Here is a 220,077-nt window from a genome sequence, read left to right as displayed (position 1 = left end):
GGTTGAGGAAGAGGCAGTCCTCGGCCTGACGCTCGCTGTCGAGGCCGCGCTGGGGGCAGATCGGGGCGAAGGCCTGGGCCTTGACCGGCGGCCCGGCCCAGGGTTCGGCCACTGCCTGCGCGAACCGCGCGGCGCGGCCGTAGCGGATGCCCTTGAAGGCGAGCACGCCCTGTTCGGCAAGGCCGGTGTAGCGGCCGACGACCGGCGCGGCGGCCGAGCCCGGCGAGGGCCGTGCCAGAAGCGGCGCGGGGGCTGCGGCAAGGGCCGCTGCCGAGGCCACCAGGGTGCGGCGAGTGATGCGCGGTGCCGTCATATGCTCCCTCTCCCCCAGGTCGTGCCGGATCGGGTCCGGGGCGACGATCCGGCCGGCCTCAGCTTGCGCCCAGGCTCACCGCCTGACATCGCCTCCGGAAATCGAGAAGGCGTCCAGTTCGGCGCGGCCGATGAGGCTCATGTCGCCGTGCAGCGAGTGCTTGAGCACCGTATAGGCCAGCCCCGCATGGGCCATGGCGGACAAGTCGCCCGCCTCCAGCCACTGGTGCAGCACGCCGGCCGCGAAAGCGTCTCCGGTGCCGATGCGGTCGACGATGCCGGTCACGTCGGCTTCGGCGGTCTGGACGGCATCGTCCCGGCCGTCGACGCGGGCGGCTATGCGGTGGTGGCCGGCATTGACGACATGGCGCGCGGTCGAGGCGATCACCTGCAGGTTCGGGAAGGCCGCGAAGGCCGCCTCGGCCGCTTCGCGGCGGCGGTCGGCGCCGTCGCCGGAGAAGGTCTCACCCAGCAGCAGCGAGATGTCGCGGTAATTGCCGATCATCACCGTGGCGGCCGAAACCATCTCGGTAAGGATCTCGCGCGGGTTGCTGTCCCAGCTTTCCCAGAGGAGGGCGCGGTAGTTGCCGTCGAAGCAGATCGGCACGCCGGCTTCCTGCGCGGCGCGCACTGCGGCCTTGGCCAGCGAGACGCCGCCCGGCCCGAGCGCCGGGGTGATGCCGGACAAGTGCAGCAAACGCGCGCCGTCCAGCGCGGCGGCAAAGTCGAAATCGTCCACGGCGGACTGCGCGAAAGCGCTGCCGGCGCGGTCGTAAGTGATGGCCGAAGGGCGCAGGCCCGCGCCGGTCTCCAGGAAATAGAGTCCCATGCGGCCCGGCCCGGAAGTCACGCCGGAAAGGCCCACGCCTGCTGCGCCCAGCGCCGCGCGGCACTTGTCGCCCAGCGGGTTGGCGGGCAGGCGGGACACCATGCGCACTTCGTGGCCGAGCGAGGCAAGACCCGAGGCGACATTGGCTTCGGCCCCGCCCACGACCATGTCGAGCGCATCGGACTGGACCACCAGCCGCGCGTCATGGGTGGCGAAACGGATCAGCACTTCGCCGAAGCAGGTAACGTGGCCAGTCATAGTCTAGAAATTCCTCAGCGCGCGAGCCAACCGCCGTCTACGGCGAGGACGTGTCCTGTCACATAGTCCGAAGCCGGGGAAGCCAGGAACACGGCGGCGCCGGCAATATCCTTGGGATCTCCCCAGCGGCCGGTGGGAATGCGCTCCAGAATCTGGCGGTTGCGCGTCTCGTCGCCCTGCAGCGCGGCGGTGTTGTTGGTGGCAATGTAGCCCGGCGCGATGGCGTTGACCTGCACGCCCTTTGGCGCCAGTTCGTTGGCCATGGCCTTGGTCACGCCGCCCACGCCGGACTTCGCCGCCGCATAGCTGGGCACGCGGATGCCGCCCTGGAACGTCAGCAGCGAGGCGATGTTGACGATCTTTCCGGCGCTGTGGCCTTCCCGGGCGCGCGCCACCATGCCCCTGGCCGCCGCCTGGCTGAGAAAGAACAGCGTCTTGAGATTGGTGTCCATCACCGCGTCCCAGTCCTCCTCGGAGAACTGGAGCACGTCGTCGCGGCGGATGATGCCGGCATTGTTGACGAGAATGTCGACCTTGCCCAGCCCGGCCACCGCCTCGTCGATCACGCGGCCCACGGGCTCGATCGAGGAGAGGTCGGCCTTGATGTTCACGCACTTGCGCCCGGTCGCTTCGATCAGCGCGATGGTCTCGGCCGGTTCGCTGCGGCCGGCCAGGGCAACGTCCGCGCCCGCTTCCGCAAGCGCCACGGCTATGGCCTGCCCGATCCCGGTGTTGGCGCCGGTCACCAGCGCGGCCTTGCCTTCGAGGCTGAAGGAAATCGCCATAAGTTAAGTCCTGTCCCAATCTCGTTCGTGGCCCGGAAATCGCCCGAACCCATCTTCGGCCCCGCTCCTCTTCGGTCCCCACTTCGTCATGGCGAGCGTAGCGAAGCAATCCAGAGCGGTTGTCCACGACGCCCTGGATTGCTTCGTCGCTCCGCTCCTCGCAAAGACGAGGGCAGGGGAGCGACGAGGCAAGTTCCGAAAGGCTGCTGCCTTACTGAAGCTGGCAGATATCCAGCACGTTCATGTCGGTATAGTCGAGGTTTTCCCCGCCCATGGCCCAGATGAACGCGTACTTCTTGGTGCCCGAGCCCATGTGGATCGACCAGGGCGGGCTGATGACGGCCTCTTCATTGGCGATCACGATGTGGCGCATCTGGTCGGGTTCGCCCATGTAGTGGAAGATGCGGTCGTTCTCTTCCGGCAGCTCGAAGTAGAGGTAGATTTCCGAGCGGCGGTCATGAAGGTGCGGCGGCATCGTGTTCCAGACCGAGCCTTCTTCCAGCACGGTGAGGCCCAGCAGCAGCTGCGCGCTCTCGCAGACGCCGGGGATCACCAGCTGGTAGATCGTGCGCTGGTTCGAATTGGCAAGATCGCCGCGCGCCAGCGGGTTGGCCTGGTCAAGCGTGATGTGCTTGATCGGCAGCGTTTTGTGGGCGGGAACCGAGGCGATGTAGAAGCGGGCGGTCTCGCCCTCGAAAGTCACCTCGGTCGAGCCCATGGGCACGTAGAGGCATTCCTTGTTCTGCATTTCGAAGCGCTGGCCGTCGACCGTGATCGCGCCCGGGCCGCCGATGTTGACGATGCCGGCTTCGCGGCGCTCAAGGAAGGGGTGGCCTTCCGCGCTTTTCGGCACGGTCTGGGCGGGCAGCTTGAGCGGCCCCTGCGAGGGCACCGCGCCGCCGATCACGAAACGCTCGTTGTGCGAATAGTTGAGGCTGACCTTGCCGTCTTCGAACATGCCGGTGACGAGGTAGCGATCGCGCAGTTCCTCGTTGGAGACGCACTCCATCATGTCGGGATGGGTGGCGTGGTAGGTCTTGCAGAACACGGGGGCTCTCCCTTGTGGAATTCAGTTCCGTATGGTGGGACGTTATTACGCTTCAGGTCAAGTCTTATCCGGTCTTGGTAACCGGTGTCAATGTTCCGCCGGGCGTGTTTCTCCCCGGTTCCGGCGCGTCCGTTTTCGGCCCCGGCAACGGGCCGTGTGTCCGGTCGGCGCTCAGGCCGTGCGTTCGGGCGCGGCTACCGAGGCGCGGCGCACCAGGTCGGAGAGGAACAGCGAAGGCTGGTCGGCCGCACCGCCCGGGTCGATCAGCTTGTGCGCGGCGGCCGTGGCCATCGGCACGATCGGCCAGCGCACGGTGGTGAGCGGCGGCCAGATATGGGCGGCGATGGCGGTATCGTCGAAGCCGATGATGGAGAGCTGCTCGGGCACGGAAATGCCCTTGGCCCGCGCCGCATGGAGGACGCCGGCGGCCATCTCGTCATTGCTGCAGAAGATCGCGGTGGGACGCGGATCGGCGGAGAGCAGGCGTTCCCCCGCGGCCAGGCCCGATTCGAAGCGGTAGTCCCCGCGCGCGCCGATCTTCGGATCGAGCTTGAGCCCGGCCGAGGCCAGCCCGTCGATGAAGCCCAGTTCGCGCTCATGCGCCGAGCGGAAGCCCTCCGGTCCGGCGATGAAGCCGATGCGGCGATGGCCCAGGCTGGTCAGCCACGACACCGCTTCGCGCACGGCATGGCGGTCGTTCGAGGCGACGAGGTGGCTGTCGTCGTCCAGCCGGGCCGAACCCATGCGCACCAGCGTGCAGCCCAGTTCGCGGCAGACCGCCGCCAGCCCGTCGTTTTCGGAAATCGGCGGCAGCAGCAGCACGCCGTAGAGCCGCTGCTGTTCGATGAAGCGGCGGATGTCCTCCAGCATAGTCGGCGAGTGGCGGTCCACCGGGCGCACGACGAGGGCGAACTCGGTGTCGCGGATGGCTTCGAGAATGCCTTCCTGCACGCCCAGCACCATCTGCGCGTTCGGGTTGTCGTGGATCAGGCCGATGAGGAAATTGCGGCGCAGCGCCAGTGCGCGCGCCTGCGGATTGGGCACGTAGCCGATCTCCGCGATCACGGCTTCCACTTTCTCGCGCGTGGCCTGGCCCAGGAGCGGGGACTTGTTGATGACGCGGCTGACGGTTTTCTTGGAGACGCCGGAAAGGCGCGCGACGTCGTTGATGGTCGGCTTGGTGTCGCGTCTGAATTCGTCCGGCATCCTAGCCCCTTTGGCGGCACCGCTTGCGGCTTCGCCCGATATGTTGTGAGCCGCTTGCCTTCTTGCGCGCGGAAAGGCAAGATGACACCGGTTTCCATATCTTGGAAGCCCTCAATTTCGCGTTACCGCCACCTGCGGCGTACACGCCCTCCGCTCCACCCGCTGCCCCGGCAATGCAACCCTTTGACAAGGCCACGGGATCGAGAGGCATCGCGCTTTTGATTTGCCTATGACACCGGTTTCCTTTAACGACGGCAACCAGAACAACGAAGGGTTTGGGATGAGTTCCAACGAGCAGGCCAGAACGATTGCGGGGGCATTCGTATCGGCGCGGCGCGAGATGCGGGCGCTGGCCGAATACCCCGGAGAGGCACCTTCCGATCTTGCCGCCGCCTATGCGATCCAGGACCTTGCCATCGGGCTGGACGGCCGCACGGTCGCAGGCTGGAAAGTGGGCAGGATCAACGTCCCCGAAGACACGCGCCTGGGCGCCGACCGGCTGACCGGGCCGATCTTCACGGACAGCGTGGTCACCGCCGCTGCGGCCGAGGCGCCGGAAATGCCGGTTTTCGCCCGGGGCTTCGCAGCGGCGGAAGCGGAATTCCTGCTGCATGTCGCGCCGGGCTGGGACGGTGTCGTGCCCGCCGATGACGAGGCCACCCGCAAGGTGCTGGACGCCGTGCACATCGGCATCGAAGTGGCCAGCTCGCCTTACCCCGGCATCAACGCCGATGGGCCGCCGGTCACCGTTTCCGATTTCGGCAACAACGCCGGCATGGTGATCGGTCCGGTGCTGGAAGGCTGGGAGACCGCCACTTTCGAGGCGATCACCGTGCGCTTCGAGATCGACGGGCAGGAGATCGCCTCGGCAACCACCGCGACCATGCTGGACGGCCCGCTGGGCGCGGTGCGGTTCCTGCTTGCGAACCTTGCCTCGCGCGGTATCGACTGCAGCGGCGGGACCTGGGTTTCGACCGGCGCGGTCACGGGGGTCCATCCGGTGGTGCCGGGGCAAAGGGTTCTGGCGCATTTCGAGGGACATGGCAGCATAGGCTGCAAGATCGCGGCGGCGGTGCCCGCATAGGAAGAATGCATCGGCAGGCCCGAAAACGGTGCCGCCGAAGAGGGAGCAGGATCAGATGAACGCAGGCATTCCCGAAAGCCATCTCACGGATGGTTCCGGAGCCGCCAAATCCGCAACGGGGGTTCCCGGAGCAGACGGTTCCGGGGCCGACCGCCAGGGAATCCATCCCACCGCGGGGCGCTATCGCTGGGTGATCGTCGCGCTGCTCTTCGCGGCGACGGCGATCAACTATATCGACCGGCAGATGATCGGCGTGCTCAAGCCCACGCTCGAGGCCGAATTCCACTGGACCGAGTCCGACTTCGCGGGAATCGTCTTCTGGTTCCAGCTCGCCTACGCGATCGGTTACCTCTCCTTCGGCAAAGTGGTGGACGTCCTGGGCGCGCGGATAGGCTATGCCATCGCCCTGGTCATCTGGACCATCAGCCACATGGCGCACGGTTTCGCCAGCGGCGTGACCTCCTTCGCGATGGCGCGCTTCGGCCTCGGCATCGGCGAATCGGGCAATTTCCCCGCCGGCATCCGCGCCGTCACCGACTGGTTCCCGCAGAAGGAGCGCGCCTTCGCGATCGGCCTGTTCAATGCCGGCGCCAATGTCGGCGCGATCCTGACGCCGCTGATCGTGCCGCTGCTGGTGCTCTGGTTCGACTGGCGCGTGGCCTTCTTCGTCACCGGCATCTTCGGCATTCTCTGGCTGATCGCCTGGTGGGCGATGTACCGCCATCCCAACGAGCACGCCCGCGTCACGCGCGGCGAACTCGCGTGGATCCAGCAGGACCCGGCCGACCCGGTCGAGAAGATCGGCTGGTCGAAGCTGCTGACCGTCCGCGAGACCTGGGCCTTCGCCCTCGGCAAGTTCCTGATCGACCCGATCTGGTGGTTCTTCCTGTTCTGGCTGCCGGGCTACCTGTTCGAGCGCTACAACCTCGACCTCAAGACCTTCGGCCTGCCGCTTGCGGCGATCTACCTGATTTCCGACCTTGGCAGCGTGGGCGGCGGCTGGCTTTCCTCCCGGCTCATCAAGGCCGGGAAGACGCCGAACTTCGCGCGCAAGATCACGATGCTGATTTGCGCCTTCTGCGTGCTGCCGATCTGGTTCGCGCAGTCGCTGGACAGCGTCTGGGCCGCCGTGCTGGTGATCGGTATCGCCACGGCCGCACACCAGGCCTTCTCGGCCAATCTCTACACTTTCCCGTCCGACGTCTTCCCGCGCGGTGCGGTGGGATCGGTGGTGGGCATCGGCGGCACCGTCGGCGCTTTCGGCGGCATGGGCATGGCGCTCTTCGCGGGCTACATCCTCGACACGACGCACAGCTACGAGGTGCTCTTCGGGATCTGCGCGGGGGCCTATCTGCTGGCGCTGGCAGTGGTTCACCTGCTCAGCCCGAGGCTGGCACCGGCGAAAGTCTGAGAGCGCCGGACTTGACGGCCAGGTTCCGGGGGCGATGCCCCCGGAACCTGCGGCCACCTGCCGCTTCGGCTACGACGCTGGCGGTGACGTCACGTCCCAGACGATCGGCAGGTTGCGGATCGACAGCAGCCCCGGGAACACGGCGGTGTCCGCGCCCGGCTTCACCCGGAATTCGGGAATGCGCGCGAACCATTCCTCCAGCAGCAGCCGCAGCTCGCGCCGCGCCAGGTGCGCGCCGAGGCAGATGTGCACCCCGCCCACGAACGTGAAGTGCCGGTTGGCCTTGCGCTCGGGATCGAAGGTGCGCGGGTTCTCGAAATGGGCAGGGTCGAAATTGCCCGAGGGGTTGAGGCAGGAGAACGAATCGCCCTTGCGCACCTGGATCCCGTGCCACTCGAATTCCCGGGTGGCGGTGCGGGCGGACGAGAGGATCGGCTGCGTGCGCAGGAATTCCTCGACCGCCGAGTTGATCAGCGCCGGATTCTCGCGGAGGCGCCGCTGCAGGTCGGGCTGGAGCGCGAGACGGCGGAACATCTGGGCGATGGTGGCCGCCACGGTATCGAGGCCGCCCAGCCAGAGGAACCACACCATGCCGATCTTCTCGTCCTCGGTCGGCGGGCGGCCTTCGGCCTGGCCGCCGATCCTGCCGTGGACGATGGCGGAGACGAGGTGCTCGTCGGGTTCCGCTTCCTTCTCGGCAATGAAGCCGCGCAGGAATTCGAGCACGCCGCGCAGTGCGGCCTGCATCTTTTCGAGGCTGCCGGAATGGAGGATGTCCCATTCCCAGTCGAGGAACTGTTCGAACTTCTCGTCGGGAAAGCCCATCAGGCCCATGAATATCCGCACCGGATAGACCCGTGCGAAGTCCCAGGCCATGTCGACCTCGCCCTTGCCCGCCACGGCGTCGATCATCTCGGTCACCACGTCGCGGATGCGCGGTTCCAGCTCGCGCGTGATCCGGGCGGGCGAGAAATAGGGCATCAGGTAGAGCCGGTACTTCTGGTGGTCGGGCGGATCGATGGCGAGGGGGATCGACTTGAAGGTCTCGCCGATCAGCCGCTGGAATTCGGCCGTGCCCGCGTTCGAGAAATGCGCATTGTCGGTATAGACGCGCTCGATGTCCTCATAGTGGCTGACCACCCAGTTGCCCTGCTGCCGCCCGCTGATTGCGCCCAGGCCGTGCCGGGCCGGCGGCGCGTAGAGCAGGCGCGGGATCTCCGGGCCGGAAAGCCAGCCGCAGGGCTCGTAGGGGTCCAGGAGGTCGTTGGGCTCGGTGCCCATGGCAAAGCCCAGGTCGACGATGCGATCCTTCGGAACGTTGTCCGGGGCGGCATCGAAATCGACGCGGATGTCGTCGAGCGTTCGGATATGTGGCATGATGTTCTCTCCCGAGGCCATGGATGCCCGGGCATCCCCCGCGCGGCAAGGCGCAGCGCAGCGCGCGCGCCGTTCCCGGCAGGGCTTGCGGCCATTCATCGTCTCGGCGTTGGGCTCTCGATTGACCCGCAGCCCCCGAGGTTGCGACATGAGCCCCAATTGTTTTGGGAGACAGGCCATGGCTGATGGCGACACGAAGGAAATGCAGGAATCTGCGCGCAAGTACTGGTCGGCGGAAGGCTATACCAAGGGCGGAGTGATCCGCGAGGTTGACTACGCAACCCAGTCCGGCGGCCTCGATCCGACGCTGGAAGGCATCAAGATCGTCGATACGGACACGCACCTCAGCGAACCGCCAACGCTGTTCACGGACCGCGCGCCGGTGGGCCTGAAGGCCAAGATGCCGTTCGTGAAGCGCGATGCCGACGGGGTGGACCGCTGGTACATCGGTGACCGCAACTGCGGCTCGCTGGGCGGCAACGTGATCCGCAAGGACAACAACAAGCTGCTCGGCCGCCTGGCCTTCCCCACCCTGGAGGAAGCCCATCCGGGTGGTCACGAGATCGCCCCGCGCCTGAAGGCGATGGACGACATGGGCGTCTATGCGCAGATCTGCTTCCAGAACTCGGGCATCACCCAGGCGGGCATGCTGATGACGCTGGGCGACGACGATCTCGCCGTCACGATCATGAAAGTGTTCAACGATTTCAACGCCGAATATCAGCGCGACTCGGGCGAGCGCCTGTTCCCGATGGCGCACCTGCCGTTCTGGAACAAGGCGGAGATGGAGAAGGAAGCCCGCCGCTGCATCGACATGGGCCTGCGCGGCTTCGTGCTGCCCGATACGCCCGAGCGCGTCGGCGTGCCCAGCTTCAACCATGAATACTGGACGCCGTTCCTCGAAATGATCGACGCGGAAGGCATTTCGCTCAACTTCCACCTCAACGCCGCGATCGATCCGAACACCCTGACCTGGGAAGGCTTCGCTTTCGAACAGACCCTGTCGGTGGTCGCGACGATGTTCTCCATCGGCAATGCCGCGACGCTGGGCAACTGGATGGTCTCGGGCCGACTCGACCGTCACCCGAACCTCAAGATCGGCCTGATCGAGAGCGGCATGGGCTGGGTGCCTTTCGCCGTGGAAGCGCTGGAACACCAGTTCCAGGAAATGCTGCCCAGCAAGCGCAACGTGCTGAAGAAGCAGCCCTGGGACTACTTCCGCGACCACTTCAAGTGCACCTTCTGGTTCGAGAAGATCGCGCCCAAGCTGCTGCTGGAAACCATCGGCGTCGACAACGTGATGTTCGAAACCGACTTCCCGCACCCGACCTCGCTCTATCCGGGCGTGCAGGCGCATATCAAGGACGTGCTGGGCGGCTACGATTACGCGGTGAAGAAGAAGGTCCTCCAGGACAACGCGGTCAATTTCTACAAACTGCCGTTCTGAGTAGATCGAAAGCCTGAAGCCGTGCCGGGGCGAGCAGTCGCTCCGGCACTGTTCAATCCGGTTTGGTTGTTTTTCATGTGGCGATCGCGCACAGGCGCGTTACGAAGCCTTGATAATCTTTTATTTTACTACATGCTAATGAGTAATCGCTGGATCGTGCCCCGTTCCGGTCCTCGTTCCATCCTCGCCCCTGGAGGAGATCGTGATGCTCATTCTACCGCTTCTGCTGCTGCAAGCCGCCGACTCGGCGAATAAGGCGCCCCCCGTTCGGGTATCGCCGGCCCAGGACGAATTCGCGGATTCGATGGTAACGGTCACCGGGCGCAGCCTGCGCTCCACGGCGGCCTCGCTGGAACAGTGCCTCGCCCGGCATTGCACGCCCGCCGAAGATATCGCTGCCTCCATGGAGCATGCGGAGAACCAGCTCGTCGCCGGTGAGATCCAGGGCGCGCGTAAAACACTCATAAAGTCGCGCTCCCGCAACAAGCGCTATGCCGAAAGCCTGCCCCGGGAAGTAAGCGGATTGCTCCAGTTCGATGCGGACGTGGCTTTGCTGCTGGGCATGCCGGACTATGGGCGAATAGCGACTTTCGACTCGATCGATGCCTTGAAGGCAGGCTTGCCGGCTGACGATCCCTCCATTGCCGCCAAACGCCTGACGGTAGCCGACGTCTTCCTGCGGCAAGGCAAGTATTCCGCGGCCGTTCACATGTATGATGCCGTGGCACGGCGGGCAGAGGAATCGGGCTGGCCGGCGGTGCAGGGTGCCGCCATGTTCCGCTCGCTGCGGTTCTATGCCATGGCTGCCAGCGTCAATCCGGCTTATGCCTATGAAAGCCGAAAGCGCTACGCGGCTTTGCGCGAGACGACAGATCCCGCCATGAAGCCCATGCGCGATGCAGCACATGCCCTGACCGCCAGGCTCAAGCTCCTTTCCGACAAGGATGCAGACGTGGAGGAGGTCATGCGGGGGCTGGCCGGGGTCAAGGTTTCGACGCCGCTCCTGATCTATGCGCCTTCGGTCGAATTGGGGGCGGGCTCGTCCGCCGAACTCGGCTATGTCATGCCGACCGCGGGGTCGAACCAATGGGTCGATTTCAACTATCGGATCGGCCCGGACGGGGCGGTTCGGGATGTGGAGATCGTGTCTCAGGCCCCCAAAGTAAGCTCAGGGCTGATTGGCATCATGAAAAAGGCCCTGGTCGGGCGCCGCTATGCGCCGCTTGACCTTCCGGCCGATTCCACCGGTATGCTGCGCCGGGAGCGCTTCATGGTCGTAGCCGATACCGCACAAGTCACGAACACGCGGCTCAACCTGAAGGCCGGCCTGCCGAAACTGATGACGATGGACCTGACCTCCAAAATGAACGCGAAGCCTTAGCGGCAGAAGTTCGCGCCGTCCGCTTCGAGGTGGAAGTGGTTCTTGTGGGCTTCGTTGTAATCGGGGCCGAGCGTGGTGCCGAAGCGTTTGCAGGCGCTGTCGTGGACGACGCGCAGGAAGCGGCGTTCGGCGGGGGTGCCGTTGCTCCAGTCGCCCAGCACGGTGATGCGGCGGCCGTCGGCCAGGACGAAGCCGGACACATCGATGGCATTGGCGGTGGCATGGCCTGAGCGGCGCGCGGTGCCGGCGACATTGCGGCAGTTGTAGCTGCCATAAGTCTCGATGCTCAGGATGCGGCTGCCGAGGATCTGCTGCGCCGCCCGGTCGACGCCGTAGCGCGCCCAGGCCGCGAAAGGTGTGGCCGTGGTGCAGGTCACGGGGCCGAGGTTGGTCACCGATACGGTCGCCCGGTCGGTGTTCAGGGCCGAGAGTTTCACCGTGCCCAGGGTGGAGCAGCCGTTGCCATAGTACCGGTCCGTCACGGGCGTGAAGACGGCGTTCTGCGCGCCGAGCGTTGCCATGCACTGGCGCAATTCGCGGGAAGGCGGCGGCGCGGCGGGGCGCGACTGGGCCGAGGGGCGGGCGCCTCGTCCGCGCGGTTGTTCCGCGCGATCGATGCAGCCGCTCAGAACCGCCGCCAGCGGCAGCAGCAGCGAGAGGCCCAGCGAAGACCGTGAAGGCAGCAATCGGTGCGGCGGCGTCGTAATCCGGGGCGTCATCATCGCGTCCAAGCATCCGGGACTGGCGTGAACGGGAGCTTACCCGGCCAGCCATGAGGCGGGAAACGCGCGGCGCGCGGTTTTCCACCGAATAGCGAATGCGCGGAATTCCGCTGGTTTTGCGCATGGAAGCACTGCGAAAGATCGAAAACGGGAAACGATCTGGCGCAAGCGACCGGAGAATCGTTTGACAAATTTCCCGGCCTCTTTAGACGCAGCGCCGGGCCACGCGGTCCCAACGCCGCGCGTGCTCTCTGTAAGGAGAGTCAGAAATGACTGATATTATTAGCGTACCCGCGCGCAAACCTGCGCGTCCGCACTTCTCTTCCGGTCCCTGCGCCAAGCCGCCCGGATATGCCCCCGAAAAACTGAACACCGAAGCACTCGGTCGCTCGCACCGCGCCAAGATCGGCAAGACGCGTCTCGCGTATTGCATCGATCTGATGCGCGAAGTTCTGCAGCTGCCCGACACGCATCGCATCGGTATCGTCCCCGGCTCCGACACCGGCGCCTTCGAGATGGCCATGTGGACCATGCTCGGCGCCCGCGGCGTGACCGCGCTGGCCTGGGAAAGCTTCGGTGAGGGCTGGGTTACCGACGCCGTCAAGCAGCTCAAGCTGGAACCCACCGTGTTCCGCGCCGACTACGGCCAGCTGCCCGACCTCGACAAGATCGACTGGTCCGACGACGTGCTCTTCACCTGGAACGGCACCACTTCGGGCGTGCGCGTTCCGGACGCCGAGTGGATCCCGGCAGACCGCGAGGGCCTGTCCTTCGCAGACGCCACCTCGGCAGTCTTCGCCTACGACATCGACTGGTCCAAGATCGACGTTGCCACCTTCTCCTGGCAGAAGGTCCTGGGCGGCGAAGGCGGCCACGGCGTGCTGATCCTCGGCCCCCGTGCCGTTGAACGCCTTGAAAACTATACCCCGGCCTGGCCGCTTCCCAAGGTGTTCCGCCTTGTCTCGAAGGGCAAGCTGGCAGAGGGCGTGTTCAAGGGCGAAACCATCAACACCCCCTCAATGCTCGCCGTCGAGGACGCGATCTTCGCGCTGGAATGGGCCAAGGGCCTGGGCGGTCTCGAAGGGCTGAAGGCCCGTTCGAACGCCAATGCCCACGCGCTGGACAAGATCGTCGCCGAGCGTGACTGGCTGAGCCATCTGGCAGTCGACAGCGGCACCCGCTCCAAGACCTCGGTCTGCCTCTCCGTCGAAGGCGCCGATGCCGACTTCATCAAGAAGTTTGCGGCCCTCCTCGAAAAGGAAGGCGCGGCCTATGATGTCGCCGGATACCGCGATGCCCCTCCGGGCCTGCGCATCTGGTGCGGCGCGACCGTGGACACGGCCGACGTCGAGGCGCTGGGACCGTGGCTCGACTGGGCCTACGCGACCGTCAAGGCCGGCTAAACCATTCCACGTCGTCCCGGACTTGATCCGGGACCGCTGACGGAGCCGAAGCCAAACCACCGGCGAAGCTCCGTCAACACTTCCACCGATCCCGGATCAGGTCCGGGATGACGAGTGAAGGAATAATTCCATGACCAAGCCCCGCGTCCTCATTTCGGACAAGATGGATCCCAATGCCGCCCGTATCTTCGAGATCCGCGGCTGCGACGTAGACGTCATCACCGGCGAGACCCCCGAGCAGCTGATCGCCCGCATCGGCGATTATGACGGCCTTGCCATCCGCTCGTCGACCAAGGTCACCAAGGAAATCCTCGCCGCCGCGAAGAACCTGAAGGTGATCGGCCGCGCCGGTATCGGCGTCGACAACGTCGATATCCCGGCCGCTTCGGCCCAGGGCGTCGTGGTGATGAACACGCCGTTCGGCAACTCGATCACCACCGCCGAGCACGCCATCGCCATGATCTTCGCCCTCGCGCGCCAGATCCCCGAAGCCAACGCGCAGACCCAGCAGGGCCTGTGGCCGAAGAACGGCTTCATGGGCGTCGAAGTCACTGGCAAGACGCTGGGCCTGATCGGCGCGGGCAACATCGGCTCGATCGTCGCCAGCCGCGCGCTCGGCCTGAAGATGAAGGTCGCCGCCTTCGATCCGTTCCTCACCCCGGAACGCGCCGTGGAAATGGGCGTGGAGAAGGTCGATCTCGACACCCTGCTCGAACGGGCGGACTTCATCACGCTGCACACGCCGCTGACCGACCAGACCCGCAACATCCTCTCGGCCGAGAACCTGGCCAAGACCAAGAAGGGCGTGCGCATCGTCAACTGCGCCCGCGGCGGCCTGATCGACGAAGCCGCGCTGAAGACCATGCTCGACAACGGCCATGTCGCCGGTGCCGCGCTCGACGTGTTCCAGACCGAGCCCGCCAAGGACTCGCCGCTGTTCGGCACGCCGAACTTCATCTGCACCCCGCACCTCGGCGCCTCGACCACCGAAGCCCAGGTCAACGTGGCGCTTCAGGTTGCCGAGCAGCTGGCCGACTTCCTGGTCAATGGCGGCGTCACCAACGCGCTCAACATGCCGTCGCTCTCGGCCGAGGAAGCGCCGAAGCTGAAGCCTTACATGAAGCTGGCCGAAATGCTGGGTTCGATGGTCGGCCAGCTGACCCGCGACTCGGTTCCCCGCATCTCGATCCACGTCGAGGGCGCCGCTGCCGAACTGAACCAGAAGCCGATCACCGCCGCCGTGCTGGCCGGTTTCCTGCGCGTCCAGTCGGACACGGTGAACATGGTCAACGCCCCGTTCCTCGCCAAGGAGCGCGGCCTTGAAGTGCGCGAAGTGAAGACCGAGCGCGAGGGCGACTACCACACGCTGATCCGCGTTTCGGTGAAGACCGAAGCGGGCGAGCGTTCGGTGGCCGGCACGCTGTTCAACAACGTCGAGCCGCGCCTCGTCGAAATGTTCGGCATCAAGGTCGAGGCCGAGCTGGCCGGCGACATGATGTACATCGTCAACGAAGACGCCCCCGGCTTCATCGGCCGCATCGGCACCCTGCTGGGCGAGAACGCCATCAACATCGGCACGTTCAACCTGGGTCGCCGTGACACCGGCGGCGAAGCCGTGCTGCTGCTCTCGGTCGACAGCGCCGTGTCGGAGGACGTTCTCAAGGCGGCCACTGCACTCCCCGGCGTGAAGACGGTCAAGGCGCTCAAGTTCGCCTGATCGTTCACGTTCAAGGCTCTCAACGCAAAAAGGGGCCGGCATCTTCGGATGTCGGCCCCTTTTCTGTGTCCCGGGTGCTTTACTGGCCTGACGGGGGCGGGCCCATCGGCGGCATGCCGCCGCGCGGCCCCATGCCGCCCGGGCCATCGCGGCCGCTGCCCCTGGGGCGCAATTCCTGCATTGAGAGATAGCCGTCCTTGTCCGTATCGGCGGCCTCGAACTTCGCGCCTTCGTAAGCCAGGAGTTCCTCCAGCGAGACGCCCGCGTCGTAATTCGTGTTGGCCCTGGCGATCAGCGTGCCGGAGATCGGCTCGATCAGGTTGCCGAGCAGGGCGTCTTCATCGTCCCTGCCGGAGCCCAGGTCGGGCGCGATCACTTCCAGGACCTGGCCGGCGCGATCGCCCACCGCGCCGCGTTCGTCAGTGGCGAGCGAGCCCATCTGCTGCTGCCAGGCGGTGAACTCCGCCATCGAGATCGTGCCGTCGCCATTGGCGTCGACTTTGGCGAAGCGGCCCCTGATCGCGGCGTCGCGCCGGGCGTTCACCAGGGCGTGGAATTCCTCCAGCGTGGCCAGTCCATCATGGTTGGTATCGGCCTCGCGGAACATGGCGGTGACGATCTTGTCATAGCGCGCGCGGGAGATCGGCTTCGGAGCGCGGGGCTTTCCGCCGCCGCCGGATCCGCCGGGAGGGCCGCCCCCCGGACCACCGCCGCCGCCCATTCCGCCGCCGCCCATTCCGCCCATTCCCCCCATGTCGTCGCCGCCTCCCATCTGGGCATGGGCAGGCGTCTGGATGAGCAGCAGGAGCAGGAGAAGCAGGGAAATCTTGCGCATGGACCTCGACCGTTGTTCGCAGGGCAGGGCAGGACGCAGCGGGCAGGACAGCCGGGCTCGGTCGCGAGCTGGGCGCATGCCTGGCGGTCCGGCCCATGCAGGGATGGGCTGTGACTGGATGTGTCGTCCCGCCAGACGATGCCGGCGGGATAGCGTCATGGCCGGCGTTTGTTGACAGGAAATTTCACGCAAATTGTCGCAGGCTTTCGCTTTCTGACGACAGATGCATCGCAGGGGGCAGGTGTCATTCGACATTTCCCGCCCACCCCGCTAAGGGCGCCACCATCATGCAGGACAACGACCGCGATCTCTTGCCCGAAGGACTGGGCGACCGTCTTCCGCAGCAGGCCTGGGCCTCCCAGCAAGTGCGCCGCATGGCGCATGACGTGCTCCAGGGCCATGGCTACGAGCGTGTCGAAACGCCGCTGATCGAATTCGAAAAGGCGCTCGCCAGCCGCATGGCCGGCGTGCAGGTGCGGCGCATGTTCCGCTTCGTCGATTCGGTGTCGATGCGGATGCTGGCGCTGCGTTCGGACATGACCGCGCAGATCGCCCGCATTGCCGCCACGGGGCTGGCGGAAGCGCCGCGCCCGCTGCGCTTGTCCTATTCGGGACAAGTCTGCACCATCAAGGGCGACGGCCTCGATCCGCGCCGCGAGCATCTCCAGCTCGGCGCCGAGCTGATCGGCACCGATTCGGTCGCTGCCGCCGGGGAAGTGGTGGAACTGGCGATCGAAGCGCTGCGCGCGGCCGGGGCCACCGGGATCTCGGTGGACTTCACGCTGCCCGATATCGTCGACACCCTTTCCGCAGAAGCGCTGCCGCTGCCGGAAGCGCGGATCGGCGCGGTGCGCCAGATGCTCGACGCCAAGGATGCCGGCGGCCTCGTCGACGTGGGCGGCGAGGCTTATCTGCCGCTGCTCTACGCGGTCGGTCCTTTCGCCAGCGCGATCGAGCGTCTTGCCGCCTTCGACACGCCGGGTGAAGCCGGCGTCGTCGGCAGTGCCGGGGCGCTCGCCAGCCGCATCGCCGGCCTGCGCGAGATCGCCGCACGCGTGGGCGACAAGGCCCGCATCACGCTCGACCCTTCGGAGCGGCACGGCTTCGAATATCAGTCGTGGTTCGGCTTCACGATCTATGCCGAGGGCATCTCCGGCAGCCTCGGCCGGGGCGGCACTTACCGGATCCTCGGCCAGACCGGGCATCACCCGGAAGCGGCGACCGGCTTCTCGCTCTATCCCGATCCGCTGGTGGACCTGCTGGCTGCCGAGCCGCAGGCGCAGCGCAAGCTGTTCCTGCCGCTGGGCCACGACCCGCGCGTGGCCGGGCAGCAGCGTGCCATCGGCTGGACCACCGTGGCGGCGCTGGCCGAAAGCGACGATCCCGTCGCGCTCGGCTGCTCGCACCGGCTGGACGGCGCAGAGGCTGTCGCGCTCTGATATCGGCCGATCGGGTCCGGGATCACGGCCCTTGACTAGCCATGCGCCTTGCCACTAGGGCGCGGACGAAAAGCCGGGGCGCTTCCGCCCCAATGAAAATCCATATCGCCGAGACCTGTCGAAGGGCGTTATAGGATCCACCGTGGCAGGGTGGAGGAGTATATCCATGGCCAACGTAACCGTGATCGGCGCCCAGTGGGGCGATGAGGGCAAGGGCAAGATCGTCGACTGGCTGGCAAGCCGCGCCGACGCCGTCGTCCGTTTCCAGGGCGGCCACAATGCCGGCCATACGCTCGTCGTGGGCGAGCAGGTCTACAAGCTCAGCCTGCTGCCCTCGGGCATCGTCACCGGCACGCTGTCGATCATCGGCAATGGCGTGGTGCTCGATCCCTGGCACCTCAAGTCCGAAGTCGAGAAGCTTCGCGGCCAGGGCGTGGAGATCAATCCGGACAACTTCGCGATCGCGGACAATTGCCCGCTGATCCTGCCGCTTCACCGCGACCTCGATGGCCTGCGCGAAACCGCTGCCGGTTCGGGCAAGATCGGCACCACCGGCCGCGGCATCGGCCCGGCTTATGAGGACAAGGTCGGCCGCCGCGCCATCCGCGTCTGCGACCTTGCGCACCTCGATGCGCTGGAGCCGCAGCTCGACCGCCTTTGCGCGCACCACGACGCCCTTCGTGCCGGCTTCAACCAGCCGCCGGTCGATCGCGAGGCACTCATTAACGAACTGCGCGAGATCGCGCCGTTCGTGCTCCAGTTCGCGCAGCCGGTGTGGAAGCGCCTGAACAAGGTGCGCAAGGCCGGCGCCCGCATCCTGTTCGAAGGCGCGCAGGGCGTGCTGCTCGACGTCGACCACGGCACGTATCCCTTCGTCACCAGCTCGAACACGGTTTCGGGCACGGCGGCTTCGGGTTCGGGCCTCGGCCCGTCCGCCACCGGCTTCGTGCTGGGCATCGTCAAGGCTTATACCACCCGCGTCGGCTCGGGCCCGTTCCCGACCGAGCTGGAGGACGAGACCGGCCAGCGCCTTGGCGAACGCGGCCATGAATTCGGCACCGTCACCGGCCGCAAGCGCCGCTGCGGCTGGTTCGACGCCGTGCTCACCCGCCAGTCCTGCGCGATCTCCGGCGTCACCGGCATCGCGCTGACCAAGCTCGACGTGCTGGACGGCTTCGAGAAGGTGCGGATCTGCACCGGCTATCGCCTGAACGGCAAAGTGCTGGACTACTTCCCCAGCCACGCCGCCGACCAGGCCAATGTCGAGCCGATCTACGAGGAAATGGACGGCTGGCAGGGCACCACCGCTGGCGCCCGTTCCTGGGCCGATCTGCCCGCGCAGGCGATCAAGTACATCCAGCGCGTGCAGGAACTGATCGAGACCCCGGTGGCGCTGGTCTCCACCAGCCCCGAGCGCGAGGACACCATCCTCGTGCGCGATCCCTTCCTGGATTGATGCGGTGCGGCGCGGGTTCAGACTCGCGCCGCTCCTGCTTTTGCTGGGCGCTGCGGAAGCGGAGCCTGTTCTCCAGTTTCCCCAAATCGACCTGATCCGCGTGCGCAAGGCGGCGCGGACCATGGAGCTCTGGTCCGGCGACCGGCTCGTCCATGTGATCGAGCACATCCAGCTTGGCGACGCGCCCATCGGCCCCAAGCGCTTCGAAGGCGACGAGCGCACCCCCGAAGGTCGCTACGAGATCGACTGGGGCAATCCGCAAAGCGCCTATCACCTCTCGCTCCACATCTCCTACCCCAATGCCCGGGACCGGGCCTATGCCCAGGCTCGCGGCCGTTCGGCGGGGGGAATGATCATGATCCACGGCCAGCCCAACGACCTGGAGACCGGCCGCGTGCGCGGCGACTGGACGGACGGCTGCATTGCCGTCTCCAACCCGGAGATCGAGGCGCTCTACGAAACGGTGCCCGATGGCACGCCGATCGAGATAAACCCCTGATATTGCGATCACACCTGCCGCCCGCTCCCGAAAATTGATGTAGATTGCATTCCACGGACGACGACGGGCGTTTTTAGGAATTCAATCCTGCTCTAGGGATGTCTACGTGGATAGGGAGCCGCCGCCGGGAATCGGCACGAATGCCTTGCGCGTGGCTCAAGCGCCCTTTCGAGATCGGGTGCCGGCAGGTCGAACCGCCGGTTTTCGGTCAGTGGATCAACATCGCCAGGGCCCTTGCGGCCATGGCGCGGTCGGAACGCCTCTATGCTCCCCCAAACCATCCTCAACGACGAGCAGGGCCGCCTCGCGGCGCTGCGCAATCTCGACGTGCTGGACACCGAACCGGAAGAAGCGTTCGAACATGTCGTCTCGCTGGTGCGGGCCGTGCTGGGCGTGCCGATGGCGGCGGTCACCCTGGTCGATGCGGATCGGCAGTGGTTCAAGGCGCGCAGCGGGCTGGATGTGGCCGAGACGCCGCGCAATGTCTCGTTCTGCACCCATGCGATCCAGCAGACCGCGCCGTTCCTGATTTCCGACGCCAGGCTCGATGCGCGCTTCGCCAACAATCCCTTCGTCGCCACCGACCCCGGCGTGCGCAGCTACGCGGGCATCCCGCTGCTGACGCCGGAAGGCTACAATATCGGCGTGCTCTGCGCGATCGACGACAAAGTGCGCGATTTCAACGAGGCGGAAGTCGCCATCCTCGGCAACTTCGCGCGCATCGTCATGAACGAGCTGGAATTGCGCCGCATCGCCGAGCGCGACCAGCTGACCGGCGCGCTCACGCGCCGCGGCTTCGTGGACAAGGCGAAGCAGGAGATCGCGCGCTTCCGCCGCTATGGGCGGCCCTGCTGCCTGGTGCTGATCGATCTCGACCACTTCAAGCAGGTCAACGACACGCACGGCCATCCGGCGGGCGATGCGGTGCTGCGGGAAATGGCGGCCACGGTGGTCGGCTCCACGCGCCCCGTCGACTTTCTCGGCAGGCTGGGCGGCGAGGAGTTCGCCGTGCTCCTTCCGGAAACCGGCCCCGGCGAAGCGCTCGCGGCGGTAGAGCGATTCCGCGAGACTTTGGCGGAGCACGACATTCCGCTGCCCGGCGGCATGAGCATCCGCGTCACCGCCAGCTTCGGCATCGCGCCCCTGAGCGAGGCGATCGGCAGCGTCGAGGACTGGCTCGCCGCGGCGGACGGCCCGCTCTATGCCGCCAAGCGCGGCGGTCGAAACCGCTGCGAAATGCTGCATTGAGGAAAGAGCGAGGATCCGGGGCCCGGACGCTGGGAATGACCCCGGACCCCCGCGACCTCCCTTTTCTCAGTCGAAGCGGAACGCCGAGATCGCGGTCTTGAGCACGAGGTCCGAATAGACCTTCTCGCCCGCACCTTCGGCGGCGCCAGCGGCGACCATCAGCGGCAGGAGGTGTTCCTCGCGCGGGTGGGAGAAGCGCCCGCCGGGTGCTTCGGCCCAGTGCGACAGCGCCTCGGCGCGGCTTTCGGCGCCGGATCCGGCGGCCCGGGTCAGCCATTGGTCGAAGGCCTGGGAGGGCTCCGTGGAGGCTGGATTGCCGTAGCCGCGCATGTTGTGGAAGCTCATGCCCGATCCCAGGATCAGCACGCCTTCATCGCGCAGCGGGGCGAGCGCGCGTCCGGCGGCAAGATGCAGGGCCGGGTCGAGCGAGCGGTCGAGCGACATCTCGACGACGGGCACGTCGGCCTCGGGCCAGGCCACCTTGAGCGGAACGAACACCCCATGGTCATAGCCGCGCTGCGGGTCCGGGGCGGCCGCGAAGCCTGCCTCGCGCAGGAGCTGGCTGGCGCGGGCCGCCAGGGCAGGCGATCCGGGCGCGTCGAAGCGCAGTTCGTACGTGTGCTGCGGGAAGCCGTAGTAGTCGAACAGCAGCGGCGGCTGCTCGCCGCCGGTGAAGGCGAAGCCCTCGGTTTCCCAATGTCCCGAGACGACCAGAATCGCCTTGGGCGCCTCCGGCAGGCGCGCGGGAAGGCCTTGCAGGAACGCGGCCATGGAGGCCCAGTTGCCCTGCGGGTCGGGCATGAAGAAGCAGGGGCCGCCGCCGTGAGGGATGAAGAAGGTGGGTTGGCGGGTCATGGATCGCGTTCCTTTCAGAGCGGAAGCCTCAGCGCCGGGTCGGCACGAGCGCGTGGGCGCCGTCGCCGATCAGGGCCAGGACGAGGAGGGCAATGGACCAGAAGGCGGGATATTCCCAGCCGCCGCCCTTGCCATCGAAGAAGAAGCCGTTGGCTCCATGCACCATGACGATGGTGCCGAGCAGCAGCGGGATCAAGGCCAGCGCCACGGCGCGGGCGTAGATGCCCAGGATCAGCGCCAGGCCGCCGAGCAGTTCCGCCGCCATGGTCACATAGGCAAGCGCCGGCGGCAGGCCGAGGCTGCCGAAGAAGCCGGCCGCGCCGGCCGGGGTGAAGACGAACATCTTCAGCGAGAAGTGCGCCAGGAACAGCACGCCGAGCGCGAGGCGCAGGATGAACGCGCCGTAGGGGCTGGTGGAAGGGGTAGATATCATGGGGGCTTCCTTTCGAAGACTCCTCTAGACCTTCGCCCCGCTGGTGATAATCATGCCATACGTTGAATGACTTTCTACCAGGGGTGTTGAATGGACCGGCTGAAAGGCATCGAGGTCTTCGTGAAGGCGATCCGGCTCGGCGGCCTCTCGGCGGCGGCGCGGGACCTTTCGATGTCGCCGGCGATGGCGGCCAAGCACCTCAATGCGCTGGAGCAGCGCCTGGGTGCGACCTTGGTGAACCGCACCACGCGGCGGCTGGCGCTGACCGAAGTGGGCGCGGCCTATCTCGACAAGGCGGAGCGCGTCCTGGCCGAACTGGAGGATGCCGATGCCGAAGCGATGGCCCAGTCCGCCGCAGTGGAGGGCCTGCTGCGCGTCTCCGGCCCGGCGGCTTTCGGCAGCGCCTACCTGGCGCGCCTCGTCACGGAATTTCACGCGCTCTACCCGGCCGTCACGGTCGAGCTTGGCCTCAACGACCGGGTAGTGGACCTGCTCGAAGAGCGCTGGGACGTTGCCGTGCGCATCGGCCGACTGGCGGACAGCAACCTGGTGGCGCGCAAGCTGGCGCCGGTGCGCATGGCGATCTGCGCCGCGCCCGCCTACCTCGCACGGCACGGCAGGCCGCAGTCCGTCGAGGATCTCGCAGGGCATGAATGCCTCGGCTACACTCTGGGCAACGAGACCGGCGCCACGCGCTGGGGCTTCGGCCGCGACGGCAGCCGCGCGGTCGCGGTGCGCGGCAGTCTGCATGCCAACAACGGGCAGGTTCTGGCCCAGGCGGCGGAGGCGGGCATGGGGCTCGTCTACGGCCCGCGCTTCTTCGTGGACCGCGCCATCGCCGCAGGGAGGCTGGTGGAACTGGACCTGGGCGCCGAACTGCTCGACCTCGGCGCGGTCCACGCCGTCACGCACCGCACCCGGCGGCCTGCGGCGAAGACGAGGGCCTGGATCGACTTCCTGGTCGAACGCCTGCCGCCGATGGCGCGGGACTGGTAGGCCGTCGCCGGTAGCGGGGAATCAGAAGTCGATGGCGATGCCGTTGCGCACCCAGTCGCCGTAGCGGGTGGGCGAAATCCCGTCGGGGTCCTGCTCCTCCTGCGCGGCCCCTGCCGTTTCTGCGGCCGGCGGGGAGGGCTGGGGCGCGGGGTCGTTCGTCCAGTGGGTGGGCTTGGTGAAGCCTTCGGGACGTTGGGTGGCGCGCTGTGTCATTCAGCCCATGTGGTGGAGGTAGCGTCAAAACGCAATCCGCTATAGGGGCAGGCGATGGACATTCCCGGCCTTCCGGCGCGCCGTGCCGCGCTCAACCTTATCGACGCCGTACTGCGGCGGGGCGAAACGCTCGACCAGGCGGGCGGCTCCGCGCTGGCCCGTGTCGGCGGCGATGCCGACCGGGCGCTCGCCCGTGCCATTGCCGGCGAAGTGCTGCGCTGGCGCACCGACCTCGACGAACTGATCGACAGCGCCACGCGTCTGCCGCTCGCCCCCGATGCCAAGGCGCGCGCCGTGCTGCAGATCATGCTGGCGCAAGTCCTGCGGCTGGAAACGCCCGCTCACGCGGTGATCGCCACCGGCCTGCCGCTGCTGATGGGCGGCCCGCGCCGGCTGGCGCATGGCGTGTTCTCCACCCTGACCAAGAACGGCGTCACGCTTCCCGACGTGCCGACCCTGCCCGAGGACGTGGCCGGGCGCTGGGGCGTGCGTGCCGAGGCGATTGCTGCCGGTCTGGCCGAGCCGCCGCCGCTCGATCTGGCGCTGCGCTATCCCGAGCAGACCGCCGAATGGGCCGAGCGCCTTGGTGGCACTTCCCTGATGGCCGGCCATGTTCGCCTGGCACGCGGCACCGCGGTCGAGCATCTCGAAGGCTTCCGCGACGGCGCCTGGTGGGTGCAGGACCTTGCCGCCAGCCTGCCCGCACGGCTGCTGGGCAGCGGCACCGCTGGCGGCGCGAGCGAAGCCGGAAGCGCGCTCGATCTCTGCGCGGCGCCGGGCGGCAAGACGCTGCAACTGGCGGCGGCGGGCTGGCAGGTCACCGCGATCGACAATTCCAAGCGCCGCCTCGAACGCCTGCGCGACAACCTCAAGCGCATCGGCCTGGAGGCCGAAGTGGTGCAGGCCGATGTCCTGACCTGGGAGCCGGAGGAAAAATTCGACGCGATCCTGCTCGACGCCCCTTGCACCGCCACCGGCACGGCCCGGCGCCATCCCGACGTGCTCCACCGCATCGCCGGGCGCCAGATCGAGGACATGACCGCGATCCAGGAAAAGATGCTGGAACGCGCCGCGGGCTGGCTCAAGCCGGGCGGGCGGCTGGTCTATGCGGTCTGCTCGATGGAACCGGAAGAGGGCGAGGAACAGGCGGACAAGGTCTCGCTGACGCCGGTTCCGGTCACGGCATCGGAACTGCCGCAAGGGCTAGCGCCCACGGCCGAGGGCTGGGTGCGGACCGATCCGGGGATGCTGGCCGATGTCGGCGGGCTGGACGGGTTCTTCATCGGGCGTTGGCAGAAGTAAGGGGAAGTTCTGGGGGATGATCCCCCAGACCCTCGAAATGTCGGCGTGGCGCGCTGCCTGGCTATCGAGCGCTCCGGGCGGCGCAGCCATTGAGCCTACCGACGCGGCCATGGGCGCACGACGAATACGTGGCGCCTGACCTCGACATTATTGGGGTGCAGGGGCGATGGCCCCTGCTTCTCAGGCCGCGACGACGCGCCGACGACGCCAGAACACCAGCGCACCGAGGCCCAGCGCGAAGAGGCCGATCATGCCCGGCTCCGGCACATCGGTGCTGCCGCCCGAGCTGCTGCCGCCACCCGAGCTGGTCGAGCTGCCCGGATCGCCCGGCGTGTAGCCGCCGGTATAAGTGCCGACGTGCATCTCCCCGTTCTGGACGAGATTGCCGAACACGGCCGAACCCTGGATGTAGTTCGACGTGGTGGCATTGGCGCCCGGCGCCAGCACCGAGCCGCCCCAGGCGGTGGTGAGCGCGAGGTTTTCCGCCTCGTAGAAGTTCCAGACGACGTGCTCGCCCAGGTTGGCGGTACCGCCGAGGAAGTTGTCGTCCAGCTTGATCGAGGTGCCCGAGACGTTGACGATCGCGGTGTCCGCGCCGTTCAGGTTGAACTTGATCTCGCCGATCTTGTCGAGGTCGGCGGCGGAGATGTTGAACACGGCCACGCCGCCCGCACCCGGCTGGGCATTGAAAGTGCCGGTGTTGCCGCTGATCGAGAGCTGGCTGTTGGCCGTCTCGGTGCTCATCGAATGGCTCAGGCCCTCCATCGAGGTGCCGATGAGGCTCTTCTGCTGCGTGAGGTTCTGGGCGAACTGCGGATCGCTGGAAGCCAGGCCCGAAGTGACGGTGTTGTTGTTGACGTTGGTGTTGCTGATCGTGCCGCCCACCAGCACCGTCTGTGCCGCGCCGTTGAGGTTGAGGCCGCTGTTGACGTTGCCGCCGACGATCGCGCCCGAACCGTTGTTGAGGTTCTTGTAGCCGCCATTGACGTCGCCCACCACGGTCAGCCCCGGCGTTCCGGTGCTGGAGGCGGGGAGGGCGGTGATCTGGTAGTTCGAGGCATTGCCTTCGAGATTGCCGCCGACGAACGTGCGACCCTCGACTTCGGAGGACGAGGTGAGGTCGCCCAGCACTACCAGGTTCCAGGTTTTCAGCACGTCGATCCCGGCGATCATGCCCGAGGATGCGAGCACGGGGCTGGCCGCGAAGGCGACGGCGGCAACAGCGACGGAAAGCGACAGCTTGCGTAGACGGGACATGATGGGACTCGCCAATGGAACGGATCGATAGGCGAGCTAAGTACTTGTCCGGGAAGGTTTGGATATGGTTCGTTTCGCCGTGTCTCATGGTGAGACACGGCGAAAGCGAATGCCTTACGCGAAGTGGGTAGAGCCACCCAGTTCGTCATTGCGAGGAGGCGAAGCCGACAAAGCAATCCAGAGCGGCACGGAACTGCCCCTGGATTGCTTCGCTACGCTCGCAATGACGAAGGACGGGATGGCTTCCGCCACGTCCGTCGCCACACAGTCCGAAGCCCCGAAGAGCAGGCGCTTCAGCCCTTGACCTTGTTCTGGAAGCTCTTGCGCAGCTTCATCAGCTTGGGCGGGATGATCGCGAGGCAATAGGGATTCCGCTGGCCTTCGCCGTCCCAGTATTCCTGGTGATAGTCCTCTGCGGGATACCACGCCTCGTTCTGCCTGCCCTCGGCAAAGCCCTCGATCGTGGTGACGACCTTGCCGGCGTTGTCCTGGTTTGAACGGGCGAGCGCGGCCTCGGCCTCGGCGGCCTGGGCATCGTCGAGCGGGAAGATCGCCGAACGGTACTGCGTGCCCACGTCGTTGCCCTGGCGGTTGAGCTGCGTCGGGTCATGGGTGCCCATGAACACGTCGAGCAGGTCGCCATAGGACAGCACGGAGGGGTCGTAGTTCACCTTGATCGCCTCGGCATGGCCGGTGTCGCCGCCGCAGACCTGCTTGTAGGTCGGATTGGCCACGGTGCCGCCGATATAACCGCTTTCCACGGAGTCCACGCCGATGACGTCGCGGAACACCGCTTCGGTGCACCAGAAGCACCCGCCTGCAACGATTGCCGTTTCCATTGTCTTGAATGTCCTCATGAGGGGGAATTTGTCGCTAGATAGGTACACTGGGACGGCTTGTCATTGGGGCGTCGGAAACTAGGTTCAGCACTGACCAGCTTCCACGGGAGAATCGCATGCGCCGCGCCCTCATCGCCCTTTCGTCCCTTCTCGGCGTCATCGCCATGCCCGGCGCCGCCACCGCTGCCGACGAAACCACCGAGGCGGAATCCTGCAAGGGCTGCGAGGCGCTGCTCGAACTCGCCGCCTCCAATCCTTCGCGCAAGGAAGACCGCGCGCGCGACAAGTATCGCCACCCGGTGGAAACGCTCAGCTTCTTCCGCGTCGCGCCGACCATGAAAGTGGGCGAATATGCACCGGGCGGCGAATGGTACTCGCGCCTGCTCGGCCTCTACCTCGGCCAGCAGGGCCATCTGGTGGGCCTCTACTTCAACCCCGAGGCGCCGGCCTTCAAGCCCGAGACTCGGGAGGGCATCCGCAAGGGCGCCGCGAACTACCCGGCTGACGTGGCCAAGTTCACCGGCATGCCGGCCGACAAGTTCGCCGCCTATACCCTCGGCGCCATCCCCCAGGGCGAGAAGGGCACATTCGACGTCATCGTCGTCCCGCGCATGATGCACAACCTGCTGCGCTGGAACATCGCCGGCAGCGAATTCGCGGCCATGCGCGACCTGCTCAAGCCCGGCGGCCTGATCGGCATCGAGCAGCACCGCGCCCGCCCGGACGCCCCGGCCGACTATGCCGACGGTTCCAAGGGCTACTTGCGCGAGGCGGACGTGATCCGTTTCATGAAGGACAACGGCTTCGATCTCGTCGCCCAGTCCGAGATCAGCGCCAATCCCAAGGACACCGCGAACTGGCCGGACGGCGTCTGGACCCTGCCGCCCAGCCTGGCGTTGAAGGACAAGGACCGCGACAAGTACCTCGCCATCGGCGAGAGCGACCGGATGACCCTTCTGTTCCGCAAGCGGGACTGATAGAGGCCCCCTCCATGACCGAAATCACCGTTGCCGCGCTTCAGCTCGCGCTCAATTCCGCGGACGAGGGCGAGAATATCGCCGCCGTCTCCGCGCTCGTCGAGGAAGCCGCCGCCAGGCGCGCGCAGATCGTGCTGCCGCCCGAGCTGTTCTCCGGCCCCTACTTCTGCAAGGTCGAGGAAGAGGAACTCTTTGCGCTCGCCCGCCCGACCGCCGAGCATCCTTCGGTGATCGCGATGAAGGCACTGGCGGCGAAGCTGAAAGTGGTGATCCCCACCAGCTATTTCGAACGCGACGGCCACCACTACTACAACACGCTGGCGATGATCGGCGCCGATGGCGAGATCATCGGCACTTACCGGAAAAGCCACATTCCCGACGGCCCCGGCTACGAGGAAAAGTACTACTTCCGCCCCGGCAACGACGGCTTCAAGGTGTGGGACGTACTCGGCACCAAGGTCGGCGTCGGCGTCTGCTGGGACCAGTGGTATCCCGAATGCGCGCGGGTGATGGCGCTGATGGGCGCGGAACTGCTGTTCTATCCCACCGCCATCGGCTCGGAACCTTATGACGCGACGCTGGACACCAGCCGCATGTGGCGCCGGGCGATGGTGGGCCACTCGGTGTCCAACTGCATGCCGGTGATCGCCGCCAACCGCATCGGCGTCGAAACCGAATGCGGCACAGAGCAGACCTTCTACGGCCACTCGTTCATCACGGACGAATGGGGCGATTACGTCGCGGAATTCGGCAAGGAGGAAAGCGGCGTGCTGGTCTCCACGATCGACCTTGCCCGCGCCGCAAAGCACCGTGCCGGCATGGGCTTCTTCCGCGATCGCCGCCCGCAACTCTACACGCGCATTGCGCAGGATATCTGATAGACCCTCGACAGTTACGACATCATCGGGGGACATCGGCCTTGGCCAAGCACCAGTATCTCGTCGCGCTCGGCTCGAACATGCGCCATCCGCGCCACGGCGGCCCCCGTCAGGTGCTCGCCGCGGCGCTGGCCGCGCTCGATAGCGGCAAGTATGAGGTGCTGGCTGCCTCGCCCATCATCGAGAGCGCGCCGCTCGGCCCCTCGCGCCGCCGCTATGCCAATGGCGTGGCGCTGGTGCGCAGCAAGCGCGAACCCGACGAGATGCTGCACAAGCTGCACAAGCTGGAAAACAAGTTCGGCCGCCGCCGCATGGGCCAGGCCTGGGGCTCGCGGGTGCTGGACCTCGACCTCGTGCTCTGGAGCGGCGGTCCCTGGGCGGGCGGCGAGGGCGAGAAAAGCCTGATTCTGCCGCACCCTGCCTTCCGCAGCCGCGATTTCGTGCTCGGCCCGGCGCGGCGGATTGCGGGGCCCTGGCGTGATCCTTTGACGGGTCTCACCATTAATCAGCTTCATGCCCGCTTGACCAAGCCTCGCCCTGCCCTTAGGTGACCCCTTCCGCAGCCGCTTCGCCGGCCGCGCCCGGCAACGGGGGCCCTTAGCTCAGTCGGTAGAGCAACTGACTTTTAATCAGTAGGTCGCTGGTTCGAACCCAGCAGGGCTCACCACCTATGTAAAATCAACGACTTAGGTGGTTTTTGGGTGCGATTGTCTCACAGATTGTCTCGCAGCTAAGTGGTCGCGCGCACTAGCCACATCTTGACGATTTATCGCCCTGCGATAGGCAGGGGCGCCTGCTTCCCGCCCATTGATCATGACGACCCGCTTGCGCTGATCACGCATTGGAAAATTGGGGCCGAATAGAACCTAAAATCTGTGTGTGATAATGTTTGTAATGGCATTGTCGTCGCCCGACGCTTGACCAACTGCGCTTGTGCCGTCCACATCTGTGCGTAAATCTGGTGGAGTAACCACCCTATGAAGCGGTTGGACCTGAATGAGCGACATTGAGATTTTCGAAGCGTTACGAAGCCGCAGTTCAATTCAAGTCGCGCGACGCTTACTCGCGGGAAACGGGTTCCCAAAGGGCACTGGCTGGGAACAAGTTTTAGAAAAGCTCAATGATGAAGAGGCCGCCGCCAACGCGGATTATGATGGCTTACGTCAGGATTTGCGACGCCTTCTCGCTTCATACGATAAATCTTGCCAAGTTTACCGTTTAGCCCCTGCTGATGCGCATGAATTGCGTGATGCAGTAGCGAAACTTGTAATCGATCAAAGCAATCCTTTCGTTACAAGCTTCCCGTTGCCAATTCCTCCGGCAGTTTTAGCAACTATGCCGGAGCAAGAGCCAACGCCTGTCTCGAAGTTTCAAACGGCGGAATTGCACGGCATCCTGCTTTCTTCGATTAAAACGGTCGAAACTAGAGACCGCTTAAACTCGGCGCAGGTAAATCCTACATCTGTGGTAGATTATGATGAATATATTGGTATTAAAAAGACAAAAGTTCAGTCATTTGATGCCGTAATAGTATCAAAGAAACTGAATTTTGCATATGTTTTAGTAGATGCGTTCAAGCTTACCACAGATGCAGTCATTTCTACCGTCCATATTGAGCTTCGAAAGTTCGTAAACTCGAAGGTAGGGCGCAAGATTTTAGTGGATCCGGTAAACTTATGGCCTGTTATCAACCCCTTGTATAAAGGGCAGGAAGGTTCGGTCAGAACTCTCCTCTGGACGACAACAACGTCTTCGGCAAAACACGAGTGGATGAGAGGTGGCGGGGCGTGCCTTCGTCAAGAAATTGCTCATAAAGCAGCCATGGGCGCCCTAGGGACCGGATTTACGACTTATGGCATCGAAGTGCGCTGGGAGCTTGACGCTGTCCACGACTACACCCCTAGGCCGCAGCTTTCCATTTTAGGAACCTATCGCATGGCATACGAACTCAGTCCGAAGCTGACAGATGCCACTATCAGAGGATGTGCAAATCTGTCAGAGCTTAAAGGAATGTTGGAGCAAGTAATGCTCCACATCAATGGAGCTAAGGCCATTTAAGTGAGACGTCTAGACTACATCGAGAAGGTATTAACCGACCGGTGGGGTCGTAGCCCAGTCGTGGACGTGTGCAATATGGTCTTGGAGTACGCCGCGTCTAAGGCTCCTGAATGCGAAATAACATTAACGTTTGGGGACTTTAAATCCATATCTGGGTTAGAGTTTGATAATACTGATCTGCAAAACGCGATAGCACTATTGGTGTCTCGGTTCGACGTCTTGGAGCTAAAATTTGTTTTCTTTGACGATGATGATGCAGCAATCTATCTCGATCACGATGAGCAGCGCCATTTTCTCGAAACCGGGACTTTGGTACATCCGGTAAGCGGCGAAACCGTAGAGAATGGTGGGAGCCGAACTTACCCCTATTACATCGCCCGCCCTGCCGTGCTTCTGGAAGAGGTATCCTGATGCACGGAGCGTCATGGGCGCAGTTTAATTCCGCAGCCGACTCAACTAGGAAGAGAATACTACTTAAGTTGATGACTGGCCTGGAAAATTACGGCGAGTTTGCGGATTTAGTAGAGTTAGCGCTTACCTACTCTATATCGGAATTAGTTGCGGCGAAAAATATCGTAAATCCCGTCGGGGAGAATAAATCTCGACTAGACGAAGACCAGCTTACATTTTCTTTAATCCAAACTCTTAAGGGGATGATGTTCGACATCAGTCATGGCCAGAACCAAGGGGGTAGTACGGACATTTTGGTCACTGGTCCTCACGAGAGCATATGGATAGGTGAGGCGAAGATTTACACGGATTACGGAAAGCTTATGAAAGGCTTTCAGCAACTTTCGAACCGCTATGCTTCCGGCCTCGAAGGTCAAACGCGTGGGGGAATGCTGGTGTATTTCTTCGACGACAAAGTAAAAACTAAAATGGAGGCGTGGAAGGCATATCTTCTGGAAGCGCGGGACGGATTGAGCATTGAAATTGTCGAAGGGCAGCCTCTTCAATTTCGGTCTCATGAGGCACACGTAGCAACCGAAGCCATGTTAAATACGCTACACATGGCTGTGCCTTTGATGCATAATCCACTGGATGCGCTACCCCCGCCTAAGCGAACAATTGGGTAGCGTTAGCGCTTGTCGCACCGACCATAAGTCCCGAAAAATCCTAAGAAAATTGACGGACGAAATCTCGCCAATCTGCAAGCATTCGGGCATACCGTTCAACAAAAATAGCGCCTTCATTTCCGCGAAGAGGAAAGCGATCAATTGAGAATGGCGTCCCTCGAATGACATCTAGAATTCTCATGTCGCCAACCGAATATGTTGGCAAAGCTTGAGACATCAGCCAAAGTCCAAGGCGCGCATTGTCTTCGTCCAGAGCCGGCTTTTCACTGAAATAGGGGTAGACTAGTCGAGTGCTTTCGCGCCCTATTCTTAGGGCGAGCAAATTCTCGACTTTTATGGTGCCACCAAGTTCTATAAATGAATAGGGTGCCTTGACACCTTCCGAGATCACGGCAATCGGTTCATTAATCCATCGACGTTTTTCATTCCACCAGGACAGGTAGCCTGCTGCTAAAGCTGGATACAGGCGCTTGCGAGCGCCATGATCTTCAATCCTCGCAGCCGTCATCAAGCCTAAGTCTCCTCCATTTGCGGAAAAGCTCTTGGCGTCTGACCAAAAACAAGAGTGAAAATCGTTACCGCCGGTAGATGGCCTTGCCGCTTTGCGGATTTCTGATCGAGCATCCGCTTTAACCGCAGCAATCCTGCGTTCGCGGCTTAACCCAAAATACTCAAGAATTTTACGCAAGTGTAATCGCTCAATGGACATCGTATCTCACCTGAACGCCAAATACGTGGTGAGATTATATCTCAATTGAGTGATTGCAATTCGCAGCTATCGAATTGTCCTGCTTGTCTCGAAACGGGTCGGTTTCGATACAGTCTCGCAATGTGTATCGAAAATTAGACTCCACAATGTTTCGATACGGATGTATTTCCGATACAGAGAATCGATACAGGAGTCTTTCATATGCCCCGATCCTTCGCGTATTGCAGAGTAAGCACCGCCGACCAGACGACCGATAATCAGGTTCGGGAAATTCAGGCGGCGGGCTTCCTTGTGGACAGCAAACGCGTCGTTTCGGAAACCATCTCGGGCTCAGTAGCCGCGATGGAGCGCAAAGGCTTTGCGCGCCTTGTTGATCGCCTTGAGGATGGTGATGTTCTGATTGTGACCAAACTCGATCGTCTGGGAAGGAACGCGATTGACGTTCGTTCAACAGTTGATCGGCTGGCGGCAGATGGGATCAAGGTCCACTGCCTTGCTCTTGGGGGAGTTGATCTTACCAGTCCTGCTGGGCGCATGACGATGGGGGTCATTGCCGCTGTAGCGGAATTTGAGCGCGATCTGTTGATTGAGCGAACCCAAGCTGGGCTATGTAGAGCGAAGGCCTCTGGCAAGGCTCTGGGAAGGCCGCAGGCGCTTTCAGCGGCGCAGCAGCAGGACATTATCAGGAAAAGGCAAGATGGGGTTTCGCTCGGAGCGCTTGCCAAAGAATATAGCGTTTCGCGCGCTGCTATCCAACGTATCGAGAAGCGCGCAATGTCGGCGGCTTGATCCAGAAAAACTGCTTCGGAAAATTTACACCAATTCCGCCAGCATAGCGAGGGGGTCCTTGCCCAATGCCCTCGCTACATCGCAGAATTCTACGACATCTAGCCGCCGCTCGCCCGTCTCATAGCGAGATACGAATTGCTGATGCCGACCAAGGTGTTCGGCAAATGCCTGTTGACTGAATCCAGCTTCCTTCCGGGCTGTACGCAGAGCTTGCATCAAGTTGCGATAACGCTCGTCTCCGACGCCTTTGGTATGTGCTTGCGCTGCCATACCGCCGTCTGTTGCTGGCTTCCATTTTTACACCAAAACCGTGTAGAGAGGCTGATCAACAGAGAATCATCAGGGGGTTTATGAACCGGTGGAAGCTATTGGCAGGAAACGAAATCCTTGCTCGTGCGCACGTTATGCTGCCGCTTGGCAAAGCGAAGGCAATCAACATGCATGTCTGCAGTGAAAGCACGGCAGGAGATACGGCATGAAGTTGGGTTTCATCTTTGCACTGCCTTTGATGCTTCTTTCCACCTTAAGTTGTTCGGAAAAGCAGCCTAGTGAAGGCGAACTCTTTGCACGAAAGGCGCTGCAAAGTGCTCGTGACAGCATGAAAGACCCAACTTCCGTCAAGTTCAAAGACGTTCGAATAAACGTCCGGTCAAAGTGCATGTTTGGGGAGATACTGGGTAAAAATGGCTATGGAGCTTATTCAGGGTACAGCGATTTCGTCTGGCAAGACGGTGACCTGACCGTTCATCAGGCTGACTCGATGGACCAATTAGACTCATTTATTGCAGTGACGGAAAAGAAGATGGCGTGTTTAGAAACGATGAACGGCGCAAATCATAAAGATATAATAGACATTCCGGCAGCTTGAAGTGTCGCCGGAGGGCGAATTTCCTATAGAAGAGTGGAGCAAGGGGCGGCGCACCCTCTGCTTGGTTTCGTCTGAAAAATAGCGATGTCCTAGGGCAACGCTCCCCGCTCCATAGGATTGCCTTTTCAGTCGGATCGCTGCCTTACCTTATCATCACACTTAATAGAGAATCTATTGAATTGTTTATTTATATTTACAAAGTCATTTATTGATATTCGATAAATGGATTTAAAATCATTAAGGTTTGTTTATAGAAATTGCAATATTTCGAGATTTACGTAAATGTATTATAGCTTATAATACATATAGCCAGTTTATTTCCCACAATTACACCAGGGCGAGCTTTATTTCGTCAGGATCACATTAGTGGGGATTGCCTTTGAGCGCGCATTTGGGTATTATACCTGAACAGCGAACCTTTTCTTGGCTAGAACGCTCAAACAGCAAAGCCAAATGCCTCCGGTCCGGCTCTCAGGACCGAGTTCCTTATCAGTGATAGCACCCTAGCTAGCGAAGGCGAAAGCCGATGTGCAGCAGGCCTACTTGTGTTGGAACTCCCACCGTATCCCCTTGTGGCGGTGGCAAGTTGTATCTTTGGGGCACTTAGAAGCCGTAAGGCAGACCTCCGACCCCCCGGCTGAGTGGAAATAGCTCGATGGGACAACCTAGCGTATATGGGCTGATATTTTATGTCCTGCTGCATTCTCAGTAGGTATCACACGGTGTGACCCCCGTCTTTTGCCTTTCAAGGGCATAAGCAAAAGGTAGCTAGGCTAAAGAAGAATTATGTAAAAATTATTTTGGGTGTAAGACTCCGCGTGAACTAAAGTGAAGATAATATTCTTTACCTTATCACCCTAGCGGAGGCGGAGCTGTGTCTAATTAACTGAAGAAGGCCTGCCTTGTAGCAGGCCTTCTTAAGGTCAGTATCCTTCCTCTCTTATTACAATATTATTAATTATTCCCGGCGCCTCATTATCAACAAGCGCATCACGGACAGCCCGGCGGATAATTTCGACATCAGCGCCGTCAATGCCGTCCCATCCGTTCCCGCCATCTAGGGTCATCTTCCGCTTGGTCGTAATAACAAGCGTTGCATGAGATTTTTCGCCCTCTACCTCGATCTCTCTTTGAATGGTTGCGCCTGAGATCAGCTGTGTCAGATTTGGCCGATCTGGAATCCGGGCCACAATTTCCTTTAAAATATTCATTTGATGTCCTCTGTTTCGCCGCAAAGGCTTAATTGCCGCGACGTGAGAGGTGTATGGGGGCGATATGCGTCCATGCGCAACCCTTGTTAACGACGTTATTAAATACAGATTATTGTCGTTATCACTATATATCTTTTATTCTGACTTATGAGACTTTCTTTGTATTTTTTATTCTCATAATATGTCTATTTTATATGAGTTAATTGTATTTAGAGAGGTCGATATAAATGGATTTTTCATCATCTTTCCGACGATTAAGAGTCTTCAAAAGGGCACATCCGCAAGTCTAAGAGTGAAATCACTAACGGCGCGCTTGAGATAGGCTCTAATTTCCATTTTAAGCCGCGCTCAGAGGAAGTATGTCCGGGCGGCTCTGAGGGGCGGGGGATGAGAAAAAGCCTCTGAGAACGCCTTTAAAACTCAATAAGCGACTTTTTAAGTCTATTCGCATTTTGGGATGAAGAGGTCCTTGTATACGCAAGATCGAATAGCGGGGTATGTCTCTTCAATTGGAATTTCGCGCACATAGATCGCATCCATTCCATGCTTTTCGTGCCCAGCAACTTCATGGATAATGTTCGGATGTATTTTGTAGTCACTATGGCCAAGCATTCTTTTGAACGCTCCTCGGAACCCATGGAAGGTTACTTCAAGCCTCGCGGTTACAGGTAGAGTGTCTCTAAGCATCTGGCGTATCACGGTTCGATTGAATGACCGGATTACCCTTCCGTTCGACCATTGATTGTCGTCATTCCGATCCGTGTCTTTGCCGCTAGGCGGCTTCCAATCGGGAAAGACACGCTCTTCTCCGCTGGCTTTGATGCGATTTATATATTCAGCAAAGCCGAGTTCCATGAGCGCATCGAGGATCGGCACCTTGCGCGCTTCTCCCTTTTTAGTGCGGCGCCACTTGTTATCTCGAATAACAACATGCGGAGTGCTCGAGTCGAGAATAACCTCAGCAATCATAAGGCCTCCGAGCTCGCTTGCACGGCATCCGGTATAGGCGGCGGTTACCGGAGCCCAATATTCTGAACCGGTCAGCCGATGGTCACCCGGTTGATGTGATTGCGACGGCGTTGGAGATTTGCAGCCCGTAAACCAAGGATGTTTGAAAATCAGATTCATTTCTTGATTTGTGAAACCTCGTTTTTCCGGCATCGTCGCTTTATTCGGGGGCGACGCATAACGATCGACTTTTATAGCGCTGGCAGGGTTCTTTCCGGTAAATTTGTCAGTGTCGATGGCGTGATTGATTGCGGCACGAAGCAAGCTAATTCGTTTCCGCAATGTCTTAGGACTCGCTGGTCGGGGAATGCTGCCAGCGGTTTTGCCGCCGACAGTTTGCGAAGCGAGATGGCGGGCGTAAGACTGAAAGTCTCCACGGGTCAGCGCATCTAGCCGCTTATTTCCTATCAAATTCTCGAAAAGTCGGAGCGAGGATTTTACCTCTGTGGCGGTTCTTGCTGGTAAATCTCTTTGTTTGAGATAGGCCTCCACGGCTTCTCGAAGGGTTGGAACGGACTTTGCCTCTGCTGGCGAGGTCTGCAACAGGTGAGGTGCTCTCTCTCCGATTATGAGGGCTTGAGCCTCTCTACGACCTAGATGAATGCCTGTTCGTATGGCTCCTACTACGGCTCCAAACTCGGGAGAGCGGGGGGGCGCATCCCAGCCACGGTTTTTAATCACCCAAGCGGCAATCTCGGTTGGCGTCTCATGTCGACCATTGCCAGTGTGGCGGGTGTGGAGCGCTTGTTCCTCGTCCTCGGCGTGAAGCTCAAGTTCGTAAATCAGGCGCTCATACTCTTCGGTACAGGCAGGATCGGCGTCCGCACGAATGTACGCCCGTTCAAGCGGCTCAATGACAAGCCTTCGATACAAGTCTGTAAGTTCGTTGAGATCGGCTTGTGTAACTTTCCTTAGCGCTGGTTTAATAGCAGAGGGCGTTGAGGCCGGGAGGACCGAAAATTGCCCCGTCGCAGCGGCGACTTTTCGTTCAAACTCCAGATGAACAGAAATACAGGCCGCATGCATTTCGGCAACGTTCGCTGTTCGCAGGGAGCGACGAAACAGGTTCTGGGATTTGAAGTGCGTTTCAAACAGCGCTGGATCGCTCTTCACACGCACGGGAACGCGGCGTTCGTACTGATAAACTTCGCCGCGCTTTTTCACGTACCTGACCGCCGCCGCCAACTGATCGTCCTTACTCGATTGTCTCACACTTAGTCTCACACAATTCCTGGCAAAGCGGCTGGATTGCAAGGAGTATTGGATTTCTGTCACGATTTTTCAAGCGGTGAAGAACCCAGCAGGGCTCACCACCGTTTTTGCCGCTTTCCGGACATTCCGGCGGCTTTCCAGGTCGCTGCTCTTCGCCTCGGTGCTGCCTTGCGGCGCCCCTGCGATCGAGCGCGATATATCGTTCTTTTTCGGAACTCTCCGGCATTTGTGCGTTAGATTCATAACGGCCAGAAAAGGAGAGAGCGATGTCGATCGGCGTGGAACAGAAGAGGCTGCATCAGGACCTCAAGAACGTGGGGCTTCGTGCGCAGGCGACGGCGGCGGGGCTGGTGCAGCTTTGCAAGGAGCTGCAGGCCGTGGGCGTGCTGGGCGATGCCGCCGTCAGCCGCGTCAAGGAAGCGATCGCCAACGAGATCGCTCTCACCGCGCCGCGGCCGATCCTGCGAGAGGATTTTCGCCGCGATGTCTGCGCGCGTCTGGACGCGATTTTCTCCGGCGCGGAGAAGCTCGGTCCCGCCGAGGAAATGCCCTTCGCGCAGCAGCAGATGGAGTAACGGCCCGATCTGCGTGGCCCCAGACGGTCAGCGGTCTCCCGCGCATTCAGGGGGACTTTGCGGCAGTGCGATCTCGCAACTGCGAGATTTATTTTTGCGCGCAGGAACAAAGACATCGCCAATGACTTAAGTCACTGCCGGGCGCAGTTGCGAACCCTATCCCGCACCCACGGGATGCGCGCGCGGCAATTTAGGAACGCTTCCCGTCGGTCGCCACCGTGCACTTTCGGAATGCATTTCGGACTGGACCCAATCCTTCGGGCCCCGCGGATTATCCGTGGGGCCTTTCTTTTTGCCCAAGGGCAGCGAGATCGGAGCGCCCGAGGGCACTGGGATCAGAGCGCCCGGGAGCACCGGGATCAGAGCGCGGTGGGGCGCTTGCCTTCGGGATTGCCGAGGTGTTCGATCTGCGCTTCGGTCAGGTTTTCGCTGAAGGCGGGCGAGAGCTTGCGCTCCAGGCGGCGGCACATGTCCGAATGGGCGATCAATGCGCGCGCCGTCTCGCGCAGGGTGGCATAGTCCAGCGGCGCTTCGCCGGAGATCCATTCGCGCACGTCGCGTTCGGCGATGCCGAGGTGCCGGGCCAGCGCGCGCTGGCCGCCAAGGGCGTCGACGGCCTGTGAGAAGATGGCGAGTTGGATATCGGAGGCTTGCGGCATGTGGGGAGGCATGGGCGTAATCGGCGCCGCGCGCAAGCGGCGCCGGGCCGGTCAGGCCTCGCTACCGACAGGTTTCGTACCGGCCCCGGAATTCCCTGGCTCTCCGGAGGCTGCGCCGGTGCCCGCGGTGAGCGTGGTGCCGATCGTGGCGCCGACGATCGCGGCAATGCCCAGCCACTTGGCCAGGGGCAGCACTTCGCCCAGCAGCAGGGCGCCGGTCAGCGCGCCCACGGCCGGTTCGCCGCTGGTGAGGATGCCGAAGCTCTTGGTCGGCAGGCGGCGCAGCGCGAACATCTCCAGGGAATAGGGGATGGCGCTGGAGAAGATCGCCACGACCAGCGCAACGGCCAGGACATGCGGCTGGATCATGGCCATGCCGGCCTGGGCGATGCCGAAAGGCAGGGCGACGAGCGCGGCCACGGTCATGCCGTAAGCCGGCGCGGCGGCGCCCAGGACCTCGCCCGCGCGCTTGCCCATGAGGATGTAGGCGCCCCAGAACACCCCGGCGGCCAGAGCGAGCAGCACGCCTGCAGGGTCGAGGGCATGGTCGATGGCCCGGGGGGCGGCGGCGGCGGCCTCTGGCGAGCCGGAGATCGGCACCAGCAGCGCCAGGCCCGCGATGGCCAGCCCGATCCAGGCGAGGTCGATGCGGCGGCGCGAGGAGAACGTCGCCACGGCCAGCGGGCCGGTGAACTCGGTGGCGAGGGCGATGCCGAGCGGGATGCGCTGGATCGCGAAGTAGAACAGCATGTTCATGCAGCCCAGCGCCAATCCATAAGGCAGGGCGGCGCGGAGCATCTGCCGGTCCAGCGGCTTTCGCCAGACACGGAACACGCCGCAGAGGATGGCCGCCGCCAGCGCCAGGCGCAGCGCCGTCGTGCCGGCCGGGCCGGTCACCGGGAAGAGCGACTTGGCCACCGAGGCGCCCCAGCAGATCGAGACCATGGCCGTCGCCACCGCGGCAAGCGGCGCGAAGTCATTGGAGGAGGAACGCGTTGCTATGCGGCGAATGACCATGGAACCCTCGGCTGGAATCGGCGATGCTTTTATCCGGGGACGGCGATAAAAGCGGTCTATGATTGCCGCGCGGCGATAATATTTATCGGAGATCAGCCCCATGCCCGATGCGTTCGACTTGCGCATCCTTACCGAGCTTCAGCGCGACGCGCGGATTTCCATGCCGGATCTCTCCGAGGCGGTCGGGCTTTCCGCTCCCGCCTGCTATCGCCGCGTCAGGACGCTGCGCGAGCAAGGCGCGATCGAGCGGGAAATGGCGCTGGTCTCGCCCCGGACGATGGGCTGGCTGGTGACGATGATCGTGCTGGTCTCCCTGGAGACCGACAAGGGCCGCGTGGTGGACGACCTGGTCGCCCGGCTTCGGCAGACCCGCGAGGTGATCGATGTCTGGTACGTCACCGGCGACCACGACCTGGTGCTGCAGGTGGCGGCGCAGGACATGGCGCATTACGATGCCTTCTCGCGCCGGGTGCTTCACGGCGAGGAACACGTCCGCGCGTTCAAGACGCTGGTGGTGATGCAGCATGCGAAACGCGCGGCGGCATTGCCGGCGGCCTAGGGCGGAACCGGCCGGCGACGCATGAGGGTCGCTGTCCGCTTTCGCAGCAGGCTGCCGGCAGCGATTGACGCGCCGGGGATTTGTCCCAAGGGTTCGCGAATTGGTTGGAGAGACTCGAGAATGAAATCCGTAAAGCTGGCCTGCGTCTTCCTGATCGCTCCGCTTGGCCTGTTCCCCGTTGCCGCGAACGCCAGTTTCTACACCGGCGACGACCTCTATGCGGCCTGCATGACCGAGCGCGGCAGCAATACCTATGTCGAGAAGAGCTACGAATGCATCGCCTATATCACCGGCGCCGTCGATGCCTTCAACACCACGCGCAAGACCAACAAGCTCGACAGCTGCCTGCCGGCGGACGTGACGATCGGCCAGCTGAAGGAAGTCACCATGGACTACCTGGCGCGCAACCCGAACGACCGGAAGGGCTCGGCCTCGGAGCAGGTCTTCAAGGCCACCCGCAAGGCCTGGCCCTGCGCCTCGTCAACGAAAAGCGCGCCCCAGAAGAGCACTGGAAAGAAGAGCACGGGCAAGAAGACGACTACGAAGAAGAACCGCTAGGGGGCTTCTACGGCGACTCCAGCCGCTCGCGGTTGCGGCGGTGGAAGATGCGTTCGTGGAAGTACCACTGGTAGGGGTAGCGTTCGAGCAGGCGGTAGACGATCTCGGTGAAGACCAGCGTCACCGGGATCACCACGGAGAGGAACAGGGCCAGCGACAGTGCCCAGTGAGCGCTGAACAGGCCGAGGCGCACGAAAAGCAGGCGCGTCGTCAGGTACGTGTAGGGGTGAGCCAGGTAGAGGCTGTAGCTGACGGTGCCGAGGTAGAACGCCGAGGGCCGGTCGAGCAGGCGGCCGGTCACGCTGCCCGGCGCGATGGCCATGTAGAAATAGGCCGAAGTGAAGAACAGCATCGCGTAGTTACGCGGGTCGCCCATGTTCTTCAGCATGAAATCGTAGTGCTGGATCGAACCGAAATAGAGGCACCCGGCGAACGCCAGGGCCTCCAGCGCCGGGCGCCAGGCGGCGGGCGGGCGCAGGCCCCGCTCGTCGAGCAGTCTTGCGCCCATTCCGGTGAGGAAGAAGGCCATGGCCGGGAAACGGTAGACGAGGCCGGCCGCGGTCAGGGCCAGGAGCACGGTCAGCACACGGTCCCCGCGGCGCAGCGCGGTGTGCACCGTCAGGCAGGCCATCGCGTAGAACAGCACTTCGTAGCTGAGGCTCCAGGCATTGGGCGTGAGCTGCTCGGTATGGGTGAGCAGGTTGACCAGCAGCAGCGCCGGCACGATCGATTCCAGCGTGTTCAGTTCGGGCATGGTGCCCGTCGCCGCGTTCACCGCAATGAACAGCAGCGAGAAGGCCAGGAACAGCGGATAGAGGCGGAAGAATCGCCGCAGCGCGAATTCGCGCGCGGAATAGCGCATGACGCTGGGCAGGATCACGTAGCCGCTGATGACGAAGAACAGCCAGACGCCCCAGCGGCCGAAGTTCCACGGTGCCTCGGTGACGGCCAGGTAGGCGGCGTCGTGCGGGTAGATGTTCTCGCCCAGGCCGCCCAGGACATGGGCGAGGAAGACCATCATCGCCGCGACGCCGCGCAGGCCGTGGACGGTGGGGTTGAAGCCTGCGCCGGATCGGGACGCCCTGCCGCCACCCGTCCTTGCGGCATCGGCCGCAGGCGCGGGCGACCCGCCCGGCTCGCGCTCGAGCGGGAGGGCAGTGGCGCAGCTCTGGGTCACAAGGATGTCATGCCGTGCGCGACCCGCCTGTGTGATTGTGCGCCTGGCCGTGAGCGTGGAGGGCGGCGCGCGAGCGCTTGGTCTTGCGCGGGACGCCGGCGGCCGTCGCGCCCCTGATACCGGGTTCCAGCATCGGCGCGGCGGGACTGGGCAGGCTGTAGCCGAAGCGGCGCAAGTCGTAGCCGGTCATGCGCTGGAGCTGCTGGTTGCTTTCCGCATAGCGCTCTCCGACCGACTGCTCGATCTGGCGCATCAGGCGGCGGCGGAGCGGCTTGTCGAACATGGCGGTGAAGGCGAAGATCGGGCGGAGCTTGCGGTAGTAGCGGTCGAACGGGGGGAACACCACCGGCGCCTGGGGCGAAAGCTGGTTCCGGTTGAACAGGGCGTTGAGCGGGCGGCGCAGGGCCTGCATGAGGATCGGCATGCCCTCGTTGGCGGGGGCGCCGAAGATGTCGTGCGGGATCAGCGAGGCGTCGTGCTCGCAGAACTGCGAGATCTCGCGCGCGACGCGCGACGCGTCGTTGCGCAGGGCCTCGTAAGGCAGCACCAGCACGTTTTCGGGGCCGAAAAGCTGGCGATAATATTCGATGCACTGGACATAGGCGAAGGAGCGGAAGTCGAAGTCCGGCTTGCGCGAGAGGGTCCATTGCAGCGGGGTGGTCAGCCGGCGGAACGAGAGCGAGCCGCCGTCGCTGATATATTGCAGGTAGTACGAGAAGATCATCGAGCGCTGCTCGCGCACGAAGACCAGGATCCGGGCGTTCGGCAGGCAGTTCTTGATGCGGTCGGCGATCAGCTTGGCGTCGTATCCGCCCGAGGCGGGATAGCCGGACAGCCGCTCGTGCGAGACCACCAGAGTATTGCCACGCGCCTGCGCCTCGCGGCTGCGGCGGCGATAGCTTTCGATCCGGTGGGGAGAGAGGTCGTCGAAGGCGCCCTGTTTCACGAAGTCCAGCTGGATGTGATAGCGATCGTTCTCCAGCCGCTCGAAGCCGAGTTCGCGCCGCGAGAACAGGGCGTTCTGGAGCAGCGTTGAAGCAGTCTTGTGGAATCCGATATGGACAAGTGGTCTTGTACCCGGCTCCTTCACGTCGCGCTCCCTGGCTCCTCCGCGCGTGCATGCCGGGGAAGGTCAGGCCGCGAGGACATCGTTTGTCACGTTCAGGACAACACCTTGAACACAAACGAGAGACCATGCCGGGGCGGGTCGGGTCAATTGCCATGAATCGCCCGGATGGTCCTCCGAAAGTCTAGGGTGGATCGATATATACAGCCGGTTCCGGCGCGTTTCCGCGCCCGAGCCGCGCCCCTGCGATGCGGGATCGCCGGTTTCCTGCGAGGGGTTAATCCCTTGGGTCGCGGTGCGGCCCCAATGACCGGGCGCGCTATGCTTCCGGGTGATTGTCGGCCCGCCCGGCGATGCCCAACCTTGCGGCGGAACCCGTCGCAACAGGAAGCCGCTCTTGAACCCAACAGATCCCGCACTCGCTGCCGCCAACGTCACCGGACCTGTCCTGGTCACGGGCGTGGCCGGCTTCATCGGCCATGCCGTGGCGCACCGCCTGCTCGACCGGGGCGAGCAGGTGATCGGGCTCGACGTGGTCAACGACTACTACGACCCCGCGCTCAAGCATGCGCGCCTCGCCACGTTCGAGGGCCTGCCCGAGTTCGAGTTCCACCGCCTGGACGTGGCCGATGCCGCCGCCGTGGCCGCGCTGGTCCGCAGCCGGGGCGTGCGCCGGGTGGTCCATCTCGCCGCGCAGGCCGGGGTGCGCTACAGCATCGAGAACCCCTTCGCCTATGAGCGCTCCAACCTGGCCGGCCATCTCGCCGTGCTGGAGGCCTGCCGCCATGCGGAAGGCTTCGAGCATCTGGTCTATGCCTCCTCCAGCTCGGTCTACGGCGAGCGGCCGCTGGCCGGGCCGGACGGCGAGGCCTGCAAGGAAGGGGGTGCGGGCGGCTTCTCCGAGGACGATCCGGCCACGGAGCCGGTCTCGCTCTATGCCGCCACCAAGCGGTCTTGCGAGCTGATGAGCCAGTCCTACGCCAGCCTCTACGGGCTGCCGCAGACCGGGCTGCGTTTCTTCACGGTCTATGGACCCTGGGGCCGCCCCGACATGGCCTACTTCGGCTTCACGCGGAAGATCTTCGCCGGAGAGCCGATCGAGGTCTATGGCGAGGGCCGGATGGCGCGGGACTTCACGTATATCGACGACATCGTCGACGGTGTGCTGGGCGCGCTCGACAATGTGCCGGGCGCCGGCGGCGCGAAGGCGCGGGCGCACCGGGTGCTCAACATCGGCGACAGTCGCCCGGTGGGGCTGATGGACATGATCGAGGCGCTGGAAGCGGCGCTCGGCCGCAAGGCGCAGAAGATCATGCGGCCGATGCAGCCGGGGGACGTCACCGCCACATATGCCGACGTGAGCAAGCTGCAGGCGATCTGCGGCTACCACCCGCGCGTCATGCTGGAAGAAGGGCTGCAACGCTTCGCCGACTGGTATCGCCAGTTCTACGACGTGGAATCGCTGCAGTCTCAGGAGGCGGAGTGACCGATATCCCGCGCAAACGCCGGCCCGTGGACCGGCCCCCACTGGACAGGTCGGCGCTGGCGCGCGAGGCGGCGACGCTGGCGCGCTTCGTGCTGGTGGGGCTGGCCAATACGGCGATCGGCTACGGCCTGATCCTGGGCTGGCTGCGGGCGGGGCTGGGCGACTATGCGGCCAATCTGGCGGGCTTCGCCATGGGCCTGCCGATCTCCTACGCCCTTCACCGGCACCTCACCTTCCGCGCCCGCCACCGCGCCTCCACGGCCGAGGCCCTGCGCTACGGCGCGGCGTTTCTGGTGTCCTATGCCGCGAACCTGGGCGTGATCGCGCTGGGCCGCGCGGCGGGCTTCGAGCGCAGCGCCCTGGTGCAGGGCCTGGCGATCTGCACTTATGCGGGTGTGCTCTTCGTGCTCACCCGCATCACTGTCTTTCGCGCGCAACCAGCGAGATCACTTCGGGAAAGTTGATCTTCTGCTCGACGATCGGCCGGGTGCCCGGCTTGGCCTGGAGGAACAGGCGGCCGACATATTCGCCCAGGATGCCCATGAAGACCGCGTTGATCGAGATCGACATGAGCAGCAGGATCGTGGTCGTGGCGAAACCGGCGGGCCAGGCCTGGCCCAGGAACACCCGCCCGACGAGGTAGATGAAGGTCAGCACCATGCTGAGCACGCCGATCACGATCCCCGAGATCGAGGCGATCCGCAGCGGCATCAGCGAGTGGTTGAGCACCCCGTCCACCGCCAGCGAGATCATCGACTTGAGCGGGAACTTGCTCTCTCCGGCGATACGGTCGCCGCGGTCGTATTCGAGGCCCACCTGGGAGAAGCCCATCGCGCTGATCAGCCCGCGCAGATAGGGCGAGGCGTCCTCCACCTTGTTCAGTTCCACCAGGATGCGGCGGTCGACCAGGCGGAATTCCCCGGCGTTGACGGGAAGATCGTCGTCGCTGGTCCAGGAAATGAAGCGGTAGAAGGCGCGGCGCAGCGTCGCGATGACGAAGCCGTCCTTGAGCGAGCGGCGGATGCCGTAGACCACCTGGTGGCCCACCCGCCACAGCCCCAGCATCTCGGGGATCAGTTCGGGCGGATCCTGGAGGTCGCAGTCGAGCTGGATCGAACAGGCGCCGGTGGCGGCCTTGTAGGCGCAGAGCAGAGAGCGCTGGTAGCCGTAATTGCGCGAGAAACGGATGACCTTGAGCGCCGGGTCCTTGCGGGCAAGGTCTTCCAGCAGCTCGAAAGTGCGATCGGTGGAATGGTTGTCCGTGACGATGATCTCGTAGGCGTATTCGGGAAGCTTCTCGAAGACGCGCACGATCGCCTCGTAGCAGCGCACGACGTTGAGTTCCTCGTTGAAGGCGGGAACGAGGATGGAAACCAGGGTCTTCGGCTCGGCGTTCACGGATCTATCCTGCTTTCGTGCACATGAGTTGCTCGCCCGCGATGGTACGGGCGAGGCCTTCGTCGAGTTCGATGCGGCGGCGCCAGCCGAGCACGCCGGCGGCAAGGTCGGGACTGGAGCAAAGCTCCACGGGCGCGTCCTCGGGCTCGGCCCGCGGCAGGAAGTTCTCCGGGCAGCCGGTCATGGCCTCGATCCGGCAGGCGACCTCCTCCATCGTCGGCGCGTCGCCCGAGCAGATGTTCACGCAGTCCGGGACATCCTGCCGCGTCGCTTGCCGGGCGATCTGCAGCAGCGCGTCGACCGCATCGTCGACGTGGATCAGGTCGCGCCGGTCGGCGGGGCGGCGGATCGTCATCGGCTGGCGCGAGAGGCAGGCGTCGATCAGCGCGGGTATCAGGAAGCTGGGGGCCTGGCCCGGGCCGTAGCAGAGCGCCAGGCGCGCGGTGACGACCGGGAAGGGCAGGCGCGGGGCCAGCATGGCGATGGCCTCGGTGGTCGCCAGCATGCCCGCGCCATAAGGCGTGGAGGGCACCGCGCGGGCGTCTTCCCGGTAAGGCAGTGCGGCCCGGCCATATTCGGCGATGGTCCCCGCGCGCACCACCGCTTCCGGGGGCCGGGGCAGCTCGGCCAGCGGCTGGAGCAAGTTGAGCGCGGGCTGGAGGTAGATGGCGTGGGAGGCGCGGGCCGCCGCGAAATCGGGCTGGGGCGGCAGGCGGGTCTCGGCCGCCAGGTGGAACACGCGCCGGGGCGCGATGCCGCGGATGCAGCGCCGGATCTCCAGCCGGTCCGACAAGTCGATGCGGTGGATCGTCAGGCGTTCGGCAAAGGGCGAGAGCCGCCCCAGCTCGGTGGAGGGGCGCACGATGGCATGGACGTCCCCGCCCTCATCGAGAAGGCGGCGGACGAGATGCGCGCCGATGAAGCCGCCGGCACCTGTGAGCAGCGTTACGCCTTCGGCCACTTGGCGACCCTTCTACAAGAATTGCGGCCTTCCACGACAATCCGGCCTTCCGCAAAAGATCCGGGCCGGAAATTACGCTCCGGCCCGGCTTGATCGGTTCAGCAGACGATCCTCGGCACGGGCAGGGGCACGAGGAAGCGGCCGCCGCGTTCGCGGAAGGCGGCCTGCTGCTCGAAGATCTCGTCGAAGAAATTCCAGGCGAGCACGAAGAGCACGTCCGGTTTCTCTTCCTCGATCGCCTCGACCGGGCGGATCGGAATGCGCGTGTTCGGCGAATAGAGGCCGTGCTTCAGCGGATTCCGGTCGACCAGGAAGTCGAGGTAATCGGTGTCGATCCCGAAATGGGTGATGAGGGTGTTGCCCCGGGCCGAGGCGCCGTAGCCGGCGATCTTCAGGCCCTGGGCCTTCATCTCGTCGAGCATGGCGCGGATGTCCCGGCCCATGTCCTCCACTTCGAGGGCGAGCGCGTCATAAGTCTCCTGGACCAGCATGCCGCCGGCCAGTTCGTCGCGCAGCATCGTGCCGACCGACTGCGAGGGGCCGATCCCGGCCGCCTTGCGGTTAAGGAACACACGCATCGAGCCGCCGTGAATGTCGGGCAGCGAGAGCGCGTCGGTCACTTCGAGGTCGAAGAAGGCGGCGAGCTTGACGATCGAGAGCAGGCTGAACTCGGAGACGTGCTCGTGGTAGATATTGTCGAATTCGGTGTGGTCGATGTACTCCTTGGCGCGGGGCACTTCGATCACGAAGGTGCCGTCGTCCGCCAGCAGGATGCTGATGGCCGCCATGAAAGTGTGCAGGTCGCCGATGTGGTTGAAGGTGTTCGTGGTGACGATCACTTTCGCCGGGCCGCGCTGCGAGCGGACCAGTTCGGCGGAGGCGGGCGTGAAGTAGTCGATATATGTCTCGACCCCGCGCTCGGCGGCCATGGCGGCGATGTTCTCGGCCGGGTCGAAGCCCAGCGTCCGGCAGCCCAGCGCATTGCAGGCGGCCAGGAGCAGGCCGTCGTTGCTGCCGATGTCGACGATCAGCCCGTCACCCGCGCGCGCCGCCAGCACTTCGGCGAAGTCCGAGAAGTGCGTGTGCATGCGCGCGGCCCCCGAGGGGACATAGAGGTAGTGGCGGAAGAAATCGGCCGGGATCTGGTCGGCGATCTCCACCAGCCCGCATTCCAGGCAGACCTGGGTGTTGAGCGGGAAGGCCGGCTGCTCCGCGCCCAGGTCTTCCGGGCGGATCAGCATCTGGCCGGGGGCATGGTCGCCCAGCGGCAGGAAGAGGTAGGGCGAAGGCGCCTTGCACGCGCGGCATTCGCTGAGCTTCGAGGCGGAATCGGCGGCATCGGCCGGCTTGGGAATGGACATTTCAAGCATTCGCCGCCTCCCGCGAGGACGTTGTCGTCAGGGAGCGGACGAAGCCTTCGAACGTCTCGTGCATGAAGTCGATATGCGCTTCCGTCAGGCCGTGGTGGCACGCGAGCAGGATGCCGCCCTTCATCACTGCGTCGGCGACCGGGCAGCCTTCCGGCGGGGCCTTGAGCGTCACGTCCTTCATGGCCGGCTGGCGCAGGATGTTGCCGGTGAAGACCGGGCGGGTCTGGATGTCGCGCTCTTCCAGCCAGATCTGCATCTGGGTGCGGGTGAAGGGCGCGTCCTCGCGAATGGTCAGCGGGAAGGCGAGCCAGCCCGTGCGCGATTCCGGCAGCTGTTCGGGCAGGACGAACCAGTCCTCGTACTGCTTGAAGAACTGGTACTGCCGCTCGAAGTTGTGCTCACGCGCGGCGATGTTGTTGTCGAGCTTCTTGAGCTGGACGAGGCCGAAGGCGGCGCCCATTTCCGAAGGCTCGACATTGAAGCCCAGCTCGTCGAACAGGAACTTGGCGTCATAGTCGATACCGTCGAGCGCGACGTTGAAACGCTTCTCGATGCTTTCGGAATCGACGTAGAGCGAGCTGGTGCGGCCCCAGGAACGCAGCAGCAGCGCGCGGCGGGCGAGGTCCTCGTCCGAGACGCAGAGCATGCCGCCGTTACCCGCCGCATTGATGACGTGCGAGCCGTAGAAGCTGGTGGTGGAGATGTGCGAGCGGGTGCCGGTGCTGGTGCCGCGCAAGGTGGCGCCCAGGGTGTCGGCGCTGTCTTCCACGACCATCAGGCCATGTTTGTCGGCGATCTCGCGGATGCGGTCCCAGTCGGGCAGGTTGCCGATCAGCGAAGGGATCATCATCGCCCTGGTGTTCGGCCCGATCATCGCCTCGATCTTCTCGACGTCGATGTTGTAAGTGCCGACCGCCGAGTCGACGAAGGCCGGCACCAGGCGCGAGCGCACGATCGGCGCCACGGTGGTGGCGAACGTCAGCGCCGGGGTGATGACCTCGCTGCCTTCGGGCAGGTTCAGCAGCTCGATCGCGAGGTAGTTCGCCGAGGAGCCGGAATTGACCATGATGCCGTGGTCCTTGGCGAAGAGCGCCGAGACCTGCTCCTGCATGGCGCGCACTTTCGGACCCATCTGGGTGGAGGTGCGCAGCACTTCGAGGACGGCGGCGATTTCTTCCTCGCCGTGGACGGTCTGACCATAATTCACGCGCATATTGCTGTTTCCCCCTGGAGAGTTTCAGTGATCCCGGTCTCCGAGCCGGAGAGCTGATCGGAGTACCGGGCGATCTGCGCCTCGCTGAAGGCGCGCATGTCGGCGTTGCCGCGCGCGTAGGCGCGGTACCATTCGGCGCTCATCGTCACCGCTTCCTCGGTCGAGAGGCGCGGGCGCCAGCCGAGCCGGGCATGGGCCTTGCTGGAATCGAGCGTGAGCAGCCCCGCCTCGTGCGGGTCGTCGGGACGGCGCCCGAAGGCGATCTGCGCCACGCCCGGGCCCCAGGCCCGCTGGAAGTGGCGCGCGATTTCCTCGACGTCGATGAAGCCATCGGCGCTGGGGCCAAAGTTCCAGGCCTCGGCAAAGCGCGGCGCATCCTCTCCAAGAAGCCGCGCACCCAGCATCAGGTATCCCGCCAGCGGCTCCAGCACATGCTGCCAGGGGCGCACGCTGGCCGGGTTGCGGATGGTCACGGCGGTGCCGGCCATGGTGGCGCGCACGACGTCGGGCAGCAGGCGGTCGAGCGAGTTGTCGCCCCCGCCGATCACGTTGCCCGCACGCACGGTGGCCAGCTGGCAGCCGTCGGGACTGGAAAAATACGACCGCCGGAACGCCGCGGCGACCAGTTCGGTGCAGCCTTTCGAGGCGCTGTAGGGATCCGCCCCGCCCAGCGCGTCGGTCTCGCGGTAGGGCCATTCCCACTCGCGGTTCTCGTAGCACTTGTCGCTGGTGACCACGACCACGCCGCGCGCCGAAGGCATGCGCCGCACCGCGTCGAGGACGACGGCGGTGCCGGTGACGTTGGTGGCGAAAGTCTCGACCGGATCGTCGTAGGACGGGCGCACCAGCGCCTGCGCGGCGAGGTGGAACACCAGGTCCGGCCGCAGGTCCGCACAGGCCGCATCGAAGGCGGCGGCGTCGCGGATGTCGGCAATGCGGTGGTCGACCAGCCCCCCCAGGTCGACCGAATGAAACATGTCAGGGCCTTGCGGGGGGCGGTGCAAGGCGACCCCGGTGACCTCTGCGCCCAGTTGCCTGAGCCAGAGGCATAACCAGCCACCCTTGAAGCCGGTGTGGCCGGTCACCAGAATCCGCTTGCCCCGATATGCCGAAACAAGCGCCTGATTCAGTGTGCCTTGTTCAGGCATGTTGCAACTTCGCGGGCAGGTCGGTGCTGAGCACCGGCTGGCCGTTTTCGAAATCCATCCAGGGCGGCATCGCCGAGGTACCCAGCTTGTCCAGCGTGTCGCGGTCGCGCACGGTGTCCATCGGGTGCCAGAAGCCCTTGTGCTTGTAGGCCATGAGCTGCCCGTCATGGGCCAGGCGCGTCAGCGGCGCCTGCTCCAGGGGTTCCTCGTCGCCGCTGAGATAGTCCAGCACGCCCGGTTCGAAGACGAAGAAGCCGCCGTTGATCCAGGTCTCGTACTTGACGACCTTCTCGGTGAATTCGACCACCTGGCCGCCGTTGCCGTCGCACTCACCCAGCTCCAGGTTGCCGAAGCGGGCGGGCGGCTGGACCGCGGTGACGGTGGCGAGCTTGCCGTGCGAGCGGTGGAATGCCAGCAGCGCGTCCAGGTCGACATTGCCGACGCCGTCCGAATAGGTGACCATGAAGGTCTCGTCGTCGAGCCAGGAGCGCAGGCGCTTCAGGCGTCCGCCGGTCATCGTGGCCAGGCCGGTGTCCACCACCGAAACGCGCCAGTCGACCTTGGAAGTGGGGCGCAGGGCCATCTCGCCATTGCCGATGCCGACCGTGAAGTCGTTCGACATGAGGTGGAGGTCCTGGAAGAAGCTCTTGATCGCCATGGCCTTGTAACCGCAGGCGACGATGAAGTCGTTGTGGCCCCAGCGGTCGTAGATATCCATGACGTGAAGCATGATCGGGCGGCCCGCCACTTCCACCATGGGTTTGGGGACGCGGACCGTTTCTTCGGCAAGGCGGGACCCAAGGCCCCCGGCGAGCAGGACGACTTTCATAACCGCACCTCCGGTGTCGGAATTTTCTGGAGAATTTCTCCGGTCGATGGGGGAAGGTTAAGGGCAGAGCGGTCCGGCGGAGAAGTGTTCATCGGGGTTAGGCAGCTTTAGCCAGCAGGGGTGCCAAAGGGTTAACCCGTGCTCTGCAAATGGCCGAAGGAACCATTCGGGTAGGCTCCGCAGAGGGATCGGCCACGCCTTCTGCGCCGGGTTTCCGCGCGATCACTGCGAAGCCTCGTCCGGGTCCAGCGGGCGGCGGTAGAGCACCGGGCCGGTGCCGTTGCGGCGGCTGGCGAATTCCAGGTAGCCGTGGCTGCGCGCATAGTCCGCGAAAGCCTGCTCCAGCGGTTCTTCCCCGCCGATCAGGATGGCCGAGGGGTGATTGGCATCGAGCCAGGACACCAGCCGGGTGGGTGAGGTTGTCGTCCAGTAGGTGCGGTCCTGCGGCGGCATGTAGTCCGCCACGCGGTAGACGAACTGGCCGGCGGCGAACTCGCCCGGCAGCGAGAAGCCGCCCTCCAGCGCCAGCACCGGAGAGAGCGTGGCCACGCTGTCGCCCGAGGAGGCCCCGGCGCTGCGGGCCAGGGCGCGCATCTCGCGGTGGATCTTCACGCCTTCCCACGACGTCGGCCGGGCGAGGGAGATCAGGCCCGGCCCCAGCCTGGACCCCGCGCAGAGCAGCGCCACGAAAGCCAGCGAGAGCAGCACGGCGTCCGCCGCCAGCCGGTTTTCGCTGAGCGTGCGGGCGCGCAGCAGCACCACCAGCAGGATCAGGAAGGGGATCGGCGGCGCGAAATATTGCGGGAAGGACGGGCTGGGCACGAAGGCCACGACCACGCCCATCAGCGCCAGCACCGCGGCCAGCACCACCGGCCAGGACCAGACCGCCAGGACCCCGTCCCGCCAGCCGCGCCGCCGCAGGGGGAGGGCGACCAGGGCCACCGCGCCGACGAGGGCGAGGAGCGTGGCGTTGGAGGTCCAGATGTCTTCCGCCAGCAGGATCTTCTGGGCCACGCCGATCACTTTGGGCTCGGTGGAGTGCATCCAGTAGACCGGCTGGAGCTGGGTGAAGTAGCGGATCGTATGCGCGAAGAAGGCGTCGGGGTCGGAGGCGATGGCGATCAGCGCGGGGATGCCGCCGGTCAGCCCGCCCAGCGCCAGCGGCACGGTGCCGCAGGTCAGGCGCTGGCGCAGCGGATGGGCCAGCGGCGCCAGCAGCGTGGTCACGGCCAGGAACGGCGCGATGAAGATGTAGTTGGCCTTGAGCCCCACCGCCACCGAGACCAGCACGCCCGCCACGAAGCAGCACATCCAGGACGGCCGCTCGCGGTCCAGCCCGCAGAGCAGGAAGTGGATCGCCATGAGCGCGAAGGGAATGGGCAGGAAGTTGTTGCTCACCATCATGCCCGGGGGGCCGATCAGGAGGACATTGCCCATCAGCAGCATGGCGGCGGTGAAGAAGGCCGGAAAGCCGGTTCGCTGGCGGCGGGCGATCAGCCAGAGCGCCCCGATCGCCATGGCCCAGGCGGCCACGATCAGCATGCGGCCCAGCAGCAGGACGTGCCCGGTGCCGGTCAGCCAGTAGAACCCGCCCAGGATATAGGGCAGGTAAGGCAAGTGGTTATAGCCGAAATCGCGGTAGATATCGCCGGTGCCCCAGAGGCGGGAGACGGTGATGAACAGGTTCTCGTCCCGTCCGATCGGGAAGGCCAGGATCCGTCCGGCCAGCCCCAGGAACAGCACGGCCAGCAGGCCGAGCGCGGCGACGATGGCCGGGCTGGGGGCGGTTCGCGCGGTATTGCCCGGGCCGTCGCTCAGGCCTTGCGGCAAGGTTGCCGACAGTCCCGCGGGTTCGGCGCCGAGGTCCGGCGCGGATTGCGGCGCGGCGTAGTCCCGGCCCTGACCAGCGGTCTGGCCCACGTTCTGGCCTGCGTTCTGGCCCAAACCCTGCCCCGCGGCTTGCCCCGCGTTCTGCGGCCTGTCGCGTTCCATCATCGGGATCCCCTGTTGCCTGCGGCGCCAGCAGCCTGGCCTCACCCCTGACACGGGAGTGTGGCCGATGCCGCCAGCGACCGTGAGCGCGATTAGGGCGTACCCACTCAGGATGACGGCGGACCGCCGGGTGGGGGTGCCGGGGCCCGCCGGAGGCTCATCGTGATGTTTCGGCGGGCGCCCGGCCCATCACGGCCCCGATCCTGCCGGGTCGCCCTCCCGCATTGCTCCCAAATCGCCCGCTCCAATAAAGGGTTAGACCGCATGAACGCCTGCCTGCGCGGCAGGCTTTCGCTAGGTTCTGGCGCAATTGACGAAGCGGTTTTCACGCAGGCAGGTTTTCACGCAGGCGGAAGAGGGGGCCTTGGTACTTCCAACCAGCACGATGCGCATCGCGATCCTCGCCTCCGGCCTTGGCGCCGGCGGGGCGGAGCAGGTGATCGCCCAGCTCGCGCACCATTGGTGCGCGGCGGGACATACGGTGGACGTGATCGCCTTCGACAGGCCGGAGGATCCCGTGTTCCACCGCCTGCCGCAGCCGGTCACGCTGCACCGGCTCGGCGGGGGCAGCGGCTTTGCCGGCATGGCGGGGCGGGTCGCGGCGCTGCGGCGGGTGTTGCAGGCGCGGCACCCGCAAGTGATCGTCTCGTTTCTGACCAAGAACAACCTGATCGCCGCGCTGGCCACGCTCGGCACGCCCACGCGCCTCGTCTGTGCCGAGCGCAACAATCCCGAGCGGCAGGGCACGCATCCCTTGTGGAACCTGCTGCTGCGCCTGCTCTATCGCCGCGCCGACGCCATCGTCTGCCAGACGGCGGCGGTAAGGCGCTGTTTTCCCGCCGCCGTGCAGGCCAAGCTGGTGACCATCGCCAACCCGGTGCCCGCGCCTGACGTGATGCGGGCCGAGGGGGAGGTGAAGCGCCTCTGCGCGGTCGGCCGGCTGACGCACCAGAAGGGCTTCGACCTGCTGGTGCAGGCTTTCGCCGCCGTGGCGCCGCTCTGGCCGGACTGGCGGCTCGACATCTGGGGCGAAGGCCCGGAACGCGCCGCGCTGGAGGCGCAAGTGAGCGCTCTCGGCCTGGAAGGCCGCGTCCTGCTGCGGGGGCTCAGCCCCCGGCCGCGCGCCTGGGTGGAAGAGGCCGGGATCTTCGTCCTGTCCTCCCGCTATGAAGGCTTTCCCAATGTCCTGGGCGAAGCCATGGCCGCGGGACTGCCCGCGATCGCTGCCGACTGCGATTTCGGCCCGGCCGACATGGTGGAGCATGGCCGCAGCGGGCTGCTGGTCGCGAGCGAGGACACGGCCGCGCTGTCGCAGGCGATGGCGGGCCTGATCGCGGACCCCCTGGCGCGCAGCCGCATGGGCGCCGAGGCCGCAGAGGCCATGGCGCGGTTCCAGCCGGCGCGGATACTCCAGCAATGGGACCAGGTCCTGGCGCAAGTCGTCTCGCCGCGGCATCGTGGCGCGCGGTCGGTCACGGTGTCCGGTCCGGCCGGGCGCAGGGCCGGGGCGGAAGGTTGAGGGGCGCCGGAGCCATGGGGCCTAAGGCATGAACGGGGGAAACAGGGTGGTACGGATACTCTTCACGTCGGCCGGGCGCCGGGTGGAACTGACGCGGTGCTTCCGCCGCGCGGCCGAGAAACTGGGCCTGCGCGCGGAAGTCCATGCCTGCGACCTGCAGCCCGAACTGAGCGCCGCCTGCCTGGAGGCGGAAGTGGCCTTCGGGGTGCCGCGCTGCACGGCGCCCGACTATGTCGAACGCCTGCTGGAGCACTGCGCGCGCGAGAAGATCGCCTTGCTGGTGCCGACCATCGATACCGAGCTGGACCTGCTCTCGCGGGCGCGGGACCGCTTCGCGCAAGTGGGCACCCTGGTCCACGTCAGCGCGCCTGAAGTGATCGACGTCGTGCGCGACAAGGAACGCACGATCGCCGTGCTGGCAGAGGCGGGCGTGCCCGTGCCGCGCACCGCGCGGATCGAGGATGTGCGCGCCGATCCCTCGGGCTGGGCCTTCCCGCTTTTCGCCAAGCCGGTGGGCGGCAGTGCCAGCCGCGGCATCGGCGTGCTGCACGCGGCGGCCGACATCCGCGAGGACTATCCCGAGCCGATGCTGGTGCAGGAACTGCTGCGCGGCCCGGAATACACGATCAACATGTACCTCGATGCGCGCGGGCGGATGCGATCGGCGATCCCGCACTTGCGCATCTCGACCCGGGCCGGCGAAGTGGAGAAGGGGCGCACCGTGCGCGACCCGCGCATGATCGCCATCGCCGCAGACATCGCCGCTGCCCTCAATGCGCGTGGCCTGAATGCGCGTGACCCGAACGCAGGAGATCTTGCCGCCCCCGCTCCGAGCGGGCCGGGCGCCGAGGGCGTGCTCTGCTTCCAGCTCATCGACGATCCCGATCGCGGCCCCCGCGTCTTCGAGATCAATGCCCGCTTCGGCGGCGGCTATCCCCTGGCCGACCAGGCCGGGGGCCGCTTTGCCGAAAGCCTGCTCGCCCGCGTCTCCGGGCTGCCCGAATGCGCCAGCGAGCACTGGCGCGAGGGCGTGACCATGGTGCGCTACGACAGCGCCGTGTTCCGTGGTTGATATCCCGCATCCGGTCGTGGTGCTGGATCTCGACGACACGCTCTATCTCGAACGGGACTTCGCGCGCAGCGGCTTTGCGGCCGTGGGGCGCCACCTGGAGGAGAGCCACGGCCTGACCGGCTATGCCGAGCACTGCGCGCGGCTGCTGGACGAAGGGCACCGCGGCACCGTGTTCGACGCGGCGCTGGCGGCCATGGGGCTTGCCGCGATCGAGGTCGCGCCGCTGGTGGCGCTCTACCGTGGCCACGCGCCCGAGATCGCGCTGGCCGAAGACGCCGGACGCCTGCTCGACCGGCTTGGCGCGCGGGCCAGCGCGATCATCACGGACGGCCCGGCGCAGACCCAGGGCAACAAAGTGGCGGCGCTGGGCCTCCACGACCGGATCGGCAAAGTGATCCTCACCGGCCTGCTGCCCGAAGGCTGCGGCAAGCCCCATGCCATGGCGTACGAGATGGTCGAGCAATGGTCCGGCCGTCCTGCGGCGGACCACGTCTATATTGCCGACAATGCCGCCAAGGACTTCGTGACCCCCCGCGCCCGAGGGTGGACGACCGTGCAGATCCTGCGCGAGCGGCGCATCCACGCCTGCACCGCGCCGACGCCCGACCATGCGGCGCACCATGTGGTGGTTTCGCTGGACGAACTGAGGCTGGCCTGATCTGGTTCCGGGTTTTCAGAAGAGTCACGCGCAGAAAGAGCAGGCGCCCGCGGCGCCGCGCGCTCCCTCAATCCGCGAGAACCACCGCCTGCGAGCGGCGTTCGCCGCCGACCATGACCCAGAGGGTCAGCGCCACGATCCGCAAGTCCAGCAGCGGCGAGGCATTGTCCACGTACCACAAGTCCAGCGCGATCTTCTCGTCGAGCGAGAGCAGGGTATTGCCGTTGACTTGCGACCAGCCGGTCAGCCCCGGCCGGACCCGACCCCGCGCCGCGCCGCGTGGTCCGAGACCGGCGATGGTCTCGGGTAGCAGCGGCCGCGGGCCGACGAAAGTCATGTCCCCGGCCGCGACGTTCCACAGGCCCGGCAGTTCGTCCAGCCGGCTGCGGCGCAGGAAGCGGCCGAAGGCGGTCACGCGGGCTTCATCCGGCAGCGGCTGCCCATCCGGCCCCGTCGCCTCGCGCATGGAGCGCAGCTTGAGCAGGGTGAAATCCCGCCCGTCGCGGCCCGCCCGGCGCTGTCGGAACAGCACCGGGCGACCCATCGAGAGCAGGACGCCGAGCCCCAGCAGCAGGAGCAGCGGCAGAAGGGTGAGCAGGAGCAGCGAGGCGAGCAATCGAAGGGAAGCGAAGGCCACTCGCGCGCTCCTGCTCACGCTTCCACGGGGCGCCAGGAGTGGCCCCGGAACAAGCGACGGATCTTGGCGGCCCATTCGTCGCGGGCCGGGACCGGCGACGAGTAGTAGCTGGCCGAGTCTGCGTAGTACTGGACCGAGTCGCCATAGCGGCGACGGGCGTGCTCGACGTAGTCGACCTGGTCGAAGATCACGCCGCTGACGCTGTCGTCCAGCATTTCCAGGGCGGCGCGCATCTGGTCCCCGGTGGTGTGGCCCCAGCGGGCGACCAGCACGGTCTGGTCCGCGAAGTGGCACATGGCCCGGGCATCGCGCACGGCAAGGGCTGCCGGGGCGTTGATGATGACCAGTTCGAAGCGCTCCCGCAGCTGTTCGAGCAGGGTCTTCAGGCGATTGGACGAGAGCAGCAGCGCGGGTTCGGCCACCGGATCCTTGGCGCTGAGCAGCACGATCTGGTTCGCGCCTTCCGGCTCGATGATCTGGCTGCCGTCGGGCCCGGTGACGATCGTGCCGGCATTGGGCGAACCGTCATAGGGATGGGCCGAGCGCGGGCCCACCAGGCTGTCGAGATCGGCCCGGCCGCAGACGATGTCCACGAGGTCGGGCATGTGCATCTCGTTCTGGAGGCGCTGGAGCGCGCCGCGCTTGCGCAAGTCGAGGTCAAGGATCACCGTGCGGTCGCCCATGGCGATGCCGGCGGCGGCGAGCGTCAGCGAGACGGTGGACTTGCCGTCGCCGGGCAGCGGGGAGGTGACCAGCACCACTTGCGAATTCCCGCGGGCGGCGGCGGGCCGCCGGTCCAGTGCCCGCACTTCGGTATAAGTCGAGCGGGCGACTTCGGCGAAGAGCGATTGCGGCTCCTTGATGACCGGGCTGTCCTTGGGGTCTTCCGACAGGCTGTTGTTCAGCAGCGGCAGCATGCCCAGGGTCGGCAGCCCGAAGAGGCGGCGGATCTGCGCGGTGGTGCGCAGGCGGTCGTCCAGGAAGTCGCGGGCGAAGGCGATCAGGAAGGCCAGGACGCTCGATCCCAGCAGGGCGGTGATGGCCATCTTGACCGGCGCCGGGGCAACCGGGTCGTAGTCCGGCACGGCGGGCGAGACGACCGAGGAGGACACGCCCTCCATCTGCATCTGCGCGCGAACCTGCTCCACGCGGCCGGCGATCGCCTTGTAGGCATCGTCGGCCAAGGTCGATTCGCGCACCAGCTTGTCGAGCTGCACGGCATTGGCGGTGTTGCGATAGGCGGTCGAGCTGAGCCCGGCGACGATGCCTTCCAGGCGGTTGGCCTGGGCGCTGTCGCCGGCGGCTTCGCTGCGGGCGATCTCGGTCATCTGCGAGGCCTTGGCCGAAGCGTCGGCCTGGGCGGCGCCCTGGACGCGGGCCTGTTCCTTGGTGATGCCCTCGTTGACGGTGGCAAGCTGGGAATTCAGGCGCTTCACGTCGGGGTGGTTCGGCCCGAGGCTGGTGGAGAGCTTCGAGGTTTCGGCGATGAGTTCGCCGCGGGTGCGCTCAAGCTGGTCGAGCACGCCGGAACTGGCGAGCGCGGTGCTCTGCATCCGGCTGGCGCGGGCGATGCCGGCGCTGCGGGCGGCGGCAGCGTCACGCGCGGCCATGGCCGAGGCGCTCTGCACGGCGATGCGGTTGATCTGGGCCAGGTCCTCTTCGCCGCCGGCGCCGGTCAGCATCTGGTGCTGGCCGCGGAAGTCGGCGACGCGCTGGGCGGTCTCCTCGGCTTCGGTGGCGCGCGACTGCTGTTCCTGCTCCAGCGAGGCCAGCAGCTCGGAGCGGCGCTCGTTGGTCTTCATCGTGCGCAGCGAGCGGACCGAGATCGGGATCTGGTTGGCGATTTCGGCGGCGACGACCGGCGAACGGGCGGTGACGGCGATCTCGACAAGGTCGGAACCGGCCTCGGAATTGATCGTCACCATCGACAGGACCTTGTTGGTCGCCGCCTGCTGCAGCGCCCGGCGGTCGGCCGGAACCTTGCCGAGTTCCTTGAGGAAGTCGTTGTCACGGGTCAGGTGAAGGTCGTTGACGACCTGCTCGGCCGCGGAGCGCGAGCGATGCAGGCGCACGGCATTGGCCACGCGCTCGGCATTGCGGGAGTTCACGTCCGCCTGGTTGGTGCCGACCTCGTCGATCAGCTCGACCTGCACGGTCGAGGATGCCCGGTACTGGGTGGGGGAGAGCAACTGCTGCACCAGCACGCCCAGGGTGATGACCCCCACGACCAGCGCCATCATCGTTCGGTGACGGTAGATGACGCGAAGAAGGTCGCGTGGCCCGACTTGTTGTTCGGATGGTGATGAAGCATCCCGCGACAGCGCCGGTCCGCGATAATGCGCCGGCGCGCCGCCGATCGGGCTTGGCGCGATTGCAGTTGACATGTGTGCCCCTCCAGCGAGGTGAAGTTCGCCGCCACAGGGCGGCCCTGTAATACCTGCCGCCCCCCCTCGGGACGGGCCTGGTGCGGGACCGCCCACGCGGGGCGATCTTCAGTCTGGACTATGCGATCAAAGCCGGGACGCGCAAAAAGGGCATCCGGGACGGGCGCGTCCTAATAGAGACTAGTCCTTTTGGGGAGCGCGCAGCCGCAGCAGCGACGCGTAGAGTTCGAGGTGCCGGGCGGCGGCATTCTCGATGGTATATTCGCGGCTCGTGGCCAGCGCGCCCGCGGAAAACTGCCGGTAAAGCGAATTGTCCTGCATCAGCCGCATGATAGCCGCCGCCAAAGCCTGGGGTTTGTCCGGCGCGCAGAGCAGTCCGTTCTGCGCGGGACGCACGAGCCCGCGGTTGCCGGCGACGTCGGTGGCGACGACGGGCATCGCCATGGCCATGGCCTCCAGGATGGCGACCGAGAAACCCTCGTAGTGCGAGGTATTGAGGAACAAGTCGCTGCGGGCGATGAGGTCCGGCACGTCGCGCCGCTCCCCGAGGAATTCGACCACCCCTTCCAGGCCCAGCGTCCGCACTTGCGCGCGCAAGTCCTCCAGCCCCTCGCCGCCGCCCGCCACGCGCAGGACCGGCGGCGGCATCGCCTCGGTGGCGCGGTCGCGCAGGATGCGGGCGGTCTCGATGAGCAGGGGATAGTTCTTCTGGTCGGACACGGCGCCCACGCTCAGCACGTTGCCGGGCCGCCGCGCGGCCACGCGCGGGGCCTTGGCCTTGTAGCGGGCCGAGGGCGCGTTCTGGATCAGGGTATAGGGCCGCCGGGACAGCCGGCGGTACATGGCCGCGGTGTCGTTGCTGATCGCGACATAGTGATGCACCACCCGGTCGACCGCGGCGAACAGGCCGGGCGGGAAGCTCAGGCGGCTGTTGTGGTAAGTGAAGACCACCGGGCCGGCGAACCCGGTGAAGGCCATCATGGCCACCGCGCGCACGGTATGGACGTGGACGACGTCCGGCCGGGCGGCGGCCAGGTGGCGGCGCAGCGCGAGCGCGCCGCGCAGCAGGCCCCTTCTGCGGGTGAGCTGCATCGATTCGAAACGGCAGCCGCTCTCGGCGATCTGTCCGGCGAGTTCGGCCTCCATCTCGGGCGAATTGCCGAGCGTGGGGGCGTCGCAGAAGGCGACGACGGTGCCGGCCGCGCCCCGTGCGGCGAAAGCGCCGTTGAGGTTGGTGACGAGGATCTCGGCCCCGCCGGAGGTCAGGCTGGTGATGACCGAACTGACCCGCAGCGGCCTCGGCGCCCCGTCGCCGCCCGGGAATTCGCCGTCGCGGGCGAAGTCTCCGGCGGGGGCGTGGGCCGTCACGCCTCGGACTCCAGGGCGAAGGCGGCCTTGGGCGATGCCGCAGGGCCCTTGGGCGCTGCTTCCGGCCCCGTTTCTCGCGGGTTGTGGTCGGCGCTGCGGAGGCCGCGCCAGAACGCGATGTCGAGCAGGATCACCGTGACCAGGCCGAAGGCGATATGCGCGTAGTTGGCGCCCAGCGCGCCGTAGCGGGGGATCAGCACGAAGGCGACGGCGAAGAACGAGGCGGTGGAGGTGAAGCTGGCGGCCAGCACGTAGGTCGGCCGGTTCATCGCCAGCAGCGCCGCGCGGGCCGGAGTCGCATGGAGCGTCAGCAGCACCGCGAAGAGCTGCACCAGCAGGAGCTGGTAGCTGTCCGCGAAGCCCGGCCCGAACACGATCTCGATCGCCTGGCGCCCCATCAGCCAGCAGGCGCCCACCGCCGTCAGCGCGATGGCCGCCAGCGAGGCCTGGAGCACCGAGACCAGCTGCCCCATCGCCGCCGGGCCGACCTTGCGCCACAGCCGGGCGAGGTCGGGGTAGATCACCGTCTGGATCATGTCCCCGGCGGTCTGCGCCACTTTGGCGATGCGGCGGGAGAGGTAATAGAGCCCCGCCGCGCTGGCGCCCGCGAAAGTGCTGACCAGCAGCGTGTCCATCTCATGCGTCATGGTGCGCAGGGTGGAGGAAAGGTTGGTCGATATGGCGAAGCGCATGAAGCCGGGGAAGCGGCCGGGCAGGTCGCGCCAGTCGGCCTTGAGCGGGCTGGGGATGCCGGTCTCCGCCAGGGCGCGGAAGCCGAGGTAGTTGAACAGGGCCGAGTCGAAGATCTGGCTCACCGTCCAGACCAGCACGAACCAGATCAGTCCGCCGCCCAGTCCGTAAAGCAGCGCCGAGAGGGCGAAGCGGGCCACGAAGGAAGCGAGCTGCACATAGGCCAGCACCCGGAACCTGCCCGCCAGGCGCAGCGCCGCGCTGGCCATGCCGCGCGGGTTGCAGGCGATGGCGCAGGCGTAGATCGCCACGAGGTGCACGTTGTCATGGCCGATGCCGATCAGCCCGCCGGCCGTCCATGCCACGATCACGCTCAGGACCGCGGCCACCAGAGCGCTGCCGACATCGAGGAACAGCCCGTAGGCATAGAGCGAGGACATCCGCGAGACGTCTCCGTTCTCCTCCTCCACGGCCACGAAGCGCACCAGCGGTTGCCAGGATTCGAAGCGGATCAGGCGTTCGCAGACGCGCCCGATCGACAGGACCACGGCGAGAATGCCGAACTGCTCCTGTCCAAGCGCGCGGGTGGCGATGGCGAGGCTCGCCATCATGATCATCACGCCGCCGAAATTGCCCGAGAGCAAATGGCCGATGCTGACCAGATGGGGCTTCAGCATCTCGCTGCCGCGCCAACGGGAAAGCAGGCGCGGAAGGAACGAGGCCTTGCTGGCGCTGTCGATGGGAGTCATCCTGCTTTCGAAGTCCGTTCTGTGTCAGCCGCCGGTTCTGCATCCCGGTGGCCGGCCTGATTGTACCACTGCGGGCGCCGCGTGGCGGTGAGGGCGGCGACTCCGGCTCCGGCCGTGGACAGCGCGAACATCAGCATCACCGGCCCGTTCCACATCCGCGCGAACATGTGCGGCAGCGACATCGCGTACATGAAGAAGACCCCCAGGATCGCGAGCGCGCAGACCCCGTCGGTGCGACTTCGCCCGGCGATGAAGAGGCCCTGCACGAACATGGCGGCGAACATCACGCTGAGCCCGATGAAGGAGACCAGCCCGCCTTCGTTGAGCACCAGGAGATAGAGCTGGTGCACCGGCATGCCGTAGACGCTGGCCTTGCGGTATCCGTCGCTGCCCAGGCCGATCAGCAGGTTGTCGCCCGACATCTGCCAGGCCTCCTGGATCAGCACCGAGCGGCCGACGAACGTGCCGGCCTTGGTCGGATCGCCAGAGACGACCGCGTCGCCCACCCGCTGTTCGAACACGGCCGGAACCGGTCCGCCCAGGCCGACGTAGGCGCCCACCGCCAGGGCCACCGGCAGCGCGATGGTGACGACCGTGCGCATGCGCGAGAGCGCCAGGATGAAGCCGATCGCCAGGATGGTGGCGGTGAAGGCGGTGAAGCTGGCGGAATAGACCAGGCCCGCGACGATCACGAGCGCCAGCGGCACGGCGATCACCGGCCGCAGGCGCTTCTCGATCACCGCATGGAGCAGGAAGATCAGGGCGAAGACGCAGACCGCGCCGTTCGAATTGGGCTCGCCGGTGAAGGCGCCCAGCCGGCCATTGCCGGTGACCACGTACTTGTTCACGTACTGGTTGATCATGTCGCGGCTGAACAGGTTCACCAGGGCGACGCCCACCGCCTGCGATACCGCCACGCCCCAGACATAGGCCAGGCCGCTGCGGCGCAGCGCCGTCAGCGAGCAATTGGCCAGGACCATCGGGATCAGCACCAGGGCGAAGGCATATTGCCCGGCCACCACCGGCCAGCGCGTGAAATCGCCGTGCACGGTCGAGCCCACCAGCATGCCGCCCAGCAGCATGACGATCCCGCCCACCCACAGCACCGACATGCGCCCCATCATCCGCGCGTTCAGCCCGCGCGAGACGAGCATCAGCAATGTGCAGACGATCAGGATCATGTCCGACATGGTCAGGTTGAAGGCGGGAATGCGCCCTACCTGCCACCAGCTGAGGAAGAAGGCGGCCGCCGGAAGCAGGAAGCCGATGGCGCGGTCGTAAGGGGATTCCGGTGCGCGGGCAGGCCGATAGCCCCCCGCCATCCGGAACGGGCCCCGCAGGATCGCCGGTTGCTGCACCCCGTCGTCGGGAAGCTGGGTTAGGATAGCGGCCATGGACCGGGATCATGGGCAGGGGATCGGCCCAAGGCAAAGGCCAGTCCGGGCAATAGGCAAGCGCATAGATGTTAGCGCAAAAGGGGGAGGGAGCGGGCCGCGCTAAGTCCAATTGGTAACTTGTGCGCGTTCGGCCGAAGGATCACGTTTCGCCGCGCGCATGTTTCCCGGGCCCATTTCCGATGCTTGGCCCGGTCCTCGGCTGGAGAATCGGCATGGTTGCGGCAAAGCTTTCCAAGACAGCGCGTTCCCGAACGACCCGTTTGCGCGCGCTGATAGTGCTGGCGGCGATGGGTCTGGCGGTGCTGGCCCTGGTGCTGGGGCTGGCCGGCACGGTCAGCGAGCGCGTCATGGCCGCGGCGCCGGTGGTTCGCATTCCCACGGGCAAGAAGTCCTTCCCCGCCGCGATCGGCTACGGCGCCACCAGCGTCGGCGGACGGGGCGGGCGGATCATCTATGTCACCACCCTGGCCGATTCCGGCACCGGATCCTACCGCGCCTGCGTTACCGCCAGCGGCCCGCGCGTCTGCGTGTTCCGGGTCAGCGGCGTGATCCGCTTCACCCAGCGCCCGCCGTGGATCATGACGCCTTACCTGACCATCGCCGGGCAGACCGCGCCGGGCGGCGGCATCACCCTGGCCCATTCGGGCGGCAAGAACGGGCTGACTCCGCTGGTCATCAAGAACACCCATGACGTCGTGGTGCGCGGCATCCGCGTGCGCAACGACCGCGTGGGCGGCAACCGCGAGGCCGAGGACAGCATCACCATAGAAAAGAGCAGCCGCGTGGTGATCGACCATGTCAGCGCCTCCTGGGCGCGCGACGAGCTGATCAACGGCTATGACGACAACGACGAGATCACCATCAGCAATTCGATCTTCGCCTGGGGCGTGCCCAAGCACGACAAGTGCGCGCTGCTCGCCAGCGATCCGGTGGACAAGCAGAAGCTGAGCTTCATCGGCAACCTTTGCGCCCATAACGGAGACCGCAACCCGGACATCAACTTCCCCAAGGGATCCTGCGTGGAAGTGATCAACAACGTGCTCTACAACGCCATGTCGGAATTCGCGGAAGTCTGGGAAAGCTACGGTGGCAGCCCGGTTTCGATCGTGGGCAACAGCTTCATCGCCGGCACCAATACCAATGCCCAGAGCCGCGGCGTCGCCCGTGAGACCCAGGGATCGACCGGCACGGCCTCGATCTACCTCTGGGACAACGCCTTCGACGGCAATTTCAAGCATGTCAGCCCCGAAGTGGTGCCGGCCCAGATCCAGCAGGCGCCGTGCCCGCTGACCGTCCAGCCGATGGCCGCCGCGGCCGCCTATACCTCTGTCCTCGCCCGCGCCGGGGCCTTCCCGCGCGATGCCCTCGACAAGGAAGTGGTGGCCGACGTCAAGAACCGCACCGGCCGCATCGGCGAACCGGTTCCGGCACTGCCGGCCCAGGCATCGGGCACGCCTTATGTCGATGACGACAAGGACGGCATGGACGATGCCTGGGAACGCGCCAATGGCCTGGACCCCACGCGCAACGACGCCTGGGGCGACAAGAACGGCAACGGCATCGAGAATATCGAGGAATTCCTGAGCTACCGAGAGAAAGGGTTCGGTCTTTGAACAGTCTGGCAGGGCCGCTTGGGGCCAAGTTCGAGAGGGCCGAATTCGAAAGCGCCGAATTCGAGAGGGCCGAGCTGGACAGGATCGAAGGAGGGACCGCCCGCGTGGCCGCCGGGTCCGCGCCGCTGCGGATCTGCTATCCCTTCGCCGGTGACGAGCTGGGCGGCAGCCACGTTTCCGCACGCGGGCTGATGGAGCAGCTCGATCCCGCCGACTATCGCCTTCTGGTGGTTCCCGAAGTGCCGGGCGGCACGATCGCGCAGTTCTTCTCCGCTTTTGCCCAGGTGCCCGACCCGGCCCGGCCGCGCCGCTCCTTCGTGCCCGGCGCGCGCTTCGGCTTCGGCAAGGTTCTGCGCGCGATGGCCGGCGTGCCGCGCCGGGTGCGGTTCCTGCGCGAGAATGCCATCGATGTCGTGCACAGCAACGACGGGCGCAGCCATGCGAGCTGGGCACTGGCGGCACGGCTGGCCGGCGTCCGGCTGATCTGGCACCACCGCGGCGATCCCGACGCGCGCGGCCTGCGCTATGTGGCGCCGTTTCTGGCGCACCGCATCTTCACGGTGTCGCGCTTTTCGCTCCCGCAGGGCAGCCGCGGGGCGGCGCGGGCCGCGCAAGTGGTCTACAGCCCCTTCGACACCAGCGTCACGGCCGACTGGGCCGCCATGCGCCGTACCCTCGTGGAGGAACTCGGCTGCGCCCCGGACGCCGTGCTCTGCGGCTGGTTCGGCAACTTCGTACAGCGCAAGCGGCCGCTCGAATTCGTCGATGCGGTGGAGCGGCTCGGGGCCTTGCTGGACAAGCCGGTGGTCGGCCTGATGTTCGGCGATCCCCGCAATACCGAAGTGGGCGACGCCCTGCCGGAGCGGATTGCGCGGGTCTCGGGCAATGCCACCGTCCACATGATGGGCTTCCGCACGCCCGGCCACGAATGGCTGGCCGGCTGCGACCTCCTGCTGGTTCCCGCCGCGCGCGAGCCCCTGGGGCGGACCCTGGTGGAGGCCATGCTGGTCGGCACGCCGGTGGTGGCCACCGATTCGGGCGGCAATCCGGAAGCGCTGGAGGGCGGCTGCGGTGTGCTCTGCCCGCTCGACGATGCCGAGGCCATGGCCCGCGCCGCCGCGGGCCTGCTCGCCGACCCCGAACGCCTCGACGCCATCCGCACCCGCGCCCGAGGCGAAGCCCGCCGCCGCTTCTCGCGCGAAAACCACGTCCGCCAGGTCACCGCCGCTTATGAGGAACTGGCGCGAGGGTAGGGCGCCCGCGCCGGACCGGGGCTGGTCCGGCGGTGCGCTCGTCGTTTTTCGCGACGTGGTCGCGGTGCCGGGATGAGTTTTTGTTTGGTGCGCTCGTCACGTCCGTGACGAGCTTGCGGCACCAGCCCGCGCCCCCACCCGACCTCCCATTCAGTGTATCCTTGCTGGGAGGTCGGGTGGGGGCGCGGGCTGGTGCCGCAAGCCTTCGACATCCGTCGAAGGCGCTCCAACCAAATCCTCCCCCCGTTTTTGCCTGGCGATATCGGACAGGAAACCCATCCTCCCCCCACGAGGATTAGCTCTCATCGCCCGAGTATTCCCCCGGATAACCCTTAATAACCAAGGCATTCCGCCGATCTTTGCGTCAACGTGTCGGACGACGGTTTCGCTGGGGCCGCGCTGCTTCGAGGGGCCGCGCGGGGGGCGAGCCGGGCTCGATTTCGCAAGGGCCTCAATTTTCGCAAGGGCCTTAATTTCCGCAAGGGAGGGCAACCCAATGTCACATGGTCTCGCAAGCCTGTTCCGGTTCCGGCCGCTTCTGGCGGTCCCACTGGCCGTTTCGCTCATTTCGACTTCGATGCTTGGCGGATGTTCGTCGCCCACCGCATCGTTGCCCACGCTCGCATCCACCCCGGCGGGAGCCTACAAGGTGGGTGCGGGCGACAAGCTCCACATCGTGGTGCAGGACCTGCAAAGCGCCAACGGCGACTACATCGTCGAGGACAGCGGCGCGATCTCGCTGCCCTACATCAAGCAGGTGGACGTCGCCGGCCTGACCTATCGCGAGATCGAGCAGGGCATCGCCGCGTCGCTGCTGCGCCAGGGCATCATGACCGGCGATCCGGTGGTCAACGTCGGCCCGGTCGAACTCCGCCCGTTCTACGTGGTGGGAGAGGTGAACAAGCCCGGCCAGTTCGAATATCGCCAGGGGATGACGGTGCTCGCGGCGATCTCGGCCGCGGGGGGCTATACCTACCGCGCGCAGACCGGCAAGGTCGCCGTGACCCGCGTGGTCAGCGGCAAGGACGTCACCGCCAGCGCCGACGAGATGGCGACCATCCAGCCCGGCGACCGGATCCGCGTCTACGAGCGGTGGTTCTGAGGCCATGCGGGGGGCAATCGTACTGGCCGCGCCGGTCCCGTTCCTGCTCGCGATGCCGCAGCAGGCACTGGCCCAGGCCCGCGACATCGGCTCGACCGCCTCGGCGGTCTATCCCAACGACAAGGACTATCGCGAGCTGCCGATGCACCTCGGCTCGCTCAACGTCAGCCTCGGCGGCGAGGCGCGGGTGGAATACGACACCAACGTCTACGCCCAGGAGAACAACGCGCGCGACGACGTCCACCTGGAACTGACGCCGGAACTGCAGATCAACACCGGCCCCGGCACGCTCAGCGGCCAGGCGCATGCTTCGGCCACGGTCCGCCGTTTCGCCAATCTCAAGACCGAGAACACCGAGGCCTGGTCGCTGGACGGCACCCTGCGCTGGTCCCCGGAGGCGACGACCTCGCTGGTCGGGCGCGCCTTCTGGCAGCGCACGGTGGAAGAGCGCGGCAGCCCGGAATCGCGGCAGGACCCCAATGCCGGACCGCGCGAGATCGACAGCCTCGGCACCGACTTGCGCTTCCGGCACATGACCCGCCGCCTGCTGTTCGATCTCCAGGGCAACTTCACCAAGTACGATGCCGTCTCCACCGTGGACGACAACCGCGACTTCAACAGCATGAACGGCGTGGCCACCGTGGGCTGGCGCGTGACCGGCATCACTTTCGTGACCGCCAGCGCCTTCGTCGCGCGGCGCGACTTCCGCATCGAATATACCCCCGCGGGAGACAAGCGTAACACCACCACCTGGGGCGGCCGCCTGGGCGTGGAGTTCGAACCCGGCGGTGTGCTGCAAGGCAACCTTTCCGCCGGCTTCTTCCGCTTCACGCCGGACGACAAGGCCGTGCCCGATCGCACCGGCCTCTCGGTCTCGGGCAGCCTGACCTACCGGCCTCGCGAGCGCACGGCGATCATGCTGGACGCCTTCAACGGCGATGTCGCCACTTTCCGCAGCGGCGCCCAGTCGCGAACCGACACCACGGTCAAGCTCTCGCTCCAGCAGGAGATCCGCCACAATCTCTTCGCTTCGGTGGGCGCGGGCTATCGAAGCACGCGCTACATCGGCTCGGGGGTGAAGGAACAGACGCCCACGGTCTCGGGCGAAGTGGAATACCTGTTCTCGCGGAACATGTCGGTCGCGGGCTACGCCAACTTCGGCAAGCGCAACAGCGACGACGCGACTCAGGAATTCGACCGCCTCAAGGTCGGCGTCTCCTTCCGCCTGCGGTTCTGATCGGAACCGGGAAGCGGGCGGCAAGGGAAGGCGAAGGGCGCTACTCCTCGAGGGCGCCATTCCCCGTCGCCGCGCGCGCTTCGACTTGCGCACGAAGTCCGGCGACTTTGGCCCGGATCGAGGAGCGGACTTCCTCCAGAGAGGGATATTCCGCCTCGATCTCGGCCCGGATACGTTCGTAGAGCGGATCGCCCGGCCGGGGATCGCGGCGGCTGTCGCCATAGCGATGAGGCAGGCGCTGGCGCAGCAGGAACAGCATGAGCTGCGTGTCGTGGCGCGTCCAGGAGGCCACCACTTCGCCGCGGCTCACCACCGGACGCTCCTCGCCCCGGATCGCGCGTTCGAGCGCGCAGTCCTCCAGCCGCATCATTCCCCGGCCGATCGCCATGTCCCATGCCGCCGAGAACCCCTCCGCGCCGGGCAGGTGGCGCAGCTTGTAGAGCGCTTCCATCGAGGCGCCGATGCTGCGCGCGGCCTGCGTGACGATGCCGCTGGCCGCGAGCGCAGCGATGAAGGCCCGCTGCCGCTCCGGCGTGATCGAGTTGGCGCGCGGCGCCCTGTGCCGATAAGGCGCGAAGCCCAGCAGGGGATCTTCGGGATCGATGGCATCCTCGAAGAAGGCGGTCCGCGAAGTCCGCCGTCCCGGCCGCACGGAAGCGCAGCGCACCGCCGTTTCCGCGGCAACCCGCGCAGAGGAACTGGCACAAGCCGTTTCGCAGCGAGCCTCCGGAGCCGAGGAATTCACGCCGGCCGCCGGAGACGCGAAGGATCCTCGCGCCCGCTCATCCCGCGCCTGTCGAGGAAGCCGCTCGCCGCGACGCCGTTTCGAAGAACCTGGATTTGAAGATTTTCTGCCGGAAGACATAAGGCAACCTCGCTCGCGCTGATGGACCTGTGTTCCCAATGGCAGGCCGGTCTAACGCGAGCGGGGACGTGTAGGAAAATGGTTTGTCCGGGAGGCCCGCTTCCCGTGAGTTACTGAACGCTGCACTCACGGACGAATTCTAATATTTGTATCTTTGCCAACGTGCCGTTCTTGTATCCCTTTCGCGCAATTACTTCGACCATCGCTCTCCTCTGTGCGGCAGTTGTGTAAGGATTAGAATCTTCCTCGAACGAAGGATCTACGACCTCGGCCATCATAAAGCCGTCTCGCTCCGGGTTTTCGATGCTCAGTGCACTCGAATGGTATTTGAAACCATCTGTTTTGAAAACCGCGTTGCCAATCGGCCTCCACTCCATCTTCTGTGAATCGCGAATGGCATCAGCTATCTTTCCATTAATTATGAAAGGATCTCCCGAGCCAGATTTAAAACATGCTGTATCAACCGATCTCTCGCACCCTACGGGAGCTACATAGTCTACGGCCGCGGGACCACTAGCCAAGATTGATCTTCTTAAGAGATCCTGCATGCCCAATGATTCTTGATGTCGCCTCTCATCCATCGAATCAATTGTAGATAAAGCGTCGCGATGCGTCGAGGATATTGCCTCTAAGGCTCGCTGATGCATATCGGCCATCGCCTTTATCGCTACTTCTGTCGTTTCTTCTTTCCCCTGAAAGTAATCAAGAACGGCCTTGACGTAATGAGAAATAATCTCAGGGCCAATCGCTTGCATAATGGGCACGCCAATAGCGAGGAGTTGAGATACCTCTTGCGCAAGCCCTGGCACCGCGAAAGAGCTTGCCTTTGGTTCTTTAACCTTCAGTATAAGTGGGGGGCGGTCTCCCCGCCTGGGTAGACGTTGCAAAGACAATACAACGGTGCAATCTGATATTATTTTGGATATACCTTGAAGCGATTGTCCCAACAATCGCGCGTCTATCGAGTGTCTTATTGCATCGCCACCGTCATAGGTGATTAAAATCGGTGCTGCATTCATTCTCGCCCCCGTAACTTACTGATGTTCCGAGCTAACTGGCAAAGGGGCTAAGTCAAGTCGCATGTCTTCTTGTTTAACCACTGGGGGTATTGAGCGCCGCTTCGGATTGGGGCTTGAATGTTGAGGGCGGAGTATACGGATGTCAGGCCATTCGGTGCTTAGCTTGACCCACCGCCCCAAATCTCCTAAGGGCGCCCATCTCCTGTGAGTGTTCTCGCGGGAAACGACATAGAGCTGAACATTGTCATGTCAGCATTTCCGGGACTTTCCCGCAGCCTGGCTGCCGGAAAAGCCGCTTTGGGAACGCCTTGCGCGAGTCGCGGGGTGGTTCTTGCCGGAAAGGCGCATGGCAAAGTAATCCGGTGCATTTGCCCGGGTGGAGTGTTTTTCGGCTCACGTTCGACGGTTGCCATGGGCGAACCGCCAGTAACTCCGGATCGGGGTGACAGGGCTGGTTCCGATATCCGGCTCGTCTCGCGTGAACTCTCGAAAATATTCCGTCCCTTTCAGATGCCCCGGGCTCCGATGTCGATCGGTCCCTTGGGGTGCGAAGGGTTCGCGCCGGTGCGCCTGCTGCTGCAGGCATCGCTCCGGCCCGGATCCATCGCACTCCCATTTGAAAGAAGAGTATAGATGCCCACTATCAACCAGCTGATCCGCAAGGGTCGCGAGCCGCAGAAGGCCAAGTCGAAGGTTCCTGCGATGGAGCAGAACCCGCAGAAGCGCGGCGTTTGCACCCGCGTTTACACCACGACCCCGAAGAAGCCGAACTCGGCTCTCCGCAAGGTCGCCAAGGTGCGCCTGACCAACAGCCGCGAAGTCATTTCGTACATCCCGGGTGAAGGCCACAACCTGCAGGAGCACTCGGTCGTGCTCATCCGCGGCGGCCGCGTCCGCGATCTTCCCGGCGTTCGCTACCACATCCTGCGCGGCGTGCTCGACACCCAGGGCGTCAAGGATCGCAAGCAGAGCCGCTCGAAGTACGGCGCCAAGCGTCCGAAGTAAGCCGGCCCGCGGGGCTTCGCGCCTCGCACGGTACAAGATTTACCGGCCGGTGATGCTCACGCTCCCGCCCGAAAGAACAAGGAATATCAACGATGTCACGTCGTCGTCGTCCCGAGAAGCGGATTATCCTGCCCGATCCCAAGTTCGGGGATCTCATCCTGTCGAAGTTCATGAACAACCTCATGTACGACGGCAAGAAGTCGGTCGCTGAAGCGATCGTCTACGGTGCCATGGAAACCATGGAGACCCGCGCCAAGGCCAACCCGGTCCAGCTGTTCCACGACGCCCTGAACAACGTCGCGCCGCAGATCGAAGTCCGCAGCCGCCGCGTCGGTGGTGCGACCTACCAGGTCCCGGTCGAAGTCCGTCCGGAGCGCGCCCAGGCTCTCGCCATCCGCTGGCTGATCACCGCAGCCCGCAACCGTCCCGAGACCACCATGTCGGCGCGTCTCTCGGGCGAGCTGCTGGATGCTGCCAACAACCGCGGCAATGCCGTGAAGAAGCGCGAAGACACGCACCGCATGGCGGACGCGAACCGCGCCTTCTCGCACTACCGCTGGTAATGTGCGTGGTGTCGCCCGGATCGATTGCCTCTCGGCGGTCATCCGGGCGTCACACTTTTATTTCAGGGGGCGAGGTCTTATCTGAAGGCCGCTCCGCTCCCAAACACTCCTGCTAAGGATTTTCACCATGGCACGCAGCCATCCGCTCAATATGTACCGTAACATCGGTATTATGGCGCACATCGACGCCGGTAAGACCACCACGACCGAGCGAATCCTCTACTACACCGGCAAGTCCTACAAGATCGGCGAAGTCCACGACGGCGCTGCGACCATGGACTGGATGGAGCAGGAGCAGGAACGCGGCATCACCATCACCTCGGCTGCGACCACCTGCTTCTGGACGTCCGAGGGCCAGGAATACCGCATCAACATCATCGACACCCCCGGGCACGTCGACTTCACCATCGAAGTCGAACGCTCGCTGCGCGTGCTCGACGGTGCGGTCGCGTGCTTCGACGGCGTTGCCGGCGTTGAGCCGCAGTCGGAAACCGTGTGGCGCCAAGCCGACAAGTACGGCGTTCCGCGCATGTGCTTCATCAACAAGCTCGACCGTACCGGCGCGAACTTCAAGTACTGCGTGCAGTCGATCATCGACCGCCTCGGTGCGACGCCTGCCGTGCTCTACATTCCGATCGGCCTCGAAGCCGACCTGAAGGGCCTGGTCGATCTGGTTCACAACCGCGCAATCGTCTGGAAGGACGAATCGCTCGGCGCCGAATTCTTCTACGAAGAAATCCCGGCTGAACTGGCTGACGAAGCTGCCGAATACCGTGAAAAGCTGCTCGAACTCGCTGTCGAGCAGGACGATGCGGTGATGGAAGCCTACCTCGAAGGCACCGAGCCCGACGTCGCCACGCTGAAGGCGCTGATCCGCAAGGGCACGCTGAACCACAAGTTCGTTCCGGTCGTCTGCGGTTCGGCGTTCAAGAACAAGGGCGTGCAGCCCCTGCTCGACGCCGTCGTCGACTACCTGCCTTCGCCGCTCGACATCGAAGACGTCCAGGGCGTCAAGGTCGACAGCGACGAAGCCGACAGCCGTCCGCCGGAAGACAGCGCTCCGTTCTCGGCGCTGGCCTTCAAGGTCATGAACGATCCCTTCGTGGGCTCGCTCACCTTCATCCGCATCTATTCGGGTACGCTCGCCAAGGGCACTTACCTGAACTCGGTGAAGGGCAAGAAGGAAAAGGTTGGCCGTATCCTCGAGATGCACGCCAACGACCGTAAGGACATCGACGAGGCCTTCGCGGGCGACATCGTCGCGCTGGCCGGCATGAAGGAAACCACCACGGGCGACACGCTCTGCGCGGAAAAGGCGCCGATCGTTCTCGAACGCATGGAATTCCCCGAGCCGGTTATCGAACTTTCGGTCGAACCGAAGACCAAGGCCGACCAGGAGAAGATGGGCGTTGCGCTCAACCGTCTCTCGGCTGAGGATCCCTCGTTCCGCGTCACCACCGACCACGAGTCGGGCCAGACGATCATCAAGGGCATGGGCGAACTTCACCTGGACATCATCGTCGACCGTATGCGTCGCGAGTTCAAGGTCGAAGCCAACGTCGGCGCTCCGCAGGTCGCCTATCGCGAATACCTCGCCAAGCCTGTCGATGTGGACTACACCCACAAGAAGCAGTCGGGCGGTACCGGTCAGTTCGGTCGCGTGAAGATCAAGGTCACGCCGGGCGAGCGCGGTGCGGGCATCACCTTCAAGGACGAGATCAAGGGCGGTAACATTCCGAAGGAATATATCCCCGCGATCGAAAAGGGCATGCGCGAAACCGCTGCCTCGGGCTCGCTGGTCGGCTTCCCGATCATCGACTTCGACATCGTCCTCTACGACGGTGCCTACCACGACGTCGACTCGTCGGCCCTGGCCTTCGAAATCGCCGGTCGCGGTGCCATGCGTGAAGTCGCGCAGAAGTCCGGCATCAAGCTGCTCGAGCCGATCATGAAGGTTGAAGTCGTCACCCCCGAGGAATATCTCGGCGACGTCATCGGCGACATGAACAGCCGTCGTGGTCAGATCCAGGGAACCGACAGCCGCGGCAATGCCCAGGTCGTCGAATCCATGGTCCCGCTGGCCAACATGTTCGGCTACGTGAACCAGCTCCGCTCGTTCACCCAGGGCCGTGCAAACTACTCGATGTTCTTCTCCCACTATGACGAGGTCCCGGCGAACGTCGCGGCCGAGGTCAAGGAGAAGCTTGCTTAAAAGGCAAGATCAGACTACGGGCGGCGCCTGTTTCAGCGGGCGCCGTCCATTCCCGCAGATTCGATTTCAAGCGAAAAGAAGGTTTGAACAATGGCGAAGGCAAAATTCGAGCGGAACAAGCCGCACTGCAACATTGGCACCATCGGTCACGTCGACCACGGCAAGACGACCCTGACGGCCGCCATCACCAAGGTCATGTCGGAAGCTTTCGGCGGTGAAGCCGTTGACTTCGCCAACATCGACAAGGCTCCGGAAGAGCGCGAGCGCGGCATCACCATCTCGACCGCTCACGTTGAGTACGAGACGGAAGCCCGTCACTACGCACACGTCGACTGCCCGGGTCACGCTGACTACGTGAAGAACATGATCACCGGTGCCGCCCAGATGGACGGCGCGATCCTGGTTGTGAACGCTGCTGACGGCCCGATGCCGCAGACCCGCGAGCACATCCTGCTTGCCCGCCAGGTCGGCGTGCCGCAGCTTGTCGTGTTCATGAACAAGGTCGACCAGGTCGACGATCCGGAACTCCTCGAGCTCGTCGAGCTGGAAGTTCGTGAACTGCTCTCGTCGTACGACTTCGACGGCGACAACATTCCGATCGTCATGGGTTCGGCTCTGGCCGCCCTTGAAGGGCGCGACGACAACATCGGCAAGGAAAAGATCCTTGAACTGATGAAGGCAGTCGACGACTTCATCCCGCAGCCCCCGCGTCCCACCGACAAGGCATTCCTGATGCCCGTCGAAGACGTGTTCTCGATCTCGGGTCGTGGTACGGTTGTTACCGGCCGCGTCGAAACCGGCATCGTCAAGGTTGGTGAAGAAGTCGAAGTCGTTGGTATCCGCGACACGCAGAAGACCACCGTCACCGGCGTCGAAATGTTCCGCAAGCTGCTCGATCAGGGTGAAGCCGGCGACAACATCGGCGCACTGGTTCGTGGCCTGAAGCGCGACGACGTTGAGCGTGGCCAGGTTCTCGCCAAGCCGGGCACCGTGACCCCGCACACCGAGTTCTCGGCTGAAGTCTACGTTCTGTCGAAGGACGAAGGCGGCCGTCACACGCCGTTCTTCGCCAACTACCGTCCGCAGTTCTACTTCCGCACCACCGACGTGACCGGCGAAGTGATCCTTCCCGAGGGCACCGAGATGGTCATGCCGGGCGACAACGTTTCGCTGACCGTGAAGCTGATCGCTCCGATCGCCATGGACGAAGGTCTCCGCTTCGCAATCCGCGAAGGCGGCCGCACCGTCGGTTCGGGCGTCGTTGCCACGATCACGAAGTAATTCGCTGATCGGCTTCGGCTAACGTGATTGGCCCGGCGTCTCGAGAGAGACGCCGGGCTTTTCGCGTTTATGGAGCTGAATGGATTTAAAGGGCGCAAAGCCCCGGCATGCAATTTTATCGGGCCCGCAAATCGCCCTGTGCGATCTTCCATGCATCCGAACCCTTGGGTGCTTCGGGAATGGACGCGAGGTCGATGTAGTAGACGGGTGCCGGCACACGGCCGAACGGTATGGTGATGCAGGGGCCTAGGCAGCCGGGCAGGTCCCAGAGGTCCGGCGGGTACGCTGCGCCCGTGCGCGTGCTTTCGTCGACGGATTTTGACGCTGGGACGCGCTGGTTCGTGCCGTCGCCGTTATGGGAGCAGACAACGATGGTGCCGTCATTGCCGCCATTGCTGGCGCGGGCAGCCTCACGGCATGCGTCGTCCACGGGGCCACTCCCGGCATCGGGCATGGCGGCGTGAGCGGTGAGCACGTCGGTATCGTCGAGGTCGATCGGAACTCCCGTCTGGCTGCGGCCGTAGGGGGAATTGCCGGCTACGGCAGGCTCGAGTGCCAGACATGCAAGTGTGAGCGCGGCAAGTGCGCGGGAAATTATCTTGGTAGTGGAGGGCATTGAAAGCGCCTTCTGTTAGGCGTCGCCATGCCAAGGTAGGATGCTGATCGGGGGCAGGGAAGAGGGGATGCGATGAACTGCATCGGCGGCCCCCCGGGAACCTGCCGGACTTGATGAAATCAGGGCTTGCCCGACTCGGCATCAGCGTGTAGTGGCGCGGTTCGAATTTGACGGGGCTTCGGCCCTTTGGCTCTTTCTCATCGGTAGTAGGTAATGGAAGCTCAGAACATCCGTATCCGCCTCAAGGCGTTTGACCATCGCGTGCTCGACCAGGCCACTGGCGAAATCGCTGACACGGCTCGCCGCACCGGCGCTCTGATTCGTGGGCCCATTCCTCTGCCGACGAAGATCGAGAAGTTCACGGTCAACCGTGGTCCGCACATCGACAAGAAGTCGCGTGAGCAGTTCGAAGTCCGCACCTACAAGCGCCTGCTTGATATCGTGCAGCCGAACGCAGCTACCGTCGACGCTCTGATGAAGCTGGACCTTGCTGCCGGCGTGAACGTCGAGATCAAGCTGGCCTAAGCCGGTTTGCGGGGTAACCGAAAGGTTGCCCCGAAAGTCCTTTCCGATCGGACTTTAAACGATCGAGGCGAAATTCGGATCTTCGGATCCAAATTGTCCTTGTCGGCCAGCAGGCCGGCTTTGCGGGGAGAAACCCGCAGAGACAGCGCCCCGAAAGGGGACACAAGGGATACCTCCGCCGCCGCCTTCGGGTAGTGTCGGGAATGCGTCCCCCGTCTCGTTTCCGCTGTCCTTGATGGGCATGCAGGGAACACCTGACCCGGACGGGGTTCGTATCACAAATAGGGTTGGACACGCGCACGAGGGATGGTCCTGCGTGCGCCTCTGTAAGGAGAAAGGTCATGCGTACAGGCGTGATCGCCAAGAAAGTCGGGATGACCCGCCTGTTCCAGGAGGACGGTCGCCACGTGCCCGTCACTGTCCTGGCACTTGAAGACTGTCAGGTGGTTTCGGTCCGTACTGCTGATCGTGACGGCTACGTCGCGGTTCAGCTCGGTGCGGGCGAAGCAAAGCAGAAGAACGTTGCCAAGCCGCAGCGCGAACATTTCGCCAAGGCTCAGGTTCCCCTCAAGATGCGCGTCGCGGAATTCCGCGTCGCCGACGACGCCCTTCTGGAAGTCGGCGCCACGATCGCAGCCTCGCACTTCGTGCCCGGCCAGCTGGTCGACGTAGGCGGCCACACCCAGGGCAAGGGCTTCCAGGGTGCCATGAAGCGCTGGGGCTTCGGCGGTATGCGCGCCACCCACGGTGTGTCGATCTCGCACCGTGCCCACGGTTCGACGGGTAACCGTCAGGATCCGGGCAAGGTGTTCAAGAACAAGAAGATGGCCGGCCACATGGGCGACCGTCAGCGCACCCAGCAGAACCTCGAAGTCGTCCGCGTGGACGACGAGCGTGGCCTGATCTTCGTCAAGGGCTCGGTCCCGGGTTCGAAGAACGCCTGGCTCACCGTTTCGGACGCCGTCAAGGTCGACCGTCACGCCGAGGCTCCGTACCCCGCTGGCATCAAGTCGGCCAGCAACACCAATGATACGGCCGCTGCCGTGACCCCGGCTGAAGCCGCGGCTCCCGAAGCGACCGAAGGCCAGGAGGGCTAATCATGAAGGTTCAGGTCCTCAATATCGACGGTTCGGCCGCTAACGCCGACATCGAGCTTTCGGACGACGTGTTCGGCCTCGAGCCGCGCGCTGACATCCTGCACCGCGTCGTCACCTGGCAGCTCGAAAATCGCCGCGGCATCGCCCGTGCGACCCGCGAGCGCTCGGAAGTCGCGCGCACCGGCAAGAAGTTCGGTCGCCAGAAGGGCGGCGGTACTGCCCGTCACGGCGATCGTGCGGCTCCGGTGTTCATCGGTGGTGGTAAGGCTCACGGTGCTCGTCGCCGCGAGTTCAACATCTCGCTGAACAAGAAGATCCGTGCACTCGGTCTGAAGATGGCCCTTTCGGCCAAGGCTCAGAACGGCCTCGTGATCGTCGACTCGCTCGACGTGGCTGATGCCAAGACCAAGGTGCTTGCCGGTCAGCTCGCTAAGGCGAACTTCGGCAAGAAGGTTCTCGTCATGGACGGTGAGCAGGTCAACGAGGGCTTCGCCCTGGCTGCCCGCAACATCATCGGCGTCAATGTGCTTCCGGCTGTCGGCGCCAATGTCTACGACATCCTGAAGCATGATACGCTGGTGTTGACGCGCGCCGCGGTCGAGAAGCTGGAGGCGCGTTTCAATGGCTAAGAGCAACGTGGACATCCGTCATTACGACGTGATCCTCTCGCCGCACATCACCGAGAAGTCGACCCTGCTTTCCGAGCAGAACGCGGTCGTTTTCAAGGTGGCTGACAAGGCGACCAAGCCCGAGATCAAGGCTGCCGTCGAAGCTCTGTTCGACGTCAAAGTCACCGGCGTGAACACGCTGGTCGTCAAGGGCAAGACCAAGCGCTGGCGCGGTAAGGCTTACCGTCGCAGCGACGTGAAGAAGGCGATCGTCACGCTGGCCGAAGGCCAGTCGATTGACATCACCGAAGGCGTGCGGGGCTGATCCGATGGCACTTAAGAAGTACAACCCGACCAGCCCCGCCCGCCGCGGCCTGGTCCTCGTCGACAAGTCGTCGCTCTGGAAGGGCAAGCCCCTCAAGGCGCTGACCGAAGGCAAGAGCAAGACCGGCGGCCGCAACAACAAGGGTCATGTCACTTCGCGTGGCATCGCCGGTGGTCACAAGCAGAAGTACCGCTTCATCGACTTCAAGCGTCGTAAGTGGGACATGGAAGCGACCGTGGAGCGGATCGAATACGATCCCAACCGCACCGCCTTCATCGCGCTCGTGAAGTACACCGACGGTGAACTGACCTACATCATCGCGCCGCAGCGCCTCGCCGTTGGCGATGTCGTTGTTGCCGGCGAAAAGACCGACGTGAAGCCTGGCAACGCCATGCTCCTGTCGCAGATGCCGGTCGGCACGATCTGCCACAACGTCGAGATGAAGCCCGGCAAGGGCGGCCAGATCGCCCGTTCGGCAGGCACGTACGTTCAGGTCGTCGGTCGTGACCGCGGCATGGTCATCGTTCGTCTGAACTCGGGCGAGCAGCGCTACCTGCGTGGCGATTGCATGGGCACCGTTGGCGCCGTGTCGAACCCCGACAACGCCAACCAGACCCTCGCCAAGGCCGGTCGCGGTCGTTGGCTGGGCCGTCGTCCGCTGACCCGCGGTGTTGCCAAGAACCCGGTCGACCACCCGCACGGCGGTGGTGAAGGCCGTACCTCGGGCGGCCGTCACCCGGTCACTCCGTGGGGCAAGCCGACCAAGGGTGCTCGCACTCGCAACAACAAGCAGACGGACAAGATGATCATCCGTTCGCGCCACGCCAAGAAGAAGAGGTAAGACACGATGGCACGTTCCGTCTGGAAAGGCCCCTTCGTCGACCTGTACCTTCTCAAGAAGGCCGAGGTCGCGCAGGATGCCGGCAACCGCGCTGGTCCGATCAAGACCTGGTCGCGTCGCTCCACCATTCTCCCGCAGTTCGTTGGTCTGACCTTCTCGGTCTACAACGGTCACAAGTTCATCCCGGTTTCGGTGAACGAGGACATGGTCGGTCACAAGCTCGGTGAATTCGCGCCTACGCGCACGTTCCCCGGCCACGCCGCCGACAAGAAGGGCAAGCGCTAATGAGCAAGCAGGCAGCACCCCGCCGCGTTGGCGAGAAGGAAGCTCTTGCGGTCGGCACCACCATCCGTGGTTCCGCCCAGAAGCTCAATCTCGTCGCCGCCCTGATCCGTGGCCGCAAGGCTGAGGACGCAATGAACATCCTGACCTTCTCCAAGAAGGCGATGGCTCAGGACGCTCGCAAAATCCTTGCTTCGGCAATCGCGAACGCGGAGAACAACCACAACCTCGACGTCGACGCTCTGGTCGTCGCCGAGGCGTCGGTCGGCAAGTCGATCACCATGAAGCGCTTCCACGCTCGTGGTCGCGGCAAGTCCACCCGCATCCTCAAGCCGTTTTCGCGCCTGCGGATCGTCGTTCGCGAAGTCGAGGAGGCCTGATCCATGGGTCATAAGAGCAATCCGATCGGTCTGCGTCTGCAGATCAACCGTACCTGGGACAGCCGCTGGTTTGCGGAAGGCCGGGACTACGGCAAGCTGCTTGAGGAAGACCTCAAGATCCGCAAGTTCATCATCGACACCGTGCCCCAGGCTGCGGTTTCGAAGGTGGTCATCGAACGTCCGGCCAAGCTGTGCCGCATCTCGATCTACGCAGCCCGTCCCGGTGTGATCATCGGCAAGAAGGGTGCGGACATCGAGAAGCTGCGCAAGCAGCTTGCGAAGATGACCTCGAGCGAAGTGAAGCTGAACATCGTCGAAATCCGCAAGCCGGAAATCGATTCGAAGCTCGTCGCTCAGGGCATTGCCGATCAGCTGATCCGCCGTGTTGCCTTCCGCCGTGCGATGAAGCGCGCCGTTCAGTCGGCCCTTCGTCTTGGCGCCGAAGGCATCAAGATCACCTGTGGTGGTCGTCTTGGCGGTGCGGAAATCGCGCGTACCGAATGGTACCGTGAAGGCCGCGTGCCGCTTCACACCCTGCGTGCCAACATCGACTATGCCGAAGCCGAGGCGCTGACCGCCTATGGCATCATCGGCATCAAGGTCTGGATCTTCAAGGGCGAAATCCTTGGCCACGACCCGATGGCGCAGGACCGCCTGATGATGGAGGCGCAGACCTCCGGCGTGCGTCCGGCACGCGATGACCGCAGGAACTAAGAGTCATGCTGCAACCGAAGAAGACCAAGTTCCGCAAGGCCTTCAAGGGCCGGATCAAGGGTGATGCCAAGGGTGGCACCGACCTGAACTTCGGCTCGTACGGCCTCAAGGCCCTCGAGCCGGAGCGGATCACCGCCCGCCAGATCGAAGCGGCCCGCCGCGCGATCACGCGTCACATCAAGCGCCAGGGTCGTCTCTGGATCCGCGTCTTCCCCGACGTGCCGGTTTCGAAGAAGCCTGCTGAAGTCCGTCAGGGTAAGGGCAAGGGTTCGGTCGAATACTGGGCGGCCCGCGTCAAGCCCGGCCGTATCCTGTTCGAACTGGACGGCGTCGCTGGCCCGCTCGCAGCCGAGGCTTTCAGCCGCGCTGCGATGAAGCTGCCGATCAAGACCAAGGTCGTGGCTCGCCTCGGCGACACCTCGCACCTTGGCGGCGAGTAAGGAAGTCGAATCATGGCAAACAAGATCGAAGACTTTCGTGCCAAGACCGACGATCAGCTGACTGCTGACCTCGCCGACTTGAAGCGCGAACAGTTCAACCTGCGGTTCCAGGCCGCGACCAGCCAGCTTGAGGCGCCCGCGCGCATCAAGCAGGTGCGTCGTGACATCGCCCGCATCAAGACGCTCCAGGCCGAGCGTTCGGCGCAGGCCTAAGGAGGAAACACGATGCCCAAGCGTATTCTGATCGGGACCGTCGTTTCCGACAAGACCGACAAGACCGTGACCGTACTGGTCGAGCGCAAGGTGAAGCACCCCCTCTACGGGAAGATCATCCGTCGCTCGAAGAAGTACCACGCTCACGACGAAGACAACGCCTTCAAGACCGGCGAACGCGTCCGGATCGAGGAGACGAAGCCCTTCTCGAAGACCAAGACCTGGAAGGTTCTTGACCGTCTTCAGGCGAGCAAGGGTACGGCACTCGAAGCCGAGGTCTAAGGACCTCGGCCTCAAGGCCGGACAAGAGTGTTGACCTTCGCGGGTGAATGCGGCAAATGGCCGCACTTCGCCCGTCGGGGCGACTCGGGCCCCTCGTGGGCCTGTCTTTTTAGGAACTGCCGGACTTGTTCCGGCAAGCCAGTTGAGAAGGACTCGGATCGATGATCCAGATGCAATCCAATCTCGACGTCGCGGACAACAGCGGCGCAAAGCGCGTCCAGTGCATCAAGGTACTGGGTGGCTCCAAGCGTCGTTTCGCAGGCGTCGGCGACATCATCGTGGTGTCGGTGAAGGAGGCGCAGCCCCGCGCTCGCGTCAAGAAGGGCGACGTTCACCGTGCGGTGATCGTGCGTACCCGTAAGGACGTCCGTCGTGCAGACGGTAGCGTTATCCGCTTCGACAGCAACGCGGCGGTGCTCATCAACAAGAACGAGGAGCCGATCGGCACTCGTATCTTTGGCCCCGTCGTTCGCGAGCTGCGCGGCAAGGGCTTCATGAAGATCATCTCGCTCGCTCCGGAGGTGCTGTAATGGCTGCTTCGAAGATCAAGAAGGGTGACGCCGTCGTCGTCCTGTCCGGCAAGGACAAGGGCCGCACCGGCACCGTGCTTCAGGTTCTCCCGAAGGACGGCAAGGTCGTGGTTGAAGGCGTGAACGTCGCAACCCGTCACCGCAAGCCGACCCAGCAGAACCCGCAGGGCGGCATCGAGCGCATTCCGGCCCCGATGGCTATCAGCAAGATCGCTGTTGCCGACAAGGACGGCAAGCCGACGCGCGTTCGCTTCGAAACCAAGGACGGCAAGAAGGTCCGCGTGGCCGTGAAGTCCGGGGAGACCATCGATGGCTGAGAAGTATACTCCGCGTCTGCGCTCGAAGTACGACGCTGAAATCGCGAAGGCGATGACCGAGAAGTTCGGTTACAAGAACGTGATGGAAGTGCCGAAGATCGAGAAGATCACGCTCAACATGGGCGTCGGCGAGGCCAGCCAGGACAAGAAGAAGGTCCAGACTGCCGCTGCCGAGATGGAAGCCATCGCCGGTCAGAAGCCCGTCGTTACCAAGGCCCGCAAGTCGATCGCGCAGTTCAAGCTGCGTGAAGGCATGCCGATCGGCTGCAAGGTGACGCTGCGTCGTGAGCGCATGTACGAGTTTCTCGATCGTCTCGTCACCATCGCAATGCCCCGCATTCGCGACTTTCGTGGTCTGAACCCGAAGTCGTTCGACGGCCGTGGCAACTACGCGATGGGTCTCAAGGAGCAGATCATCTTCCCGGAGATCAGCTACGACAAGATCGAGAAGGTGCGTGGCATGGACATCATCGTCACCACCACCGCGAAGACCGACGAGGAAGCGCGCGAGCTGCTTCGTCTGTTCGGTTTCCCGTTCCCGGCTGAAGAGTCGGAACAGAAGGAAGCGGCGTGAGCCGCCGCTGAGGAAGAGAGCTTAAGTCCATGGCGAAACTGAGTTCCGTGAACAAGAACGAGCGCCGCAAGCAGCTCGTTAAGAAGTATGCAGGCAAGTACGCGCGCCTGAAGGCAGTGGCCGATGACGAATCGCTCGACGAAACCGAGCGCCTCATCGCCCGCCTGAAGCTGGCCGAGATCCCGCGCAACGGTAACCCCACCCGGGTTCGTAACCGTTGTGCGACCACCGGTCGTCCGCGCGGTTACTACCGCAAGTTCGGTCTGTGCCGCGTCGAGCTGCGCGATCTTGCCAACAAGGGCATGATCCCCGGCGTGACCAAGTCGAGCTGGTAAGGGTACGAAGCAATGGCTATGACCGATCCCCTGGGTGATATGCTCACCCGCATCCGCAACGGACAGCAGGCAAAGAAGGACACCGTCCTCTCGCCGGCTTCCAAGCTTCGTGCCCGTGTGCTCGAGGTGCTTCAGCGCGAAGGCTACATCCGTGGCTTCAGCGACGACGCAACCGGCGCACACCCGCAGCTTCGCATCGAGCTGAAGTACTTCGAAGGCGAGCCCGCCATCAAGCACATCGCTCGCGTCTCCAAGCCTGGCCGCCGCGTCTACTCGGGTTCGAAGGAACTCCCGGTGGTGCGCAACGGTCTCGGCATCACCATCGTCTCGACGCCCAAGGGCGTGCTCTCGGATGCCGAAGCACGTTCGCAGAACGTCGGCGGCGAAGTGCTGGCGGAGGTGTTCTAATGAGCCGCATCGGCAAGAAGCCGGTTGTGATCCCTGGCGGGGTCACTGCCGCCATCGATAACGGTGTCCTCACGGTGAAGGGGCCCAAGGGCGTTCTCACCATGGGTCTGTCCGACCTCGTGACCTACGCGGTCGAGGACGGTTCGATTGCCGTTCAGCCCGCCAACCAGACCAAGGCTGCCCGCAGCCACTGGGGCATGCAGCGCACCCTCGTCTCGAACCTGGTGGAAGGCGTTACCAACGGCTTCTCCAAGGTCCTCGAGATCAAGGGCGTCGGCTACCGTGCAGCAGCTCAGGGCAAGAACCTGAAGCTGCAGCTCGGCTACTCGCACGACGTTGACATCGCTGTGCCGGAAGGCATCGAGGTCAAGACCCCGGACAACACCACGGTCGAGATCTCTGGCGTCGACAAGCAGAAGGTCGGCCAACTCGCGGCCGAAATCCGTCGCTGGCGCAAGCCCGAGCCTTACAAGGGCAAGGGCATCAAGTACCGCGGCGAATTCATCTTCCGCAAGGAAGGGAAGAAGAAGTAATGGCCAAGCTTTCCCTTTTCGAGCGCCGTCGCCGGCGCGTCCGCACCGCTCTCAAGGCCCGTGCGGGTGGTCGTCCCCGTCTGTCGGTGCACCGCACCGGCCGTCACATCTATGCGCAGATCATCGACGATGCGCAGGGTCACACCGTGGCTGCAGCCAACACGCTTGGCGCCAAGGGCACCGATACGGATGCCGCAGTCCGCGTGGGCAAGGAACTCGCCGAGGCCGCCAAGAAGGCGGGCATCACCTCGGTCGTGTTCGATCGTGGCGGTTTCCTCTTCCATGGCCGCGTCAAGGCGCTGGCCGAAGCCGCCCGTGAAGGCGGGCTGGAGTTCTGATCATGGCTGACGAAAACATCAACGAAGCACCGATCGCGGCCGAGCACCCCCAGGGTGGCGACGCGCAGGAGACTCGTGAAGGTCGTGGCCGTGGCCGTGGCCGTGGCGAACGCGGTGAGCGTGGCGGCCGTGGCCGTCGCGACGACCGCCGTGGTGGCCGGAACGAGGAAGAACAGGGCGAAGAGCTGATTGAAAAGCTCGTCCACATCAACCGCGTTTCGAAGACGGTCAAGGGCGGCAAGCGCTTCGGCTTCGCAGCGCTGGTCGTCGTGGGTGACGGCAAGGGCCGCGTAGGCTTTGGCCATGCCAAGGCTCGCGAAGTTCCCGAGGCGATCACGAAGGCCACTGCTTCTGCAAAGAAGAAAATGGTCCGCGTGGCACTGAAGGAAGGCCGCACGCTTCACCATGACGGTCGGGGCCACTTCGGCGCCGGCAAGGTGAACGTGCGTTCGGCTCCGGCAGGTACCGGCATCATCGCCGGTGGCCCGATGCGCGCCGTGTTCGAGAGCCTCGGCGTCCACGACGTCGTGACCAAGTCGGTCGGTACCTCGAACCCGTACAATATGATCCGCGCTACCTTCGACGCGCTCGTCAACCAGACTTCGCCGAAGTCGGTTGCACAGCGTCGTGGCAAGAAGGTCGCTGACCTGCTTGGTCGCGGTGGTGCCACCGAGGCAGAGGCTGAAGCCGCTGCCGAAGCCATCGTGGAGTAAGTCTCATGGCGAAGATCAAGATCAAGCAGATCGGTTCGCCGATCCGTCGCCCCGAGAGCCAGAAGAAGATCCTCATCGGTCTTGGCCTCGGCAAGATGCACAAGGTCGTCGAACGCGAAGACACCCCGGAAGTCCGTGGTGCGATCGCAAAGCTGCCGCACATGGTTGCGGTGGTCGACTGATCGACTTGCCTCAGGCACGATATTCGGAAAGGCCTCGGTGGAAACACCGGGGCCTTTCTGGTTTTGGCGAAGGGCAGGGCGCTGGGGGCCATGCACAGGGCGAGGCTCGACGCGCTAGCGCGAAATCTGTGTGTGGCTGCGTGTCCGGCTCCCCAATCGGCCATGACTTGTGCTAAGCGCGGCGGGATTTCGATTTCCCCGGGGGATACATTGCTTCGCAGGACCATCGCGGCCTCATCCTTGTGCCTGGCCGCTCTCGCCGTTTCCGGATGCGAGGGCAGCGAACCGAGCGACAACGGCGAAACCTATGTGCAGGAAAGCCCGGCTGCCGAACCGGCCTGTAACGATCCGCTCGCGGATCCGGCGACGCTCGAGCGTGACCGGCTTGCGGATAAGGCGTTGAAGGCGTTGCTCGCCACTGGACAGGCCGATCCCGTTGCAGAGGCGCACAAGGCGGCCGCTTCCGGGGATTTTCGTCTTGTTGCTGCGGTCACGCTGGACGGCATCGACACGACTGAGTTTGGGGCCCAATGCGTGCTTCGGGGCGGTCTTTCGCCCCGCATGGCGCGCGTCGTGACTTATTTCGGCGACGATGCGCTGCCCACGCCGGCTCCCATCCCGATCGCCACGGGCACCGAGGGTGCCGGCGAAGAGGGCGAGGATCCCCTTGGAGATTTCGCACGTAGCTTCAACGAGACGCTAATCGCCGATGATGCCTATCCTTATCGTGACGTCTGCCGCGTGGTTCCGGCAGTTGAGGGCGAAGGCAAGTCGGAACAGGCCGTCAAAGACGCCAAGCCGGTAAAGGCCGACAAGAAGGGCGCAAGTGCAAAGCCCGCGGATGCCGCAGCTTCGGGCAAGACAGCGGAGAGGAAGGCCGTGAAGCGTAACGGGCGCGACTATGGCTATGCGAACCTCGGGCCCTTGTCGGAAAGCCCGACACTGGCCGACGCTGCTCGCCGGGGGAATGTCGCTGTGCTTCGCAAACTGCTGGAGGCGCCCACTGTCGATGCAACCGGCGACGCGCTGGACGGACTGACGACGATCGATTCGCCCGATCTCTTCGGTATGACTCCGCTCGCCTGGGCCATCGCCTATCGCCGCGAGGCGGCCGCGCGATTCCTGCTGTCGCAGCATGCCAGTCCGTCGGGTGCCCAGTGCCAGGCCCTGGTCGACCGCGATTCGCCGATGCAGATCGCGCGGGCGCTGTCCTGGACTGCCTTGGTTCTTCGGATGAAGTCGCTGGTAACGGAGCAGGAATATAACGCGCTTGCGGAAGAGCCGGCGCTTCCGGACGGCAACAAGGCGGCCTTCAACGCCGAACTGGCCAAGCTGGGCGACACTTACGGTACCGTGTTCAACAAGGACACGATGACGCGGCACGAGTTGAAGTTCGCCATCGATTCCAAGGGCAAGATCAAATCTTGCAGTTTTGAGCCAAAAACCGTTTCGACGGCGTTCGACGCCGACATTTGCCGGCTCGGCCGGGAGCAACTGCATTGGAAGCCCGCACGCAACGCCGAAGGGCGAACGATGCCGGGCGATGCGAAGCTGGTGATTCGCATGCGGGGCAGCTGAAGCCGCGACATCGCGGATTCAGGGGTGACAAGGCCGGCCGGTTCGCCTATGGGGCCGCCTTCCCATTAGCGCGACCAAAAGCGAAAGCGAGTGCAGATTATGAAGTTGAACGAAATCCGCGACAACGATGGCGCCCGTCATCGTCGTATCCGCGTCGGCCGTGGCATCGGTTCGGGCAAGGGCAAGACTGCTGGCCGCGGCCAGAAGGGTGCCAAGGCGCGTTCGGGCGTCTCGATCAACGGCTTTGAAGGCGGCCAGATGCCGCTTCACATGCGTCTTCCGAAGCGCGGCTTCAGCAACAAGAAGTTCGCCAAGGACTACGCTGAAGTTAACCTCGGCATGATCCAGAAGGCGATCGAAGCCGGCAAGCTCGACATCTCGGGCGTCGTCGACCAGGCTGTTCTCCAGGCCGCCGGCCTGGCCCGTGGCGGCAAGGACGGCGTGCGCCTCCTCGCCAAGGGTGAACTGACCGAGAAGGTCGAGTTCAACGTTGCCGGTGCTTCGAAGAGCGCTGTTGCCGCAGTCGAGAAGGCTGGTGGTTCGGTGATCCTTCCTGCCAAGGAAGCCGCTGAGGCCTGAGGCATCGCAACCGCGATATGCTCATAAAGGGAGGGCGGGCGCCATGCGCTTCGCCCTCTCTTCATTCCAACGGGTGCCTTGACTTGGATCGGCCTTGAACATGGCGGATTCGATGGGGCGCGGGGCGACAGGGCTTCCAGACCCGGTACGAATGTCTATATGAGCGGACCAGAACCGGTGTTCGACAAGCCTTCTTGCAGTCGCTAAGGCTGGACCCGAACCGACTATCGAGGCTTTACAAAACGTCATGGCTTCACGCGCCGACAATATCGCCAGCACTCTGAGCCTGGCCAATTTCTCGAAGGCGACCGAGCTCAAGAACCGCATCTGGTTCACGATCGGCGCCCTGATCGTTTTCCGCTTCCTGAGCTTCGTTCCGCTGCCCGGCGTCAATCCGCTGATTCTCTCGCAGCTTTACAGCAAGACCCAGGGCGGCATTCTCGACCTCTTCAACACTTTCTCGGGCGGTTCGCTTTCGCGAATGAGCCTGATCGCGCTCGGCGTGATGCCCTACATCACCAGCTCGATCGTGGTGCAGTTGGCTGCCTCGCTTCACCCGGCGCTGGTGGCGCTGAAGAAGGAAGGCGAAGCCGGACGCAAGAAACTGAACCAGTACACCCGCTATGGCGCCGTGCTGCTCTGCGCCATCCAGGGCTGGTTCCTGGCCGTCAGCCTCGAGGCTTACGGCGCGTCGAGCGGCCTGCAGGCCGTCGTCGATCCGGGCCTTCTGTTCCGCGTCGGCGCCGTCATCTCGCTGGTCGGCGGCACCATGTTCCTGCTGTGGCTGGGTGAACAGATCACGTCGCGCGGTATCGGTAACGGCGTTTCGCTGATCATCATGGCCGGTATCGTCGCACAGATGCCGACTTTCGCGAGCAACGTGGGGCAGGCCTACAGCGCCGGTGACACGGGCTCGTTCCTGATCATCGCGCTGATCGTGCTGATCGTGGCGATGATCCTGATGATCTGCTTCGCAGAACGCGCACAGCGCCGCCTGCTGATCCAGTATCCCAAGCGCGCCACGCAGCGCGGCATGATGCAGGCGGATCGCAGCCATCTGCCGCTGAAGATCAATACCGCGGGCGTCATCCCGCCGATCTTCGCAAGTTCGCTGCTGCTGCTGCCGCTCACGATCACCCAGTTCGCGGGCAAGTCGCTGAACCCCGAATCGACCTGGGGCAAGATCGTCGTCGCGCTCAACCAGTATCTGGGCCACGGCAAGCCGCTCTACATGCTGCTTTACGCATCGGGCATCATCTTCTTCTCGTTCTTCTACACCGCCGTCGTCTTCAATCCCGAGGAAACGGCCGAGAACCTGAAGAAGAACGGTGGCTTCATTCCCGGCATCCGTCCGGGCAAGAACACCGCGAACTATCTCGATTATGTGCTGACGCGCGTGACCGTGATCGGCGCGATCTACCTGACCATCGTCTGCACCGTTCCCGAGTATTTCCTCTCGATGACCGGTCTGCCGTTGCTGTTCATGGGTGGGACCAGCCTGCTGATCGTCGTCAACGTCACCGTCGACACGATTACTCAGATTCAGTCGCACCTGCTGGCGCACCAGTACGGCGATCTGATCAAGAAGGCGAAACTGAAGGGCCGTATGCGCTGATAGCGCATTCAGGGACAGATGAGGGGTAAGGCGTGAATATCATCCTGTTGGGCCCGCCGGGGGCGGGCAAGGGCACCCAGGCGCAGCGTCTGGTCGAACGGCATGGCATGCGCCAGCTCTCGACTGGCGACATGCTGCGCGCCGCCGTAAAGGCGGGCACGCCCACGGGACTTGAAGCCAAGGCCGTAATGGAGCGCGGTGAGCTGGTTTCGGACGCCATCGTTTCGGCGCTGATCGGCGACGAACTGGATGCGATGGGCGCCGATACCGGCGCGATCTTCGACGGCTATCCGCGTACCGCGGCGCAGGCGGAATCACTCGACGCGATTCTTTCCGCTCGTGGCCGCAAGCTCGATCATGTGGTCGAGCTTGAGGTCGACGAAGAGGCACTTGTCGAGCGGATCACCGGGCGCTTTACTTGCGCGACTTGCGGCAAGGGCTATCACGACACGTTCGAGCGGCCCAAGGTCGACGGCGTCTGCGACAAGTGCGGAGGGACGGAATTCAAGCGTCGTCCGGACGACAATGCAGAAACCGTGCGCACCCGCCTGGCCGAGTACCGCGCCAAGACAGCGCCGATCCTGCCTATCTACGAGGCGCGCGGCATCGTGGCCAAGGTGGATGGCATGGCGGACATGGATCATGTTACCGCTGTCATCGAGGGCGCGCTGAGGACCTGAACCAGGGGGGCATCGCCCCCTCGACCGACAGAGCCTATCCGACAGCCCCGATCCTTTGCCGGTGCGAGCCGCAGAGGGTCGGGGCTTCGTCTTTCCGGCCGAGGGACAGTATGGAAAAGGCGGCCGGTCGGCGACCGGCCCCTCTATGCCAGCGCATCCGCCTGGAACCCGGTCGTTTCTTTGACTAACGCCCTTGGATGCGATACACAGATCGCGAAGTCACTCTCCCCGCTCCGACATGCGACAGGGATCGAGCGGCAGCGGGTTCGCGGGCGTTGACAGCCCTTGCGAATCGTTCTATGCGCGCCCTTCACTCAAAAGGTTTCGGCAAGTCCGGGTGGCGATGGCACCAAGTGTGCCGCCGACCGGGCGCTGTTGTCATTTCACCTTTCGGGTGAGTAAGCGTTGAGATAGGGGTCGTCCCTAGGGCGCTCCCTGTGGAGCATGGAGATTTAAGTGGCTCGTATTGCCGGGGTAAACATCCCCACCAACAAGCGCGTTATCATCGCGCTCACCTACATCCATGGTATCGGTCGTACCAAGGCTCTCGAGATCGCCGACAAGCTCGGCATCGATCACAGCCGTCGCGTACAGGACCTGTCGGACGCCGAAGTCCTGCAGATCCGCGAAACGATCGACGCCGACCTCACGGTCGAGGGTGATCTTCGTCGCGAAACCGCGATGAACATCAAGCGCCTGATGGACCTCGCCTGCTACCGTGGCCTGCGTCACCGCAAGGGTCTGCCGGTTCGTGGCCAGCGCACGCATACCAATGCGCGCACCCGCAAGGGCAAGGCCAAGCCGATCGCCGGCAAGAAGAAGTAAGCTGATTGGGTCGAGCAATCGACCCAACCGGTTTCCCCCAGCGATTTTTCGACAGGATACACGAACATGGCACGCGAACCTCAGCGCGTTAAGCGCCGCGAGCGCAAGAACATCACCAGCGGCATTGCGCATGTGAATGCCAGCTTCAACAACACCATGGTGACCATCACCGACGCCCAGGGCAACGCGATTTCGTGGTCCTCGGCCGGCATGATGGGCTTCAAGGGCAGCCGCAAGTCGACCCCGTACGCTGCACAGGTTGCAGCTGACGATGCCGGCAAGAAGGCCGCCGAGCACGGCGTCCGCACCCTCGAAGTCGAAGTCAAGGGCCCGGGTTCGGGCCGTGAGAGCGCCCTGCGCGCCCTCCAGGCGGTCGGCTTCACCATTACCTCGATCCGCGATGTGACGCCGATCCCGCACAACGGTGTGCGTCCTTCCAAGCGTCGCCGCGTCTGATCGAGCTAATCCGGACGGCGAACCGGTCGCTGTCCGGCTTCGGAACGTCCCGAGCCTTTCCACCAGGCTTCGGGGCGTAACCGCCATCACTCCCAGGGGAAGTCCATGACTGTCAACATCAAGAACTGGCAGGAACTCAAGAAGCCGAACAGCCTTGAGATCAAGCCGGGACCCGACCCCAAGCTGAAGGCGACTTTCGTCGCCGAACCTCTCGAGCGCGGTTTTGGCCTGACGCTCGGCAACGCGCTGCGTCGCGTGCTGCTCTCCTCGCTGCAGGGCGCCGCGATCACCTCGATCAAGATCGAGAACGTGCTGCACGAATTCTCGTCGCTTGCCGGTGTGCGCGAGGACGTCACGGACATCGTCCTGAACGTCAAGCAGATCGCTCTCAAGATGCAGGGCGAAGGCCCGAAGCGCCTTCAGCTCTCGGCCACTGGCCCGGGTGAAGTGAAGGCGGGCGACATCGCCGTTTCGGGTGATATCGAGGTCATGAACAAGGACCTCGTGATCTGCCACCTCGACGAAGGTGCGGTCCTGAACATGGAACTCACCGCCGACACCGGCAAGGGCTACGTCCCCGCCGTGTCGAACCGTCCTGTCGACGCGCCGATCGGTCTTATCCCGGTCGACTCGCTCTACTCGCCGGTCCGTCAGGTCAGCTACAAGGTCGACAATGCCCGTATCGGTCAGGAACTCGACTACGACAAGCTGAGCCTCGCGGTCGAAACGGACGGCACCGTCACCCCTGAAGACGCCGTGGCTTATGCCGCGCGCATTCTCCAGGACCAGCTGGCGCTGTTCGTCCACTTCGAGGACATCGCTCCGGTTGGCCAGTCGCCGATGATCGGCATGGCTGCCGGCGGCGCTGCTGCTTCGGAAGAGAGCGACACCAACCAGCTCAACCGTTACCTTCTCAAGAAGGTCGACGAACTGGAACTGTCGGTGCGTTCGGCCAACTGCCTCAAGAACGACAACATCATCTACATCGGCGATCTGGTCCAGAAGACCGAAGCCGAGATGCTGCGCACGCCGAACTTCGGCCGCAAGTCGCTCAACGAGATCAAGGAAGTTCTTTCCTCGATGGGTCTGCGCCTCGGCATGGACATCCCAGGCTGGCCGCCCGAGAACATCGAAGAAATGGCCAAGAAGCTCGAGCAGGAACTGCTCGGCTGATCGGTCTTTCCGATATGCAAAGAAGAAGGGCTTCGCAGCGATGCGGAGCCCTTCTTCTTTTAATGAGGGCGGAATTCCGCCCTTCGCGCTTGACTCTTTAAGTCAGATCGTCTTGAGGGCAGCGCTTCACGATACGTGAGCCGGTTTTGGGCGGTGGCCGCACCACATCGCCCGGCAGGCAGTACCTGAGACGGCTGCCTGACGAACGGAGAAGAAATCATGCGTCACAAAATGGGCGGCCGCAAGCTGCAGCGCAAGTCCGGCCACCGTACTGCGCTGCTGCGCAACATGGCCGCCGCGCTCATCAAGCACGAGCAGATCAAGACCACCACGCCCAAGGCGAAGGAACTGCGTCCCTACATCGAGAAGCTGATCACGCTGGCGAAGCATGGCGGCCTTTCGAACCGTCGTCTCGCGCACGCGCGCCTTCTCGACGAAACGCAGGAAGCCAAGCTCTTCGAAGTGCTCGCAGAGCGCTACAAGAACCGTGAAGGCGGTTACACCCGCATCATCAAGGCCGGCATCCGCGCATCGGACGCTGCTCCGATCGCGATCATCGAACTGGTTGACCGTGACGTGGAAGCCAAGGGCCAGGATTCGGGTCCGGTTGCTGCCGAAACCGAAGAATACGCAGAAGCCTGATAGCTTCTGAAGGCCCGCTTTCCACAAGGAGGCGGACCAGACATTGCAAGAGCGGTCGCGAGTGCTAGGCTCGCGGCCGCTTTTTGTTTTTTGAAATCAGGGGAATGGAATGCCTTGGAAGGGCGGGCTCGGCGGGGCTCATATTGCGACGGCTTGTGCCATGACTTTCAGCCTGCTGCTTGCAGCCATGCCCGTTTCGGCGCAGACGGTGGCCACGATGAACTATCCAGAAACGCGCCGAGACGATGTGGTCGAAACCCTGTTCGGGGAAAAGATCGCGGATCCCTATCGATGGCTGGAGGCGGACGTCCGCCACGACGCCAAAGTGGCCGACTGGGTGGATCGCGAATCGCACTACACCGAGAATTACCTGGAGACTCTTCCGCAGCGAGCGTGGTTCAAGCAGCGCATCAGTGCGCTCATGAACTTCGAGCGCTTCGGGCTGCCGACGAAGGCTGGCACCCGGTATTTCTATACGCGCAACACCGGCTTGCAGAACCAGTCGCAGCTTTTCGTGCGCGACGGCCTGCACGGCAAGGCGCGGCTTCTGCTCGATCCCAATGCCTGGGCCAAGGATGGCGCGACCGCGCTGGACGCCTGGGAGCCGTCGCAGCAGGGCCGCTATCTGCTGTACAGCGTACAGGACGGTGGCAGCGACTGGCGCATTCTCCATGTGATGGACACCGCCAGCGGCAAAGTCCTTGAAGATGAGCTGCGCTGGGTGAAATTCAGCGCGCTGGCTTGGATCGGGGAGGAAGGCTTCCTTTATTCCCGTTTCCCCGCACCGGAGGATGGCGCGGCATTCCAGAGCCGAAACTACAACCAGGGCGTCTACTACCACCGTCTGGGCACGCCCCAGGCCGCGGACGAGCTTGTCTACTCCACACCCGAGCATCCTGACTACGGCCATACCGCCGAGGTTACGCAGGACGGCCGCCTGGCGGTCATCACGTCGCACATCGGCACGGATTCCCGCTACGACGTGCGGGTGGTCGATCTTTCTAAGCGCGGCAAGACCGGATGGCACGCGCGCTCGATCGTCACCGGCTTCAAGGATGACTGGCGGCTTGTGGAAGGGGCCGGGCAGAAGCTCTGGTTCGTGACCAACGAGAGTGCTCCGCGCTACCGCCTTGTCAGCATCGATCTGGCCGCGAGCGATCCTGTGTTCACGCAAGTCGTGGCCGAACGCGAGGATATCCTCGAAAAGGCAGGCATCGTCGGCCGCCAGTTGGTTCTCAACTATATGCGCGATGCCGCCAGCCATGCGGAGATCGTCGGGTTGGACGGCAAGCCGGGCAGGGCGCTTGCTCTCAACGGCATCGGCACCGCTTCCGGCTTCCGGGGTAAACCGGGCGATCCAGAGACGTTCTACTCGTTCACCAGCTTCAACCGTCCCGCGTCGATCTTCCGCATGAATCTCGATACCGGCGCTTCGGAGCCCTTCGCGGAACCGGCGATGGATTTCGATCCCGCGCAAATCGCAGTCGAGCAGCGGTTCTACGTCTCGAAGGATGGCACGCGTGTGCCGATGTTCCTGGTACGCCGCAAGGACGTGGCGCAGGCAGGCAAGCCGGTACCGACGCTGCTCTACGGCTACGGCGGGTTTGATATTTCGCTGACGCCGGGCTTCTCGGCGAGCCGTATGGCCTGGGTGCAGGCCGGCGGCGCCTTCGCGATGGCGAACTTGCGCGGTGGCGGCGAGTACGGACGCGCCTGGCATGATGCCGGGCGCCGGGCCAACAAGCAGAACGTCTTCGACGATTTCATTGCTGCGGGAGAATACCTCAAGGCAGAGGGCATCGCCGCCAAGGATGGATTGGCGATTCAGGGCGGATCGAACGGCGGCCTATTGGTCGGTGCGGTACTGAACCAGCGGCCCGACCTGTTCGCTGCCGGCGTGCCCCAAGTCGGGGTGATGGATATGCTCCGCTTCGACCGATTCACGGCCGGGCGCTATTGGGTCGACGATTACGGCTATCCTGACCGTGAGGCGGACTTCCGCGTGCTGCGCGCGTATTCGCCTTACCACAATATCAAGGCGGGCACGGATTATCCTGCCATTCTGGTCACCACGGCCGATACGGATGATCGCGTGGTGCCGGGGCATTCCTTCAAGTATGCGGCGGCCCTCCAAGCGGCGCCTCTGGGTGACAAGCCGCACCTCATCCGTATCGAGACGCGCGCCGGGCACGGTTCGGGCAAGCCTACGGACAAGGTGATCGAGGAGAGTGCAGATGTGCTGTCTTTCGTGGCGCAGTGGACCGGGCTGTCGGTTCCGAAGTGAGGTCCCGCGCCAAGCGGGCATGAGAGTGGGTTGCGTTCGGCGCTGAAAGCCGGACTATGGCATGGTTCGCGGGCCGCTTGGGCGGCCGACCGCAAGGGAGCGACGAACCATGCCGAACCTTTTCAGGACACTGTTTCGCTGCGCACTTCTTGCAGGAGCCGTGATGGCGGCTCCGGTACTGGCTCAGACCGATCGCTTCGCGGCGGATCCCAGGCTGGACAACAAGCCCGATGCTTACGGCGTCAGTTCGCGGCAGGCGGCCCACAAGTGCGTGGCCGCCGCCGAGGACGCGGCGAAGACAGCGAAATTCACCGGTGTCGACGTCATCGGGCTCAAGAGCGTCGAGCGAAAGCCGGAAGGTTATGAGATCGAAGGGTGGGTCCGTGTAGTCGGGGGCGGACCGGCCTGGCGCGACAATGCTCCTGCGCGCGGCTCATTCGAATGCGAGATCGTTCGCGGAAGGATCGTGGATCTCGGCTTCGACGACGTTCCCGGGCTTTAGCGGTCCGGACGCGGCCTTGCCTGCTGCTCAGTCCGCCCCCTCGTGCGCAGGGAGGCCGAGCGACCAATGTATTGCGGCGCCGCGCAAGGCAAAGCCGGCGCTTGCGGCGATAGCCCAGGTGAGCACGGGCGCAAAGCCCAGGGCCAGTCCGGTCGCCGCGACGGCTGCTGCAAGTGCACCTGCCGTCACATAAAGCTCCGGCCGCATCAGGATCGAAGGCTGTCCCGCCACGACGTCGCGCACGATCCCGCCGACGCAGCCGGTGACGACGCCCATCACCATGGCCGGCACCGGCGGTACGCCCCAGGCCATGGCCTTGATCGTGCCGAATCCGGAATAGACCGCCAAGCCCATCGCGTCTGCCCACTCCAGCAAGCGACCCTGCCACCACCGCACTGGTGTGAACCAGGCAAGGATCGCCACGGCGAGGCACACCGGGACCACGAAAGGATCGCGCACCCAGAAGACCGGCGCGCCGATCAGAAGGTCGCGCAAGGTGCCGCCGCCGACGCCGGTCATCAGCGCGAAAAATGCGACCGTGACGAAAGTCTGCCGCATCTGCGCCGCGGAAAGCGCTCCGGTTAGCGCGAAAACCGCGATGCCCAGAATGTCGAAAGCAGCAGGCAAGGCAGGGGCATCGGGCGGAATGATCGTCGGCATCGCCGGTTCATAGCCGTGCCTCTGGAAAAACGGGAGCAAAAGCTGTCGCCGGTCGGGTCTCGCCTTCGATTGACCGCTTTCGAATTTGTGATACACAAAGGATCATAAGAATCGGGAGATCAAGTCCGTGTCTAGTCCAGCACTTCATCCGGCGCCCTCGGCCTATGAGACGGCCGACTGGTACACCGATGTCTCGCTGGTCGACGATCCGCACGCCTATTTCGATTTTCTCCGCGCGAAGGGGGCAGTCGTGCGTCTGCCCTATCGCAATGCCGTCGCCGTGACGGGCTACGAGGAGACCATTCAGGTCATGCTCGATATCGAGCACTTTTCCTCGATCAACGCGGTGACGGGCCCGGTGGCCTCGCTCCCGTTCGAGCCGACTGGAGACGACATCTCCGCCGAGCTGGAGTCCCATCGCGGGCAGATCGCTTTCGGCGACCAGATCGTCACCGAGGGCGGGGCGCGCCATGCCGACTTGCGTTCGATCATCGCCCGGCTCTTCACGCCTAGCCGCCTGAAGGAACTTCAGCCCAAGCTGCTGGCGACGGCGGAAGGGCTGATCGGCGAGTTCGCCGCGGACGGCCATGTGGACCTCGTTCGCCAATATGGCGGTCCTTACGGCGCTCTGGTGATTTCCGACTTGCTGGGGCTGTCGGAGCGGACGCGGAACAAGTTCCGCGTCCTGCTGGAGGGCGCGATTCCAGTGCCCATGGACGCCAGCGAAGAGGAGATGTTGAAGAACCCGCTCGTGGGCGTGGGGAAGGACCTGTTCAAGCTGATCGCGCAGCGGCGCATGTCGGCCCACCCGCTGATGCGCCCCTTGCGCGGTTTGCTAGCCCACGAGGACATTCTCAATGAACTGGCCCAGGCGAGTTATCCCGATGGCAGGAAGCCTTCGCTGGTCGATCTTACCAGTCTGGCCGCGTTTCTGTTCGGGGCCGGGCAGGATACGACGAATCGCCTGCTGGCCAATGCCTTCCGCATCATCGCCACCAGGCCGGACATCCAGCAACTGCTGCGGGACGATCCCGGCCGCATCCCCGCTTTTGTCGAGGAAGTGCTGCGCTTCGATGGCTCGGTGAAGAGCGGCGGACGGATATGCCAGAAGACGACCACGCTCGGCGGTGTCGAGATCAAGGCCGGGACGGCGATCCTCCTCTCGCACATGGCCGCCAACCGAGATCCCACGCGGTTCGCCCAGCCCGATCGGTTCGACATGGACCGTCCCAGGATCAAGGAGCACCTGGCTTTTGGGCGCGGCGCCCATACTTGTATCGGCGCCCCGCTCGCCCGCCGAGAGGTCGTGACCAGTATCGAGCGGTTGCTGGCCCGCATGGGCAACATTCGCCTGGCTCCCGCCCATCAGCGGCCCGACGGCGGTTTGAGCTTCAGCTACGAGCCGACCTATATCCTGCGTGCGCTCGCCAGCCTCCATCTGGAGTTCGATCCGATCGAGGGGGATTAAGCGGGGAGGGGGAATTCCAACCCGCGCCGGTCTGTCCTATCACACGGGCATGACCCAGTCCGAGACCAGTGAAGCCGAAGCCGCCAACGAATTGATGCGCCTGGCGCGCCAGATCAGCCGTGCCAACCGGCTCTATCATGCCGAGGACGCGCCCGAGATCTCGGACGCGGAGTACGACGCGCTGGTTCGCCGCAATGCCGAACTCGAAGCGGCGTTCCCGCATCTCGCGCGTCCGGACAGTCCGAGCAACAAGGTCGGTCACGAAGTGGCTGCCTCGCCGCTCTCGAAAGTAACGCACGAGGTTCGCATGATGAGCCTCGACAATGCCTTTACCGACGAGGAAGTGGCCGATTTCGTCGGCCGCGTGCGGCGGTTCCTGTCGCTGCCCGCCGAGGAGCCGGTGCTGCTGACGGCGGAAGACAAGATCGATGGCCTGTCCTGCTCGCTGCGCTACGAGCATGGTAAGCTCGTGCGCGCAGCGACGCGCGGCGATGGACAAGTGGGCGAGGATGTGACCCCCAATGTCGCGCATATCGCGGATATCGTGCAGGAACTGCGGGGCGACGACGTGCCGGAGGTCTTTGAAGTTCGCGGCGAAGTCTACATGGAGAAGGCGGCTTTCCGGACGCTCAACGAGACGCTGATGTCCGAGGCCCGCGCTTTGGCGGAAACCAAGGGCGAAGCCTTTGACGAGACCAAGGTCCGCCAGTTCGCCAATCCGCGCAATGCCGCTGCCGGTTCGCTCCGACAGAAGGATGCCGGTGTCACCGCCAAGCGGCCCTTGCGGTTCTGGGCCCATGGCTGGGGGGCGGCGAGTGACGTTCCCGGCGCCAGCCAGCACGAGGTTATCCGCAAGATCGAATCCTGGGGCCTGCCGGTCTCGCCGCAATTCCGCCTCTGCCATTCGGTGGAGGAGATGTTGACGGCCTATCGCGCGATTCGTGACGGCCGCGCGTCCTTGCCGTTCGAGATCGACGGCGTGGTCTACAAGGTCGACCGGCTCGACTGGCAGCAGCGCCTCGGCTTCGTGGCCAAGGCGCCGCGCTGGGGACTGGCGCACAAGTTCCCGGCCGAGCGAGCCGAGACACTGCTGGAATCGATCGATATCCAGGTCGGCCGTACCGGCAAGCTCACCCCGGTCGGCCGCCTAAAGCCGGTGTTGGTCGGCGGGGTCACCGTAACCAACGTGACCTTGCACAACCGCGACGAGATTGCCCGGCTCGGCGTTCGCCCCGGCGACCGTATCGTGCTGCAGCGTGCCGGCGACGTCATTCCCCAGGTGGTCGACAACGCGACTCGCGATGAGGAACGCCCGGCGTTCCGGTTCCCCGATCACTGCCCGCAGTGCGGCAGCGAAGCGGTGGCCGAAGAAGGCGAAGTCGACGTGCGCTGCACGGGCGGGCTCATCTGCCCGGCCCAGCGGACGGAGCGGCTCAAGCATTTCGTCAGCCGCGGGGCGCTCGACATCGAGGGTCTGGGCGAAAAGACGATCGATGAGTTCTTCGCCAAAGGCTGGCTGGAAAGCCCGGCCGATATCTTCCGCCTGCGCAAGCGCCGCGAGGATATTCTCGCGCTCGACGGGTGGAAGGACAAGTCTGTGGACAACCTGTTGGCGGCCGTGGAAAGCAAACGTCGCCCCGATGCGGCGCGGCTCCTTTTCGGCCTGGGCATACGCCATATCGGCGCCGTGACGGCGCGCGACCTGATGAAGCGGTTCGAGACCCTGCCGGACCTTCGGATCGTTGCCGAGGCGATCCAGGTGCGGGACGGGGAGGAGGCGGCGGCCGCCGGGAGCGATGCCTATTCGGAACTGGTCTCGATCGACGGTATCGGCCCTGCCGTGGTCGAAGCGCTGGGAGACTTCTTCCATGAGGAGCATAACCGCGCAGTCTGGGAGGACTTGCTCTCGGAAGTTTCTCCGCCGCCTTATGTGGTCGAGACGGTGAACAGCGAAGTGGCCGGCAAGACGGTGGTGTTTACCGGCAAGCTGGAAACCATGAGCCGTGATGAGGCCAAGTCCCAGGCCGAAAGGCTCGGGGCCAAGGCCGCTGGTTCGATTTCCGCCAAGACCGACCTGCTGGTGGCAGGGCCGGGGGCCGGTTCGAAGCTGAAAAAGGCCGCGGACCTGGGGATCCAAGTGATCGACGAAGCCGAATGGGCGCGGATTGTACAGGCGGCCGGCTAGCTAATGAATCGCCGCGGACCGCGGCGCAAACCGGGCAGAATCGAAAAGGGGAACCGGTGGACAGATGCCGCCGGTTCCCCTTTCTGATCAGATGCGGCGAGCCTGCTGTTCGTGCAGGTGCCGATAGTGTTGTACCCGGGTGGCGCGCAGCCCCGCCATGCCCTCGCGTTCGACCGCTCGCTGCCAGGATGCCAGTTCCTCAAGCGTGAGGTCATAGCGGTCGCAGGCTTCCGCGATCGTGAGCAGTCCGCCGTTCACCGCCGCAACGACTTCCGCCTTGCGGCGAACGACCCATCGTGACGTACTGCGCGGCGGCAAGCTGCCCCTGTCGAGAGCTTCCCCCAGGGGTCCCACGACGGCCTTGGGCCGATCGAGTTCAGATTGAAGCATGTTGGCCTCTTGAGCTGTTGTTACCAGCCCCCCTTGGCCTTAATTCTTGGTGTAAACCCTTAATTCGACGTAACCAGGCATGGTTAACGCGAAATTACGCGCATGTACGTAATTTTATGAAATTACACAATAAACCGAAAAACCAATTCTTACTGCACTATCCATAGCCGGTTTACCCATATTAACTTTCAGGGGTAGCTTTTGGCTCTTTCGGATGAGTGGGGTTCGCGCGGCGGATCCAGGAATGCTCTGAAGGGGACGCAGTTCCCTGCGCGGCAGAGGGCATTTTGCCGCGCATTCGGGTCAGCTGCGCGTCACCTGCGGCGCGCGCGCATCCAGAGAATCGACCAGTCACCATTCACCAGGCGCCCGGCCAGCCGAAGTCCCGCGCGGCGGCAGGCACGGCGCACCGCGTCTTCCTGGGTCTCGAGCAGCCCTGCCAGGACCAGGCTGCCGCCTGGCGCCAGCGACTGCGCAAAGTCCGGGGCCAGTGAAACCAGGGGGCCCGCCAGGATGTTGGCCATGATCAGGTCGTAAGGGCCGCGCGCGGCGATCAGTGGATGATTCATGCCGTCAGCGATGGTCATGACCAGTTCGCCTCCGCGGGGGCCCATCTTCACGCCATTGGCCGCAGCATTGTCTTCCACCACGCCCACGCAGACCTGGTCGATATCGCTGGCCGTGGCGCGGGCGCGGGGCCAGAGCGCCATGGCCGCGAAGGCCAGCAGACCGGTGCCGGTGCCGATGTCGGCGTGATTCCGGAAGATGAGGCCCTGCGCCTTCATGTGCGTGAGCATGGCCAGGCATCCGGCCGTGGTCGCATGCTGGCCCGTGCCGAAAGCTTGGCTGGCGGGGATCGTGAAATCGACTACGCCGGGCTCGTCGAGGGCAGGGTGATCGGGCGTATGGACATGAAAACGGCCGGCGCGGATCGGCTCCAGCCCTTGCTGGCTGGTTACCAGCCAGTCGGTGTCCGGCAGTTCCTCGACGATGAATTCCGGCACTTCGCCCTGGAACAACGCCGCGATCGCCGCGCGGTCCGCCTCGCCGGGCTCATGGCCGAGCCAGGCTTCGAGTTGCCAGTCGTCCGGCTTGTCTTCCGCGATTTCGCTTCCCGAAAGCACGATGTCCGGATCCCAGTCGAATGCGTCCTCATGCGCGACAAGAGCGCCTTCGACGACGGTGCGCGGGGCGTAGGCAGTGATTTTCCAACTCACGAACGGGTCTCCTTCGCTTCGTCCGCGGCCTCTTGCGAGAGGCGCTGATCGAAGCGGGCAGTGGCGCCGGCCGCATAGCGCTGGCAGGCGGTGGGATCGACAAGCGGGGATGTGCCGGCAAACCGCGCAAGCAGGTCGCTCGCGCCGGGATGCGGGGTGACCAGCAAGTCGCAGGGAAGGTCGGCTACCCGCGCGAGGCCCTGACGGACCCCGGCGATGCGCTCGGGATGGTCGCTGAAGCGATAGCCCTTGAAGGAAATCGCACTGACGCTGTCGGCATAGGCGATCGTCAGGCACTGGCGGTTGTCATCGCAGGTGCGCCAGGTCCAGCTGGTCGAGCCAGCGGAATGGGCCGGCGTAGCGTGGGCGACCAGAGTGATGTCGCCGAGCGTCACGCGTTCCCCGTCGGCCAGGCGGCGGTCGACGTGGAGGCGAGGAAATGCATCGAGCTGACCGAATTGCGGATCGGCGGCAGGGGGCTTGCCAGTTTCCAGAACCTCGGCGGCCGCGGGCAGGGCCGCGACGCGTGCGCCGGTGGCGCGCTGGAGAGCCGCCAGAGCGCCGGCATGATCGAAGTGCTCGTGGCTGGAGAGGATCCAGCGCACGTCCTTCGCCTTGAAGCCGGCCGCGGCGATATTGGCGAGCACCAGGGGGGCGGCTTCCGGAATTCCCCCGTCGATCAGCACATGGCCTTCACGGCCCGTGACGAGAATGGCCGAAATTCCGCATGTACCCACATACCAGCTGTTGCCGAACAGATGTGCAGGCGGCGCGGGATCGCCCCAGCCTTCCTTCCCCTTGCAGGCCGCGGCGAGCCGGGCGCCGTCGGCGGTTTGCGGCGCGCCTGACGCTTCCCGGCGATCCGAGGTCGCCGGGGCGTCCGCGCTGCCAGGGGAGGAGGTGCATGCCATGAGCGAAAGCGCGGCGGCGAGGATGATTGGCAGGCGGGTCATGGTCTTGCGCTTTAATCCCGAGATGCGCGCAAGGCCAGTGGCAGGCGCGGCCCGCGGTTCGACCACACGACGAGCTGAGCGCGCCGCGAGCGAGAGGGGGGTAGCAGGCTGTTGTGTGCGATGCATCCGCGATGTGCTTCGCAGAACTTGCGCCAAGCGGTGATTTGTCTAAGGGGACTTTCGACAGGGGCAGCCTCGGGCTGCTGCACAAGGCAAAAGGGATTCGAAAGAGCCATGGCCAAAGACGGCACCAGGAACCGTCCGCTTTCGCCCCATCTCCAGATCTGGCGTTGGGGCCCTCACATGTTCGTCTCGATTCTGCACCGCGTGACTGGTGACGGAATGGCGTTCGCCGGACTCGGCGTTCTGCTGTGGTGGCTCGGCGCTCTCGCGGGCGGCCCGGCCTCCTATGAGACTTTCAGCAAGGTCATGACGACGCCGATCGGCTATATCGTCCTCGTCGGCATCTCCTGGGCGTTCTTCACCCACATGATGAGCGGCCTGCGCCACTTCGTGCTCGACGTGGGCGGCGGCTTCGAACTCAAGACGAACAAGACCTGGTCGATCGTCTGCCCGATCCTGGGCGTGCTCGCCACCGTCGCCTTCTGGGCGATCCTGCTGCTTCGCTGAGGAACGGGAAACATGGGTAACGGAACTTCCATCGGCCGCGTTCGCGGCCTCGGCTCGGCGAAGACCGGCGTTCATCACTGGCTGATGCAACGCTTCACCGCCATCGGCAACCTGCTTTCGGTGCTGTTTCTGGCCGTCTCGATCCTTCTCCTTCCTGACCTGACCTATGCGTCGGTCGCGGAATGGATGGCGCGTCCGGTCCCGGCCGTGATGATGATCCTGCTCGTCGTCACGACGTTCTGGCACGCGCGCATCGGTCTCCAGGTTCTTGTCGAGGACTATGTCCACGATCACGCCAACAAGTTCGCCTGCATTGCCGCGCTGAACCTTGCTGCCTGCGGCGGCATCGCCTTCGGCGCGTTCTGCGTCATCCGCCTCGCGCTGGGAGCCCATTGATGTCCGCCCCTGCCTACAAGATCATCGACCACATCTATGACACCGTCGTCGTCGGCGCCGGTGGATCGGGTCTGCGCGCCACGATGGGCTCGGCCGAAGCTGGCCTGAAGACCGCGTGCATCACCAAGGTGTTCCCCACCCGCTCGCACACCGTTGCGGCGCAGGGCGGCATCGCCGCCTCGCTGCAGAACAACACGCCGGACCACTGGACCTGGCACATGTACGATACCGTCAAGGGATCGGACTGGCTGGGCGACCAGGACGCCATCGAATACATGGTGCGCGAAGCTCCGGCTGCGGTCTACGAACTCGAGCACGCCGGCGTGCCCTTCAGCCGCAATGCCGACGGCACGATCTACCAGCGCCCGTTCGGCGGCCACATGCAGAACATGGGCGAAGGCCCGCCGGTGCAGCGCACTTGCGCCGCCGCGGACCGTACCGGCCACGCCATGCTGCATGCGCTCTACCAGCAGTCGCTGAAGTACGATGCGGACTTCTTCATCGAATACTTCGCGATCGACCTGATCATGGACGGCGGCAAGTGCGTCGGCGTGATCGCGCTCTGCATGGATGACGGCTCGATCCACCGCTTCCGCTCGCAGGCCGTCGTGCTTGCCACCGGCGGCTACGGGCGCAGCTACTTCACCGCCACGTCGGCCCATACCTGCACCGGAGACGGCGGCGGCATGGTGCTGCGCGCCGGCCTGCCGCTGCAGGACATGGAATTCGTGCAGTTCCACCCCACCGGCATCTACGGCGCGGGCGTGCTGATCACCGAAGGCGCGCGCGGCGAGGGCGGCTACCTCACAAACTCCGAGGGCGAGCGCTTCATGGAGCGTTACGCGCCTTCCGCGAAGGACCTCGCCTCGCGCGACGTCGTCTCGCGATCGATGGCGCTGGAAATCCGCGAAGGCCGCGGCGTCGGCCCGCACAAGGACCATATCTACCTGCACCTCGATCACATCGATCCCAAGGTGCTGGCGGAGCGTCTGCCGGGCATCACCGAAAGCGGCAAGATCTTCGCAGGCGTGGACCTTACCCGCCAGCCGCTGCCGGTCGTGCCGACCGTGCACTACAACATGGGCGGCATTCCCTGTAACTATCACGGCGAAGTCGTCACCATCGGTCCGGACGGCAATCCGGACACCGTGGTGCCGGGTCTCTTCGCGGTGGGCGAGGCGGCCTGCGTCTCCGTCCACGGCGCCAACCGCCTGGGCTCGAACTCGCTGATCGACCTCGTGGTCTTCGGCCGCGCCACCGGCCACCGCCTCAAGGAAATCGTCAAGGCGGGCGCTGCCCAGCAGGAACTGCCCAAGGATTCGGCGGATCTGGCGCTCACCCGTCTCGACCACTTCCGCAATGCCAACGGCGGTTCGTCGACGGCGGAAGTACGCACCGAGATGCAGCGTACCATGTCCGGCCACGCCGCGGTGTTCCGCACTGACGAACTCATGGTCGAAGGCAAGAACCAGCTCGCCAAGACTTATGACCGCATGCAGGACATCAAGGTCTCCGATCGCGGCCTGATCTGGAACTCGGACCTGGTGGAAACGCTGGAGCTGGACAACCTGATCTCGCAGGCTTCGGTCACGCTGCATGGCGCGCAGGCACGCAAGGAAAGCCGCGGCGCTCACGCGCACGAGGACTTCCCGAACCGCGACGACGCGAACTGGATGAAGCACACCGTGGGCTGGTTCAACGGTTGGGGCGGCAAGGGCGGTGAAGTCCGTCTCGATTACCGTCCCGTCCATGAATATACGCTCACTGACGACATCGAGTACATCAAGCCCAAGGCTCGCGTGTACTGATCCGCTTCGTCGGAATGACTTGCAAAGGGCGGCGTACCGGAAGGTGCGCCGCCCTTTTTGCGTTCACAATTGCACCTTGGTGCCGAAACCGAACCGGGTTTCGTGCATTGTCCAGCGGGAATACCTGACAACGCTGGAGGCAGGGGCATGACTCGCACCGAAATGGATCCGCTACTCGAACCGCACGTCGAGAACGATCCCCTGGTCAATACTCTGGCCCAAGCCAGCGGGAAGGCATGGGGCTGGGTGCTAGCCTACGGCCTGCTTCTGCTGCTGATCGCGCTGATCGTCATTGCCAATCCGCTTGTCGCCGGCGTGGCGACCGGACTGCTCATCGGCGTAGTCCTGGTGATCTACGGGATTGCGGCGATCGCCTCCGGTTGGACCTCCCTGTCGCAGCGCGCCCGCTGGGTGGAAGTCCTGCTTGGCCTTCTGGCGCTGATCGCGGGCATCTTCGCCATTCTCAACCCCGTGGCTGGCGCCCTTTCGCTGGTCTGGGCGATCGGCGCCTGGTTGGTGATTTCAGGCGGATTCCAGATCGCCTTCGCGCTGAAGGCGCGGATGGATCGGGGTTGGCGGCTGTTCCTTGGCGTGCTTGACTTGGTGCTCGGCCTGATCCTGCTGTTCTCCAACCCGGCGACCGGGCTGGCGTTTCTGGCGGTAATCATCATGATCAGCCTCGTGGTTCGCGGCGTCTTCCTGATCATGCTGGCGATGTCGCTCCGCAAGCTGTCGCGCTGACACGTTCATCTGGCGTTCATGTTTACAGACGTAGTCGATTACGTATGTAAACGATGGAGGCCGCGGTGTCCGAGTCCCCTGAACAGCCCGAGCGTATCTCGGATGCCGAACATGCGGTAATGGAGGTGCTGTGGCAGCGCAGCCCCCTTACCGCCGCCGAAGTATGCGAACAGGTCTGCACCCCGCGAGGCTGGAGCCTGGCCACCGTCAAGACGCTGCTGTCCCGCCTCGTGGCGAAGCAGGCTCTAGCCACCGAGCCTGACGGCAAGCGCTTTCTTTACTCCCCCCGCGTCGCCCGCGAATCCTACGTCGGCAGCGAAAGCCGCCGCCTTGTCGACCGCCTGTTCGGCGGCCGCGCCGCACCGCTTTTCGCGCATCTTGCCGAATCCGACGCTCTGACCGAAGATGACATTGCCGAGATCGAAGCCCTGTTGAAGGAGCTGAAGTCATGATCGAATGGCTTACCGATACGCTTGTGATGACCGGTGCGCTGATGGCACTGGTCCTGCTGGTCCGCCGCCCGGTTTCGCGTTGGTTCGGCCCCGCGGCCGCTTATGCACTCTGGGCATTGCCGGTGCTGCGGCTGGTCTTGCCGCCGCTCGCCCTCCCGCGCAGCATATTCGCGCGGCCGGAGGTCTCCATCGAGACCGTGACGGCGGCAGCCCAACCGATGATGCCGGCACCGGTCATCGATCCGGCTGCCACGATGCTGGACATACCCGTTTCCGATGCGACAACCGGCGCTGTCGATCCCGGCGTGCTCACGCAAATCCCTTGGGTTTCGCTGTTGCTGGCGATCTGGCTGACAGGCGCAGCGATCTTCCTGGTGCAGCGGTTTCGCAACTATCGGCTGATGCGCGCGGAACTGCTGATCGATGCGCGCCAGGTGGCCCACGCCGGGGATATTCGCATCGTCGAGACCCCGGCCGCCGCCGCGCCGCTGGCGTTCGGAGTGCGGGACCGGATCGTGGCCCTCCCGGAAGGTTTCCTGGCGACGGTCGATTCGGAAAGCTCCGATTTCGCCATTGCCCATGAACTCGAGCATCACGCCGGCAACGACCTTCTGGCGCTCATGGTGCTGCAACCGCTCTTCGCGCTGCACTGGTTCAATCCGCTGGGTTGGGCCGCCTGGCGCGCGCTGCGCGCCGACCAGGAAGCCGCCTGCGATGCGCGTGTCATGGCCGGTTGCGACCGCGAAGTTCGCGCGCGCTATGGCCGCGTGATCGCATCGTTCACCGCAGGTACGCGCCTGACACTGGCCGCGCCGATCGCCGGGGCCTTGGCAGGTGAGAAGCCGATCATCCAGCGTCTCAAGGCGCTGGGCACCATGGACGTCTCGCCGACCCGGCGCGTGATGGCGCGAAGCCTGTTCGCTTTTGCGGTGGTCGCGGTGCCTTGCACGGCAACCGTCACTTATGCGGCCATGGATGACCAGGACGTGCCGGTAGTACCGGAAGCGGCCACGGAAGCGCTCTACGTTCCGGGAGACGCGCCTGTGCCCGCGGTCCCCGCCGCGCCGGCTGTGCCGTCATCCCACGAGGCCGAGGCTTGGCCGGTCCCCCCCGAGCCGCCGCAGCCGCCCGCTCCGCAGGCCATGAGCGTTCCGGAAGCCCCTCCGGTCCCCTGGTCCGCTGCAACGGCGCCCCAGCAGTTCGGCCGCCTGGACGTGCCGCCTACGCCGCCTGCAACGCCCGTTCCTCCAGCCCCGCCCGCCCCGCCTTCGCACGAGAGCATGGACGCGGTTCGCCGGGCCGCGACGCGCGACTACCGGGCGGCGATGGCCGAACGCATGCGCAACGTCCCGGTGGTGGAGCAGACCACCAGCGCCGACGGCAGGATCCAGACTATTCGCATCCTGCACAAGACCGAGGGCGGTCGCCGCCAGGTGCAGAAGACGATCACGATCGACAGCACCTGCCCGGCCGATCGTAAGCCGGCATCGGGGGGAAATCCGGAAGGGACGAGCAAGCACGTCTGCACCGGCGCGCCGCGCCAGGCGATGAATGCCGCGATCCAGGCCATGTCTTCGGCGCGTGCCTCGGTGGCGTCGAACCGCGCGCTCGACGCCATGGTGCGCGATCAGATCGTTGCGGAACTCGACAAGGAGATGGCCGCGACCCGGGCCGGGATGATCGGCGAGGCGGATTGAACACGCCCGGCGGCAGAGGCTTTACGGGCCATCCGCCGCCGCCGCGCCGTTTCCGGGTTCACGGAACCTTCTGGACCACAGGCTGCGCCGTGTAGGCGACACCATCCTTTGCGGCCGTCTTGTCGTCAGCCGCGGCATCCTTCTTGTCGCCGTTCCTGGCGTCTTCCTGATGCTGCTTGAGTTCCTTGGCCTGGATGACCGCGGCCGTGGCAGGTGAGGCTGGATATTTGCAGCCGCGCTCGGCGCCTACGCCCTTGAGGAAACCGCGACGGGCGACGCCGGCCTGGACGGCCGCGAGCACAGCACGCTCCTGCGCGTTGGCGCCGGAGATTTCGCGGATCAGACCGCGGAAGGGGATGAAGGAGCTGACGACCCATTTCGCCATGCGGCCGGTGCTGACACGGTCGCGTGCGTCCTGCGGCAGGTCGATGTCGTCGCCAAGGATGCCGTCCAGCTCGGTCACCGCCGCGCCGATCTGCTTGCAGCTGCGCATGGCGCTGAGATCGTAGGGCTTCTTGATGGCGGTGATGAGGACTGGGGGAATGTCGGTCTTTTCCAGATTCAGGTCGGTCACCGGCGTCTTGGCGATATCCACCGCGCTGGGTTCGTTGCTGGTGATCGGCTTGTCCTGACGCGCCTCGGCGGCGCCGGCCGCCAGCGTTCCGGCCATGGCGGCCATGATCAGAATGGGGCGCATAGTTTCCTCCTGTTACCCGGGGCGGCGCGGTCGCACCCACGGGGAAGGAGGGAAACGCCAGCCTCGGTTCGTCTTACTTCTGGTTGAACGTGTCGCAGGCGTCCTCGTTCCCTGTCTCCAGACCGCGGCGTAGCCACTGCATTCGCTGGGCGCTGGAGCCGTGAGTGAAGCTCTCGGGGCTTACGCGCTGCCCGGCGTTCTTCATCAGCGTATCGTCGCCAATGGCGCTGGCAGCGGTGAGGCCTTCCTCCATGTCGCCGGGCTCAATGCGGTCCTTGTTTCGGCCTGCCCAGACGCCCGCATAGCAATCGGCCTGAAGCTCCATGCCCACCTGCAAGGCGTTGGCCTGCTGCGGGTTCTGGCGCTGGGCGCGGCGGACCTGGGCATCGAGGCCGAGGAGATGCTGGATATGGTGGCCGTACTCATGGGCGACCACGTAGTACCGAGCGAAATCGCCCTTGGCGCCCAGCTTGCGGTCGAGTTCGTCATAGAAGCTGGTGTCTATGTAGATGCCCTGGTCTGCGGGGCAGTAGAACGGGCCCATCGCGCTTTGCGCGGCGCCGCAGCCCGATTGGTCGGAGCCGTTGTAGAAGTGCAGGTTTGGCTGGTCGAAGGCGATGTTGGCCTTCTGGAATAAGGGCTGCCAGGTGCTGTTCAGCGAGGACAGGGCGTTGCAGGATTCCAGGGAATAGGCGTTTTCACGGCAGATGGAGGACGTATCCTTCGGCTGGCCGGGCTCGATCTGGCTGGGCGCCTGCTGCTGCTGGACGCTGTCCAGAGTGCCGAGCATCTGTCCGGGATCGACCCCGAAGACCAGTGCGCCGATCAGCACGATGACCAGCGAGCCGCAGCCCATCTTGCCGCCGCGTCCTCCTGGAAAGCTGCGACCACCCTGGCTGACCCGGATATTGTCAGGGTCGAACTCGTCGAGCCGCATCGTATGTGATCCTTTCCGAACAGGCCTGCCGCCTTGCACGCAGATCCGGAGCAGGGCGCTCCAGACTAGCCATAGGCCTAAGGCCTGTTCAATCGAATTTCGGGCAAGTTGTTCCGGCGTTGCCTTGCGGCCACAAAAGTGTCTTCCTGTTCGGACACTTGCGAGAAAATGTAACAGCCGGCCGAATTCCATCGTATAGGCAGCGACGCGATGAACAGGGGATACGACAGGGGATATCGGGCGGCACTGGCCCGTGCGGCCGGCGCGGTGGCGCTCGGCGCACTGCTGTTGAGCAGCAATCCTCTGCTTTCCGCGATCTCCCGCGCCGACCAGGAACTGGCCTCGCGCCTACGCGCCCATATCGAGGTTCTGGCCAGCGACGATTTCGACGGCCGCGAGCCCGGCACGGACGGCGAGGCCAAAACCTTGCGCTATCTCGGCAAGCAGTGGTTCGACATTGGCCTGGTTTCGGGCACCAACGACCCGGGTCACGAATGGTTCGCCCCGGTCACCCTTGTCGCGCGGGAGCCTTCCTCTTCGATGGCGCGCTTCCTGCGCAAGGGCGCGCGCAGCACCGTTTCGCCCGAGGGCGTGCTGGTGCTGACTTCGGGCAAGCGGAGCCTCGTGCGCAATGTGCCTATGCTGTTCCTGGGCAAGGGGCGGGGCCGGGACTATACGCGCAACGAACTGGCGGGCCGCGTCGCCGTCGTGCTCGATGGCGACACGCCCGACGGAGAGCGGCAGAACGACCTGCTGGCGCTCGGCGCTTCGGCGGTGCTGACCGTGCTCGACGGGGACCGCAGCCTCGAGCAGGTCGCGGCGCGGCGCAAGCGGACGGGTTATGCCCTGTCCGACGATGCGCTGGGCGGTGATCTGGAAGCCTTCATCACGCGCGAGGCCATGGCGGCGTTGCTCAAGGGTACCTCCCGTTCGCTCGCCAGTCTCGAAGCGGCTGCCGCGAAGGAGGACTTCGTGCCGCTGACGCTGGACCTTACCGCCTCGCTGGAGGCGACAACCCGCGAAACCACGATCCACACCCACAACCTGATCGGCAAGCTGCCCGGCAGAAGACCGGATTCGGGCGCCGTGCTGTTCCTGGCGCATTGGGATCACTTCGGCGAATGCGGCGAGGCACCGGCCGAGGACGTGATCTGCAACGGCGCGATCGACAATGCCAGCGGCGTGGCCGCGCTTACCGAAGTGGCACGCCGCCTGTCGCGCGGGCCGCAGCTCGATCGCGACGTCTATTTCCTGGCCACCACGGCCGAGGAACTCGGTCTGCTTGGCGCCCATGCCTTTGCGGAAAATCCGCCGCTGCCGCCCGAGCGCATCGTTGCCGCCTTCAATATAGACTCGATCGCCATTGCCCCGCGCGGCACGCCCTTCGCCATCGTCGGGCGGGGCATGACGGCACTGGACGGGGAGATCGCGAAGGTCGCCAAGGCAGAGCGCTTCAAGCTGCGCGCGGGTGACGACGCCAATGAATACCTCAAGCGGCAAGACGGCTGGGCCCTGATCCAGCACGACATTCCAGCGGTCATGGTGACGACGGCCTATGGCGACATCGCCCGCATGCGCGCCTTTTTCGATGGCGACTACCATCGGCCCAGCGACGACCTGGCGCATATGGATCATCCACTCGAACTGGGCGGGGCGGTGGATGACGTGAAGATGCTGACGGCGCTCGGCCGGTGGTTCGGCGATTTGCGCCGCGTGCCGGTCAATCCGGTCGGGCCTCCCGTCGCGGGCGGGGAGAAGAAGCGCAAGTGAGCCGTTTCGTCCCGGCCCGAAGCCCCGCTTGAAAAGGCTCTAGCCCTGACGCCCCCCTTTGATTACATGGGCCGCCACGATTCTCCCCGGTAAAGGTTATGGTGGCGCTCATGGATATCCAGCTCGGACTTACTTTCGACGACGTACTGCTTCGTCCCGCGAAGTCCGACATCGTCCCGACGCAGGCCGATACCCGCAGCCGCCTCACGCGCGACATCGCGCTCAACATCCCCGTCATCTCGTCGGCGATGGACACCGTGACCGAGGCCGACATGGCCATCGTCATGGCGCAGCTGGGCGGCATCGGGGTGCTGCACCGCAATCTCACGATCGAAGAACAGTGCGCGGCGGTCCGTGCCGTGAAGCGCTTCGAGAGCGGCATGGTCGTCAACCCGATCACGATTTCGCCCGATGCCACGCTTGGGGAAGCGCAGGCCATCATGCTCGCAAACCGGATCAGCGGCATCCCGGTGGTGGAGAATTCGGGCAAGCTGGTCGGTATCCTGACCAACCGCGACGTGCGCTTCGCCGCCAACCCGGCGCAGCCGGTGCGTGAGCTGATGACGCATGAGAATCTCGCCACGGTGAAGCTGGGCGTCGATCAGGACGAGGCGCGCCGCCTGCTGCACGCCCGCCGGATCGAGAAGCTGTTGGTGGTCGATAACGACTTCCGCTGCGTCGGCCTCATCACCGTGAAGGACATCGAAAAGGCCGTCACCTACCCGGACGCCACCAAGGACGCCGCCGGCCGCCTGCGCGTCGCCGCCGCCACCACGGTGGGCGACAAGGGCTTCGCCCGCACCGAGGCGCTGCTGGCCGCCGAGTGCGACGTCGTGGTGATCGACACCGCCCACGGCCATAACAAGGACGTGGCGCTCGCGGTCGAGCGCGTGAAGAAGCTGTCGAACTCGGCCCAGGTCATCGCCGGCAACATCGCCACCGCCGAAGCGGCGCGCGCGTTGATCGACGCGGGTGCGGACTGCGTGAAGGTCGGCATCGGACCGGGCTCGATCTGCACCACGCGCATCGTCGCCGGTGTCGGCGTGCCGCAGCTTACCGCGATCATGGATGCCGCCGAAGAGGCCGACAAGTCGGGCGTCCCCGTGATTGCAGACGGCGGCCTGCGCACTTCGGGCGACGCTGCCAAGGCGCTGGCCGCCGGTGCATCGACCATCATGGTCGGCTCGATGCTGGCCGGCACCGAGGAAGCGCCGGGCGAGACCTTCCTCTACCAGGGCCGTGCCTACAAGTCGTACCGCGGCATGGGTTCGGTGGGCGCGATGGGCCGTGGTTCGGCCGACCGCTATTTCCAGGGCGACATCAAGGACCAGATGAAGCTGGTTCCCGAAGGTATCGAAGGCCAGGTTGCCTACAAGGGTCCCGCCAAGGACGTCATTCACCAGCTCGTCGGCGGCGTGAAGGCGGCCATGGGCTACACCGGCTCGGCCACGATCGAGGATCTGCGCAAGGGCGCGCAGTTCGTGCGCATCACCAATGCCGGCCTGCGCGAGAGCCACGTCCACGACGTGACGATCACGCGTGAGGCGCCGAACTACCCGTCGCGCTGATCGCGCAGGGCGGCACAAGGGCATGACACCGGGCGCGCGCGTTCAGGCGGCGATCGAGATCCTCGATCTCGTGATCGACGCCGCGCGTGCCGGCGGAGCGCCGGCCGACCGACTGATCGCAGACTGGTTTCGCGCGCGCCGCTTTGCCGGCAGCAAGGATCGCCGTGCCGTGCGCGAACTGGCCTACCGGGCGATACGCGTATGCGGTGAGATTCCGGAGTCCGGGCGCGCGGCCATGCTTCGCGTCGCGGCCGAAGATCCGGGACTGGCCGCGCTGTTCGATGGCGAGGGACATGCGCCCGCCGCTATCGCTGCAGACGAGCCGGTGGCCGAAGCCGGGCTCGCCCCGCGCTGGCTGGTCGAGCGCTTTGCCGGCAGCGGCGTCTCCGAACACGACGCGGCAGCCTTGCTGGGTCGCGCGTCGCTGGACATCCGCGTGAATACGCTCCGCCAGGGTGACCTGGATCTTCCCGAGGGCGGGGAGCGCTCCGAAGCGGCCCACGGCTGGCGCTATCCTCCCGAAACCCGCATCGAGCAGACCGAAGCCTATCTCCAGGGCGCCATCGAAGTTCAGGACACCGGCTCTCAGCTGACCTGCGAAGTCGTGGCCGCAAGGCCCGGCGAAACGGTGATCGATCTTTGCGCCGGGGCAGGGGGCAAGACCCTGGCTCTGGCAGCGGCCATGGAAAATCGCGGTGTTCTGATCGCCTGCGATGCCGACCGGACCCGCCTCTCGCGCCTGCCCCCGCGAGCCGAGCGCGCGGGGGCGACCGGGATCGAAACCGTTCTCCTCGATCCCAACAAGGAAATGCAGGCTCTCCAGCGCTTCGCGGAATCGGCGGATGCGGTCATGGTCGACGCGCCCTGCTCGGGCACCGGCACCTGGCGCCGCAATCCCGAGGCGCGCTGGCGACTCACCGAAGCGCAATTGGCCCGCTACACGGCCGTGCAGGCCCGTCTGCTCGACGTGGCCGCGCAGCTGGTGCGGCCGGGAGGAAGGCTGGTCTTCGTCACTTGTTCGCTGCTGGACGAGGAAGGCGCAAACCAGGCCGATGGCTTCCTGAAGCGCAATCCCGGATGGCAGGCGGCAGCGCCCGTCCTGCCAGTTGGCACCCGGCGCGGCGCCGGGCTGAGGCTGTCGCCGTGGCACGACGGGACCGATGGCTTTTTCGTCGCGCGCTTCGAACGGCTGTGATAGCGTCGGCGTCATGATGAGGACGAAGCCCTCGGCCAAGGACATTTTGATGCGTTACACGCCTGCCGCGATTGCTCTATCCCTTGTTGTTGCCATCTCTTCCAGCGCCATCCTGTCCGAGCCCGCCGCGGCGCTCGATCCCCGCGCTGCGACCCTGATGGCCGAAGGGCGCGCTGCTGTCGACGCGGGCAACGTCAATGGCGCCATCGATGCCTATGAAGCCGCTCTCACCGTGGAACCCGGCAGCGTTCCCGTCCTGCTGGCCCTGGCCGATGCCACGCGCAAGCAGGGGCTTCAGGGCAAGGCGCTGCATTACTACCGCGTCGCGCTGACCAGCGATCCGCGCAATGTCGCGGCTCTGGCGGGCGAAGGCATGGCGTTGGCGGAAAAGGGCGCGACCGACAAAGCGAGCCGCAACCTGGCGCGGCTCCAGACGCTTTGCGGCAAGGATTGCGCGGAGACCGAAAAGCTCGCCGCTGCCATCGCCAAAGTTCCCGCGACTCGGGTCATGACTGCCGAAGCGACAGCGCCCAAGCCGGTCGTTTCCGAAAACTGATTTCTCGGCAGGAGCAGGTTCGATCGGGCCGGTCAGCCCGATCGATCGACGCGCGAATCAGATCAGCGCGCGGAATTCTTCCAGAACGGCGCGATAGACGCGCTTCTTGAACGGCACGATCAGGTCGGGCAGCAGTTCCGGCTCGATCCATTTCCAGTCGGCGAATTCTGCCGGCGTATGGGCTTCAAGATCGATGTCGGCGTCCCTGCCGTCGAATCGGGCGAGGAACCAGGTCTGGCGCTGGCCGCGGTATTTGCCCTTCCACAGCTTGCCGATGAGTTCGTCCGGCAAGTCGTAGAACAGCTCTTCGCGGGTCTGGGACAGCATGGTGACGTGCTGTTCGGTCGCGCCGGTTTCCTCCCAAAGCTCGCGCAGGGCGGCGGCCTTGAGGTCTTCGCCATCGTCGACGCCGCCTTGGGGCATCTGCCACCAGTCGCCTTCCTTGGTGTCGATCCGCTTGCCGACGAAGACCTTGCCGTCGGAATTGACGAGCATGACGCCGACGCAGGGGCGGTAGGGCAGGGACGCGAAGTCTTTCATCGGTGAACGGTATTCCATGATCGTTGGGAGAAGCGAGGTTCGGAAATCGGCGGCGGGATTACCGGAGCGCATGGCCGTAGAATGGCCCAAGCGCTCGCGCAATGCCAGCGCGATCTATGGTTCCCAGTCCGCTAACCGATGATCGGCTCCCGATCCGGGATCTGATCCGCCGCCGCGCGCGGTCTGCCGCGCCGGGCATTTTTCCGGTTTGCACCGATAGTAAGCCAGCATAGTCTGGTGAACGGGAAACAAATGCTGCCGGCGTCAGACCGGCCTTCCCGGGAGAGACGATGATGGCGACGATCTCATCGGTTGGCGATTCGGCGCGGCAACGCGCGCCGCTGGAAGGGGGCGATCCTGAGGCCGAGGCTTCGCCGGTGGAAGCCGTGGTCGTGCGGTTCGCCGGCGACTCGGGCGATGGCATGCAGTTGACGGGAGGCCAGTTTACCCTCTCCACCGCCCTGGCCGGAAACGACCTGGCGACTTTCCCGGACTTCCCGGCCGAAATCCGCGCCCCGCAAGGCACGTTGTTCGGAGTTTCTGCCTTTCAGATCAATTTCGGCTCCAGTGAGATCACCACGGCGGGCGATGCGCCGGATGTGCTCGTCGCCATGAACCCCGCCGCGCTCAACACCAATATCCATGCGCTCAAGCCCGGCGGCATGGTCGTCGTAGACACTGGGGAATTCGGCAAGCGCAACCTGGAGAAGGCGAAATACGCGGCCAATCCACTGGAGGACGGCAGCCTCGCGCGATGGGACGTGCTGGCCTTTGACATTTCCGCGCTGACGCTGGAGGCGGTGAAGCCCTTCGGCCTGGGCAACAAGGAAGCGCTGCGCTGCAAGAACATGTGGACGCTCGGCCTGGCGCTCTGGATGTTCGACCGCGACCGGCAGCCGCTGATCGACTGGCTGAACGCCAAGTTCGCGAAGAACCCGGTCCTGGCGCAGGCCAACGTAGCCGCGCTCAATGCCGGGCATGCTTACGGAGAGACGGCTGAACTGGCCGGTCCGCTGAAGCGCCAGCACATCGACCCGGTGCCGAGCGCGCCGGGACTCTACCGCACGATCACCGGCGCGGAGGCGATCTCCCTCGGCCTTGTCGCGGGATGCCAGCTTGCCGGGTTGCCGATGTTCTTCGGCGGCTATCCGATCACACCGGCCTCCGCGATCCTGCACCATCTGGTCAAGATGAAGGAATTCGGGGTCACCACCTTCCAGGCCGAAGACGAGATCGCTGCGATCTGCTCCGCCATCGGCGCGAGTTACGCAGGGCAATTGGGGGTTACGTCCTCGTCCGGGCCCGGAATCGCATTGAAAGGAGAGGCCATGGGGCTGGCGGTGATGACCGAACTGCCGCTGGTCATCGTCAACTCGCAGCGCGGCGGGCCCTCGACGGGCTTGCCGACCAAGACCGAGCAGTCCGATCTCTACCAGGCGGTCTACGGGCGCAACGGCGATGCGCCGCTGCCGGTGATCGCGGCCTGCTCCCCGGCCGACGCCTTCGAATGTGCGATCGAGGCCTGCCGCATTGCCACCAGCTACATGACGCCGGTCATCCTGCTGACGGACGGCTATATCGGCAATGCCTCCGAGCCCTGGAAAGTCCCCGATCCGGCCGGCTTTGCCTCTTTCCCCGTGGCGTTTCTGGAAGAGCCCAACGGCGAGTCGCGGGCGCTGCCCTACAAGCGCGACGAGCGCGGCGTGCGGCCGTGGATCAGGCCGGGCACGCCCGGTCTCATGCACCGCATCGGCGGCATCGAGAAGGCCGTCGATACCGGTAATATCGATTACGCTCCCGATGTCCATCAGGCCCAGACCGATGCGCGAAAGGCCCGGATCGACGGCATTGCGGCCGACATTCCCCCTCAGGAAATCTGCCTGGGCGAAGCGCAGGGCACGCTGCTCGTCATCGGCTGGGGCTCCACATTCGGCCCGATCCATCAGGCCGTGCGCCGCGCGCGGAAGAAAGGGTACGCCGTCAGCCATGCCCAGGTTCGCCATATCTGGCCGCTGCCCGGCAATCTCGGCGAACTGCTGGCGTGCTTCGACCATGTGCTCGTGCCGGAAATGAACACGGGTCAGTTCAAGACCTTGCTGCGGGACCGCTTTCTGGTCGACGCCGTGCCGCTGAACAAGACCAGCGGCCAGCCTTTTGCCATCGCCGAACTGGAGTCGGCCATTGCCCGGTTCTTCGACGGCATCGCCGGCAACGAGGGCGGCGAAGTGGAGGTCAACGAGACCCAGCTTCCCGCTCCCGAGATCGAGCAGCCCTGAGACTTTCGAACGGAGATGCCCTCATGAACGACATGACCCCGATCGAGACCACGCTTAAGGACTGGGAGACTGACCAGGAAGTGCGCTGGTGCCCCGGCTGCGGCGACTATGCCATCCTGAAGGCCGTGCAACGGACCTTGCCGATGCTGGGAGCAGACCCGAAGAACACGGTCTTCGTCTCGGGCATCGGCTGTTCCAGTCGCTTTCCCTACTACGTCGAGAGCTATGGCTTCCATTCGATCCACGGCCGCGCACCCGCCGTGGCAACCGGCATCAAGCTGGCCAATCCGCAGCTCGACGTCTGGCTGGTCACCGGCGACGGCGACGGCATGTCGATAGGGGGCAACCACACCATGCATGTGCTGCGGCGTAATCTCGATTGCCAGATCATGCTGTTCAACAACGAGATCTACGGCCTGACGAAAGGGCAATATTCTCCGACCAGTCGTCCCGGCACACCTTCGCCGACCTCGCCAGCGGGATCGGTGGATCGGCCCGCCAGCCCCTGCGCCTTCGCGCTGGGTTCGGGTGCGCGTTTCGTGGCGCGCAGCTACGATGTCTCCAAGGATCTCTCCGAGGTGCTCATGGCCGCCTATCGCCACAAGGGTGCGGCCTTCATGGAGATTTTCCAGAACTGCATCGTCTACAACAAGGACCGTTTCGACGACTTCACCGACAAGGCGGTCGCTGCGGATATGCAGGTCCAGTGCCGGGATGGAGAGCCCTTGCTCTATGCAAAGGAGACCCGCGGCCTGGCGCTCGATCCCGAGACGCTGTCGCTGCAAGCTGTCGACGTGGTTGACGGCGATTGGCAGGGAGCCGGGGTCTTGCGGCATAATGTGCGCAACCGCACTCTGGCCCACATGCTGGTGGAAATGCCCTTCGGTCCGTTCCCGATGGCGCTGGGCGTGATTCTCGACGATCCCGCGCCCACGTTCGAAAGCGCGGTCGTGGCCGAAAGGCAGGGGCTGATCGCGGGCAAGACGGCGGATCTCGGCAAATTGCTGGCCCGCGGGCAGACCTGGACCGTGCCTTGAAACCAGGGACTCAGCTCTTGGCGTCAGCGAGGTCGTCGGCGGCATGGATCACGGTGACGGCCGGTCTATAGAGCAGCGCGCTGGCCAGGAAGGCCCAGCCTGCGCCGCCCAGCCATCCGGCCATGACGTCGCTTGGCCAGTGGACGCCCAGCCATACCCGGCTCCAGGCGATCGCAAGGCTCAGGATCATGGCGCAGGCGATGAGCGTGTGGCGCAGCGAGGCTCGCGGACTCAGTGCGGCAAAAGCCAGGGCAAACGCGATATACGAAGAAGCGGCATTGAAGCTGTGCCCACTGGGAAAGCTAGCCCCGCCGGCCGAGGTCAGGTGCGGCACGATCTCGGGCCGAGGCCGGCCGAACAGCGCCTTGAACCCCAGATTGACCAGGCTGGCGCTGATGACGGTCAATGCCAATAGAACGCCTTCGCGCCGGCAGCGGAGCCAGAACAGCGCCACGACCGCCATGATCGTGTAGAGCTTCAGTTGCAGGAATCCGCCCATTGCGGTGAGATCTCGCACCCATTCCAGCAGCCAGGTCGGGCCGAGCGGCCGTAAATCCTGCGCGCGCCAGAACATCACGCCGATCCTGTCGAAATGCGTCGTACGTCCGGCCGGCACCGCCCATGCGAAGAAGGCGAAAGCCGTCCAGCAGGTCGCGGCGGCGATGAGGGATTTGCGCGGATCGATGCGATGCCGCAGCAGGTTCGGTCTTTCGGAGGAGGCTGCCATTGGCTTAGGGAACGCCCATGGCAGACAAGCGTTCCGGCAGCATGAATTCCCCCATCATCGTGTGGCTGCGGCGCGACTTGCGCCTGTCCGACCAGCCTGCCATCGCCGAAGCGGCCAGCCAAGGCCCCGTCGTCCCGGTCTATGTCCTGGATGACGAGACGCCCAGGCATCGCAGCATGGGCGGTGCATCGCGTTGGTGGCTGCATCATTCGCTGAAAAGCCTGGACGCTGCGCTGCGGGAAAAGGGCTCGCGTCTGATCCTGCGCAAGGGGCGCTGCGAGAACGTGCTGAAGGAAGTGGCCGAGGAAGTGGGGGCCGTGTCGGTCCACGCACTGCACCACTACGAACCCTGGTGGCGCAATGCCGAAAAGGCCGTGGGGCAAGTGCTCGATCTGCACCTTCATCATGGCAACTACCTGGCGCCGGCCGGGTCGGTGATCAACGGTTCGGGACGGCCCTACAAGATCTACACACCGTTCTGGCGGGCGCTGCACGAACGCCTGCCGCCGGTCGAACCGCATCCCCGGCCCGCCAGGATCGAGGCACCGGCGCACTGGCCGAAGTCCGATCGGCTCGCGGACTGGAAGCTGCTTCCGGCAAAGCCCGATTGGGCGGGCGGCATGCGCGAGATGTGGGAACCGGGCGAGGATGGGGCGAAGAAGCGGCTCCATGCTTTCGTAGAGGAAGCCTCCGCCTATGAAGCGCAGCGGAACCTGCCATCGGTCGACGGCACTTCCTTCCTTTCGCCGCATCTTCACTTCGGCGAAATCTCCCCGGCGCAAGTCTGGCATGCCGTGGCCGATGCCGGGGGTTCGGTGGAGACCTTCCTCGGCGAACTGGGCTGGCGCGATTATGCGCAGAACGTGATCCTGCAGTTCCCCGAATATGGCAGCCGTTCCGCGAAGGAGGATTTTTCGCACTTGCACTGGCGGACCGGGAAGCAGGCCGAATCGGATCTTGCTGCCTGGCAGCGGGGCAGGACCGGCTATCCGATCGTCGATGCCGGCATGCGCCAGCTCTGGCACACCGGCTGGATGCACAATCGGGTGCGGATGATCGTCGCCAGTTTCCTGATCAAGCATCTCCTGCTCGATTGGCGGGAAGGCGAGAAATGGTTCTGGGATACCCTGGTCGATGCGGACTACGGTTCCAACGCGGTGAACTGGCAGTGGGCCGCCGGTTCGGGCGTGGATGCGCAGATGTTCGTGCGGATCATGGCCCCGCTCAGCCAATCGGAGAAGTTCGACGCGGGCGCCTATATTCGCGAGTGGGTGCCCGAGCTTGCGGACCTGGACGACGCGGATATCCATGATCCCGCGTCGGACAAACGCCCTCGCGGCTATCCTGCCAAACTCGTCGAGCACCGGGCGGGACGCGAGCGGGCCCTGGCCGCCTGGACGAAGGCGAAAGACCGATGAGAGCGGGTTTCTAAGCAATTGCCCGCGGCCAATTTCCGGATAATATCCCGGATATGAACGCACAGGCGCCAGGCAGGGGTGAGGAACTGGTCGACGGCGGCCGCTCCATTGGCGTCGGCCCGCAGTGGCTGGCAAAACTCTGGTCTGGCGGTGTGTCGAGGGTTCTCGACAAGATCGATCAGGGTCTCCAGCGCGGATCGATAGAGGCGACCCTTCCCGGCGGCGAGACTCGCCTTCTCGGCGGAAGGGCGCCGGGATTCGAAGCCGTGGTTCAGATCAATAGCTGGCGCGCGCTGCTGCGCCTCGCCACGGCAGGCTCGGTCGGCTGGTATCAGGCCTGGGACGAAGGGGAATGGGAAAGCCCCGATCCGGTGCCGATCTTCGCGCTGTTCATGGACAATGCCGCGGGCCTGGGAAATGTCGGCCGCGCGCGCGGACCCTGGCGGATCGCGGCCAAGGCCTTGCATTGGCTGAACCGCAATACGCGTTCCGGCTCGTTGCGGAACATCCACGTCCACTACGACCTCGGCAACGACTTCTACGAACAATGGCTGGGCGAGACGATGCTCTATTCCAGCGGGATCTATCCGCGCGCCGGGGGCGGCCCCAATGCGCTCAGCCAGTTCGTCACCGAGCTTGACCTCGCGCAGTCGAACAAGATCGGCGCCATCGCCCACCGGCTTGCCATTCCCGAGGACGGCCGCGTGCTGGAAATCGGCTGCGGCTGGGGCACGCTCTCCGCCTTCCTCGCTGAAACCGAGGGTGCGCATGTCGATGCCATCAGCCTTTCGGACGCGCAGCTCGCCTATGCGCGGGATCGCTGGACCGGACGAGTGGAAGGCGCGGGCGGGCGCGTGGATTTCCTGAAGCAGGACTACCGCGATGTCGCAGGCGCCTATGACGCCATTGCCTCGGTCGAGATGGTGGAGGCGGTGGGGCGGCAGTTCTGGCCCGATTTCCTCGACTGCGTGGCGCGGAACCTCAAGCCCGGCGGCCGCGCTGCGATCCAGTACATCGCGATTCGCGACGACATCTTCGAATCCTATGCCCGCAGCGCGGACTTCATCCAGACTTTCATCTTCCCCGGCGGCATGTTGATTCACGAACCGGAATTCCGCCGCCTGGCCGAGGAGCGCGGACTATCGTGGGAGGACCGGCAGGGATTCGGGCTGGATTATGCCCGGACGCTCCACGAATGGCGCCGGAACTTCGAGGCCGCCGTTGCGGAAGGGCGGCTCCCCACCGGCTTCGACGAGCGGTTCGTACGCCTATGGCGCTTCTACCTGATGTATTGCGAGGGCGGCTTCATGGGCGGCGGCATCGACGTCGCCCAAGTTACCCTGGTCAAGCCGGGCTGAAGAAGCGCTCAGCTTCCCTGGCCGCGCCACCGCGCAAGCACGTTTTCCAGAATAATCGGGTTCAGCAGCTGCTCGAACGCGCAGCCGACCAGCCCGTCTTCCCACCAGATGACTCGCGCGGGCAGGGCTTCCATTCCGGGCAGCGTCAGCCAGCAGTACGTGCCGGGGTGAATGCGGCTGATCGCCGTGGCCGAGAAGCCGGAAAGCGAGAGATCGCGCACGGCCGTCTGGAAACCCTTGGTGCCCGATGCCCGGAAACCGGCCGGAATCGAGATTCGCAGGCGAATCGCGCTGCGGTCTTCCTGGGCAGCGAGTTCGTAGATGTCTTGCGGGGATTTTGTTGTCATTGTCCCGAGACCCGTACATTGGAGCGGCGTGCATGATACGCCGTCAATGGGAAGAAATCAGGAAAGAGTTACCACCGCATTAAATCATGTGGTTAAAAATCGGCGGGAATGGTCTCGCGGTGGCCGCTTTCGAAGGGTTCCGCCAGCAGCGAGACAAGCCTTTCAGCCACGGCTTCGGGCGGTTTCACCGATGCCGGCGCTTCGCCCGGATAGGCACGGGCACGCATCGCCGTGCGGGTGGCACCGGGGTTGACGATGGCCACCCGCAGCTTCGCGATATTGCGGCTTTCCTGCGCATAGCAATCCAGCAGAACCTCGAACGCGGCCTTGGTAGCGGCATAGGCGCCCCAGAACGCGCGGGGCGCGGTGGCAACGGTGGAGGTCATGCCGATCAGGCGCGCATCATCGCTCTTGCGCAGCAGCGGATCGAAATTGGCGATCAGTGCCTGCGTGGCGAGGACATTCGTGGTGAGTGCCTTGTTGAAAGCGCGCTGGTCGATATCGGCCACGCTCGTCAGTTCCGGCAGGACCGCGGCATTGGCGACGAGAATGTCGAGCTTACCCCAGCGCTGCGACACGGCGGTCGCCAGGCGGGCGATGCCGTCCGATTCAACGAGGTCGACCGGCGCGATCGTCGCCGCGCCGCCGGCCTGGTAGATCCGGTCCTCGATCGCTTCCAGTGCCTTGGTGTCGCGCCCCGTCAACAGGACGTGTGCGCCCGCCGAAGCGAGTGCGAGCGCGGTGGCCGCACCGATCCCCCGGCTGGAGCCGGTGACGAGCGCGACCTGACCTTCGAACGGCTTGCCGCCAATACTTTCGCTCACGCTGCGTTGAGCTCCCCGGAGAAACGCTCGGCGAAGTCCGTCAGCTTGGTGGGATATTCGCCCGAGAAGCAGGCATCGCAGAACTGCGGGCGCTTCTTGTTGCGCTTTTCCTCGCCGACCGCACGGTAGAGACCGTCGATCGAGACGAAGGCGAGGCTGTCGGCCTTGATGAAGTCCGCCATGGCCTGGATGTCCATGTTGGCGGCCAGCAGCTTCGAACGTTCCGGCGTGTCGACGCCGTAGAAGCACGAATGCTCGGTCGGCGGGCTGGCGATGCGCATGTGCACTTCGGCAGCGCCCGCGTCGCGCATCATCTCGACGATCTTCATCGAGGTGGTGCCGCGCACGATCGAATCGTCGATCAGGATGATGCGCTTGCCTTCGACGATGGCGCGGTTGGCATTGTGCTTGCGCTTCACGTCCGCGTGGCGGGCCGCGTCACCCGGCTGGATGAAGGTGCGGCCGACATAGTGCGAGCGGATGATGCCGAGCTCGAAGGGAATGCCCGATTGCTGGGCATAACCGATGGCGGCAGGCACGCCGCTGTCGGGAACCGGGATCACCACATCGGCGGCGGCCGGCGCTTCCTTGGCCAGTTCCATGCCGATCTGCTTGCGCACCTGGTAGACCGAGCGGCCGTCCATCACCGAATCGGGTCGGCTGAAGTAGACGTGCTCGAAAATGCAGGGGCGCGGGGCCGGATTGCCGAAGGGGCGGTGGCTGGAGATCGTGCCCTTGTGATCGACCTGGACCAGTTCGCCCGGCTCGATCGAGCGGATGAATTCGGCGCCGATCACGTCGAAGGCCACGGTTTCCGAGGCGAACACGGTGGCGTCACCGATGCGGCCCATGACCAGCGGGCGGATGCCCAACGGATCGCGGCAGGCGATCATGCCCTCTGCCGTCATGCAGATGAGCGAATAGGCGCCTTCCACCATGCGCAGCGCGTCTACGAACCGGTCGAGCAGCGTGGGATAGCGGCTGGTGGCGACGAGGTGGATGATCACCTCGGTGTCGGAGGTCGACTGGAAGATCGAGCCTTTCGACACGAGATCGCGCTTCAGCGTCATCGCGTTGGAAATGTTGCCGTTATGGGCGATCGCGAAACCGCCCGCGGCGAGATCGGCGAAGAGCGGCTGCACGTTGCGCAGCCCGGATCCGCCGGTCGTGGCATAGCGGACATGGCCGGAAGCCATGGTGCCGGGCAGGGTATCCAGCTCGCGCTGGGAGAACACCTGCGCCACGTGGCCGAGGCCGCGGTGGGAGTGGAACTCCTCGCCGCTGAAGCTGGTAATGCCCACGGCCTCCTGGCCGCGGTGCTGCAAGGAGTGAAGCCCGGCCGCGGCGATGTTCGCCGCGTCCTTGGAGCCGATTACGCCGAAAACGCCGCACTCTTCGCGCAGCTTGTCCCCGTCGGCGTCTCGAAAGGGATGTGTCATGTTCATGGATGTCGTCCGGGCTGCTGGCGCGCCAAAATCGCCCGCGCATTTGGAGCGTGTTGCCCGTAAATGCAAGGGGGTCGAACGCCTCCGGTTCGGCAAGGGCGTCTGCGCCAGCTTCGTGACGGCATAATGACAGCCCCGATCCGCGGGAACCGGGGCCTCTCAGAAGCATTGTGATCGACCGTTGGGGCTCTCTGGACTTTTGCCTGTGCGTTCAGCACCGCGTCACCTCGGGCAGGCGATCAGCTTGCCAGTCTTCCTACTTCTGCTTAATGCCGGGCCATCTGCCCGATCACAGACGGACCCGTCGCTTGATCCTATCCCCTTTCGAATGGACCATCGCCAAGCGCTACATGCTGCCCGGAAAGGGCGAGCGCTTCATTGCCCTGGTTGCCGGCATCAGCCTGGTGGCCGTGATGCTGGGCGTCGCCGCGCTGGTCATCGTCATGAGCGTCATGAACGGCTTCCGCGCGGAACTGTTCGACAAGATCGTGGGGCTGAACGGCCATGCGATCATCCAGGCCTATGGCGGCCGGCTGGACGACTGGCACAGCGTGCTGAAGGATGTCCGCGCGACTCCGGGCGTGGTCAAGGCCTCGCCGCTGATCGAACAGCCGCTGGTGACCACCTTCAACGGCCGCGTCGAAGGCGTACTGGTGCGGGGTAACACCAATGAGGATATCGCGCGCCTGCGCGAGAAGGTGCAGGCGGGCAATCTCGGAGAACTGGTTCCCGGCAGCGACAACGTAGCTATCGGGTCGCAGCTCGCGCAGAATCTCGGCGCGCAAGTCGGCGATACGATCACCGTGATGAACCCGCTCGGTCGCTCGACGCCGTTCGGCACCGTCCCGCGCCAGATCGCCTATCGTGTCGCTGCCATCTTCGAGATCGGCATCTACGATTACGACAAGGCCTATGTCGTGATGCCGATGAAGGACGCACAGACGCTGATGCTCACGGGCGACACCATCGGCATGATCGAGGTGACGACTACCCACCCGGACCGCGTGGGCGAGATCATCGCGCCGCTGGAACGGCAGTTGAAGGGCCGCGCCATCGTAACCGACTGGAAGACCATCAACGCCTCGCTGTTCGAGGCGCTGGCGGTGGAGCGCGTGGCGATGTTCGTCGTGCTCTCGATCATCGTGCTGGTGGCCGTGTTCAACATCCTGTCCTCGCTGATCATGCTGGTACGTGCCAAGACGCGCGACATCGCGATCCTGCGGACGATGGGAGCGACCCGGCGTTCGCTGCTCAAGGTTTTCGTGACGACCGGCTTCTGCATCGGCGTGCTGGGAACACTGGCGGGCGTGCTGCTGGGCATCGTGTTCCTCTACTTCCGCCAACCCATCGTTCATTTCGTGGAGATCGTGACCGGCCAGAACCTCTGGGATCCCTCGATCCGGTTCCTGACCGAGTTGCCCTCGCGCCCGGACCCCGTGGAAATCGCGGTGATCTGCGTGATGGCCCTGATCTTCAGTTTTCTCGCCACGCTCTATCCCGCCTTCAAGGCGGCGAGCACCGATCCCGTGCAGGTGCTGCGCTATGAATGACACTGCCCATGCCTCCGCCAATGGAGCGGTCGTCCGCCTCGACAAGCTGACGCGCAGCTTCGAGCAGGGCGGCGTGACCATCGATGTCCTGCGCGGCGTGGACCTCGACGTTCGCCCCGGAGAGATCGTTGCCCTGCTCGGGCCTTCGGGTTCGGGCAAGTCGACCATGCTCCAGGCCATCGGCCTTCTCGAAGGCGGTTTCGGCGGGCGAATCGAGATTGCCGGCATCGATGCGTCGAAGCTCGGCAAGGACCGCCGCGCGGCGGTTCGGCGCGACCATATCGGCTTTGTCTACCAGTTCCACCACCTCCTGCCGGACTTCAACGCGATCGAGAATGTGGTCCTGCCGCAGCTCATCACCGGCAAGCCGCGCGAGGAGTGCGAGGAGCGCGCGCGCGAATTGCTGAGCGCGCTGGGGTTGGGGCAGCGCCTCGAACACCGGCCGAGCAAGCTCTCGGGCGGCGAGCAGCAGCGCGTCGCCGTGGCCCGTGCCCTGGCCAACAAGCCGCGCCTGGTGCTGGCCGACGAACCGACCGGCAATCTCGACGAGACCACCGCCGACACTGTGTTCGCGCAGTTCCTCGAACTGGTGCGCGGACAGGGCAGCGCGGCGCTTGTGGCTACCCACAACGAGCGGCTGGCTGCAGCTATGGACCGGGTGGTAAGACTCCACGAAGGGGTGCTGGCCTGACCCGGCCGGGATAAAGCTCAGGGAACATTGCGCGATTCCTGCGCGTTTCATGGGCCGAGGCAAGACGCGCGAAAGGAGCAACATATGAGCGACTTTCCCACCACCATCCAAGGCATTCCGGCTGGCGACAGCCCCGGATGGAACGACGGTGCGGAACTGCACAAGGCCACTGATGGCAGTGGTCTGTTCAACGTATTCAAGGCGATACGCCGAGATACGGTGGCCAATCTGATTCGCTATGTGATGCACCTCCCAGAGGCGGATCAGGTGAATTATTCCGTTCAGAAGGACGGTGACAGGCTGCTGGAAATCGGGGACATACGCCGTCTTTATCGAAGGACGGACTTCCCCCATGGCGTCACCAGCTGATCTCCGAACGATTGCGGATTTCGAAGTGGCCTTGCCCGGCGGTGAGACGGTAAGTCTCGCCGACAGGCTCGGCCAAGTGCTGCTTGTGGTCAACACGGCCAGCAAGTGCGGTTTCACGCCGCAATATGCCGGACTGGAAGCGCTCTGGCAGAAATATCGGGACCGCGGCTTCGAGGTCATCGCCTTCCCGTGCAATCAGTTCGGCGGGCAGGAACCAGGCTCGGCCGAGGACATCGCCTCGTTCTGCGAAGTGAACTTCGGCCTCTCGTTCCCGCTCATGGGCAAAGTGGACGTCAATGGAGACGATGCCGCGCCCATCTGGACATGGTTGAAGCGCGAAGCGCCGGGTCTGCTCGGCAGCAAGTCCGTGAAATGGAACTTCACCAAGTTCCTGATCGGCCGCGATGGCAAGGTCGTGCGTCGCTACGCTCCCACCGATAAGCCGGAAAGCCTGGAAAAGGACATCGAGGCGCTGCTCTGAGCGAGCAGCGCCTTCTTTCGTCCTGCCATCCGGCTCAATAGTAGAAGGCGTTGTAGATCACATCGACCACGCGGCGCGTGGTGCGGTTCACCAGCAGCAGGTCGGGGCCGTAGCGCACCCAGTAATAGCCCGGCGGCGGCGGGCCGACGCCGACCATCGAATAGTCCTGGAACAGATAGGCCGAGGACAGGAAGATGGCCGGCAGGACCATCCGCACCGTCCATCGCCGGTAGCTGTAGCCCCGCGGATAGCGGTACGGCGGCGCGCGCATCGGGCGGAACGTGCTCGGCCTTCCTGCGCCCGGACGATGGGGCTGAGAGACGACGGGCGGACGCGGATAGCCCGGTTGGCCGGGGCGGTTGCCGCTGCCCGGCTGGCCCGGGCGATAGTTGCCACCCGGCTGCCCTGGGCGATTGCCATTGCCGGGCTGGCCGGGGCGATGGTCTCCACCGGGTTGCCCCGGTCGATTGCCGCCGCCCGGTTGTCCCGGCCGATTGTCGTTGCCGCCACCGGGCCGACTCGGCTGCGTCTGGTTGCCGCCGGGGCGGGTGGGCTGCGGTTGCGGTTGCGGGCGGCTTCCCCCCGCGCCGGGCTGGCCGGGGCCGGAGGGGCGATTCGAACCACCCGACGGTGGCCGCGCGCCCTGGCCCTGCGATCCGCCGGGACGATTCTGCTGTGCCATGGCTGCGAACTCCAGAGGCAGCAGGCCTTCCGGTGCGAGCAGCAGGGGAACGAAAGCGAGATAGGCGAACTTCATTCACACGTCTCCAGAACAGCCGATCCGGCATAAGACGAAAACGCCGAAAACGGCGTGGGTTGTGCATGAATCAATGGTTCTTGAAGACACCGGGTCGGGACTTCCGGCAAGGACAGGAACGGGCCGAACATGACGCGATTCCGCCCGACTTTCAAGGCGCTCCGACAGCAGCAGGGCCTGTACCCGCTCGTCGGAATCCAGCCATCCGGCGCGAGACCGGACCGTTTCGGAGCCATCGCGATCCCTTTCCCCCGGCTTATCCCCAGACGCGCCTTGATCGGGGCATAGGGCAATGCCTAAATTCCCCGGATGGCCCATGCATCCTTCGTACCTCTGCGCATCTTCTCAAGTTTCACGATGCTGGACGGCGCGATCGATCCCAAGGCCGCGGCGAAGCTGGCCAAGGAACGCAAGTTTCCGGCCGCCGCCATCTGCGACCGTAACGGTCTCTACGGTGCCCCCACTTACGCGCAGGCCTGCAAGGGAGCCGGCGTCCAGCCCATCGTCGGCACCTTCCTCGCCGTCGCGCGGCCGGGGGTGGTGGCACAGGGACAAGACCTGTCGATCGACTGGCTCGCGCTTTTCGCCCAGAGCGAGGCCGGCTGGCTGAACTTGTGCGATCTCGTCAGCCGCGCGCACCTGGAGCGTCCGCTGGAGCTCGACCCGCATGTCACGCTGGAATCACTGCGCGGCCACACCGATGGCCTGATCTGCCTGACCGGAGGCAGCGAGGGCGCGCTGACCCGGCTCTATGCGGCGGGCAAGTTCGAAGCCGCGGAAAGCTATTGCGACAGCCTGCAAGCCCTGTTCGGCGACCGGCTCTATATCGAGATCACCCGCACCGGCGAGCAAGTCGAGGACGAGAGCGAGGAAGACCTGATCGCGCTGGCCTATGCGCGCGATATTCCCCTCGTCGGCACTAACCCCGCGCAATATGCCGAAGCGCAGTTCCACGCCGCGCACGATGCCATGCTCTGCATCGCCAATTCCACCCAAGTCGACGCGCCGGAGCGTCCCAGGTCCTCGTCCGAACGCTGGGTCAAGCCCGCGGAGACGATGCGGGAGCTGTTCGCGGACCTGCCCGAGGCGCTGGCCAATACGCTCGTCGTCGCGCAGCGCTGCGCCTACATGCCGCCGCGCCGCAAGCCGCTGCTGCCCAGCCTTGCCGGCGACCTTGAGGGCGAGGCGCGGATGCTGGCGGACAATTCCCGCGCCGGCCTTGCCAGCCGTCTCGCGCCCTATTGGCCGGACGTTACCGAGGAAGAACTCGATGCCGCCATGGCCCTTCAGGGCGAAGAGCGCGAAGCCGCCTATCGCGAACTGGCCGAGCGCGGCGTCACCGAGGATTTCCTAGACTATGCCAAGCGCCTCGATTTCGAGGTGCAGATCATCGTCGGCATGGGCTTCCCCGGCTACTTCCTGATCGTTGCCGACTTCATCAAGTGGGCCAAGGACAACGACATTCCGGTGGGGCCGGGCCGTGGTTCGGGCGCGGGTTCGCTGGTCGCCTGGGCGCTGACCGTCACTGACCTCGATCCCCTGAAGCTGGGCCTGCTGTTCGAACGCTTCCTGAACCCGGAACGCGTCTCGATGCCGGACTTCGACATCGACTTCTGCGAAACCCGCCGCGGCGAGGTGATCCGCTACGTCCAGCGCAAGTACGGGCACGATCACGTCGCCCAGATCATCACTTTCGGTAAGATGAAGGCCCGCGCCGTGCTGCGCGACTGCGGCCGCATCCTGCAGATGGGCTACGGCCGCGTCGACAGTCTCTGCAAGATGGTGCCGAACCATCCGACCGACCCGTGGACGCTCACCGATGCGCTGCATGGCCGCAAGCAGCATGGCGTCACCAAGGATCCGCCCGTCGCGGAATTCCGCCGCGAATACGATGTCGACCGCGAGGTGAAGCGCCTGGTCGACCTGGCGGTCCAGCTGGAGGGTCTGCCGCGCAACTCGTCGACCCACGCGGCGGGCGTCGTCATCGGCGACCGTCCGCTGGCGCAACTGGTGCCGCTCTACCGCGACCCGCGCTCGGACATGCCGGTGACGCAGTTCGACATGAAGTCGGTGGAGGATACCGGCCTCGTCAAGTTCGACTTCCTCGGCCTGAAGACGCTTTCAGTGCTGAAGAAGGCCTGCGACCTGCTGGAACGGCGCGGCATCACGATCAACCTCTCGACGCTCGCCTGGGACGATGCGGCCGTTTACGAACTGCTGAAGCGCGGCGACACCGTGGGCGTGTTCCAGCTGGAATCGGAAGGTATGCGCCGCACGCTGGCGGCCGTGAAGCCCACCAATTTCGGTGACATCATCGCGCTCGTCTCGCTCTACCGTCCCGGCCCGATGGACAACATCCCGCTGTTCGGCAGGCGCAAGAACGGGCTCGAATCGATCGAGTATCCGCACGACAAGCTGGCCGGTATCCTAGGCGAGACCTACGGGATCTTCGTCTATCAGGAACAGGTCATGCAGGCCGCGCAGATCCTGGCAGGTTATTCGCTCGGCGATGCCGACCTTCTGCGCCGCGCCATGGGCAAGAAGGTCCAGGCGGAGATGGACAAGCAGCGCCAGCGCTTCGTCGATGGCTGCAAGGAGGTTTCCGGGATCGAGGCGGGCAAGGCCAACGAACTGTTCGACTTGATCGACAAGTTTGCCGGCTACGGCTTCAACAAGTCGCACGCCGCCGCCTACGCGCTGCTCGCCTATCACACCGCCTGGTTCAAGGCGCATTACCCGCACGAATTCTACGCCGCCTCGATGTGCTTCGACATGCACCAGTCGGAAAAGCTCGCGATCTTCGTCGATGACGCCCGGCGCAACGGCATTCAGCTCGCAGCGCCCGACATCAACATGTCGGAAGCCGAATTCTGCGTGGAGGAAACGCCGGACAGCCACGCGGTGCGCTATGCCCTCGCGGGTATTCGCAATGTCGGCGAGAAGGCGATGGACGCCATCGTCGCCGAGCGCGAGGCGAACGGCAAGTTCGTCAGCCTCGACGACGTGTTCAGACGGGCACCGGCCGGCTCGATGAATCGCCGCCAGCTCGAAAGCCTGGCCGCTGCCGGCGCTTTCGACGCCCTGGAGCCGAATCGCGCCAAAGTCCTGGCCAATGCCGATACCCTGCTGGCGGAAGCGGATCGCTCCTCGCGAGAGCGGAACAGCGCCCAGCATGGCCTGTTCGGCGGGGACGATCATGTCGAGCAGGGCTTGCGCTTCGTGGATGCGGACCCTTGGAACCGCATGGACCAGATGGCCAAGGAGCGGGAGACTTTCGGCTTCTACTTCGCCGCTCATCCGGTGGAGCAGTTCCGCGCCGTGGCCTCGGCCAACGGGGCGCGGACCTATTCCAGCCTCATGAACGGCGGCGGGGCAGGGCGCACGGATGCGGTCATGGCGGCCATGGTCGAGAACGTGCAGAAGCGGAAGACGCGCCGCGGCAAGGACTTCGTCATGGCCGACTTCTCGGACCAGTCGGGCAATTTCTCTGCCTCCTGCTTCGAGGAAAGCCTGGTCGAGAACTTCGTCAGATGGTCGAAAGAGGGCGCATGCGTGCTGCTCAACGTCGAACTCGACAGCCCCAGCCCGGACGAACCGCCGCGTGTGACGGTGCGGGGCGCGCGGCCGCTCAACGAAGTGAAGGCGGGGGCCCGCATGCTGCTCACGCTCGACATAGACCGGGTGGAAGCCGTGCAGGAACTGGCGATGCTCATGCGGCCGGGAGCGCCGGGCTGCGGTGAAGTGGTGGCAGTGCTGGATCTGGGCGAGGGGCGCCGGCAGAAAGTCCGGCTGGGACGGGATTTCGCGCTCGACGGCGAATTCGCCGAGCATCTTGCCAGTGTGGCAGGGATTTCCAACGTGTCGCTGATCGCACGAAGGGGGCCGGAAGGCCTTCGCCGCGCGGCCTGACGGCATACCCCCCCGATCCGTCCGTCCGCCGCGCGGCCGGTCGCGGCGGCTTGCTATCAGGGGCAAACTGCACCTACCTTTTGCCTTGGCGGGCCCTCCTCCACGGGGGCAGCTGCAGGAAGAGGGGAGGCACCCGATGCTTGGCGCGATGCAGGAATGGGACCTTCGCGTGACGGGGTTGCTCGATCACGCCGCGCGCGAGCACGGCACGCGCGAGATCGTCACGCACTGGGTCGACGGCAGCGAAACCCGAACGGACTGGGCCGGCATCAGGCACGATGCCCTGAAGATGGTGCAGGCGCTGCGGCGGCTGGACATCTATCCCGGAGACCGCGTGGCGACGCTGGCAATGAACCACGGGCGGCACCTTGCGGCCTGGTTCGGGGTGACCGGCGCGGGCTGTGTGCTCCACACCCTCAACCCTCGGCTTTTCGAGGAACAGCTCGCCTGGATCGTCAACGACGCATCCGACCGCGTCTTGATCTACGACGCGGCGTTCCAGTCCATCGTCGAACGCCTGCTGCCGCGCTGCCCCTCCATCGCCCATGCCATCTGCTTCGATTCGGCGGCATTCGGGCCCTGTTTCGATGACTGGATCGGGCTGGAGGACGGCCGGGCGCTCTGGACGCCGGGAGCCGAGCGCGATGCCTGCATGCTGTGCTATACCAGCGGCACGACCGGGCATCCCAAGGGCGTGCTCTATTCCCACCGCTCCAACGTGCTTCACACCCTGGCGATCATCGCGCCGTCCTGCCTGGCCCTGGAGCCGCGATCCTGCGTCCTGCCGGTGGTGCCGATGTTTCATGCGAACGATTGGGGGCTGCCCTGGGCCTGCGCCGCGGTCGGCGCGAAGATGGTCTGGTGCCAGACCAGCGAGGCTGAGACGCTCTGCGATCTCCTGCGAAACGAAGCGGTCACCCATGTGGCCGGGGTACCGACCGTCTGGTTCTCGATGTTCGCGCACCTCGACAGCACGGGCAGGGACATGCCGCCTATCCGCCAGGCTCTTTCGGGCGGCGCCGCCGTACCGCCGAGCGTGGTCGAGCGGCTGATGCGTGCCGGCGTGCGCGTGGTCCAGGCTTGGGGCATGACGGAAACCTCGCCGATCGCAACGGTCACTTACGAACCGGCCGGATGGGACGATATGACCTTCGAGGAGCAGGTCCTGGTCAAGAGCTTCCAGGGCCGCCCGCTCTACGGCAGCGAAGTCCGCATCGTCCCTCTCGCCGGAGAGGAGAAGGCAGGCGGCGAGGCAGACGGCATCGAGGTAGGGGGCATCGGAGCGGAGGGCAGGGCATCGTCCGGCGCCCTGCAAGTGCGCGGTGCCTGGACCGTACGCCGCTATTTCGGTGCCGAGGAGGACTGCGTAGACAGCGATCAGTGGTTCGATACCGGCGACGTGGCCGCGATCCAGCCCGACGGCGCCTTGCGGATCACGGATCGCACCAAAGATCTCATAAAATCCGGCGGCGAGTGGATCAGTTCGGTCGAACTGGAAAATGCCGCCGTGGCGCATCCCGATGTCATGGAAGCGGCGGCCATCGGCATTGCGCATCCAAAATGGGACGAGCGGCCGCTGCTGGTCGTCATCCGCAGACCGGAAAGCGCGATCGACGAGCGTCAGCTATTGGCATTCCTGGCGGGCCGGGTGGCCAGGTGGTGGTTGCCGGACGCGATCGAATTCGTGTCCGACATACCCCACACCGGCAGCGGGAAGATCAGCAAGAAAGACCTGCGCGAACGTTTCCGGGGTTATCGCCTGCCGGATTGACCGTTCAGCAGGGGCCCTCAGTTACCGTCGTTCTTCTGGACGTTGTCGGCAGCGTTCTCTGCCGCGTTGCCGACCTTGTTCGCGGCCGAGCCGACATTGTTGGCCGCTTCGGTGATGGCATCGTCCTTGGCGGTTTCGCTCTGCGTGCCCTTGCTGAAGAGGTAGATGCCGCCGACAACCGCGATCAGCAGGATCAGCGCCATCACGATGCCCGTCGCTCCTCCCGATGATCCGCGTTCGCGGATGATCGTCGTGGTGGTGGTCGGAGCTTCGGGCGCGCGTTCGGTCGTTACGGTTTCATCGGCCATGACAGCCTCCTGTCCATTTTTATCGTTGGGCAGGGAACGCGCGAGGATGGTTTTCGGTTGCGGAGCGCCTCAGACGGTCACGCGCACCTGGCTCGCTTCACCGACGCGGACATGGACCTGGTAATAGTACTTGCCGGAGGGCGTGCCGTCGGAGGAAAAGTTGATCCGCACCTGCTGGGCAACCCCGCGCACCACGATCCGGCGCTTCTGAAGCCGCTTGCGGACTTGGTCGAGATCGACCGTGCCGATGAAGGCCTGCATAGCCGCAGGCGTCATGGCCACGGTCAGGCAATTGCGGTCGCGGTAGTCGTCTTCGGAGTTGAGGTAGAACAGTCCGTTCTGCTGCCCGACTTCGACGACGGGCATTTCGAACATGCCGGCCACCCCGGCTTTTTCGCCGAGGTAGGAGGCATACGTTACCGCCTCGATGGCGGAAAGGCATCCCCGGGCGCAGGAAAGCGCGCGGAAGGCCGGCGGTGCGGCTGCGATGCGAGTTGTCTCGACAGGGTCGGCGGGGGCAGAGGCAGAGGTAGGCGGAGCGGCTGGGATGGAAGCCGCCGGCGCGACGGTGGCGGCCAAAAGAGCGAGAGTTGCCAGCAACATGGAATCAGCCTCCACCTGTATTTCGAAACGAAGGCTATAGCAGCGAAAGTTGACCGTCCAGCGACGGCCGGCGGAAGGCCGTGCTGTCCAGCAGGATCGCCGGTTTCGAGAATCCCATGCGGGTCATTGCCACCTTGAATCGCCTGCGGAACAGATCGGCCCAGACGCCGGTGGGGCGCATGCGGGTGAAGAAATCCGGATCGTTGTCGCGGCCGCCGCGCAGAGATTGGATCGTGGCCATGACTTTGCCTGCCCGATCCGGAAAATGCACATCCAGCCATTCGCGGAACAGGGGTGCCACTTCGTGGGGCAAGCGGACCATGATCCATGTCGCGCGGTCGATACCCTTATCCTTCGCGGCATGAAGTATGTCTTCGAGGAACTGATCGGTGATCGAGGGAATGACCGGCGCAATCGAAACGTGGGCGGGCACGCCCGCGTCCGCCAGACGCCCCAGCGCGGCGATTCGCTTGGCAGGCGCAGCCGCTCGCGGCTCCAGCAGGCGCGAAAGCTTGGGATCCATGCTCGTCACCGATATGCCCACTTCCACCAGCTTCAGCCTGGCCAGTTCCGCGATCAGGTCGAGATCTTGCAGAACCCGGTCCGATTTGGTGGTGATCGTTACCGGATGCCGCGTTTCCAGGCAGACTTCGAGCACACTGCGAGTGATCCGATAGCGGCTTTCGATCGGCTGGTAGGGGTCGGTATTGGTGCCCATGGCAATGGGAGCGGGGCGATAGCCAGGCTTCGCCAGGGTCTGGCGCAGCAACCGTGCCGCATCCGGCTTGGCGAAGAGCTTCGTTTCGAAATCGAGGCCGGGGGAAAGGTCGTGATAGGCGTGGGTCGGCCGCGCGAAGCAGTAGATGCAGCCATGCTCGCATCCCCGGTAAGCGTTGATCGAGCGGTCGAAAGGGATGTCCGGAGACTTGTTGAACGACAGGATCGAGCGAGGATGCTCCTCGGTAACCGTCGTGGCCGGGTTCCGCGCCGGACCGTCGATCTCTTCCGCGGCATCCATCCAGTCCCCGTCGCTCTCCCGCTGCGGCAGGTTGAAACGCCGGCTGGCCTGGCCGCTGACGGCACCTCTTCCCTTTTGGATTGGCCCAGGAACTCGCATGAGATCCATATGAACAAAAAGAGAACAAAATGCAAGCCGAAGCCGTTCGGTTGATATTGCTCCGGCCAGCCCCTAGGCAGGCCCGACAAGCAAAGGAAATCCGATGGCAGGCGCAGCGCGCAGGATAGGGGCCGAGACATCCGCGACGCGAGCGCGCATCGTCACGGCGACCGTGGAATTGATCCGGGACGAAGGCTATGCCGCCGCCAGCACGCGCCGCGTGGCTGCACGCGCAGGGCTCAAGCCGTCGCTGGTGCACTATTATTTCCCCACCACGGACGACCTGCTTCTGGAAGTGTGCCGCCAGGGCGCGGCGGACAGCGACCAGATGATCGAGGAGGCTCTGGCCTCCGCCGATCCCGTTCGGGCGCTCTGGGGGTTCTTCGTGGATACCAGCCGCACGGCCATGTCCGTCGAATTCATGGCCCTGGCCAACCATCGCCCGGCCGTGCGCGAAAAGATGGCCGAGCACAGCATCGCCATGCGCCGCCGCCAGGTCGAGATCCTGGAGCGCCTGCTGGGCGATCGGCTGAAGGCCGTTGAGGGCTTCGACCCGGCCGGGCTCACCGTGATCCTTGCCGGAATCGGCCGTTGCATCGTGATGGAGGAAGGGCTGGGCGCCGAGATGGGCCACGAACAGGCGCGCCGCATCGTCGAATCCTGGCTCGACCGCCTGCAGGGCGCGGGCTGACTTTCGCAAGGGCGATCCATCGCCGCTACGCGCTCGCGCTGATTTGAACAGGCGTTCAGGCCGTGATATTGGAACTCTCGTGAGCCGCTGATTCAGCGGGCCCAATATGACGGGAGAATTCCAGGATGTCGGTCGAGACCCAGACCAGGCTGAAGGCCGAAGAGATCAAGCCGAAGATCGGCAGCCGCGTGCTCAACAGCAGGGAAGACCTGCTCGCCGGAACCGTCGCCACCGAAATCCGTGAGCTGCTGGAAGCGCGCGGCGTGCTCGTGTTCCCGCAAGTGAATTTCACGGACGAGGAACAGGTCGCCTTCACCAAGACGCTCGGCACGTTCGCGCCCGAGCGGAAGGGCGGCGAGGAGGTGATTTCCAAGATCACGCTCGACGCCAAGGAAAACCCGATGAGCGCCGAGTACCTCAAGGGCTCGCTCTATTGGCACATCGACGGCACCCGCAACGATGTGCCCATCCTGGCCTCGCTGCTGTCCTGCCGCGTGCCCAGCCCCCGCGGCACGGGCAACACCGGCTTCGCGAACACTTACGCCGCTTTCGAGGAACTGCCGGCGGACAAGCAGGCCGAATACGAGCAGTATCGTATGATCCACGGCCCCTGGGCCAGCCTCTTCTATTACGAGCCCGAGCCCAGCCTCGCCAAGTTGCAGGGCTATGCGCAGATCGGTGAGCAGGAACTGCCGCTCGTCTGGAAGCACAAGTCCGGCCGCAAGAGCCTGGTGATCGGCTGCACTTCGGCGCAAGTGGTAGGCAAGTCCGCGCTGGAGAGCGCGATGATCATCCATGGCCTGCGCGAATGGGCGACGGGGCCGGAGTTCACTTATAGCCACGAGTGGGAAGTGGGCGATCTCGTCATGTGGGACAACACCGGCACCATGCACCGGGCCGAGGCCTATGACCCCACTTGCGGCCGCATGATGCATCGCACCAAGCTCGAAGGCGAAGAACCCTTCGAATAAGGCGCGCTCCAGAGGCAGGGTGCCGCCTGCCCGGGACAAGAAAAAACCCTCCACCTGCGAAGGCGGAGGGTTTTTTGTACCCCAGGTCCTAAGACCCGGGGCTTGGATGCGAAAGGCTCAGGCCCAGGCAGCCATCTTGGTTTCGAGGTTCTGCACGATGGCCTCGAAGAACTGCTCGGTGGTCATCCAGTTCTGGTCCGGACCGATCAGCAGCGCGAGGTCCTTGGTCATCTTGCCGCTTTCGACGGTTTCGATGCAGACCTGCTCCAGCGTCTCGGCGAACTTCACGACTTCCGGGGTCTCGTCGAACTTGCCGCGATAGGCGATGCCGCGCGTCCAGGCGAAGATCGAGGCGATCGGGTTGGTCGAGGTGGCCTTGCCCTGCTGGTGCTGGCGGTAGTGACGGGTCACGGTGCCGTGAGCGGCTTCCGCTTCCACGGTCTTGCCGTCGGGCGAGAGGAGGACCGACGTCATCAGGCCGAGCGAGCCGAAGCCCTGTGCAACGGTGTCCGACTGGACGTCGCCGTCGTAGTTCTTGCAGGCCCAGACGAACTTGCCCGACCACTTGAGCGCCGAGGCGACCATGTCGTCGATCAGGCGGTGCTCGTAGGTGATGCCGGCGTCCTTGAACTTGGCGGCAAAGCCTTCGTTGTCGAAGACTTCCTGGAACAGGTCCTTGAAGCGGCCGTCATAGGCCTTGAGGATCGTGTTCTTGGTCGAGAGGTAGACCGGCCAGCCCAGGTTGAGGCCGTAGTTGAACGAGGCGCGTGCGAAGTCGCGGATCGATTCGTCGAGGTTGTACATCGCCATGGCGACGCCCGGAGCCGGGAAATCGAACACGTCGAGGTCGATCTTCTCGCCGTTTTCGCCGTCCCACACGAGGCGCAGCTTGCCGGCGCCCGGGATCAGGGTGTCGGTGGCCTTGTACTGGTCGCCGAAAGCGTGACGGCCGACGACGATCGGGTCGGTCCAGCCCGGAACCAGGCGGGGCACGTTCGAGATCACGATCGGTTCGCGGAAGACGACGCCGCCCAGGATGTTGCGGATCGTGCCGTTGGGCGACTTCCACATCTTCTTGAGGCTGAATTCGGTGACGCGGGCTTCATCGGGGGTGATGGTCGCGCACTTCACGGCAACGCCATGTTCCTTGGTGGCGTTCGCGGCGTCGACGGTGATCTGGTCGTCGGTCTCGTCGCGCTTTTCGACCGAGAGGTCGTAGTACTTGAGGTCGACGTCGAGGTAGGGGAGGATCAGTCGTTCACGGATCCATTCCCAAATGATCCGCGTCATTTCATCGCCGTCCATCTCGACGATGGGATTCTTGACCTTGATTTTTGCCATTCCGGAAAACTCCCCTGGAGGTGAGAAATTGGGGGTCTCTTAGGCAGGCGGGGCACGGCTGGCAAGGCGCTGTCGGGCAGGGCACCCGCTTTGCGCGGGGGCGGAGTTGCGCGCCGCGCATTACGCGCTGGCGATCGTCCGGGGGCGAAGCGGAATGGCCGCTGCCGCGGCGATCCGCGTTCCGTCAAATTGTAGAGATTTGGGGAAGGTCGGCCCTAGTTCTGGCCGACTGTCCGAATGGTGGGCGTAGCAAGGATTGAACTTGCGACCCCTACGATGTCAACATAGTGCTCTACCACTGAGCTATACGCCCACACCATTCGGTCGGTCCGTTGCGGCATTGTGTGCCGCTCGGTGGAGTGGCCCTCTAACGGTGGTCCCGAGGGTTGGCAACCGGTTTTTTCAAAAAACTTCTTTGGGCCTGTCGATAGCCCTGTGGATAGTTTCGATCAGAGCCGCGCGTGCTCCGATAGGCCGAATACGCGCTGAACTTCCATAACGATATCACGCAGATGGAAAGGCTTGGACAGGACCTTGGCGTGCGGCGCCTCACGGCTGGCGCGCAAGGACACGGCGGCGAAGCCGGTGATGAACATCACCTTGGTCATTGGAGAAACTTCGGCGCAGCGCTGCGCCAGTTCGATTCCGTCCATTTCGGGCATGACGATGTCCGAAAGCAGAAGGTCGAAGTGTTCTCTTTCCAAATAAGGCAGGGCCTCGGTGCCGCGATCGACGGCCAGCACATCATAGCCGGCGTTTTCCAGCGCGCGGGCAAGATAAGTGCGCATGGCCTGGTCGTCTTCGGCAAGCAGGATGCGGATCATCGCGTTTTCATATCCAGATTCGGGGCCAAACCACGGCCAGATTCGTCGGGTGGCGCGTCGCACGCTCTTATGCTCCAAGCCATAACCCCTGTCTGGTTAAAATTCTCGCTAGGATTACGAAGTGATCGGGATCGGGACGCTTTGACAGCGGGACTGGAAAGGGCCAGCGTAGTGGGCATGATCGATCCATTGGGCGCGAATGATTCGCAACAAGGTGCCGGAGGCCGCATTCCCGGCGCTCCCGGCATTCCCGCTTTCGTCCTCTCGGCGCCCGAACCTTCGGCCATTCCCGTCCTGATCGCGGCGCCTCATGCGGGGCGGGCCTATCCTTCGTCGCTTCTCAAGGACATGCGGCAGCCGGAAACCGTCTCGATCAGGCTAGAGGATCGCCTTGTCGATCGCATCGCCAAGGGCGTGGCGCGGGCGACGGGAGCTTCGCTGCTGTTCGCCCAGGCGCCGCGCGCGATGATCGATCTCAACCGCGCGCCCGACGATGTCGACTGGGACATGTTTTCGCGCGCGTCGCGCCCTGCCGGGCATCGCGGATTGCCGAGTCGGCGGGTGCGAAGCGGACTGGGGCTGATACCCCGCCGCCTTCCCGGTGTCGGAGAAATCTGGCGCGGCCGGCTCGAGGAGAGCGATCTCAGGGCTCGGATCGACGGGGTGCATGAACCTTACCATGCGGCCCTGGCGAGCGCCCTGAGCGGTCTGCGTGAGCGCTGGGGGGCGGCGTTGCTGCTCGACCTCCATTCCATGCCCCCGCTGGCGGCGCGGCTTGGCTCCGAGCCGGTGCGTTTCGTGGTGGGGGACAAGTTTGGTGCCAGTTGCCACGGTAGCCTCGTGGGAGCCTGTTTCTCGCACTTTGCGCATCATGGGTGGGAGGCGTCGCACAATCGTCCCTACGCGGGCGGATATGTGCTGGAGCGACATGGGCGGCCTGCCGAGGCGATCCATGCCATGCAGCTGGAGATCGACCGTAGCTGCTACCTCGATTCGCGTCTGCTAGAGCCGGGTCCGGGCATGGAGGCGATGATAGAACTGCTGTCAGGGCTGGTACGCCAACTGGCTGCGACCGTCTGCGAGCTGGCGCAGGATTCGGGCAGGGGTATGGCGCAGGCGGCCGAATAGCCCGGTCGCCGCTCGAAACCGCGTAAGATCTGGGATCTGGAAAATGCCCGCAGGCGATGCGGTCGTCAGAACCGCTTGAGCCCATAAAAAACCACCTCGCGCAATGCGCGAGGTGGCCAAGGTTCAGGGAGGAGGTGCACGATGTGCACCAGCCTGACCGGGCCATGAGGGTAGCGCCGATCAGGTAAGCCTAACATAGCAAGCCTGATCGCACATTCAACCCCTAGAATGGGGTACGCAACATATGTTTTGCAAGAGCGCGTTTGGATAGCGTCGCATAATGGAGCGGAGGTGTGACAAATTTGTCATAAACCTCCGCTCCGAGCGGGTTTAGCCGCCGGTTCTCAGGCGCTCGGCAGGATCTGCGGGCCCTTGCCCTGCGAAACCTGGCGGCCGAAGATCTCGCGTACGAGGTCGAGCGAGAAGAGGTGGGCGTAGATCAGCGGCAGCATGCCGTTCTGGTTCCACTGGCGCAGAACGTCACCGCGCATTTCGCGCAGCTTGTTCTCGTCGACCATCTGGAAGCCGCGATACGTGAAGGGCTGGCCGGTGCCGATGTCGATGTTCAGCTCGCCGTCCATCAGCAGGTTGTGCTTGGCCAATTCCGCCATGAAGTTGGCGGTCTTGGTGCCGGCGATCTCGAAGTTCTCGCAGAACTTGAGCATGTTGGTGGTGGCTTCGGTCGGCTCGGTGCCGTTGAACAGGGCTTCGCCCTCGTCGCCTTCACCCACCAGGTCGCTGGTCGGATCGATGCAGAGCGACAGTTCCTCGGCGTCGGGACGCAGGCGTGCCAGCATGAAGGGATAGCGGCGCGCGTAGGCCGGGATGTAGACCGGGGTGTTCACGGTGCCGTCTTCGTCGACGTAGACGTTCACGCCTTCGTTCATGCCCATCAGCACCAGCGGGACCGGATTTTCGCCTGCCGTGAAGATGATCGGGAAGTTGCGCTGCGCCTGCGGGAATTCCTCGACGGTCAGCGGGATCGAATTCACGCCGACGAGCCAGGTCGCCTTGTCGGTCGAGCGGGTCTTCCAGGTGGTGTGCTGCTGCGAATTGAGCGGCACGAGGTCCTTGTAGAACAGGGGCAGGGCAGGATTCTGCGGCGCGGTGGCCATTGCGATACTCTCCGCAAGACAGGGAAATTTTGAAGGCGTCGCTTTAGGGGCTGCGCGGGGCGGGCGCAAGCGCCGGCCCCGCCGGAACGGGGATATTGCGCGAGTCGGCCTTCGGCGGCGTGTTCGGCGATATTATCCTGTCAGATCAGCTTGCCGGGATTGAGCAGCCCTTGCGGGTCGAGTGCTTGCTTCACCGCGCGCAGGATGGACAGGGCCACCGGATCGCCGAGGCGCGCCAGTTCGTCGCGCTTGAGCTGGCCGATCCCGTGCTCGGCCGAGATCGAGCCGCCCCATTCGGTGACGAGGTCGTGGACATACCGGCTGATCGCCTTGCCCTCGCCGGCCTGCCAGGCCGGGCCGTCGGTCACGCTGGGGGCGATGACGTGGTAATGCACATTGCCGTCTCCGAGATGTCCAAAAGCGATGGCTTCGGTGCCGGGCCATTTTGCCTCGATCATCGGGATGGTCGTTTCCACGAAGTCGGGCATCTTCTCGACCGGCACCGAAATGTCATGCTGGACCGCCGGACCGCGGGCCCGCTCGGCGGGCGAGATCGATTCGCGCAGGAGCCACATGGCCTCGGCCTGGGCTTCGCTGGCGGACATGGCGGCGTCCTCCACCAGTTCGGCCTCGAAGGCATCGGCCATCATCGCCTCGCAGCGGTCCCGCAGGGTCGCGGCTGCCGAGCGGTCCGTCACCACTTCGATCAGGACGTGCCAGGCATGCGCGTCTGCAAGCGGCGCGCGCGCATCGGGCAAGTGGTCGAGGACGGCTTCGAGGCAGGCCTGCGGGAGCACTTCGAAGCCTTCGAGCGCCTCTCCGGCCGCCGCCTCGCAGTGGAGCAGCAGCTTGCGCGCTGCGCCCAGCGAGGGAACACCTGCCCAGATGACCACGCGTTCGGCGACGGCCGGGAGCAGGGCGAGCGTCGCGGCGGTGACCACGCCCATCGTGCCTTCGGACCCGATCAGCAATTGCTTGAGATCGAAACCGCGGTTGTCCTTCTTGAGCGGCGTCAGCATCGAGAAGATCCGGCCATCGGCCATGACGGCTTCCAACCCCAGCACCAAGGCCCGCATCGAACCATGGCGCAGCACCTGGGTGCCGCCGGCATTGGTCGAGATCAGGCCGCCGACCGTGGCGGAGCCCTTGCCGCCGAGCGAGAGGGGGAAGCGCAAGTCCTGCGCTTCGGCGGCTTCGTGAAGCGTCTGGAGAACGACCCCCGCCTCGCAGGTCACTTGCCGGGCCTCGGCATCGAGTGCGCGAATCGCGTTCATCCGGCGCAGCGACAGGAGCAGCGCCGAACCGCTGGCGTCCGGGGTCGCGCCACCGGACATGCCGCTGTTGCCGCCCTGCGGTACGATCGGCACGCCGTGCTTCGAGCAGAGCCGTAGAAGCGCGGAGACTTCCTCGGCATCGGCCGGCGAGGCGAGCGCCACGGCCGCGCCGGTGTAACGGCCGCGCCAGTCGGTCAGCCAGGGCGTGACGAGTTCCGCATCGGTGGTGAATCCACGCGGACCGAGCAGGTCGGCGGCTTCGGCGAGAAAGCTGTCGGTATGGGTCATGGGGGCGATATGGCACAGGCGCGAACAGGTTTCACCAGCACTCTTCGCAAGATAGGCAGCACTCTTCGCGGGATAGGAAGGCGGTTGGCGTTGCGCCAAGTTAAGCGCTGGTTCAAGCTCCTGCGCTATGGCGACGGTTAAAGCGCGCCCGGGGACCGTTCCTTTTCATGAATCTCGCTTCCGTCCTGCTCTATCCGTTTGCGCTGCTGCTTCCCGCAGTCGGCCTGGGCGGAGGTGGGCGCGCGAAGCACGAAGATCGTCCGGAAACGCCCGCTGCCACGGCCGCGCCGGCTGAGCAGGGCTACGTCTGGCCGGAAGAACTGCCCGATTCGCCCAGCGCCTGGCGCTTCGCCGCCGAGGCTTTCGAGCATGTCGAGCCGGACAATGCCTGGCAGGTGCGAATCGAGCAGCGCATGACCATCCGAATCAGCCCGCGCGCGCAGATGCCCGCTCCGCCGGAGATGCTCATGGGCATGCCGGGGCGCGAGGACGATCGGCCGCGTTATTCGGAACGCAAGATCGGCAAGTGCCTGCCGATGTCCGGGATTGCCGGGGTCCAGCCCGATGGTCAGAGCCGCCTGCTGCTGTTCATGCGCGATCGCCGCGTGGTCGGCGCGGACCTGGAGCGCGGGTGCCGGGCAGGCGCATTTTACTCCGGTTTCCTGCTTTCCCGCACGTCCGACGGCCAGCTTTGCATCGATCGCGACGAGTTGCTTTCGCGCAGCGGCACGACCTGCAAGCTGTCGCGCATCCGTCAGCTTGTGGTGGCGCGATAGGCTGTCACGGTACACGCGCGGGGCGGCAGATGCGTTTCGCGCGGCTTTTGCGAAGGCGAATCTTGCAGCCTGAAGCGGGCAGGGCGTGGATTTCCTTGACTTCTGCGGTATTTCCCGCCTAGGCGGCGCGCAGGTGTACGATTGGCATGCGCGTGAATCATATGATTCGGGTCTCGCTGCCGCGCCGCGACATAATCGAAGTACCCTGCATTCTCGCAAGACTCCTGCCTATGAGACCTGTCTGTCTATGAACTTTGCCGATCTCGGCCTGTCTGACGAACTGCTGCAAGCGGTTGAAACCGCTGGCTATAGCGAGCCGACTCCCATTCAGGCGCAAGCCATCCCGCCGGTCCTGATGATGAAGGACCTCATCGGCATCGCCCAGACCGGGACCGGCAAGACGGCCAGCTTCGTGCTGCCGATGATCGACATTCTCGCGCATGGCCGACGCCGCGCGCTGATGCCGCGTTCGCTGATTCTCGAGCCGACGCGCGAACTCGCTGCGCAGGTCGCCGAAAACTTCGAGAAGTACGGCAAGAACCACGATCTGAAGATGGCGCTGCTGATCGGCGGCGTACAGATGGGCGACCAGATCAAGGCGCTTCAGGACGGTGTCGACGTGCTGATCGCCACGCCGGGCCGCCTGATGGACCTGTTCGAGCGGGGCAAGATCCTGCTTACGGGCTGCGAACTGCTGGTCATCGACGAAGCCGACCGCATGCTCGACATGGGCTTCATCCCCGACATCGAGACGATCTGCTCCAAGCTGCCGACCAACCGGCAGACGCTGCTGTTCTCGGCGACCATGCCGCCCGTGATCAAGAAGCTTGCGGATCGCTTCCTGTCGAGCCCGAAATATATCGAAGTCGCCCGCCCGGCGACGGCGAACACCAATATCGTCCAGCACAAGGTGGCGGTGCAGTCGCGCAAGAAGCGCGAAGTGCTGCGCGACCTGCTTCGCACTGACAACGTCTCCACCGCGATCGTCTTCGCCAACCGCAAGACTACCGTTCGCGAACTGGCCAAGAGCCTGAAACAGCACGGTTTCGCGGCCGGCGAGATCCATGGCGACATGGACCAGCCCGCCCGTCTGGCAGAGCTGCAGCGGTTCAAGGATGGTGCGGTCAATATCCTCGTCGCGTCCGACGTTGCTGCCCGCGGCCTGGACGTGAAGGGCGTAAGCCACGTCTTCAACTTCGATACGCCCTGGCACCCGGACGACTATGTGCACCGCATCGGCCGCACGGGCCGTGGCGGCGCATCGGGCCGTGCTTTCACGTTCGTGACCCCGGAAGATGCCGAGGCGATCGACAATGTCGAAAAGCTCACTGGCGGGAAGATCCCGGTCTATCAGATGGCGGCCGAGGAGGCCCCTGAGGCTCCGGCCCGTGAAGAGAAGCCCCGCCGTGAAAAGCGTGAGCGGTCTTCGGCCCGCGAAGAGCGCCCGGTCCGTGAGGAGCGCCCGGTGCGCGAAGAGCGAGTCGCTAGTGAAGAGCGCGCGCCGGTTCGCGTAGAGCGCCCGGCCCGCGAAGAGCGTGCGCCGCGCCGCGAAAGCCGCGGGGAAGAGCAGCGCCGCGAGCGCCGTTCGGATGGTAACCGGTCGCGCCGCCGCGATCAGGAGCCGGCTGACGACGGCTGGAACGGCCCGATCCCGGAATTCCTCCACGTTTCGGCGCTCGCCTGAGCGCACGGTCGGAAAAATGCCCTAAGGGGTGTTTTTCCAGATAATTCCAAGACGCCCCGCTTTTTCTTCGGAGGAAGCGGGGCGTTTTTGCGTTGCGCCTGAGCGCGGGCGATCTCGCTTGCGTGGCTGCACGGCCGCATGCCAGACTGCTTTCGAAGAGGCTGTCTGCTGCGGGGATCCGATGAAATACAGGTACATGCTGGCGTTCGTAGGCGTGTTTGCGGCTTCCTGCGGTGCGCAGGTCGGTCCCCGGCCGGAAGCGTTCGTCGAGGGCGGCAAGCTGGCTGGCCGCGTTGAGAACGGCGTGGCCAGCTGGAAGGGCATTCCTTTCGCCGCGCCGCCGGTCGGTCCCTTGCGCTGGCGCGCGCCGCAACCCACCGCCGCCTGGCAGGGAACCCGCGAGGCCACGACTTATGGCCATGACTGCATGCAGAAGCCCTTCGACGGAGATGCGGCGCCGCTCGGCACGCCGCCTGCCGAGGATTGCCTTTACGCCAATGTCTGGCGTCCTGCCGCAGCCAAGGGCAAGCTGCCGGTGGTCGTGTGGATCTACGGCGGCGGCTTCGTGAACGGGGGCGCTTCGCCGCCGACCTATTCCGGCGCGGCACTGGCGCGGCAGGGCGTCCTGTTCTTCAGCTTCAACTACCGCATCGGTCGCTTCGGGACTTTCGCGCATCCGGCGCTTACTCGGGCGGCGGAGGACGGCGGCATGGTGGGCAACTACGGCTACATGGACCAACTGGCCGCGCTGCGCTGGGTTCAGCGCAACATCGCGGCTTTCGGGGGCGATCCGGCCAATGTCACCATCATCGGCGAGAGCGCCGGCGGCATGTCGGTGAACAATCTCGTGACCTCGCCCGAGGCCGATGGCCTGTTTCACAAAGCGGTCGTGATGTCGGGCGGGAACGGCACGAGCCTGGCCAATCCGGATCTTGCCGCGACCGAAGAGATCGGTGGCCGCTTCGGGCAGTCCAAGGGCATCGCTCCGGGCGACCCGGAGGCTCTGGCGAAATTGCGCGGATTGACGGCCGAGCAAGTGATCGACGGCCTCAATCTCGCGGCGCTGTTCACGCCGGCCGGGGGCTTGCGTACCTTCGCCAGTCCCTTCTCCGATGGCCGCATAGCGGTGGACCAGCGCAAGGCTTATGAAACCAACCGCTTCCACCGCGTTCCGATGATGATCGGCGCGACCAGCGACGACATCGGCGGCGTCAGTGGCGGCATGATAGCCGGCGCGCGGCAGATCTCCGGCCTTGTCGCCAAGGCGGGCGTTCCGGTCTACGAGTACCGCTTCTCCTACGTTGCGTCCTCGCTGGAGGGCGGCGGCAAGGGTGCCGGCCACGCTACCGACATCCCGTTCTTCCTCGATACCCAGGCGGTGAAATATGGAGACCGGACCAGTGCGCGCGACAAGGCGATGGGCCGGATCGTCAGCGCCTATCTCGTGAATTTCGCGCGGACCGGCGATCCCAACGGCGCCTCCTTGCCGAAGTGGTCGCCGCGCGCCGGGGAGGGCGGGGATCTTCTCGACTTTGCAGCCGACGGCACGGCGCGCTTCGAGCGCGATCCGTGGATCGAGCAGATCCGCGCGGCGCCGGTAAAGACCGGCCTCTGAAATTGCATCAAGCTGGCAGGCTGGCCCGCGTCAGCCTGCCGGTTTGACGAAACTGTCGAGCACGCGCTTGAGCCCGGCCTGTTCGAATTCGATCTCCAGCTTGTTGCCTTCCTGGGAGATCACCGCGCCGTAGCCGAACTTCTCATGGAACACGCGGCTGCCGATTTCTATGTCGGTGCGCGGTTTGGCGGCGAAGCTGGCCGCACTGCGCGTTGATTCGGCGATCTTGCGCGGCGTGGTATCGAATTCCCGGGCTGCGGCGCGCTGCCACCCCGGGCCGCGCGTCACCGTGCGGGCGGGCTGGGCGCGGGCCACTTCGGCAAAGGGATCCGCCATTTCGGACCATTGCGCCCGCCAGAGCGAAGCGCCGCCGGTCAGCGTGGTTTCGCTCTCGACGTGATCGTCCGGAAGTTCGGCAATGAAGCGCGAGGGGATCGAACTGGTCCACTGGCCGTAGATCCGCCGATTGGCCGCGTGCAGGATCGTGCACTTGCGCCGCGCGCGGGTGATCGCGACGTAGGCGAGCCGGCGCTCTTCCTCCAGGCTGGCCAATCCGCCTTCGTCCATCGCCCGCTGCGAGGGGAACACGCCTTCCTCCCAACCGGGCAGGAACACATGCTCGAACTCGAGTCCCTTGGCCGCATGCATGGTCATGATCGTGACCTTTTCCTCGTCGGAGGCAGCGTCGTTGTCCATCACGAGGCTGACGTGCTCGAGGAAATCGCCGAGCGTCTCGTATTCCTCCATGGCCCGCGCCAGTTCGACGAGGTTTTCGAGGCGCCCGCTGGCTTCGGGCGTCTTCTCGGCCTGAAGCGCGTCCGTATAGCCGCTCTCATCCAAGACGGTGCGCATGAGATCGGCTGGGTTCTCGGTGCCGGAAAGGTCCCGCCACCGCGCGAAGTCGCGCATCAGCGACAGGAACGTGTTGCGCGGGCGGGCCGGCAATTCGTCGCTGTCGGCGATCTCGATCGCGGCCATGGCAAGCGGGATGTTCCGGCGGCGAGCGAGTGTGTGCAGCGCCTCCAGCGCCTTGGCGCCCAGGCCGCGCTTGGGGGCATTGTAGATGCGCTCGAAGGCAAGGTCGTCCGCCGGCTGCGCGATCACGCGCAGATAGGCGAGGGCATCGCGGATCTCGGCGCGTTCGTAGAAGCGGAAGCCGCCGACGATGCGATACTTCATGCCGATCGAGATGAACCGGTCTTCGAATTCGCGGGTCTGGTACTGTGCGCGCACGAGGATGGCCACCTGGTCGAGCGGGGCGCCTTCGCGCTCCAGCCGCTCGATCTCGTCGCCCACGCGGCGCGCTTCCTCGGGGGCATCCCAGACGCCGATCACGCGGACATTGTCGCCGGGATGGCGCTCGGTCCACAGCGTCTTGCCGAGGCGCTGGGTATTCTCGCCGATCAGGCCCGAAGCGGCGGCGAGGATCTGCGGGGTGGAGCGATAGTTCTGCTCCAGCCGGATCACCTTGGCGCCCGGAAAATCCTTTTCGAACTTGAGGATATTCGCCACTTCGGCGCCGCGCCAGGAATAGATCGACTGGTCGTCGTCTCCCACCACGCAGATGTTCTTGCGCTCCTGCGCGATGAGCCGGAGCCACAGGTACTGGACCTGGTTGGTGTCTTGATACTCATCCACCATCACGTATTTGAACCGCTGCTGGTACTGTTCCAGCACCTCGCGGTGAGTGCGCAGAATGTTGAGCATGTGCAGCAGGAGGTCGCCGAAATCGCAGGCGTTCACGGCCTTCAGGCGGTCCTGATAGAGCTGGTAGAACTTCTGCCCGCGGCCATTGGCATAGGCCTCGTTCTCGCCTGCATCGAGGTCGGCCGGGTTGAGGCCGCGATTCTTCCAGCGATCGATGCAACCTGCAAGCTGGCGGGCGGGCCAGCGCTTTTCGTCCAGCCCTTCGGCCTGGATGAGCTGCTTGAGCAGGCGCAACTGATCGTCGGTATCGATGATCGTGTAGTTGGGTTGCAGCCCTACCAGTTCGGCATGGCGGCGCAGCATCTTGGCGGCGATGGCGTGGAACGTGCCCAGCCAGGGCATGCCTTCCACGGCCGGGCCGATCAGGTGCCCCACGCGCTCGCGCATTTCGCGGGCGGCCTTGTTGGTGAACGTGACGCAGAGAATCTCGCTCGGCCAGGCGAGGCGGCTGCGCACCAGATGCGCCAGGCGGCGGGTGAGCGCCGCCGTCTTGCCCGTGCCGGCTCCGGCCAGCATCAGCACCGCGCCTTCGGTGGTCAGCACGGCCTCTCGCTGCGGCGGGTTGAGCCCTTCCAGCAGGGGGTCCGAGGAGGCTTCGGGCAGGGAGGATTGCAGATCGTTCACCCGTGAACATCTAGGGAACGGGATGTCGTGGCGCAAGGCCGGTTCGTCGCAGCCCCGGAACAATCCCCCGGCGCCGGGAGTCGCCTAGTCACGGAAAGAATAACCAGAAACACGAGCAGATGGAGAGTGAGTCATGCACAAATATCTCCTTTCGGGCGCGGCAGCCCTGGCCATCCTGAGCATGTCCGGCGCCGTCCAGGCCCAAGACACCGCTGGGAATACCACGACGGACACTGCCGGCGAGATGCCCCCTGTGCCGGAAGCCCCGCCGCCGCCCGCAACCCCTTCCGATTCGAGCATGCCCTCGGGCATGGCCGGGGCCAAGCCCATCACCTCCTCGACCATGACACCGGACCAAAAGTCCATGTACGACGCCTGGCCGGCCGCCCAGCGCGCGGATTACGACTCGTGGACGCCGGAGTATCAAGCCTATTACTGGAGCCTCACGGCGCCGCAGCAGAAGGGCTACTGGGCGCTCACCCCGGACCAGCGCGGGCAAATCTACAAGATGACCCCGGAGCAGCAGGCGATCGCTTGGAACTCGATATCGCAGCAGATGGCCGGCAAGACACCGACAACGCCCCCGGCACAGGCGAACCCTCCGGGTGATGGCATGCCGACGACCGGCGTTCCCGATCCGCAATATGCCGACCAGACGGTGCGCCCGGCCATGCCGGCCGACCAGACCTATCAGGGCGGCCCCTACAAGGGTGCGATGACGCCGCCGCCTGCGACCGCGATGAACAAGGATTATCCGGTCTGCAGCAAGACCGTGAAGGATGGCTGTCGCAATCGCGGCGGCAAGTAAGCCGGGCGAGACCGTCCCGAACCTTGTCCGGGACGGTACTGCCTTCTAGCCGACGGGCCGCAGCAGATGCAGGCGGGCCTTGCCGACATCGCGCGAGCTTTCGAGTTCGAAGCCCTTGATGGAAACGGCTTCCGTCTTGGCGGTCTCCAGGCTGACCCAGGTCTGTTCGCCGATCCAGCCGAGCCGCGCGAGCTTGTCGATCGCGACTGCGCCGGCGCCCGTCTCGTAAGGCGGGTCGAGCAGCACGAGGTCGAGTGTTCCCTTGGCGGGGCCGAGCGCCATGACCGACCCGGCGCGCACGTCGCTCCGGCCCTGGGCCTGAAGATTGGCGATATTGGCGCGAATCGCGCGAACCGCTGCCGGGTCCTGGTCGACGAAGAGGCAATGGGCCGCGCCGCGCGACAGGGCCTCAAGGCCCAGCGCACCCGATCCCGCAAAGAGATCCGCGACCTTCAGGCCCTCGAAAGTACCGAGCCGGCTGGCCAGCATCGAGAACAGCGTCTCTCGCGTGCGGTCGGCCGTCGGCCGGGTGGTATCGCCTTCGGGCGCTGCCAGCTTGCGGCCGCGCCATTCGCCCGCGACGATGCGCAGGCCCGTCTTCACGGCTGTGCCCCTGGCCGCGGGCCCCTTCACGACTTGATGCTCGGCAGGGTCTTGCGGAAGTTTTCGAGATCGCGCTGGCTAACCTCGAACGCCATGCCCTTGGGCAGGTCTAGCAGGCGGAAAGGTCCGTAAGACGTGCGAATCAGGCGGCTGACCTGCAGGCCGAGGTGTTCGAGAACACGGCGGACTTCGCGGTTCTTACCTTCCGTCAAAGTCATCTCGATCCACTGGTTGCGCCCGGTGCGGCGCTCCATGTTGGCGTCGATCTTTCCGTAGACCACGCCTTCGATCTCGATGCCTTCGATCAGGTCTTCGAGCTGGCCCTGGCTGATGTCGCCGAAAGTACGGGCGCGATAAGTGCGCGGCACGCCGGTGGCGGGCAGTTCCAGCTCGCGCTTGAACTCGCCGTCATTGGTCAGCAGCAGCAGCCCCTCGGTACTGAGATCGAGACGGCCTATCGGCATCACCCTGCCGCTGCCTTCGGGCAGGGCATTGCGCAAGGCGGTGTAGATCGTCGGCCGGCCGGCGGGATCACGCTCGGCGGTGAGCAGGCCGGCCGGCTTGTGGAAGGCGAAGAGGCGGGTTTCCTGGGCCTCGCGGACCGGGTTGCCGTCCACGGTGACGCCCTTGAGGTTGGCGAGCACGGTCGAGGGGGTCTCGATCACGTCTTCACCCAGCTTCACGCGGCCTTCGATGATAAGGCGTTCGGCTTCGCGGCGGCTGGCGATGCCGGCACGGGCCAGCAGCTTGGCGATGCGCTCGCCCTCGCGCACGGGCAACCCGGCGGACTTGGGCGTGGGCGCTGCTGCCTGGGGCGCCGAGCGGGGGGGCTTCCGACGCGGGCGTTCACTGTCGAAGCGGCCGGAATCCGACGGACGGGGACCGCGCGGCGCATAAGCGCTGCCGCGCGAATCCTGCTCGCCGAAACGAGCGCCGGGGCCGCGGCGCGGCGCAGCGTCACGCGCCGGAGCGGTGGTGCGGGCAGAGCGCTCGCCGCGTGCCGGGGCGCCATCGCGCGACGGCCGATCCTCGCGGAAAGGCCGATCCTCGCGGAAGGGACGGTCTCCGCGTACGGGACGGTCGGTGCGAGCAGGGCGTTCGGCGCGGGCCGGACGATCATCGCGCGAACGACGTTCATCGCGCACGGGGCGTTCGTTACGGCCGAAGAGCTTTTCGTCACGACCGGAGCGGCCTGAGCGGCCGCCGCGGGCCGGGCGTTCGTCGCGCGTCGATCGCGATTCCCGGGCGCTGCGCGTATCACGCGCATCCCGTGCGGGGCCATCGCGAAATGCGCGTCCCCGGCCGCCTTCTTCCCGTCCCGCATCGCTCCGGGTCGCGCCGTCGCGTGCCGTCCGGTCGGCGCCGCGCCGGCCCGAGGTGCCTGAAGTGGTGCGCGAGGGGCCACGCGAGGAGCCGCCATCGCGGGAAGAGCCGCCACGCTTCGGGCCGCCGGATTTGAAAGGAGGTTTGGACATTCGCCCGCCCATACCTGTTGATCGCCGCTTCATCCAGCCTTCCCTTCGGGAAACCACGCGTTACGGTCGCGCAGGGCCCGTCCCCGGAGTTTGCCAACGGAGAATACTGGATGTCTGAAGCCTCTGCTGCCCCGAAGCCCGGCTTGGGGACGGTGATTCGCGCTTTGGGCAATCGGAAGACCGGGTTCATGGCGGTCTTCGGGTTTGCGGCCGGTCTGCCGTACTCGCTCCTGCTCGGCACGCTTTATGCCTGGCTGTCCGATGCCCATGTCGATCTGGAGACGATGGGCGTATTTTCGCTGATCGGGCTGGCTTACGCGTTCAAGTTCCTCTGGTCGCCCGCGCTCGACCGCATCGACCTGCCCGGCCTTCGCCGCCTTGGCCGCCGCAAGCAGTGGATCGTGACGGCGCAGGTCCTTCTCGGCATCATTCTGGTGACGCTGTCACAGCTCGATCCGGTCGCGGCGCTGGGCCTGTTTTCGCTGTTGGCGGGCATCGGCGCCTTCGCCTCGGCCACGCAGGACATCGCCATCGACGCCTGGCGCGTCGACGTGGCGGACGACGTGGCGACCATCGACATGCTCTCCACGGTATTCCAGATGGGCTATCGCATCGCCGCGCTCGTCGGCGGGGCATTGGCCCTGATCCTGGCCGAGCGGATCGGCTGGACTTCGGTGTTCCTGGTCATGGGGCTGATTCTCGTGGCTGCGGGTGTGGTCTGCCTCTTCGCGCCCGATGCGGATGCTGTCGCGCCGAGCGCCGAAGACCGGGACGAACTGCTGGAACTGCGCGAGGCGGGGCAGCTGAGTCCGCGCGTGCGCACGATTGCGCTGGCGCTGGTGGGCCTGCTGTGGGGCTGGGCGCTGGTTACCGTGGGAATCTTCATGGTCCGCTCGCTGGGCAGCGATCCGGGTGCGCGGCCCGATGCCGTCGATTTCGTGTCGACCACCGGCCCGCTCATCGTCATCGCCACCATCATCCTGCCTGCCTCCATCGCGGCGGTGCTGGTCTATCTGCAGCGCAGCGGACGTCATCTCCTGACGCAGGCCGTGCCGCACGACGGGACCGGTTCGCGCGTGGCGGACCACCTCTACCGCGCCCTGATCCTGCCGCTGACCGAACTGGTGGGGCGCATGGGCTGGGGCCTGGTGCTCGCCCTGGCGCTGGTGCTGACGTATCGCATCTGCGATTCGATCTGGGGCACTTTCGCTTATCCCTTCTACCTGGGCGAACTGAAGTACACGAAGGACGAAGTGGCCATCGCCTCCAAGTTCTTCGGCGTGGGCGCCATCGTTCTCGGCCTCGCGCTCGGGGGTACGCTGCTGACGGTGATCGGCCGCATGGCCACGCTGACGCTCGGCGCGATCCTCGCTGCGGTCACCAACCTGCTCTATGCGGACCTCGCCCTCGGCGGCGCGCGCATGGCCATGGTGAGCGACATGCTGGGCGTGACCTGGCTGGTCGAGCAGCTTGGCGGAGAGCCGCGCCTGGGCACGCTGATGGTCACGATCGGCACGGAGAACCTGGCGACGGGCATTGCCGGCGCGGCCTATATCGCCTGGCTCTCGTCCATCGTCTCCAAGGGCTACAGCGCGGTGCAATATGCGCTGCTCTCGTCGCTGACCTTGCTGGTGGGAACGCTGGGGCGCGGCGCGCTGGGACAGCTCATCCAGCAGCAGGGCTATTACCGGATGTTCGTGCTCGTCACCTGGATCGGCACGATCGCCATCGTCCTGTGCCTGCTGGAATGGTGGCGCGTGGCCCGGCAGGCGCGGCGCGCGCGCCTGGCCTGATGCCTAGTCCGGCACTTCGTCGTTGGCCTTGAGCACCACGCCGGACAGATAGAGCGATCCGGCGATCAATACCGGCAGGCCATCGTCCGGCAGCGCGGCAAGCGCATCGGCCACGCTTTCGGCGCCGAGCGCGCCCGGGCCGAAGCTCGCGGCACCGTGGCAGTCGTGGCCGGGCACCGGCACCGCGCGAATGCTGGCGATGCTTTCGGCCAGCGGCTGGGTGAGCGCGCGCGGGTCCTTGTTGGCCAGCATGCCGATCACGAGATGCAGCCGCTGCCCAGCGAAATGACGGGCGATGGCGCGCCCGGCGTCGGGGTTGTGGCCACCGTCCAGCCAGACGGCGCGCCCTCCGGCATGACGGGTCAGCGGACCTTGGGAGAGCCGTTGCAGGCGCGCGGGCCAGTGTGCGGCGCGAATCCCCTCCGCCATGGCCTCTGGCGCGACGGTCACGCGGTCCTGATGGCGCAGCATGGCGACGGCCAGCGCGGCGTTCTCCGCCTGGTGCAGGCCGGGCAGGCTCGGCAGCGGCAGGGTGAGTTCGCCGTGCCGGTCCGAATATTCGATCACGTCGCCCACGCCCGCGTCCCAGTCGCGCCCGCGCATGTGCAGCGGGGCGCCGGCGGTCATGGCGGCGCGCTCGATCTCCAGGGCTGCGCTTTCGGGATAGGCCAGGGTGGCGACGGGGGCAGGGCTGCGGACGATGCCGGCCTTTTCGAAGGCGATGCGGGCGAGCGGGTCCTCGGGCGCGCCGGGCTCCGGGCGGAGCAGGAACGCCTCGTGGTCGATGCCCAGCGTCACGATACCGCAGGCGGCCGGGTGTTCCAGCACATTGGTGGCATCGAGCCGCCCGCCGAGGCCGACCTCGACCACGCAGGCATCCGCAGGTTCCCGCGCGAAAGCGAGGAAGATCGCGGCCGTCGTCACTTCGAAGAAGCTGGGCTGGAGATCCTCGCCCGCATCGAGAACTTCGGCGAGCAGGTCGGCCAGCATCCCGTCGGAAATCAGCTTGCCGCCAAGGCGGATACGCTCATTGTAGCGCACGAGGTGCGGTTTGGTGGCCGAGTGGACCTTCAGGCCCTGCGCTTCCAGCATGAAGCGAAGGTAAGTGCAGGTCGAACCTTTGCCGTTCGTGCCGGCCACATGAAAGGTCGGCGGCAGGCGCTTTTGCGGGTTACCGACCCGGTCGAGCAGGGTCAGGATGGTCTCCAGCCCGAAGCGCCCCTGCGGCAGCGACAGCGCCTCCAGCCGGTTGAGCTGGGCCTGGACGCGGGGGTCTTCGGAAACGGCGAAGTCTTTCATGGCACCCGTCCGGAAAAGCACATCGCGGCGACCTGCAAGAGGCCGCCGCGATGCTGGAATTGCGTTGTCGTCATGCAATTGGCAATGACGAAAAACAGAAGGGTCAGCGCGCGGTGTGGACCGCTTCGGCCAGCGAGGCCGTCAGGGCGCGCAGATGGGCAGGAGCGTCGGTGCCGTGCTGCTTGACCAGGTCGACCAGTGCAGAGCCGACGACGACGCCGTCCGCCACTCTGGCAATGGCGCTCGCCTGTTCGGGGGTGCGCACGCCGAAACCGACGGCCACGGGGATGGTGCTGGCGGCCTTGAGCTTGGCCACGGCATCCTCGATCGAGCCTTGTGCCGCCTGCTGCATGCCGGTGACGCCTGCGACCGAGACGTAGTAGAGGAAGCCCGAGGAGCCTTCGAGCACGGCAGGAAGCCGTGCCGCATCGGTGGTGGGCGTGGCGAGGCGGATGAGCGAGACGCTCTTGTCGCGCAGGGCAGGGCCGAGTTCGGCGTCTTCCTCAGGCGGGATGTCCACGCAGATCACGCCGTCCACACCGGCTTTCGCGCATTCGTCGGCGAACCAGTCCGCGCCGCGCGCGATCATCGGGTTGGCGTAGCCCATCAGCACCAGCGGCACCTGGCTGTGGCGCGCACGGAATTCGCTGGCGATGCGGAACACGTCGGCGGTCCTGGTGCCGGCATCGAGGCTGCGGATGTTCGCTTCCTGGATCGCCGGGCCGTCGGCCATGGGATCGGTGAAGGGCATGCCGAGTTCGATCACGTCGGCGCCGCCTTCGACAAGCGCGTCGAGATTGGCGGCGGTGTCGCCGTCACCCCCGGTGATGAAGCAGACGAGCGCCGGGCCCTTGGCGAATGCGGTTTCGAAGCGAGTCATTAGCTTAAAGCTCCACGCCCAGCGCTTCGGCGACGGTGAAGATGTCCTTGTCACCGCGGCCGGAGACGTTGACGACGAGCAGCTTGTCCGCGTCCATCTCGGCGGTCAGCTGCGGCAGCGCGGCAAGGGCGTGCGCGCTTTCGAGCGCCGGGATGATGCCTTCCAGTTCGCAGCAGAGCTGGAATGCTTCCAGCGCCTGCGTATCCGTGATCGGCACGTAGTTCACGCGGCCGCTCTCATGCAGCCAGGAATGCTCCGGCCCGAGGCCCGGATAGTCGAGACCGGCCGAGATCGAGTGGGCCTCGGTGATCTGGCCGTCCTCGTCCTGGAGCAGGTAGGTCTTGTTGCCGTGCAGGATGCCGGGCTTGCCGCCGGTAAGCGAGGCGGCGTGCTTGTCGGTCTCGATGCCGTGGCCCGCGGCTTCGATGCCGGTCATCGCGACTTCGGGATCGTCAAGGAAGGGGTGGAACAGGCCGATCGCGTTCGATCCGCCGCCCACGGCCGCCACCAGCATGTCGGGCAGGCGGCCTTCCTTTTCCAGCATCTGCTCGCGCGCTTCCTTGCCGATGATCGACTGGAAATCGCGCACCAGCTCAGGATAGGGGTGCGGGCCGGCGGCGGTGCCGATGATGTAGAAGGTGTCGTGGACGTTCGCGACCCAGTAGCGCAGCGCGTCGTTCATCGAGTCCTTGAGGGACTGCGATCCGCTTTCGCAGGAGACGACTTCGGCGCCCAGCAGCTTCATGCGGAACACGTTGGGCTTCTGGCGCTCGATATCCTTGGCGCCCATGAAGATCTTGCAGGGCAGACCGAAGCGCGCGGCGACGGTGGCCGTGGCGACTCCGTGCTGGCCGGCGCCGGTCTCGGCGATGATCTTCTTCTTGCCCATGCGGATGGCCAGCAGGATCTGGCCGATGCAATTGTTGATCTTGTGCGCGCCGGTGTGGTTCAGCTCTTCGCGCTTGAAGTAGATCTTCGGGCCCTTTCCGGCCGGCGCGAGGCCGCGGAAATGCTCGGTCATGCGCGGGGCATAGTAGAGCGGGCTGGGGCGGCCGACGAAGTCCTTCATCAGCGCATCGAATTCGGCCCAGAACGCCGGATCCTGCTGTGCCTTGCGGTATTCCTTCTCGAGATCGAGGATCAGCGGCATCAGCGTTTCGGCAACGTAGCGACCGCCGAACTGGCCGAAGTGGCCGGTTTCGTCGGGCAGGGAGCGGAAACTGTTCACGGGCGTCGGTGCGGTCATGAAACGGGCGATTGGCAGAGCGCGACCTGCAAGTCCAGCGCCTTGCTTCCTTGGGGTGCGCCAACCCGTTTTCAATTGCAAATCATGCAACAGACGCACCTGCAATGGCAAGATAATGTCTGTAAGTGGCAGTTTCGTGACGTTTCGGGGTAATTATGAATTATTTCGTTCATCTGGGTGAAAGGTTGGGGGGAGCAGCGGGGCGGCTCCCGGTGAGGGCCGGGACATTCTGGAGTTTAAAAATATGCGTATTGCACTCGTTTCGCTCGCTGCGGTTGCTTCCGTGGCCGCCGCCACCCCCGCTCTCGCCAACGAAGCGCGCGTCGAAGCCCGCACCGGCATCATCTGGGACGGCAGCGACAGCGAAGCAGTTGCAGGCGTCGCAGTCGGCTACGACTACGACCTGGGCAACAAGTTCTTCGTGGGCGTCGAAGGTTCGGCTGACAAGATCCTGACCGACGACACCCGCGTTTCGTGGGGCGTTGGCGGCCGCGCCGGCTTCAAGGTCACCCCGACCACCAAGCTCTACGCCAACTCGACCTGGCAGTCGAAGTTCGCCAAGTACGGCAACAGCGCCGTTGCCGTCGGCGGTGGTCTTGAGCAGTCGCTCAACGACCGCTTCTACGGCAAGGTCGAATACAAGCACCTGCTGGTTGGCGACAACACCCCCGACGCAGACGTCGGCCTGGTTGGCGTTGGCGTAAAGTTCTGATCGGATTTCCGGCCTGACGCAGCTACCGAGTTCGTCAGGCCGGAGCCGGCACAGGGAATTCGCTCTGCAAGGAGCGTAAGCCAGGGAAGGGCGGTCTATGAGGGGCCGCCCTTTCTCTTTGCATCCCCTCCGCGCGTGATCGCGCCGCGCCAGGCCGCGCCGCGATCCGGCAGGTTGCGGTCAGGACGCCTGCAAGGCGCGCGCGAAAGCCGCGATCCGGTCGAGGTCCTTGACGCCCGGTGCGCTCTCGACGCCCGAAGAGGTGTCCACCAGCGGAGCGCCGGTCAGCCGCACGGCCTCTGCGACGTTTTCCGGGTTCAGGCCGCCCGCCAGGCCCCAGGGGATGGGGCCTTTCCAGTTCGCCACGAGATTCCAGTCGAAGCTCAGGCCCATGCCGCCGGGCAGGCTGCCCTTGGGTGTCTTGGCATCGAACAGCACGAGATCCACGGCTCCGGCATAAGTGGCGGCCCCGGCCGCATCTTCCGCCGTGGCGACCGAAAGCGCTTTCCACACCGCAATCCCGAACTGCGCGCGAAGCTGCGCTGCGCGGGCGGGACTCTCGCTGCCGTGAAGCTGAAGGGCATCGAGCCTTGCGCTGGCGACGGCTTCGCCGATCGTTGCATCGTCGGCATCGACGAACAGGCCCACCCGCCCGATCCGCCCTTTTGCCCGCTCCGACAGGAGCGCTGCCTGCGCCGGCGTGACGTTGCGCGGACTCCTGGGAAAGAACACGAAGCCGGCATGGGCGGCGCGCGCGCGGATCGCCGCGTCGAGTGCGTCGGGCGTGCTTATCCCGCAGATCTTGATCGCGGCAGTTGGCATGTCGTTTTTCCGGCCTAGATTGCGTCCCGGAACCAAGGGGGACAGGATGAACCGCCAAATGTCGAGACGGGTCGGCCGCTATCTAGTGCCATTTGTCGCCGCCGCAATGCTGGCGGGCTGCGGCGTGAAGGAGTCGTTCAAGGACGCCGAAGCCGAAGTGGCGAAATTCCACCAGGCGATGGACGCCGGAAACCTGCAGCCGATCTGGCGTCAGACCGATCCGGCGCTGCGCAAGGGTCCGGAGCACGACCAGCTCGCCAAGGCGCTGGAAGCCGTGCAGCGCAAGCTCGGCAAAGTGAAGGGGACCAAGCAGGTGGGCTGGAACGCCAATGCCACCACTGGCGGCACCTTCGTCACCCTGACGTACGAGACGCAGTTCGAACGCGGGTCGGGCGTCGAACAGTTCGTCTACCGCAAGAGTGACGAAGGCCAGGTGGCGCTGACCGGCTACAACATCCAGTCGCAGGACATGATGCTCAACTGAGCCGGGCAGGCGCCTCTGCGAATCAGGGCGCCAGCTCGAACTGTACGGTGACGTTGACGTTGGTTTCCAGCTCTCCGGCCGCGACGGGGGGCGCGGAGGCCAGCGAGTCCATCGCCGCCTTTGCGCGGTACATCACCGGGGCGGGCGAATAGCCGCCGCTCTCGCTGATCGAGACGATGCGGGTGACATGCATGCCCGCAGCACCGGCATAGAGTTCGGCGCGGGCACGGGCTTCCTTGATGGCCGCGACGCGCGCCTCGTTCTGCGCGGCATCGGGCTGCGACAGCGAGAAATTGGGGCCGTTGACCTGGTTGGCGCCGGCCTTGACAAGCGCGTCGATCACTTTGCCCATGTCGTCGAGCTTGCGCTGGCGCACGCCCACGGTGTTGCTGGCCTCATAGCCGACGATCTCGCGCGGGCCGTCGACATAGCTGCCGTCGGGTTGGCGCTTGGGCTGGGCGTAGACCGGATTGACGCTGAGATTGCTGGTCTGGATGTCCTTGTCCGCCACGCCCGCGCGCTTCAGCGAGGCGATGACCTGGTTCATCCGCGTGGAATTGCCATTGAGCGCCTCGCTGGCCGTGGCGCCTTGCGTGGTCACCCCGGCCGAGAAGCCGGCCATGTCGGGCGAGCGGGTGGAGGAACCCTGCGCGTTGACGGTCAGCAGGGTATGCCCCGCGGCGATGGTAGGCACCAGGCCCGTGTCCTGGGCCATGGCGGGCACAGCCACGGCCGAGGCCAGCGCGGCAGTCGTTACGGCAAGCAGGTTCAGGGATTTCATGAGGTCGCACTCTCCGTCCAATTGATCGGTTCAACGATCTGGAGGGAGGGAGGTTGCCCGGCGCTGAACCGTGCATTTTGCGCCGTGAAAGGTTTTGAGCAGGAGGTGTGCCGCTGCGCCGGTGGCTTGCGATCCCGGTGTGCAACGGACACGGCCTTGTCTTTCCGTCCTCCCGCAGAAGCGGGCTGAAGGGCCAAGTCAGTTCTTGTCGGTGGCCGGCTGGGTCAGGTGCGGTGCGGCATTAGACGGGCCGCACCGCTCCTGCATCACAGCGTCGCTTCGATCGCGATCGCGGCGGCGAGGGGATCTTCGGCACGGCTGATCGGGCGGCCGATGACGAGCACGCTGGCGCCCGCATCGCGCGCCGCGCGCGGGGTCATGATGCGCTTCTGGTCGCCGTTGCGGCCATCGTCGGGGCGAAGGCCGGGGACGACGAAGAAGCCGTCCTTCCACTGCTGGTGGACCGCGCTCACTTCATGGCCCGAGCAAACGATGCCGTCGAGCCCTGCCGAATGGGCCAGGTCCGCCAGGCGAAGCGCCTGCTCGTGCGGTTCCGCGTTCACGCCGATGGCGTTGAGGTCGCCGCCGTCCAGGCTGGTCAGTACGGTGACGGCCACGACCTTGCAGTTCTCGCCCGCGGCGGCCTTGGCGTCTTCCATCATGGCACGGCCGCCGGCGGCGTGGATGGTGACGATGGAAGGCTCCAGGACGTGGATCGCCTGCATGGCGCCGGCCACGGTGTTGGGGATGTCATGCAGCTTGAGGTCGAGGAAGATCGGCAGGCCGAGCTTGTGCAGCTCGTGAACGCCATGATGACCGTGCGCGCAGAAGAATTCGAGACCCAGCTTGATCCCGCCGATATGCCCGGCGACCTTTCGCGCCAGCGCCTCGGCGGCGTCGAGGCGGGGCAGGTCGAGGGCGAGGTAGACGGGATTGCTGTTCATGATCTCAGAGTTCCGGAGAGGATTTGGAAGGTGAGGTGGGCTCGGGCGTGAAAAGATGCGCGCCCTGCGCCGATTCCGGGACGGCCGGGACCGTGGAAGGCACGCTGTTGGCCCGAAGGGAGTTTTCGAGGCTGGCGATGCGGCGCTGGAGGCGCCAGCGCACGGCGCGCAGGTACAGCCAGACGGGGGCCATCCCCAGCACGAAGAAGACGAGTGCGACAACGCCGACCGGCCATTCGAAATGGAAGTAGTTGGCATCGTCAAGCGGCCAGAAGTTCACCGGCACCCTGGTCCAGTTCATGGCGATGAAAGCGACCAGGATCGCGGTGATCGCGATCCACAGCACCGTGCGGACTATGTTCATGTTCCCTCCGGCAATTCGTGCACCAAGACCTTTCGCAATCGCGCTGGATGCTAAGCGCGATTGCGAGGCATGGGAAGTGTCGGCTGGAAGCTTAGTTCCCGAAAACGCGCGCGAAGATCGTGTCTACGTGCTTGAAGTGATAGTCGAGGTTGAACTTGTCCTCGATCACTTCGACCGGAAGCGCGGCGGTGACTTCGTCATCGGCCTTGAGCAGTTCGAGCAGCGAGAGCTGGCCGTCCGATTCCCACACCTTCATCGCGTTGCGCTGCACCAGGCGGTACGACTGGTCGCGGCTGAGGCCGGCCTGGGTGAGGGCGAGAAGCACGCGCTGCGAGTGGACGAGGCCGCCCATGCGGTCGAGGTTCTTCTGCATGCGCTCGGGATAGACGAGCAGCTTGTCGATCACGCCGGTGAGGCGCGCCAGTGCGAAGTCGAGGGTGATCGTCGCGTCGGGGCCGATGAAGCGCTCGACCGACGAGTGCGAGATGTCGCGCTCGTGCCAGAGCGCCACGTTTTCCATGGCCGGAACCACGGCCGAACGCACGACGCGGGACAGGCCGGTGAGGTTCTCGGTCAGCACCGGGTTGCGCTTGTGCGGCATGGCCGAGGAGCCCTTCTGGCCGGGCGAGAAGTATTCCTCGGCTTCCAGAACTTCGGTGCGCTGAAGGTGGCGCACTTCGATGGAAAGGCGTTCGATCGAGCTGGCGATCACGCCGAGCACCGCGAAGAACATGGCGTGGCGGTCGCGCGGGATGACCTGGGTGGAAACCGGCTCGACAGCGAGGCCCAGCTTGTCGGCAACATAGTCCTCGACGGCGGGATCGACATTGGCGAACGTACCGACGGCGCCCGAGATCGCGCAAGTGGCGACTTCCTCGCGGGCGGCGATCAGGCGCGTCTTGCAGCGCGCGAATTCGGCATAGGCTTCGGCCATCTTGAGGCCGAACGTCACTGGCTCGGCATGGATGCCGTGGCTGCGGCCGATGGTGGGGGTATACTTGTGCTCTTCGGCGCGGCGCTTGATCGCGGCGAGCAGGGCGTCGAGGTCCGCCAGCAGGATGTCGGCAGCCTTGACCAGCTGCACGTTCAGCGTGGTGTCGAGCACGTCGGAGCTGGTCATGCCCTGGTGCATGAAGCGGGCTTCAGGGCCAACCTGCTGGGCAACCCAGTCGAGGAAGGCGATGACGTCATGCTTGGTCACGGCCTCGATGGCGTCGATGGCGGCAACGTCGATCACGGGATTGGTGGCCCACCAGTCCCACAGCGCCTTGCCGGCGCTTTCCGGCACGGTGCCCATCTCGCCCATTTTCACGGCGGCGTGGGCCTCGATCTCGAACCAGATGCGATAGCGGGCTTCGGGTTCCCAGATCGCGGTCATTGCGGGGCGGGCGTAACGGGGGACCATGTTCGACTCCTTGAGTGACCTGACTCGACCCGGCGCTGACCCGGCCTCATGGCGGTGCCGCTACGGCGGGCTTGCGACAAAGGCAAGGGTGCGCGGCCGGGAAAGGCCGAAAGAATCCGCCGGGCCGGACGGCGAAGCTGGCGGAATTCGGGGCGTTGCGGGAACCAGGGAGGCAATACTGCGCCCGGTACCGCCGCTTGCACGAATCGAAAGCCGGCAAGGCGAAGCGGCATCCCGCAGACGATAAGTTTGGCGGCGGAGCGATTGTAGAACCACGGTTTTCCGATTTCTCAGGAGCCATCCGATCCGTCAGGCGCTATGGTCGCATCGGTTTCATGCGGCACCCTGTCGATCACGAAAGGACCAGCGATGCCTCGCGCGCTCTCGACGATTCTTGCCGCGGCCTGTTTCTTCGGCGCAGGCATCGGCGCGAGCCATGCCCAGGACGCCGCCGACCCGAAAGCTGTCCCCTCGGCGCTGGCCGCGCCGGTCCTGAGCACTCAGGACATCAAGCTGGAGGAATTCGGCGCCAATCTCGAACGCTTTCCCTATCCCTGGAAAGTCGAGACCATGGAGCTGAATCTGGGCGCCGAAGAAGCCGCGATGGCCTATATGGACGTGCAGCCCGACAAGGCCAATGGCCACGCCGTGGTCCTCCTGCACGGCAAGAATTTCTGCGGCGCGACCTGGGAAGACACCGCGCGAACGCTGCTGGCGGCGGGATACCGGGTGCTGATCCCCGACCAGCTCGGTTTCTGCAAGTCCTCCAAGCCGGCCTCCGCGCAATACAGTTTCGCGATGATGGCGAACACCACGCACCGGCTCATGGAGAAAGTGGGCCTTGAAAAGGCCATCGTGCTGGGGCACTCGACCGGCGGCATGCTGGGGATGCGCTTTGCCCTGATGTACCCGCAAGCGGTGGAGCGACTGGTGCTGGTCAATCCGCTGGGGCTGGTCGACCGCATGGCGGAAGGCGTGCCTTACGCGCCGCTGGACAAGCTCTTGGCCAGCGAGCGCGCCAAGGGCTATGCCGAAATGCGCCAGTATCAGCTCGACACTTATTACCATGGCGACTGGAACCCGCGCTACGATCGCTGGGTGAAGATGCTGGCGGGGCAATATGCCACGCCGGACCAGGATGCGGCGGAACTGGCGCAGGCCAAGACTTCCGAGATGATCCTGACCCAGCCGGTGAGCCACGAGTTCGGCCGTCTCGGCGTTCCCGTGACGCTGATGATCGGCATGCGCGACACGACGGTCTTCGGCAAGGGTCAGGCCCCGGCCGAGATCAAGGCCAAGCTGAAACCCATCCCGCAGATCGCGGCACAAGCGGCGGCGGCCATGCCTTCGGCGCGGATCGTCGAATTCCCCGACTACGGGCATTCTCCGCAAGTGGAAGCGCCGGACGTGTTCGGGGCCAGGCTGCTGGAGATCCTGTCTTCGCCGGCACCCTGAAGAAGAGCTGGCGCGAAGGTCCTATCGGGGATTTGGAGCCAGCGCGCCGGGGATCGTCCGGCAGCCCGGCGCGCGGGTCTCGGAAGCCTTCCAGCGCAGTTCGTAAGTGACCAGGAAGCCGTCATGGTCGGACAGCTGCGGGCTGTCCGGACGCCCGTCGAACAGGGCCTGCACCCGGATGGGGCGGATCTCCACGCCTTGTCCGTTCCAGTAGAACTGCAGGTCCTGCGTATCCATCCAGGGTTCGTCCCCGTCCCACGACATCTGCACGTCGCAGCCCGAGCCAGGGTGCGAGCAGGTGCGGTGCACGAGGTTCAGCGACTGATAGCGCGAGAAATTCTCCCAGCGCGGCTCGGAGTGGCGCATGTTGAAGTCGCCGCCGAAGATCACCGGCGTCGCATCGTCATGGGTGCGGTCGATGAATTCCGAGGCTTCCAGGGCCTGCCTGTCGTGCGCGGCCAGGTTGCGGGCAGCGGGCGCGCCGGAAGCGCCGCGCGAGTTCATGTGCGTGTCGTAGACGTCGATCAGGGTGGGCACGCCCGGCACGTCGATCCTTGCGAGCGCGATGCCCTTGTTCGACAGGCAGTCGAACCCGGCGCAGGACTTGCGGCCATAGGCCCGGCGCTCGGTATCGACGATCGCGTAGCGCGAGGCGATGGCAAGGCCGCTGCCGAAGACGTGGATGCCGATCTCGCCGCGCTTGAGGCTGGAATTGCCGGGCAGTCGTTCCTTGGTGGAACCGCGTGCGCGGGTGGTCCGGCGCGGGCCGGAATCGAGCGCGGGATAGCCGGCAGAGGCCACTGCGCGCTTGGCGGCGTCGCTGAACATCTCCTGGAACAGCACCACGTCGGGCGCGGTGCCGGCGGCGCGCATCCTGGCCAGATGCCTGCCGATCTCCTCAAGCGAGGGCTTGCGCCCGCTGCGCGCGGGCCAGGACAGCCCTTCGATATTGAAAGTGAGCACCGAGAGCGTGGTGGTGGCGCTCCGTCCATCGGCGGACAGGGCGACGCGGGGCTGCTGCGTGGCCGTGCAAGCCACTTGCGCCACGGGGGGTGCCATCGTGTTGCAGCCGCTCGCCAGCAGCGCCGCGCAGAAGGGCAGGGCGCGCAGCAGAACCGAACCTTGAAGCGTCATGCGGTTGGATAATCCCTGTCGCAATCGATCGCCGAACCGCCGGAGACCGGCCCAACTTATGCAAAAGGCGCCGGTAAGTCCATGATGCGGCGAAGATCGGCAGGCCCGGCGCGCGCGAAGAGCGGGCGCGGGATTGCCCGGGGCCCTTGCCTAGTTCGGGCCTTGCGAGAGCACCGGCGACCAGTCGAAATCGATACGGACTTCGCCCGAGGCCGAACCGTCCGGGTGGAAGCTGCGCTCCACGATCATGCCGGCGCCGGTGCGGCTCACGGCGATGACCGTGGAGCAGCGGGTGCCGTAGAGCGGATCGCGGATGAAGACCGGGGCGAAGCGCGGCTCGGGGCCGTTTTCGGCATGGCTGGGGACCATGCCCGGGGTCTCCGCCTGCAAGGCGCCGAGCAGGGGGGACGGATCGGCGTGCCCTTCTGCCAGCCATGCGGAAACCGCCTGCGCCACTTGCAGCGTCTTGGGCCAGGGCCGGTCGAAGCCGCCATTGGACAGACCATGGATGCCGGGGGCGAGAGGCCGCGATTCGCGATGCGGATAGTTGGTCAGGAACCGGGCATTGGTGCCGTTCACTTCGACGAGATTGAACGGGTTCATCGTCTCGACGGGTTCCGGCTCGCGGCCTTCCAGCAGGTCGGTGACGAGCTTGCCGCGCGAAGGACGGCCCGGAACCGAGCCTTCCGGCACTCGGTAATTGGTGACGAGCACCATGCGCGCCGATGGCGTCACGCCCAGCCATGTCCCGCCGCCCAGCAAGTCGGCACCGGCCAGGATTCCGCTGCCGTCCTGCCAGGGCGAAAGCGGCGCCGAGGGGCGTGCATGGAATTCGTCGCGATTGCCGGCGACCACGAGCGGCCAGTCCGGGTGGGCCTGCCAGGCGACGGCGGCAACGCACATTTCAGATTAGGCCCTTGGCGCGCAGGCTGACATGGCCTTCGCGGCCGATGATGACATGATCGTGCACCGAGACCCCCAGCAGCCTTCCGGCTTCGGCGATGCGGTTGGTGACTTCGATGTCCGCGCGACTGGGCTGGGGGGAACCCGAGGGATGATTATGGACGAGGATGAGGGCGGTGGCGCCGATGTCCAGCGCGCGGCGAATCACTTCGCGCGGGTGAATCGCCGCTTCGTCGATCGAGCCGTCGCCCACCAGGTCGTCGAGGATCAGCATGTTCTTGGCATTGAGATAAAGCACGCGAACGCGTTCCAGCGTCAGGTGCGCCATGTCGATCGTCAGATAGTCGATCAGCGCCTGCCACGAGCCGATAACCGGCTTCTCGCGCACTGTCTGCCGCGCGAGGCGGGTGGCCGCCACGGTCACCACGCGCAGCGCGGCTACGCTGGCCTCGCCCATGCCCGGATGGCCGCCCAACGTGCGCGGATCGGCCTGAAGCACGGCCGCGAGCGAGCCGAAGCGATGGATCAGGCTGCGGGCCAGAGGCTTCATGTCGCGGCGGGGAACGGCCTGCATCAGCAGGAGTTCTATCACCTCGTGATCGCCCAAAGCTTCCGCCCCGCCTTCGACCAACCGCTTCCTCAGCCTTGCGCGGTGACCGCTGGGGTCGTTCCCGGCATCGGGGCCGACCGCCGCGACGACGGACGCGGAATCGCGGCCCGCCGGGGCTACAGGTTCATCGAAGAGACGGTCTTGCTCGGGCATAACGCGTACAGACAATTGCCTTTCCCGGAAGGCAAGCGCAAGTGATGGACCGGATGTCGCAGCAGCAGGACCAACCTACCGTACCGGCGGATTTGCCGCAGCCGGCCCGTCGCCTCGGGCGGCGCGTGGCGGCGCTGGGCATGCTGGCCGTGGTGGGGGCAGGACTTGCGGGCGCCTGGGCCTGGCGCAAGGACATCGCGGACGACATCATTGCCGACCATCTGCACAAGCTCGGCCTGCCGGCCACTTACCGGATTGTTCGCATCGGCCCTTCGGAGCAGGTGATTCGCAATCTCGTGATCGGCGATCCGAAGCATCCGGACCTCACGATCGAGGAACTGCGCGTCGCCACCCGGCTGACCTGGGGCTGGCCGGGCATCGGCCGGATCACCGTCGTTCGCCCGCGTCTGTTCGGGGCACTCCATCAGGGCAAGCTGAGCCTGGGCGCGCTCGACAAGGCGCTGGCAAGCGGCGGCGGTGACAAGGACCACCCTTTGCCCGACCTCGACGTGGCCGTGGTGGACGGGCGCGCGCTGATCGAAAGCGATTATGGCCGCCTGGCCGCGAAATTGACCGGCGCGGGCGGACTGCGCGGCGGTTTCGGCGGCGAATTGGCGGTGGTGTCCCCCCGCCTCGCGGTCGAGGGCTGCGAGACCGGGCGCGCGACGCTTTACGGCAAGCTGTCCATCTCCGGCGAGCGTCCGCGCTTCAAGGGGCCGCTGCGAACCGGCGGCGTGACCTGCCGCGCGCGCGACTTGCAACTCGCCGCCAGCGGGATGCAGCTCGACGTCGTGCTCGACCGGCGGCTGGACGGTGGGGAGGGCCGCCTCGGCCTTGAAGGGGGCGCCCTGCGGATGGCGGGAAATCGCCTCGCCGCGCTCACCGGATCGGGCCGCTTCACGTATCGGGGCGAGGCGCTCAACGCGAATTTCAAGGCCGCCGCGCGCGATGTCGCCACTGCGCAGGCCCGGATCGGGGAGCTGGGCTTCGATGGCCGGATGCGTTCCAGCCACGGCCTCGCCCGCTTCGATCTGGAGGGCGACATTGGCGGCAAGCGGCTGGCGATCGGCGAATCGGTCGATTCGCTGCTCGCCAAGGCAGTCCAGTCCGGGGAGGGCACGCTGGCCGCGCCGCTGGCCCGGCAATTCCGCACCGCCCTGGCACGCGAAACCCGCGCCAGCACGCTCTCCGCCAATCTGGTGCTGCGCCGCGGGCAGGACGGCCTGACCCTGGTGGTGCCGCGCGGCAACCTGCACGGCACCAGCGGCGCCTCGCTGCTGACGCTCTCGCGCGTGCAGGCGCAGTTCGGCGCCGAGACCGACAGCGGCCGCCGCCCGGTCGTGACCGGCAATTTCGCGAGCGGCGGGCAGGGCCTGCCGCAGATCTCCGGGCGCATGGAAAGCGATGCGCGCGGACGCCTCGCGCTGCAGGTGGCCATGCCCGAATATGCCGCCGGCGATTCGCGCCTGGCCGTGCCGCACCTCGCGCTCACCCAATCGCCCGACGGCGCCATGCGCTTTGCCGGCGAGGCGCGGCTCTCCGGTGCTTTGCCGGGCGGCGCCGCGAAAGGTCTCGTCCTGCCGATCGACGGGCGCTGGGGCGCCGACGGCGCGCTGGCGGTCTGGAACGCCTGCACGAAAATCGGTTTCGACAGCCTCGCCTTTGCGAACCTGACGCTGGAGCGGCGCAGCCTGCAAGTCTGCCCCGCGCCCGGCGGCGCGATCCTGCGCAGCCGGGGCAGCGGACTCGACATTGCGCTGGGCGTCCCGAATCTCGACGTGTCGGGCCGGCTCGGCCAGACGCCGATCCGGATCGCCAGCGGGCCGCTGGGCTATGCGCAGCTGGCGGGTCGGCCCGGCGCGCTGACCGCGAAGGCCATCGATGTCGCTCTCGGTCCTGCAGATGCGCCGTCGCGTTTCAAGCTCGCCCGCCTCGATGCGCAAGTGGGCAAGGATATCGGCGGCACTTTCGACGAAGCGGACATCGGGCTAGCGGCCGTCCCGCTCGATCTGCGGCAGACCGCGGGCAACTGGCGCTATGCCGGGGGTATCCTCACGATCGACCAGGCACGCTTCACTCTGGTGGACCGCCAGGCGGTGCCGCGCTTCCAGCCGCTGATCGCCCGTGACGGCAGCCTGAGGCTGGAAAACAATGTCATCACCGCGCAGGCCGTCATGCGTGAGCCCAGCAGCGACCACGAGGTGGTTCGCACCGACATTGTCCACGACCTCGGCAAGACCAGCGGCCATGCCGATCTGAGCGTGGCTGGCATCACTTTCGACAAGGACCTTCAGACCGAAGCGCTCTCTCCGCTGCTGCTCGGCATCGTTTCGGACTTGCGCGGTTCGCTCCATGGCAAGGGTCGGATCGACTGGAATGAGCGCGGCGTCACCAGCACCGGCCGGTTCTCCTCGGACGGCCTGGACTTCGCCGCCGCCTTCGGCCCGGTGAAGGGCCTCAGCGGCGACGTGGTTTTCACCGACCTGCTCGGTTTCGTCACTGCGCCGGACCAGCAGCTCAGGATCGCCTCGGTCAACCCGGGCATCGAAGTCAATGACGGCGTCGTCGGCTTCCAGATGGAGCCGGGCTATCTGCTGCGGATCAACGGCGCGAAGTGGCCTTTCATGTCGGGCACGCTCACGCTCGATCCGGCGACGATGCGAATCGGTGCCTCCGAGACGCGGCACTACAAGCTCAACGTCCGCGGCCTCGACGCCGCGACGTTCGTGCAGCATCTCGAACTGACGAATATCAACGCCAGCGGCGTCTTCGACGGCGAAGTGCCGATCGTCTTCGACGAGCAGGGCGGCCGCATCGTCGACGGCTACCTGGCCTCGCGGGATCCGGGCGGCAATGTCAGCTATCTCGGCGCGCTGACCTACAAGGACCTGTCGGCCATGGGCAACTTCGCCTTCGGCGCGCTCAAGTCGGTCGACTACAAGCACATGGAGATCGGTCTGAACGGCTCGATCTCGGGTGACATCCTGACGCGCATCGCTTTCGACGGGCTCAGCCAGGGCTCGTCCGCAGACAAGAATTTCCTCACGCGGCAGGTGGCGAAGCTGCCGATCCGGTTCATCGTCAAGATCAAGGCGCCGTTCTTCAGCCTCTTCGGCTCGATGCGCTCGCTCTACGATCCGACTTACCTGACCGATCCACGCACCCTGGGGATCCCCAACCAGCTTCCGGCGCAGGGCCGGCTTTCGAACGACCCGAACTCGATTCGTCCCGCGCCAGCCACCATTCAGCCTCCAGTCAGCGAGAATAATCCATGAAGGCCCTGGAATTGACCGGAAGCACTCCGGCTGCGACAAGCCCGGCGATGATGAGTCCGGTACGATATTTCGCGCAGCAGCTTGCTTCCCGGTCCGGCCGGCGCGCCGCATGCGCCGTGATGATGATGACGGGCCTGGGATCGGCCCTTGCCGGCTGCGTCAACGTGACGGCGCCCGACAAGCCGATCGTGATAGAGCTTAACATCAACATCAGGCAGGAAGTGATCTATCGTCTCTCCCAGGATGCGGAGAACACGATCAAGGAAAACGAAGGCGTATTCTGATGAGCAAGACCGTTTTCAGCAGACCCGTCGGCCTGATCGGCGCAATGGCCCTGGCTCTTGGCGGCGGCAGCATGGCGCTGGCACAGGAAGGTCGCGATCCCGCATATGCGGCGGCGCGCTCTGCGGGCCAGGTCGGTGAGCAGAAGGACGGCTATCTGGGCGTCATTGGCGGCCAGTCCGCCGCGGTCCAGGCGATGGTACGCGACCTGAACAACAAGCGCCGCGCCATCTACACGGAAAAGGCGGCGGGCAAGAGCACCATCGAGGAATATGCCTTCGCCACCGCGTGCCGTCTGATCTCGCAGACCCAGCCTGGCGAGAAGTACCAGGCGCCCGACGGATCGTGGAAAACCCGCGGCGCCGGAGCGCCCGAGCGCGACGCCCGCTGCCCGTGATCGGCGGCGCCTGCGCGGCCTCCGAATGGCGCCAGGCGAAAGCGAGCATGGCCGAAGGCCCAAAGGCAGAACCCGACGGGGCGGTTGGACATCCAGCCGCCCTTTTTCGTGTGTCTCTTTCACGACGGCGCTGCGACGCTGAACCGACAAACCGCCGCGCCGCTTGACCGGAGCGGGACGCGGCTGTGGTTTTTGCGAGGAATTTCTTCGGTATCGTCCTTGCGGTATTGCCGGCCCAGCCCCATTTTCCAGCCCTGTTCGGCACTTGGGCATACGGGTATCCGTGTGAACAACTGTTGCCGTGCGCGTCCTGCCATGGTTGACTCGGGAATAGCCCCACCCTAAGGGGTCGGCGCCCTCGGCGGGCAGCCGTTGAACGCGTCATCCTTTCCTGGAGGAGGAACCTGACATGAACGACGAGCCGTCCGCACGGGAACCTGTTGGCGAAGATGCGCGCCTCGATACGCTGGACGATCGGCTGAAAGCCCTTCGTGAGCGCGAGGTGAAGCGTCAAAAGCCGGTCGCGGGTGCGGAAACGGACGATGCCTATCGTGCCGGAAACCGCGTCCTGGCCGACTTGCTCGGCGGGGTTGCCGGTGGTCTGTTCCTTGGTTGGGTGATCGATCACTTCGCCGGAACATCGCCCTGGGGTCTGATGGTGATGATGTTCGCAGGAATATTCGTCGCCTTCAGGAATATTATCAGGAATTCGAACCGGCGCCCGGATTGACCCAAGGGGGGTGAGTAAGGGCGCTGTCGTTCATTGGCGACAGGGATATTCGCGTGGCAGCCGAAGCGAAGGTCGATCCGATGCACCAGTTCAGCATCCAGCCGTTGTTCGGCTCGGAAGGCTGGAGCATCGCCGGTTACAACATCGCCTTCACCAACAGCACGCTGTGGATGGCGATCGCCGCCGTGACGCTGGCGTTCTTCGTCGCTGGCGGCATGAAGCGCCAGCTCGTCCCCGGCCGCTGGCAGATGGCAGTCGAAAGCTTCACCGGCTTCATCGACGGCATGCTGGCTGCCAACGTCGGCCCCGGCGGCAAGAAGTACGTTCCGTACATCTTCTCGCTCTTCATGTTCATTCTTTTCGCGAACTTCCTCGGCCTGCTGCCGCTGGGCGTGATCGGCCTCCATGCCTTCACGTTCACCAGCCACTTCTCGGCCACGGGCGTTCTCGCGGTGCTTTCCTTCGCAATCGTCCTGATCGTCGGTTTCGCGAAGCACAAGCTGCACTTCTTCTCGCTGTTCGTGCCGCACGGCACCCCGGTCATCATGATCCCGCTGATCTTCTGCGTGGAATTGATCTCCTTCCTGGTGCGTCCGTTCAGCCTCGGCCTGCGTCTCTTCGTTGCGATGATGGCCGGCCACGTCCTTCTTGAGGTTCTTTCGAGCTTCGTCATCAGCTCGGGCAATGCCGGCATCGGCCTCTTCGCCATCGCCGGGCTGCCCAGCTTCATCCTGATGGTCGGCATCTGCGCTCTCGAGCTGCTCGTCGCCGGCATCCAGGCCTACGTTTTCGCTCTTCTCACTTGCGTCTATCTGAACGACGCAGAGAACCTTCACTGATTTTCAGTCTCACTCGAGTTTTCCAAAGGGAGTTTTTGAAATGGACGCAGAAGCTGCAAAGCTGCTTGGTGCCGGTCTCGCTGCTATCGGTTGCGGCCTCGCCTCGATCGGCGTGGGTAGCGTTTTCGCCAAGTTCCTCGAAGGCGCACTGCGCAATCCGGGTGCCGCGGACGCCCAGCAGGGCCGCCTCTTCATCGGCTTCGCCGGCGCCGAACTTCTCGGCCTGCTGTCGTTCGTCGTTGCCGCGCTGCTGATCTTCGCCTGATCGCGCGCACTGATCCCCTCCGGCTGCCCGAACCCTTTGGTACGGCGGCCGGAGAGGACGCAAGAATTCTACCGGCCACTTCGAGACAGGGCTGACCCATGCCTCAGATCGCACAGCTAGCCGCGACCTATTCCAGCCAGATCTTCTGGATGCTGATCTTCTTCGGCTTCACGTTCTTCGTCGTCGGACGGGGAATGGTTCCCAAGGTCATGGATACGGTTGCGCAGCGCGACAAGCAGATTGCCGACGACCTCGCCGCCGCCGAACGCGCTCGCGCTCAGGCCGATGCGGAGGAGGAAGCCTGGCGCACGCGTGAGAACGCCAACCGCGCCGAGGCGCAGACCCTTATCGCGGAAGCCCGCGCCAAGGCCGCTGCCGTCACGACGGAGCGTCTCGCGACCGCACAGGTTGCAATCGACGCCACGCTCGCCGAAGCCGAAACCCGCATTTCCCAGGCGCGCCGTTCGGCCGCCGCGGAGATCGAGGACGTCGCCGCCGACGCCACGCGCGAGATCGTCAGCCGCATCGCCGGCCTGACTCTCGACGACGGTGCGGTCCGTTCCGCCGTGAAGGAGAACCTGGTCCATGGCTGACAACACGCAGCTGTCCACCACGGACACCGTGGTCGCTGAAGGCACCTCGCACGAGGGCGCCGAGATGGCCGGCACCCAACAGGCAGGCGTCGAGCATCATGCCGAACCGCTGCTGCTGGGCGTCGCCCCGCCGGTCGCGGTCGTCAGCGCCTCGATGCTGGTGCTCCTGGCGATCATGGTCTGGAAGGGCCTGCCCAAGATGATTTCGGGCGGTCTCGACGGCAAGATCGCCGAGATCAAGGCGCAGCTCGAAGAGGCCAAGACCCTTCGCGCCGAGGCGGAAGCCCTGCGCAAGGAATATGCCGACAAGATCGCCGGTGCCGAAAAGGACGCCGCGGCTCTGCTCGAGCATGCCCGTCATGAGGCGGAAACGATCGTCGCCAAGGCCCAGGCCGACACGACGGACGTGATCGCCCGCCGCGAAAAGATGGCGCAGGACAAGATCGGCGCCGTCGAACGGGCGGCCGTTACCGAACTGCGCCAGCAGGCTGCTGCTGCTGCGGCGGCTGCCGCCAGCGGGCTGATCCGCGCCAACCACTCGGTCGATGCCGACAAGGCCCTGGTCGACCAGGCGATCGCCGGTATCTGATACCGCCGGTTCGCTATCGAACAAAAAAAGCCTCCGCGCGCTGCGCGGGGGCTTTTTTGTGTCCCGATTGCGGTCACGCTGGGGGCGGCATAGCGCCGATCGGCAGTTGACGCCCTGCGCATTTGGGATCAGAGCGACGACCGCGCAGCCAGTGTTGCTGCGGTGTTTCAGGAAGCGAGGACATGTCAAGCGACAGTTCCAGTAGGACCGCACGCCCGGAGGTCGTCCGCTAGTTCTCGCTGGCCGTCGTCCGCCCGGGTCGTGCGGACGAAAGGTGTGATGATGGTGAACGACCTCCTCGCCGGCGTGACTGCCGGTGCCCGTCCCGCCAAGCGCGGGCTCTATATTGCCGATATCGTCGAGATGCTTCAGGCGCTGCCGCCCGAGGCGGCCGCCGCCAAGCTTGGCCGCATGGCCGACGTGCGCGCCGTGGCGACGCTCGACCGCCCCGAATTCACCGGCGCTGCCGAAGCTCTGGCCTTGCTGCCGCTGCCGCGTGCGGTTCATCTGGTGGCGCAAATGGCCGAGGACCGCGCGGCGGACGTCCTGGCCGAGATGGATGAGGGCGTGGCCGCGCAGATCCTGGCGGCACTGGCCCCGGAAGTGCGCTCGTCGCTGCGCAGCCTCCTGGCATGGCCCGAGGACAGCGCAGGCGGCATGATGACGACGGAGTTCGTCGCGGCGCGGGCTTCGGCCAGCGTGGCCGATGTGCTCGATCTCATCCGCACGGTCGAACGCAGCCGAGAGACCGTCTACTCGGTGTTCCTCATGGACGAGGCCGGCCGCCTCGAAGCCACGATCTCGCTGCGCCGCCTGATCGCCGCGGCGCCCGATTCGCCCGCGATCGACCTTGCCCGGGACCGTAAACCGGTCACCGTCACGCCCGACACCGACCGCGAGGTCGTGGCCGATCTGATCCGCCGCCATGACCTGCTGGCGCTGCCGGTGGTCGACGATGCCGAACGACCTCTGGGCATCGTCACCGTGGACGACGTGCTTGACGCACTCGTCGCCGAACATACCGAGGATGTGCAGAAGTTCGGCGGGGTCGAGGCGCTGGACCGCGCCTATCTGGAGACCGGGTTCTTCGAGATGATCCGCAAGCGGGCAGGGTGGCTCAGTGTGCTGTTCCTTTCGGAAATGCTCACGGCCAGCGCGATGCAGCATTTCGAGGACGAGCTGGCGCGCGCAGTCGTGCTCACGCTGTTCATTCCGCTCATCATGAGCTCGGGCGGTAACAGCGGCAGCCAGGCGACGTCGCTCATCATCCGGGCGCTCGCCATGGGGCAGGTCCGCCTGCGCGACTGGTGGCGGGTCGCCTTGCGCGAACTCCCTGCAGGGTTGGTGCTGGGTGCGATCCTCGGCGCGGTCGGCTTCGCCCGGATCGCGGCCTGGCAGGCGCTCGGTTTCTACGATTACGGCAGCCACTGGATGCTGATCGCCACGACCGTTTCGGCGGGGCTCGTGGGGATCGTCACGTTCGGCTCCCTGGCCGGGTCGATGCTGCCGTTCCTGTTGCAAAGGCTCGGTTTCGATCCGGCCAGCGCCTCCGCACCGTTCGTCGCGACCCTGGTCGATGTCACGGGGCTGGTGATCTATTTCACCATCGCTCTTGCGATTCTCTCCGGGACGCTGCTCTAGGGCGCAAAGCCAAACGAAAGGACCGGCCGCCATGCCATTCACCGCGAAGATCCTGCTGCTCGGTTCGGGCGAATTGGGGCGCGAATTCGTGATCTCCGCCAAGCGGCTCGGCTGCGAGGTCGTGGCCTGCGACGCTTACGAGGGCGCGCCGGCGATGCAGGTGGCCGATGCTTTCGAAGTCTTCTCGATGCTTGACGGGGGGCGGCTGCGCGCCGCCATCGAGAAGCACCGGCCGGACTTCATCGTGCCCGAAGTCGAGGCCATCCGCACCGAAGTGCTGGCCGAAGTCGAGGCGGAAGGCTTCTGCGTGGTGCCATCGGCGCGGGCGACGCAGATGACCATGAACCGCGACCGAATCCGCGAAGTGGCCGCCACCGAGCTCGGATTGCGCACCTCGCGCTATCGCTATGCCGAGAACCTGGGCGAAGTCTTGTCCGGCGCCGAGCACACTGGGCTGCCTTGCGTGATCAAGCCGGTCATGTCCTCTTCGGGCAAGGGCCAGAGCACCGTGCGCGATGCGGCCGATCTGGAGAAGGCCTGGGACTATGCCGTCGCCAATATGCGCGGCGACCGGGCCCGGGTGATCGTCGAGGAGTTCGTCGATTTCGATTATGAAATCACGCTGCTGACCGTGCGCAGCCGCGAGGGCGTGTCGTTCTGCCCGCCGATCGGCCACCGGCAGGAACGCGGCGACTATCAGGAATCCTGGCAGCCGACGCCCATGGCGCCCGCGGCGATCGCCGCGGCACAGGACATGGCGCGCAAGGTCGTGGACGATCTTGGCGGCTACGGCATCTTCGGGGTGGAGTTCTTCGTGAAAGGCGAAGACGTGATCTTCTCCGAACTCTCGCCGCGCCCGCACGACACGGGCATGGTCACGCTGATCTCGCAGAACCTTTCGGAGTTCGATCTGCACGCACGGGCCATCCTGGGTCTTCCGGTCCCCGAAGTCACCCTTCGCGGCCCGAGTGCCTCGGCCGTGATCCTGGCCGACCGCGAGGCCGAGGTTTTCGCCTACGAGGGGCTGGCGGATGTCCTGGCGGCGCCTGGCGGCGAAGTGGACCTGCGGGTCTTCGCCAAGCCCACGACGCGGCCCTATCGCCGCATGGGTGTTGCCCTGGCGCTGGCAGGCGACACCGATGAAGCGCGGCGGATCGCTGCGGAAGCCGCCGCGAAACTGCGGATCGTCTACGAATAGCACTATGCGGGGCAGGGGAAATCCCTGCCTCCGCGAAACAGCCGCTAGAAGGTGTTCTTGGCCTCGCGCAGAGCGGCAAAGGTCGCCACGGCATCTCCGGCCTCGCCCTCCGGCGCCCAGCGCGCCTGGATAGCGGGGTCGTCCGCGCGCAGGAACGGGTTCGTCAGCAGCTCGCGGCCGAGCTTGGTGGGGACCGTCGGCAGGCCCGCTGCGCGCGCGCGCGCGATGTCTTCGGCATAAGCGGCCAACTCGGCATTGTCCGGATCGGCATGGAGCGCGAAGCGGGCATTCGCCGCGGTATATTCGTGGGCACAGTAGAGCATCGTGTCCACCGGCAGCGCCTTGATGCGCTGGAGGCTCGCCCAGAACTGCGCGGGCTGACCTTCGAACATGCGCCCGCAGCCCAGCGCAAAGACGGAATCGCCGACGAAAGCGATCTGCGCCTCGGGTAGGTAGTAGGCGCAATGGCCCATGGTATGGCCGCCTACGTCGATGACATGGGCCTTCCAGTTGCCCAGCATGACGACCTCTCCCTGAGACACGGTCCGGTCGACGCCTTCGATCTTCCCGGCATCGTCCAGCGGAGCGGTGATGGTGCAATTGGTGCAGGCCTTCATCGCCGCATTGCCGCCGGCGTGGTCGGGATGCCAGTGCGTGTTCCAGATCTGCGTGATCTGCCAGCCCTTGTGCCCGGCCTGGCGGAGGTACTCATCGGCATCGGGCGTATCGATGCAGGCGGTTTCCCCGCTGACGGGATCGTGCAGCAGATAGCCGTAATTGTCGCTGAGGCAGGGGAACTGGTGAACTTCGAGCATCGGGCGTCTCCTTGCCGGGCGATGTAAGCCTTCGAAGCGGTGCGCGAAAGAGCCTGGAAGCAAAGGGCGCGCGCGATGGCGACCGCCGGAAAAGCAAAAGCCCGCCCGGATTGCTCCGGACGGGCCTTTGATGGTTCACCTTGCGGTGAAGCCCGGAAGCGTTCTTACGAACGGTTCTTGAGGGCTTCGCCGAGGATGTCGCCGAGCGAAGCGCCCGAGTCCGACGAACCGTACTGTTCCACGGCTTCCTTCTCTTCGGCCAGCTGGCGGGCCTTGACCGAGAAGTTCGGCTTCTTCGAACGATCGAAACCGGTGACCATGGCGTCGAGCTTCTGGCCGACCTGGAAGCGGTCGGGGCGCTGCTCGTCGCGGTCGCGGCCGAGGTCCGAACGCTTGATGAAGCCGGTGGCGCCATCGTCGCCAGCCTGGACTTCCAGGCCGCCGTCGCGAACTTCGAGAACGGTGACGGTGACGACTTCGCTACGACGCAGCGAGCTGCCGCCGGTTGCGGCAACGCCGCCAGCGGCCGGAGCGCCACGCTCAAGCTGCTTCATGCCGAGGCTGATGCGTTCCTTCTCGACGTCGACGTCGAGAACAACGGCCGAAACCTGCTCGCCCTTGCGGTGCAGAGCCAGCGCGTCTTCGCCCGAGATGCCCCAGGCGATGTCCGACATGTGGACCATGCCGTCGACGTCGCCGTCGAGACCGATGAACAGGCCGAATTCAGTGGCGTTCTTGACTTCGCCTTCAACCTGCGAACCGACAGGGTGCTTCTCAGCGAAGGCTTCCCAGGGGTTCTGCTGAGCCTGCTTGAGGCCGAGCGAGATGCGGCGCTTGTCCGAATCGACTTCGAGAACGACCACTTCGACTTCCTGCGAGGTCGAGACGATCTTGCCGGGGTGGACGTTCTTCTTGGTCCAGGACATTTCCGAAACGTGGACAAGGCCCTCGATGCCGGCTTCCAGTTCCACGAAGGCACCGTATTCGGTGATGTTCGTGACGGTGCCGGTGAGCTTCGCGCCCACGGGGTACTTGACGGCTGCGCCTTCCCACGGATCGCTTTCCAGCTGCTTCATGCCGAGGCTGATGCGCTGGGTGTCCTGGTTGATGCGGATGATCTGCACCTTCACGGTGTCGCCGATGGCGATCACTTCGCTCGGGTGGTTGACGCGCTTGTAGCTCATGTCGGTGACATGGAGCAGGCCGTCGATGCCGCCGAGGTCAACGAACGCACCGTAGTCGGTGATGTTCTTGACGACGCCTTCGATGACCTGGCCTTCGCTCAGCTTGTCGATCAGCTCGCTGCGCTGTTCGGCGCGCGTTTCTTCGAGGACGGCACGGCGCGACACGACGATATTGCCGCGGCGACGGTCCATCTTCAGGATCTGGAAGGGCTGCGGCACGTCCATCAGCGGGGTGACGTCGCGCACGGGGCGGATGTCGACCTGCGAGCCGGGGAGGAAGGCAACGGCGCCGTCGAGGTCGACGGTGAAGCCGCCCTTGACGCGGCCGAAGATCACGCCTTCGACGCGCTTGCCTTCACCGAATTCGTTTTCGAGCTTGTCCCACGCGGCTTCGCGGCGGGCGCGGTCGCGCGACAGCATCGCTTCGCCGTCGGCGTTCTCGACGCGGTCGACGTAGACTTCGACTTCGTCGCCGACCTTCAGGCCATGCTCGCCTTCACCGCGCGCGAATTCGCGCAGCGGCACGCGGCCTTCGCTCTTGAGGCCCACGTCGATGACGGCCTTGTCGTTTTCGATGGCGGTGATGGTGCCCTTGACCACGCGGCCTTCAAAGCCGTCGTCGGCGACGCCGCCGAGCTGGTCGTCGAGCATTTTCGCGAAATCGTCGCGAGTCGGATTGGCAGAACTAGCCATTAAAGGTCTTTCCTGTTCACGTATTTCCGGCCAGGCGGTTGAATCCGCCGGTCTTTCCTCCGCGCGTCCGCACCATGCGGGCGGCGGGCCAAAAGGGCCGTACTGCCACGGGGGCCGGATGCCTTCCGCAGCGTCCTTTCAGCGCAAGGGCTTTCCAGACCGGCGGCCCCTACGCGCCGGGGCGCCAAAATGCAAGGAAAATGCCGGCCTGCCCGGTTCGCCGACGGATCGCGGCGGTCCGTCGGAACCGGGCAGGGCGGCCGTCTTGTGGCCGCCTCGGAAAAGCGCCATTGTCCCGCCCTGTCCTGATCTTCGGCCTGAGATATGGGAGGAGCGCGGGACACTTCGTTCGAGGAGCCTTCATGGCCGAGCACGCTACGTCACCGATCCCAGACAGACTCGATGCAACGATGGCCCCCAGCAAGGCGCTGGTCCCGAAGCCGAACTGGATCCTGCGTTTCGGGAAATGGATGCAGCCCAGGACGAACCGCTGGATTGCCCGCAGTTCGCGCGTACCGGACGTGCCGGTTCACGATCCGGCGAATTTCCGCTGGACCCGCCTGCTGGAAGACAACTGGGAGGCCATCCGCGAGGAAGCCGCGGCCGTGCTCCAGGACCTGGAGGAAGTTCCGCCACTGGCGACGATTTCACCCGACCATCGGCGCATCGCTCCGGCCGGGCGCTGGCGGTCTTACTTCCTGGTCGGCTATCGCTACCGGGACGAGCCCAATTGCCGGGCCTGTCCGCGCACGGCCGAGTTGATTTCGCGCATACCCGGCCTGAACTCGGCATTCTTTTCCGTGCTCGTTCCAGGCACGCACCTGCCGGCCCACACCGGCGTCTCCAAGGCGTTCCTGACCTGCCACCTCGGCATCCAGGTGCCGCGCGAATCCGGGGAGTGCCGGATGCGCGTGGTCGACGATTGGCTGGAGTGGAAGGAAGGCAAGTGTCTGGTTTTCGACGATGTCTTCAACCACGAAGTGAGGAACGACAGCGAAGAGACGCGCATCGTCCTGCTCGTGCAGTTCAAGCGCCCGGTCGGTCCCGTGGGGTGGGTCGTGGGCAACCTGTTCCTGGAAGGCGTGCGGCGTTCGCGCTTCGTGCAGGACGCCCGGGCCGGGGTCGAGCGCTGGCGCAACCGCGCGCGGGACTAAAAGGCCGCCTTCCAGAGGGCCGCGATGTCAAAGAGCCGGCGATCGGCGCGCGCGCGCTTCGACCGCGGCGATGGCCGCGGCGATTGCTGCGTCGCGGCCGAGATCGGACGTATCGAGCAGCACGGCGTCGTCTGCCGCCACCAGCGGGGCGTCCTTGCGGCCGCGGTCGCGGGCGTCGCGGGCGGACAAGTCGGCGGCGATCTCATCCAATGAGACGTCGCGGCCCTGCGCCTCCATTTCGAGATGGCGGCGCTGGGCGCGGGCTTCCACCGAAGCGGTCACGAAGAGCTTGGCCTCCGCCTCGGGCGCGATCACCGTGCCGATGTCTCGCCCGTCGAGCACGGCACCGCCGGCCTGCGTGGCGAAGCTGCGCTGGCGTTCGAACAGGGCCTGCCGCACCGCGGGGTGGGTCGAGACGCGGCTTGCAAGGCCGCCGCTCGCTTCCGAACGGAGTTCCGGGTCGCTCAGGAATGCGTCCGGAAAGGCACATGCGGCAAGGGCGGCCACCGGATCGTCGGGATTGCCGCCGTCGAGGAAGCACTGGCGGCCGACGGCGCGGTAAAGCAGTCCGGTATCGAGGTGGGGCAGGCCGTAATGCTCTGCGAGGGCCTTGGCGATAGTGCCTTTGCCCGATGCGGTGGGTCCGTCGACGGCGATGATCATCGCGGGCTCTTGGAGGCTTGGCGCGGCCAAGGCAAGGGGCTGGTCGAGCCGGCGCCGTAGGTTTGAGCGAAGGTCAAGGCAGGCGGGCTTCGTCGGATGGCCGGTCCGCGCTGCGCCTTGACCGCAGGGCTTTCAGCAGGCCCCAGCCGGCGATGATCGCCCAGAGCCCCTCCATCGCGATGGAGGGGAGGTTGACGTTCACCATCAGTGAAATGAGCAGGAGCACGGCCCCGACGAAGTTCAGTCCGTGCTGAAGGTAGCGGTTCGGATTGTTCTCGTACGTCACATAGGCATAGGCGATCACGCAGCACACGGTGCCCACGAAGCCGAGGATGTTGCTGAGCCACTGCGGCAGGTCGAGGATCATGCACACTCCTGTCAGGCGGGGCGCCCGCGTGGAAGGACGCGGCGCCGCCAGCCTGCAAGAATGCCCTTATCCGGCCAGCGTGGCCAGCAGGTCCTCGAAATTGGGGAAGCTGGTGGCGATCGGGCGCGTGTCGTCCACTTCCACGCCGCCGCTGCTGACGAGGCCGGCAATCGCCATCGACATGGCAATGCGGTGGTCGAGGTGAGTGACGACTTGCGCGTCGCCGGCCGTGCCGGGCAGGGGCTTGCCGCCGGTGCCGGTGATGACGAGGCCGTCCTCGCGTTCCTCGATCCGGGCGCCCGCCAGCGTCAGGGCGACGGCCATGGCGGTGAGGCGATCCGATTCCTTCACGCGCAGTTCGTCGAGACCGCTGGTGACGGTGACGCCCTCGGCAAGCGAGGCCGCCACGAAGAGAACGGGGAATTCATCGATCATGGCAGGCGCGATGGCGGGATCGACTTCGATGCCCTTGAGCTGCGAATGCTTGACCAGAAGGTCCGCCACCGGCTCTCCGCCGACTTCGCGCGCGTTCAGGAATTCGATCTGGCCGCCCATCTGGCGCAGCACTTCGACAAGGCCCGCGCGCGTCGGGTTGAGGCCGACGTTCTCGATCACGACTTCGCTGCCCGGCGTGACGAGGGCGGCGACGATGAAGAAAGCGGCGGAGGAGGGGTCACCCGGTACGTCGATCACTTGCGGCTTCAGTTCCGCCTCGCCCTTGATGGTGATGACGCGGGTGCCGTCCGCCTCCACCGTGACCTCAAGGTCGGCGCCGAAGCCCTTGAGCATGCGCTCGGAGTGATCGCGCGTCGGCACCGGCTCGATCACGGTGGTGGTGCCGGGTGTGTTGAGGCCGGCGAGCAGGATCGCGCTCTTCACTTGTGCAGAGGCGACGGGCAGGCGGTAAGTGATCGGCACGGCCGGCGAGGCGCCGCGCACGATCAGCGGGAGGCGGCCTCCTTCGCTGGCTTCGAAACTCGCGCCCATTTCGGAGAGCGGATCGATCACGCGGCCCATCGGGCGCTTGGAGAGCGAGCCGTCGCCCGTGAAGCTGACAGTGATGGGGTGGCTGGCGACCAGGCCCATGAGCAGGCGGGTCGAGGTGCCGGAGTTGCCCATGTCGAGCGGGCCTTCGGGCTGGAGCAGGGCGCCCACGCCCACGCCGCTCACCCGCCATTCGCCGTCTCCCACGCGTTCCACCGTGGCGCCCATGGCGCGCATGGCGGCGGCGGTGGCCAGCACATCCTCGCCTTCCAGCAGGCACGTCACGCGCGTTTCGCCCACCGCCAGCGCCCCCAGCATGATCGAGCGGTGGCTGATCGACTTGTCACCCGGCACGCGGATATTGCCCTTGAGCGGTCCTGCGGGCAGGAAACGGCGGGGGCGCATGGGGGTGGTGTCGTCGTGGCTCACGGGCGTGCTTCTCTCGATACTGGAGGGGCGCAAAATCGCCGGGCTTTTGACAGCGGGTGCGGCCTATGGCAAGGCGCGCGCCCTGATGGTGCCGGGACGCTTGATTTTGCGCGCCGGCCCTCCCATCAAGATACGAAATTCACGCCCGTTCCTTTCGAGCGGGCAATATGAGGACATTTCATGGCAAAGCCTGAGTGGGGCGCCAAGCACGGCTGCCCGAAATGCGGCACCCGCTTCTACGACCTGGGCAAGGACGACCCGGTCACCTGCATCGAGTGCGGCCATTCGTGGCACCCGGAGCCGGTGCTGAAGTCCAAGCAGCCGATTCCCTATGAGGAAATCCAGAAGAAGGAAGTGGTCGAGACCGAAGATTCGGATCTGGCCGAAGAAGATCTGGATATCGACGACGACGGCGATTCGCCGGACAACGACGTCGACCTCGGCGGTGACGACGATCTCGGCATCGGTGCCGGCGACGACGACGGCGACCGCGACGAGTAAGTCTCGGATCGAGTTCAAGGAAAAGGGCGCGGCGCTTCGGCGGCCGCGCCCTTTCTCGTTTTGGTCCGCCAGATTCGATTCCATCCTTCGTCATTGCGAGCATAGCGAAGCAATCCACGGGCACCTTACACCGCTCTGGGTTGCTGCGCCGGCTTCACCTTCTCGCAATGACGAAGGGCAAAGGCCGCGAAACGAAGGACACTGCAGAGGGGCGGGGTGCTCTTTCGCGCCGCTTTCCGGAAAATGACAGGCCTGTGAAAATTTCCTCTTGCCAGTCCGGTGAACCCAATCTAGAGGGCGGCCTCCCAAGCGGAGGCGCAAGTCGCCGTGACGGAAATGGATCGGACCTCCCAGGATCGATCCGATGAAATGATTGGGGCCTTAGCTCAGCTGGGAGAGCGCCTGCATGGCATGCAGGAGGTCAGCGGTTCGATCCCGCTAGGCTCCACCATTTCAACATTGCAGTTTCGCGGGAACGCGACACGCTGGCTGACGAGGTTTCGTCCGCCGGCGTTTTTCGCATAACGTCCCGTCACGCCGGTCAGCGAGGTTTCGCCCACCGGCGTTTTTGGCGTTCTGGCGGTTCGACCCGTCGATGAGGAATTTTGGCATGTTCGCCGCGAGTGACGTTAGGAGCGAGAATGTTTGACTCCCTTTCGGATCGTCTTGGTGGCGTTTTCGACAAGCTGCGCGGTCGCGGCGCGCTCAAGGAGCAGGACGTTCGCGATGCCATGCGCGAAGTGCGCATCGCGCTGCTCGAAGCCGATGTCGCGCTTCCCGTCGTGCGCCGCTTCATCGACCAGGTTACCGAGAAGGCCGTGGGCCACTCGGTGCTGCGCTCGGTCACGCCCGGCCAGCAGGTCGTCAAGATCGTCAACGATGCCCTGATCGAGATGCTTGGCGGCGAAGAGACCGCTGAACTCGACCTCAATGCCGCGCCCCCGGTCGTCATCATGATGGTCGGCCTCCAGGGCTCGGGCAAGACCACCAGCACGGCCAAGATCGCCCGCCTCCTTCGTGAGAAGCAGGGCAAGAAGGTCCTGATGGCCTCGCTGGACGTCAACCGTCCGGCCGCGCAGGAACAGCTTCGCGTCCTGGGCGAGCAGGTCGGCGTCGCCACCCTGCCGATCATCCCGGGCCAGCAGCCGACCGAGATCGCCACCCGCGCGATGCAGTCGGCCAGGCTCCAGGCCGTCGACGTGCTGATGCTCGACACGGCCGGTCGCCTCCACGTCGACCAGCAGCTCATGGACGAGATGAAGGCGGTTGCCGCCATCGCGACTCCGCGTGAAACGCTGCTCGTGGTCGACTCGCTGACGGGTCAGGACGCGGTCAACGTTGCGCAGTCGTTCTCCGGCGAAGTCGATCTCACCGGCGTCGTGCTCACCCGTATGGACGGTGATGCGCGCGGCGGTGCGGCGCTGTCGATGCGCGCCGTCACCGGCAAGCCGATCAAGTTCGCAGGCACCGGCGAGAAGATGGAGGCCCTCGAGGTCTTCCACCCCAGCCGCGTCGCCAACCGCATCCTCGGCATGGGCGACATCGTCTCCATCGTCGAGAAGGCCGCCGAAGCGGTCAAGGTCGAGGACGCCGAAGCGCTGGCCAAGCGCATGGAGCAGGGCAAGTTCGACATGAACGACCTGCGCATGCAGCTGGGCCAGATGCAGAAGATGGGCGGCCTTGGCGCGCTGGCCGGCATGATGCCCGGCATGAAGAAAGCCAAGGCGGCGATGCAGGCTTCGGGCATGGATGACCGCGTGCTGCTGCGCATGGATGCGATCATCGGCTCGATGACGCAGAAGGAGCGCGTCAATCCCGCGCTGCTCAACGCCAAGCGCAAGATTCGCGTCGCCAACGGCTCGGGCACCCAGGTGCAGGACGTCAACAAGCTCCTGAAAATGCACCAGGAGATGTCCAAGGCCATGAAGCAGATCAAGAAGATGGGCGGCCTCAAGGGCCTTGCCGCGATGTTCGGAAAGGGCGGCCTCGATGCCGCCATGCCCGGGCTTGGCGGCGGCATGGGTGGGGGCGCCGGCGGCATGCCGGGCCTCGGTGGTCCCGATCTCAGCAAGTTTCTGAAAAAGTAATTCTCGAAGATTTGAAGGAAAGGTAGAGCAATGTCCGTTTCGATCCGTCTGTCGCGCGGTGGCGCGAAGAAGCGTCCTTATTACAAGATCGTCGTCTCCAACTCGCGCGCTCCGCGCGATGGCAAGTATCTTGAGCAGGTCGGCACCTACAACCCGGTCCTCCCCAAGGAAGACGAGAACCGCGTGCGCCTGGTCGAAGACCGCGTGCGTTACTGGCTCGGCGTTGGCGCCCAGCCGACCGACCGCGTTGCCCGTCTGCTCGACAAGGCCGGCATCAAGGAACGCGCCGCAACCGTGAACGCCCAGAAGGGCGAGCCCGGCCAGAAGGCCAAGGACCGCGCCGAGGAAAAGGCCGAGAAGCTGCGTGAAGCTGAAGAAGCTGCCGCTGCTGCTGCAGCCGCTCCGGCCGCTGAAGAAGCGCCTGCCGAAGCAGCTGCCGAGGAATCGACCGAAGCCTAAGCTTCAGGTTGAATCCAGATGGCTGGTCAAGACCGCCCCGTCACGCTTGCTGCCGTAACCGGCGCGCACGGCGTGACGGGCGAGGTTCGCCTCAAGCTGTTCGGTGAAGGCGTGGCGGCGCTCAAGCGCTACCGCGCCTTCACCGATTCCACGCTCACGCTCACCAAAGTGCGCGATGACGGCAAGGGCGGCGCGATCGCCCGCTTCGAAGAAGTGCTCGATCGTAACGCGGCGGAAAAGCTGCGCGGTACCGCGCTCACCGTTCCGCGCTCGCAGATGCCGGAACTGGCGGAAGGCGAGTATTACCACGCCGACCTGCTGGGCCTGCGCGCCGTTTCCGATGCGGGTGACGAACTGGGCACTTGCATAGCGGTCGAAAACTTCGGTGCCGGCGACGTGATCGAGATCGAGCGTCCGGCAGGCGAGGACGGCAAGCGGCGCCGCTTCATGGTGCCAATGAGCCCGGCCGCCGTGCCCGAATGGGATCACGAACGGGTGGTGGTCAACGCTGCCTTTGCGGAAGAATAAGGAAAGGCCGCCTCCGGGCGGCCTTTCTGCGTCAGGGGCCTTGGTTTCTCAGGCGAGGGTTCCTCAGGCGAGTGCGGGGTCGGTGCAGGGCTGTGCGGCTTGCCGCGGGGCCTGGCTACCATCGGTCGGGGCGATCAACGGCGTTACGGCCGCCAGACTGGAGCCAGCCAGCACACCGGCGAGAATGGCGATGGTCGTCAGCCGCGCCTTTCGTGCCAGCGCCGTTTCCAGCCGCGCCTTGCGCCCGATCCAGCCGGGCAGGCGCTTGGCCTTGGCGGCGAGCGTTACGAGGCCGCGATCCGCATCTTCGGAAAACCGGGCATGGCCGGCGTTCCATTGGCGCATGAAATGTTCGTCCTGCATTGTCCGGTTCCTCCTTCGGATATCCGGAATCTGCGCGTCGCAGCGCCTCTTTGCCAACAAACCCTCTGGTAGCAGCCATAAGGCTGCCTTATCGTCGGGCCATGGACCGCCTGCCGCCCCTGACCGCCGTTCGCGCATTCGAAGCCGCGGGCCGGCACGAGAATTTCTCCCGTGCCGCCGAGGAACTGGGCATGAGTCAGGCGGCCATTTCCTATCAGATCAAGCAGTTGGAAGACCGGGTCGGCAAGCCGCTGTTCGTGCGGGAGAAGGGCCGGGCGCGGCTATCGGATGTCGGGCGCAGGCTGTTGCCCGCGCTGTCCGGTGCGTTTGCCGCGATGACGGATGCTTTCGCCGCCGTTCGCAGCGAAGAAGAGGACGTGCTGGCGATCAATGCCTCGGTATCGCTTGGCGCAAGCTGGCTCAGCACGCGCATCGGCCGCTTTCAGCTCCGCCATCCCGACATTGCCGTCCGCATGTCGCTTTCGAACGAAGTGATCGATTTCGCGACTTCGAACTACGATGCCGCGATCCGGGGCGGCGCGGGACGTTGGGAGGGGCTGCGCAGCGAATTCCTGTTCCGGCAGCACTATTCGCCGATCTGTGCACCGAATTTCCTGGAGCGCCACAAGATCACGCGGCCGGAAGACTTGCTGGCGGTGGAGCGCTTCGCCCCTAACGATCCTTGGTGGGCGGCCTGGTTCGCGGCCGCCGGCGTGGGAACGCCGCCGCCGCCGTCCCGGCGCGGCTTCATGTTCGACAACCAGCTCCAGGAAGGCAGCGCGGCCCGCGAAGGCTTCGGCATAGCCCTGATGACACCACTGATCTGGCGCGAGGACCTGGCGGCGGGGCGTCTGGTCCAGCCGTTCGCGACGATGTTCCTGCCCGGCACCGGCCATTGGCTGGTCCACCCGGAGCAGCGCGTGGGTGTCCGCAAGCTGGAACGCTTTCGGGAATGGCTGCGCGACGAAGTGATGCGCGACCGGGATTTCCTGCCGCCAGAAGTATGGGAACCCTTCTGAGCGGCACAAAATCCCGCCCGGCCTCTTGTCGCCGCCGCCGAATTGGGCTTTGCGCGACAGCATGACTTTCAACGCCACCGTTCTCACCCTCTATCCGGAGATGTTTCCTGGCTCGCTCGGCGTCAGCCTGGCGGGCAGGGCGCTTGCCGAGGGCAAATGGGCCATGAACCCCGTGCATGTCCGCGATTTCGCGGCCGACAAGCATCGCACCGTGGACGACACCCCCGCAGGCGGCGGTGCGGGAATGGTGCTCAAGGTGGATGTGCTGGCGGCGGCCATCGACCATGCCCGCAGCATCAATCCGGCCGCGCCGGTCATCGCCATGACACCGCGCGGCAAGCCGATCTCGCAGGCCCGTGTGCGCGAATTGGCGGAGGGCCCCGGCGTCACCATCCTGTGCGGCCGGTTCGAAGGTTTCGACGAGCGCATTTTCGAGGGCCGCGATGTCGAGGAGATGTCGGTCGGCGATGCGGTGCTTTCCGGCGGCGAACCCGCGGCGATCCTGCTTCTCGACGCTTGCATTCGCCTGCTTCCCGGCGTAATGGGCGCGGCTTCCAGCGGGACCGAGGAATCGTTTGAGGACGGTCTTCTCGAATACCCGCAATATACCCGACCCACCGAGTGGGAAGGGCGCACGATCCCTGAAGTGCTGCGATCGGGGGATCATGCGAAGATCGCCGCCTGGCGGAAACAACAGGCGGAGGAAGATACACGGTCACGCAGGCCGGACCTTTGGGAACGTCGCAGTGACGTTCGGGGCCAGTCTGCCTCTGGTGCGCGGCGCAAAAACGAGGACTTAGGTTCATGAACCTGATTCAGCAGATCGAGGCCGAGGAAATTGCCAAGGCCGCCAAGGAAATCCCGACCTTCCGTCCGGGCGACACCGTCCGCGTCGGCGTGAAGGTTGTCGAAGGTACCCGTACCCGCGTGCAGGCTTACGAGGGCGTGTGCATCGCGCGCTCGAACCGTGGCATGGGTTCGAACTTCACCGTTCGCAAGATGAGCTTCGGCGAAGGCGTCGAGCGCGTATTCCCGCTCTACTCGCCGAACATCGACTCGATCACCGTGGTTCGCCGCGGCGTCGTGCGTCGTGCCAAGCTGTACTACCTGCGTGGTCGTACCGGCAAGCGCGCTCGCATCGCCGAGCGTCGTATCAACGACGTCCAGGGCTAAGCTCCGGCATCGTGTCCGCCTCTTGCAGGCTGGACAACTTGAAAGGCGGTTCGGTTTCGAACCGCCTTTTTTGTGTCTCCGCCTGGATGACAATTACGGTTATCGACTTGATTCCGCGAAGCGAATCAGTCCACGCCGGCAAAATGAACCCGCGCGGCCCTTCTGTTGTTCGACGCAACGCCTTTCGGAAAGAGGGCAGGCGTCGCACGGTCGATCATGCTGCGTTGCACAATTCAGGAATCGTCATCTGATTGGCGGAAAAACGCGATAAAGTGCCAGTTTTGGCTTTGTTTAGCCTTTGACACCGCGCGCAAAAACCGCTCAATTCCGTCGCGTTTAGAGGCGAGTCCGAATATCCCGACACATCCGATTCAACAGAAAGGTTAGGGGGTACCCATAATGAACAAGAACGATCTTATCAGCGCCGTAGCAGACTCGAGCGGTCTTACCCGTACCGATGCCACCAAGGCCGTCGAAAGCGTGTTCGACGCCATCTCCGGCGCGCTGAAGTCCGGCGACGAAGTTCGCCTCGTTGGCTTCGGCACTTTCTCGGTTGCCAAGCGCAAGGCCTCGACCGGCCGCAACCCGCGCACCGGCGAACCGATGGAAATCAAGGCTTCGGCTCAGCCGAAGTTCAAGGCCGGCAAGGGCCTCAAGGACGCTGTCAACTAAGCATCCTTGTAGCCTGCTACGCCTCGCGGGCTGAAAAGATTACGCCGCGCCAACTTTGGGTTGGCGCGGCGTTTTTCGTTGTAGCGGTCTGTTTCCCGGAGGATGCCGCCGGAACCCAGGCCAGGCAGGACCTGCGCCGAGGCGCCGGCCCTCTCCGTTTCAGGGCATCAGTTTGACCAGAGCCGTCGGTGCGGCGGGCGTCCGGGGGTCTATCTTCCACACGAGCGCCTTGCCATTGGCGGCCGCCTGAGGGCCTTCGTCGGTGTTGTTGGCCAGGATCGCGCCATCGGTCGTCACGGTGAAAGTGCCGTCGGCCTCGGTGGTGCCGGGCATGGCATCGCCCTCCTTTTCATTGGCCAGGCCGCTCATCATGGCGCCCATGCCCGTCGCGCCGCCCTGAGGGCCGAACGAGGGGGCATCCACGCGCACCGAGCCGTCCCGGCGCAGCGAGAGCTGGACGAACCGATTGCTCATCGCAAAGCCCTCGATGGTGGGGAATGCGAAATCATGGTCGAGCCGGCCGGTCATCGCGAAATCGACATCGAACTTGCCGTCTCCCATGTAGACGGCCTTGTTCCAACCGACCTGGCGGCGGAGTTTCTCGGCCACTTGCTCCCCGGCTTTCGGGTCGCTGGGATCCAGCCCGCCCAGCAGCATTTGCGCGGCCTGGGCATCGCTCTTCTTCTTGTCCTCGTTGGACTTCTCCCAATCGGTCTTCTGCTGGGCGAGTTCCTCCTCGGTGCAGGGGTGCTCGTTGTAGTCTTCGTCGTGGCACGCTTCCGGCGCGAAGACCTTGGGCTTGGATGCCTGGAGAGGCACCATCACGATTTCGCCGGCATAGCGGAAGGTGAACGTGCGGTTCTTGCGCAAGTCCAGCGTCGAGGTGAATTTGCCGGGTGCGAAGATGCACGCTGCCGCCAGCAGGGCGAGGGCGGTGACGCCCAGCCCTGCCAGCAAGCGGCGCCCCAGGGGGCGCCGTTCGACTTGGTTCATGATGTGTGCCCCTCTTGCGTTCGGATCGTCAGCCGCGGGTCGCCGCGGCGTAAAGCGCGATGGCAGCGGCGTTGCTGACATTCAGGCTTTCCATCGCATCGCTGATCGGCAGCTTGGCGACGGAATCGCAATGCTGGGCGATGTTGTGGCGCATGCCGTCACCTTCGGCGCCGAGCACGAGCGCGACCGGTCCGGCAGGAAGCGCTTCGCCGAGAGTCGACTGCGCGGCGCCGTCGAGGCCGATGCGCCAGTAGCCGGCTTCCGCGATTTCCTCGAGCGCGCGGGCCAGGTTGACCACGCGGACCCAGGGAAGGACTTCGAGGGCACCGGAAGCGCTCTTGGCCAGGGTACCCGATTCGGGCGGCGCGTGACGGTCCTGCGTGACGATGGCGCAGGCATTGAAGGCCGCCGCCGAACGCATGATCGCGCCGACGTTGTGCGGGTCGGTTACCTGGTCGAGCACGACGACCGGGCGCGAGGGATCGCCATCCAGCACATCGTCGATGAAGATATCATCGAGCGGTGCGCATTCGAGCACGAGGCCCTGGTGCGGAGCGTCGCGTGCGACGAGGCGGGCGAGATCGGCGGGCTGGGCCCATTCGACGGGGAAGTCGGCCGGCAATTCGCCGTCGAGCGATTCCACGCCCTCGCGAGTCGCCCAGAGTTTGCGATGGCTGCGATTCGGATTCTTGAGCGCGGCCTCCACGGCGTGGCGACCCCAGAGCCGAACCATGCCGGTGCTCGCTCTGCCGCTGCCACGGCCGTTCTTCATCCGGCCTGCGCGGCCGCGCAGCGCCTTCCCGGAGCGTCCGCCTTCGCGGTCGCCTTCTTGCCGGTCGCTACGATTGGTCATGAAAACTGTCCTTTTTGGAAAAACTATGCCGCTCCTGCCATTACCCCCATTGACAGGCAAGGCCGCGTTCTACATAGGCGCGCTCCTCGGCAGCGAGGCTCTGGTTTCGGAGCTTCAACACAACGGGTTTTTCGAAAGAAGAACCCCCGCCAGCAACTGGTGTGGACAGGTGGCCGAGTGGTTAAAGGCAGCAGACTGTAAATCTGCCCGTGCAAGCGTACGCTGGTTCGAATCCAGCCCTGTCCACCACCGGTTTCCCTAACAGGACATTCCCTTCGGGGCTCCCCTCCAGCTACAGCATCGGGCGAGATAACCGTGCCGTGCCGCGTATCGCGGCGGACAGGGTGCCATGTGGCGTATCGCGCTGGAAACTATCCCCGGCCGTCGGCGTGGATGGGAACATGCCCTTCCTCCCGGCATTGCGGGAGGGGTGGACACTGACTAGAGGATGGTGATGCCCGGAGAAATTCTCGATAATCAGGGACGCGGCGAAGCGTCCTGGAGCTGGCCTTCCATCCACCCGGAAGGCCGCAAGTTCGGCGCTATCGCCGGTGTCGTGGCCCTGATCGGCTGGATCGTGTTCGGCCCGCTGGTCGGTTGGCCGCTGGCGCTGCTCACGGTCTGCGTGCTGGCCTTCTTCCGCGATCCCGTGCGCGTGACGCCGCAGGACGACCGTTATATCGTCGCACCGGCCGATGGCCTGGTGACGCTTATCGGCAAAGTCTCTCCGCCGCGCGAACTGACGGTCGAGGACGGCAGCGGCTCGCAGCCTATGTCGACCGAACCGGTTACCCGCATTTCGATCTTCATGAGCGTCTTCGACGTCCACATCAATCGCAGCCCCATCGGCGGCACGGTGCGCCGGGTGATCTACATCCCCGGCAAGTTCCTCAATGCCGACCTCGACAAGGCCAGTGAAGAGAACGAGCGCCAGCACATCCTGGTCGAGCGCGGCGATGGACTGCGCGTCTGCTTTACGCAGATCGCCGGTCTGGTCGCGCGCCGTATCGTTCCGTTCGTGAAGCCGGGCGACATGATCGCCTCCGGCCAGCGGATCGGCCTGATCCGCTTCGGCAGCCGCGTCGACGTCTATCTCCCCGCAGGAACGGAGCCCAAGGTGCTCATGGGCCAGCGGATCGTCGCCGGTGAAACCGTGCTGGCGGAACTCGGTTCGGCGCCGGTGATCGAGGGTATCTCGCAGTGACCGGCGAGCCCGACGGAATCCAGGGCGGCGAGTTCGAGGGCGATGGCCTTCGCGTGCGCCGCCGCCTTGCCGGCGGGCTGCCGATGCGCGTTTTCGTTCCCAATGCCATCACGGCCGCCGCGCTCTGCTCCGGCCTTACCGGTATCCGTTTTGCGATCGGCGGCGATTATGAACGTGCCGTGCAGGCCATCATCCTTGCGGGCCTGCTCGACGGTATCGACGGCCGCGCGGCGCGCCTGCTCAAGGCGCAGACGCGTTTCGGCGCCGAGCTGGACAGTCTGGCCGATTCGATTTCGTTCGGTGTCGCACCGGCGCTGATCGTCTATCTCTGGACGCTTCACCAGCTGCCCAGCCTGGGATGGATTGCCGCCCTGGCTTTCGCGATCTGCTGCGTCCTGCGTCTGGCGCGCTTCAATTCCCGCCTCGACGAGATCGATCAGCCGCATAAGGACGCCGGTTTCCTGACCGGTGTTCCGGCGCCGATCGGCGCGGGGCTAGCGTTCCTGCCGATGTATTTGTGGATCGCGAGCGGGGTGCCGGAATTCGCCAATCCCATCGCGGTCAGCGTCTGGATGGTGGTGATCGCCTTCCTGATGATCTCCAGCCTGCCGACGCTCAGCTGGTCCCGCATGAGTCCGCCGCCAAGCCTTCGCGTCGGACTGATCGCGCTGGTCGGCCTGACCGTGGCGGCGCTGCTGACCGAGCCCTGGTTCACGTTGGCCGTGATTACCATTGCCTATCTGGCGCTGATTCCCATCGGCATCGTCACTTACATGAAGATCAGGCGGCGAGGTCCGTCGCCGGCAGTTCCATCCCCGGCCATTCCAGTCCCGGGCGTTCCGCCGCAGTCCACTGCGACTGGCGGCGAGGACGGGCCGAACGGTCCTTTCTGAGCGTGGCGAGCGCGGGCAGGGGCACGCGTTCGATCGCTTTCCAGACCAGAAGAGTGCTGTCCGGGCAGCCACGCAGCTGCGCCGGCAAGGACAGCGCCGCATCCGCGTGGCGCAGCCAGCTCGTGGCGATGACATGGGCCGAAACAATCGCGGCCACAGCGAAGATACAGGCAGCAAAAGCAGTCATGACCGTTCCTTTCGAACCATCATCCATGGTGTCCCTGGTCTGCCGAAGAGCAGCGCCTGTGGACACCTTGTGGAAAATCCAGAATCGTTCTATTAATGTTCCTGTGATCTCGTTGTTCTCAATTTGTTCTCCGGCTGTCAAGCAGGAATCGTCCAGGCCTTCGCTGAGCGTAAAGCGCGCGCTGCGGGGGGCGGCATGAGCGGAGAAGCCGTCGATCGTCTGGCCGAGCTTGAGGGCTTGCGCGACTGGTGCGAGAGCAATCAGTTCGATCTGGAGGAAATTGATTCGAGCGAACTCGTCCTGACCGATCGGGAGGCAGGAAGCGTCTGGTCGGTATTCGGCGTCGACGACTGGATCCAGATCAAGGGTCTGGTTCTGGATGAGGTCGAACCGGGATCGGCCTTATGCCTGACCCTCGCGCGCTTGCATGACCGGTTGCTGGGCTGCCGGTTTTCAGTCGACGCGCAGCAGGGCCTCATCATCATCGTCGATCTCATGCCCTCCTGCCGAACCGCTGCGGCAATCGGCGAGGCGGTCATGCAGATGCAGGCGATCATCGATCATACGAGCGAGCTGCTGGAGGATGTCATCGAGCGCGAGATGGAGGCCGATGACCGGACCATCGACCAGGCGTTCGGATTGGAAGGCTCGCGGCGCCTGCACTGATTCGCCGATGTCAGGTCAGGCCGCCCGATGATGGGTCAGGCGGCGCGGAATATGCGGCGCGGCCTTTGGCGCGAGCAGGCGGCGGCGGGCTGCAGAGGGGCGGCGCGGGGCACGATCTCCCGGCAATACGGCACCCCGTCTCCAGCGCACGGCGTCTCCGGCCTCAAGGTCGATCTGGCGTTTCAGGTTGCGCAGTGCGGGCAGGGCAGCGCGGTAGCTCTTCCAGATCGTCATGAGCGCCAGAGCGGCGCTGATTCCGAACAGGATGGATGAAACGACGGTCATCGATTGCGTCCTTGAATTCGCGACCCCCTCAGGCGCTGTCCTTGAAAGATCCCTTATGCTGTGCCGATCGCTGGCGCCGGATGGAACTGCGCCAGAAGCGCCGGCAGCTTGGGGATTACCCTGTGGAAAAGCAGTGGAAGCCCTGTAGTTTCCGGCCTTGGCCGCCAAGTCTCGCGCTCTGCGACGAAATGCCTTGTCGGGACGCCGGATTGGGGCTGGTGTTTTCCGGCAAACGGCGCTAAGGGCGGCCCCGCTCGGCGAAAGGTGTCGAATTCGCGTCACCCGCGACTCGGGCAATCCACATGGAAAGCGCACATACCGGTGCTAGGCGGCCAGGGATCGATATCCCCGCTTGGTTCCTGCTTTCCAGAGGTTCAACCGGAAGGAATTACATTATGGCGGCTCCCGTCGTCACCATGCAGCAGCTCATCGAAGCCGGCGCGCACTTCGGCCACCAGACCCACCGCTGGAACCCGCGCATGAAGCCGTACATCTTCGGCGCGCGCAACGGCATCCACATCATCGACCTTTCGCAGACCGTGCCCCTGATGGCCCGCGCTCTCGAGTTCGTTTCGGCCACTGTCCAGGCCGGCGGCAAGGTGCTTTTCGTTGGCACCAAGCGCCAGGCTCAGGAGCCGATCGCCCAGGCCGCCCGCGCTTGCGGTCAGCACTTCGTCAACCACCGCTGGCTGGGCGGCATGCTCACCAACTGGAAGACCATCTCGGGTTCGATCAAGCGCTTCAAGGCTCTTGAAGAGCAGCTTGCCGGCGACACCACCGGTCTGACCAAGAAGGAAGTCCTTCAGCTCACCCGCGAGCGCGACAAGCTTGAGCTGTCGCTCGGCGGTATCCGCGACATGGGCGGCATCCCGGACGTGATGTTCGTGATCGACGCCAACAAGGAAGAGCTGGCCATCAAGGAAGCCAACGTCCTTGGCATTCCGGTCGTTGCCGTGCTCGACACCAACGTGAACCCGCAGGGCATCTCGTTCCCGATCCCGGGTAACGACGACGCCAGCCGCGCCGTTCGTCTGTATTGCGAAGCCGTTGCTCAGGCCGCCACCAAGGGTGGTCGTGACGCGCTCGTGAACAGCGGTGCCGATCTCGGCGCCATGGACGTGCCGGTTGCCGAAGAGACCGTCGAGGCCTGATAGGTCCGGCGACGACTTTTTCGTCATGGAATTGTCGCGCGCCGGGTCCAATGGGCCTGGCGCGCGTTAATTTTATGGGCCGCTGTGCGACCCGGGCATTTCATGGGCCGCAACGCGACCTGGGCATTTTCGGGTCGCATCGCGATCCGAGGATTTTAAAGGCCGTGCTACACGGTCCCACCAAGCAAGAGGATTTGAGCGATGGCTTACACCGCCGCTGACGTGAAGAACCTGCGCGAGCGCACTGGCGCCGGCATGATGGACTGCAAGAAGGCCCTGGACGAAACCGGTGGCGATCTCGAAGCCGCCGTCGACGCGCTGCGCGCTCGCGGTCTGGCCGCTGCAGCCAAGAAGTCCAGCCGTACGGCTGCCGAAGGTCTGGTTGGCGTTGCCGTCACCGGCACCAAGGGCGTCGCCGTCGAAGTGAACTCGGAAACGGACTTCGTTGCAAAGAACGACCAGTTCCAGGACTTCGTCCGCAACACCACCGAAGTCGCCCTCGGCGTTGCCGGTGACGACGTGGAAGCGCTCAAGGCTGCTGCCTACCCGACCGGCGGCACCGTTGGCGACGCGCTGACCAACAACGTCGCGACCATCGGCGAGAACCAGCAGGTTCGCCGCCTGAAGACCGTCGAAGTCGCTCAGGGCCTCGTCATCCCTTACATGCACAACGCTGCCGCGCCGAACCTCGGCAAGATCGGCGTTCTCGTCGCGCTCGAATCGGAAGCTTCGGCTGACGTTCTCGAAGCCCTCGGCAAGCAGATCGCGATGCACATCGCCGCTGCCTTCCCGCTGGCCCTCAACGCCGACGACCTCGACGCCGAGCTGATCGAGCGCGAGCGCAAGATCGCCCAGGAAAAGGCCGCCGAATCGGGCAAGCCCGAAGCCGTGCAGGCCAAGATGGTCGAAGGCGCGATCGCCAAGTACGCCAAGGAAAACGCCCTGCTCTCGCAGGTCTTCGTCATGGACAACAAGACCCCGATCCAGCAGGTCGTCGACCAGGCCGGCAAGGAAGCCGGTGCCAAGATCGTGCTGAAGGACTACGTCCGCTTCCAGCTCGGCGAAGGCATCGAGAAGGAAGTCACCGACTTCGCAGCCGAAGTGGCTGCTGCTGTCGCCGGCTGATCCTTCGCGGATACCGAAATAAGAAAAGGGCCGGGGAGCTTAGGCTTCCCGGCCCTTTTTTTGCGCGGCGCAGGTCAGTAGGCGGCGGTGAACCTCGTCCGGCTGTGCCGGTGTGCTTCCAGTTCGTCGACCATGGCGATGGCGTAGTCGGCAAAGCTGATCTTGCTCTCGCCGGCTTCGTCCGTGAGGAGCAGGTCGCCCCCCGTGCGGTAGGTTCCCGTGCGCGGGCCTTCGAAGATCAGCGCGGCGGGGGAGAAGAAGGTCCAGTCCACGTCGTCGACCTGCCTGAGCGCGTCGAGGAAAGTGATGCCGCCGGTTGCAAAGGGCTTCCACTCTTCCGGGAAATCCGGCGAATCGATGAGCCGCTTGCCGGGCGCGACTTCGAGACTGGCGGCACCGCCGGTGACGAGGAGGCGGTGGACGCCCGCCTTGCGGAGCGCGGCAAGCAGGGTGGCGGCGGAGACATCGAAGTGGAGCGCGCTGATCACCGCATCGCTTCCGGCGATGAGCGGGGCGAGTGCCTCGGGGTCTGAGGCGTCGCCGGCCGTGGCGGTCACGCCTTCCACCGACGGAATCTTCGCAGGATTGCGCGCGATGGCGAGAACCTGATGTCCGCGCGCGGCGGCCTCCCTAGCGATTTCCGATCCGGCGCGGCCGCTGGCGCCGAGGACTGCAATCTTCATTTCCGGATACTCCACTGGTTTCCAATAGTGACCAAGTGTGTCATGGAGCGTGGCCATGCAAGAAGGCACTTTCAGCGCACCGGGTTACCCCGAGGGAACCGGTAATCGTCTCCCGGACGTCTACGCGGCGAACTGTCCGACCCGGCAATTGCTGGACCGGATTGCCGACAAATGGAGCGTGCTGATCCTGACCACCCTGGGTTCTCGGGAGATGCGTTTCAACGCTCTGAAACGGCGGATCGACGGGATTTCCCAGAAGATGCTGAGCCAGACCCTCCGCTCGCTGGAGCGTGACGGACTGGTCGTGCGCGCGGTCGTGCCGACGGTGCCGGTGACGGTCAGCTATGCCATCACGCCGCTGGGACGTGAATTGCTCGCCGCGCTTCAAGCCATGATCGACTGGGCCGAACGGCGCATGGCCGACGTAAGGCTGGCGCAGCTTGCTTACGACGTTCGCGAAGAGGAACTGGCGGGCCTGGCTCTGTAAGAAGGCTGGATCGCATGCGATCTGCAGTGCAGGGTTGAAATGATATAACGTTACTGTACTGCGCGAGACATGAGCCGAGCCGATCTCCTATCCCTGCCGCAGAACGAAGCCGTGCGTCCCGTTTCGGGTCCGCGGATCATGGCCATCGATGCCCTGAGGGGGCTGGTCATGCTGTTGATGCTCGTCGATCATACCCGCGAGTTCTTCTACCTCGATCGGCAGGTCACCGATCCGATGAACCTCGATGTCACCGATCCCGCGCTGTTCCTTACGCGACTTGCGGCGCATCTCTGTGCGCCGGTCTTCGTCGTACTGACCGGCGTATCGGCCTGGCTCCATGCGCGCGGCGATGCGGCGCGGGCCGGGGCTTTCCTGGCCAAGCGCGGGTTGTTCCTCATTGTGCTGGAAGTGACCCTGGTGAACTTCGCCTGGACTTTCGACCCGGCGCCCGAGACCTATTTTCTCCAGGTCATCTGGGCGATCGGCCTGTCGATGCTGGTCTTGGCCGCGCTCGTCCATCTGCCGCGCGCCTGGGTCGCGGGCCTGGGCGGGGCGCTCATATTGGGGCACAACCTCCTCGACAGCATCACGCTGGCGCCGGACGCGCCTGGGCATGCCCTCTGGGCGATTCTCCACCAGCGCGACCTGATCGCGCTGCCCTGGGGCGCGGCGGCGCGCACCTCCTATCCGGTTCTGCCCTGGATCGGGGCGATGGCGATCGGCTATGCCGCCGGGCCGTGGTTCGGCCGCGAGGCGAACCCGAAGATGCGGGGCAGGGCGCTGCTCCTGTTCTCGGCCGGAAGTCTGGCCCTCTTCGCCCTGCTACGCGCAGCGACGGGATACGGTGACACCCAGGCCTGGACCGTCAGCGGCAACATGCCGCGCGATGCCATGGCCTTCGTGAACCTCACCAAGTATCCGGCCTCCGCCTGTTTCCTGCTGCTGACCCTTGGCATAGGTGCCGCGCTGCTCAACCTGTTCGAACGCGCGGAACACCGCGGCGCCGGTGCGGCGATCCGGTGGCTGGCCGTGCTGGGCGGGGCACCGCTGTTCTTCTACCTCGTCCATCTCTATCTGCTCCACGCCGCCAACCGCGCGGCCGGTGCGGTGATGGGCGCGCAGGGCCTGACGAGCGTGCCTTCGGTGGGCTGGATCTGGGCGCTGGCAGCGCTCACCGCGGTCCCCTGCTGGTTCGCCACGCGCTGGTTTGCCGGGGTCAAGCGCGCCAGTCCCGCCTGGTGGATGCGCTACCTATGAAGGGGTAGGAGGGGCCGCCGCGCAGACCGGGCGCGGTCATCCACAAGCTCGCCCCTTGGCAATCGGCCCGCGCGCTCCTAAAGCCGGGCGGTCCTGCCCAGAGGAGATTGTGCGGCCATGAGTTCTTCCCCTTACAAGCGCGTCCTGCTGAAACTGTCGGGCGAGGTCTTGATGGGAAGCCAGCAATTCGGAATCGATCCCGAATTCGTCGCCGAACTTGCCAAGGAAGTGAAGGCGGCCAAGGAAACCGGCCTGGAGGTCTGCCTCGTCATCGGCGGCGGCAATATCTTCCGCGGCATGGCCGGCGCCGCGCGCGGCATGGACCGTGCGCAGGCCGATTACATGGGCATGCTGGCCACCGTCATGAACGCCCTGGCGATGCAGAATGCGCTCGAGCAGCTCGGCGTCGAGACCCGCGTGCAGTCCGCCGTGCAGATGGACCAGGTCTGCGAGCCGGTGATCCGCCGCCGTGCCGAGCGTCACCTGGAAAAGGGCCGCGTGGTGATCTTCGCCGCCGGCGTTGGCGCACCTTATTTCACCACCGATTCGGGCGCTGCCCTGCGCGCCGCCGAAATGCGCTGCGACGCTCTCCTGAAGGGCACCAGCGTCGACGGCGTCTATGACAGCGACCCCAAGACCAATCCGGATGCCAAGCGCTACGATTCGGTCGATTACGACACTGTCCTCGCCGACAACCTGAAGGTGATGGACGCCTCCGCCGTGGCCCTGTGCCGCGACAATTCCATTCCGATCGTCGTGTTCTCGATCCGCGAGAAGGGCAATCTCGCCACCGTTCTTGCCGGTGGCGGCACCAAGACGATCGTCCAGAAGGGAGCCTGAACAATGGCCAAGTACGACAAGGCGGATCTCGAACGCCGCATGACCGGCGCGATCGAAGCGCTGAAGCACGACCTTTCGGGCCTGCGCACCGGCCGCGCCAACACCGCGCTGCTGGAGCCGATCATGGTCACCGTCTACGGTGCGAACACGCCGATCACGCAAGTCGCCACGATCTCGGCGCCCGAACCGCGCATGCTTTCGGTGCAGGTCTGGGACAAGACGAACATCGGTCCCGTCGAAAAGGCGATCCGTTCGGCCGGTCTCGGCCTCAATCCGATCAATGACGGCAACACCCTGCGCCTGCCGATTCCCGACCTGACCGAGGAACGCCGCAAGGAACTGGCCAAGCTCGCCGGCTCTTACGCCGAAAAGGCCCGCGTCGCCGTGCGCAACGTGCGCCGCGATGGTATCGAGAACCTGAAGGCGGACGAGAAGAAGAAGGAAATCTCGGAAGACGAGCGCAAGCGCGGCGAAACCGAAGTCCAGAAGCTGACCGACGACATGATCAAGTTGCTCGACGAGGAGTTCGGCCGCAAGGAGAAGGAAATCCTCGGCAAGTGAGGCTTAGCCTCGCCGCGAGGGAGACCTGATGGCCAAGGAAGAACCTGCGAAAGTCGTGGCGCGCCACGTTGCCATCATCATGGATGGCAACGGGCGCTGGGCGAAGAAGCGCCACTTGCCGCGTGCGCTGGGTCACCAGCGCGGCGTCGAATCGGTTCGCCGCGTGGTGCGCGGCGCCCGGGAGATGGGGCTGGAAGCGCTGACGCTCTACGCCTTCTCCACGGAGAACTGGCGGCGGCCGGAGGAAGAAGTCTCCGACCTCATGAGCCTGATGAAGCGCTTCATCCTCTCCGATCTGGACGAGTTTGCAGCGGCCGGTGTCCGGCTGAAGATCATCGGGGATTACAAGGCCTTCAAGCCCGATGTGGTCGAATTGGTCGAAGGTGCCGTCGCGCGGACGGCCGGCAACACCGGCACCACACTGGCCGTGGCGCTCAATTACGGTTCGCAGGACGAGATCGCCCGCGCCGCCAGCAAGGCAGCCGCGAAGGGCCCGATCACGCCCGAAACCATCGCTGCCGAACTCGATACGGCGGACATGCCCCCGCTCGATCTGCTGATCCGCACTTCGGGCGAAGTTCGGCTGTCGAATTTCCTGCTCTGGCAGGCGGCCTATGCGGAAATGATGTTCACCGAAGTGCTCTGGCCGGACTTCACCGCCGAGCACTTGCGCCAGGCCCTGGAAGATTTCACCTCCCGCGAGCGACGCTATGGCGGACGCTGACCCCGGCAGGAAGAAGTCCGACCTGGGCGTGCGGACGGCTTCGGCCGTGGTCATGCTGGTCGTGGCCGGCGGCGCGCTGTGGCTGGGCGGGGTGGTCTGGACCGCGTTCGTCTGTGCCGTGGCGCTCGGCGTACTCTGGGAATGGGTCAAGCTGGCCCGCGGCGGCACGCAACATCCCGGCGAGCGCGCGGCCTTCAACTTCGGCGGCATGCTCTATGTGGGCATCGGCGCAGCGATGTTGCTGTTCCTGCGCAACCCGGCTTTCAGCCTTGCGCCGCTGCTGACGATCCTTCTGGCCGTGATCGGCGTCGATGTCGGCGCCTATTTCACGGGACGCTCGCTGGGCGGCCCGAAGATCGCACCTTCCATCAGTCCGTCCAAGACCTGGTCCGGCCTGCTCGGCGGCGTCCTTGGCGCCACGCTGGTCCTGTTCGGCGCCGCGCGCTTCTGGCAGGAGGGGCTGATCTCGGTCCATCCGCAGGGCAATGCGGCGGACGGCCCCGCCTGCTTCGGGATGCAGCCCTGCTGGTACCTGACGGCCAATGCGGTGCCGCTTTTCGCGACCTGTCTGATGACCGGCATCCTGCTGGCCGTCTGCGCGCAAGCGGGCGATTTCTTCGAAAGCTGGATGAAGCGCCGGGCCGGGGTCAAGGACTCGGGCCACTTCATTCCGGGCCATGGCGGTTTCTTCGACCGTCTCGACGGCTTGCTGGCCGTGCTTTTCGTGCTAGGGCTGATGATCCTTTTCCAGCCGCGATGACCATGATGCGCACCATTTCCGTTCTCGGAGCCACCGGCTCCATCGGCGCCTCGACGCTGGACCTCGTTCGCCGCCATCCGGCGGACTGGCGCGTCGTGGCCCTGACCGCCAACGGCAACGTGCCGGAACTGGCCCGGCTTTCGATCGAGCTGTCCGCGCAAGTCGCGGTCGTCGCCGATGAGACGTGCCTGCCCGCCTTGCGGGAGGCTCTGGCCGGAACCGGGATCGAAGCCGCCGGCGGCCCGGCCGCGCTCATAGAAGCCGCCTCGCGCGGCGCCGACGTCACCGTGGCCGCCATCGTCGGCTGTGCCGGCCTCGCGCCCACCATGGCCGCGATCGAGCAGGGCGGGGTGATCGCGCTCGCCAACAAGGAGGCGCTCGTCTCGGCGGGCGAAGTGATGACCGCGGCGGTGGAGCGTCACGGCGCAACCCTGTTGCCCATCGATTCCGAGCACAACGCGATCTTCCAGTGCCTGCAGGGCAACAGCCTCGATCACGTTCGCTGGATCACGCTGACGGCCAGTGGCGGTCCGTTCCGCGACTGGTCGCTCGACCGGCTGACGCTGGCGACCCCGGCACAGGCGGTAAAGCATCCGAATTGGGACATGGGCGCGAAGATCAGCGTCGATTCGGCGACGATGTTCAACAAGGGCCTCGAACTGATCGAGGCGCACTACCTCTTCCCGGTCGGGCTGGACCGGCTGCGTATCATCGTCCACCCGCAGTCCGTCGTTCATTCGATGGTGGAGTATCGGGACGGGTCGACCCTGGCGCAGCTCGGGCCTTCCGACATGCGTGTGCCTATCGCTTCCGCGCTCGCCTGGCCGGAACGGATGGACACGCCCTGCGCACCGCTGGACCTGGCCGAAATCGGTGAACTGACGTTCCGCCGCCCTGACGAAGTGCGGTTCCCCGCCACGCGTCTGGCCAGGGAAGCGGCCGAGGCGGGCGGCGCCATTCCGGCCGTGCTCAACGCTGCAAACGAAGTGGCCGTGGCCGCTTTCCTTGGCGGTCAGATTCCGTTCACGCGCATCGCCGCACAAGTCGAGGACGTGCTCGGGGCCTATGCGCCGCCCGCGCCCTCCAGCCTGTCGGATGTTCTGGCGGTTGACGGCGAGGCAAGAGCAAGGGCAAGCATGCTGGCCGGGACTGCGTGACGGCACGCGGTCCGAAAAGGATTCCCTGAATTGACCGGATCGCCCAACCTGCTGACGACGATCTTTGCATTCCTGTTGGTGCTGGGGCCGCTCGTGCTGATCCATGAGCTTGGCCACTATCTGGTGGGACGGCTGTTCGGCGTAAAGGCGGATGCCTTCTCGATCGGTTTCGGCAAGGAGATCGCGGGCTGGACCGACCGGCGCGGCACCCGCTGGAAGCTCTCGGCCCTGCCGCTGGGCGGCTACGTCCAGTTCGCCGGCGACATGAACCCCGCCTCGGCGCCCCGCGCCGGGGAGGACGGCCTCACGGCCGAGGAACGCGCCAGGACCTTCCATGTGAAGCCGCTGTGGCAGCGTGCGCTTATCGTCTTTGCGGGCCCGCTGACCAATTTCGTCCTCTGCGTGTTGATCCTGGCCGGCTTCGTCTATGCCCACGGCCGTCTGATCGCGGATCCCGAGGTCGTCGGCTTCTCGGAAACTTCCGCGGCCAAGGTGGCGGGCGTGCAGATCGGCGATCGCATCGTCGCCATCGACGGTAACCGCATCGGCAGCGTCACCGATATTCCCGAACACACCGTCTATTTCCCGGGCAAGAACGTGGAACTGGTCGTGGACCGGGAAGGGCGCTCGGTCGTTCTGCCGGTGACCCTGGCTGGCGACGAAGTGAGCGACGATTTCGGCAACAAGGCCCGGATCGGCGACCTCGGCCTCGATTTCGCGGTCCCTGTCGTGAGCGGCTTCATGGGCGATTCCCCGGCCGAGCAGGCAGGCATGAAAGTGGGTGACCGGATCGTTGCCGTCGGCGAGACTCCGATCAGCAGCTTCCGCGAAGTGCCGCCGCTGATCATGCCCATGCCGGGTGCCAGGACGACCATAACCGTCATGCGCGAGGGCCAGGCGCATGTCCTGCCCATGACCATCGGCAGCGCCGTCCAGAAGGACGCGCAAGGCCGCCAGGAAACCGTCGGGCGTATCGGTGTCCAGTCCGGTTTCGGCCGACTTGAGCCTGTTGGGCCGGTCGCCGCGCTGGGTATCGGCGTCGATCGCAGCTTCGCGCTGATGGGCACGATAGTCACCGGTATCCGGCAGATCGTGACCGGAGACCGGTCCGTCCGAGAACTGGGCGGCCCGATCAAGATCGCCAAGTATTCCGGCGAGCAATTCTCGCTGGGATGGGAGCCTTTCGTGGGCTTCGTGGCGATGATCTCGATTAACTTGGCATTCATCAATCTCCTGCCAATTCCTGGCCTCGACGGCGGGCACCTGGCTTTCTATGCGGCCGAATTGGTCCGTCGCAAGCCGCTGGGACTGCGCAGTCAGGAATGGGCGATCCGCACCGGGGTGGCACTCGTGCTTGCCCTGATGGTGTTCGTCACGGTCAACGATCTGGCATCGCTCCCGATTTTCGGGGGATAGCCTGGAGAATTCATCAGCCATCACATTTCCGCCGGGATTGGCTGCTTGATTGGACGTCGTCCATCGGGCAGATGGGCGCGATTACCCGTCGTCATGACGGGCAGCCTGGCGGGTCGGTCGAAGTCCTCGCGAAAGCGAATACAGGAATTTGCGTAGAATGATCGGATTGGAAATGGGTCGCAGCACTGAAGCTCGCCGTGCGCCGCAGCTTGCCGTAGTGCTCCTGGGGACCACGATCCTCGCGGGCGCCCCCGGCATTGCCCTTGCGCAGAATGCACCTGCCCCCGCCGCTCCCGTCTCGGCTCCTGCTCAGGCCCCCGCCGAAGTCGGCGAAACGATCCAGACGATTCAGGTCACCGGCGCCGAGCGCCTCGAAGCGCAGACCGTGCTTTCGTACATCCAGCTGCGCGTCGGCCAGCAATATACCAAGTCCGCCGGCGACGCCGCGCTCAAGGATCTCTACGGAACCGAGCTGTTTTCGGACGTGCAGGTCAACAACGACAAGGGCGTCGTGACCATCACGGTCAAGGAAAACCCGGTCATCAACCGCATCATCCTTGAAGGCAACAAGCGCATCAAGGACGACAAGATCCTGCCCGAGATCAAGGTCTCCCCGCGCCAGATCTTCACCCGTTCCAAGATCCGCGCCGACGTGGCCCGCATCATCGAACTCTACAAGCGCCAGGGCCGTTACGCTGCGACTGTCGAGCCGAAGATGGTCATGCTTGACCAGAACCGCGTCGACATCGTCTTCGAGATCACCGAGGGCGACAAGTCCAAGGTGCGCCAGATCAACATCCTGGGCAACGAGCAGTTCTCCGACGGCGAACTGCGCAGCCAGATGGTGACCAAGCAGGCCCGCTTCACGCGCCTGTTCAGCTCGGGCACCAGCTACGATCCCGATCGCATGGCCTTCGACCAGCAGAAGCTGCGCCAGTTCTACCTGACGCAGGGTTATGCCGATTTCCGCGTCGTCTCGGCCGTGGCCGAACTGACGCCGGACAAGAAGGACTTCATCATCACGTACGTGGTGGAGGAAGGTAAGCGGTACAAGTTCGGCGACGTGAAGGTCGAGAGCCAGCTGCGCGATTTCGATGGCGACAAGCTGGCCAAGAATCTCGCGCTCCACAAGGGCGACTGGTACAACGCCAAGCTGGTCGAAGACACGATCGAGGGCCTGAACGACACCGCCGGTGCCTTTGGCTATGCCTTCGCCGACGTGCGCCCGCAGTACGATCGCGACAAGGAAAACCTCACCATGGGGCTGACCTTCGTGATCCAGGAGGCGCCGCGCGTCTATGTCGAGAAGATCGACATCAACGGCAATACCCTGACTCAGGACAAGGTGATCCGCCGCGAATTCCGCCTTGCGGAAGGCGACGCCTTCAACTCGCTGCAGGTCAAGCGTTCGACCAACCGCATCAAGTCGCTCGGCTACTTCCAGGAGAAGTTCGAAGTCGAGCAGAAGCCTGGTACGGCCGAGGACCGCATTATCCTCGAAGCCAACGTCGAGGAAAAGCCGACTGGTGAACTCCAGCTCTCGGCCGGTTTCTCCAGCCTTGAGCGCTTCATCTTCCAGGCTTCGATCCGCCAGCGCAACTTCCGCGGCCGTGGTCAGACGGTGGGCCTGTCGGGTAGCTATTCGTCCTACTCGAAGTCGGTCGAAGCCAGCTTCGTAGAGCCGTACCTGTTCGACAAGAACGTGTCGCTGGGCGTCGATATCTATCGCCGCGATTACAACAGCTTCAATTACACGAATTCGGACCGCAACACGACCTACCAGCAGTCGACCACGGGCTTCCAGGTTCGTGCCGGTGTGCCGCTGACCGAATATCTGACCGCCATCGGCCGCTACACGCTCAACTACGATGATGTGTCGCTGGACAAGGGTACGTACTACTCGGTCGATTCCAACGGTAACTACGCATGCGACCCGCTGCGTGCCGGCCGTTATCTCTGCGATGCGATCGGCAAGCGTCTCAGCTCGATCCTCGGCATGTCGGTGGTTTACGACAATCTCGACAACCGCCAGCGTCCGACCCGCGGTGAAACCATCTCGGCCAACGTCGACGTGGCCGGCCTCGGCGGCGACGTGAAGTACTATCGCCTGCGTGCCAATGCGGCGAAGTACTGGCCGCTCGGCAAGGGCTTCATCTTCTCGATCCAGAGCGAAGGCGGCCTGATCAAGGGCTGGGGCGGAGACGATGTCCGCCTGACCGACCGTTTCTATCTGGGTGAGCCCCAGATCCGCGGCTTCGGCATTCGCGGCGTCGGCCCGCGCGTCGTGCGTCAGTATCTTACGGCGGACAGCGACGGGAACTACACCGTCAAGGGCGAGGATTCGGACGACGCTCTCGGCGGCAAGTATTACTACATGAATCGCGCCGAACTCGAGATTCCTCTGGGCTCGGGTGCGCGTGAAATGGGTCTGCGCCCGTCCATCTTCGTGGATGCCGGCGCGGTCTGGGCCATCAAGTCGCCAGTTCTGAACCAGTGCCCGAGCGGCTGCTTCATCGGTTCGCGCGACTCCAGCGGTAACCAGCTCTACACCGAGACGGCAACCGACGGCACGACCTCGACGACCACGAGCGCGACCAACTCGGTCACCGGTGCAGCGAATGCCGCCATCGGTACCACCAGCTACTTCACCGAAACCTTCGAGGGTAATACGTGGAAGCCGCGCGTTGCCATCGGTTTCGGCGTGAACTGGAACTCGCCCTTCGGGCCGTTCCGTATCGATATCTCCAAGGCGCTGCTCAAGTATGACGGCGACAATACCAAGACCTTCACTTTCAACGTGGGAACTCAATTCTGATGAACATGCTTCTCAAGTCCGCCGCTCTGGCCTCGGGCCTGGCGTTTGTCGCTCTGGCCCAGCCCGCGCTCGCGCAGGCTGTGCCCGCGTCGAAGGTGGCCGTGGTCGATCTCGACCGCGTTGCGCGTGAGTGCAACGCCTGCAAGACTGCCAACCAGTCGCTGCAGCAGCAGATCCAGGCTTTCGAGGCACGCCGCAACCAGCTGCAGACCTCGCTCCAGCCTGAAGCCCAGGGCCTCGAAACCGCCGTCAAGGCGCTGAACGGCAAGCAGCCCGACGCCGCGCTGCAGACCCGCATCCAGGCCTACCAGCAGAAGGAACAGCAGGCCGGCCAGGAACTGCAGGGCCAGCAGCAGCAGATCCAGCGCAACCAGGCCTATGTCGGCCAGCAGATCCAGGCGCAGCTGCAGAACCTCTACAAGCCCGCCATGCAGAAGCGCGGCGCCAACATGCTGGTCGAAATGGGCCAGACGCTGGCCTACGATCCCGGCCTGGACGTGACCACCGACGTGCTGACCGCGCTTAACGGTGCGCTCACCTCGATCAACACCACGGCTCCGGCGCAGCAGCAGCAGCAGCAGCCTGCTCCCGCGGCCTCGGGCCGCTAAGGGCAGCGGCGGGTAAGGCGATGAGCGAGCCGACCGAGTTCGTCTACGACACCGCGAAGATCCTCGCGGCTCTGCCGCATCGCTACCCGATGCTGCTGGTCGACCGCGTGGTCTCGTTCGACGAGAACGAGATCCATGCGGTCAAGGCCGTGAGCTTCAACGAGGACTTCTTCCAGGGCCACTTCCCCGGCCGTCCGATCATGCCCGGCGTGCTTCAGATCGAAGCGCTGGCGCAGGCCGCCGGCATCCTCGCGATCGAAGCACTCGGGCTCGCCGGAACCGGCAAGCTGGTCTACTTCATGGCGATCGAGGAAGCGAAGTTCCGCAATCCCGTGACGCCGGGCAACCTGCTCGACCTGCGGGCCGGCTTCGTGCAGAAGCGCTCGCGCGTCTGCAAGTTCTGGGGCAAGGCCTCGATCGGCGAGAAGGTGACCTGCGAAGTGAACTTCACCGCCATGATCGCCGACGCCTGACGGGCAGGGGAGGGCCAGCCTTCCCTTGACCCTTGCATTTTCGGGGGCGTCCGTGTAAGGGCGCCGCTTTCCGAAGCAGGCCGGTCGGAACCGGCCATATGCGAAGAGAGATACGACATGAAGGCCGATACGCATCCCGACTACCACATGATCACCGTCCAGATGACCGACGGCAGCACTTTCCAGACCCGCTCGACCTGGGGCTCGGAAGGCGACACGCTGGTCCTCGACATCGATCCCACGTCGCACCCGGCCTGGACCGGCGGCAAGGCCCAGCTGCAGGACGGCGGCCGTGTTGCCCAGTTCAACAAGCGTTTCGGCGGTCTTTCGCTCAAGAAAAACTGAGCGCAGACAGCTTCGAACACAAAGAAGGCGGTCCTTTCGGGCCGCCTTTTTTGTTGTCCGGTTCAGGTTTCTCCGATTCGCTCGGCAGCGTGTCGGAGGTGTCCTGGTCAGGTCTCGAAGCCGAAGTCCATGAGATCGAGCCAGTCCAGCCGTTCGGCGGGGACGGGGCGGAGGAATTCCATCCCGGCGGCATCCCCACGCACCCAGCGCACGATTGCCTGCAGCGCGGGCGCGCCGGTTTCCAGTCGGATCGAAACGAATGCGCCTGGGCGCAGCCAGTCCGCGTCGCCCCGAACGCTGCAACCATGGGCCGAGACGTCGGCGAGTTGGACCGATGCGGAGCCGCCGCGGGCCGATTCCAGCGTGGCATCGTAGCAAGTGACGTGCCGATGTTCGCGGCGCCGGTCGTCGCGGGCCCGCGCGGGGCTGGGCATGAGCCTTGCGAGCGATGCGTTCACTGTGCGATGTCCTTGGCGTACCGTTGAAAATTCGGAGCCAATTTCCGTCAATACCGTTAACGGACAGTCACCGTGGGGCGATCGGAACCAAAATCTCCGGCCGGTCCTGATGGAATGAGGCAGATGCCGGTTTGCCGGCTTGCAGATGGAGAAGCGCAATGAACCGTAACTTCCGTATCCTGACCGCCTGTGGCGCCGCACTCGTGGCCAGCGCCGCTCTCGCCGGACAGGTGCAGGCTCAGGACACCGCAGCGGCCGCGCCGATGGTTCACGCCGATGTCATCGGCCTGGACGGCAAGCCGATGGGGACCGTCATGCTTCAGGACACGGCGGGCGGCGTGCTCGTCACCACCGATCTCAAGGGGATTCCTGCCGGCGACCATGGCTTCCACTTCCACGAGAAGGGCGTGTGCGAACCGGCGCAAAAGTTCACCACGGCCGGTGGTCACTTCACGGGCGGCGACCACAAGCACGGCCTGATGGTCATGGGCGGGCCGCACGGCGGTGACATGCCGAACCAGCACGTCGGCGCGGACGGCGTGCTGAAGGCGCAGGTTCTGAATACCGGGGTGACGCTGGCCGCAGGCGCCAAGTCACTGGCCGATGCGGATGGTTCGGCGCTGGTCATCCACGCCGATCCCGACGACTATACCAGCCAGCCTGCCGGCAACGCCGGTGGCCGCATTGCCTGCGCGGTGATCAGCGCTCCGAAGTGATCGTGGCGAGCGGGGCGCGCTCGCTGAGCTGCTCCCCGCTCACCCCCAGGGCTTTTCCCGGTACCACTGGGTGATGACGTACTTGTAGCCCTTGCGCACCTTCATCGCGTGATGGAGCGTGGCGGCATTGAGCGTACCGTCGGCGCGGCGGTTGTTCCAGGCGATCAGCTTCCCGCGCTCGGGCTGGATGAGCTTGTCGATCACCTTGAACCGCGTGGCGCCGCCGGCCTCCACATCGTTGAGGTAGACCATGAAGGTCCAGGTCCGCTGGCCCGCGACCGAACAGTATTTGTCGTAGTCGCTGTTGTTGGGCTCGAAGTAGTCGGTGTGTGCCTTGAATTCCTGGCCCACCTCGTAGCGCTGGCCCTGGAGCGGCTCCGCGTGGGCGATGTCGATACCCGACAACTGCGCCAGTTTGTCCGCCAGAGCCGCCACGGCGGGATCCTCGGGTGAAAGATCGCAGGTCGAACTGGTGCGGAAGGCATCGTCACCGTTGTAGTTGGCGATCGTCGAGGGCCGATGCTGCGCCTCGATCATGGCAAGCAGAGCGTCGCATTCCTCCCCGGACAGGAACGCGCGCAGGACGAAGAGGTCCAGCCGCGATGAGGGGAAGCGCTGCACGCCATGGCGCGAGAGCAGGATGTCAGCAGATGATTCGCCGGGAGACTTCATGCTGCACCCTTAGCGGGCCGCTCCGGGCGAGAAAATTGCATGAGTTTCGGCCTGATCCAATTTTTTGCTTTGCAAGAGGGCAAACCTTGTGCAAAGGGCGCCCTCCGCAACGGTCGCTGCAAAGCGAAACGGAGCGGACTTCGGAAGACGCGTCGTTTCAAACCGCGTTTGCCGTGTGGCGATTGTAGCTCAGTTGGTTAGAGCGCCGGTTTGTGGTACCGGAGGTCGTGGGTTCGAACCCCATCAATCGCCCCATTTCTCCTTCTTCTATCGCCATATGGATCAAATGCCGGGTGAAATTCCCGATGCTTTGACGTAGGCCACTTGCTCCTTTCCCTGCGGACGATAGAACGCCTTCGACCATGCACGGCCTTGCCAATCCCGCCCGGTTCCTGCGCATCGCCCGATGGCTGATGCCGCTTTGCATGGGCATCGGATTCGCCGTGGCGTTCGGGGCCCTGGGGTGGGGGCTGTTCTTCGGCCCGGCAGAGCGTCTGCAAGGCGAAACCGTTCGCATCGTCTATCTCCATGTCCCGGCCGCCTGGCTCGGCATGGCGGGATGGATGGGAATTGCGGCCGCCAGCTTTACCGAACTCGTCTGGCGCCACCCGCTCGCGGGCATAGCCGCGCGTGCCTGCGCAGTGCCCGGGGCGGTGTTTACCGCCGTCTGCCTGATTACCGGATCGCTCTGGGGACGGCCGGCCTGGGGCACCTGGTGGGTCTGGGATGGCCGGTTGACCAGCATGCTGGTGCTGCTTTTCCTCTACTTCGGCTGGATGGCGCTTTCGCAGGCGAGCGAGGCTGCCGACGGCAGCCAGAACCGCGCACCCGCCATCTTCGGCCTGGTGGGCGCCGTGAACATTCCGATCATTCACTACTCGGTCATCTGGTGGAACAGCCAGCACCAGGCGCCCAGCATCAGCCTGGGCAAGTCGGCGATGGCCGGCGATTTCCTCTGGCCGCTGCTTCTGGCAATGCTGGGTTTCACACTGCTTTTCGCAGGCTGCGTCCTGGCGCGGATGCGCGCAATCCTGGCAAACCAGCAAGCCGAAGCCCGCTTGCGGCGCAAGGCCCTGAGCGAGGCCTGGTGACAGTCATGCCGGATAAGAGGAACTGATGCGCGAGGCGATGGACCCCTGGATCTTCGTGGCCGCGGCCTATGTGGTCGGGATCGGTGCGACCGTGACGATGGCGGCATGGTCGCTGCTGTCGATGCGTCGTGCAGAGAAGCGCCGTGACGATGCGAGGAAGCGCTGAGCATGGCGCAGACGGCCCATGTCCGCCCTGGCGGGATCAAAGCGAAGCACCAGAGGCTGGTCCTCCTGGCCGTGGCGCTGGTCGTTCTCGTCGGCGCTGCCTTGCTGGCGGCCTGGGCTTTGCGCAACCAGGCCAGCTATTTCTACGTGCCGGCCGAGATCGTGGCCAAACCGCCCGAGCCCGGCCGCGCCGTGCGGCTGGGCGGGATGGTCGCGCAAGGCTCCCTGAAGACCGAGGCTGACGGCGTAACGATCGCCTTTGTCGTGGAAGACGGCAAAGCGCGCGTTCCGGTGCGCTTCAAAGGGATCGTCCCCTCGCTCTTCGTGGAAGGCTCCGGCGTCGTGGCCGAAGGGCATCTGGATTCCGGCGGCACGTTCCAGGCGGACAATCTCCTGGCCAAGCATGATGAGAACTATGTGCCGCGCGAAATGAAGGACATGAGCAGGGAACAGGCCGAGCAAGTGATGCGCGAGACGAAATGAGCGACGCGCGATGATAGCCGAACTCGGACTTGCCGCCCTCTGGATGGCTGCGGCGCTGGCCGGCCTGCAATTGTTGGCCGGCATATTGGCATTGACCGGGCGCGGCTCCTCGCTGGGCGGGATCGTGCGGCCGGTGGCGGCGGTGCAGGGCGTCCTGGCGCTGATCGCCTTCCTCTGCCTGATCGCCGTCTTCGCGACGACGGATCTTTCCGTGAAGCTGGTGGCGATGAACTCGCACTCGCTGAAGCCGCTGATCTTCAAGGTGGCGGGAACCTGGGGCAATCACGAAGGCTCGATGCTGCTCTGGGTCACGGTGATGAGCTTGGCCGGTGGCTTCGTCGCGCTCGTGGAACGGCGGCTGCCGGAGCCGACCATGCTGGCGACCCTGGCCGGACAGGCCTTCGTCAGCCTGGGCTTCTATGCCTTCCTGCTGATCGCCTCCAACCCGTTCGACCGCCTTTCCCCGGTCCCGGAGGAAGGCAATGGGCTCAATCCCCTGCTGCAGGATCTTGGGCTCGCGTTCCATCCGCCCACGCTCTACCTCGGTTATGTCGGTCTTTCGGTGGCCTTCAGCTTCGCCATCGGCGCGCTGGTCACGCGGCAGGTCGGCCCGGCTTTCGCCCGTGCCATGCGGCCCTGGGTGCTGGGCGCCTGGATTTTCCTGACGCTGGGCATCACGGCCGGCTCCTACTGGGCTTATTACGAGCTGGGCTGGGGCGGCTGGTGGTTCTGGGACCCGGTGGAAAATGCTTCCCTGATGCCCTGGCTGGCGGCGACGGCGCTGCTCCATTCGGTAAGCGTGCTGGCATCGCGCGATGCGCTGAGGGCCTGGACGGTGATGCTGGGCGTGGTGGCTTTCTCGATGTCAATGATCGGCACGTTCCTCGTGCGCTCCGGCATTCTCACCAGCGTGCACGCTTTCGCCGTGGACCCGCAGCGCGGTTCGTTCATTCTCGCGCTGCTGGCGATCAATATCGGCGGCGCCCTGACGCTCTTCGCGCTGCGGGCCGGGACCGTCACCGAAGGCGAGCGTTTCGCTCTCGTCAGCCGCGAGGGCGCGCTGGTGTTCAACAACGTCATGCTCTCGGCGATCCTGGGCATCGTCCTGTTCGGTACGCTCTACCCGCTGGTGGCTGAGACGATGGGGGCGAAAGTCTCCGTCGGACCGCCCTATTTCAATCCGATGGGCGCGCTTTTCGCGGTGCCGATGCTGGTGATCCTGGCCGTCGGTCCCATGCTGCGCTGGCGGCGCGATTCGTTCGCCCGGGTCGGCCGGTCGCTGGTCATTCCAGCGATGCTGGTGGCGGCGGGCATCATCGCCATGGTGGTGGTCGGCGGCGTCGGTCTTCTGCCCACGCTCGGCTTTGCGCTGGCGCTCGGGCTTGGCTGGGCGAGCGTGCTGCCGCTCAAGGGCCGCAACTTGCGCCGCACGCCCTTGCCGATCTGGGGCATGGTTCTCGCGCACTTCGGGATTGCCGTCTCGCTGTTCGGGATGAGCTGCGAGAGCGCATTTTCGGTCGAGAAGCTGGTTGCGGTGAAAGCCGGCGACGCGACGGCCGTGGGGCCGTGGCAGATCAAGCTGGACGCGGTGGAGCCCATGGCAGGTCCGAACTGGACCGCTCTCGAAGCCCGGCTGCTGGTTCGTTATGGCGACTACGGGAAGGTTACGCAGCTCGACCCGCAATCGCGCAGTTTCTGGGCGCCGCCGCAGCAGACCAGCGAATCGGCGCTGCTCACCCGCTGGAACGGCCAGCTTTACGCGGTGCTCGGCGGCGAGGCGGATGACGGCCGCTGGCAGCTGCGCCTGTGGTGGAAGCCTTTCGTGCCGCTGATCTGGCTGGGCGGGGTGCTCATCGCCCTGGGCGGCTTGCTGGCTCTGCTCGGCCGCGTTGCCAGCGATTTGCGCCGCATTTTCGCGCGCGAGAAGATCGCCTATCGCCGGGGCCGCATGGCCGATCTGCAGCGCGCGCAGGAGGGCGAGGAGCCATGAGCCCGCCTGTGCGAACCAAGGCGCCTGCCTGGGCGATCTGGTTGCCGCTGGGGCTGTTCCTGGCTTTCGCGGCGCTGGTCACGATCGGCCTCCTCCGGCCGGCGGACCGGACGGTCGCCAGCACCCTGATCGGCAAGCCGATGCCGGCGTTCGCGCTGCCGCCCGCCCTGCCTGACCGACCGGGCCTGGGCAGCGCCGACATCGCCAGCGGCAAGCCGCATCTCGTCAATATCTTCGCCTCGTGGTGCATTCCCTGCCGGGTCGAGGCGCCGCAATTGCGCGTTCTGGCCGGAGCGGGGGTGCCGATAGTGGGGATTTCGGTGCGCGACAGCACTGAGGCGCTGACCGGTTTTCTCAAGGAAAACGGCGATCCCTATCAACGGATCGGCGCGGACGACGATGGCAAGGTGCAATTGGCGCTGGGCTCGTCCGGCGTGCCCGAAACCTATGTGATCGATGGGCGGGGCGTCATCCGCTACCAGCACATCGGTGAGATCCGCCCCGAGCATGTCGCGATGATCCTGGCGAAGCTGCAGGAGGCGTCGCAGTGATGCGGCGCCCGGCAGCCTTGTCCTTGGCGACTTTGTCCCTGGCGCTGGCGCTCTGGCTGACCGTGCCCGCGGCCGCGCAGGAAGAGCAATCCACGGCGCCATTCGCTTATCGCCAGCTGGATGATCCCGCCAAGGAACAGCAGGCGCAGGCGCTGATGGAAACGCTGCGCTGCCTGCAATGCCAGGGCCAGTCGATTGCTGATTCGGATGCGCCCATCGCCGGGTCCATGCGCTCGCTGGTGCGCGAGCGAATCGCTGCCGGCGAGCAGCCCGAGGCGATTCGCGGCTGGCTGATCGAGCGCTATGGCGACTACGTCAGTTATGCACCGCAGCTTACCTCGCTGACCTGGCCGCTGTTCGCCTTGCCGGTCGTGCTGATCGGGCTGGCCGCGCTGCTCCTGCGCAAGCGTTTTCGCCGGGGAGAAGCGCGATGACCTGGGTTTTTGTCGCCTTGCTGGCCATCCTGTCCTTCCTGGCCATCGTCTTCCTGTTCAAGGCGCCGAAAGGCGGCCGAGAGGCGGTGGCGGCGGCACTGATGCTGGGGGCGGCAGGCTATGCCGCTCAGGGGCGGCCCGGCGAAGCCGGAGCGCCCAAGGAAGCCACGGACGCGCAGAATCCGGAAGCTGGCCAATTCTTCGTGGAGGCCCGTGCCCGCTTGCGGGACCAGGGCATCCCCACCAGCAATCATTGGGTCATCATTTCCGACGGGCTGGCGCGCAATGGCCATTATGCCGATGCCGCGCAGCTCCTGCGCGGGGCTATCGAGGACGATCCCAAGGATTCCGAAGCCTGGCTGGCCCTGGGCAACGTCCTTGTCGCCCATTCGGAAGGCGTGCTGACGCCGCCCGCGCTCTATGCCTACCGGCGGGCCGTCAAGGCCGATCCGAAGGCGCCGGGGCCGCCTTATTTCCTGGGGCTGGCCATGGCTCAGTCCGGTCAATTGACGCAGGCACGCGCATTATGGGCCGATCTGCTGAAGACGGCGCCCAAGGATGCGGACTGGCGGGTGTCAGTGGCGCAGCAGCTTCAGCGGCTCGATGTCTTCATCGCCAGCCAATCGCCGTCGGCCGTACAGGCGGAGGCGCAGACCCGGCAGGAACCGGACGACAGGGGTCAAGATGCTCAGGCTCAAGAACTTCGGGCCCCGGAATCCGGGCCTGAACCCATGAAAGAGCGGAGCCCGCCATCGCGGAATCCCCAGCCCATGCCGCCGCGTCGATGAACCTTCAACTAACGGTCGTTGCTAGGCTCCGATCATGCTGCTAACGGCGGGCGCTTGTTGCGGGGGTGAAATGCCGACGCGGCAAAGCCATTACGGGGCGCTGGAATGAGTGATGCAAGTTCGGACACGGCTGTCGTTCCGACGGTGATCGATCCGGCGACGGGGCATAAAGCCCCCGCCGCGGGTGGACATGGTTCCGGCAACATAACCAAGCTCGCGCTCGGTGCCGTGGGCGTCGTCTTCGGCGACATCGGCACCAGCCCGCTTTACGCCTTCCGGGAAACCTTCGTCGGCCCGCACCCGCTGGCGATCGACGAACTGCACGTTCTCGGCGTGGTCAGCCTGATCTTCTGGTCGATGACGCTGGTCGTTTCGGTCCAGTACGTGGGCATCCTGATGCGGGCGGACAACAAGGGGCAGGGCGGCAGCCTGGCGCTCGTGGCGCTGATCTCGGGCGCGATCCGCAAGTCGCGCTACGGTTCGCTGGTGGTCCTGCTGGGCGTCTTCGCGACCTCGCTGTTCTACGGCGACTCGATGATTACCCCCGCCGTTTCGGTGCTGTCCGCGGTCGAGGGCCTCACTGTCGTCGAATCGCGACTGGCGCCGCTGGTGCTGCCGATCGCGCTGGTCCTGCTGATCGCACTGTTCGTGATCCAGAAGAGCGGAACCGCCAAAGTCGGGGCGCTCTTCGCGCCGGTGATGATCGTCTATTTCGCCGTGCTCGCCATTCTCGGCATCTACCATCTCGTCCAGATGCCGTCAGTGCTGGTGGCGCTGAACCCGTGGTACGCCATCCAGTTCTTCATGACCGACAAGGTCCTGGGCTTCCTGGCCCTGGGCTCGGTCGTGCTGGCCGTGACCGGCGCGGAAGCGCTCTATTCCGACATGGGCCATTTCGGCCGCGGCCCGCTGCGCCTGTCGTGGTTCGGGGTCGTCATGCCCTGCCTGCTGATCAACTACTTCGGCCAGGCGGCGATGATCCTCGGGCTCGACGATTCGGCCGCGGCAGAGGCGATGAAGAACCCGTTCTTCAACCTCGCACCCGAAAACCTGCGCCTGCCGCTGGTGATCCTGGCCACTTGCGCCACCTTCATCGCCAGCCAGGCGGTGATTTCGGGCGCCTTCTCGATCACTCACCAGGCGATGCAGCTCGGCTTCATCCCGCGTCTCTCCACTCGCCACACCAGCGAGCACGAGGTGGGCCAGATCTACATTCCCTTCGTCAACTGGGC

At 65.0% G+C, this 220,077-nt stretch carries 225 protein-coding genes and 5 tRNA genes (2 of these 230 only partly in view); 148 read left to right on the top strand and 82 right to left on the bottom strand.

All coding sequences use genetic code 11. From position 1 onward, the window contains the following. The 5 genes from ACZ1J6_RS15050 to ACZ1J6_RS15030 form a co-directional block, all read right to left on the bottom strand. On the bottom strand, positions 1-313 hold the start of the coding sequence (locus ACZ1J6_RS15050; protein WP_465128216.1) for a carboxylesterase/lipase family protein. The gene continues 1,265 nt to the left of window position 1, outside the view; 313 of the gene's 1,578 nt are visible here — the first part of the coding sequence; the start codon lies at positions 311-313; its stop codon lies beyond the left edge, outside the window. 75 nt (positions 314-388) lie between these two features. Further along, on the bottom strand, positions 389-1,399 hold the full coding sequence (locus ACZ1J6_RS15045; protein WP_465128215.1) for a sugar kinase: 1,011 nt from the start codon (positions 1,397-1,399) through the stop codon (positions 389-391). Positions 1,400-1,413: 14 nt separating this feature from the next. Beyond that, positions 1,414-2,184: a 2-dehydro-3-deoxy-D-gluconate 5-dehydrogenase KduD gene (kduD, locus tag ACZ1J6_RS15040; protein WP_465128214.1), complete on the bottom strand. Its 771-nt coding sequence runs from the start codon at positions 2,182-2,184 to the stop codon at positions 1,414-1,416. A 211-nt stretch (positions 2,185-2,395) separates the two neighbouring features. Further along, positions 2,396-3,232: a 5-dehydro-4-deoxy-D-glucuronate isomerase gene (gene kduI / locus ACZ1J6_RS15035; RefSeq protein WP_132263944.1), complete on the bottom strand. Its 837-nt coding sequence runs from the start codon at positions 3,230-3,232 to the stop codon at positions 2,396-2,398. Between the two features lie 171 nt (positions 3,233-3,403). Continuing rightward, positions 3,404-4,438, bottom strand: coding sequence for a LacI family DNA-binding transcriptional regulator (locus tag ACZ1J6_RS15030; RefSeq protein WP_132263942.1), 1,035 nt, complete (start codon positions 4,436-4,438; stop codon positions 3,404-3,406). A gap of 280 nt (positions 4,439-4,718) precedes the next feature. On the opposite strand from ACZ1J6_RS15030, the gene ACZ1J6_RS15025 reads away from it, so the two are divergent. Both ACZ1J6_RS15025 and ACZ1J6_RS15020 read left to right on the top strand, forming a co-directional pair. Further along, on the top strand, positions 4,719-5,522 hold the full coding sequence (locus tag ACZ1J6_RS15025; RefSeq protein WP_465128250.1) for a 2-keto-4-pentenoate hydratase: 804 nt from the start codon (positions 4,719-4,721) through the stop codon (positions 5,520-5,522). Between the two features lie 55 nt (positions 5,523-5,577). Then, positions 5,578-6,933 carry an MFS transporter gene (locus tag ACZ1J6_RS15020; protein ID WP_134095286.1) on the top strand — a complete coding sequence of 452 codons (1,356 nt, stop codon included), beginning with the start codon at positions 5,578-5,580 and terminating at the stop codon, positions 6,931-6,933. 69 nt (positions 6,934-7,002) lie between these two features. Here the strand turns inward: ACZ1J6_RS15020 and ACZ1J6_RS15015 are convergent, their stop codons facing one another. Next, complete coding sequence (locus ACZ1J6_RS15015; protein WP_465128213.1) at positions 7,003-8,310, bottom strand: cytochrome P450; 1,308 nt, start codon at positions 8,308-8,310, stop codon at positions 7,003-7,005. A gap of 178 nt (positions 8,311-8,488) precedes the next feature. Between ACZ1J6_RS15015 and ACZ1J6_RS15010 the strand changes: the two genes are divergently transcribed. Together ACZ1J6_RS15010 and ACZ1J6_RS15005 are read left to right on the top strand one after the other, a co-directional pair. After that, positions 8,489-9,757 carry an amidohydrolase family protein gene (locus tag ACZ1J6_RS15010; protein WP_132263934.1) on the top strand — a complete coding sequence of 423 codons (1,269 nt, stop codon included), beginning with the start codon at positions 8,489-8,491 and terminating at the stop codon, positions 9,755-9,757. 205 nt (positions 9,758-9,962) lie between these two features. Continuing rightward, the gene (locus ACZ1J6_RS15005; RefSeq protein WP_465128212.1) at positions 9,963-11,138 is read left to right on the top strand and encodes a hypothetical protein; all 1,176 of its coding nucleotides are present in this window, start codon (positions 9,963-9,965) and stop codon (positions 11,136-11,138) included. On the opposite strand, the gene ACZ1J6_RS15000 is transcribed toward ACZ1J6_RS15005, so the two are convergent. Further along, complete coding sequence (locus tag ACZ1J6_RS15000; protein ID WP_132263930.1) at positions 11,135-11,857, bottom strand: extensin family protein; 723 nt, start codon at positions 11,855-11,857, stop codon at positions 11,135-11,137. The two genes, ACZ1J6_RS15005 and ACZ1J6_RS15000, sit on opposite strands and share 4 nt — an antisense overlap. A 272-nt stretch (positions 11,858-12,129) precedes the next feature. On the opposite strand from ACZ1J6_RS15000, the gene ACZ1J6_RS14995 reads away from it, so the two are divergent. Beyond that, on the top strand, positions 12,130-13,263 hold the full coding sequence (locus tag ACZ1J6_RS14995) for a phosphoserine transaminase (protein ID WP_465128211.1): 1,134 nt from the start codon (positions 12,130-12,132) through the stop codon (positions 13,261-13,263). Positions 13,264-13,393: 130 nt separating this feature from the next. Further along, positions 13,394-14,980, top strand: a complete 1,587-nt coding sequence (gene serA / locus ACZ1J6_RS14990; RefSeq protein WP_132263926.1) for a phosphoglycerate dehydrogenase — start codon at positions 13,394-13,396, stop codon at positions 14,978-14,980. Positions 14,981-15,059: 79 nt separating this feature from the next. Here the strand turns inward: serA and ACZ1J6_RS14985 are convergent, their stop codons facing one another. Then, the gene (locus tag ACZ1J6_RS14985; RefSeq protein ID WP_465128210.1) at positions 15,060-15,815 is read right to left on the bottom strand and encodes an EF-hand domain-containing protein; all 756 of its coding nucleotides are present in this window, start codon (positions 15,813-15,815) and stop codon (positions 15,060-15,062) included. Positions 15,816-16,102: 287 nt separating this feature from the next. Between ACZ1J6_RS14985 and ACZ1J6_RS14980 the strand changes: the two genes are divergently transcribed. The 4 genes from ACZ1J6_RS14980 to ACZ1J6_RS14965 all read left to right on the top strand — a co-directional run bounded on the left by ACZ1J6_RS14980 (position 16,103) and on the right by ACZ1J6_RS14965 (position 20,457). After that, the gene (locus ACZ1J6_RS14980; RefSeq protein ID WP_132263922.1) at positions 16,103-17,254 is read left to right on the top strand and encodes an ATP phosphoribosyltransferase regulatory subunit; all 1,152 of its coding nucleotides are present in this window, start codon (positions 16,103-16,105) and stop codon (positions 17,252-17,254) included. A gap of 166 nt (positions 17,255-17,420) precedes the next feature. Next, positions 17,421-18,710, top strand: coding sequence for an adenylosuccinate synthase (locus ACZ1J6_RS14975; protein ID WP_132263920.1), 1,290 nt, complete (start codon positions 17,421-17,423; stop codon positions 18,708-18,710). 4 nt (positions 18,711-18,714) lie between these two features. After that, positions 18,715-19,209 (top strand): L,D-transpeptidase family protein, encoded by a 495-nt coding sequence (locus tag ACZ1J6_RS14970; RefSeq protein WP_465128209.1) that lies wholly within the window; start codon positions 18,715-18,717, stop codon positions 19,207-19,209. Between the two features lie 264 nt (positions 19,210-19,473). Next, positions 19,474-20,457, top strand: coding sequence for a GGDEF domain-containing protein (locus tag ACZ1J6_RS14965; protein WP_465128208.1), 984 nt, complete (start codon positions 19,474-19,476; stop codon positions 20,455-20,457). Between the two features lie 66 nt (positions 20,458-20,523). Here ACZ1J6_RS14965 and ACZ1J6_RS14960 read toward each other — a convergent pair whose 3' ends face one another. Both ACZ1J6_RS14960 and ACZ1J6_RS14955 read right to left on the bottom strand, forming a co-directional pair. Continuing rightward, on the bottom strand, positions 20,524-21,312 hold the full coding sequence (locus ACZ1J6_RS14960; RefSeq protein ID WP_465128207.1) for a DODA-type extradiol aromatic ring-opening family dioxygenase: 789 nt from the start codon (positions 21,310-21,312) through the stop codon (positions 20,524-20,526). 28 nt (positions 21,313-21,340) lie between these two features. Continuing rightward, positions 21,341-21,745 (bottom strand): DoxX family protein, encoded by a 405-nt coding sequence (locus ACZ1J6_RS14955; protein ID WP_465128206.1) that lies wholly within the window; start codon positions 21,743-21,745, stop codon positions 21,341-21,343. Positions 21,746-21,835: 90 nt separating this feature from the next. On the opposite strand from ACZ1J6_RS14955, the gene ACZ1J6_RS14950 reads away from it, so the two are divergent. Further along, positions 21,836-22,741: a LysR family transcriptional regulator gene (locus ACZ1J6_RS14950; RefSeq protein WP_132263911.1), complete on the top strand. Its 906-nt coding sequence runs from the start codon at positions 21,836-21,838 to the stop codon at positions 22,739-22,741. 21 nt (positions 22,742-22,762) lie between these two features. Here the strand turns inward: ACZ1J6_RS14950 and ACZ1J6_RS14945 are convergent, their stop codons facing one another. Continuing rightward, a complete protein-coding gene (locus tag ACZ1J6_RS14945; protein WP_134095291.1) occupies positions 22,763-22,954 on the bottom strand; it encodes a DUF1674 domain-containing protein in 192 nt (63 codons plus the stop codon). Between the two features lie 54 nt (positions 22,955-23,008). Between ACZ1J6_RS14945 and ACZ1J6_RS14940 the strand changes: the two genes are divergently transcribed. Beyond that, positions 23,009-24,256: an RsmB/NOP family class I SAM-dependent RNA methyltransferase gene (locus ACZ1J6_RS14940; protein WP_465128205.1), complete on the top strand. Its 1,248-nt coding sequence runs from the start codon at positions 23,009-23,011 to the stop codon at positions 24,254-24,256. A gap of 180 nt (positions 24,257-24,436) precedes the next feature. On the opposite strand, the gene ACZ1J6_RS14935 is transcribed toward ACZ1J6_RS14940, so the two are convergent. Both ACZ1J6_RS14935 and msrA read right to left on the bottom strand, forming a co-directional pair. Beyond that, positions 24,437-25,513, bottom strand: coding sequence for a choice-of-anchor A family protein (locus ACZ1J6_RS14935; RefSeq protein ID WP_465128204.1), 1,077 nt, complete (start codon positions 25,511-25,513; stop codon positions 24,437-24,439). Positions 25,514-25,806: 293 nt separating this feature from the next. Then, entirely contained in the window at positions 25,807-26,352 is a 546-nt protein-coding gene (gene msrA, locus ACZ1J6_RS14930) for a peptide-methionine (S)-S-oxide reductase MsrA (protein WP_132263904.1), read from the bottom strand. A gap of 116 nt (positions 26,353-26,468) precedes the next feature. On the opposite strand from msrA, the gene ACZ1J6_RS14925 reads away from it, so the two are divergent. From ACZ1J6_RS14925 to ACZ1J6_RS14895, 7 genes are all read left to right on the top strand, one after another. Beyond that, positions 26,469-27,329: a class I SAM-dependent methyltransferase gene (locus tag ACZ1J6_RS14925; RefSeq protein ID WP_442046298.1), complete on the top strand. Its 861-nt coding sequence runs from the start codon at positions 26,469-26,471 to the stop codon at positions 27,327-27,329. A 14-nt stretch (positions 27,330-27,343) separates the two neighbouring features. Further along, positions 27,344-28,207, top strand: coding sequence for an N-carbamoylputrescine amidase (gene aguB, locus ACZ1J6_RS14920; protein ID WP_465128203.1), 864 nt, complete (start codon positions 27,344-27,346; stop codon positions 28,205-28,207). Between the two features lie 41 nt (positions 28,208-28,248). Then, the gene (gene folK / locus ACZ1J6_RS14915; protein WP_132263898.1) at positions 28,249-28,758 is read left to right on the top strand and encodes a 2-amino-4-hydroxy-6-hydroxymethyldihydropteridine diphosphokinase; all 510 of its coding nucleotides are present in this window, start codon (positions 28,249-28,251) and stop codon (positions 28,756-28,758) included. A 40-nt stretch (positions 28,759-28,798) separates the two neighbouring features. Continuing rightward, positions 28,799-28,874, top strand: a tRNA-Lys gene (locus ACZ1J6_RS14910). A gap of 329 nt (positions 28,875-29,203) precedes the next feature. Continuing rightward, positions 29,204-30,265: a hypothetical protein gene (locus tag ACZ1J6_RS14905; protein ID WP_465128202.1), complete on the top strand. Its 1,062-nt coding sequence runs from the start codon at positions 29,204-29,206 to the stop codon at positions 30,263-30,265. 201 nt (positions 30,266-30,466) lie between these two features. After that, the gene (locus tag ACZ1J6_RS14900; RefSeq protein WP_465128201.1) at positions 30,467-30,676 is read left to right on the top strand and encodes a hypothetical protein; all 210 of its coding nucleotides are present in this window, start codon (positions 30,467-30,469) and stop codon (positions 30,674-30,676) included. 71 nt (positions 30,677-30,747) lie between these two features. Next, on the top strand, positions 30,748-31,341 hold the full coding sequence (locus ACZ1J6_RS14895) for a hypothetical protein (protein ID WP_465128200.1): 594 nt from the start codon (positions 30,748-30,750) through the stop codon (positions 31,339-31,341). A 40-nt stretch (positions 31,342-31,381) separates the two neighbouring features. Here ACZ1J6_RS14895 and ACZ1J6_RS14890 read toward each other — a convergent pair whose 3' ends face one another. After that, positions 31,382-32,050, bottom strand: a complete 669-nt coding sequence (locus ACZ1J6_RS14890; RefSeq protein WP_465128199.1) for a hypothetical protein — start codon at positions 32,048-32,050, stop codon at positions 31,382-31,384. Positions 32,051-32,251: 201 nt separating this feature from the next. On the opposite strand from ACZ1J6_RS14890, the gene ACZ1J6_RS14885 reads away from it, so the two are divergent. Next, positions 32,252-32,839 carry a recombinase family protein gene (locus tag ACZ1J6_RS14885; RefSeq protein ID WP_465128198.1) on the top strand — a complete coding sequence of 196 codons (588 nt, stop codon included), beginning with the start codon at positions 32,252-32,254 and terminating at the stop codon, positions 32,837-32,839. 24 nt (positions 32,840-32,863) lie between these two features. Here ACZ1J6_RS14885 and ACZ1J6_RS14880 read toward each other — a convergent pair whose 3' ends face one another. Then, positions 32,864-33,055, bottom strand: a complete 192-nt coding sequence (locus tag ACZ1J6_RS14880) for a helix-turn-helix domain-containing protein (RefSeq protein WP_465128249.1) — start codon at positions 33,053-33,055, stop codon at positions 32,864-32,866. A 259-nt stretch (positions 33,056-33,314) separates the two neighbouring features. Between ACZ1J6_RS14880 and ACZ1J6_RS14875 the strand changes: the two genes are divergently transcribed. Then, positions 33,315-33,707, top strand: coding sequence for a hypothetical protein (locus tag ACZ1J6_RS14875; RefSeq protein ID WP_465128197.1), 393 nt, complete (start codon positions 33,315-33,317; stop codon positions 33,705-33,707). Between the two features lie 923 nt (positions 33,708-34,630). Here the strand turns inward: ACZ1J6_RS14875 and ACZ1J6_RS14870 are convergent. Further along, complete coding sequence (locus ACZ1J6_RS14870) at positions 34,631-34,918, bottom strand: hypothetical protein (protein ID WP_465128196.1); 288 nt, start codon at positions 34,916-34,918, stop codon at positions 34,631-34,633. A 441-nt stretch (positions 34,919-35,359) separates the two neighbouring features. Next, complete coding sequence (locus ACZ1J6_RS14865; RefSeq protein ID WP_465128195.1) at positions 35,360-37,201, bottom strand: tyrosine-type recombinase/integrase; 1,842 nt, start codon at positions 37,199-37,201, stop codon at positions 35,360-35,362. Positions 37,202-37,404: 203 nt separating this feature from the next. On the opposite strand from ACZ1J6_RS14865, the gene ACZ1J6_RS14860 reads away from it, so the two are divergent. Continuing rightward, on the top strand, positions 37,405-37,713 hold the full coding sequence (locus tag ACZ1J6_RS14860; RefSeq protein ID WP_442046296.1) for a hypothetical protein: 309 nt from the start codon (positions 37,405-37,407) through the stop codon (positions 37,711-37,713). Between the two features lie 359 nt (positions 37,714-38,072). On the opposite strand, the gene ACZ1J6_RS14855 is transcribed toward ACZ1J6_RS14860, so the two are convergent. Together ACZ1J6_RS14855 and ACZ1J6_RS14850 are read right to left on the bottom strand one after the other, a co-directional pair. Further along, on the bottom strand, positions 38,073-38,372 hold the full coding sequence (locus ACZ1J6_RS14855) for a YdaS family helix-turn-helix protein (RefSeq protein WP_132263872.1): 300 nt from the start codon (positions 38,370-38,372) through the stop codon (positions 38,073-38,075). A gap of 51 nt (positions 38,373-38,423) precedes the next feature. Then, positions 38,424-39,389 (bottom strand): EamA family transporter, encoded by a 966-nt coding sequence (locus ACZ1J6_RS14850; RefSeq protein ID WP_465128194.1) that lies wholly within the window; start codon positions 39,387-39,389, stop codon positions 38,424-38,426. 100 nt (positions 39,390-39,489) lie between these two features. On the opposite strand from ACZ1J6_RS14850, the gene ACZ1J6_RS14845 reads away from it, so the two are divergent. Together ACZ1J6_RS14845 and ACZ1J6_RS14840 are read left to right on the top strand one after the other, a co-directional pair. Beyond that, positions 39,490-39,948, top strand: a complete 459-nt coding sequence (locus tag ACZ1J6_RS14845; protein WP_132263869.1) for an Lrp/AsnC family transcriptional regulator — start codon at positions 39,490-39,492, stop codon at positions 39,946-39,948. A gap of 120 nt (positions 39,949-40,068) precedes the next feature. After that, entirely contained in the window at positions 40,069-40,506 is a 438-nt protein-coding gene (locus ACZ1J6_RS14840; protein WP_431566668.1) for a Rap1a/Tai family immunity protein, read from the top strand. Positions 40,507-40,513: 7 nt separating this feature from the next. On the opposite strand, the gene ACZ1J6_RS14835 is transcribed toward ACZ1J6_RS14840, so the two are convergent. Continuing rightward, complete coding sequence (locus tag ACZ1J6_RS14835; RefSeq protein ID WP_465128193.1) at positions 40,514-41,683, bottom strand: acyltransferase family protein; 1,170 nt, start codon at positions 41,681-41,683, stop codon at positions 40,514-40,516. A 7-nt stretch (positions 41,684-41,690) separates the two neighbouring features. Next, complete coding sequence (locus tag ACZ1J6_RS14830) at positions 41,691-42,773, bottom strand: hypothetical protein (protein WP_132263863.1); 1,083 nt, start codon at positions 42,771-42,773, stop codon at positions 41,691-41,693. A gap of 373 nt (positions 42,774-43,146) precedes the next feature. Here ACZ1J6_RS14830 and ACZ1J6_RS14825 point away from each other — a divergent pair, with 373 nt between their 5' ends. Both ACZ1J6_RS14825 and ACZ1J6_RS14820 read left to right on the top strand, forming a co-directional pair. After that, a complete protein-coding gene (locus ACZ1J6_RS14825; RefSeq protein WP_465128192.1) occupies positions 43,147-44,235 on the top strand; it encodes an NAD-dependent epimerase/dehydratase family protein in 1,089 nt (362 codons plus the stop codon). Then, positions 44,232-44,699 carry a GtrA family protein gene (locus tag ACZ1J6_RS14820; RefSeq protein WP_165921343.1) on the top strand — a complete coding sequence of 156 codons (468 nt, stop codon included), beginning with the start codon at positions 44,232-44,234 and terminating at the stop codon, positions 44,697-44,699. The genes ACZ1J6_RS14825 and ACZ1J6_RS14820 overlap by 4 nt, the downstream gene beginning before the upstream one ends. On the opposite strand, the gene ACZ1J6_RS14815 is transcribed toward ACZ1J6_RS14820, so the two are convergent. The 7 genes from ACZ1J6_RS14815 to ACZ1J6_RS14785 all read right to left on the bottom strand — a co-directional run bounded on the left by ACZ1J6_RS14815 (position 44,653) and on the right by ACZ1J6_RS14785 (position 53,146). After that, positions 44,653-45,633 carry a glycosyltransferase family 2 protein gene (locus tag ACZ1J6_RS14815; RefSeq protein WP_132263859.1) on the bottom strand — a complete coding sequence of 327 codons (981 nt, stop codon included), beginning with the start codon at positions 45,631-45,633 and terminating at the stop codon, positions 44,653-44,655. The two genes, ACZ1J6_RS14820 and ACZ1J6_RS14815, sit on opposite strands and share 47 nt — an antisense overlap. Before the next feature lie 4 nt (positions 45,634-45,637). Further along, positions 45,638-46,594: an NAD-dependent epimerase/dehydratase family protein gene (locus ACZ1J6_RS14810; protein WP_132263858.1), complete on the bottom strand. Its 957-nt coding sequence runs from the start codon at positions 46,592-46,594 to the stop codon at positions 45,638-45,640. A gap of 98 nt (positions 46,595-46,692) precedes the next feature. Further along, a complete protein-coding gene (locus ACZ1J6_RS14805) occupies positions 46,693-47,964 on the bottom strand; it encodes a class I SAM-dependent methyltransferase (RefSeq protein WP_243654109.1) in 1,272 nt (423 codons plus the stop codon). Next, positions 47,957-49,177, bottom strand: a complete 1,221-nt coding sequence (locus tag ACZ1J6_RS14800; RefSeq protein WP_132263856.1) for a DegT/DnrJ/EryC1/StrS family aminotransferase — start codon at positions 49,175-49,177, stop codon at positions 47,957-47,959. The genes ACZ1J6_RS14805 and ACZ1J6_RS14800 overlap by 8 nt, the downstream gene beginning before the upstream one ends. Then, a complete protein-coding gene (gene rfbG / locus ACZ1J6_RS14795) occupies positions 49,168-50,262 on the bottom strand; it encodes a CDP-glucose 4,6-dehydratase (protein WP_243841141.1) in 1,095 nt (364 codons plus the stop codon). The genes ACZ1J6_RS14800 and rfbG overlap by 10 nt, the downstream gene beginning before the upstream one ends. A gap of 55 nt (positions 50,263-50,317) precedes the next feature. Continuing rightward, positions 50,318-51,154 (bottom strand): glucose-1-phosphate cytidylyltransferase, encoded by an 837-nt coding sequence (gene rfbF / locus ACZ1J6_RS14790; protein ID WP_132263855.1) that lies wholly within the window; start codon positions 51,152-51,154, stop codon positions 50,318-50,320. 222 nt (positions 51,155-51,376) lie between these two features. Beyond that, on the bottom strand, positions 51,377-53,146 hold the full coding sequence (locus tag ACZ1J6_RS14785; protein WP_465128191.1) for a glycosyltransferase family 39 protein: 1,770 nt from the start codon (positions 53,144-53,146) through the stop codon (positions 51,377-51,379). A gap of 385 nt (positions 53,147-53,531) precedes the next feature. Here ACZ1J6_RS14785 and ACZ1J6_RS14780 point away from each other — a divergent pair, with 385 nt between their 5' ends. From ACZ1J6_RS14780 to ACZ1J6_RS14770, 3 genes are read left to right on the top strand one after another with little or no spacing between them, the layout of a single operon-like run. Beyond that, on the top strand, positions 53,532-54,665 hold the full coding sequence (locus ACZ1J6_RS14780; protein ID WP_465128190.1) for a glycosyltransferase family 4 protein: 1,134 nt from the start codon (positions 53,532-53,534) through the stop codon (positions 54,663-54,665). A 28-nt stretch (positions 54,666-54,693) separates the two neighbouring features. Then, positions 54,694-55,737, top strand: a complete 1,044-nt coding sequence (locus ACZ1J6_RS14775; RefSeq protein WP_465128189.1) for an ATP-grasp domain-containing protein — start codon at positions 54,694-54,696, stop codon at positions 55,735-55,737. After that, positions 55,730-56,395, top strand: coding sequence for an HAD family hydrolase (locus ACZ1J6_RS14770; RefSeq protein WP_134095319.1), 666 nt, complete (start codon positions 55,730-55,732; stop codon positions 56,393-56,395). The genes ACZ1J6_RS14775 and ACZ1J6_RS14770 overlap by 8 nt, the downstream gene beginning before the upstream one ends. A gap of 67 nt (positions 56,396-56,462) precedes the next feature. Here the strand turns inward: ACZ1J6_RS14770 and ACZ1J6_RS14765 are convergent, their stop codons facing one another. From ACZ1J6_RS14765 to ACZ1J6_RS14745, 5 genes are all read right to left on the bottom strand, one after another. Next, positions 56,463-57,032, bottom strand: coding sequence for a sugar transferase (locus tag ACZ1J6_RS14765; protein WP_314464598.1), 570 nt, complete (start codon positions 57,030-57,032; stop codon positions 56,463-56,465). Positions 57,033-57,046: 14 nt separating this feature from the next. Next, the gene (locus ACZ1J6_RS14760) at positions 57,047-59,416 is read right to left on the bottom strand and encodes a GumC family protein (RefSeq protein ID WP_132263845.1); all 2,370 of its coding nucleotides are present in this window, start codon (positions 59,414-59,416) and stop codon (positions 57,047-57,049) included. A gap of 180 nt (positions 59,417-59,596) precedes the next feature. Beyond that, positions 59,597-60,784 carry a glycosyltransferase gene (locus tag ACZ1J6_RS14755; protein ID WP_165921341.1) on the bottom strand — a complete coding sequence of 396 codons (1,188 nt, stop codon included), beginning with the start codon at positions 60,782-60,784 and terminating at the stop codon, positions 59,597-59,599. Further along, on the bottom strand, positions 60,781-62,223 hold the full coding sequence (locus ACZ1J6_RS14750) for a lipopolysaccharide biosynthesis protein (protein WP_431566677.1): 1,443 nt from the start codon (positions 62,221-62,223) through the stop codon (positions 60,781-60,783). Before ACZ1J6_RS14750 ends, ACZ1J6_RS14755 begins: the two co-directional genes overlap by 4 nt. Beyond that, the gene (locus ACZ1J6_RS14745; RefSeq protein ID WP_465128188.1) at positions 62,220-63,617 is read right to left on the bottom strand and encodes an O-antigen ligase family protein; all 1,398 of its coding nucleotides are present in this window, start codon (positions 63,615-63,617) and stop codon (positions 62,220-62,222) included. Before ACZ1J6_RS14745 ends, ACZ1J6_RS14750 begins: the two co-directional genes overlap by 4 nt. Before the next feature lie 263 nt (positions 63,618-63,880). Here ACZ1J6_RS14745 and ACZ1J6_RS14740 point away from each other — a divergent pair, with 263 nt between their 5' ends. From ACZ1J6_RS14740 to ACZ1J6_RS14725, 4 genes are all read left to right on the top strand, one after another. Continuing rightward, a complete protein-coding gene (locus ACZ1J6_RS14740) occupies positions 63,881-65,233 on the top strand; it encodes a pectate lyase family protein (RefSeq protein ID WP_132263838.1) in 1,353 nt (450 codons plus the stop codon). Beyond that, positions 65,230-66,486 (top strand): glycosyltransferase family 4 protein, encoded by a 1,257-nt coding sequence (locus ACZ1J6_RS14735; RefSeq protein WP_465128187.1) that lies wholly within the window; start codon positions 65,230-65,232, stop codon positions 66,484-66,486. The genes ACZ1J6_RS14740 and ACZ1J6_RS14735 overlap by 4 nt, the downstream gene beginning before the upstream one ends. A gap of 496 nt (positions 66,487-66,982) precedes the next feature. Then, the gene (locus ACZ1J6_RS14730) at positions 66,983-67,588 is read left to right on the top strand and encodes a polysaccharide biosynthesis/export family protein (protein ID WP_132263836.1); all 606 of its coding nucleotides are present in this window, start codon (positions 66,983-66,985) and stop codon (positions 67,586-67,588) included. A gap of 4 nt (positions 67,589-67,592) precedes the next feature. Then, positions 67,593-68,825 (top strand): outer membrane beta-barrel protein, encoded by a 1,233-nt coding sequence (locus ACZ1J6_RS14725; protein WP_132263834.1) that lies wholly within the window; start codon positions 67,593-67,595, stop codon positions 68,823-68,825. Between the two features lie 40 nt (positions 68,826-68,865). Here ACZ1J6_RS14725 and ACZ1J6_RS14720 read toward each other — a convergent pair whose 3' ends face one another. Then, positions 68,866-69,492, bottom strand: coding sequence for a hypothetical protein (locus ACZ1J6_RS14720; protein ID WP_465128186.1), 627 nt, complete (start codon positions 69,490-69,492; stop codon positions 68,866-68,868). Between the two features lie 308 nt (positions 69,493-69,800). Continuing rightward, the gene (locus ACZ1J6_RS14715) at positions 69,801-70,709 is read right to left on the bottom strand and encodes a DUF7946 domain-containing protein (RefSeq protein ID WP_465128185.1); all 909 of its coding nucleotides are present in this window, start codon (positions 70,707-70,709) and stop codon (positions 69,801-69,803) included. A 633-nt stretch (positions 70,710-71,342) separates the two neighbouring features. Between ACZ1J6_RS14715 and rpsL the strand changes: the two genes are divergently transcribed. The 4 genes from rpsL (at position 71,343) to tuf (ending at position 75,770) form a co-directional block, all read left to right on the top strand. Beyond that, positions 71,343-71,714: a 30S ribosomal protein S12 gene (gene rpsL / locus ACZ1J6_RS14710; protein ID WP_007682177.1), complete on the top strand. Its 372-nt coding sequence runs from the start codon at positions 71,343-71,345 to the stop codon at positions 71,712-71,714. A gap of 92 nt (positions 71,715-71,806) precedes the next feature. Beyond that, positions 71,807-72,277 (top strand): 30S ribosomal protein S7, encoded by a 471-nt coding sequence (gene rpsG / locus ACZ1J6_RS14705; protein ID WP_132263829.1) that lies wholly within the window; start codon positions 71,807-71,809, stop codon positions 72,275-72,277. A gap of 127 nt (positions 72,278-72,404) precedes the next feature. After that, a complete protein-coding gene (gene fusA, locus ACZ1J6_RS14700) occupies positions 72,405-74,489 on the top strand; it encodes an elongation factor G (RefSeq protein WP_134095327.1) in 2,085 nt (694 codons plus the stop codon). Positions 74,490-74,579: 90 nt separating this feature from the next. After that, positions 74,580-75,770: an elongation factor Tu gene (tuf, locus tag ACZ1J6_RS14695; RefSeq protein ID WP_132263826.1), complete on the top strand. Its 1,191-nt coding sequence runs from the start codon at positions 74,580-74,582 to the stop codon at positions 75,768-75,770. A gap of 115 nt (positions 75,771-75,885) precedes the next feature. On the opposite strand, the gene ACZ1J6_RS14690 is transcribed toward tuf, so the two are convergent. Next, on the bottom strand, positions 75,886-76,386 hold the full coding sequence (locus ACZ1J6_RS14690) for a hypothetical protein (protein ID WP_465128184.1): 501 nt from the start codon (positions 76,384-76,386) through the stop codon (positions 75,886-75,888). Between the two features lie 213 nt (positions 76,387-76,599). On the opposite strand from ACZ1J6_RS14690, the gene rpsJ reads away from it, so the two are divergent. From rpsJ to ACZ1J6_RS14540, 30 genes are all read left to right on the top strand, one after another. Then, the gene (gene rpsJ / locus ACZ1J6_RS14685; protein ID WP_007011873.1) at positions 76,600-76,911 is read left to right on the top strand and encodes a 30S ribosomal protein S10; all 312 of its coding nucleotides are present in this window, start codon (positions 76,600-76,602) and stop codon (positions 76,909-76,911) included. Positions 76,912-77,252: 341 nt separating this feature from the next. Then, the gene (gene rplC, locus ACZ1J6_RS14680) at positions 77,253-78,008 is read left to right on the top strand and encodes a 50S ribosomal protein L3 (RefSeq protein WP_132263823.1); all 756 of its coding nucleotides are present in this window, start codon (positions 77,253-77,255) and stop codon (positions 78,006-78,008) included. Between the two features lie 2 nt (positions 78,009-78,010). Then, the gene (gene rplD, locus ACZ1J6_RS14675; RefSeq protein WP_132263821.1) at positions 78,011-78,637 is read left to right on the top strand and encodes a 50S ribosomal protein L4; all 627 of its coding nucleotides are present in this window, start codon (positions 78,011-78,013) and stop codon (positions 78,635-78,637) included. Continuing rightward, the gene (locus tag ACZ1J6_RS14670) at positions 78,630-78,941 is read left to right on the top strand and encodes a 50S ribosomal protein L23 (protein ID WP_086490055.1); all 312 of its coding nucleotides are present in this window, start codon (positions 78,630-78,632) and stop codon (positions 78,939-78,941) included. The genes rplD and ACZ1J6_RS14670 overlap by 8 nt, the downstream gene beginning before the upstream one ends. Positions 78,942-78,945: 4 nt before the next feature. Further along, positions 78,946-79,782 (top strand): 50S ribosomal protein L2, encoded by an 837-nt coding sequence (gene rplB / locus ACZ1J6_RS14665; protein ID WP_132263819.1) that lies wholly within the window; start codon positions 78,946-78,948, stop codon positions 79,780-79,782. A 6-nt stretch (positions 79,783-79,788) separates the two neighbouring features. Further along, on the top strand, positions 79,789-80,067 hold the full coding sequence (rpsS, locus tag ACZ1J6_RS14660; protein ID WP_054440312.1) for a 30S ribosomal protein S19: 279 nt from the start codon (positions 79,789-79,791) through the stop codon (positions 80,065-80,067). Continuing rightward, a complete protein-coding gene (gene rplV / locus ACZ1J6_RS14655; protein WP_132263817.1) occupies positions 80,067-80,444 on the top strand; it encodes a 50S ribosomal protein L22 in 378 nt (125 codons plus the stop codon). The genes rpsS and rplV overlap by 1 nt, the downstream gene beginning before the upstream one ends. A gap of 3 nt (positions 80,445-80,447) precedes the next feature. Beyond that, positions 80,448-81,158, top strand: coding sequence for a 30S ribosomal protein S3 (rpsC, locus tag ACZ1J6_RS14650; RefSeq protein ID WP_132263815.1), 711 nt, complete (start codon positions 80,448-80,450; stop codon positions 81,156-81,158). Between the two features lie 5 nt (positions 81,159-81,163). Next, a complete protein-coding gene (gene rplP / locus ACZ1J6_RS14645; protein ID WP_021233439.1) occupies positions 81,164-81,598 on the top strand; it encodes a 50S ribosomal protein L16 in 435 nt (144 codons plus the stop codon). 12 nt (positions 81,599-81,610) lie between these two features. Next, positions 81,611-81,811 carry a 50S ribosomal protein L29 gene (gene rpmC, locus ACZ1J6_RS14640; protein ID WP_132263813.1) on the top strand — a complete coding sequence of 67 codons (201 nt, stop codon included), beginning with the start codon at positions 81,611-81,613 and terminating at the stop codon, positions 81,809-81,811. A gap of 12 nt (positions 81,812-81,823) precedes the next feature. Beyond that, the gene (gene rpsQ, locus ACZ1J6_RS14635) at positions 81,824-82,093 is read left to right on the top strand and encodes a 30S ribosomal protein S17 (protein ID WP_021233437.1); all 270 of its coding nucleotides are present in this window, start codon (positions 81,824-81,826) and stop codon (positions 82,091-82,093) included. A gap of 161 nt (positions 82,094-82,254) precedes the next feature. Beyond that, positions 82,255-82,623, top strand: coding sequence for a 50S ribosomal protein L14 (gene rplN, locus ACZ1J6_RS14630; protein WP_054440322.1), 369 nt, complete (start codon positions 82,255-82,257; stop codon positions 82,621-82,623). Next, on the top strand, positions 82,623-82,940 hold the full coding sequence (gene rplX / locus ACZ1J6_RS14625) for a 50S ribosomal protein L24 (protein WP_054440323.1): 318 nt from the start codon (positions 82,623-82,625) through the stop codon (positions 82,938-82,940). Before rplN ends, rplX begins: the two co-directional genes overlap by 1 nt. After that, a complete protein-coding gene (rplE, locus tag ACZ1J6_RS14620; protein WP_021233434.1) occupies positions 82,933-83,514 on the top strand; it encodes a 50S ribosomal protein L5 in 582 nt (193 codons plus the stop codon). The genes rplX and rplE overlap by 8 nt, the downstream gene beginning before the upstream one ends. A 29-nt stretch (positions 83,515-83,543) precedes the next feature. Further along, a complete protein-coding gene (gene rpsN / locus ACZ1J6_RS14615; RefSeq protein ID WP_132263811.1) occupies positions 83,544-83,849 on the top strand; it encodes a 30S ribosomal protein S14 in 306 nt (101 codons plus the stop codon). A 12-nt stretch (positions 83,850-83,861) separates the two neighbouring features. Next, positions 83,862-84,257, top strand: coding sequence for a 30S ribosomal protein S8 (gene rpsH / locus ACZ1J6_RS14610; protein WP_132263809.1), 396 nt, complete (start codon positions 83,862-83,864; stop codon positions 84,255-84,257). Then, the gene (gene rplF / locus ACZ1J6_RS14605) at positions 84,257-84,790 is read left to right on the top strand and encodes a 50S ribosomal protein L6 (RefSeq protein ID WP_132263808.1); all 534 of its coding nucleotides are present in this window, start codon (positions 84,257-84,259) and stop codon (positions 84,788-84,790) included. Before rpsH ends, rplF begins: the two co-directional genes overlap by 1 nt. Continuing rightward, on the top strand, positions 84,790-85,128 hold the full coding sequence (gene rplR, locus ACZ1J6_RS14600) for a 50S ribosomal protein L18 (protein ID WP_086490045.1): 339 nt from the start codon (positions 84,790-84,792) through the stop codon (positions 85,126-85,128). Before rplF ends, rplR begins: the two co-directional genes overlap by 1 nt. A 2-nt stretch (positions 85,129-85,130) precedes the next feature. Continuing rightward, positions 85,131-85,841 carry a 30S ribosomal protein S5 gene (rpsE, locus tag ACZ1J6_RS14595; protein ID WP_132263806.1) on the top strand — a complete coding sequence of 237 codons (711 nt, stop codon included), beginning with the start codon at positions 85,131-85,133 and terminating at the stop codon, positions 85,839-85,841. 5 nt (positions 85,842-85,846) lie between these two features. Continuing rightward, the gene (gene rpmD / locus ACZ1J6_RS14590) at positions 85,847-86,023 is read left to right on the top strand and encodes a 50S ribosomal protein L30 (RefSeq protein WP_132263804.1); all 177 of its coding nucleotides are present in this window, start codon (positions 85,847-85,849) and stop codon (positions 86,021-86,023) included. A 63-nt stretch (positions 86,024-86,086) separates the two neighbouring features. Next, positions 86,087-87,601 (top strand): hypothetical protein, encoded by a 1,515-nt coding sequence (locus ACZ1J6_RS14585; RefSeq protein ID WP_465128183.1) that lies wholly within the window; start codon positions 86,087-86,089, stop codon positions 87,599-87,601. Positions 87,602-87,700: 99 nt separating this feature from the next. After that, positions 87,701-88,180: a 50S ribosomal protein L15 gene (rplO, locus tag ACZ1J6_RS14580; RefSeq protein ID WP_465128182.1), complete on the top strand. Its 480-nt coding sequence runs from the start codon at positions 87,701-87,703 to the stop codon at positions 88,178-88,180. A gap of 247 nt (positions 88,181-88,427) precedes the next feature. Next, positions 88,428-89,795, top strand: coding sequence for a preprotein translocase subunit SecY (gene secY / locus ACZ1J6_RS14575; protein WP_132263799.1), 1,368 nt, complete (start codon positions 88,428-88,430; stop codon positions 89,793-89,795). Between the two features lie 32 nt (positions 89,796-89,827). Further along, a complete protein-coding gene (locus ACZ1J6_RS14570; protein WP_465128181.1) occupies positions 89,828-90,475 on the top strand; it encodes an adenylate kinase in 648 nt (215 codons plus the stop codon). Positions 90,476-90,931: 456 nt separating this feature from the next. Further along, positions 90,932-91,300 carry a 30S ribosomal protein S13 gene (gene rpsM / locus ACZ1J6_RS14565; protein WP_132263796.1) on the top strand — a complete coding sequence of 123 codons (369 nt, stop codon included), beginning with the start codon at positions 90,932-90,934 and terminating at the stop codon, positions 91,298-91,300. A 66-nt stretch (positions 91,301-91,366) separates the two neighbouring features. Beyond that, complete coding sequence (gene rpsK / locus ACZ1J6_RS14560; protein ID WP_132263794.1) at positions 91,367-91,756, top strand: 30S ribosomal protein S11; 390 nt, start codon at positions 91,367-91,369, stop codon at positions 91,754-91,756. A 105-nt stretch (positions 91,757-91,861) separates the two neighbouring features. Beyond that, positions 91,862-92,929, top strand: a complete 1,068-nt coding sequence (locus tag ACZ1J6_RS14555; protein ID WP_134095333.1) for a DNA-directed RNA polymerase subunit alpha — start codon at positions 91,862-91,864, stop codon at positions 92,927-92,929. Positions 92,930-93,148: 219 nt separating this feature from the next. After that, positions 93,149-93,571 (top strand): 50S ribosomal protein L17, encoded by a 423-nt coding sequence (gene rplQ / locus ACZ1J6_RS14550; RefSeq protein WP_132263790.1) that lies wholly within the window; start codon positions 93,149-93,151, stop codon positions 93,569-93,571. 160 nt (positions 93,572-93,731) lie between these two features. After that, positions 93,732-95,855: a prolyl oligopeptidase family serine peptidase gene (locus ACZ1J6_RS14545; RefSeq protein WP_465128180.1), complete on the top strand. Its 2,124-nt coding sequence runs from the start codon at positions 93,732-93,734 to the stop codon at positions 95,853-95,855. 163 nt (positions 95,856-96,018) lie between these two features. Beyond that, positions 96,019-96,357, top strand: coding sequence for a hypothetical protein (locus ACZ1J6_RS14540; RefSeq protein WP_465128179.1), 339 nt, complete (start codon positions 96,019-96,021; stop codon positions 96,355-96,357). 27 nt (positions 96,358-96,384) lie between these two features. Here the strand turns inward: ACZ1J6_RS14540 and ACZ1J6_RS14535 are convergent, their stop codons facing one another. Beyond that, a complete protein-coding gene (locus tag ACZ1J6_RS14535; protein ID WP_132263785.1) occupies positions 96,385-97,017 on the bottom strand; it encodes a trimeric intracellular cation channel family protein in 633 nt (210 codons plus the stop codon). A gap of 127 nt (positions 97,018-97,144) precedes the next feature. Between ACZ1J6_RS14535 and ACZ1J6_RS14530 the strand changes: the two genes are divergently transcribed. Together ACZ1J6_RS14530 and ligA are read left to right on the top strand one after the other, a co-directional pair. Then, the gene (locus ACZ1J6_RS14530) at positions 97,145-98,485 is read left to right on the top strand and encodes a cytochrome P450 (RefSeq protein WP_465128178.1); all 1,341 of its coding nucleotides are present in this window, start codon (positions 97,145-97,147) and stop codon (positions 98,483-98,485) included. A gap of 49 nt (positions 98,486-98,534) precedes the next feature. After that, a complete protein-coding gene (gene ligA, locus ACZ1J6_RS14525) occupies positions 98,535-100,670 on the top strand; it encodes an NAD-dependent DNA ligase LigA (protein ID WP_465128177.1) in 2,136 nt (711 codons plus the stop codon). Positions 100,671-100,757: 87 nt separating this feature from the next. Here ligA and sciP read toward each other — a convergent pair whose 3' ends face one another. The 3 genes from sciP to bla all read right to left on the bottom strand — a co-directional run bounded on the left by sciP (position 100,758) and on the right by bla (position 103,230). Next, on the bottom strand, positions 100,758-101,060 hold the full coding sequence (gene sciP / locus ACZ1J6_RS14520; RefSeq protein ID WP_132263779.1) for a CtrA inhibitor SciP: 303 nt from the start codon (positions 101,058-101,060) through the stop codon (positions 100,758-100,760). A 314-nt stretch (positions 101,061-101,374) separates the two neighbouring features. After that, the gene (locus ACZ1J6_RS14515) at positions 101,375-102,277 is read right to left on the bottom strand and encodes a 50S ribosomal protein L11 methyltransferase (RefSeq protein WP_465128176.1); all 903 of its coding nucleotides are present in this window, start codon (positions 102,275-102,277) and stop codon (positions 101,375-101,377) included. Then, complete coding sequence (gene bla / locus ACZ1J6_RS14510) at positions 102,274-103,230, bottom strand: subclass B3 metallo-beta-lactamase (RefSeq protein ID WP_465128175.1); 957 nt, start codon at positions 103,228-103,230, stop codon at positions 102,274-102,276. Before bla ends, ACZ1J6_RS14515 begins: the two co-directional genes overlap by 4 nt. Before the next feature lie 234 nt (positions 103,231-103,464). On the opposite strand from bla, the gene sdhC reads away from it, so the two are divergent. The 6 genes from sdhC to ACZ1J6_RS14480 all read left to right on the top strand — a co-directional run bounded on the left by sdhC (position 103,465) and on the right by ACZ1J6_RS14480 (position 108,954). After that, positions 103,465-103,860: a succinate dehydrogenase, cytochrome b556 subunit gene (gene sdhC, locus ACZ1J6_RS14505; protein WP_132263774.1), complete on the top strand. Its 396-nt coding sequence runs from the start codon at positions 103,465-103,467 to the stop codon at positions 103,858-103,860. Positions 103,861-103,872: 12 nt separating this feature from the next. Continuing rightward, positions 103,873-104,256, top strand: a complete 384-nt coding sequence (sdhD, locus tag ACZ1J6_RS14500; protein ID WP_132263773.1) for a succinate dehydrogenase, hydrophobic membrane anchor protein — start codon at positions 103,873-103,875, stop codon at positions 104,254-104,256. Continuing rightward, complete coding sequence (sdhA, locus tag ACZ1J6_RS14495; RefSeq protein WP_132263771.1) at positions 104,256-106,064, top strand: succinate dehydrogenase flavoprotein subunit; 1,809 nt, start codon at positions 104,256-104,258, stop codon at positions 106,062-106,064. Before sdhD ends, sdhA begins: the two co-directional genes overlap by 1 nt. 147 nt (positions 106,065-106,211) lie before the next feature. Continuing rightward, a complete protein-coding gene (locus ACZ1J6_RS14490; RefSeq protein ID WP_465128174.1) occupies positions 106,212-106,805 on the top strand; it encodes an HdeD family acid-resistance protein in 594 nt (197 codons plus the stop codon). Positions 106,806-106,858: 53 nt separating this feature from the next. Further along, positions 106,859-107,257 carry a BlaI/MecI/CopY family transcriptional regulator gene (locus ACZ1J6_RS14485; RefSeq protein ID WP_134095343.1) on the top strand — a complete coding sequence of 133 codons (399 nt, stop codon included), beginning with the start codon at positions 106,859-106,861 and terminating at the stop codon, positions 107,255-107,257. After that, complete coding sequence (locus ACZ1J6_RS14480; protein ID WP_465128173.1) at positions 107,254-108,954, top strand: M56 family metallopeptidase; 1,701 nt, start codon at positions 107,254-107,256, stop codon at positions 108,952-108,954. Before ACZ1J6_RS14485 ends, ACZ1J6_RS14480 begins: the two co-directional genes overlap by 4 nt. A 58-nt stretch (positions 108,955-109,012) precedes the next feature. Here ACZ1J6_RS14480 and ACZ1J6_RS14475 read toward each other — a convergent pair whose 3' ends face one another. Both ACZ1J6_RS14475 and ypfJ read right to left on the bottom strand, forming a co-directional pair. Beyond that, entirely contained in the window at positions 109,013-109,651 is a 639-nt protein-coding gene (locus ACZ1J6_RS14475; protein ID WP_243654104.1) for a hypothetical protein, read from the bottom strand. 73 nt (positions 109,652-109,724) lie between these two features. After that, on the bottom strand, positions 109,725-110,588 hold the full coding sequence (gene ypfJ / locus ACZ1J6_RS14470; RefSeq protein WP_431566696.1) for a KPN_02809 family neutral zinc metallopeptidase: 864 nt from the start codon (positions 110,586-110,588) through the stop codon (positions 109,725-109,727). 210 nt (positions 110,589-110,798) lie between these two features. On the opposite strand from ypfJ, the gene ACZ1J6_RS14465 reads away from it, so the two are divergent. The 4 genes from ACZ1J6_RS14465 to ACZ1J6_RS14450 all read left to right on the top strand — a co-directional run bounded on the left by ACZ1J6_RS14465 (position 110,799) and on the right by ACZ1J6_RS14450 (position 115,677). Next, on the top strand, positions 110,799-112,358 hold the full coding sequence (locus tag ACZ1J6_RS14465) for a M28 family peptidase (protein WP_465128172.1): 1,560 nt from the start codon (positions 110,799-110,801) through the stop codon (positions 112,356-112,358). 110 nt (positions 112,359-112,468) lie between these two features. Beyond that, positions 112,469-113,926, top strand: coding sequence for an IMP dehydrogenase (gene guaB / locus ACZ1J6_RS14460; RefSeq protein WP_132263761.1), 1,458 nt, complete (start codon positions 112,469-112,471; stop codon positions 113,924-113,926). Positions 113,927-113,948: 22 nt separating this feature from the next. Continuing rightward, on the top strand, positions 113,949-115,121 hold the full coding sequence (locus ACZ1J6_RS14455; RefSeq protein WP_465128171.1) for an RsmB/NOP family class I SAM-dependent RNA methyltransferase: 1,173 nt from the start codon (positions 113,949-113,951) through the stop codon (positions 115,119-115,121). A gap of 13 nt (positions 115,122-115,134) precedes the next feature. Next, complete coding sequence (locus ACZ1J6_RS14450) at positions 115,135-115,677, top strand: tetratricopeptide repeat protein (protein ID WP_132263758.1); 543 nt, start codon at positions 115,135-115,137, stop codon at positions 115,675-115,677. Positions 115,678-115,734: 57 nt separating this feature from the next. Here ACZ1J6_RS14450 and ACZ1J6_RS14445 read toward each other — a convergent pair whose 3' ends face one another. Then, positions 115,735-116,217: an RNA pyrophosphohydrolase gene (locus tag ACZ1J6_RS14445; RefSeq protein WP_465128170.1), complete on the bottom strand. Its 483-nt coding sequence runs from the start codon at positions 116,215-116,217 to the stop codon at positions 115,735-115,737. A 293-nt stretch (positions 116,218-116,510) separates the two neighbouring features. On the opposite strand from ACZ1J6_RS14445, the gene ACZ1J6_RS14440 reads away from it, so the two are divergent. Together ACZ1J6_RS14440 and ACZ1J6_RS14435 are read left to right on the top strand one after the other, a co-directional pair. Next, entirely contained in the window at positions 116,511-118,493 is a 1,983-nt protein-coding gene (locus ACZ1J6_RS14440; protein ID WP_465128169.1) for a 2-oxoacid:acceptor oxidoreductase subunit alpha, read from the top strand. Between the two features lie 23 nt (positions 118,494-118,516). Next, the gene (locus tag ACZ1J6_RS14435) at positions 118,517-119,530 is read left to right on the top strand and encodes a 2-oxoacid:ferredoxin oxidoreductase subunit beta (RefSeq protein WP_132263755.1); all 1,014 of its coding nucleotides are present in this window, start codon (positions 118,517-118,519) and stop codon (positions 119,528-119,530) included. A 10-nt stretch (positions 119,531-119,540) separates the two neighbouring features. Here the strand turns inward: ACZ1J6_RS14435 and ACZ1J6_RS14430 are convergent, their stop codons facing one another. Beyond that, positions 119,541-120,257 carry a phosphatase PAP2 family protein gene (locus tag ACZ1J6_RS14430; protein ID WP_132263753.1) on the bottom strand — a complete coding sequence of 239 codons (717 nt, stop codon included), beginning with the start codon at positions 120,255-120,257 and terminating at the stop codon, positions 119,541-119,543. Between the two features lie 41 nt (positions 120,258-120,298). Between ACZ1J6_RS14430 and ACZ1J6_RS14425 the strand changes: the two genes are divergently transcribed. Both ACZ1J6_RS14425 and ACZ1J6_RS14420 read left to right on the top strand, forming a co-directional pair. Next, positions 120,299-121,675 (top strand): cryptochrome/photolyase family protein, encoded by a 1,377-nt coding sequence (locus ACZ1J6_RS14425; RefSeq protein ID WP_465128248.1) that lies wholly within the window; start codon positions 120,299-120,301, stop codon positions 121,673-121,675. Between the two features lie 53 nt (positions 121,676-121,728). Continuing rightward, complete coding sequence (locus tag ACZ1J6_RS14420; protein ID WP_465128168.1) at positions 121,729-123,033, top strand: class I SAM-dependent methyltransferase; 1,305 nt, start codon at positions 121,729-121,731, stop codon at positions 123,031-123,033. Positions 123,034-123,041: 8 nt separating this feature from the next. On the opposite strand, the gene ACZ1J6_RS14415 is transcribed toward ACZ1J6_RS14420, so the two are convergent. The 3 genes from ACZ1J6_RS14415 to purF form a co-directional block, all read right to left on the bottom strand. Further along, positions 123,042-123,380: a PilZ domain-containing protein gene (locus ACZ1J6_RS14415; protein WP_132263750.1), complete on the bottom strand. Its 339-nt coding sequence runs from the start codon at positions 123,378-123,380 to the stop codon at positions 123,042-123,044. A gap of 92 nt (positions 123,381-123,472) precedes the next feature. Beyond that, a complete protein-coding gene (locus ACZ1J6_RS14410) occupies positions 123,473-124,204 on the bottom strand; it encodes an SDR family NAD(P)-dependent oxidoreductase (protein ID WP_134095351.1) in 732 nt (243 codons plus the stop codon). Next, the gene (gene purF, locus ACZ1J6_RS14405) at positions 124,201-125,649 is read right to left on the bottom strand and encodes an amidophosphoribosyltransferase (RefSeq protein WP_132263746.1); all 1,449 of its coding nucleotides are present in this window, start codon (positions 125,647-125,649) and stop codon (positions 124,201-124,203) included. The genes ACZ1J6_RS14410 and purF overlap by 4 nt, the downstream gene beginning before the upstream one ends. Positions 125,650-125,957: 308 nt before the next feature. Between purF and ACZ1J6_RS14400 the strand changes: the two genes are divergently transcribed. The 4 genes from ACZ1J6_RS14400 to ACZ1J6_RS14385 all read left to right on the top strand — a co-directional run bounded on the left by ACZ1J6_RS14400 (position 125,958) and on the right by ACZ1J6_RS14385 (position 128,740). Next, positions 125,958-127,199 (top strand): lipoprotein-releasing ABC transporter permease subunit, encoded by a 1,242-nt coding sequence (locus ACZ1J6_RS14400; RefSeq protein WP_465128167.1) that lies wholly within the window; start codon positions 125,958-125,960, stop codon positions 127,197-127,199. Further along, positions 127,192-127,890, top strand: a complete 699-nt coding sequence (locus tag ACZ1J6_RS14395; RefSeq protein WP_132263742.1) for an ABC transporter ATP-binding protein — start codon at positions 127,192-127,194, stop codon at positions 127,888-127,890. Before ACZ1J6_RS14400 ends, ACZ1J6_RS14395 begins: the two co-directional genes overlap by 8 nt. Before the next feature lie 84 nt (positions 127,891-127,974). Further along, positions 127,975-128,259 (top strand): hypothetical protein, encoded by a 285-nt coding sequence (locus ACZ1J6_RS14390; protein WP_132263740.1) that lies wholly within the window; start codon positions 127,975-127,977, stop codon positions 128,257-128,259. Next, positions 128,243-128,740 carry a glutathione peroxidase gene (locus tag ACZ1J6_RS14385; protein ID WP_134095354.1) on the top strand — a complete coding sequence of 166 codons (498 nt, stop codon included), beginning with the start codon at positions 128,243-128,245 and terminating at the stop codon, positions 128,738-128,740. The genes ACZ1J6_RS14390 and ACZ1J6_RS14385 overlap by 17 nt, the downstream gene beginning before the upstream one ends. 34 nt (positions 128,741-128,774) lie before the next feature. Here ACZ1J6_RS14385 and ACZ1J6_RS14380 read toward each other — a convergent pair whose 3' ends face one another. Continuing rightward, complete coding sequence (locus tag ACZ1J6_RS14380) at positions 128,775-129,497, bottom strand: RcnB family protein (RefSeq protein WP_465128166.1); 723 nt, start codon at positions 129,495-129,497, stop codon at positions 128,775-128,777. A 309-nt stretch (positions 129,498-129,806) separates the two neighbouring features. Between ACZ1J6_RS14380 and dnaE the strand changes: the two genes are divergently transcribed. Then, complete coding sequence (dnaE, locus tag ACZ1J6_RS14375) at positions 129,807-133,406, top strand: DNA polymerase III subunit alpha (RefSeq protein WP_465128165.1); 3,600 nt, start codon at positions 129,807-129,809, stop codon at positions 133,404-133,406. 136 nt (positions 133,407-133,542) lie between these two features. Continuing rightward, entirely contained in the window at positions 133,543-135,177 is a 1,635-nt protein-coding gene (locus ACZ1J6_RS14370; protein WP_465128164.1) for a long-chain fatty acid--CoA ligase, read from the top strand. Positions 135,178-135,194: 17 nt separating this feature from the next. Here ACZ1J6_RS14370 and ACZ1J6_RS14365 read toward each other — a convergent pair whose 3' ends face one another. From ACZ1J6_RS14365 to ACZ1J6_RS14355, 3 genes are all read right to left on the bottom strand, one after another. Continuing rightward, positions 135,195-135,485 carry a hypothetical protein gene (locus ACZ1J6_RS14365; RefSeq protein ID WP_132263733.1) on the bottom strand — a complete coding sequence of 97 codons (291 nt, stop codon included), beginning with the start codon at positions 135,483-135,485 and terminating at the stop codon, positions 135,195-135,197. A gap of 69 nt (positions 135,486-135,554) precedes the next feature. After that, positions 135,555-136,088 (bottom strand): hypothetical protein, encoded by a 534-nt coding sequence (locus tag ACZ1J6_RS14360; protein ID WP_465128163.1) that lies wholly within the window; start codon positions 136,086-136,088, stop codon positions 135,555-135,557. Between the two features lie 34 nt (positions 136,089-136,122). Further along, positions 136,123-137,205, bottom strand: a complete 1,083-nt coding sequence (locus ACZ1J6_RS14355) for a PA0069 family radical SAM protein (protein WP_465128162.1) — start codon at positions 137,203-137,205, stop codon at positions 136,123-136,125. A 103-nt stretch (positions 137,206-137,308) separates the two neighbouring features. On the opposite strand from ACZ1J6_RS14355, the gene ACZ1J6_RS14350 reads away from it, so the two are divergent. Together ACZ1J6_RS14350 and ACZ1J6_RS14345 are read left to right on the top strand one after the other, a co-directional pair. Further along, a complete protein-coding gene (locus ACZ1J6_RS14350; RefSeq protein ID WP_134095359.1) occupies positions 137,309-137,896 on the top strand; it encodes a TetR/AcrR family transcriptional regulator in 588 nt (195 codons plus the stop codon). Positions 137,897-138,021: 125 nt separating this feature from the next. After that, positions 138,022-138,867, top strand: coding sequence for a TauD/TfdA dioxygenase family protein (locus ACZ1J6_RS14345; RefSeq protein ID WP_134095360.1), 846 nt, complete (start codon positions 138,022-138,024; stop codon positions 138,865-138,867). A 117-nt stretch (positions 138,868-138,984) separates the two neighbouring features. On the opposite strand, the gene ACZ1J6_RS14340 is transcribed toward ACZ1J6_RS14345, so the two are convergent. From ACZ1J6_RS14340 to cpdR, 3 genes are all read right to left on the bottom strand, one after another. Then, the gene (locus tag ACZ1J6_RS14340) at positions 138,985-140,208 is read right to left on the bottom strand and encodes an NADP-dependent isocitrate dehydrogenase (RefSeq protein ID WP_132263724.1); all 1,224 of its coding nucleotides are present in this window, start codon (positions 140,206-140,208) and stop codon (positions 138,985-138,987) included. A 238-nt stretch (positions 140,209-140,446) separates the two neighbouring features. Continuing rightward, positions 140,447-140,521: transfer RNA gene (locus ACZ1J6_RS14335), tRNA-Val, on the bottom strand. 136 nt (positions 140,522-140,657) lie between these two features. Further along, a complete protein-coding gene (cpdR, locus tag ACZ1J6_RS14330; protein ID WP_134095451.1) occupies positions 140,658-141,032 on the bottom strand; it encodes a cell cycle two-component system response regulator CpdR in 375 nt (124 codons plus the stop codon). A 177-nt stretch (positions 141,033-141,209) separates the two neighbouring features. On the opposite strand from cpdR, the gene ACZ1J6_RS14325 reads away from it, so the two are divergent. Next, complete coding sequence (locus tag ACZ1J6_RS14325) at positions 141,210-142,160, top strand: N-formylglutamate amidohydrolase (RefSeq protein WP_465128161.1); 951 nt, start codon at positions 141,210-141,212, stop codon at positions 142,158-142,160. A 344-nt stretch (positions 142,161-142,504) separates the two neighbouring features. Here ACZ1J6_RS14325 and ACZ1J6_RS14320 read toward each other — a convergent pair whose 3' ends face one another. After that, positions 142,505-143,275, bottom strand: coding sequence for a SapC family protein (locus ACZ1J6_RS14320; RefSeq protein WP_132263719.1), 771 nt, complete (start codon positions 143,273-143,275; stop codon positions 142,505-142,507). A 140-nt stretch (positions 143,276-143,415) separates the two neighbouring features. Continuing rightward, positions 143,416-144,837 (bottom strand): FAD-binding oxidoreductase, encoded by a 1,422-nt coding sequence (locus ACZ1J6_RS14315; RefSeq protein WP_465128160.1) that lies wholly within the window; start codon positions 144,835-144,837, stop codon positions 143,416-143,418. Positions 144,838-145,004: 167 nt separating this feature from the next. Here ACZ1J6_RS14315 and ACZ1J6_RS14310 point away from each other — a divergent pair, with 167 nt between their 5' ends. From ACZ1J6_RS14310 to ACZ1J6_RS14300, 3 genes are all read left to right on the top strand, one after another. Then, positions 145,005-145,613: a hypothetical protein gene (locus ACZ1J6_RS14310; protein ID WP_465128159.1), complete on the top strand. Its 609-nt coding sequence runs from the start codon at positions 145,005-145,007 to the stop codon at positions 145,611-145,613. A 247-nt stretch (positions 145,614-145,860) separates the two neighbouring features. Beyond that, a complete protein-coding gene (locus ACZ1J6_RS14305) occupies positions 145,861-147,297 on the top strand; it encodes a DEAD/DEAH box helicase (protein WP_465128247.1) in 1,437 nt (478 codons plus the stop codon). A gap of 196 nt (positions 147,298-147,493) precedes the next feature. Continuing rightward, entirely contained in the window at positions 147,494-148,912 is a 1,419-nt protein-coding gene (locus ACZ1J6_RS14300; RefSeq protein WP_465128158.1) for a carboxylesterase/lipase family protein, read from the top strand. Positions 148,913-148,942: 30 nt separating this feature from the next. Here the strand turns inward: ACZ1J6_RS14300 and ACZ1J6_RS14295 are convergent, their stop codons facing one another. Next, positions 148,943-151,243: an ATP-dependent helicase gene (locus ACZ1J6_RS14295; RefSeq protein ID WP_465128157.1), complete on the bottom strand. Its 2,301-nt coding sequence runs from the start codon at positions 151,241-151,243 to the stop codon at positions 148,943-148,945. 133 nt (positions 151,244-151,376) lie between these two features. Between ACZ1J6_RS14295 and ACZ1J6_RS14290 the strand changes: the two genes are divergently transcribed. Next, complete coding sequence (locus ACZ1J6_RS14290; protein ID WP_465128156.1) at positions 151,377-152,051, top strand: hypothetical protein; 675 nt, start codon at positions 151,377-151,379, stop codon at positions 152,049-152,051. A gap of 45 nt (positions 152,052-152,096) precedes the next feature. On the opposite strand, the gene rsmD is transcribed toward ACZ1J6_RS14290, so the two are convergent. Both rsmD and ACZ1J6_RS14280 read right to left on the bottom strand, forming a co-directional pair. After that, positions 152,097-152,642, bottom strand: a complete 546-nt coding sequence (gene rsmD, locus ACZ1J6_RS14285; RefSeq protein ID WP_132264204.1) for a 16S rRNA (guanine(966)-N(2))-methyltransferase RsmD — start codon at positions 152,640-152,642, stop codon at positions 152,097-152,099. A gap of 38 nt (positions 152,643-152,680) precedes the next feature. Further along, positions 152,681-154,129, bottom strand: a complete 1,449-nt coding sequence (locus ACZ1J6_RS14280) for a pseudouridine synthase (protein ID WP_465128155.1) — start codon at positions 154,127-154,129, stop codon at positions 152,681-152,683. Between the two features lie 110 nt (positions 154,130-154,239). Here ACZ1J6_RS14280 and ACZ1J6_RS14275 point away from each other — a divergent pair, with 110 nt between their 5' ends. After that, a complete protein-coding gene (locus ACZ1J6_RS14275) occupies positions 154,240-155,922 on the top strand; it encodes an AmpG family muropeptide MFS transporter (protein ID WP_132263707.1) in 1,683 nt (560 codons plus the stop codon). A 3-nt stretch (positions 155,923-155,925) separates the two neighbouring features. Here ACZ1J6_RS14275 and ACZ1J6_RS14270 read toward each other — a convergent pair whose 3' ends face one another. The 3 genes from ACZ1J6_RS14270 to trpB all read right to left on the bottom strand — a co-directional run bounded on the left by ACZ1J6_RS14270 (position 155,926) and on the right by trpB (position 159,347). Continuing rightward, on the bottom strand, positions 155,926-157,221 hold the full coding sequence (locus tag ACZ1J6_RS14270) for a bifunctional folylpolyglutamate synthase/dihydrofolate synthase (RefSeq protein ID WP_132263705.1): 1,296 nt from the start codon (positions 157,219-157,221) through the stop codon (positions 155,926-155,928). Positions 157,222-157,324: 103 nt separating this feature from the next. Further along, the gene (trpA, locus tag ACZ1J6_RS14265) at positions 157,325-158,101 is read right to left on the bottom strand and encodes a tryptophan synthase subunit alpha (protein ID WP_465128154.1); all 777 of its coding nucleotides are present in this window, start codon (positions 158,099-158,101) and stop codon (positions 157,325-157,327) included. Between the two features lie 4 nt (positions 158,102-158,105). Continuing rightward, complete coding sequence (trpB, locus tag ACZ1J6_RS14260) at positions 158,106-159,347, bottom strand: tryptophan synthase subunit beta (RefSeq protein ID WP_465128153.1); 1,242 nt, start codon at positions 159,345-159,347, stop codon at positions 158,106-158,108. 244 nt (positions 159,348-159,591) lie between these two features. On the opposite strand from trpB, the gene ACZ1J6_RS14255 reads away from it, so the two are divergent. After that, on the top strand, positions 159,592-160,059 hold the full coding sequence (locus ACZ1J6_RS14255) for an outer membrane protein (RefSeq protein ID WP_132263700.1): 468 nt from the start codon (positions 159,592-159,594) through the stop codon (positions 160,057-160,059). A gap of 180 nt (positions 160,060-160,239) precedes the next feature. On the opposite strand, the gene ACZ1J6_RS14250 is transcribed toward ACZ1J6_RS14255, so the two are convergent. Then, positions 160,240-160,881, bottom strand: coding sequence for a phosphoribosylanthranilate isomerase (locus ACZ1J6_RS14250; protein WP_465128152.1), 642 nt, complete (start codon positions 160,879-160,881; stop codon positions 160,240-160,242). Between the two features lie 46 nt (positions 160,882-160,927). Here ACZ1J6_RS14250 and ACZ1J6_RS14245 point away from each other — a divergent pair, with 46 nt between their 5' ends. Beyond that, positions 160,928-161,365, top strand: a complete 438-nt coding sequence (locus ACZ1J6_RS14245; protein ID WP_132263696.1) for a DUF4019 domain-containing protein — start codon at positions 160,928-160,930, stop codon at positions 161,363-161,365. Positions 161,366-161,387: 22 nt separating this feature from the next. Here ACZ1J6_RS14245 and ACZ1J6_RS14240 read toward each other — a convergent pair whose 3' ends face one another. The 4 genes from ACZ1J6_RS14240 to purB form a co-directional block, all read right to left on the bottom strand. Further along, positions 161,388-162,146: an SIMPL domain-containing protein gene (locus ACZ1J6_RS14240; protein ID WP_465128151.1), complete on the bottom strand. Its 759-nt coding sequence runs from the start codon at positions 162,144-162,146 to the stop codon at positions 161,388-161,390. 266 nt (positions 162,147-162,412) lie between these two features. Next, complete coding sequence (gene pyrF / locus ACZ1J6_RS14235) at positions 162,413-163,090, bottom strand: orotidine-5'-phosphate decarboxylase (RefSeq protein ID WP_465128150.1); 678 nt, start codon at positions 163,088-163,090, stop codon at positions 162,413-162,415. A gap of 4 nt (positions 163,091-163,094) precedes the next feature. After that, positions 163,095-163,454 carry a lipopolysaccharide assembly protein LapA domain-containing protein gene (locus tag ACZ1J6_RS14230; protein WP_465128149.1) on the bottom strand — a complete coding sequence of 120 codons (360 nt, stop codon included), beginning with the start codon at positions 163,452-163,454 and terminating at the stop codon, positions 163,095-163,097. Positions 163,455-163,545: 91 nt separating this feature from the next. Then, positions 163,546-164,859 carry an adenylosuccinate lyase gene (gene purB, locus ACZ1J6_RS14225; protein WP_134095376.1) on the bottom strand — a complete coding sequence of 438 codons (1,314 nt, stop codon included), beginning with the start codon at positions 164,857-164,859 and terminating at the stop codon, positions 163,546-163,548. A gap of 369 nt (positions 164,860-165,228) precedes the next feature. On the opposite strand from purB, the gene ACZ1J6_RS14220 reads away from it, so the two are divergent. Continuing rightward, positions 165,229-166,314 carry an alpha/beta fold hydrolase gene (locus ACZ1J6_RS14220; protein WP_465128148.1) on the top strand — a complete coding sequence of 362 codons (1,086 nt, stop codon included), beginning with the start codon at positions 165,229-165,231 and terminating at the stop codon, positions 166,312-166,314. A gap of 21 nt (positions 166,315-166,335) precedes the next feature. Here ACZ1J6_RS14220 and ACZ1J6_RS14215 read toward each other — a convergent pair whose 3' ends face one another. The 3 genes from ACZ1J6_RS14215 to radC form a co-directional block, all read right to left on the bottom strand. Continuing rightward, the gene (locus tag ACZ1J6_RS14215; protein WP_465128147.1) at positions 166,336-167,448 is read right to left on the bottom strand and encodes an endonuclease/exonuclease/phosphatase family protein; all 1,113 of its coding nucleotides are present in this window, start codon (positions 167,446-167,448) and stop codon (positions 166,336-166,338) included. Between the two features lie 150 nt (positions 167,449-167,598). Further along, positions 167,599-168,351, bottom strand: a complete 753-nt coding sequence (locus ACZ1J6_RS14210; protein ID WP_465128146.1) for an NRDE family protein — start codon at positions 168,349-168,351, stop codon at positions 167,599-167,601. Between the two features lies 1 nt (position 168,352). Continuing rightward, positions 168,353-169,114, bottom strand: a complete 762-nt coding sequence (gene radC, locus ACZ1J6_RS14205; RefSeq protein WP_442047366.1) for a RadC family protein — start codon at positions 169,112-169,114, stop codon at positions 168,353-168,355. Between the two features lie 44 nt (positions 169,115-169,158). On the opposite strand from radC, the gene ACZ1J6_RS14200 reads away from it, so the two are divergent. The 10 genes from ACZ1J6_RS14200 (at position 169,159) to purT (ending at position 178,923) form a co-directional block, all read left to right on the top strand. Further along, a complete protein-coding gene (locus ACZ1J6_RS14200) occupies positions 169,159-172,389 on the top strand; it encodes an intermembrane phospholipid transport protein YdbH family protein (RefSeq protein WP_465128145.1) in 3,231 nt (1,076 codons plus the stop codon). Positions 172,390-172,439: 50 nt separating this feature from the next. Further along, positions 172,440-172,673, top strand: coding sequence for a YnbE family lipoprotein (locus ACZ1J6_RS14195; protein ID WP_465128144.1), 234 nt, complete (start codon positions 172,440-172,442; stop codon positions 172,671-172,673). After that, positions 172,673-173,068 carry a YdbL family probable chaperone protein gene (locus tag ACZ1J6_RS14190; RefSeq protein ID WP_431566726.1) on the top strand — a complete coding sequence of 132 codons (396 nt, stop codon included), beginning with the start codon at positions 172,673-172,675 and terminating at the stop codon, positions 173,066-173,068. The genes ACZ1J6_RS14195 and ACZ1J6_RS14190 overlap by 1 nt, the downstream gene beginning before the upstream one ends. 409 nt (positions 173,069-173,477) lie before the next feature. Then, a complete protein-coding gene (locus tag ACZ1J6_RS14185) occupies positions 173,478-173,798 on the top strand; it encodes an AtpZ/AtpI family protein (RefSeq protein WP_134095383.1) in 321 nt (106 codons plus the stop codon). Positions 173,799-173,878: 80 nt separating this feature from the next. Further along, the gene (locus ACZ1J6_RS14180; protein ID WP_465128246.1) at positions 173,879-174,637 is read left to right on the top strand and encodes a F0F1 ATP synthase subunit A; all 759 of its coding nucleotides are present in this window, start codon (positions 173,879-173,881) and stop codon (positions 174,635-174,637) included. Between the two features lie 40 nt (positions 174,638-174,677). Continuing rightward, positions 174,678-174,902, top strand: a complete 225-nt coding sequence (locus ACZ1J6_RS14175) for a F0F1 ATP synthase subunit C (protein ID WP_007013775.1) — start codon at positions 174,678-174,680, stop codon at positions 174,900-174,902. A 98-nt stretch (positions 174,903-175,000) separates the two neighbouring features. Further along, positions 175,001-175,495: a F0F1 ATP synthase subunit B family protein gene (locus ACZ1J6_RS14170; RefSeq protein ID WP_132263664.1), complete on the top strand. Its 495-nt coding sequence runs from the start codon at positions 175,001-175,003 to the stop codon at positions 175,493-175,495. Next, entirely contained in the window at positions 175,488-176,084 is a 597-nt protein-coding gene (locus ACZ1J6_RS14165) for a F0F1 ATP synthase subunit B family protein (RefSeq protein ID WP_431566727.1), read from the top strand. The genes ACZ1J6_RS14170 and ACZ1J6_RS14165 overlap by 8 nt, the downstream gene beginning before the upstream one ends. Positions 176,085-176,366: 282 nt before the next feature. Then, positions 176,367-177,725 (top strand): magnesium transporter, encoded by a 1,359-nt coding sequence (mgtE, locus tag ACZ1J6_RS14160; RefSeq protein ID WP_465128143.1) that lies wholly within the window; start codon positions 176,367-176,369, stop codon positions 177,723-177,725. A 31-nt stretch (positions 177,726-177,756) separates the two neighbouring features. Next, positions 177,757-178,923, top strand: a complete 1,167-nt coding sequence (purT, locus tag ACZ1J6_RS14155; protein WP_465128142.1) for a formate-dependent phosphoribosylglycinamide formyltransferase — start codon at positions 177,757-177,759, stop codon at positions 178,921-178,923. A gap of 44 nt (positions 178,924-178,967) precedes the next feature. Here the strand turns inward: purT and gloB are convergent, their stop codons facing one another. Next, positions 178,968-179,738, bottom strand: coding sequence for a hydroxyacylglutathione hydrolase (gene gloB, locus ACZ1J6_RS14150; protein ID WP_465128141.1), 771 nt, complete (start codon positions 179,736-179,738; stop codon positions 178,968-178,970). Between the two features lie 164 nt (positions 179,739-179,902). After that, positions 179,903-181,615 (bottom strand): 30S ribosomal protein S1, encoded by a 1,713-nt coding sequence (gene rpsA, locus ACZ1J6_RS14145; RefSeq protein ID WP_132263657.1) that lies wholly within the window; start codon positions 181,613-181,615, stop codon positions 179,903-179,905. Positions 181,616-181,977: 362 nt separating this feature from the next. On the opposite strand from rpsA, the gene ACZ1J6_RS14140 reads away from it, so the two are divergent. Continuing rightward, a complete protein-coding gene (locus tag ACZ1J6_RS14140) occupies positions 181,978-182,769 on the top strand; it encodes an aspartyl/asparaginyl beta-hydroxylase domain-containing protein (RefSeq protein WP_465128140.1) in 792 nt (263 codons plus the stop codon). A gap of 27 nt (positions 182,770-182,796) precedes the next feature. Here the strand turns inward: ACZ1J6_RS14140 and ACZ1J6_RS14135 are convergent, their stop codons facing one another. The 3 genes from ACZ1J6_RS14135 to aroA form a co-directional block, all read right to left on the bottom strand. Continuing rightward, positions 182,797-183,432, bottom strand: a complete 636-nt coding sequence (locus tag ACZ1J6_RS14135; RefSeq protein ID WP_465128139.1) for a (d)CMP kinase — start codon at positions 183,430-183,432, stop codon at positions 182,797-182,799. 73 nt (positions 183,433-183,505) lie between these two features. Continuing rightward, positions 183,506-183,799 (bottom strand): CBU_0592 family membrane protein, encoded by a 294-nt coding sequence (locus ACZ1J6_RS14130; RefSeq protein WP_132263652.1) that lies wholly within the window; start codon positions 183,797-183,799, stop codon positions 183,506-183,508. A 66-nt stretch (positions 183,800-183,865) separates the two neighbouring features. Further along, positions 183,866-185,188: a 3-phosphoshikimate 1-carboxyvinyltransferase gene (aroA, locus tag ACZ1J6_RS14125; protein ID WP_465128245.1), complete on the bottom strand. Its 1,323-nt coding sequence runs from the start codon at positions 185,186-185,188 to the stop codon at positions 183,866-183,868. A 204-nt stretch (positions 185,189-185,392) separates the two neighbouring features. Here aroA and ACZ1J6_RS14120 point away from each other — a divergent pair, with 204 nt between their 5' ends. The 5 genes from ACZ1J6_RS14120 to rimM all read left to right on the top strand — a co-directional run bounded on the left by ACZ1J6_RS14120 (position 185,393) and on the right by rimM (position 188,787). Beyond that, positions 185,393-185,713, top strand: coding sequence for a TIGR02300 family protein (locus ACZ1J6_RS14120; protein WP_132263650.1), 321 nt, complete (start codon positions 185,393-185,395; stop codon positions 185,711-185,713). A 375-nt stretch (positions 185,714-186,088) separates the two neighbouring features. Then, positions 186,089-186,164 (top strand) — tRNA-Ala (locus ACZ1J6_RS14115). Between the two features lie 190 nt (positions 186,165-186,354). After that, positions 186,355-187,800: a signal recognition particle protein gene (gene ffh / locus ACZ1J6_RS14110; RefSeq protein ID WP_314464444.1), complete on the top strand. Its 1,446-nt coding sequence runs from the start codon at positions 186,355-186,357 to the stop codon at positions 187,798-187,800. Between the two features lie 30 nt (positions 187,801-187,830). Continuing rightward, the gene (rpsP, locus tag ACZ1J6_RS14105; protein WP_132263646.1) at positions 187,831-188,259 is read left to right on the top strand and encodes a 30S ribosomal protein S16; all 429 of its coding nucleotides are present in this window, start codon (positions 187,831-187,833) and stop codon (positions 188,257-188,259) included. 18 nt (positions 188,260-188,277) lie between these two features. Continuing rightward, the gene (gene rimM / locus ACZ1J6_RS14100) at positions 188,278-188,787 is read left to right on the top strand and encodes a ribosome maturation factor RimM (protein ID WP_132263644.1); all 510 of its coding nucleotides are present in this window, start codon (positions 188,278-188,280) and stop codon (positions 188,785-188,787) included. Between the two features lie 63 nt (positions 188,788-188,850). Here rimM and ACZ1J6_RS14095 read toward each other — a convergent pair whose 3' ends face one another. Further along, positions 188,851-189,150 (bottom strand): hypothetical protein, encoded by a 300-nt coding sequence (locus tag ACZ1J6_RS14095; protein WP_134095391.1) that lies wholly within the window; start codon positions 189,148-189,150, stop codon positions 188,851-188,853. A gap of 101 nt (positions 189,151-189,251) precedes the next feature. On the opposite strand from ACZ1J6_RS14095, the gene ACZ1J6_RS14090 reads away from it, so the two are divergent. The 4 genes from ACZ1J6_RS14090 to ACZ1J6_RS14075 all read left to right on the top strand — a co-directional run bounded on the left by ACZ1J6_RS14090 (position 189,252) and on the right by ACZ1J6_RS14075 (position 192,014). After that, positions 189,252-190,169, top strand: a complete 918-nt coding sequence (locus ACZ1J6_RS14090; protein ID WP_442047347.1) for a LysR substrate-binding domain-containing protein — start codon at positions 189,252-189,254, stop codon at positions 190,167-190,169. Positions 190,170-190,230: 61 nt separating this feature from the next. After that, complete coding sequence (gene trmD, locus ACZ1J6_RS14085) at positions 190,231-190,977, top strand: tRNA (guanosine(37)-N1)-methyltransferase TrmD (protein ID WP_465128138.1); 747 nt, start codon at positions 190,231-190,233, stop codon at positions 190,975-190,977. Then, complete coding sequence (gene rplS, locus ACZ1J6_RS14080) at positions 190,974-191,342, top strand: 50S ribosomal protein L19 (RefSeq protein ID WP_132263638.1); 369 nt, start codon at positions 190,974-190,976, stop codon at positions 191,340-191,342. Before trmD ends, rplS begins: the two co-directional genes overlap by 4 nt. Before the next feature lie 399 nt (positions 191,343-191,741). Continuing rightward, positions 191,742-192,014: an HU family DNA-binding protein gene (locus tag ACZ1J6_RS14075; protein WP_132263636.1), complete on the top strand. Its 273-nt coding sequence runs from the start codon at positions 191,742-191,744 to the stop codon at positions 192,012-192,014. 159 nt (positions 192,015-192,173) lie between these two features. Here ACZ1J6_RS14075 and ACZ1J6_RS14070 read toward each other — a convergent pair whose 3' ends face one another. Together ACZ1J6_RS14070 and ACZ1J6_RS14065 are read right to left on the bottom strand one after the other, a co-directional pair. Next, positions 192,174-193,007 carry a hypothetical protein gene (locus ACZ1J6_RS14070; protein WP_465128137.1) on the bottom strand — a complete coding sequence of 278 codons (834 nt, stop codon included), beginning with the start codon at positions 193,005-193,007 and terminating at the stop codon, positions 192,174-192,176. Positions 193,008-193,035: 28 nt separating this feature from the next. Then, the gene (locus tag ACZ1J6_RS14065) at positions 193,036-193,860 is read right to left on the bottom strand and encodes a TrmH family RNA methyltransferase (protein WP_134095394.1); all 825 of its coding nucleotides are present in this window, start codon (positions 193,858-193,860) and stop codon (positions 193,036-193,038) included. Between the two features lie 163 nt (positions 193,861-194,023). Between ACZ1J6_RS14065 and ACZ1J6_RS14060 the strand changes: the two genes are divergently transcribed. From ACZ1J6_RS14060 to ACZ1J6_RS14045, 4 genes are all read left to right on the top strand, one after another. Further along, positions 194,024-194,109: transfer RNA gene (locus tag ACZ1J6_RS14060), tRNA-Tyr, on the top strand. Between the two features lie 205 nt (positions 194,110-194,314). Further along, on the top strand, positions 194,315-195,064 hold the full coding sequence (locus tag ACZ1J6_RS14055; protein ID WP_132263631.1) for a phosphatidylserine decarboxylase: 750 nt from the start codon (positions 194,315-194,317) through the stop codon (positions 195,062-195,064). An 83-nt stretch (positions 195,065-195,147) separates the two neighbouring features. Continuing rightward, positions 195,148-195,957, top strand: a complete 810-nt coding sequence (locus ACZ1J6_RS14050) for a CDP-alcohol phosphatidyltransferase family protein (protein ID WP_132264195.1) — start codon at positions 195,148-195,150, stop codon at positions 195,955-195,957. A gap of 382 nt (positions 195,958-196,339) precedes the next feature. After that, entirely contained in the window at positions 196,340-196,810 is a 471-nt protein-coding gene (locus ACZ1J6_RS14045) for a hypothetical protein (RefSeq protein ID WP_132263629.1), read from the top strand. A gap of 15 nt (positions 196,811-196,825) precedes the next feature. Here the strand turns inward: ACZ1J6_RS14045 and ACZ1J6_RS14040 are convergent, their stop codons facing one another. Further along, on the bottom strand, positions 196,826-197,095 hold the full coding sequence (locus tag ACZ1J6_RS14040; protein WP_465128136.1) for a hypothetical protein: 270 nt from the start codon (positions 197,093-197,095) through the stop codon (positions 196,826-196,828). Between the two features lie 395 nt (positions 197,096-197,490). On the opposite strand from ACZ1J6_RS14040, the gene rpsB reads away from it, so the two are divergent. Both rpsB and tsf read left to right on the top strand, forming a co-directional pair. Continuing rightward, entirely contained in the window at positions 197,491-198,246 is a 756-nt protein-coding gene (gene rpsB, locus ACZ1J6_RS14035) for a 30S ribosomal protein S2 (RefSeq protein WP_132263625.1), read from the top strand. 201 nt (positions 198,247-198,447) lie between these two features. Beyond that, the gene (gene tsf / locus ACZ1J6_RS14030) at positions 198,448-199,371 is read left to right on the top strand and encodes a translation elongation factor Ts (RefSeq protein ID WP_132263623.1); all 924 of its coding nucleotides are present in this window, start codon (positions 198,448-198,450) and stop codon (positions 199,369-199,371) included. A 74-nt stretch (positions 199,372-199,445) separates the two neighbouring features. Here tsf and ACZ1J6_RS14025 read toward each other — a convergent pair whose 3' ends face one another. Next, positions 199,446-200,054 carry an NAD(P)-dependent oxidoreductase gene (locus ACZ1J6_RS14025; protein ID WP_465128135.1) on the bottom strand — a complete coding sequence of 203 codons (609 nt, stop codon included), beginning with the start codon at positions 200,052-200,054 and terminating at the stop codon, positions 199,446-199,448. Positions 200,055-200,109: 55 nt separating this feature from the next. Here ACZ1J6_RS14025 and ACZ1J6_RS14020 point away from each other — a divergent pair, with 55 nt between their 5' ends. The 12 genes from ACZ1J6_RS14020 to rpmE all read left to right on the top strand — a co-directional run bounded on the left by ACZ1J6_RS14020 (position 200,110) and on the right by rpmE (position 211,497). Next, complete coding sequence (locus tag ACZ1J6_RS14020) at positions 200,110-200,541, top strand: winged helix-turn-helix transcriptional regulator (protein ID WP_465128134.1); 432 nt, start codon at positions 200,110-200,112, stop codon at positions 200,539-200,541. A gap of 69 nt (positions 200,542-200,610) precedes the next feature. Then, positions 200,611-201,798: an acetyltransferase domain-containing protein gene (locus ACZ1J6_RS14015; RefSeq protein ID WP_465128133.1), complete on the top strand. Its 1,188-nt coding sequence runs from the start codon at positions 200,611-200,613 to the stop codon at positions 201,796-201,798. Positions 201,799-201,915: 117 nt separating this feature from the next. Further along, positions 201,916-202,638, top strand: a complete 723-nt coding sequence (gene pyrH / locus ACZ1J6_RS14010) for a UMP kinase (protein ID WP_132263615.1) — start codon at positions 201,916-201,918, stop codon at positions 202,636-202,638. Between the two features lie 3 nt (positions 202,639-202,641). After that, positions 202,642-203,199 (top strand): ribosome recycling factor, encoded by a 558-nt coding sequence (frr, locus tag ACZ1J6_RS14005; RefSeq protein WP_132263613.1) that lies wholly within the window; start codon positions 202,642-202,644, stop codon positions 203,197-203,199. A gap of 28 nt (positions 203,200-203,227) precedes the next feature. Continuing rightward, the gene (uppS, locus tag ACZ1J6_RS14000) at positions 203,228-203,923 is read left to right on the top strand and encodes a polyprenyl diphosphate synthase (RefSeq protein WP_132263611.1); all 696 of its coding nucleotides are present in this window, start codon (positions 203,228-203,230) and stop codon (positions 203,921-203,923) included. Continuing rightward, the gene (locus ACZ1J6_RS13995; protein ID WP_132263609.1) at positions 203,910-204,683 is read left to right on the top strand and encodes a phosphatidate cytidylyltransferase; all 774 of its coding nucleotides are present in this window, start codon (positions 203,910-203,912) and stop codon (positions 204,681-204,683) included. The genes uppS and ACZ1J6_RS13995 overlap by 14 nt, the downstream gene beginning before the upstream one ends. 5 nt (positions 204,684-204,688) lie before the next feature. Beyond that, complete coding sequence (locus ACZ1J6_RS13990) at positions 204,689-205,840, top strand: 1-deoxy-D-xylulose-5-phosphate reductoisomerase (RefSeq protein WP_465128244.1); 1,152 nt, start codon at positions 204,689-204,691, stop codon at positions 205,838-205,840. Between the two features lie 30 nt (positions 205,841-205,870). After that, positions 205,871-207,256 carry an RIP metalloprotease RseP gene (rseP, locus tag ACZ1J6_RS13985; RefSeq protein WP_314464419.1) on the top strand — a complete coding sequence of 462 codons (1,386 nt, stop codon included), beginning with the start codon at positions 205,871-205,873 and terminating at the stop codon, positions 207,254-207,256. Between the two features lie 157 nt (positions 207,257-207,413). Then, on the top strand, positions 207,414-210,071 hold the full coding sequence (gene bamA, locus ACZ1J6_RS13980) for an outer membrane protein assembly factor BamA (protein WP_465128132.1): 2,658 nt from the start codon (positions 207,414-207,416) through the stop codon (positions 210,069-210,071). Next, positions 210,071-210,679, top strand: coding sequence for an OmpH/Skp family outer membrane protein (locus ACZ1J6_RS13975; RefSeq protein WP_465128131.1), 609 nt, complete (start codon positions 210,071-210,073; stop codon positions 210,677-210,679). The genes bamA and ACZ1J6_RS13975 overlap by 1 nt, the downstream gene beginning before the upstream one ends. A 20-nt stretch (positions 210,680-210,699) precedes the next feature. Continuing rightward, positions 210,700-211,152: a 3-hydroxyacyl-ACP dehydratase FabZ gene (gene fabZ, locus ACZ1J6_RS13970; RefSeq protein WP_132263601.1), complete on the top strand. Its 453-nt coding sequence runs from the start codon at positions 210,700-210,702 to the stop codon at positions 211,150-211,152. A 117-nt stretch (positions 211,153-211,269) separates the two neighbouring features. Further along, on the top strand, positions 211,270-211,497 hold the full coding sequence (gene rpmE / locus ACZ1J6_RS13965) for a 50S ribosomal protein L31 (RefSeq protein WP_021235635.1): 228 nt from the start codon (positions 211,270-211,272) through the stop codon (positions 211,495-211,497). A 107-nt stretch (positions 211,498-211,604) separates the two neighbouring features. Here rpmE and ACZ1J6_RS13960 read toward each other — a convergent pair whose 3' ends face one another. Next, positions 211,605-211,955 (bottom strand): PilZ domain-containing protein, encoded by a 351-nt coding sequence (locus tag ACZ1J6_RS13960; protein ID WP_132263598.1) that lies wholly within the window; start codon positions 211,953-211,955, stop codon positions 211,605-211,607. Between the two features lie 158 nt (positions 211,956-212,113). Here ACZ1J6_RS13960 and ACZ1J6_RS13955 point away from each other — a divergent pair, with 158 nt between their 5' ends. Then, complete coding sequence (locus tag ACZ1J6_RS13955; protein WP_132263596.1) at positions 212,114-212,671, top strand: superoxide dismutase family protein; 558 nt, start codon at positions 212,114-212,116, stop codon at positions 212,669-212,671. A gap of 39 nt (positions 212,672-212,710) precedes the next feature. Here the strand turns inward: ACZ1J6_RS13955 and ACZ1J6_RS13950 are convergent, their stop codons facing one another. Continuing rightward, a complete protein-coding gene (locus tag ACZ1J6_RS13950) occupies positions 212,711-213,343 on the bottom strand; it encodes a prolyl hydroxylase family protein (protein ID WP_132263594.1) in 633 nt (210 codons plus the stop codon). Positions 213,344-213,521: 178 nt separating this feature from the next. Between ACZ1J6_RS13950 and ACZ1J6_RS13945 the strand changes: the two genes are divergently transcribed. The 9 genes from ACZ1J6_RS13945 to ACZ1J6_RS13905 form a co-directional block, all read left to right on the top strand. Beyond that, positions 213,522-213,598 (top strand) — tRNA-His (locus ACZ1J6_RS13945). A 107-nt stretch (positions 213,599-213,705) separates the two neighbouring features. Next, positions 213,706-214,434 carry a heme ABC transporter permease CcmC gene (ccmC, locus tag ACZ1J6_RS13940; protein ID WP_132263592.1) on the top strand — a complete coding sequence of 243 codons (729 nt, stop codon included), beginning with the start codon at positions 213,706-213,708 and terminating at the stop codon, positions 214,432-214,434. A 25-nt stretch (positions 214,435-214,459) separates the two neighbouring features. Continuing rightward, a complete protein-coding gene (locus ACZ1J6_RS13935) occupies positions 214,460-214,600 on the top strand; it encodes a hypothetical protein (RefSeq protein ID WP_165921337.1) in 141 nt (46 codons plus the stop codon). A gap of 2 nt (positions 214,601-214,602) precedes the next feature. Continuing rightward, on the top strand, positions 214,603-215,082 hold the full coding sequence (gene ccmE, locus ACZ1J6_RS13930; protein ID WP_465128130.1) for a cytochrome c maturation protein CcmE: 480 nt from the start codon (positions 214,603-214,605) through the stop codon (positions 215,080-215,082). 10 nt (positions 215,083-215,092) lie between these two features. After that, the gene (locus tag ACZ1J6_RS13925; RefSeq protein WP_465128129.1) at positions 215,093-217,072 is read left to right on the top strand and encodes a heme lyase CcmF/NrfE family subunit; all 1,980 of its coding nucleotides are present in this window, start codon (positions 215,093-215,095) and stop codon (positions 217,070-217,072) included. Further along, positions 217,069-217,623, top strand: coding sequence for a DsbE family thiol:disulfide interchange protein (locus ACZ1J6_RS13920; protein ID WP_465128128.1), 555 nt, complete (start codon positions 217,069-217,071; stop codon positions 217,621-217,623). The genes ACZ1J6_RS13925 and ACZ1J6_RS13920 overlap by 4 nt, the downstream gene beginning before the upstream one ends. Further along, positions 217,623-218,057, top strand: a complete 435-nt coding sequence (locus tag ACZ1J6_RS13915) for a cytochrome c-type biogenesis protein (protein WP_465128127.1) — start codon at positions 217,623-217,625, stop codon at positions 218,055-218,057. Before ACZ1J6_RS13920 ends, ACZ1J6_RS13915 begins: the two co-directional genes overlap by 1 nt. Further along, entirely contained in the window at positions 218,054-218,845 is a 792-nt protein-coding gene (locus ACZ1J6_RS13910; RefSeq protein WP_465128126.1) for a tetratricopeptide repeat protein, read from the top strand. Before ACZ1J6_RS13915 ends, ACZ1J6_RS13910 begins: the two co-directional genes overlap by 4 nt. Before the next feature lie 105 nt (positions 218,846-218,950). After that, on the top strand, positions 218,951-220,077 hold the 5' portion of the coding sequence (locus ACZ1J6_RS13905; RefSeq protein ID WP_132263582.1) for a potassium transporter Kup. 832 nt of this gene lie beyond the right edge of the window; the window shows 1,127 of its 1,959 coding nt (coding positions 1-1,127); the start codon lies at positions 218,951-218,953; the stop codon falls past the right edge of the window.

Source organism: Novosphingobium sp. BL-S-21, from assembly GCF_055521655.1.
The sequence above is the reverse complement of the archived record's forward strand: the minus strand, read 5'-3'. Positions and strand labels throughout refer to the sequence as shown.

Coding starts and splice junctions, on each gene's coding strand:
- rpmC (WP_132263813.1), top strand. CDS start 81,611: ATGGCAAACAAGATCGAAGACTTTCGTGCCAAGACCGACGATCAGCTG.
- trpA (WP_465128154.1), bottom strand. CDS start 158,101: ATGACTCGCTTCGAAACCGCATTCGCCAAGGGCCCGGCGCTCGTCTGC.
- ACZ1J6_RS14130 (WP_132263652.1), bottom strand. CDS start 183,799: ATGATCCTCGACCTGCCGCAGTGGCTCAGCAACATCCTCGGCTTCGTG.
- rplS (WP_132263638.1), top strand. CDS start 190,974: ATGAACCTGATTCAGCAGATCGAGGCCGAGGAAATTGCCAAGGCCGCC.
- bla (WP_465128175.1), bottom strand. CDS start 103,230: ATGACCCGCCTGCCAATCATCCTCGCCGCCGCGCTTTCGCTCATGGCA.
- ACZ1J6_RS14425 (WP_465128248.1), top strand. CDS start 120,299: ATGAATTCCCCCATCATCGTGTGGCTGCGGCGCGACTTGCGCCTGTCC.
- rfbF (WP_132263855.1), bottom strand. CDS start 51,154: ATGAAAGTCGTCCTGCTCGCCGGGGGCCTTGGGTCCCGCCTTGCCGAA.
- ACZ1J6_RS14440 (WP_465128169.1), top strand. CDS start 116,511: ATGGCGACGATCTCATCGGTTGGCGATTCGGCGCGGCAACGCGCGCCG.
- ACZ1J6_RS14670 (WP_086490055.1), top strand. CDS start 78,630: ATGGCTAAGAGCAACGTGGACATCCGTCATTACGACGTGATCCTCTCG.
- ACZ1J6_RS14730 (WP_132263836.1), top strand. CDS start 66,983: ATGTCACATGGTCTCGCAAGCCTGTTCCGGTTCCGGCCGCTTCTGGCG.
- rplN (WP_054440322.1), top strand. CDS start 82,255: ATGATCCAGATGCAATCCAATCTCGACGTCGCGGACAACAGCGGCGCA.
- ACZ1J6_RS14320 (WP_132263719.1), bottom strand. CDS start 143,275: ATGGCCACCGCGCCGCAGAATCCTGCCCTGCCCCTGTTCTACAAGGAC.
- ACZ1J6_RS14040 (WP_465128136.1), bottom strand. CDS start 197,095: ATGACCGTCGTTTCATCCATCCTGTTCGGAATCAGCGCCGCTCTGGCG.
- ACZ1J6_RS14305 (WP_465128247.1), top strand. CDS start 145,861: ATGAACTTTGCCGATCTCGGCCTGTCTGACGAACTGCTGCAAGCGGTT.
- ccmE (WP_465128130.1), top strand. CDS start 214,603: ATGGCGCAGACGGCCCATGTCCGCCCTGGCGGGATCAAAGCGAAGCAC.
- ACZ1J6_RS14870 (WP_465128196.1), bottom strand. CDS start 34,918: ATGAATATTTTAAAGGAAATTGTGGCCCGGATTCCAGATCGGCCAAAT.
- ACZ1J6_RS14070 (WP_465128137.1), bottom strand. CDS start 193,007: ATGAACCAAGTCGAACGGCGCCCCCTGGGGCGCCGCTTGCTGGCAGGG.
- kduD (WP_465128214.1), bottom strand. CDS start 2,184: ATGGCGATTTCCTTCAGCCTCGAAGGCAAGGCCGCGCTGGTGACCGGC.
- ACZ1J6_RS14045 (WP_132263629.1), top strand. CDS start 196,340: ATGAGCGGAGAAGCCGTCGATCGTCTGGCCGAGCTTGAGGGCTTGCGC.
- pyrH (WP_132263615.1), top strand. CDS start 201,916: ATGAGTTCTTCCCCTTACAAGCGCGTCCTGCTGAAACTGTCGGGCGAG.
- ACZ1J6_RS14445 (WP_465128170.1), bottom strand. CDS start 116,217: ATGAAAGACTTCGCGTCCCTGCCCTACCGCCCCTGCGTCGGCGTCATG.
- ACZ1J6_RS14065 (WP_134095394.1), bottom strand. CDS start 193,860: ATGACCAATCGTAGCGACCGGCAAGAAGGCGACCGCGAAGGCGGACGC.
- rpsE (WP_132263806.1), top strand. CDS start 85,131: ATGGCTGACGAAAACATCAACGAAGCACCGATCGCGGCCGAGCACCCC.
- rpsB (WP_132263625.1), top strand. CDS start 197,491: ATGGCGGCTCCCGTCGTCACCATGCAGCAGCTCATCGAAGCCGGCGCG.
- ACZ1J6_RS14895 (WP_465128200.1), top strand. CDS start 30,748: ATGACTGGCCTGGAAAATTACGGCGAGTTTGCGGATTTAGTAGAGTTA.
- rplO (WP_465128182.1), top strand. CDS start 87,701: ATGAAGTTGAACGAAATCCGCGACAACGATGGCGCCCGTCATCGTCGT.
- ACZ1J6_RS14950 (WP_132263911.1), top strand. CDS start 21,836: ATGGACCGGCTGAAAGGCATCGAGGTCTTCGTGAAGGCGATCCGGCTC.
- ACZ1J6_RS14360 (WP_465128163.1), bottom strand. CDS start 136,088: ATGTTGCTGGCAACTCTCGCTCTTTTGGCCGCCACCGTCGCGCCGGCG.
- tuf (WP_132263826.1), top strand. CDS start 74,580: ATGGCGAAGGCAAAATTCGAGCGGAACAAGCCGCACTGCAACATTGGC.
- rpmE (WP_021235635.1), top strand. CDS start 211,270: ATGAAGGCCGATACGCATCCCGACTACCACATGATCACCGTCCAGATG.
- ACZ1J6_RS14985 (WP_465128210.1), bottom strand. CDS start 15,815: ATGCGCAAGATTTCCCTGCTTCTCCTGCTCCTGCTGCTCATCCAGACG.
- ACZ1J6_RS14435 (WP_132263755.1), top strand. CDS start 118,517: ATGAACGACATGACCCCGATCGAGACCACGCTTAAGGACTGGGAGACT.
- ACZ1J6_RS13920 (WP_465128128.1), top strand. CDS start 217,069: ATGAGCCCGCCTGTGCGAACCAAGGCGCCTGCCTGGGCGATCTGGTTG.
- ACZ1J6_RS14890 (WP_465128199.1), bottom strand. CDS start 32,050: ATGTCCATTGAGCGATTACACTTGCGTAAAATTCTTGAGTATTTTGGG.
- rpsK (WP_132263794.1), top strand. CDS start 91,367: ATGGCACGCGAACCTCAGCGCGTTAAGCGCCGCGAGCGCAAGAACATC.
- trmD (WP_465128138.1), top strand. CDS start 190,231: ATGACTTTCAACGCCACCGTTCTCACCCTCTATCCGGAGATGTTTCCT.
- ACZ1J6_RS14925 (WP_442046298.1), top strand. CDS start 26,469: ATGCGCCGCGCCCTCATCGCCCTTTCGTCCCTTCTCGGCGTCATCGCC.
- rpsA (WP_132263657.1), bottom strand. CDS start 181,615: ATGGCTAGTTCTGCCAATCCGACTCGCGACGATTTCGCGAAAATGCTC.
- ACZ1J6_RS14210 (WP_465128146.1), bottom strand. CDS start 168,351: ATGTGCGTTGCCGCCGTCGCCTGGCAGGCCCACCCGGACTGGCCGCTC.
- ACZ1J6_RS13925 (WP_465128129.1), top strand. CDS start 215,093: ATGATAGCCGAACTCGGACTTGCCGCCCTCTGGATGGCTGCGGCGCTG.
- ACZ1J6_RS14805 (WP_243654109.1), bottom strand. CDS start 47,964: ATGCTTGAAATGTCCATTCCCAAGCCGGCCGATGCCGCCGATTCCGCC.
- uppS (WP_132263611.1), top strand. CDS start 203,228: ATGGCCAAGGAAGAACCTGCGAAAGTCGTGGCGCGCCACGTTGCCATC.
- ACZ1J6_RS14800 (WP_132263856.1), bottom strand. CDS start 49,177: ATGCGCGTGAATTATGGTCAGACCGTCCACGGCGAGGAAGAAATCGCC.
- radC (WP_442047366.1), bottom strand. CDS start 169,114: ATGCCCGAGCAAGACCGTCTCTTCGATGAACCTGTAGCCCCGGCGGGC.
- ACZ1J6_RS14555 (WP_134095333.1), top strand. CDS start 91,862: ATGACTGTCAACATCAAGAACTGGCAGGAACTCAAGAAGCCGAACAGC.
- ACZ1J6_RS14020 (WP_465128134.1), top strand. CDS start 200,110: ATGCAAGAAGGCACTTTCAGCGCACCGGGTTACCCCGAGGGAACCGGT.
- ACZ1J6_RS14220 (WP_465128148.1), top strand. CDS start 165,229: ATGCCTCGCGCGCTCTCGACGATTCTTGCCGCGGCCTGTTTCTTCGGC.
- ACZ1J6_RS14190 (WP_431566726.1), top strand. CDS start 172,673: ATGAGCAAGACCGTTTTCAGCAGACCCGTCGGCCTGATCGGCGCAATG.
- ACZ1J6_RS14140 (WP_465128140.1), top strand. CDS start 181,978: ATGGCCGAGCACGCTACGTCACCGATCCCAGACAGACTCGATGCAACG.
- ACZ1J6_RS14180 (WP_465128246.1), top strand. CDS start 173,879: ATGCACCAGTTCAGCATCCAGCCGTTGTTCGGCTCGGAAGGCTGGAGC.
- rplC (WP_132263823.1), top strand. CDS start 77,253: ATGCGTACAGGCGTGATCGCCAAGAAAGTCGGGATGACCCGCCTGTTC.
- ACZ1J6_RS14945 (WP_134095291.1), bottom strand. CDS start 22,954: ATGACACAGCGCGCCACCCAACGTCCCGAAGGCTTCACCAAGCCCACC.
- ACZ1J6_RS14750 (WP_431566677.1), bottom strand. CDS start 62,223: ATGACTCCCATCGACAGCGCCAGCAAGGCCTCGTTCCTTCCGCGCCTG.
- dnaE (WP_465128165.1), top strand. CDS start 129,807: ATGGCCCATGCATCCTTCGTACCTCTGCGCATCTTCTCAAGTTTCACG.
- ACZ1J6_RS15045 (WP_465128215.1), bottom strand. CDS start 1,399: ATGACTGGCCACGTTACCTGCTTCGGCGAAGTGCTGATCCGTTTCGCC.
- ACZ1J6_RS14350 (WP_134095359.1), top strand. CDS start 137,309: ATGGCAGGCGCAGCGCGCAGGATAGGGGCCGAGACATCCGCGACGCGA.
- ACZ1J6_RS14955 (WP_465128206.1), bottom strand. CDS start 21,745: ATGATATCTACCCCTTCCACCAGCCCCTACGGCGCGTTCATCCTGCGC.
- ACZ1J6_RS14485 (WP_134095343.1), top strand. CDS start 106,859: ATGGAGGCCGCGGTGTCCGAGTCCCCTGAACAGCCCGAGCGTATCTCG.
- ACZ1J6_RS14840 (WP_431566668.1), top strand. CDS start 40,069: ATGAAATCCGTAAAGCTGGCCTGCGTCTTCCTGATCGCTCCGCTTGGC.
- ACZ1J6_RS14090 (WP_442047347.1), top strand. CDS start 189,252: ATGGACCGCCTGCCGCCCCTGACCGCCGTTCGCGCATTCGAAGCCGCG.
- ACZ1J6_RS14195 (WP_465128144.1), top strand. CDS start 172,440: ATGAGTCCGGTACGATATTTCGCGCAGCAGCTTGCTTCCCGGTCCGGC.
- ACZ1J6_RS14055 (WP_132263631.1), top strand. CDS start 194,315: ATGCCCGGAGAAATTCTCGATAATCAGGGACGCGGCGAAGCGTCCTGG.
- ACZ1J6_RS14940 (WP_465128205.1), top strand. CDS start 23,009: ATGGACATTCCCGGCCTTCCGGCGCGCCGTGCCGCGCTCAACCTTATC.
- ACZ1J6_RS14455 (WP_465128171.1), top strand. CDS start 113,949: ATGACACCGGGCGCGCGCGTTCAGGCGGCGATCGAGATCCTCGATCTC.
- ACZ1J6_RS13915 (WP_465128127.1), top strand. CDS start 217,623: ATGCGGCGCCCGGCAGCCTTGTCCTTGGCGACTTTGTCCCTGGCGCTG.
- ACZ1J6_RS13935 (WP_165921337.1), top strand. CDS start 214,460: ATGCGCGAGGCGATGGACCCCTGGATCTTCGTGGCCGCGGCCTATGTG.
- ACZ1J6_RS14250 (WP_465128152.1), bottom strand. CDS start 160,881: ATGCCAACTGCCGCGATCAAGATCTGCGGGATAAGCACGCCCGACGCA.
- purF (WP_132263746.1), bottom strand. CDS start 125,649: ATGAACATGACACATCCCTTTCGAGACGCCGACGGGGACAAGCTGCGC.
- frr (WP_132263613.1), top strand. CDS start 202,642: ATGGCCAAGTACGACAAGGCGGATCTCGAACGCCGCATGACCGGCGCG.
- ACZ1J6_RS14300 (WP_465128158.1), top strand. CDS start 147,494: ATGCTGGCGTTCGTAGGCGTGTTTGCGGCTTCCTGCGGTGCGCAGGTC.
- ACZ1J6_RS15015 (WP_465128213.1), bottom strand. CDS start 8,310: ATGCCACATATCCGAACGCTCGACGACATCCGCGTCGATTTCGATGCC.
- ACZ1J6_RS15010 (WP_132263934.1), top strand. CDS start 8,489: ATGGCTGATGGCGACACGAAGGAAATGCAGGAATCTGCGCGCAAGTAC.
- ACZ1J6_RS14365 (WP_132263733.1), bottom strand. CDS start 135,485: ATGGCCGATGAAACCGTAACGACCGAACGCGCGCCCGAAGCTCCGACC.
- ACZ1J6_RS14535 (WP_132263785.1), bottom strand. CDS start 97,017: ATGCCGACGATCATTCCGCCCGATGCCCCTGCCTTGCCTGCTGCTTTC.
- rpsJ (WP_007011873.1), top strand. CDS start 76,600: ATGGAAGCTCAGAACATCCGTATCCGCCTCAAGGCGTTTGACCATCGC.
- rplF (WP_132263808.1), top strand. CDS start 84,257: ATGAGCCGCATCGGCAAGAAGCCGGTTGTGATCCCTGGCGGGGTCACT.
- sciP (WP_132263779.1), bottom strand. CDS start 101,060: ATGCTTCAATCTGAACTCGATCGGCCCAAGGCCGTCGTGGGACCCCTG.
- ACZ1J6_RS13950 (WP_132263594.1), bottom strand. CDS start 213,343: ATGAAGTCTCCCGGCGAATCATCTGCTGACATCCTGCTCTCGCGCCAT.
- ACZ1J6_RS14905 (WP_465128202.1), top strand. CDS start 29,204: ATGAGCGACATTGAGATTTTCGAAGCGTTACGAAGCCGCAGTTCAATT.
- ypfJ (WP_431566696.1), bottom strand. CDS start 110,588: ATGCGGCTCGACGAGTTCGACCCTGACAATATCCGGGTCAGCCAGGGT.
- fabZ (WP_132263601.1), top strand. CDS start 210,700: ATGAGCGAGCCGACCGAGTTCGTCTACGACACCGCGAAGATCCTCGCG.
- serA (WP_132263926.1), top strand. CDS start 13,394: ATGACCAAGCCCCGCGTCCTCATTTCGGACAAGATGGATCCCAATGCC.
- ACZ1J6_RS14340 (WP_132263724.1), bottom strand. CDS start 140,208: ATGGCAAAAATCAAGGTCAAGAATCCCATCGTCGAGATGGACGGCGAT.
- ACZ1J6_RS14270 (WP_132263705.1), bottom strand. CDS start 157,221: ATGAAAGACTTCGCCGTTTCCGAAGACCCCCGCGTCCAGGCCCAGCTC.
- secY (WP_132263799.1), top strand. CDS start 88,428: ATGGCTTCACGCGCCGACAATATCGCCAGCACTCTGAGCCTGGCCAAT.
- ACZ1J6_RS15025 (WP_465128250.1), top strand. CDS start 4,719: ATGAGTTCCAACGAGCAGGCCAGAACGATTGCGGGGGCATTCGTATCG.
- ACZ1J6_RS14775 (WP_465128189.1), top strand. CDS start 54,694: ATGAACGGGGGAAACAGGGTGGTACGGATACTCTTCACGTCGGCCGGG.
- sdhD (WP_132263773.1), top strand. CDS start 103,873: ATGGGTAACGGAACTTCCATCGGCCGCGTTCGCGGCCTCGGCTCGGCG.
- aguB (WP_465128203.1), top strand. CDS start 27,344: ATGACCGAAATCACCGTTGCCGCGCTTCAGCTCGCGCTCAATTCCGCG.
- rplV (WP_132263817.1), top strand. CDS start 80,067: ATGAGCAAGCAGGCAGCACCCCGCCGCGTTGGCGAGAAGGAAGCTCTT.
- ACZ1J6_RS14380 (WP_465128166.1), bottom strand. CDS start 129,497: ATGAAGTTCGCCTATCTCGCTTTCGTTCCCCTGCTGCTCGCACCGGAA.
- ACZ1J6_RS14785 (WP_465128191.1), bottom strand. CDS start 53,146: ATGGAACGCGACAGGCCGCAGAACGCGGGGCAAGCCGCGGGGCAGGGT.
- ACZ1J6_RS13910 (WP_465128126.1), top strand. CDS start 218,054: ATGACCTGGGTTTTTGTCGCCTTGCTGGCCATCCTGTCCTTCCTGGCC.
- rplD (WP_132263821.1), top strand. CDS start 78,011: ATGAAGGTTCAGGTCCTCAATATCGACGGTTCGGCCGCTAACGCCGAC.
- ACZ1J6_RS14170 (WP_132263664.1), top strand. CDS start 175,001: ATGCCTCAGATCGCACAGCTAGCCGCGACCTATTCCAGCCAGATCTTC.
- rpmD (WP_132263804.1), top strand. CDS start 85,847: ATGGCGAAGATCAAGATCAAGCAGATCGGTTCGCCGATCCGTCGCCCC.
- ACZ1J6_RS14690 (WP_465128184.1), bottom strand. CDS start 76,386: ATGCCCTCCACTACCAAGATAATTTCCCGCGCACTTGCCGCGCTCACA.
- ACZ1J6_RS14385 (WP_134095354.1), top strand. CDS start 128,243: ATGGCGTCACCAGCTGATCTCCGAACGATTGCGGATTTCGAAGTGGCC.
- ACZ1J6_RS14725 (WP_132263834.1), top strand. CDS start 67,593: ATGCGGGGGGCAATCGTACTGGCCGCGCCGGTCCCGTTCCTGCTCGCG.
- ACZ1J6_RS13975 (WP_465128131.1), top strand. CDS start 210,071: ATGAACATGCTTCTCAAGTCCGCCGCTCTGGCCTCGGGCCTGGCGTTT.
- ACZ1J6_RS13990 (WP_465128244.1), top strand. CDS start 204,689: ATGCGCACCATTTCCGTTCTCGGAGCCACCGGCTCCATCGGCGCCTCG.
- ACZ1J6_RS14185 (WP_134095383.1), top strand. CDS start 173,478: ATGAACGACGAGCCGTCCGCACGGGAACCTGTTGGCGAAGATGCGCGC.
- ACZ1J6_RS14370 (WP_465128164.1), top strand. CDS start 133,543: ATGCTTGGCGCGATGCAGGAATGGGACCTTCGCGTGACGGGGTTGCTC.
- ACZ1J6_RS14975 (WP_132263920.1), top strand. CDS start 17,421: ATGGCCAACGTAACCGTGATCGGCGCCCAGTGGGGCGATGAGGGCAAG.
- ccmC (WP_132263592.1), top strand. CDS start 213,706: ATGCACGGCCTTGCCAATCCCGCCCGGTTCCTGCGCATCGCCCGATGG.
- ACZ1J6_RS14415 (WP_132263750.1), bottom strand. CDS start 123,380: ATGACAACAAAATCCCCGCAAGACATCTACGAACTCGCTGCCCAGGAA.
- mgtE (WP_465128143.1), top strand. CDS start 176,367: ATGGTGAACGACCTCCTCGCCGGCGTGACTGCCGGTGCCCGTCCCGCC.
- ACZ1J6_RS14430 (WP_132263753.1), bottom strand. CDS start 120,257: ATGGCAGCCTCCTCCGAAAGACCGAACCTGCTGCGGCATCGCATCGAT.
- trpB (WP_465128153.1), bottom strand. CDS start 159,347: ATGACCGCACCGACGCCCGTGAACAGTTTCCGCTCCCTGCCCGACGAA.
- ACZ1J6_RS14540 (WP_465128179.1), top strand. CDS start 96,019: ATGGCGGCTCCGGTACTGGCTCAGACCGATCGCTTCGCGGCGGATCCC.
- ACZ1J6_RS14480 (WP_465128173.1), top strand. CDS start 107,254: ATGATCGAATGGCTTACCGATACGCTTGTGATGACCGGTGCGCTGATG.
- ACZ1J6_RS14095 (WP_134095391.1), bottom strand. CDS start 189,150: ATGCAGGACGAACATTTCATGCGCCAATGGAACGCCGGCCATGCCCGG.
- rplR (WP_086490045.1), top strand. CDS start 84,790: ATGGCCAAGCTTTCCCTTTTCGAGCGCCGTCGCCGGCGCGTCCGCACC.
- ACZ1J6_RS14255 (WP_132263700.1), top strand. CDS start 159,592: ATGCGTATTGCACTCGTTTCGCTCGCTGCGGTTGCTTCCGTGGCCGCC.
- ACZ1J6_RS14240 (WP_465128151.1), bottom strand. CDS start 162,146: ATGAAATCCCTGAACCTGCTTGCCGTAACGACTGCCGCGCTGGCCTCG.
- pyrF (WP_465128150.1), bottom strand. CDS start 163,090: ATGAACAGCAATCCCGTCTACCTCGCCCTCGACCTGCCCCGCCTCGAC.
- rplB (WP_132263819.1), top strand. CDS start 78,946: ATGGCACTTAAGAAGTACAACCCGACCAGCCCCGCCCGCCGCGGCCTG.
- ACZ1J6_RS15000 (WP_132263930.1), bottom strand. CDS start 11,857: ATGACGCCCCGGATTACGACGCCGCCGCACCGATTGCTGCCTTCACGG.
- rplX (WP_054440323.1), top strand. CDS start 82,623: ATGGCTGCTTCGAAGATCAAGAAGGGTGACGCCGTCGTCGTCCTGTCC.
- ACZ1J6_RS14290 (WP_465128156.1), top strand. CDS start 151,377: ATGCACAAATATCTCCTTTCGGGCGCGGCAGCCCTGGCCATCCTGAGC.
- ACZ1J6_RS14965 (WP_465128208.1), top strand. CDS start 19,474: ATGCTCCCCCAAACCATCCTCAACGACGAGCAGGGCCGCCTCGCGGCG.
- cpdR (WP_134095451.1), bottom strand. CDS start 141,032: ATGATCCGCATCCTGCTTGCCGAAGACGACCAGGCCATGCGCACTTAT.
- ACZ1J6_RS14845 (WP_132263869.1), top strand. CDS start 39,490: ATGCCCGATGCGTTCGACTTGCGCATCCTTACCGAGCTTCAGCGCGAC.
- ACZ1J6_RS14215 (WP_465128147.1), bottom strand. CDS start 167,448: ATGACGCTTCAAGGTTCGGTTCTGCTGCGCGCCCTGCCCTTCTGCGCG.
- ACZ1J6_RS14885 (WP_465128198.1), top strand. CDS start 32,252: ATGCCCCGATCCTTCGCGTATTGCAGAGTAAGCACCGCCGACCAGACG.
- rpsQ (WP_021233437.1), top strand. CDS start 81,824: ATGCCCAAGCGTATTCTGATCGGGACCGTCGTTTCCGACAAGACCGAC.
- ACZ1J6_RS14545 (WP_465128180.1), top strand. CDS start 93,732: ATGACTTTCAGCCTGCTGCTTGCAGCCATGCCCGTTTCGGCGCAGACG.
- ACZ1J6_RS14465 (WP_465128172.1), top strand. CDS start 110,799: ATGAACAGGGGATACGACAGGGGATATCGGGCGGCACTGGCCCGTGCG.
- ACZ1J6_RS15030 (WP_132263942.1), bottom strand. CDS start 4,438: ATGCCGGACGAATTCAGACGCGACACCAAGCCGACCATCAACGACGTC.
- msrA (WP_132263904.1), bottom strand. CDS start 26,352: ATGGAAACGGCAATCGTTGCAGGCGGGTGCTTCTGGTGCACCGAAGCG.
- rplE (WP_021233434.1), top strand. CDS start 82,933: ATGGCTGAGAAGTATACTCCGCGTCTGCGCTCGAAGTACGACGCTGAA.
- ACZ1J6_RS14355 (WP_465128162.1), bottom strand. CDS start 137,205: ATGCGAGTTCCTGGGCCAATCCAAAAGGGAAGAGGTGCCGTCAGCGGC.
- ACZ1J6_RS14760 (WP_132263845.1), bottom strand. CDS start 59,416: ATGTCAACTGCAATCGCGCCAAGCCCGATCGGCGGCGCGCCGGCGCAT.
- ACZ1J6_RS14850 (WP_465128194.1), bottom strand. CDS start 39,389: ATGGTCATTCGCCGCATAGCAACGCGTTCCTCCTCCAATGACTTCGCG.
- ACZ1J6_RS15020 (WP_134095286.1), top strand. CDS start 5,578: ATGAACGCAGGCATTCCCGAAAGCCATCTCACGGATGGTTCCGGAGCC.
- ACZ1J6_RS14245 (WP_132263696.1), top strand. CDS start 160,928: ATGAACCGCCAAATGTCGAGACGGGTCGGCCGCTATCTAGTGCCATTT.
- ACZ1J6_RS14280 (WP_465128155.1), bottom strand. CDS start 154,129: ATGTCCAAACCTCCTTTCAAATCCGGCGGCCCGAAGCGTGGCGGCTCT.
- ACZ1J6_RS14980 (WP_132263922.1), top strand. CDS start 16,103: ATGCAGGACAACGACCGCGATCTCTTGCCCGAAGGACTGGGCGACCGT.
- rimM (WP_132263644.1), top strand. CDS start 188,278: ATGGCTGGTCAAGACCGCCCCGTCACGCTTGCTGCCGTAACCGGCGCG.
- rpsN (WP_132263811.1), top strand. CDS start 83,544: ATGGCGAAACTGAGTTCCGTGAACAAGAACGAGCGCCGCAAGCAGCTC.
- aroA (WP_465128245.1), bottom strand. CDS start 185,188: ATGCGCCCCCGCCGTTTCCTGCCCGCAGGACCGCTCAAGGGCAATATC.
- ACZ1J6_RS14325 (WP_465128161.1), top strand. CDS start 141,210: ATGATCGATCCATTGGGCGCGAATGATTCGCAACAAGGTGCCGGAGGC.
- sdhA (WP_132263771.1), top strand. CDS start 104,256: ATGTCCGCCCCTGCCTACAAGATCATCGACCACATCTATGACACCGTC.
- ACZ1J6_RS14475 (WP_243654104.1), bottom strand. CDS start 109,651: ATGCGCCCCATTCTGATCATGGCCGCCATGGCCGGAACGCTGGCGGCC.
- rpsC (WP_132263815.1), top strand. CDS start 80,448: ATGGGTCATAAGAGCAATCCGATCGGTCTGCGTCTGCAGATCAACCGT.
- ACZ1J6_RS14390 (WP_132263740.1), top strand. CDS start 127,975: ATGAGCGACTTTCCCACCACCATCCAAGGCATTCCGGCTGGCGACAGC.
- ACZ1J6_RS14230 (WP_465128149.1), bottom strand. CDS start 163,454: ATGAACATAGTCCGCACGGTGCTGTGGATCGCGATCACCGCGATCCTG.
- ACZ1J6_RS14315 (WP_465128160.1), bottom strand. CDS start 144,837: ATGACCCATACCGACAGCTTTCTCGCCGAAGCCGCCGACCTGCTCGGT.
- rplP (WP_021233439.1), top strand. CDS start 81,164: ATGCTGCAACCGAAGAAGACCAAGTTCCGCAAGGCCTTCAAGGGCCGG.
- ACZ1J6_RS14860 (WP_442046296.1), top strand. CDS start 37,405: ATGTCGATCGGCGTGGAACAGAAGAGGCTGCATCAGGACCTCAAGAAC.
- ACZ1J6_RS14075 (WP_132263636.1), top strand. CDS start 191,742: ATGAACAAGAACGATCTTATCAGCGCCGTAGCAGACTCGAGCGGTCTT.
- ACZ1J6_RS14135 (WP_465128139.1), bottom strand. CDS start 183,432: ATGATCATCGCCGTCGACGGACCCACCGCATCGGGCAAAGGCACTATC.
- rplQ (WP_132263790.1), top strand. CDS start 93,149: ATGCGTCACAAAATGGGCGGCCGCAAGCTGCAGCGCAAGTCCGGCCAC.
- ACZ1J6_RS14935 (WP_465128204.1), bottom strand. CDS start 25,513: ATGTCCCGTCTACGCAAGCTGTCGCTTTCCGTCGCTGTTGCCGCCGTC.
- ACZ1J6_RS14200 (WP_465128145.1), top strand. CDS start 169,159: ATGGACCGGATGTCGCAGCAGCAGGACCAACCTACCGTACCGGCGGAT.
- ACZ1J6_RS14345 (WP_134095360.1), top strand. CDS start 138,022: ATGTCGGTCGAGACCCAGACCAGGCTGAAGGCCGAAGAGATCAAGCCG.
- ACZ1J6_RS13955 (WP_132263596.1), top strand. CDS start 212,114: ATGAACCGTAACTTCCGTATCCTGACCGCCTGTGGCGCCGCACTCGTG.
- ACZ1J6_RS14395 (WP_132263742.1), top strand. CDS start 127,192: ATGAATGACACTGCCCATGCCTCCGCCAATGGAGCGGTCGTCCGCCTC.
- ACZ1J6_RS14120 (WP_132263650.1), top strand. CDS start 185,393: ATGGCAAAGCCTGAGTGGGGCGCCAAGCACGGCTGCCCGAAATGCGGC.
- ACZ1J6_RS14875 (WP_465128197.1), top strand. CDS start 33,315: ATGAAGTTGGGTTTCATCTTTGCACTGCCTTTGATGCTTCTTTCCACC.
- purT (WP_465128142.1), top strand. CDS start 177,757: ATGCCATTCACCGCGAAGATCCTGCTGCTCGGTTCGGGCGAATTGGGG.
- rpsH (WP_132263809.1), top strand. CDS start 83,862: ATGGCTATGACCGATCCCCTGGGTGATATGCTCACCCGCATCCGCAAC.
- tsf (WP_132263623.1), top strand. CDS start 198,448: ATGGCTTACACCGCCGCTGACGTGAAGAACCTGCGCGAGCGCACTGGC.
- bamA (WP_465128132.1), top strand. CDS start 207,414: ATGATCGGATTGGAAATGGGTCGCAGCACTGAAGCTCGCCGTGCGCCG.
- ACZ1J6_RS13995 (WP_132263609.1), top strand. CDS start 203,910: ATGGCGGACGCTGACCCCGGCAGGAAGAAGTCCGACCTGGGCGTGCGG.
- fusA (WP_134095327.1), top strand. CDS start 72,405: ATGGCACGCAGCCATCCGCTCAATATGTACCGTAACATCGGTATTATG.
- ACZ1J6_RS14960 (WP_465128207.1), bottom strand. CDS start 21,312: ATGACCCGCCAACCCACCTTCTTCATCCCTCACGGCGGCGGCCCCTGC.
- ACZ1J6_RS14015 (WP_465128133.1), top strand. CDS start 200,611: ATGAGCCGAGCCGATCTCCTATCCCTGCCGCAGAACGAAGCCGTGCGT.
- ACZ1J6_RS14780 (WP_465128190.1), top strand. CDS start 53,532: ATGCGCATCGCGATCCTCGCCTCCGGCCTTGGCGCCGGCGGGGCGGAG.
- ACZ1J6_RS14490 (WP_465128174.1), top strand. CDS start 106,212: ATGACTCGCACCGAAATGGATCCGCTACTCGAACCGCACGTCGAGAAC.
- ACZ1J6_RS14050 (WP_132264195.1), top strand. CDS start 195,148: ATGCGCGTTTTCGTTCCCAATGCCATCACGGCCGCCGCGCTCTGCTCC.
- ACZ1J6_RS14025 (WP_465128135.1), bottom strand. CDS start 200,054: ATGAAGATTGCAGTCCTCGGCGCCAGCGGCCGCGCCGGATCGGAAATC.
- ACZ1J6_RS14420 (WP_465128168.1), top strand. CDS start 121,729: ATGAACGCACAGGCGCCAGGCAGGGGTGAGGAACTGGTCGACGGCGGC.
- rpsP (WP_132263646.1), top strand. CDS start 187,831: ATGTCCGTTTCGATCCGTCTGTCGCGCGGTGGCGCGAAGAAGCGTCCT.
- gloB (WP_465128141.1), bottom strand. CDS start 179,738: ATGCTCGAAGTTCACCAGTTCCCCTGCCTCAGCGACAATTACGGCTAT.
- ffh (WP_314464444.1), top strand. CDS start 186,355: ATGTTTGACTCCCTTTCGGATCGTCTTGGTGGCGTTTTCGACAAGCTG.
- ligA (WP_465128177.1), top strand. CDS start 98,535: ATGACCCAGTCCGAGACCAGTGAAGCCGAAGCCGCCAACGAATTGATG.
- rpsL (WP_007682177.1), top strand. CDS start 71,343: ATGCCCACTATCAACCAGCTGATCCGCAAGGGTCGCGAGCCGCAGAAG.
- rpsG (WP_132263829.1), top strand. CDS start 71,807: ATGTCACGTCGTCGTCGTCCCGAGAAGCGGATTATCCTGCCCGATCCC.
- ACZ1J6_RS14175 (WP_007013775.1), top strand. CDS start 174,678: ATGGACGCAGAAGCTGCAAAGCTGCTTGGTGCCGGTCTCGCTGCTATC.
- ACZ1J6_RS14450 (WP_132263758.1), top strand. CDS start 115,135: ATGATGAGGACGAAGCCCTCGGCCAAGGACATTTTGATGCGTTACACG.
- ACZ1J6_RS14745 (WP_465128188.1), bottom strand. CDS start 63,617: ATGGCCGCTATCCTAACCCAGCTTCCCGACGACGGGGTGCAGCAACCG.
- ACZ1J6_RS14275 (WP_132263707.1), top strand. CDS start 154,240: ATGTCTGAAGCCTCTGCTGCCCCGAAGCCCGGCTTGGGGACGGTGATT.
- ACZ1J6_RS14855 (WP_132263872.1), bottom strand. CDS start 38,372: ATGCCGCAAGCCTCCGATATCCAACTCGCCATCTTCTCACAGGCCGTC.
- rpsS (WP_054440312.1), top strand. CDS start 79,789: ATGGCACGTTCCGTCTGGAAAGGCCCCTTCGTCGACCTGTACCTTCTC.
- ACZ1J6_RS15005 (WP_465128212.1), top strand. CDS start 9,963: ATGCTCATTCTACCGCTTCTGCTGCTGCAAGCCGCCGACTCGGCGAAT.
- guaB (WP_132263761.1), top strand. CDS start 112,469: ATGGATATCCAGCTCGGACTTACTTTCGACGACGTACTGCTTCGTCCC.
- ACZ1J6_RS14310 (WP_465128159.1), top strand. CDS start 145,005: ATGAATCTCGCTTCCGTCCTGCTCTATCCGTTTGCGCTGCTGCTTCCC.
- ACZ1J6_RS14995 (WP_465128211.1), top strand. CDS start 12,130: ATGACTGATATTATTAGCGTACCCGCGCGCAAACCTGCGCGTCCGCAC.
- purB (WP_134095376.1), bottom strand. CDS start 164,859: ATGGTCCCCCGTTACGCCCGCCCCGCAATGACCGCGATCTGGGAACCC.
- ACZ1J6_RS14165 (WP_431566727.1), top strand. CDS start 175,488: ATGGCTGACAACACGCAGCTGTCCACCACGGACACCGTGGTCGCTGAA.
- ACZ1J6_RS14880 (WP_465128249.1), bottom strand. CDS start 33,055: ATGCAAGCTCTGCGTACAGCCCGGAAGGAAGCTGGATTCAGTCAACAG.
- ACZ1J6_RS14715 (WP_465128185.1), bottom strand. CDS start 70,709: ATGAATGCAGCACCGATTTTAATCACCTATGACGGTGGCGATGCAATA.
- sdhC (WP_132263774.1), top strand. CDS start 103,465: ATGGCCAAAGACGGCACCAGGAACCGTCCGCTTTCGCCCCATCTCCAG.